Source organism: Streptosporangium sp. NPDC051022, from assembly GCF_040683035.1.
Lineage (GTDB): Bacteria > Actinomycetota > Actinomycetes > Streptosporangiales > Streptosporangiaceae > Streptosporangium.
The window spans coordinates 1-228791 of the sequence record NZ_JBFBCF010000011.1 but is presented as its reverse complement, the minus strand read 5'-3'; the positions used below and the strand labels follow the sequence as shown (position 1 = coordinate 228791).

General features: G+C 69.5%; 212 protein-coding genes and 5 pseudogenes (1 of these 217 running past the window's edge). 125 read left to right on the top strand and 92 right to left on the bottom strand.

What is annotated here, in order from left to right; genetic code table 11:
• Positions 1-247: pseudogene (locus AB0N02_RS20280) on the top strand (BTAD domain-containing putative transcriptional regulator); its annotated part reaches 1124 nt to the left of the window's first position; the annotation flags it as partial.
• A 1692-nt stretch (positions 248-1939) separates the two neighbouring features.
• On the opposite strand, the gene AB0N02_RS20275 reads toward AB0N02_RS20280, so the two are convergent.
• Positions 1940-2776, bottom strand: coding sequence for an ABC transporter permease (locus tag AB0N02_RS20275; protein WP_363948574.1), 837 nt, complete (start codon positions 2774-2776; stop codon positions 1940-1942).
• Positions 2773-3798 (bottom strand): ATP-binding cassette domain-containing protein, encoded by a 1026-nt coding sequence (locus AB0N02_RS20270; protein WP_363948571.1) that lies wholly within the window; start codon positions 3796-3798, stop codon positions 2773-2775. The genes AB0N02_RS20275 and AB0N02_RS20270 overlap by 4 nt, the downstream gene beginning before the upstream one ends.
• Positions 3799-3952: 154 nt before the next feature.
• Here AB0N02_RS20270 and AB0N02_RS20265 point away from each other — a divergent pair, with 154 nt between their 5' ends.
• The 3 genes from AB0N02_RS20265 to AB0N02_RS20255 all read left to right on the top strand — a co-directional run bounded on the left by AB0N02_RS20265 (position 3953) and on the right by AB0N02_RS20255 (position 7599).
• Entirely contained in the window at positions 3953-4441 is a 489-nt protein-coding gene (locus AB0N02_RS20265; protein WP_363948568.1) for a MarR family transcriptional regulator, read from the top strand.
• Between the two features lie 38 nt (positions 4442-4479).
• Entirely contained in the window at positions 4480-5685 is a 1206-nt protein-coding gene (locus tag AB0N02_RS20260; protein ID WP_363948565.1) for a cytochrome P450, read from the top strand.
• A gap of 438 nt (positions 5686-6123) precedes the next feature.
• Positions 6124-7599 carry an MDR family MFS transporter gene (locus AB0N02_RS20255; protein ID WP_363948563.1) on the top strand — a complete coding sequence of 492 codons (1476 nt, stop codon included), beginning with the start codon at positions 6124-6126 and terminating at the stop codon, positions 7597-7599.
• Between the two features lie 228 nt (positions 7600-7827).
• Here AB0N02_RS20255 and AB0N02_RS20250 read toward each other — a convergent pair whose 3' ends face one another.
• Positions 7828-7989, bottom strand: coding sequence for a hypothetical protein (locus tag AB0N02_RS20250; protein WP_363948560.1), 162 nt, complete (start codon positions 7987-7989; stop codon positions 7828-7830).
• A 488-nt stretch (positions 7990-8477) separates the two neighbouring features.
• Between AB0N02_RS20250 and AB0N02_RS20245 the strand changes: the two genes are divergently transcribed.
• The 12 genes from AB0N02_RS20245 to AB0N02_RS20190 all read left to right on the top strand — a co-directional run bounded on the left by AB0N02_RS20245 (position 8478) and on the right by AB0N02_RS20190 (position 23319).
• Positions 8478-10181: a tetratricopeptide repeat protein gene (locus AB0N02_RS20245; protein WP_363948557.1), complete on the top strand. Its 1704-nt coding sequence runs from the start codon at positions 8478-8480 to the stop codon at positions 10179-10181.
• A gap of 207 nt (positions 10182-10388) precedes the next feature.
• Complete coding sequence (locus AB0N02_RS20240) at positions 10389-11207, top strand: hypothetical protein (protein WP_363948555.1); 819 nt, start codon at positions 10389-10391, stop codon at positions 11205-11207.
• Positions 11207-13042, top strand: a complete 1836-nt coding sequence (locus tag AB0N02_RS20235) for a peptidoglycan-binding protein (RefSeq protein ID WP_363948553.1) — start codon at positions 11207-11209, stop codon at positions 13040-13042. The genes AB0N02_RS20240 and AB0N02_RS20235 overlap by 1 nt, the downstream gene beginning before the upstream one ends.
• Positions 13035-13709 (top strand): ABC transporter ATP-binding protein, encoded by a 675-nt coding sequence (locus tag AB0N02_RS20230; protein ID WP_363948550.1) that lies wholly within the window; start codon positions 13035-13037, stop codon positions 13707-13709. The genes AB0N02_RS20235 and AB0N02_RS20230 overlap by 8 nt, the downstream gene beginning before the upstream one ends.
• A 2-nt stretch (positions 13710-13711) precedes the next feature.
• Positions 13712-14887 carry an ABC transporter permease gene (locus tag AB0N02_RS20225; protein WP_363948547.1) on the top strand — a complete coding sequence of 392 codons (1176 nt, stop codon included), beginning with the start codon at positions 13712-13714 and terminating at the stop codon, positions 14885-14887.
• Positions 14888-14995: 108 nt separating this feature from the next.
• Complete coding sequence (locus AB0N02_RS20220) at positions 14996-15736, top strand: helix-turn-helix domain-containing protein (protein ID WP_363948544.1); 741 nt, start codon at positions 14996-14998, stop codon at positions 15734-15736.
• A gap of 38 nt (positions 15737-15774) precedes the next feature.
• Positions 15775-16245, top strand: a complete 471-nt coding sequence (locus AB0N02_RS20215; protein ID WP_363948541.1) for a hypothetical protein — start codon at positions 15775-15777, stop codon at positions 16243-16245.
• Between the two features lie 156 nt (positions 16246-16401).
• Complete coding sequence (locus AB0N02_RS20210; RefSeq protein ID WP_363948538.1) at positions 16402-17520, top strand: phosphotriesterase; 1119 nt, start codon at positions 16402-16404, stop codon at positions 17518-17520.
• Entirely contained in the window at positions 17517-18587 is a 1071-nt protein-coding gene (locus AB0N02_RS20205; RefSeq protein WP_363948536.1) for an aryldialkylphosphatase, read from the top strand. The genes AB0N02_RS20210 and AB0N02_RS20205 overlap by 4 nt, the downstream gene beginning before the upstream one ends.
• 51 nt (positions 18588-18638) lie before the next feature.
• On the top strand, positions 18639-19622 hold the full coding sequence (locus tag AB0N02_RS20200) for an alpha/beta hydrolase (RefSeq protein ID WP_363948533.1): 984 nt from the start codon (positions 18639-18641) through the stop codon (positions 19620-19622).
• A gap of 643 nt (positions 19623-20265) precedes the next feature.
• Positions 20266-22248, top strand: coding sequence for a carbamoyltransferase C-terminal domain-containing protein (locus AB0N02_RS20195; RefSeq protein ID WP_363948530.1), 1983 nt, complete (start codon positions 20266-20268; stop codon positions 22246-22248).
• Positions 22249-22551: 303 nt separating this feature from the next.
• Positions 22552-23319, top strand: a complete 768-nt coding sequence (locus AB0N02_RS20190; RefSeq protein ID WP_363948527.1) for a lytic polysaccharide monooxygenase — start codon at positions 22552-22554, stop codon at positions 23317-23319.
• A 97-nt stretch (positions 23320-23416) separates the two neighbouring features.
• Here the strand turns inward: AB0N02_RS20190 and AB0N02_RS20185 are convergent, their stop codons facing one another.
• Positions 23417-24070, bottom strand: a complete 654-nt coding sequence (locus AB0N02_RS20185) for a hypothetical protein (RefSeq protein ID WP_363948525.1) — start codon at positions 24068-24070, stop codon at positions 23417-23419.
• A gap of 85 nt (positions 24071-24155) precedes the next feature.
• Here AB0N02_RS20185 and AB0N02_RS20180 point away from each other — a divergent pair, with 85 nt between their 5' ends.
• From AB0N02_RS20180 to AB0N02_RS20170, 3 genes are all read left to right on the top strand, one after another.
• On the top strand, positions 24156-24584 hold the full coding sequence (locus AB0N02_RS20180; protein WP_363948523.1) for a protein phosphatase: 429 nt from the start codon (positions 24156-24158) through the stop codon (positions 24582-24584).
• A gap of 138 nt (positions 24585-24722) precedes the next feature.
• Positions 24723-25805, top strand: coding sequence for a DUF6745 domain-containing protein (locus AB0N02_RS20175; RefSeq protein ID WP_363948520.1), 1083 nt, complete (start codon positions 24723-24725; stop codon positions 25803-25805).
• Between the two features lie 10 nt (positions 25806-25815).
• Positions 25816-26253 carry a hypothetical protein gene (locus AB0N02_RS20170; protein WP_363948517.1) on the top strand — a complete coding sequence of 146 codons (438 nt, stop codon included), beginning with the start codon at positions 25816-25818 and terminating at the stop codon, positions 26251-26253.
• Positions 26254-26378: 125 nt separating this feature from the next.
• Here AB0N02_RS20170 and AB0N02_RS20165 read toward each other — a convergent pair whose 3' ends face one another.
• On the bottom strand, positions 26379-26996 hold the full coding sequence (locus AB0N02_RS20165; protein ID WP_363948514.1) for a hypothetical protein: 618 nt from the start codon (positions 26994-26996) through the stop codon (positions 26379-26381).
• A 256-nt stretch (positions 26997-27252) separates the two neighbouring features.
• Between AB0N02_RS20165 and AB0N02_RS20160 the strand changes: the two genes are divergently transcribed.
• The 3 genes from AB0N02_RS20160 to AB0N02_RS20150 are packed head-to-tail and all read left to right on the top strand — an operon-like array spanning position 27253 to position 30025.
• Entirely contained in the window at positions 27253-28440 is a 1188-nt protein-coding gene (locus AB0N02_RS20160; protein WP_363948511.1) for a cytochrome P450, read from the top strand.
• Between the two features lie 2 nt (positions 28441-28442).
• On the top strand, positions 28443-28769 hold the full coding sequence (locus AB0N02_RS20155) for a 2Fe-2S iron-sulfur cluster-binding protein (protein ID WP_363948508.1): 327 nt from the start codon (positions 28443-28445) through the stop codon (positions 28767-28769).
• Positions 28769-30025 (top strand): FAD-dependent oxidoreductase, encoded by a 1257-nt coding sequence (locus AB0N02_RS20150; protein WP_363948506.1) that lies wholly within the window; start codon positions 28769-28771, stop codon positions 30023-30025. Before AB0N02_RS20155 ends, AB0N02_RS20150 begins: the two co-directional genes overlap by 1 nt.
• Positions 30026-30136: 111 nt before the next feature.
• Here the strand turns inward: AB0N02_RS20150 and AB0N02_RS20145 are convergent, their stop codons facing one another.
• From AB0N02_RS20145 to AB0N02_RS20130, 4 genes are all read right to left on the bottom strand, one after another.
• A complete protein-coding gene (locus tag AB0N02_RS20145) occupies positions 30137-31060 on the bottom strand; it encodes a LysR family transcriptional regulator (protein ID WP_363948503.1) in 924 nt (307 codons plus the stop codon).
• 180 nt (positions 31061-31240) lie between these two features.
• Complete coding sequence (locus AB0N02_RS20140) at positions 31241-32155, bottom strand: ABC transporter permease (RefSeq protein WP_363948501.1); 915 nt, start codon at positions 32153-32155, stop codon at positions 31241-31243.
• On the bottom strand, positions 32152-33096 hold the full coding sequence (locus AB0N02_RS20135; protein ID WP_363948498.1) for an ABC transporter permease: 945 nt from the start codon (positions 33094-33096) through the stop codon (positions 32152-32154). Before AB0N02_RS20135 ends, AB0N02_RS20140 begins: the two co-directional genes overlap by 4 nt.
• 18 nt (positions 33097-33114) lie before the next feature.
• Positions 33115-35016 carry an ABC transporter ATP-binding protein gene (locus AB0N02_RS20130; RefSeq protein WP_363948495.1) on the bottom strand — a complete coding sequence of 634 codons (1902 nt, stop codon included), beginning with the start codon at positions 35014-35016 and terminating at the stop codon, positions 33115-33117.
• A 351-nt stretch (positions 35017-35367) separates the two neighbouring features.
• Between AB0N02_RS20130 and AB0N02_RS20125 the strand changes: the two genes are divergently transcribed.
• On the top strand, positions 35368-36954 hold the full coding sequence (locus AB0N02_RS20125) for an ABC transporter substrate-binding protein (protein WP_363948492.1): 1587 nt from the start codon (positions 35368-35370) through the stop codon (positions 36952-36954).
• Positions 36955-37112: 158 nt separating this feature from the next.
• Positions 37113-37454 (top strand): hypothetical protein, encoded by a 342-nt coding sequence (locus tag AB0N02_RS20120; protein ID WP_363948489.1) that lies wholly within the window; start codon positions 37113-37115, stop codon positions 37452-37454.
• Here the strand turns inward: AB0N02_RS20120 and AB0N02_RS20115 are convergent.
• Complete coding sequence (locus tag AB0N02_RS20115) at positions 37451-37927, bottom strand: DUF1992 domain-containing protein (protein WP_363948486.1); 477 nt, start codon at positions 37925-37927, stop codon at positions 37451-37453. The two genes, AB0N02_RS20120 and AB0N02_RS20115, sit on opposite strands and share 4 nt — an antisense overlap.
• Before the next feature lie 263 nt (positions 37928-38190).
• On the opposite strand from AB0N02_RS20115, the gene AB0N02_RS20110 reads away from it, so the two are divergent.
• Positions 38191-39021 (top strand): lytic polysaccharide monooxygenase, encoded by an 831-nt coding sequence (locus tag AB0N02_RS20110; RefSeq protein ID WP_363948483.1) that lies wholly within the window; start codon positions 38191-38193, stop codon positions 39019-39021.
• A 67-nt stretch (positions 39022-39088) separates the two neighbouring features.
• On the opposite strand, the gene AB0N02_RS20105 is transcribed toward AB0N02_RS20110, so the two are convergent.
• Both AB0N02_RS20105 and AB0N02_RS20100 read right to left on the bottom strand, forming a co-directional pair.
• Positions 39089-39862: a cation transporter gene (locus AB0N02_RS20105; protein ID WP_363948480.1), complete on the bottom strand. Its 774-nt coding sequence runs from the start codon at positions 39860-39862 to the stop codon at positions 39089-39091.
• Between the two features lie 176 nt (positions 39863-40038).
• Positions 40039-40329 (bottom strand): annotated as a pseudogene (locus AB0N02_RS20100) (metalloregulator ArsR/SmtB family transcription factor); the annotation flags it as partial.
• A 196-nt stretch (positions 40330-40525) separates the two neighbouring features.
• Here AB0N02_RS20100 and AB0N02_RS20095 point away from each other — a divergent pair.
• From AB0N02_RS20095 to AB0N02_RS20085, 3 genes are all read left to right on the top strand, one after another.
• The gene (locus AB0N02_RS20095; protein WP_363948478.1) at positions 40526-41044 is read left to right on the top strand and encodes a TIGR00725 family protein; all 519 of its coding nucleotides are present in this window, start codon (positions 40526-40528) and stop codon (positions 41042-41044) included.
• 156 nt (positions 41045-41200) lie between these two features.
• Complete coding sequence (locus AB0N02_RS20090) at positions 41201-42505, top strand: histidine kinase (protein WP_363948475.1); 1305 nt, start codon at positions 41201-41203, stop codon at positions 42503-42505.
• A 145-nt stretch (positions 42506-42650) separates the two neighbouring features.
• Positions 42651-43316 carry a response regulator transcription factor gene (locus tag AB0N02_RS20085; protein WP_363948473.1) on the top strand — a complete coding sequence of 222 codons (666 nt, stop codon included), beginning with the start codon at positions 42651-42653 and terminating at the stop codon, positions 43314-43316.
• On the opposite strand, the gene secY is transcribed toward AB0N02_RS20085, so the two are convergent.
• Positions 43291-44604, bottom strand: coding sequence for a preprotein translocase subunit SecY (gene secY, locus AB0N02_RS20080; RefSeq protein ID WP_363948655.1), 1314 nt, complete (start codon positions 44602-44604; stop codon positions 43291-43293). The genes AB0N02_RS20085 and secY overlap by 26 nt on opposite strands.
• A gap of 159 nt (positions 44605-44763) precedes the next feature.
• Positions 44764-45432 (bottom strand): DNA-binding response regulator, encoded by a 669-nt coding sequence (locus AB0N02_RS20075; protein ID WP_363948470.1) that lies wholly within the window; start codon positions 45430-45432, stop codon positions 44764-44766.
• A 100-nt stretch (positions 45433-45532) separates the two neighbouring features.
• Between AB0N02_RS20075 and AB0N02_RS20070 the strand changes: the two genes are divergently transcribed.
• The 3 genes from AB0N02_RS20070 to AB0N02_RS20060 all read left to right on the top strand — a co-directional run bounded on the left by AB0N02_RS20070 (position 45533) and on the right by AB0N02_RS20060 (position 47634).
• Complete coding sequence (locus AB0N02_RS20070) at positions 45533-46426, top strand: oxidoreductase (protein ID WP_363948467.1); 894 nt, start codon at positions 45533-45535, stop codon at positions 46424-46426.
• 161 nt (positions 46427-46587) lie between these two features.
• Positions 46588-47409, top strand: a complete 822-nt coding sequence (locus AB0N02_RS20065) for an MOSC N-terminal beta barrel domain-containing protein (protein WP_363948465.1) — start codon at positions 46588-46590, stop codon at positions 47407-47409.
• A 51-nt stretch (positions 47410-47460) separates the two neighbouring features.
• Entirely contained in the window at positions 47461-47634 is a 174-nt protein-coding gene (locus AB0N02_RS20060; RefSeq protein ID WP_363948462.1) for a hypothetical protein, read from the top strand.
• Here AB0N02_RS20060 and AB0N02_RS20055 read toward each other — a convergent pair.
• From AB0N02_RS20055 to AB0N02_RS20045, 3 genes are all read right to left on the bottom strand, one after another.
• On the bottom strand, positions 47631-49241 hold the full coding sequence (locus AB0N02_RS20055) for a carboxylesterase/lipase family protein (protein WP_363948460.1): 1611 nt from the start codon (positions 49239-49241) through the stop codon (positions 47631-47633). The two genes, AB0N02_RS20060 and AB0N02_RS20055, sit on opposite strands and share 4 nt — an antisense overlap.
• Before the next feature lie 349 nt (positions 49242-49590).
• Entirely contained in the window at positions 49591-50253 is a 663-nt protein-coding gene (locus AB0N02_RS20050) for a response regulator transcription factor (protein ID WP_363948458.1), read from the bottom strand.
• A complete protein-coding gene (locus AB0N02_RS20045) occupies positions 50250-51314 on the bottom strand; it encodes a histidine kinase (protein ID WP_363948456.1) in 1065 nt (354 codons plus the stop codon). The genes AB0N02_RS20050 and AB0N02_RS20045 overlap by 4 nt, the downstream gene beginning before the upstream one ends.
• Positions 51315-51655: 341 nt before the next feature.
• Between AB0N02_RS20045 and AB0N02_RS20040 the strand changes: the two genes are divergently transcribed.
• Positions 51656-53086 carry an amidase gene (locus AB0N02_RS20040; protein ID WP_363948453.1) on the top strand — a complete coding sequence of 477 codons (1431 nt, stop codon included), beginning with the start codon at positions 51656-51658 and terminating at the stop codon, positions 53084-53086.
• 68 nt (positions 53087-53154) lie between these two features.
• Here AB0N02_RS20040 and AB0N02_RS20035 read toward each other — a convergent pair whose 3' ends face one another.
• The 5 genes from AB0N02_RS20035 to egtA all read right to left on the bottom strand — a co-directional run bounded on the left by AB0N02_RS20035 (position 53155) and on the right by egtA (position 58668).
• Complete coding sequence (locus AB0N02_RS20035; RefSeq protein WP_363948451.1) at positions 53155-54258, bottom strand: M20 family metallopeptidase; 1104 nt, start codon at positions 54256-54258, stop codon at positions 53155-53157.
• An 86-nt stretch (positions 54259-54344) separates the two neighbouring features.
• Complete coding sequence (gene egtD / locus AB0N02_RS20030) at positions 54345-55325, bottom strand: L-histidine N(alpha)-methyltransferase (protein ID WP_363948448.1); 981 nt, start codon at positions 55323-55325, stop codon at positions 54345-54347.
• A gap of 23 nt (positions 55326-55348) precedes the next feature.
• Positions 55349-56059: an ergothioneine biosynthesis protein EgtC gene (gene egtC / locus AB0N02_RS20025; RefSeq protein ID WP_363948445.1), complete on the bottom strand. Its 711-nt coding sequence runs from the start codon at positions 56057-56059 to the stop codon at positions 55349-55351.
• Positions 56060-57445: an ergothioneine biosynthesis protein EgtB gene (gene egtB / locus AB0N02_RS20020; protein WP_363948442.1), complete on the bottom strand. Its 1386-nt coding sequence runs from the start codon at positions 57443-57445 to the stop codon at positions 56060-56062.
• On the bottom strand, positions 57442-58668 hold the full coding sequence (egtA, locus tag AB0N02_RS20015; RefSeq protein WP_363948439.1) for an ergothioneine biosynthesis glutamate--cysteine ligase EgtA: 1227 nt from the start codon (positions 58666-58668) through the stop codon (positions 57442-57444). The genes egtB and egtA overlap by 4 nt, the downstream gene beginning before the upstream one ends.
• Before the next feature lie 317 nt (positions 58669-58985).
• On the opposite strand from egtA, the gene AB0N02_RS20010 reads away from it, so the two are divergent.
• Positions 58986-59342 (top strand): zf-HC2 domain-containing protein, encoded by a 357-nt coding sequence (locus AB0N02_RS20010; RefSeq protein ID WP_363948437.1) that lies wholly within the window; start codon positions 58986-58988, stop codon positions 59340-59342.
• Here the strand turns inward: AB0N02_RS20010 and AB0N02_RS20005 are convergent.
• The 4 genes from AB0N02_RS20005 to AB0N02_RS19990 form a co-directional block, all read right to left on the bottom strand.
• On the bottom strand, positions 59283-59546 hold the full coding sequence (locus AB0N02_RS20005; protein WP_363948435.1) for a zf-HC2 domain-containing protein: 264 nt from the start codon (positions 59544-59546) through the stop codon (positions 59283-59285). The genes AB0N02_RS20010 and AB0N02_RS20005 overlap by 60 nt on opposite strands.
• Before the next feature lie 41 nt (positions 59547-59587).
• Positions 59588-60274 (bottom strand): sigma-70 family RNA polymerase sigma factor, encoded by a 687-nt coding sequence (locus AB0N02_RS20000; RefSeq protein ID WP_363948433.1) that lies wholly within the window; start codon positions 60272-60274, stop codon positions 59588-59590.
• Between the two features lie 218 nt (positions 60275-60492).
• Entirely contained in the window at positions 60493-61122 is a 630-nt protein-coding gene (locus tag AB0N02_RS19995; protein WP_363948430.1) for a TetR/AcrR family transcriptional regulator, read from the bottom strand.
• 180 nt (positions 61123-61302) lie between these two features.
• Positions 61303-61872 (bottom strand): dihydrofolate reductase family protein, encoded by a 570-nt coding sequence (locus AB0N02_RS19990; protein ID WP_363948428.1) that lies wholly within the window; start codon positions 61870-61872, stop codon positions 61303-61305.
• A gap of 490 nt (positions 61873-62362) precedes the next feature.
• On the opposite strand from AB0N02_RS19990, the gene AB0N02_RS19985 reads away from it, so the two are divergent.
• The 7 genes from AB0N02_RS19985 to AB0N02_RS19955 all read left to right on the top strand — a co-directional run bounded on the left by AB0N02_RS19985 (position 62363) and on the right by AB0N02_RS19955 (position 69165).
• Positions 62363-63556: a cytochrome P450 gene (locus AB0N02_RS19985; protein WP_363948426.1), complete on the top strand. Its 1194-nt coding sequence runs from the start codon at positions 62363-62365 to the stop codon at positions 63554-63556.
• 246 nt (positions 63557-63802) lie between these two features.
• Positions 63803-64774: an asparaginase gene (locus AB0N02_RS19980; protein ID WP_363948424.1), complete on the top strand. Its 972-nt coding sequence runs from the start codon at positions 63803-63805 to the stop codon at positions 64772-64774.
• Between the two features lie 196 nt (positions 64775-64970).
• Positions 64971-65816 carry an NAD(P)H-binding protein gene (locus AB0N02_RS19975; protein ID WP_363948422.1) on the top strand — a complete coding sequence of 282 codons (846 nt, stop codon included), beginning with the start codon at positions 64971-64973 and terminating at the stop codon, positions 65814-65816.
• Between the two features lie 191 nt (positions 65817-66007).
• On the top strand, positions 66008-66982 hold the full coding sequence (locus tag AB0N02_RS19970) for a DMT family transporter (RefSeq protein ID WP_363948420.1): 975 nt from the start codon (positions 66008-66010) through the stop codon (positions 66980-66982).
• Between the two features lie 73 nt (positions 66983-67055).
• Positions 67056-67676, top strand: a complete 621-nt coding sequence (locus AB0N02_RS19965) for a cyclodeaminase/cyclohydrolase family protein (protein ID WP_363948418.1) — start codon at positions 67056-67058, stop codon at positions 67674-67676.
• Entirely contained in the window at positions 67673-68512 is an 840-nt protein-coding gene (locus AB0N02_RS19960; protein ID WP_363948415.1) for a bifunctional 5,10-methylenetetrahydrofolate dehydrogenase/5,10-methenyltetrahydrofolate cyclohydrolase, read from the top strand. The genes AB0N02_RS19965 and AB0N02_RS19960 overlap by 4 nt, the downstream gene beginning before the upstream one ends.
• 224 nt (positions 68513-68736) lie before the next feature.
• Positions 68737-69165 carry an Rrf2 family transcriptional regulator gene (locus tag AB0N02_RS19955; RefSeq protein WP_363948412.1) on the top strand — a complete coding sequence of 143 codons (429 nt, stop codon included), beginning with the start codon at positions 68737-68739 and terminating at the stop codon, positions 69163-69165.
• 149 nt (positions 69166-69314) lie between these two features.
• On the opposite strand, the gene AB0N02_RS19950 is transcribed toward AB0N02_RS19955, so the two are convergent.
• On the bottom strand, positions 69315-69824 hold the full coding sequence (locus AB0N02_RS19950) for a VOC family protein (RefSeq protein WP_363948409.1): 510 nt from the start codon (positions 69822-69824) through the stop codon (positions 69315-69317).
• 73 nt (positions 69825-69897) lie between these two features.
• Here AB0N02_RS19950 and AB0N02_RS19945 point away from each other — a divergent pair, with 73 nt between their 5' ends.
• The 7 genes from AB0N02_RS19945 (at position 69898) to AB0N02_RS19915 (ending at position 75178) form a co-directional block, all read left to right on the top strand.
• Positions 69898-70389 (top strand): MarR family transcriptional regulator, encoded by a 492-nt coding sequence (locus AB0N02_RS19945; protein WP_363948406.1) that lies wholly within the window; start codon positions 69898-69900, stop codon positions 70387-70389.
• A 104-nt stretch (positions 70390-70493) separates the two neighbouring features.
• Positions 70494-70715 (top strand): hypothetical protein, encoded by a 222-nt coding sequence (locus tag AB0N02_RS19940; RefSeq protein WP_363948403.1) that lies wholly within the window; start codon positions 70494-70496, stop codon positions 70713-70715.
• A gap of 455 nt (positions 70716-71170) precedes the next feature.
• Positions 71171-71821 (top strand): DUF998 domain-containing protein, encoded by a 651-nt coding sequence (locus AB0N02_RS19935; protein ID WP_363948400.1) that lies wholly within the window; start codon positions 71171-71173, stop codon positions 71819-71821.
• 144 nt (positions 71822-71965) lie between these two features.
• The gene (locus AB0N02_RS19930) at positions 71966-74170 is read left to right on the top strand and encodes a nitrate- and nitrite sensing domain-containing protein (RefSeq protein WP_363948398.1); all 2205 of its coding nucleotides are present in this window, start codon (positions 71966-71968) and stop codon (positions 74168-74170) included.
• A gap of 101 nt (positions 74171-74271) precedes the next feature.
• The gene (locus tag AB0N02_RS19925) at positions 74272-74661 is read left to right on the top strand and encodes a roadblock/LC7 domain-containing protein (protein ID WP_363948395.1); all 390 of its coding nucleotides are present in this window, start codon (positions 74272-74274) and stop codon (positions 74659-74661) included.
• A complete protein-coding gene (locus tag AB0N02_RS19920) occupies positions 74658-75035 on the top strand; it encodes a DUF742 domain-containing protein (RefSeq protein WP_363948392.1) in 378 nt (125 codons plus the stop codon). Before AB0N02_RS19925 ends, AB0N02_RS19920 begins: the two co-directional genes overlap by 4 nt.
• A gap of 8 nt (positions 75036-75043) precedes the next feature.
• Entirely contained in the window at positions 75044-75178 is a 135-nt protein-coding gene (locus AB0N02_RS19915) for a hypothetical protein (RefSeq protein WP_363948389.1), read from the top strand.
• Positions 75179-75311: 133 nt separating this feature from the next.
• Here the strand turns inward: AB0N02_RS19915 and AB0N02_RS19910 are convergent, their stop codons facing one another.
• Complete coding sequence (locus AB0N02_RS19910; RefSeq protein WP_363948386.1) at positions 75312-75542, bottom strand: hypothetical protein; 231 nt, start codon at positions 75540-75542, stop codon at positions 75312-75314.
• A gap of 89 nt (positions 75543-75631) precedes the next feature.
• Between AB0N02_RS19910 and AB0N02_RS19905 the strand changes: the two genes are divergently transcribed.
• The 9 genes from AB0N02_RS19905 to AB0N02_RS19865 all read left to right on the top strand — a co-directional run bounded on the left by AB0N02_RS19905 (position 75632) and on the right by AB0N02_RS19865 (position 90076).
• On the top strand, positions 75632-76231 hold the full coding sequence (locus AB0N02_RS19905; protein WP_363948383.1) for a TetR/AcrR family transcriptional regulator: 600 nt from the start codon (positions 75632-75634) through the stop codon (positions 76229-76231).
• Positions 76222-76710, top strand: a complete 489-nt coding sequence (locus AB0N02_RS19900; protein ID WP_363948381.1) for a cupin domain-containing protein — start codon at positions 76222-76224, stop codon at positions 76708-76710. Before AB0N02_RS19905 ends, AB0N02_RS19900 begins: the two co-directional genes overlap by 10 nt.
• Before the next feature lie 236 nt (positions 76711-76946).
• Complete coding sequence (locus tag AB0N02_RS19895) at positions 76947-79109, top strand: protein kinase (RefSeq protein WP_363948378.1); 2163 nt, start codon at positions 76947-76949, stop codon at positions 79107-79109.
• Between the two features lie 260 nt (positions 79110-79369).
• A complete protein-coding gene (locus AB0N02_RS19890) occupies positions 79370-81349 on the top strand; it encodes an FHA domain-containing protein (protein WP_363948376.1) in 1980 nt (659 codons plus the stop codon).
• A 264-nt stretch (positions 81350-81613) separates the two neighbouring features.
• Positions 81614-82798 carry a methyltransferase domain-containing protein gene (locus tag AB0N02_RS19885; RefSeq protein WP_363948374.1) on the top strand — a complete coding sequence of 395 codons (1185 nt, stop codon included), beginning with the start codon at positions 81614-81616 and terminating at the stop codon, positions 82796-82798.
• A 286-nt stretch (positions 82799-83084) separates the two neighbouring features.
• A complete protein-coding gene (locus AB0N02_RS19880; RefSeq protein WP_363948371.1) occupies positions 83085-85034 on the top strand; it encodes an AfsR/SARP family transcriptional regulator in 1950 nt (649 codons plus the stop codon).
• Between the two features lie 701 nt (positions 85035-85735).
• The gene (locus AB0N02_RS19875) at positions 85736-87346 is read left to right on the top strand and encodes a VCBS repeat-containing protein (RefSeq protein WP_363948368.1); all 1611 of its coding nucleotides are present in this window, start codon (positions 85736-85738) and stop codon (positions 87344-87346) included.
• Between the two features lie 110 nt (positions 87347-87456).
• On the top strand, positions 87457-89232 hold the full coding sequence (locus AB0N02_RS19870) for a GH25 family lysozyme (protein WP_363948365.1): 1776 nt from the start codon (positions 87457-87459) through the stop codon (positions 89230-89232).
• 388 nt (positions 89233-89620) lie between these two features.
• Complete coding sequence (locus AB0N02_RS19865; RefSeq protein WP_363948653.1) at positions 89621-90076, top strand: GNAT family N-acetyltransferase; 456 nt, start codon at positions 89621-89623, stop codon at positions 90074-90076.
• Positions 90077-90172: 96 nt separating this feature from the next.
• On the opposite strand, the gene AB0N02_RS19860 is transcribed toward AB0N02_RS19865, so the two are convergent.
• Positions 90173-90784, bottom strand: coding sequence for a DUF6879 family protein (locus tag AB0N02_RS19860; RefSeq protein WP_363948363.1), 612 nt, complete (start codon positions 90782-90784; stop codon positions 90173-90175).
• Positions 90777-91046 carry a hypothetical protein gene (locus tag AB0N02_RS19855; protein WP_363948360.1) on the bottom strand — a complete coding sequence of 90 codons (270 nt, stop codon included), beginning with the start codon at positions 91044-91046 and terminating at the stop codon, positions 90777-90779. Before AB0N02_RS19855 ends, AB0N02_RS19860 begins: the two co-directional genes overlap by 8 nt.
• 626 nt (positions 91047-91672) lie before the next feature.
• Between AB0N02_RS19855 and AB0N02_RS19850 the strand changes: the two genes are divergently transcribed.
• Positions 91673-93802 (top strand): tetratricopeptide repeat protein, encoded by a 2130-nt coding sequence (locus tag AB0N02_RS19850; protein ID WP_363948357.1) that lies wholly within the window; start codon positions 91673-91675, stop codon positions 93800-93802.
• Positions 93803-93858: 56 nt separating this feature from the next.
• Here the strand turns inward: AB0N02_RS19850 and AB0N02_RS19845 are convergent, their stop codons facing one another.
• Complete coding sequence (locus AB0N02_RS19845; RefSeq protein ID WP_363948354.1) at positions 93859-94275, bottom strand: hypothetical protein; 417 nt, start codon at positions 94273-94275, stop codon at positions 93859-93861.
• A gap of 286 nt (positions 94276-94561) precedes the next feature.
• Positions 94562-95665, bottom strand: a complete 1104-nt coding sequence (locus AB0N02_RS19840) for a hypothetical protein (RefSeq protein ID WP_363948352.1) — start codon at positions 95663-95665, stop codon at positions 94562-94564.
• A gap of 388 nt (positions 95666-96053) precedes the next feature.
• Here AB0N02_RS19840 and AB0N02_RS19835 point away from each other — a divergent pair, with 388 nt between their 5' ends.
• From AB0N02_RS19835 to AB0N02_RS19820, 4 genes are all read left to right on the top strand, one after another.
• On the top strand, positions 96054-96593 hold the full coding sequence (locus AB0N02_RS19835) for a hypothetical protein (protein ID WP_363948350.1): 540 nt from the start codon (positions 96054-96056) through the stop codon (positions 96591-96593).
• Positions 96594-96658: 65 nt separating this feature from the next.
• A complete protein-coding gene (locus tag AB0N02_RS19830) occupies positions 96659-96892 on the top strand; it encodes a hypothetical protein (protein ID WP_363948347.1) in 234 nt (77 codons plus the stop codon).
• The gene (locus AB0N02_RS19825; protein WP_363948344.1) at positions 96889-97176 is read left to right on the top strand and encodes a hypothetical protein; all 288 of its coding nucleotides are present in this window, start codon (positions 96889-96891) and stop codon (positions 97174-97176) included. The genes AB0N02_RS19830 and AB0N02_RS19825 overlap by 4 nt, the downstream gene beginning before the upstream one ends.
• Positions 97177-97340: 164 nt before the next feature.
• Positions 97341-97574, top strand: a complete 234-nt coding sequence (locus tag AB0N02_RS19820; protein WP_363948341.1) for a BldC family transcriptional regulator — start codon at positions 97341-97343, stop codon at positions 97572-97574.
• A gap of 161 nt (positions 97575-97735) precedes the next feature.
• On the opposite strand, the gene AB0N02_RS19815 is transcribed toward AB0N02_RS19820, so the two are convergent.
• From AB0N02_RS19815 to AB0N02_RS19800, 4 genes are all read right to left on the bottom strand, one after another.
• Positions 97736-98308 carry an ATP/GTP-binding protein gene (locus AB0N02_RS19815; RefSeq protein ID WP_363948338.1) on the bottom strand — a complete coding sequence of 191 codons (573 nt, stop codon included), beginning with the start codon at positions 98306-98308 and terminating at the stop codon, positions 97736-97738.
• Positions 98289-98636 (bottom strand): DUF742 domain-containing protein, encoded by a 348-nt coding sequence (locus AB0N02_RS19810; protein ID WP_363948335.1) that lies wholly within the window; start codon positions 98634-98636, stop codon positions 98289-98291. The genes AB0N02_RS19815 and AB0N02_RS19810 overlap by 20 nt, the downstream gene beginning before the upstream one ends.
• 67 nt (positions 98637-98703) lie before the next feature.
• A complete protein-coding gene (locus AB0N02_RS19805) occupies positions 98704-99111 on the bottom strand; it encodes a roadblock/LC7 domain-containing protein (RefSeq protein ID WP_363948332.1) in 408 nt (135 codons plus the stop codon).
• A gap of 9 nt (positions 99112-99120) precedes the next feature.
• Complete coding sequence (locus tag AB0N02_RS19800) at positions 99121-101670, bottom strand: nitrate- and nitrite sensing domain-containing protein (RefSeq protein ID WP_363948329.1); 2550 nt, start codon at positions 101668-101670, stop codon at positions 99121-99123.
• 221 nt (positions 101671-101891) lie between these two features.
• Between AB0N02_RS19800 and AB0N02_RS19795 the strand changes: the two genes are divergently transcribed.
• Together AB0N02_RS19795 and AB0N02_RS19790 are read left to right on the top strand one after the other, a co-directional pair.
• Entirely contained in the window at positions 101892-102698 is an 807-nt protein-coding gene (locus tag AB0N02_RS19795; RefSeq protein WP_363948326.1) for an SDR family NAD(P)-dependent oxidoreductase, read from the top strand.
• A 238-nt stretch (positions 102699-102936) separates the two neighbouring features.
• Entirely contained in the window at positions 102937-103968 is a 1032-nt protein-coding gene (locus AB0N02_RS19790) for an acyltransferase family protein (RefSeq protein WP_363948324.1), read from the top strand.
• Positions 103969-104169: 201 nt separating this feature from the next.
• Here AB0N02_RS19790 and AB0N02_RS19785 read toward each other — a convergent pair whose 3' ends face one another.
• Positions 104170-106155, bottom strand: coding sequence for an NAD(P)-binding protein (locus tag AB0N02_RS19785; RefSeq protein WP_363948322.1), 1986 nt, complete (start codon positions 106153-106155; stop codon positions 104170-104172).
• Positions 106156-106347: 192 nt separating this feature from the next.
• On the bottom strand, positions 106348-109038 hold the full coding sequence (locus AB0N02_RS19780) for a M4 family metallopeptidase (protein ID WP_363948320.1): 2691 nt from the start codon (positions 109036-109038) through the stop codon (positions 106348-106350).
• A 483-nt stretch (positions 109039-109521) separates the two neighbouring features.
• On the opposite strand from AB0N02_RS19780, the gene AB0N02_RS19775 reads away from it, so the two are divergent.
• Both AB0N02_RS19775 and AB0N02_RS19770 read left to right on the top strand, forming a co-directional pair.
• Complete coding sequence (locus AB0N02_RS19775) at positions 109522-109722, top strand: hypothetical protein (RefSeq protein WP_363948318.1); 201 nt, start codon at positions 109522-109524, stop codon at positions 109720-109722.
• A gap of 33 nt (positions 109723-109755) precedes the next feature.
• Positions 109756-111252, top strand: a complete 1497-nt coding sequence (locus tag AB0N02_RS19770; protein ID WP_363948315.1) for an SPFH domain-containing protein — start codon at positions 109756-109758, stop codon at positions 111250-111252.
• A gap of 146 nt (positions 111253-111398) precedes the next feature.
• Here AB0N02_RS19770 and AB0N02_RS19765 read toward each other — a convergent pair whose 3' ends face one another.
• From AB0N02_RS19765 to AB0N02_RS19755, 3 genes are all read right to left on the bottom strand, one after another.
• Entirely contained in the window at positions 111399-112037 is a 639-nt protein-coding gene (locus AB0N02_RS19765; RefSeq protein WP_363948312.1) for a hypothetical protein, read from the bottom strand.
• Positions 112038-112820: 783 nt separating this feature from the next.
• Positions 112821-113582 (bottom strand): hypothetical protein, encoded by a 762-nt coding sequence (locus tag AB0N02_RS19760; protein WP_363948309.1) that lies wholly within the window; start codon positions 113580-113582, stop codon positions 112821-112823.
• Between the two features lie 280 nt (positions 113583-113862).
• Positions 113863-114384, bottom strand: coding sequence for a peptidase inhibitor family I36 protein (locus tag AB0N02_RS19755; RefSeq protein ID WP_363948306.1), 522 nt, complete (start codon positions 114382-114384; stop codon positions 113863-113865).
• 1046 nt (positions 114385-115430) lie between these two features.
• On the opposite strand from AB0N02_RS19755, the pseudogene AB0N02_RS19750 reads away from it, so the two are divergent.
• A pseudogene (locus tag AB0N02_RS19750) lies at positions 115431-115694 on the top strand (IS701 family transposase); the annotation flags it as partial.
• A gap of 103 nt (positions 115695-115797) precedes the next feature.
• Here the strand turns inward: AB0N02_RS19750 and AB0N02_RS19745 are convergent.
• Positions 115798-116661 carry a TIGR03619 family F420-dependent LLM class oxidoreductase gene (locus AB0N02_RS19745; protein ID WP_363948303.1) on the bottom strand — a complete coding sequence of 288 codons (864 nt, stop codon included), beginning with the start codon at positions 116659-116661 and terminating at the stop codon, positions 115798-115800.
• A 526-nt stretch (positions 116662-117187) separates the two neighbouring features.
• Here AB0N02_RS19745 and AB0N02_RS19740 point away from each other — a divergent pair.
• From AB0N02_RS19740 to AB0N02_RS19730, 3 genes are all read left to right on the top strand, one after another.
• Positions 117188-117961 (top strand): MerR family transcriptional regulator, encoded by a 774-nt coding sequence (locus tag AB0N02_RS19740; RefSeq protein WP_363948300.1) that lies wholly within the window; start codon positions 117188-117190, stop codon positions 117959-117961.
• Positions 117962-118192: 231 nt separating this feature from the next.
• Positions 118193-118564: a YciI family protein gene (locus AB0N02_RS19735; RefSeq protein ID WP_363948297.1), complete on the top strand. Its 372-nt coding sequence runs from the start codon at positions 118193-118195 to the stop codon at positions 118562-118564.
• Positions 118561-119805, top strand: coding sequence for a DUF6596 domain-containing protein (locus tag AB0N02_RS19730; protein ID WP_363948294.1), 1245 nt, complete (start codon positions 118561-118563; stop codon positions 119803-119805). The genes AB0N02_RS19735 and AB0N02_RS19730 overlap by 4 nt, the downstream gene beginning before the upstream one ends.
• A 90-nt stretch (positions 119806-119895) precedes the next feature.
• Here the strand turns inward: AB0N02_RS19730 and AB0N02_RS19725 are convergent, their stop codons facing one another.
• The 4 genes from AB0N02_RS19725 to AB0N02_RS19710 all read right to left on the bottom strand — a co-directional run bounded on the left by AB0N02_RS19725 (position 119896) and on the right by AB0N02_RS19710 (position 121652).
• Positions 119896-120111: a DUF397 domain-containing protein gene (locus AB0N02_RS19725; RefSeq protein WP_363948292.1), complete on the bottom strand. Its 216-nt coding sequence runs from the start codon at positions 120109-120111 to the stop codon at positions 119896-119898.
• A gap of 134 nt (positions 120112-120245) precedes the next feature.
• On the bottom strand, positions 120246-120470 hold the full coding sequence (locus tag AB0N02_RS19720; RefSeq protein ID WP_363948289.1) for a DUF397 domain-containing protein: 225 nt from the start codon (positions 120468-120470) through the stop codon (positions 120246-120248).
• Between the two features lie 120 nt (positions 120471-120590).
• A complete protein-coding gene (locus AB0N02_RS19715; protein ID WP_363948286.1) occupies positions 120591-120794 on the bottom strand; it encodes a DUF397 domain-containing protein in 204 nt (67 codons plus the stop codon).
• A gap of 12 nt (positions 120795-120806) precedes the next feature.
• Positions 120807-121652 (bottom strand): helix-turn-helix transcriptional regulator, encoded by an 846-nt coding sequence (locus AB0N02_RS19710; protein ID WP_363948284.1) that lies wholly within the window; start codon positions 121650-121652, stop codon positions 120807-120809.
• Positions 121653-121889: 237 nt separating this feature from the next.
• Here AB0N02_RS19710 and AB0N02_RS19705 point away from each other — a divergent pair, with 237 nt between their 5' ends.
• The 3 genes from AB0N02_RS19705 to AB0N02_RS19695 all read left to right on the top strand — a co-directional run bounded on the left by AB0N02_RS19705 (position 121890) and on the right by AB0N02_RS19695 (position 123897).
• Entirely contained in the window at positions 121890-122105 is a 216-nt protein-coding gene (locus AB0N02_RS19705; RefSeq protein WP_363948283.1) for a hypothetical protein, read from the top strand.
• Entirely contained in the window at positions 122102-122662 is a 561-nt protein-coding gene (locus AB0N02_RS19700) for an ATP-binding protein (RefSeq protein WP_363948281.1), read from the top strand. The genes AB0N02_RS19705 and AB0N02_RS19700 overlap by 4 nt, the downstream gene beginning before the upstream one ends.
• Before the next feature lie 314 nt (positions 122663-122976).
• A complete protein-coding gene (locus AB0N02_RS19695) occupies positions 122977-123897 on the top strand; it encodes an RIO1 family regulatory kinase/ATPase (protein WP_363948280.1) in 921 nt (306 codons plus the stop codon).
• A 238-nt stretch (positions 123898-124135) separates the two neighbouring features.
• Here the strand turns inward: AB0N02_RS19695 and AB0N02_RS19690 are convergent, their stop codons facing one another.
• From AB0N02_RS19690 to AB0N02_RS19675, 4 genes and pseudogenes are all read right to left on the bottom strand, one after another.
• Positions 124136-125053 carry a TIGR03619 family F420-dependent LLM class oxidoreductase gene (locus AB0N02_RS19690; RefSeq protein WP_363948278.1) on the bottom strand — a complete coding sequence of 306 codons (918 nt, stop codon included), beginning with the start codon at positions 125051-125053 and terminating at the stop codon, positions 124136-124138.
• Positions 125054-125234: 181 nt separating this feature from the next.
• Positions 125235-125569, bottom strand: a pseudogene (locus tag AB0N02_RS19685) (transposase); the annotation flags it as partial.
• Between the two features lie 140 nt (positions 125570-125709).
• The gene (locus AB0N02_RS19680; RefSeq protein WP_363948275.1) at positions 125710-126414 is read right to left on the bottom strand and encodes a DUF4386 domain-containing protein; all 705 of its coding nucleotides are present in this window, start codon (positions 126412-126414) and stop codon (positions 125710-125712) included.
• 107 nt (positions 126415-126521) lie between these two features.
• Positions 126522-126896, bottom strand: a complete 375-nt coding sequence (locus AB0N02_RS19675) for a nitroreductase family deazaflavin-dependent oxidoreductase (RefSeq protein WP_363948272.1) — start codon at positions 126894-126896, stop codon at positions 126522-126524.
• A 197-nt stretch (positions 126897-127093) separates the two neighbouring features.
• Here AB0N02_RS19675 and AB0N02_RS19670 point away from each other — a divergent pair, with 197 nt between their 5' ends.
• The 5 genes from AB0N02_RS19670 to AB0N02_RS19650 all read left to right on the top strand — a co-directional run bounded on the left by AB0N02_RS19670 (position 127094) and on the right by AB0N02_RS19650 (position 130343).
• The gene (locus AB0N02_RS19670) at positions 127094-127726 is read left to right on the top strand and encodes a TetR/AcrR family transcriptional regulator (RefSeq protein WP_363948269.1); all 633 of its coding nucleotides are present in this window, start codon (positions 127094-127096) and stop codon (positions 127724-127726) included.
• Between the two features lie 84 nt (positions 127727-127810).
• The gene (locus AB0N02_RS19665) at positions 127811-128578 is read left to right on the top strand and encodes a class I SAM-dependent methyltransferase (RefSeq protein ID WP_363948266.1); all 768 of its coding nucleotides are present in this window, start codon (positions 127811-127813) and stop codon (positions 128576-128578) included.
• A 267-nt stretch (positions 128579-128845) separates the two neighbouring features.
• On the top strand, positions 128846-129118 hold the full coding sequence (locus tag AB0N02_RS19660; RefSeq protein WP_363948264.1) for a hypothetical protein: 273 nt from the start codon (positions 128846-128848) through the stop codon (positions 129116-129118).
• Positions 129119-129952: 834 nt separating this feature from the next.
• On the top strand, positions 129953-130222 hold the full coding sequence (locus AB0N02_RS19655; RefSeq protein WP_363948261.1) for a hypothetical protein: 270 nt from the start codon (positions 129953-129955) through the stop codon (positions 130220-130222).
• Positions 130215-130343, top strand: a complete 129-nt coding sequence (locus AB0N02_RS19650; RefSeq protein WP_363948258.1) for a hypothetical protein — start codon at positions 130215-130217, stop codon at positions 130341-130343. Before AB0N02_RS19655 ends, AB0N02_RS19650 begins: the two co-directional genes overlap by 8 nt.
• 353 nt (positions 130344-130696) lie before the next feature.
• Here the strand turns inward: AB0N02_RS19650 and AB0N02_RS19645 are convergent, their stop codons facing one another.
• Both AB0N02_RS19645 and wecB read right to left on the bottom strand, forming a co-directional pair.
• A complete protein-coding gene (locus AB0N02_RS19645; RefSeq protein WP_363948255.1) occupies positions 130697-132766 on the bottom strand; it encodes a glycosyltransferase in 2070 nt (689 codons plus the stop codon).
• Positions 132767-133034: 268 nt separating this feature from the next.
• Positions 133035-134204, bottom strand: a complete 1170-nt coding sequence (gene wecB / locus AB0N02_RS19640; protein ID WP_363948252.1) for a UDP-N-acetylglucosamine 2-epimerase (non-hydrolyzing) — start codon at positions 134202-134204, stop codon at positions 133035-133037.
• A gap of 56 nt (positions 134205-134260) precedes the next feature.
• On the opposite strand from wecB, the gene AB0N02_RS19635 reads away from it, so the two are divergent.
• From AB0N02_RS19635 to AB0N02_RS19610, 6 genes are all read left to right on the top strand, one after another.
• Positions 134261-135931, top strand: coding sequence for a glycosyltransferase family 4 protein (locus AB0N02_RS19635; protein ID WP_363948249.1), 1671 nt, complete (start codon positions 134261-134263; stop codon positions 135929-135931).
• 198 nt (positions 135932-136129) lie between these two features.
• Entirely contained in the window at positions 136130-137392 is a 1263-nt protein-coding gene (locus tag AB0N02_RS19630) for a nucleotide sugar dehydrogenase (RefSeq protein ID WP_363948246.1), read from the top strand.
• A gap of 19 nt (positions 137393-137411) precedes the next feature.
• On the top strand, positions 137412-138500 hold the full coding sequence (locus tag AB0N02_RS19625; RefSeq protein WP_363948243.1) for a glycosyltransferase: 1089 nt from the start codon (positions 137412-137414) through the stop codon (positions 138498-138500).
• 60 nt (positions 138501-138560) lie between these two features.
• Entirely contained in the window at positions 138561-140429 is a 1869-nt protein-coding gene (locus AB0N02_RS19620; RefSeq protein WP_363948241.1) for a DUF4434 domain-containing protein, read from the top strand.
• 18 nt (positions 140430-140447) lie between these two features.
• On the top strand, positions 140448-141113 hold the full coding sequence (locus AB0N02_RS19615; protein WP_363948238.1) for an NUDIX domain-containing protein: 666 nt from the start codon (positions 140448-140450) through the stop codon (positions 141111-141113).
• 371 nt (positions 141114-141484) lie between these two features.
• Positions 141485-142450, top strand: coding sequence for a hypothetical protein (locus AB0N02_RS19610; RefSeq protein ID WP_363948235.1), 966 nt, complete (start codon positions 141485-141487; stop codon positions 142448-142450).
• Between the two features lie 190 nt (positions 142451-142640).
• Here AB0N02_RS19610 and AB0N02_RS19605 read toward each other — a convergent pair whose 3' ends face one another.
• Positions 142641-143261: a Uma2 family endonuclease gene (locus AB0N02_RS19605; RefSeq protein ID WP_363948650.1), complete on the bottom strand. Its 621-nt coding sequence runs from the start codon at positions 143259-143261 to the stop codon at positions 142641-142643.
• 82 nt (positions 143262-143343) lie between these two features.
• Here AB0N02_RS19605 and hisC point away from each other — a divergent pair, with 82 nt between their 5' ends.
• Complete coding sequence (gene hisC, locus AB0N02_RS19600; RefSeq protein ID WP_363948233.1) at positions 143344-144405, top strand: histidinol-phosphate transaminase; 1062 nt, start codon at positions 143344-143346, stop codon at positions 144403-144405.
• A 108-nt stretch (positions 144406-144513) separates the two neighbouring features.
• On the opposite strand, the gene AB0N02_RS19595 is transcribed toward hisC, so the two are convergent.
• The 5 genes from AB0N02_RS19595 to purD all read right to left on the bottom strand — a co-directional run bounded on the left by AB0N02_RS19595 (position 144514) and on the right by purD (position 151293).
• The gene (locus AB0N02_RS19595) at positions 144514-145455 is read right to left on the bottom strand and encodes an EamA family transporter (protein WP_363948231.1); all 942 of its coding nucleotides are present in this window, start codon (positions 145453-145455) and stop codon (positions 144514-144516) included.
• Between the two features lie 314 nt (positions 145456-145769).
• Positions 145770-147059: a GTP cyclohydrolase IIa gene (locus AB0N02_RS19590; RefSeq protein ID WP_363948648.1), complete on the bottom strand. Its 1290-nt coding sequence runs from the start codon at positions 147057-147059 to the stop codon at positions 145770-145772.
• A gap of 227 nt (positions 147060-147286) precedes the next feature.
• Positions 147287-148552, bottom strand: coding sequence for a UDP-N-acetylglucosamine 1-carboxyvinyltransferase (gene murA / locus AB0N02_RS19585; protein WP_363948229.1), 1266 nt, complete (start codon positions 148550-148552; stop codon positions 147287-147289).
• 295 nt (positions 148553-148847) lie between these two features.
• The gene (locus AB0N02_RS19580; RefSeq protein WP_363948226.1) at positions 148848-149882 is read right to left on the bottom strand and encodes a hypothetical protein; all 1035 of its coding nucleotides are present in this window, start codon (positions 149880-149882) and stop codon (positions 148848-148850) included.
• A 178-nt stretch (positions 149883-150060) separates the two neighbouring features.
• Positions 150061-151293 carry a phosphoribosylamine--glycine ligase gene (gene purD / locus AB0N02_RS19575; RefSeq protein WP_363948223.1) on the bottom strand — a complete coding sequence of 411 codons (1233 nt, stop codon included), beginning with the start codon at positions 151291-151293 and terminating at the stop codon, positions 150061-150063.
• A gap of 450 nt (positions 151294-151743) precedes the next feature.
• Between purD and corA the strand changes: the two genes are divergently transcribed.
• Positions 151744-152859, top strand: a complete 1116-nt coding sequence (gene corA, locus AB0N02_RS19570; RefSeq protein ID WP_363948221.1) for a magnesium/cobalt transporter CorA — start codon at positions 151744-151746, stop codon at positions 152857-152859.
• 198 nt (positions 152860-153057) lie between these two features.
• Here the strand turns inward: corA and AB0N02_RS19565 are convergent, their stop codons facing one another.
• From AB0N02_RS19565 to AB0N02_RS19555, 3 genes are all read right to left on the bottom strand, one after another.
• Positions 153058-153984 (bottom strand): glycerophosphodiester phosphodiesterase family protein, encoded by a 927-nt coding sequence (locus AB0N02_RS19565; protein WP_363948218.1) that lies wholly within the window; start codon positions 153982-153984, stop codon positions 153058-153060.
• A gap of 180 nt (positions 153985-154164) precedes the next feature.
• The gene (locus AB0N02_RS19560) at positions 154165-154725 is read right to left on the bottom strand and encodes a hypothetical protein (protein WP_363948215.1); all 561 of its coding nucleotides are present in this window, start codon (positions 154723-154725) and stop codon (positions 154165-154167) included.
• A 178-nt stretch (positions 154726-154903) separates the two neighbouring features.
• On the bottom strand, positions 154904-155494 hold the full coding sequence (locus AB0N02_RS19555) for a TetR/AcrR family transcriptional regulator (protein WP_363948212.1): 591 nt from the start codon (positions 155492-155494) through the stop codon (positions 154904-154906).
• A 62-nt stretch (positions 155495-155556) separates the two neighbouring features.
• Between AB0N02_RS19555 and AB0N02_RS19550 the strand changes: the two genes are divergently transcribed.
• A complete protein-coding gene (locus tag AB0N02_RS19550) occupies positions 155557-155757 on the top strand; it encodes a hypothetical protein (protein ID WP_363948209.1) in 201 nt (66 codons plus the stop codon).
• A 43-nt stretch (positions 155758-155800) separates the two neighbouring features.
• Positions 155801-156499: an SDR family oxidoreductase gene (locus AB0N02_RS19545; protein WP_363948206.1), complete on the top strand. Its 699-nt coding sequence runs from the start codon at positions 155801-155803 to the stop codon at positions 156497-156499.
• Positions 156500-156594: 95 nt separating this feature from the next.
• On the opposite strand, the gene AB0N02_RS19540 is transcribed toward AB0N02_RS19545, so the two are convergent.
• Entirely contained in the window at positions 156595-157533 is a 939-nt protein-coding gene (locus tag AB0N02_RS19540) for a WYL domain-containing protein (protein ID WP_363948203.1), read from the bottom strand.
• A gap of 90 nt (positions 157534-157623) precedes the next feature.
• On the opposite strand from AB0N02_RS19540, the gene AB0N02_RS19535 reads away from it, so the two are divergent.
• On the top strand, positions 157624-158037 hold the full coding sequence (locus AB0N02_RS19535) for a VOC family protein (RefSeq protein ID WP_363948200.1): 414 nt from the start codon (positions 157624-157626) through the stop codon (positions 158035-158037).
• A gap of 5 nt (positions 158038-158042) precedes the next feature.
• Positions 158043-158399, top strand: a complete 357-nt coding sequence (locus tag AB0N02_RS19530; protein WP_363948197.1) for a hypothetical protein — start codon at positions 158043-158045, stop codon at positions 158397-158399.
• A gap of 439 nt (positions 158400-158838) precedes the next feature.
• Here the strand turns inward: AB0N02_RS19530 and AB0N02_RS19525 are convergent, their stop codons facing one another.
• The 3 genes from AB0N02_RS19525 to AB0N02_RS19515 all read right to left on the bottom strand — a co-directional run bounded on the left by AB0N02_RS19525 (position 158839) and on the right by AB0N02_RS19515 (position 161227).
• Positions 158839-160122 (bottom strand): adenylosuccinate synthase, encoded by a 1284-nt coding sequence (locus AB0N02_RS19525; protein ID WP_363948194.1) that lies wholly within the window; start codon positions 160120-160122, stop codon positions 158839-158841.
• Positions 160123-160248: 126 nt separating this feature from the next.
• Positions 160249-160668, bottom strand: a complete 420-nt coding sequence (locus tag AB0N02_RS19520) for a DUF3151 domain-containing protein (protein ID WP_363948191.1) — start codon at positions 160666-160668, stop codon at positions 160249-160251.
• Positions 160669-160726: 58 nt separating this feature from the next.
• Entirely contained in the window at positions 160727-161227 is a 501-nt protein-coding gene (locus AB0N02_RS19515) for a MarR family winged helix-turn-helix transcriptional regulator (RefSeq protein ID WP_363948188.1), read from the bottom strand.
• Between the two features lie 68 nt (positions 161228-161295).
• Here AB0N02_RS19515 and AB0N02_RS19510 point away from each other — a divergent pair, with 68 nt between their 5' ends.
• From AB0N02_RS19510 to AB0N02_RS19500, 3 genes are read left to right on the top strand one after another with little or no spacing between them, the layout of a single operon-like run.
• On the top strand, positions 161296-162081 hold the full coding sequence (locus tag AB0N02_RS19510; RefSeq protein WP_363948186.1) for an SDR family NAD(P)-dependent oxidoreductase: 786 nt from the start codon (positions 161296-161298) through the stop codon (positions 162079-162081).
• Complete coding sequence (locus AB0N02_RS19505; protein ID WP_363948184.1) at positions 162078-162944, top strand: hypothetical protein; 867 nt, start codon at positions 162078-162080, stop codon at positions 162942-162944. The genes AB0N02_RS19510 and AB0N02_RS19505 overlap by 4 nt, the downstream gene beginning before the upstream one ends.
• Positions 162941-163765, top strand: a complete 825-nt coding sequence (locus AB0N02_RS19500) for a GDSL-type esterase/lipase family protein (protein ID WP_363948181.1) — start codon at positions 162941-162943, stop codon at positions 163763-163765. The genes AB0N02_RS19505 and AB0N02_RS19500 overlap by 4 nt, the downstream gene beginning before the upstream one ends.
• Positions 163766-163913: 148 nt before the next feature.
• Here AB0N02_RS19500 and fbaA read toward each other — a convergent pair whose 3' ends face one another.
• Positions 163914-164936: a class II fructose-bisphosphate aldolase gene (gene fbaA, locus AB0N02_RS19495; protein ID WP_363948178.1), complete on the bottom strand. Its 1023-nt coding sequence runs from the start codon at positions 164934-164936 to the stop codon at positions 163914-163916.
• Between the two features lie 170 nt (positions 164937-165106).
• Here fbaA and AB0N02_RS19490 point away from each other — a divergent pair, with 170 nt between their 5' ends.
• Positions 165107-165838 (top strand): DedA family protein, encoded by a 732-nt coding sequence (locus AB0N02_RS19490; RefSeq protein ID WP_363948175.1) that lies wholly within the window; start codon positions 165107-165109, stop codon positions 165836-165838.
• Between the two features lie 75 nt (positions 165839-165913).
• A complete protein-coding gene (locus tag AB0N02_RS19485; protein ID WP_363948172.1) occupies positions 165914-166357 on the top strand; it encodes a hypothetical protein in 444 nt (147 codons plus the stop codon).
• Positions 166358-166469: 112 nt separating this feature from the next.
• Here AB0N02_RS19485 and pyrE read toward each other — a convergent pair whose 3' ends face one another.
• Positions 166470-167006, bottom strand: a complete 537-nt coding sequence (gene pyrE, locus AB0N02_RS19480) for an orotate phosphoribosyltransferase (protein WP_363948170.1) — start codon at positions 167004-167006, stop codon at positions 166470-166472.
• Between the two features lie 287 nt (positions 167007-167293).
• Between pyrE and AB0N02_RS19475 the strand changes: the two genes are divergently transcribed.
• On the top strand, positions 167294-168496 hold the full coding sequence (locus AB0N02_RS19475) for an NYN domain-containing protein (protein WP_363948167.1): 1203 nt from the start codon (positions 167294-167296) through the stop codon (positions 168494-168496).
• A gap of 126 nt (positions 168497-168622) precedes the next feature.
• On the opposite strand, the gene AB0N02_RS19470 is transcribed toward AB0N02_RS19475, so the two are convergent.
• Both AB0N02_RS19470 and AB0N02_RS19465 read right to left on the bottom strand, forming a co-directional pair.
• Positions 168623-169255, bottom strand: a complete 633-nt coding sequence (locus AB0N02_RS19470) for a response regulator (protein ID WP_363948164.1) — start codon at positions 169253-169255, stop codon at positions 168623-168625.
• On the bottom strand, positions 169256-173434 hold the full coding sequence (locus AB0N02_RS19465; RefSeq protein ID WP_363948161.1) for a HAMP domain-containing protein: 4179 nt from the start codon (positions 173432-173434) through the stop codon (positions 169256-169258).
• Between the two features lie 121 nt (positions 173435-173555).
• Between AB0N02_RS19465 and AB0N02_RS19460 the strand changes: the two genes are divergently transcribed.
• Positions 173556-175094, top strand: coding sequence for a SpoIIE family protein phosphatase (locus AB0N02_RS19460; RefSeq protein ID WP_363948159.1), 1539 nt, complete (start codon positions 173556-173558; stop codon positions 175092-175094).
• A gap of 104 nt (positions 175095-175198) precedes the next feature.
• Here AB0N02_RS19460 and AB0N02_RS19455 read toward each other — a convergent pair whose 3' ends face one another.
• A complete protein-coding gene (locus AB0N02_RS19455; RefSeq protein WP_363948156.1) occupies positions 175199-176965 on the bottom strand; it encodes a prolyl oligopeptidase family serine peptidase in 1767 nt (588 codons plus the stop codon).
• A 151-nt stretch (positions 176966-177116) separates the two neighbouring features.
• Positions 177117-178043: a putative RNA methyltransferase gene (locus tag AB0N02_RS19450; RefSeq protein ID WP_363948154.1), complete on the bottom strand. Its 927-nt coding sequence runs from the start codon at positions 178041-178043 to the stop codon at positions 177117-177119.
• A 176-nt stretch (positions 178044-178219) separates the two neighbouring features.
• Here AB0N02_RS19450 and AB0N02_RS19445 point away from each other — a divergent pair, with 176 nt between their 5' ends.
• Complete coding sequence (locus AB0N02_RS19445) at positions 178220-178663, top strand: hypothetical protein (protein ID WP_363948152.1); 444 nt, start codon at positions 178220-178222, stop codon at positions 178661-178663.
• 42 nt (positions 178664-178705) lie between these two features.
• Here the strand turns inward: AB0N02_RS19445 and rho are convergent, their stop codons facing one another.
• Positions 178706-179836 carry a transcription termination factor Rho gene (gene rho / locus AB0N02_RS19440; protein ID WP_363948149.1) on the bottom strand — a complete coding sequence of 377 codons (1131 nt, stop codon included), beginning with the start codon at positions 179834-179836 and terminating at the stop codon, positions 178706-178708.
• 207 nt (positions 179837-180043) lie between these two features.
• Here rho and AB0N02_RS19435 point away from each other — a divergent pair, with 207 nt between their 5' ends.
• Complete coding sequence (locus AB0N02_RS19435) at positions 180044-180793, top strand: MBL fold metallo-hydrolase (protein WP_363948146.1); 750 nt, start codon at positions 180044-180046, stop codon at positions 180791-180793.
• Here AB0N02_RS19435 and AB0N02_RS19430 read toward each other — a convergent pair.
• The 3 genes from AB0N02_RS19430 to AB0N02_RS19420 form a co-directional block, all read right to left on the bottom strand.
• The gene (locus AB0N02_RS19430) at positions 180774-181193 is read right to left on the bottom strand and encodes a hypothetical protein (RefSeq protein WP_363948143.1); all 420 of its coding nucleotides are present in this window, start codon (positions 181191-181193) and stop codon (positions 180774-180776) included. The two genes, AB0N02_RS19435 and AB0N02_RS19430, sit on opposite strands and share 20 nt — an antisense overlap.
• 87 nt (positions 181194-181280) lie before the next feature.
• Complete coding sequence (locus AB0N02_RS19425) at positions 181281-182498, bottom strand: MFS transporter (RefSeq protein WP_363948140.1); 1218 nt, start codon at positions 182496-182498, stop codon at positions 181281-181283.
• A gap of 149 nt (positions 182499-182647) precedes the next feature.
• Positions 182648-183214 (bottom strand): XRE family transcriptional regulator, encoded by a 567-nt coding sequence (locus tag AB0N02_RS19420; RefSeq protein WP_363948137.1) that lies wholly within the window; start codon positions 183212-183214, stop codon positions 182648-182650.
• 155 nt (positions 183215-183369) lie between these two features.
• Between AB0N02_RS19420 and AB0N02_RS19415 the strand changes: the two genes are divergently transcribed.
• The 3 genes from AB0N02_RS19415 (at position 183370) to AB0N02_RS19405 (ending at position 186955) form a co-directional block, all read left to right on the top strand.
• Complete coding sequence (locus AB0N02_RS19415; protein WP_363948134.1) at positions 183370-184653, top strand: benzoate/H(+) symporter BenE family transporter; 1284 nt, start codon at positions 183370-183372, stop codon at positions 184651-184653.
• A 308-nt stretch (positions 184654-184961) separates the two neighbouring features.
• Positions 184962-185747, top strand: coding sequence for a helix-turn-helix transcriptional regulator (locus AB0N02_RS19410; protein WP_363948131.1), 786 nt, complete (start codon positions 184962-184964; stop codon positions 185745-185747).
• On the top strand, positions 185744-186955 hold the full coding sequence (locus AB0N02_RS19405; RefSeq protein WP_363948128.1) for a M20/M25/M40 family metallo-hydrolase: 1212 nt from the start codon (positions 185744-185746) through the stop codon (positions 186953-186955). The genes AB0N02_RS19410 and AB0N02_RS19405 overlap by 4 nt, the downstream gene beginning before the upstream one ends.
• A 1173-nt stretch (positions 186956-188128) precedes the next feature.
• On the opposite strand, the gene AB0N02_RS19400 is transcribed toward AB0N02_RS19405, so the two are convergent.
• The 3 genes from AB0N02_RS19400 to AB0N02_RS19390 all read right to left on the bottom strand — a co-directional run bounded on the left by AB0N02_RS19400 (position 188129) and on the right by AB0N02_RS19390 (position 190683).
• Positions 188129-188959 (bottom strand): serine protease, encoded by an 831-nt coding sequence (locus AB0N02_RS19400; RefSeq protein WP_363948125.1) that lies wholly within the window; start codon positions 188957-188959, stop codon positions 188129-188131.
• A 289-nt stretch (positions 188960-189248) separates the two neighbouring features.
• Positions 189249-190010: a GntR family transcriptional regulator gene (locus AB0N02_RS19395; RefSeq protein WP_363948122.1), complete on the bottom strand. Its 762-nt coding sequence runs from the start codon at positions 190008-190010 to the stop codon at positions 189249-189251.
• A 145-nt stretch (positions 190011-190155) separates the two neighbouring features.
• Positions 190156-190683: a hypothetical protein gene (locus AB0N02_RS19390; RefSeq protein WP_363948120.1), complete on the bottom strand. Its 528-nt coding sequence runs from the start codon at positions 190681-190683 to the stop codon at positions 190156-190158.
• 85 nt (positions 190684-190768) lie between these two features.
• Between AB0N02_RS19390 and AB0N02_RS19385 the strand changes: the two genes are divergently transcribed.
• The 3 genes from AB0N02_RS19385 to AB0N02_RS19375 all read left to right on the top strand — a co-directional run bounded on the left by AB0N02_RS19385 (position 190769) and on the right by AB0N02_RS19375 (position 194372).
• Positions 190769-191863, top strand: a complete 1095-nt coding sequence (locus AB0N02_RS19385) for an FAD-dependent oxidoreductase (RefSeq protein WP_363948117.1) — start codon at positions 190769-190771, stop codon at positions 191861-191863.
• Positions 191864-191981: 118 nt separating this feature from the next.
• On the top strand, positions 191982-192950 hold the full coding sequence (locus tag AB0N02_RS19380; RefSeq protein ID WP_363948114.1) for a magnesium transporter CorA family protein: 969 nt from the start codon (positions 191982-191984) through the stop codon (positions 192948-192950).
• Positions 192951-193094: 144 nt separating this feature from the next.
• On the top strand, positions 193095-194372 hold the full coding sequence (locus tag AB0N02_RS19375; RefSeq protein WP_363948111.1) for an aminotransferase class I/II-fold pyridoxal phosphate-dependent enzyme: 1278 nt from the start codon (positions 193095-193097) through the stop codon (positions 194370-194372).
• 133 nt (positions 194373-194505) lie between these two features.
• Here the strand turns inward: AB0N02_RS19375 and AB0N02_RS19370 are convergent, their stop codons facing one another.
• The gene (locus tag AB0N02_RS19370) at positions 194506-195048 is read right to left on the bottom strand and encodes a hypothetical protein (protein WP_363948108.1); all 543 of its coding nucleotides are present in this window, start codon (positions 195046-195048) and stop codon (positions 194506-194508) included.
• Between the two features lie 242 nt (positions 195049-195290).
• Here AB0N02_RS19370 and AB0N02_RS19365 point away from each other — a divergent pair, with 242 nt between their 5' ends.
• A complete protein-coding gene (locus AB0N02_RS19365; protein WP_363948105.1) occupies positions 195291-196517 on the top strand; it encodes a hypothetical protein in 1227 nt (408 codons plus the stop codon).
• A gap of 16 nt (positions 196518-196533) precedes the next feature.
• Here the strand turns inward: AB0N02_RS19365 and murJ are convergent, their stop codons facing one another.
• The 3 genes from murJ to AB0N02_RS19350 form a co-directional block, all read right to left on the bottom strand.
• Positions 196534-198111: a murein biosynthesis integral membrane protein MurJ gene (murJ, locus tag AB0N02_RS19360; RefSeq protein WP_363948102.1), complete on the bottom strand. Its 1578-nt coding sequence runs from the start codon at positions 198109-198111 to the stop codon at positions 196534-196536.
• Between the two features lie 237 nt (positions 198112-198348).
• Positions 198349-198582, bottom strand: coding sequence for a hypothetical protein (locus tag AB0N02_RS19355; RefSeq protein ID WP_363948099.1), 234 nt, complete (start codon positions 198580-198582; stop codon positions 198349-198351).
• A complete protein-coding gene (locus AB0N02_RS19350) occupies positions 198569-198817 on the bottom strand; it encodes a DUF6400 family protein (protein ID WP_363948096.1) in 249 nt (82 codons plus the stop codon). Before AB0N02_RS19350 ends, AB0N02_RS19355 begins: the two co-directional genes overlap by 14 nt.
• Positions 198818-199471: 654 nt before the next feature.
• Here AB0N02_RS19350 and AB0N02_RS19345 point away from each other — a divergent pair.
• Positions 199472-201355 carry an ABC transporter ATP-binding protein gene (locus AB0N02_RS19345; protein WP_363948093.1) on the top strand — a complete coding sequence of 628 codons (1884 nt, stop codon included), beginning with the start codon at positions 199472-199474 and terminating at the stop codon, positions 201353-201355.
• Positions 201356-201502: 147 nt separating this feature from the next.
• Positions 201503-201831: pseudogene (locus AB0N02_RS19340) on the top strand (transposase); the annotation flags it as partial.
• Here the strand turns inward: AB0N02_RS19340 and AB0N02_RS19335 are convergent.
• The 3 genes from AB0N02_RS19335 to AB0N02_RS19325 form a co-directional block, all read right to left on the bottom strand.
• Positions 201828-202688 carry an AfsR/SARP family transcriptional regulator gene (locus AB0N02_RS19335; RefSeq protein WP_363948090.1) on the bottom strand — a complete coding sequence of 287 codons (861 nt, stop codon included), beginning with the start codon at positions 202686-202688 and terminating at the stop codon, positions 201828-201830. The pseudogene AB0N02_RS19340 and the gene AB0N02_RS19335 sit on opposite strands and share 4 nt — an antisense overlap.
• Before the next feature lie 209 nt (positions 202689-202897).
• On the bottom strand, positions 202898-203740 hold the full coding sequence (locus tag AB0N02_RS19330; RefSeq protein ID WP_363948087.1) for an ABC transporter permease: 843 nt from the start codon (positions 203738-203740) through the stop codon (positions 202898-202900).
• Complete coding sequence (locus AB0N02_RS19325) at positions 203737-204678, bottom strand: ATP-binding cassette domain-containing protein (RefSeq protein WP_363948084.1); 942 nt, start codon at positions 204676-204678, stop codon at positions 203737-203739. The genes AB0N02_RS19330 and AB0N02_RS19325 overlap by 4 nt, the downstream gene beginning before the upstream one ends.
• 131 nt (positions 204679-204809) lie before the next feature.
• Here AB0N02_RS19325 and AB0N02_RS19320 point away from each other — a divergent pair, with 131 nt between their 5' ends.
• On the top strand, positions 204810-205955 hold the full coding sequence (locus AB0N02_RS19320; RefSeq protein WP_363948081.1) for a sensor histidine kinase: 1146 nt from the start codon (positions 204810-204812) through the stop codon (positions 205953-205955).
• Positions 205956-206015: 60 nt separating this feature from the next.
• The gene (locus AB0N02_RS19315; protein WP_363948078.1) at positions 206016-206699 is read left to right on the top strand and encodes a response regulator transcription factor; all 684 of its coding nucleotides are present in this window, start codon (positions 206016-206018) and stop codon (positions 206697-206699) included.
• An 84-nt stretch (positions 206700-206783) separates the two neighbouring features.
• Here AB0N02_RS19315 and AB0N02_RS19310 read toward each other — a convergent pair whose 3' ends face one another.
• The gene (locus AB0N02_RS19310) at positions 206784-207335 is read right to left on the bottom strand and encodes a flavin reductase family protein (protein ID WP_363948075.1); all 552 of its coding nucleotides are present in this window, start codon (positions 207333-207335) and stop codon (positions 206784-206786) included.
• Between the two features lie 14 nt (positions 207336-207349).
• The gene (locus AB0N02_RS19305; protein ID WP_363948072.1) at positions 207350-208360 is read right to left on the bottom strand and encodes an LLM class flavin-dependent oxidoreductase; all 1011 of its coding nucleotides are present in this window, start codon (positions 208358-208360) and stop codon (positions 207350-207352) included.
• A 308-nt stretch (positions 208361-208668) separates the two neighbouring features.
• On the opposite strand from AB0N02_RS19305, the gene AB0N02_RS19300 reads away from it, so the two are divergent.
• The 12 genes from AB0N02_RS19300 (at position 208669) to AB0N02_RS19245 (ending at position 220520) form a co-directional block, all read left to right on the top strand.
• A complete protein-coding gene (locus AB0N02_RS19300) occupies positions 208669-208794 on the top strand; it encodes a lasso RiPP family leader peptide-containing protein (protein WP_363948069.1) in 126 nt (41 codons plus the stop codon).
• Positions 208795-209128: 334 nt separating this feature from the next.
• Entirely contained in the window at positions 209129-210829 is a 1701-nt protein-coding gene (locus AB0N02_RS19295) for an asparagine synthase-related protein (protein ID WP_363948066.1), read from the top strand.
• Positions 210826-211083: a lasso peptide biosynthesis PqqD family chaperone gene (locus tag AB0N02_RS19290; protein ID WP_363948063.1), complete on the top strand. Its 258-nt coding sequence runs from the start codon at positions 210826-210828 to the stop codon at positions 211081-211083. Before AB0N02_RS19295 ends, AB0N02_RS19290 begins: the two co-directional genes overlap by 4 nt.
• A complete protein-coding gene (locus AB0N02_RS19285; protein ID WP_363948060.1) occupies positions 211080-211496 on the top strand; it encodes a lasso peptide biosynthesis B2 protein in 417 nt (138 codons plus the stop codon). The genes AB0N02_RS19290 and AB0N02_RS19285 overlap by 4 nt, the downstream gene beginning before the upstream one ends.
• A gap of 121 nt (positions 211497-211617) precedes the next feature.
• On the top strand, positions 211618-212163 hold the full coding sequence (locus AB0N02_RS19280; RefSeq protein ID WP_363948057.1) for a MauE/DoxX family redox-associated membrane protein: 546 nt from the start codon (positions 211618-211620) through the stop codon (positions 212161-212163).
• Between the two features lie 42 nt (positions 212164-212205).
• Complete coding sequence (locus tag AB0N02_RS19275; RefSeq protein WP_363948055.1) at positions 212206-213162, top strand: ATP-binding cassette domain-containing protein; 957 nt, start codon at positions 212206-212208, stop codon at positions 213160-213162.
• Positions 213150-214001 (top strand): ABC transporter permease, encoded by an 852-nt coding sequence (locus AB0N02_RS19270; protein ID WP_363948053.1) that lies wholly within the window; start codon positions 213150-213152, stop codon positions 213999-214001. The genes AB0N02_RS19275 and AB0N02_RS19270 overlap by 13 nt, the downstream gene beginning before the upstream one ends.
• A 263-nt stretch (positions 214002-214264) precedes the next feature.
• Positions 214265-214894, top strand: coding sequence for an ABC transporter ATP-binding protein (locus AB0N02_RS19265; RefSeq protein WP_363948051.1), 630 nt, complete (start codon positions 214265-214267; stop codon positions 214892-214894).
• 31 nt (positions 214895-214925) lie between these two features.
• Complete coding sequence (locus tag AB0N02_RS19260; protein ID WP_363948049.1) at positions 214926-216407, top strand: DUF6297 family protein; 1482 nt, start codon at positions 214926-214928, stop codon at positions 216405-216407.
• Between the two features lie 151 nt (positions 216408-216558).
• Positions 216559-217449 carry a dienelactone hydrolase family protein gene (locus tag AB0N02_RS19255; protein WP_363948048.1) on the top strand — a complete coding sequence of 297 codons (891 nt, stop codon included), beginning with the start codon at positions 216559-216561 and terminating at the stop codon, positions 217447-217449.
• Positions 217450-218316: 867 nt separating this feature from the next.
• A complete protein-coding gene (locus tag AB0N02_RS19250; RefSeq protein ID WP_363948046.1) occupies positions 218317-218910 on the top strand; it encodes a carbonic anhydrase in 594 nt (197 codons plus the stop codon).
• Positions 218907-220520 carry a SulP family inorganic anion transporter gene (locus AB0N02_RS19245; RefSeq protein WP_363948044.1) on the top strand — a complete coding sequence of 538 codons (1614 nt, stop codon included), beginning with the start codon at positions 218907-218909 and terminating at the stop codon, positions 220518-220520. Before AB0N02_RS19250 ends, AB0N02_RS19245 begins: the two co-directional genes overlap by 4 nt.
• A gap of 244 nt (positions 220521-220764) precedes the next feature.
• Here AB0N02_RS19245 and tuf read toward each other — a convergent pair whose 3' ends face one another.
• Positions 220765-221931: an elongation factor Tu gene (tuf, locus tag AB0N02_RS19240; protein WP_363948042.1), complete on the bottom strand. Its 1167-nt coding sequence runs from the start codon at positions 221929-221931 to the stop codon at positions 220765-220767.
• 878 nt (positions 221932-222809) lie between these two features.
• Positions 222810-222977: a hypothetical protein gene (locus tag AB0N02_RS19235; protein WP_363948039.1), complete on the bottom strand. Its 168-nt coding sequence runs from the start codon at positions 222975-222977 to the stop codon at positions 222810-222812.
• Positions 222978-223213: 236 nt separating this feature from the next.
• Between AB0N02_RS19235 and AB0N02_RS19230 the strand changes: the two genes are divergently transcribed.
• Positions 223214-224800: a hypothetical protein gene (locus AB0N02_RS19230; protein WP_363948037.1), complete on the top strand. Its 1587-nt coding sequence runs from the start codon at positions 223214-223216 to the stop codon at positions 224798-224800.
• Positions 224801-224859: 59 nt separating this feature from the next.
• Here AB0N02_RS19230 and AB0N02_RS19225 read toward each other — a convergent pair whose 3' ends face one another.
• From AB0N02_RS19225 to AB0N02_RS19215, 3 genes are all read right to left on the bottom strand, one after another.
• The gene (locus AB0N02_RS19225) at positions 224860-225900 is read right to left on the bottom strand and encodes a hypothetical protein (RefSeq protein WP_363948034.1); all 1041 of its coding nucleotides are present in this window, start codon (positions 225898-225900) and stop codon (positions 224860-224862) included.
• A 317-nt stretch (positions 225901-226217) separates the two neighbouring features.
• Complete coding sequence (locus AB0N02_RS19220; RefSeq protein WP_363948032.1) at positions 226218-227309, bottom strand: alanine racemase; 1092 nt, start codon at positions 227307-227309, stop codon at positions 226218-226220.
• A 35-nt stretch (positions 227310-227344) separates the two neighbouring features.
• On the bottom strand, positions 227345-227602 hold the full coding sequence (locus AB0N02_RS19215; protein WP_363948030.1) for a hypothetical protein: 258 nt from the start codon (positions 227600-227602) through the stop codon (positions 227345-227347).
• Positions 227603-227775: 173 nt separating this feature from the next.
• Here AB0N02_RS19215 and AB0N02_RS19210 point away from each other — a divergent pair, with 173 nt between their 5' ends.
• Genes AB0N02_RS19210 through AB0N02_RS19200 form a run of 3 tightly spaced genes read left to right on the top strand, consistent with a single transcriptional unit; the run spans position 227776 to position 228715 of the window.
• Complete coding sequence (locus AB0N02_RS19210) at positions 227776-228000, top strand: helix-turn-helix domain-containing protein (protein ID WP_363948028.1); 225 nt, start codon at positions 227776-227778, stop codon at positions 227998-228000.
• Positions 227997-228533 carry a hypothetical protein gene (locus AB0N02_RS19205; RefSeq protein WP_363948026.1) on the top strand — a complete coding sequence of 179 codons (537 nt, stop codon included), beginning with the start codon at positions 227997-227999 and terminating at the stop codon, positions 228531-228533. Before AB0N02_RS19210 ends, AB0N02_RS19205 begins: the two co-directional genes overlap by 4 nt.
• Positions 228494-228715, top strand: a complete 222-nt coding sequence (locus tag AB0N02_RS19200) for a hypothetical protein (protein WP_363948023.1) — start codon at positions 228494-228496, stop codon at positions 228713-228715. Before AB0N02_RS19205 ends, AB0N02_RS19200 begins: the two co-directional genes overlap by 40 nt.
• The last annotated feature ends 76 nt before the right edge of the window (positions 228716-228791 follow it).

The following is a 228791-nucleotide window of genomic DNA, read 5'->3' as shown; positions in this document are numbered from 1 at the left end:
CGACGCGGTCGAGTTGTTCCGCCAGCGCGCCACGGCCGCCCGCCCGGGGGTGCGGATCGACGAGGGAGTGGTCGAGGAGGTCGTCGCCCGTCTCGACGGGCTGCCGCTCGCGATCGAGCTGGCCGCGGCCAGGGTGCGGGTGATGTCGGTGGAGGAGATCGCGCGGCGCCTGGCGGACCGGTTCGCCCTGCTGCGCGGCGGGAACCGTACGGCCCCCGACCGGCACCAGACGCTGCTCGCGGTCATCGACTGGTCGTGGAATCTGCTGGGCGAGCCGGAACGGCGGGCGTTGCGGTGGTTGTCGCTGTTCGGCGACGGTTTCACGCTGGCCGCGGCGGAGCACGTACTCGGCCCGGACGCCCTGCACGTCGTGGACGCGCTGACCGAGCAGTCGATGCTGAGCGTCCGCGAGACGACGTACGGCCTCCGCTACCGGATGCTGGAGACCGTCAGGGAGTTCGGGCGGATGCGGCTGAAGGAGACCGGTGAGGAGGCGCCCGCTCGGAGGGCGCAGCGGGCCTGGGCGACGGAGTACGCCCTCGAGCACGCCTTCGAGCTGTTCAGCCCGGCGCAGTTCGCGGCGGTCGACGCGTTGGGCGCCGAGGAGAGCAACCTCGCCGATCTGCTCCGGCAGGCTCTCGGCGAGTCCGATCCGGTCACGACGGTCCAGTTGCTGGCCGGCGTCGGCGCGCTGTGGACGGTTCGCGGCGACTACCCCCGGATCCTCGTTCACTGGGATGCGATCATCCAGGTGATCACCGGCTGGATGCCGCCGCCGCACCTCGTCGAGGTGACCAGGGCCGCCGTACTGGTCGCGCTCACACACAACGTGATCATCATCGACCGCCGCAGCGATCCGCTGCGCGCCCTTCTCCGTGGCCTGCCCACCGATGACACGACGGATCCCCGGGTGGCGGCGACGGCCACGGTGCTGCTCGCGTGCGCCACGGCCGACGGTGCCGACGTGCGCCGCCGGCTGGCGGAGTTGTGCCGGAGCGCCGACCGCGACGTGGCCTTGGCGGCGACGCAGATGAGCGTCCACGTCCTGGAGAACGCGGGAGACGCGACCGGGGCGGTCGAGGCCGCCGAGCGGGCCCTGACGATGCTCGGCGAGGACGAGGGGCCGTGGTCCGCCGCGATCATGCACGCCGTGCTGGCACACCTGGTCGCGCAACTCGGTGACCGGCGGCGGGCGGTCGGACACGCGCGGACCGCCATCCCGGTGCTGAGCCGCGTCGGCGCCACCGACGACGAGACCCAGCTCCGCTCGGTGCTGCTGGTCTCCGCACTCGTCGACGGTGATCTCGGCACCGCCGAGGCCGAGCTCGCCGAGATCACCCGGATCAACGACAGCGAGGCGGTGCTCGGCGGGTCGGCGGCCGTCTCGTTGTGCGTGGCCGAACTCGCCCTCGGCCGCGGCGAGACGGCCGCCGCGCTCGCGGAGTACCGCCTGGCCGTCCGGCGGGCGCGCGACGTGCGCCTGCCGGGGATGCCGCACGCGGAGCTCACGCCGTGGACGATCGTCGCGGTGTCGATCGCCCTGACGGCGTACGCGTACCACGCCGCCTCGCCGGAGGACGTCCGGTACGGAGAGGAGTTGTTCTCCACCGTCCGGGGCCGGGACCTGCTGGACGAGGAGGACTCGCTCCTGGACTACCCGCTGTGCGGCTCGATGCTCTTCGCGCTCGGTGCCTGGGGGCTGTTGCGGAGAGCCACGGCTCCTCGCGACGCGATCGGGTTGCTGGTGCTGGCCGAGCGGTTCGCGTACCACAGCAGCATGCCCAGCATGGCCTTCGGGCGGATCGAACCGCACGCCGAGCGGGCCGCGCCCGGGATGATCGCCGCCGTGCGGGCCGAGTACGGCGATCGACGCGGCTCCGACCTGTTCGACGAGGCGCGGAATCTCGTCGAACAGGTCTCCGGTCGTGCCGGGCGGAGGTCACATGTGCCGCTTGTAGCTGCGCACCGACAGCGGCGCGAAGATCGCGATGACGATCAGGCACGCCAGGAGCGTCCAGGCCACCTCTCCGCTGAGGAGGGCGTTGTTGGCGAGGTCGCGGGCGGCCGTGACCAGGTGTGAGACCGGGTTGACCCGTACGAACGCGGCCAGCCAGCCGGGCAGGGTCTCGACGGGGACGAACGCGTTCGACAGGAACGTCAGCGGGAACAGGATCATCATCGAGATGCCCTGTACGGCCTGGGCGCTCCGGGAGATCGTGCCGACCCAGGTGAAGATCCACGCCAGCGACCAGCCCGTGAAGATCGCCAGCAGGATCGCGGCGAGCACGCCGCCGGCTCCGCCGCCCGGGCGGTAGCCCAGCCCCAGCCCCATGCCGAAGGTCAGGGTGGCCGAGATCGTGTAGCGCAGCAGGTCGGCCACCATCGGGCCGGCGAGCGGCGCGATCCGGGCGATCGGCAACGACTTGAACCGGTCGAAGACGCCCTTCTCCATGTCCTCGCGGAGTTGCGTGCCCGTGGCCATGCACGTCGTCAGCACGGTCTGGGCGAGGATGCCGGGGATCATCAGGGGGAGGTAGCTCTCCACGTCGCCGGAGACGGCGCCGCCGAAGATGAAGGCGAACATCGCGGTGAACAGGATCGGCTGCAGCGTCACGTCGAAGAACTGCTCCGGATTGCGGAGCATCTTCTTGAGCGCCCGCCACGCCATCATCATGGTCTGGCCGACGGTCTCCCCCAGGGAGACGTGCCGCCGGGCGGCCGCCACGCGGTCGGCGGCCCGGACCGCCTCGCGGGCGGGTGCGATCATGGTGCTCATCGGTTCTCCTTCGTGCCGGTCTTGTCGTCCCCGTCCGTTTCGTGGCCGGTGAGGGCGAGGAACACCTCGTCCAGGCTGGGTTTGGCCACGCTCACCGAGGAGATCGACACCCCGGCGGTGCGCAGCGCGATCAGTACGTCCGCGGCCAGGTCGGCCTGGTCGAGGGCGACGTTGAGGCGGCCCTGCTCCGGGCTGAGGACCGGGTCGGAGCCGAGGACACGCCGTACGACCTCAACGGCGGTGGACACCTCGCCCGGGTCGGCGAGCAGCAGTTGGAGGGTGGAGTCGCCGACCGCGGTCTTCAACTCGTCGGGGGTGCCCTCGGCGACCTTGCGGCCGCGGTCGATGACGGCGACGCGATCGGCGAGCTGGTCGGCCTCGTCCAGATACTGCGTGGTCAGCAGCACCGTGCAGCCGTCGGCGACCAGACCGCGGATGGTGTCCCACATCTGGCCGCGCGTGCGCGGATCGAGACCGGTGGTCGGCTCGTCGAGGAAGATCAGCGGTGGTCTGGTGATCAGGCTGGCCGCCAGGTCGAGGCGCCGGCGCATGCCGCCGGAGAACTGCGCGATCGGCCTGTCGGCGGCCTCCTCCAGGCCGAACTGGCCCAGCAACTCCGTGGCGACGCGGCGGGCACGCGGCGCGGCGATGCCCTGCAGGCGACCGAAGAGCCAGAGGTTCTCGCGGGCGGTCAGGTTCTCGTCGACCGACGCGTACTGTCCGGTGACGCCGACCAGTTGCCGGATCACGTGCGGGTTGCCGGCCACGTCGACCCCGAAGATCTCGGCACGGCCCGCGTCGATCTTCAACAGGGTGGCCAGCATCCGCAGCATGGTGGTCTTGCCGGCGCCGTTCGGGCCGAGGACGCCGAAGATCTCACCCGGGTGTACGTCCAGGTCGATCCCGTCGACGGCACGGTGCCCGCCGAACGTCTTCACAAGCCCTTCCACACGTACGGCCAGATCGGTGCCCCCGCCGGGGACCGTGCCGCCCCCGGTACGTCCGAGTTCTGTGATGCTCATGGCTCCACTATCGGCGGCGCCGGTTTCACGGCGCCCTCGACCGGGTTTCACCGGTTTCTGGGAGTTCTGTTCCGGCACTCGGCGGCGGACTCGTCCTTCGGCCTCGTCTCTTCACGCGTGCCGGGGCAAGACGTACACTACGTAAAGTACGTGGTTGACGTTCATTGCGGAGTTGGCACGGGTGAACCCTTCGGAGATCGAGTTCGTCGATCGCATGGGACTGATCATGGAGCGCCTGGGCGGGACGCGCACGATGGGCCGCATGCACGCGTGGCTCATGATCTGCGACCCGCCCGACCGGTCCCTCACCGAGCTGGCGGCGGAGCTGGGCGTGAGCAAGACCGCGGTCAGCACGGTCGCCAGGCAGCTGGAGCTGAGCGGGATGGTGGAACGCGTCCCCACATCCACTCGCGAGCACCGCTACCGGATGATCAGCGGGGGGTGGGATCAGGTCATGCGGGTGCAGCTGGCCGTCGTCAGGCAGAGCCTCGACACGCTCGACTTCGGGCTGTCGGTCATCGGCGACGACCGGTCCGGCCAGCGCGACCGGCTGGAGGACACCCGGGAGTTCTTCGCCTTCATCCTGCAGGACTCGGACGGGATGTTCGAGCGCTGGAAGGAGTACCGCGAGAAGACGTCCTGACGTACATCAGCGGAGGGATCCTCAACCAAGGAGAGGCGATGTCCGACATCGTCGAACGGTACGACATCCCCAAACGGCACTTCTGGCTGCACGGGCCCCGATCGGGCCCGGCGGTCGAGTTCGACGCCCGCACCGGGCTGTGGAACGTCTACGGTTACCCGGAGTCGCACGAGGTCCTCGGCGACCCCGTGACCTACTCCTCCGACACCATGCGCGTGCTCCCCAGGGAGCTGATGCCCAGCGCGGACGACTTCTCGCTGAATGGCTTCATCACCCAGATCGACCCGCCGGAGCACGGCAAGCTGCGCACGCTGGTCAGCAGCGCCTTCACCCGCAAGGTCGTGGCGGATCTCGAACCGAGGATCGCCGCGCTCACCCACGAACTGCTCGACGCGGCGCGCGAGCGCGACCGGTTCGAGCTCGTGAGCGATCTGGCCTATCCACTGCCGGTCATCGTCATCGCCGAGCTGCTCGGGGTGCCCAGCGGCGATCGCGCCCTGTTCAAGCAGTGGGCCGACGCGCTGTTCCAGCGTGACACCGAGATCTCGCTCAACCAGTCCGCCGAGGAGCGCAGCGCGGACATCGAGACCACGATGAGACCGTGGAAGGAGATGTCCGCCTATCTCGCCGCCCACGCCGCCGAACGCCGGCGGCAGCCGCGCGCCGACCTGCTCACCAGGCTGGTGGAGGCCGAGGTGGACGGCGAACGCCTGCCCGACGAGCAGGTGGTCAACTTCGCGATCGTCCTGCTGCTCGCGGGGCACATCACCACGACGATGCTGCTCGGCAACACGGTGCTGTGCCTGGACGCCTTCCCCGAGCGGCAGGACAGGGCACGTGCCGACCGCTCCTCGATCCCGGCCGTCATCGAGGAGTCCATCCGGTTCCTGACCCCGTTCGCCCTCCTCGGCCGCGCCACCACCCGTGAGGCCCGGCTCGGCGGTGTGACGATCCCGGCCGACCAGATGGTCATGGTCTGGCTCGCGGCGGCCAACCGGGATCCGCGCCAGTTCCCCGATCCCGACGTCTTCGACCCCGGCCGCACCCCCAACCCGCACCTCGGCTTCGGCCGCGGTGTCCACTTCTGCCTGGGCGCGCCCCTGGCCCGGCTGGAGGGGCAGGTCGCGCTGAACATCCTGCTCGACCGGTTCGACGTCCTGCGTACCGACCCGGACGACCCCGTGCGGTTCATGCCCACACCGTCCCTGACCGGAGTGCGCCGCCTTCCGCTCGTTCGGGGGTGACGCCGTACGGCGGACGCGCCCCTGAGGGGCGAAGCCGCCCGGGAGGCCGTCGCGGCCGGTGACCGGACCGGTCAGGGCGACGGCGGTGATCCCGGGAGGAGCGCGCGCGACCGGGTCCGGCGGCGGCGGATGCCGCCGGACCCGGTCAGCCGTGCGCCTGATCCGCCCGCCCGGTGTGGTGTGCGAGGTGTTCACCCAGGTCATGGAGCGATGCGGGGGTTTCCTCCCGTGATCTAGAGGTCGCCGGCCGTTGGTGAAAACCGGGTGACATTTCGTATCACTTACCGGAATGCTGGGTGTGGGCGATGAGTTTTGTCGGTGGTGCCCGGCAGGCTTGACATGACCAGGACTCCCTGTGAGACCCGCGGCTGAAATGCCAGCGATGACGACGTCATGTCCGACGACCCCGTCCTGACCGACGACCCCGATTGAGGTGCCGTGCCCAGCCCACAGCTCGACTCACCTGCCAAGTCCGCGATCGCCGTTCCAAGTCGCACCCCGGCCGTGATCCGGCTGCTGGTGCTCGCCACGTTCGTGGTCATTCTCAACGAGACGATCATGATCAACGCGATCCCGCGGCTGATGGACGCGCTGCACATCACCGAGCAGACCGCGCAGTGGCTCTCGACCGCCTTCATGCTGACCATGGCCGCCGTCATCCCGATCACCGGATGGTTCCTGCAGCGGGTGTCCACCCGCGGCGCGTACACCACCGCGATGGGCCTGTTCCTGCTCGGTACGGCGCTGGCCGCCGTCGCGCCGACGTTCGAGGTGCTGCTGGGCGCCCGCATCGTCCAGGCGTCCGGGACGGCGGTGATGATGCCGCTGCTGATGACCACGCTGATGCAGGTGGTGCCCGAGACGGAGCGGGGCCGGGTGATGGGCAACATCACCCTGGCCATCTCGGTCGCACCCGCGATGGGCCCGACGGTCTCGGGGGTGATCCTCCAGTTCGGGTCCTGGCGTCTGCTGTTCGTCGTGGTGCTCCCCATCGCCGCCGTGATCACGTGGGGCGGGCTGAAGCAGCTCAGGAACGTCGGGGAGCCTCAGTACAGCACCATCGACTGGCTGAGCGTGGTGACCGCCGCCGTCGGCTTCGGCAGCCTGGTCTACGGGCTCAGCCGGTTCGAGGGCGGTGACGTCCGCCTCGCCGCCACGATCACGGCGGTCGGCCTGGTGTCCATCGCCGTCTTCGTCGTCCGCCAGCTGTCGTTGCAGAAGCACGGCGTGCCGCTGATGGACCTGCGCACCCTGCGCCACCGCACCTACACGGTCGCGCTGATCATGATGTCGGTGGCCTTCATGGCGATGCTCGGCTCGATGATCCTGCTGCCGCTGTACCTGCAGAACATCCGCGAGGTCAGCCCCCTGCAGACCGGGCTCCTCGTGATGCCGGGCGGTCTCGCGATGGGGCTGCTCGGTCCGACCGTCGGCCGCCTGTTCGACCGGTTCGGCGGCCGGGTTCTGATCATCCCCGGCGCGATCGGGATCACGCTCGCGCTCGCCGGCTTCACCCAGGTCACGATGACCATGCCGTTCTGGCAGCTCCTCGGTCTGCACGCGCTGCTGATGGTGAGCCTGGCCGCGACCTTCACCCCGGTGTTCACCCTCGGGCTCGGAGCGGTTCCGCCGTCGCTCTACTCTCACGGCAGCTCGATTCTGAGCACGTTGCAACAGGTCTCCGCGGCCATCGGCACCGCGCTCGTGATCACCGTGATGAGCGTGCGAGCCGATGCCCTGAGGTCCGCGGGGGTCACGGAGACGCTCGCCAACCTCGACGGCATGCGGCTGGCCTTCATCATCGGTGCGGTGCTGTCCGTGGCCGTGGTCGTCACCGCCCTGCTCCTGCCCGCTCGGGCGAGCAGCTTCGGTGAGTCCGGGGAACACGGGCCGATGGAACCGGCGCGACGGTGAAGCGGACGCCGCCGTCCCGATCCGGCCGCTCACCGCGGCGAAGGTGCGAGAGGTGATCGGCCTCCCGCGCCTCCGGCCGTACGGTTTCCGCCGCACCGAACGCCGTGGGCGTCCGGTGCCGACGTATGATCCGACCGTCCTGTAACACGCTCACGCCGCGGCTGTGCGCGCCAGAGCCGACCTTGGACGAGTTGGGTCCGCACGGTTCGCGACGGTTTCCGCCTGTCCTCAGACGGAATGCGGGGTCCTCGCCAGCTTCTCGGCCAGTTCCACCGCCGCTTCGATCGCTTCGGCCTTGGCCTTCCCTCGCAACGTTCGAGGGACGGTGAAGAACAGGCGGGAACCGTCCCGCAGCGTGACTTTGATGGCCTGTCGCTCATCGGTGAACATTCGCGGTCACCTGCCTAAACCACATGTGCTGTTCCCGGCATTAGAACATGAATGCCAGGTTTAGCCCAGACCTATTTGTCGTTGTATGTCCAAGGCTTCTCCGGGGACATAAGGGGCAGGGCGGGCCCGGCCTCGTGATGATCGGCAGGGTGGGCGTCACCGCTCCGGCGAGGGCCGCGCCGCTCGTGATGATCATGGTGTGGGACTCCCCCTCTCTCCGCTTTCCTGTCACATACCGCCTATAGCGGGCAATGCTTACCGAGCCGGTGCGATCGTGAATGATCTACATATTTCCGTCAGACAGGATTATGCTCTGGGCAGTTCTGAAGTGGATCACACGGAGGTGCCTGTGAGAAAGATGACCGTACGCCGCAAGAGCTCGCTGCGTCTGCTGTCCGGCGCCCGCCGGCTCTGGATCGAGTGGTGCTGGTAGCTGCCGGCATGGCGGGTGCTCCCGGGCGCCCGCCCCTTCGGCGATCGGCCCGGCCGTGACCGGCGAGCCGGGCGGCTACGACTGCCACCGCGACCACGGGCCGTACGCCGGGGTCGCGGCCTTCCTCGGCCGGATCGCCGCCGACCGTCCCCGCCTGGCGTCCCGCCACAGGGTCGAGCTGCACGCCATCGCCCCCTGGCTCGACCACGCGGCACGACCGGCCGCCGAGGATGAGCCGATCCGGTTCCATCCCGCCCGGCGCACCGCCTGCCTGGCCTATGGCGCGGCGGAGTTCGTGGCGGCCTGGGCGGACACGCTCCGGCAGCCGGTCACGGTACGGTTCGACCACGTCGGCAGTGCCGACGAGACCACCCGCGAGCTGCTGGACGCGCTGATCCGCCGGATCGGGTCGTCCCCGGTGCGCCTGGACCTGCGCGACGGCGGCGCCCGCGAGCCGGTGGCGGCCGACCCGGCGCCGGAGGCGACGCGTACGGCCCTGGGCGACAGCCTGGCCCGCGGCTTCTACCACCACGCGGCCCGAACCGCCCGGAGCGGACGCGCCAGGGTGACCCCGGACGGCGACCTGCGGCACTGGTGGGCGTTCACCACCGGCCTGGCCACCGCCCTGGCGGCGATGGACCGCGCCGCCGAAGCGCTCGACCTCTACCACGAGGCGCGCACCGTCACCGACGATCCGAAGATCACCATGTCGGCCGCGTACGCCACCGCCATGCTGTACGCCAGGCACCTGCCGGCGGCCGACCAGGACCCGGCGCTGGCGCGGCACTGGCTGGAGCAGGCGCTCCACCTCGCCGCGGGTTCGAACGACCCACGGCAGCGGGTGCTGTCCACCGTCTTCTACGAGCAGGGCCTGGCCCTGCTGGACGCCAGGGCGGGTGAGCCCGCCCGCGCGCTGCGGCTGATCGACGACGGGCTGGCCCGGCTGACGGCGGTGCTCGCCCCGGGCGAGCGTCCGCAGGACCTGGCCCGGCTACGCCACAACCGGGCGCAGGTGCACCTGGCCCTGGGCGATCCGGCACGGGCCCTGGCCGACCTCGACACCGTGATCGCACACGACCCCGACAACTGCGAGTACTACGTGGACCGGGCCGCCCTGTACCGCGCGGCGGGCCGCTCCCAGGCCGCGATCAGGGACTACGGCACCGCGATCCGCCTGGGACCGCACCTGCCCGAGGCGTACTACAACCGGGCCGTGCTCCAGCAGGAGCGGGGCCGCCTCGATCGGGCGCGGGATGACCTGGAACGCGCGCTCGCCGTCGATCCCGGGCACCTCGACGCCCGGATCGCCCTGGTCAACCTGCTGGTGGAGCGTGGCGCGCTCGACGCGGCCGAGGCGGGCGCGCGGGCCGGGCTGGAACTGGCCCCGCGGGAGCCCGCGCTGCTGTGCACCCTCGGGCTGATCCGCTCGGAGCGCGGCGGCCTCGCCGAAGCCGACGAGCTGCTCACCCGGGCCCTGGCCGGGGATCCCGAGCTGGTCGAGGCGTGGACGAACCGAGCCGCCGTCCGGTTCGAACGCGGCGACGTGGCCGCCGCCGTGGCCGACCTGGACCGGGCGGTGGCGCTGTCGGAGGCACCGGTGCCCCGCTACAACCGGGGCACGGCGTTGATGAGGCTGGGGCGGTGGGACGAGGCCGCCGGCGACTTCGCCCACGCGCTCGCCCAGCCAGGCCTGGACCGGGCGCTGCGACGCGACCTGCGCGCGGAACTGGCCCGCTGCCGCCGCGCCATGGCCGGGTGACGCCGGGGGCGCCCTTCCGGACCCGCGCTCCGCGCCCGCCGAAGGGCTGATCCGTCTTCGGGGGGCGCGGCAACGGGTGGTGATACCCGGCGGATACACGGCTGAGCACGCACGGATACCCGGCCGGTACCGGGTGGAGGAGAACGGCCGCCAGGGTGGCCATGGCGCCGCGAGGGGTGGCGCGATTCCACCGTGGAGGGTTCCTCGATGCGTGTGTTGACGTGTGCTCTGCTCTGCCTGGTGGTGCTGACCGGCTGCGGGAACAACGCCGTCCCCGCGGCCGACGGGAGCGGGAACAACACCGTCCCCGCGGCCAACGGGAGCGGCACCTCGGCGGACAAGCTCCGCGAGCGGGAGAATGTCATCGCCACCTGCATGAAGAAGAAGGGCTTCGGCTACGTCCCCACGGTCAGCCGGCCCAAGAGGTCCGACGCGGGCACCGCCGACTACGCGGCGATGAAGGAGGACCGCGGCAAGTACGGCTTCGGCATCTTCTCCGCCTTCGTCTACCCGGAGCAGGCCCCCACGCCGGAGCCCGACCCCAACGAGGCGACGATCAACAGCCTCTCCGGCGCCAAGCGGCAGGCCTACCTCAAGACCATGAACGAGTGCCGGGTCACCGCCCTCCAGCAGGTGGACGGCCTGAAGGTCACCTCGCTCGACGACTACCAGGAGCAGATGAGCAAGGAGATCGAGCGCATCGACAAGGAGCTCGACGGTGATCCCAAGCTCGTGGAGCTCGCCGGGTCCTTCGCCGAATGCCTGAAGTCCAAGGGCGAGCAGGTGACCTCCAGCAGGCCGAACAGGCTGAGCGGCCGCGGCATGACGGTGTGGGGCGAGGAGGCCAAACGGCTCGGCAAGAAGGGCACGGTGACGGCGGAGGCGGCCAGGCCGTACCTGGCCAGGGAGATCAAGTCGGCGCTGGTCGACCTGGAGTGCGGCAAGGACTTCTACGCCGCCTACATCCCGCTGGGCACCCGGCTCACCAACGAGGCCCGGGTGAGGTTCGGGTTCACGGAGCAGTGATGCGCACTCCGCGCGGCAGGCTGCTGTTCGCTCTGGCGGTGATCCTGGTGGTCGCGGGGGCCGGCTGGGGAGTGAGCACTCGGCTGCGCTCCCCAGCCGACGAGGCGGCGGCACGCAAGCCGCCCAGACCGTCACTGGTCACCGTCGCGGTCGAGCGGCGCGAGCTGGTCAGCACCGTCGCGGTCAGCGGCGCACTGGAGTACGGCTCGCCGTACCCGGTGTCGCTGGCCGGCGTGGTGGGCGGCGGCGAGGCCGTTCAGCGGGCCACCCGTGCTCCCCGGCGAGGCACGATCACGGAGGGCGCGGTGGTGATGGAGGTGAACGGGCGCCCGGTGTTCGTCTTCTCCGGCAAGGTGCCGATGCACCGCGGCCTCGGCCCGGGCGCCAGTGGAGCCGACGTCAGGCAGTTGCAGAAGGCGTTGCGCAGGCTTGGCCACCGCGTGCCCGTGACCGGGGTGTTCGACCAGGCGACCATCGCCGCGGTGTCGCGTTTCTACGCCAAGCGGGACTACGAGGCACAGCAACCCACCCTGGAGCTGCGGCAGCAGCGCGACACCCTGCGCAGGGCCGTACAGACCGCGCAGGAAGTGCTGGTGACCGAGCGCACGGCGCTTGACCAGGGCGCGGACGTGCTCCCCCTGAAGGTCAGGCTCGCCAACGCCCGGCGGGATCTGAGGGAGGCCGAACAGGCGCTGGCGCGCGCGCGGGCACAGGATCACACCACCGAGGACGAGGCCAAGGTCGAGGCCGCCGAGAGTGCCGTACGAGCGGCCGAGGAGAGACTGCTGACCGCCGAGCAGGAGCTCGCCCAGGCCCGCGCGACGCCCACCCCTTCGCCCACCTTCTCGCCCGGTCCCAGCTCCAGCCCCGGCACCGGCACCGGCACCGGCACCGGCACCGGAATCGGCACCGGAATCGGTACCGGCACCGGCACCGGAATCGGTACCGGCACCGGCACCGGAATCGGCACCGGCACCGGCACCGGAATCGGCGTCCCGGACGGGCCGCCCGCCGACACCCGCCTGCTCGAACTCCGGGTCGCCAACGCCAGAGCGGATCTGGCCGCCGCCCGGTCGGCGCTGGAGCGGGTGCTTGAGGAGGCCAGGACCGCGCGGGACGGGCGGCTGGCCGAGCTGGGGAAGAGCGTCCGTGCGGCGCGAGAGGCCGTCGTCACCGCGGAGCAGGCGCTCAGGCAGGCCAGGCAGCTCTCGCCCGCCAGGCTGAAGGTGGCCAACGCCCGGCGTGACCTGGCCGCGGCACAGGCGCTGCTGGCCGAGTTCTCCCGGACCTACGGAACCACCGTTCCGCCGGGGGAGATCATCTTCCTGCCCAGACTGCCGGCCCGCCTGCACAAGGTGACCGTCAAGGCGGGCGAGCTGGCGGACAAGCCGATCGCCACGGTGACCGGCTCCACCTTCGTGGTCTCGGGCTCGGTGGACGCGGCCGAGGCCGAGCGGCTGAAGGCGGGACTGGACGCGACCATCGAAACCGAGTCCGGCAAGGTCGTCCCCGGTACGGTGACCTCCCTCGGCGGGCGCGACGCGAAGGGCGCCGTGCCGGTGGTGGTCGTTCCCGCCTCGATGAAGGGACTCAGGAAGCTCGCCGGCGCCCCCGTCACCGTCCACGTGACCATCGGCGCCACCGGCGGGCAGGTGCTCGTGGTCCCCGCGGCGGCCGTCGTCACCGCCGCGGACGGAAAGGCCCGGGTACAGGTGGAGATCGCACCCGACCGGGTCAAGGAGGTCGAGGTCCGTACCGGCCTGGCCGCCGACGGGGCCGTGGAGGTGACCGGTGACCTCGAACCGGGCGACCGGGTGGTGGTCAACAGTGCCTGAGCCGGTCATCCTGCTCGACGACCTGACCAAGGAGTTTCCCGCCGATCCTCCCGTCAGGGCGCTCTCCACCGTCAACCTGAGGGTCGAGAGAGCGGACTACGTCGCCATAGTCGGCCCCTCGGGGTCCGGCAAGTCCACCCTCCTCAACATGCTCGGCCTGCTCGACCGGCCGACCGGCGGCAGCTACCGGCTCGACGGCATCGAGACCACCGCGCTGAAGGACGGCGCGCGGACCACGGTGCGCGGCAGCCGTATCGGATTCGTCTTCCAGTCCTTCCACCTGCTGCCCCACCGCAGCGTGCTGGAGAACGTGATGCTGGCCGAGGTCTACGGCAGGGGCGCGCGCAAGGGACGGCGCGAGCGCGCGCTGCGGGCCCTGGAGCGGGTACGGCTGTCGCACCGGGTGGACTTCCTGCCAGGCAGGATGTCCGGCGGCGAGCGGCAGCGCGCCGCCATCGCCCGCGCCCTGATGGGCGAGCCCGCGCTGCTGCTGTGCGACGAGCCGACCGGCAACCTCGACAGCAGGAACACCCAGGCCGTGCTCGACCTGTTCGACGAGCTGCGCGCCCAGGGCATGACCATCGTGGTCATCACCCACGAGAACGAGGTGAGCGAGCGCGCCGCGCGCCGGGTGCGCATCACCGACGGCACCCTGACCGAGGAGTAGACGTGCACCCGCGCGACCTGCTGAACGAGGCCATGGCGGGCCTGCTGGCCCGCCCGGTGCGCTCGGCGCTGACCACGCTGGGCACCGTGCTGGGCATCACCACCCTCGTGGTCACCCTGGGCGTCGCCGCGACGGCGGGCAACCAGATCGTCGGCCGTTTCGACGAGCTGACCGCGACCTCCGTCACGGTCGAAGTCCCGGAGAACCCGTTTCCGCTGGTCGACTGGGACGACGTCGGCCGGGTGACCCGGCTGCGCGGGGTGGTCTCCGCCGCGGCCCTCGCCGAGTCGGAACGGAGCGCCAACCTCAGCGTCCGCTCCAACGACATCGTGGACCCCACCCGGGTCACCGACCAGACTCTCACGGTGGTAGCCGGCGGCCTCGGCCTGCCCGCCGCGGTCAAGGGCAGGATGGTCGAGGGCCGCTACTTCGACGCCGGGCACATCGCCCGCGGGGACAAGGTCGTCGTGCTGGGCCGGCACGCGGCCAAGATGCTGGGCATCACCCGGCTGGACCGGGCCCCGGCCGTCTTCATCGGCACCCAGGCGTACACGGTCATCGGCGTGCTCGACGACCTGAAACGCGAGAAGAGCCTCGCGAGCGCCGTCATACTGCCACCGGCCGTCGGCAGGCGCTACGGCCTGAGCACCGTGACCCGGGTCCTGGTCAACACCGGCCTCGGCGCCGCCGAACTGATCGCCAAGCAGGCGCCGGTCGCACTCAGCCCCGGCAACGAGGGCCTCCTCCAGGTCATGTCGCCGCCCAGTCCCACCAGGGCACGCGACGCGGTCGAGGGCGACGTCAACGGCCTCTTCCTGATCCTCGGGCTGGTCTCCCTGGTCGTCGGCGCGGTCGGCATCGCCAACGTCACCCTGGTGACCGTGATGGAGCGTGTCGCCGAGATCGGCCTGCGCCGCGCCCTGGGCGCCGCCCGCCGCCACGTCGCCGCGCAGTTCCTGCTGGAGTCCACGCTCACCGGGCTGACCGGCGGCGTCATCGGCGCTTCCGCGGGAATCGTCGTGATCGTCGCGGTCTGCGCCGCCCGGCAGTGGACTCCGGTCCTGGACGTACGGCTGGCCGTCATGGCACCCGCCGCCGGTGCCGTCGTCGGGCTGCTCGCGGGCCTGTATCCGGCCCTGCGCGCCGCCCGCATGGAACCGGTCAACGCGCTCCGGTAGACATGGCGCATGACCGTTGACGCGATCACTACAAGACGGGACATGTGGCGGACGTCCGGTCTACGATTGCCACGTCCCTGGACGTCCCCCGGCTTTCCGGTAGGTGCGATGGCGAACGAGCGGTTGCGCACGGCGTTGCTCGAACGGGGAACCACCCTCGCGGAGCTGGCCGAGGCCGTCGAGGTCGACGCCAAGACGGTGGAACGGTGGATCACCCGGGACCGGATGCCCTACCGCAAGCACCGCTTCGCCGTGGCCAGGCTGCTGGGTGTCGAGGAGTCCTACCTGTGGCCGGAGGCGATGACCCCCGCCCAGACCGCGGCCGTCTCCGAAACCGAGATCGTCGCCGTCTACCCGCACCGCTGGGCCGTCCCCAAGGACGCCTGGGGACGCCTGTTCGCCGCCGCCCGCGAAAGAATCGACATACTGGTCTACAGCGGCATCTTCCTCGCCCAGGACACCGGCATCGTGCGCGTCTTCGCCGACAGGGCCGACGCGGGGGTCAGGATACGCATTCTGCTGGGCGACCCCGACTGCGCGCAGCTCGCCCAGCGCGGCATCGACGAGGGCATCGGCGACGACCTGGCCGCCCAGGTCAGGACCGCGCTCGTGTTCTACCGGTCGCTGCGTCGGCACGAGAACGTGGAGGTCCGCTTCCACGACACGGTGCTGTACAACTCCATCTACCGTGCCGACGACCAGCTCATGGTCAACGCCCACGTCTACGGCTCCTTCGCGTCCAACGCCCCGGTCATGCGGCTGCGCGAAGTGCCCGGCGGCACCATGGTGGCCACCTACGCCACCTGCTTCGAAGCCGTGTGGGACCGGGCCGTCCCGGTGGAGTCCTGAGTCATGGCCCGCCGGATCGACTGATCACGATCGTGTCGATGTGGTTGAACCTGGCGAAGATCGATGCCGAGCTGCTGGAGTCCGTACGGGCGGCCCCCGATCTGATCGGCACGCTCTTCTCCGACGACGGGCGGGCGCCCGCCGGATTCCGTCACGGGATCGACGTGTTCGAGGACGACTACCGGACCCTCGCCGCCGTCGCGGAGGGCAGGGCCGAGGCCGAGCACGGGACCACGCGGTGGGGAGGGTGTTATCCCTGGCTCGCGGCGGCGACCGGTGAGGACGGCGAGAACGACGTGGAGGAATACGAGCTCGGCTACGGCCCGGTGTTCATCCTTGATCCCGGCCGGGTGGCGGAGGTCGCGCGAGGTCTGATGGGGGAGGGGTGGGGGTTCGCCACCGCCCGGCGAGGTGCGGCGGAGGAGGCCTACGAGGGGTTCGAGGACCTCGGACCGTTCTACGCGGCGGCGGCACGAGAGGGCAAAGCCGTCGTGGGCGGGGTGAGCTGAGCCGGGATCTCCACGTGGCCGACGCGGCGACGGCGCCCGCCCACGATGATCCCGTACGGTCTCCGGGGCGGGGGAGGGCGGCGTGCCGATCAAGTTCCGCGAACACGGAGGCTGTCCCTATAGATCCTATATGATCTTCTATGTTATATTGGCCGCGTGTTCACCACCGACTCGACCGCAGGGACGGTACACGCACCGATGGCCACGCACACGTCGAGGGAAACGGTCGTCACCGTCACCGGTGAGGTCGAAGCGAACTCGCTTGGCACGGTACTTCCCCACGAACATCTTCTGAGCGACTTCGCCACGCCCGACGACACGGCCGAGTCCTGGGCGGCGGTGGGGCGCACACGGCCCACGGCCGCGAGCCGGATCCAGATCTACCGCGCACCGCTCACGATGGAGCTGCTCGGCGAGATCAGCCTGGGAGCGCCCAGCAGGGACAACTGGCTGCTCGGTGACGAGGAACTCGCCACGAGCGAGGCCGCCGCGTTCAAGCTCGCCGGAGGCGGCACGCTGGTGGACGTCACGAGCGTCGGTCTCGGCCGTGATCCGGCCGGCCTGCGCCGGATCTCCGAGGCGACCGGCCTCGCCGTCGTCATGGGCTCGGGCTGGTACCACCCGGCGTGGGTCGAAGGGCTCGCCGGCCGCGATGTCGAGAGCCTCACAGAGGAGATCGTCCGGGACCTCACCGAGGGCGTGGACGGGGTGCGCGCGGGCATCATCGGCGAGCTCGCGGCACTCGATCCGGAGGAGCCCGCCGAGCGCGCCGTCCTCGTCGCGGCGGCACGGGCCTCGGCGGCCACGGGCGCCCCGATCTCGCTCGACCGGTCCGGCGACCCCGTCACCCAGCAGCGCGTCCTCGACCTGCTCGCCGCGGAGGGCGCCGACCTCACGCGCGTCGCCGTCGGGCACTGCGACGCGCTCTCCCCGCGTCCCGACGAGCTCGAACCGCTCCTCGAACGCGGGGTGTTCGTGCAGTTCGACCAGATCGGCCGGCTGCCCTCGGTGCTCAACGTGTCCGACGACCAGGACGTCGCCACGGCCGTGGTCGAGCTCGCGCGCCGGGGCCACGCCGATCGGATCCTCCTGTCGCAGGACGTCTCCGCCAAGCTGCAGCTGCTGGCCTACGGCGGTGGCGGCTACGGCTTCATGCTTCAGCAGTTCGTCCCGTACCTGAGGATGTTCGGAGCCGACGACGCCCTCGTCGAGTCCGTCACCGTGCGGAACCCGAGGCGACTCCTCACCATCCCGACCCCGAAGGCAGATTCGTGAGCCGCTATCCCTTCGAGATCCCGAACATCGCCGGTAAGGCGCTCACCGTCACGGGTCCCGTGGACCCGGCGACGCTCGGGGAGACGCTCATGCACGAGCACGTCTTCGTCGACCTGAGGCGGCCGTCGCGGTTCCGCCGTCCGGGCGAGGACTCCCCCGAGGCCGCCGAGCCGCTCACGCTCGCCAACCTCGCGCGCACGCGCCACGGGGGCCCGAACGCCGACAACGACGTGATGGGCGACTTCGACGAGATGCTCTCGGAGGTGCTCGCCTTCGCCCACAACGGGGGAAGCACGATCGTCGAGGTCTCTCCCATCGGCGTGGGCAGGGACCCCGAGGCGCTCCTGCGGCTCTCCCGCGCGAGCGGGCTCAACGTCGTCATGGGCGGCGGCTGGTACACCCCGACCTTCCACCCGGCCGACATGGACGAGCGCCGCGTCGACGAGCTCACCGACATCATCGTGCGCGACATCGTGCTCGGGGCCGACGACACCGGCGTCCGCTCGGGCATCATCGGCGAGGTGGGCGCGGAGTCGGTGCCGCTGACCGGCAACGAGCTCAAGAGCGTACGGGCGAGCGGGCGCGCGAGCAGGATCACGGGCGCTCCCATCACGTTCCATTTCGGCGGCGTCGGTGAGGAGAAGTTCCAGGTCCTCGACATCCTCGAGGAGGAGGGCGTCGTCCCGGCGAACGTCGTCATGGGACACGGCATGGACGTCCTGTCGGGGCCGTCCTTCGCCGACCGTCTCTTCGCGCGCGGTGTCTTCGTGGAGTTCGACTTCATGGCCTCGCCCGGGAGCCCGTGGGGGCACCTTGTCCTCGGGAGCGATCACAAGGTCATCCGGGGCATCGCGGACCTGGTCGAGCGGGGCTACGCGAGCCAGATCGTGCTCGGCCACGACGTGTGCCAGAAGATCCAGCTCAAGAGGTACGGCGGCAAGGGATACGACTACATCCCGAGATACTTCCTGCCCGCTCTGCGCCGCCTCGGCGTGAGCGAGGAGGCCATCCACATGATCATGGTCGAGAATCCGGCGCGAGCGCTCACCTTCGTGGAACCGCGCTAGGGCCTGGATCACCCGTCCACAGTAATCCGACCATTCAACGAGGGCAGAACCATGACCGTCGCCCCAGTCCCCTTCGACCCGGCTCTGAAGGCGATCCTCGAGAGCATGCCTCGGTCGGAGGGGCCCGAGCCGTCGGCCGCCGAGGCCGTTTCGATGATGCGCGCGACCGGCGGGGGCATGCCCACGTTGTCGATCGCCGAGGTCATCGGTACGCGTGAGATCGACGTCGAGGAGCGTACGATCCCCGGGCCCGACGGTGCCCCGGATCTCGAGATCACCGTGCTGCGGCCGCGCCACCTGGACGCCCCGGTCCCGGGGCTCTACAACATCCACGGCGGCGGCATGATCAGTGGTCACCGCTACCAGGACACCCCGCGCCTCGCCGACCTCGTCGAGGAACTCGGCGTCGTCGCGGTCAACGTCGAGTACCGCCTCGCCCCCGAGAACCCCGACCCGGCCCCCGTCGAGGACTGCTACGCCGGTCTGAGGTGGATGTCGGAGAACGCCGCCGAACTCGGTGTCGACCCCCGGCGCATCGTCGTCATGGGCGGCAGCGCCGGAGGCGGCCTCTCGGCCGGGGTCGCCCTGCTGGCGCGCGACCGCGAGGGACCGCACCTGGCCGGGCAGCTGCTGCTGTGCCCGATGCTCGACGACGGCAACACGACCCCGGCGAGCCACCAGTACGACGGCATCGGCACCTGGCAGCGCGGGATGAACCTGCTCGCGTGGCGGGCACTGCTCGGCGAGAAGGCGGGCGACCCCGCGGCCGACGTGTCGATCTACGCCGCGCCCGCGCGGGCGACCGACCTGTCCGGCCTGCCGCCGGCGTTCGTCGAGGCGGGCAGCGCCGAACTGTTCCGCGACGAGGACGTGGAGTACGCATCCCGCATCTGGGCCGCGGGAGGACAGGCGGAGCTGCACATCTGGAGCGGGGGCTTCCACGGCTTCGACGTCTTCGCTCCCGAGCACGAGATGACGCGGGCCGCCCTCGCGGCACGCCTGTCGTGGCTCCGCCGCGTGTTCGATCTCGGCTGATCCTCTGTTCGTGACGTTCGCCGACCGAGGATGAGCGCTGGAATCCAGCGGCTTGCCCCGATCGTGCGGCAGTGGCGGGGCGGCGGGCCGACCGCCGTCCAACGGGCCGGGCGTCGCCGCGGCCCGGTCAGGCATGGCCGTCTCCGGCTCGTCTACCAGCGGTTTCGTACCGCCGGTGCGGTCGTCGCCGGGGGCGCGAGAGCGCGGCGGCGGGCTTCACCCGGCGCGATCACCACGATATGATCATCATGGTGCATCCGCGGCTCGGAACGCCGATCGTGCTCATCTGGGACACCCCCAACCGGCACGCGGCACACCGATGACCTGACGCGGCGGTTCGTCGCCGGCACCACCGACTGGCTGTGGATCTTCAGCCGCCTTCGTGTGTTTCCACTCTCAACCCGGTAGAGGGTCTCCTGCCGCCGTTCGGCCGCGGCATGCCGCCAACCCCGCGGTAACGGGCCCGGACCGGTTGACGCGTGTGACCGACGCGGGTTGAGGAGGATCCGGTACGGCCGTGGCCGATCGCCCGCCGCCCGGCAGGGACCGGTCCGGTCCGCACGCCGCCGTGACTCCGCGAACCGAAGATCAATGATCGCCTCGGGCCATGAGGCAGTGGCCCGCACGTGGCAAAGGAGCCCCCATGACTGAACCGTTGATTCTGGGAATCGCGGCATCGCACAACGGAGGAGCCTGTCTTCTCCGTGGTTCCGAAATACTTGTCGCCATGCAGGAGGAACGGCTCGCCCGGCAGAAGCGGATCTACCTCCAGCCCGCGGACCCCTCGCTCTCGGTGAGCTACTGCCTCGACAGCGCCGGAGTGACCATCGACGACGTCGACGCGGTCGTGGTCTGCACGCAGGAGCCGCAGGACAGCCGTGCGAACAGGCTCGAACTCAACCCCCAGCTGCGGCCGGCCGTCGAGAACGGCCGGGCCTACCCGGTCTCCCATCACTACGGGCACGCGGTGAGCGCCTTCTGCACGTCGGGCTACGACGAGGCGGCCATCCTCGTGATCGACGGGCTGGGCTCGCCCTGGGCCGACCTGTCCGAGGAGGAGCGCGCGGCCTGCGTCGGCGCCGAGGAGGGCTGGGAGTCGATCTCGATCTACCGCGCGAACGGGACCGGCATGGTCCCGGTGGAGAAGCAGCTCGCCGTCGACCTGTACGTGGAACCGGACGGCGAACGGTACCGCTGGGACCAGCCCCACACCGGCATGCCGCGCTTCCGCACGCTGGGCGGGATGTACTCGGCCGTGTCCTGGCAGCTCTTCGAGCACGGGCTCGAAGGACCGGGCAAGACCATGAGCCTCGCCGGGCTGAACGAGCCCAGCTTCCCCGTGTCGGCCTTCCTGGAGGTCGAGGAGTCCGGCCTCGTCACCTTCAGGGACACCGTTCCCGAGCACTTCACCGACGACGTCCGCTGGCCGGAGGGCGGCGACGCCTACACCGCGCTCGCGTCGTCGGTGCAGAGGGCGCTGGAGCACGCCGTCATCGCCCTGGCAGAGAGGGCGCTCGCCCTCACCGGGTGCACGCGCCTGTGCTTCGTCGGCGGTGTGGCGCTCAACGGCATCGTCAACGACATCCTCGCCAAGCGCCTGGGGCCGGAGAACTTCTACGTGATCCCGGCCGCCGAGGACAGCGGGACCGCAATCGGCGCCGCCTACGCGGGACTGTGGCGGCTGGGCGGCGGCCACCCTGCGGGCCGCGTCACCCACGACTTCCACGGCGCCCCGTACTCCAACGACGCCGTCCGCGCCCAGGCCGAGTCGAACCCCGTCGTCCGGTGGCGGGAGGAGCACGCGCCCGAGGAGGCGGCGGCCGCGCGCGTCGCCGACGGTCAGGTCGTGGGATGGTTCCGCGGCGGCGCCGAATTCGGTCCCCGCGCGCTCGGGCACCGGAGCATCATCGCCGACCCGCGGCGCGCCGAGAACAAGCTCCTGCTCAACACCAGGCTCAAGCGCCGCGAGGAGTTCCGTCCCTTCGCCCCGGCCGTGCTGGAGGAGTACGCCTCGGAGTGGTTCGACATCGAGGACGCGCCGGACGCCTCGCCGTTCATGCTGCGCGTGGCCGCGGTGCTGCCCGGCAAGGCGGACCTGATCCCGGCGGTCGTCCACACGGACGGCACCGCGCGGGTTCAGACGGTCTCGAAGGACAACAACCCCGACTTCTACCGGGTGATCGAGGAGTTCCACCGCCTCACCGGGGTGCCGATGCTTCTCAACACCTCGATGAACGGCCGGGGCGAGCCCATCGTCGAGCGCCCGTTCGAGGCCATGCAGCTCGCCGTGACGGCTCCTCTCGACGCCGTCTACTTCGAGGAGTCGGTCATCGAACCGCTCGAAACCGATGTGCCGCGGCTCGTGCCCCGGCACGTGGACGGCCTGGCCTTCATCGAGATGCCCGGGGCGGAGTTCATGCCGCTGGACGTGAGCATGCAGTACGACTGCGCGGTCAGCGTCCCGACCCGGTGGGGGTCCGTCGTGCACCGGCTGGACAAGCGGGCGCAGCGCATCCTTGAGGCGGTGGACGGCGAGCTCAGCGTCGCCGGGCTCGGTTTCGAGACGGGCGACGTCGTACGGCTGCAGCGCATCGGGCTCCTGGAGTTCAGGCCGCGCCCGTCCTGAACGCGGACGTGAGGACGCCCCCGAACGCGGACGTGGAGGCGTCCCCGGACGGGGGCGCGCAGACGTCCCTGAACGTGGGCGGGGAGGCGCCGTGACACCGGTGATCGCCTGACGGTCGCCGGATGTCCGGCCGTACGCCCGGCCGGGGTTCACCGGCCGGGGTTCACCGGCAGGGCGCCGCTCCTTCCGCGACCGTCCCGCTCCTTCCGTGACAGGCCGAGTGTGATCCAGTTAGCGGGATATTTACTGTTAGTAAAGTTTCCTTTATATTTGGGTCTTACCCCCCAGCGAAGGAAGCACGACATGCGCAGATTGATCACAGTCTTATCGACCGCGGTCATCGCGGTCGCGTCCGTGGTGTTCGTCGCCTCGCCTGCCCTGGCGCACGGCTACATCACCTCCCCTCCCAGCAGGCAGGCCCTCTGCGCCCAGGGGAAGGTCGCCAACTGCGGCCAGATCATCTGGGAGCCGGCCAGCGTCGAGGGCCCCAAGGGACAGCGCAACTGCAGCGGCGGTGACGCCCGCTGGTCCCCGCTCGACGACGACAGCAAGGCGTGGCCGGTCACCAACGTCGGTAACTCGATCACCTTCAACTGGCGCATCGAGGCCCGGCACGCCACCAGCACGTGGGAGTACTTCGTCGGCGGCACCCGCATCGCGGTGTTCGACGACAAGGGCAGGGTGCCGGGCTCAACGGTCTCCCACGTGGTCGACCTGGGCGGCCGTACCGGCCGTCTCAAGATCCTCGCCATCTGGAACGTCGCCGACACGGCGATGGCCTTCTACAACTGCGTCGACGTGAAGGTCGGCAACGGCCCCGACCCGACGCCCACCCCCACCCCGACCGTCACGCAGACCCCGACCCCCACCCCGACCGTCACGCAGACCCCCACCCCGACCCCGACCGTCACCACCACCCAGGGACCGGCCACCCCCTGGACCGCCGGCACCGTCTACACGGCGGGTGCTCAGGTGACCTACAGCGGTGCCACCTACCAGTGCCTCCAGCAGCACACCGCGCTGCCCGGCTGGGAGCCGCCGAACGTTCCGGCGCTCTGGAAGCGGCTGTGAGCCGGTAACACACGGCGACAGTGAACGACACCGGCGCTCCTCTTCCGGAGGGGCGCCGGTTTCCTGTCCGGGGCCGGGCCCGGACCATGCCGCGTGGTCAGCTCCAGGTGGCGCGCGCGAGCAGGCCGGACAGTTCCCTGTGGTCCCGCAGGTCCACCACCAGGATCTTCGAGGTGGGCAGGAACCACTCCCGCTGCGTGAAGGTCACCTTCCGTCCCGAGCTGCCCTGCGCCTCGCAGTAGCCGGGCCAGGCGGCGTACCGCGCCTGGTGACCGCGCCCGACCTGCCGCACCTCCCGCGAGGCCGCTTTGTTCCCGAGCACCGCGAGGCCGGGGCCGCCGAACGGGCATGACGGCTGGCTGAGGGTGGGCACGTAGCTGTTCTTCCCGGTGTAGCCCCACTCGGCCAGCGACTTGGGACCGATCACCCGGAATCCCCGGCAGGCGGCGTAGAAGTACTCGGGATCGGTGCACGCACCGGTCGTCACCAGGGCCGTGTCCCCGTAGCGGCGTACCTTCCAGGTGGACGGGATCCTCAGGTTCATGCCCCGGAAGGAGAAGATCTTGGTGCCCGTGGCGGACGTGGCCGCCGAGTCCGACGAGATCCCGGCCGCCGGCGTCCCGCTCCCGGTCCGGGCTGCGGTCCCGGTCCCGGCTGCGGTCGCGGTCCCGGGCGCGGCCGAGGCGGCGGCGGGGGCGGCCAGTACGGCGGCGGCGGACAGGACGGCCAGGGCGAAAGATCGCTTTCTCATGCCCCGGAAGCTACCGAGCGCCGCTTGTCGATCACTTGTGGCCGGACGGTGGAACGAGCGGAGACGGGAGGGTTACGCTCGCTCCGTGACGGCTCTGTGGGAACCCGCGACGGCGGGCGTGCTGCGACTGCCCTCGGGCCGGCTCGTCCGCGGCCGAGGGCTGCGACACCCCCTTCCGGCGGGACCGGAGCCCGACTTCGCGCTGTACCTGCTGGGTCACGAACCACCCCCTGTTCCCTGGGAGGCCCGCTGGCTCCGCTGGCCGGACTTCTGGCTGCCGTCCGACCGCGCCGCCGCCGGGGACGCGCTGCGCGAGGCGTGGGAACGTGCCGGGAGCGAACGCGTCGAGATCGCCTGCGGCGGCGGACGCGGGCGGACCGGTACGGCGCTGGCCTGCCTCGCCGTACTGGACGGGGTGCCCGGCCGGCGGGCGGTCGCCTACGTCCGCGAGCACTATGCCTCACACGCCGTGGAGACCCCCTGGCAGCGCCGCTTCGTGGCCCGCTTCCGGTAGTCCGCCCCACCGCGGGACGCCGGACGCGTCCCCGCGGCAGGTTCCGAACCGGCCGCGGATCGGCGGTGGACACGTGCCGGGGCGATCTGTCACCATTCCTGACATGATCCTTGGAAAGGACGACGCCACCTTCATTCGGTGAGCGCTCTTGTGCGGCGGGAAGCCGCAGAAATCCGCGAGGAATGGCTGGGCCTGGCGCTGTCGACGCTGCCCGCCGACCGTCCGGCCGCAGAGGCCGCCATCTCCGGGCTGTACCACCTGATCGGGCTCGGACCACCACGTTTCCACTGGGTCGCGTCACCGCTCGCGGCCCTGGAGACCGTACCGCCGGGCGCGCACCCGCGCCCCGCGGAGACCGTCGACCGCCTGGTCGAATGGTCGCTGCCGCCCCGGTTCTCCGCGCTGATGAGAGAGCTCTGCCGCGACCTGGACACCCAGGTCAGGTGGGTTCACCAGCCGATGGACCAGCTGATCCGCCATGAGGTCCGCGGCTCGCTCTCACGATCCGTCGACGGTTCGCTCGCCATGGCGCTCCGGGCGGCGCACGACTCGCGCCACCGTATGGAGACCGGCTGGTACGGCACGCAGTGCGTCTCCTGGATCGCCCACTACGACGCCCTCCGCAGGGCGGCCGGCGTGGTCTTCGCCCCCGAGCGGCTCCGGCGGCTCGACCTGTGGGCGGCGGTGGCCCGGTCGTGCGGCTGGTGGTGGCCGCGCGAGGACGTCTGCGTCGTCTCCGAGCGGCACGTCGCCGTGCACACCGAGGTGTGCGGCGACGACGGCGAGGTGTGGCTGCACCGACCGGACGGCCCCGCGATGCGTTACGCGGACGGGTGGGACGTGCACGCCTGGCACGGGACGCGGGTCCCCTCCTGGGTGATCACGGATCCGAGCGTCCAGCGGATCGCCGGGGAGACCAACGTCGAGGTCAGGCGGTGCGCGATCGAGCACATCGGCTGGGCGGCCTACATCGACCGGGCCCGGTTGCGGCCGGTCGCCTCCGCGCCGGACCCCGGCAACCCCGGTGCGGAACTGCGGCTCTTCGACATGCGGAAGGAGACGAGGGTGCTCCTGGCCGTCAACGGGTCCGTGGAACGCGACGGGCGCCGCCGGTGGTACGGGCTGACCGTGCCGGGCTTCTTCGACGATCCGATCGCCGCCGCCGGCTGGACCTACGGGTTGTCCGCCGAGCAGTACTCCCTCCTTGTCCGCCGAACCTGAGGTGACCTCCATGACTGTGACTCTCGCTTCGCTCTCCAGGCAGACCGGACTCGCCGTGCTCGACCATCTTGAGCAGTCGGTGAGCATCCCCGTCGTCGACGGGCTCCACGCCCAGGGCGACCTCATCGTCATCCCGCTCTCCGTCGTCGCGCCGTCCGTGCGGACCTGGTCCCACAGCGTCTGGACGGACGTTCCCCCGGAAGGGGTCGAACTGCTTCGGGGCGCGGCCGGGGGCAACCCGCACACGCTCGTCGCCGACCCGGGCACCTGCCGGTGGACGACCGACGTGACGGACCCCCTCTGGCTGGCGATCGGCGTCTTCGAGACCTCGGCCGCCGCCTACCTGCTGCATCCCGAGCACGGGGCCACCGGCTGCGCGCCGGGCACCTACGTCGTCCGGCGGCAGCGCGAGCACGAAGGACACAGGGCACGCCTTGTCGCTGACTGAGCTGACTGAACGGTCTGAACGGGCCGATCCCGGCGTGCCCGGCGGGCTTCGCCGTAACCCGGCGAGGCCCGCGTGCCGGGCGGTCCGGGTGTGCCGGACGCCTTCGTCCGGCACACGGCCCGAGGTCAGCTCCAGGTCGCGCGCTTGAGCACGTCCGGCAGCCCCGGGGTGTTCCAGACGTCCACCACCAGGATCTTCGAGCTGGGCAGGAGCCACTCCCGCTGGGTGAAGCTCATCGTTCGCCGGTTGCCGTTGTTCGTCACGCACTGGTTGGGCCAGGCGGCGTACCGCGCCTTGTGCCCGCGTCCGACCGGGCGCAGGCCCGTCGAGGTGGCCTTCTCGCCCGGGAACCAGCTGGTCTTGGCGTTGAAGGGGCAGGGGATCACCCCGCTGAAGGGATGGAACTGCTGCTCACCCGTATAGGTGAGGAGGCCGCCCCCGACCGGGACCTTGATGTACGCCTTGGGGCCGAACACCCAGAAGCTCTGGCAGTTCGAGGCGAAGGGCTCCGGCCTCTGGCACTTTCCGGTCACCACCGTGACGCGGTCCCCGTCACGGTACGCCTTCCAGCCCGCGGGGATCCGCAGGTTCATGCCCCGGAAGGAGAAGACGCCGGTCTTCGACGCCGACGAGCCCGAGGAACCCCCGGCCGTCGGAGCCGTCGGCGCGGCCGAGGCCGCCGCCGGGGCGGCGAGTACGGCGGCGGCGGTCAGGACGGCGAAAACAGAAGATCGCTTTGTCATGCCGGGAAAGCTACCGGTCCCCATTTGTCGATCTCTGCACTTTTGGTTGCATCTCACTGCCGCCGCCGCGACGGCTTCCCCCTCTGCGACGGCCTCCTCCTCCGCCCGCCTCCGGCAGGGGCCGCGCCGTCGGCTCGCTGGGGCGTGGCCGTTTATCGTTTCGGTAGGGAAACATGTCCTGATATATGCGGTTTATGAGGGGATGTCCGGCTGTCAGAATCGTCGGCACAGGGCGGACCGAACAGGGAGTGCTAACGTGCCGAACACCGCGACGGCCCCGGTCGCAGACTGGTTCACGCTGGACCAACTCGACGCCGACCCCTATCCGATATACGCGCGGTTGAGGCGCGAGGCGCCGATCGCCTGGGTGCCGGCGATGCGAAGCTATTTCCTCACCAGCTTCCAGGCGTGCCGTGATGTGAACCTCGACCAGGAGGTCTTCACCGCGACCCGGGAGCACACGCGCCGATACTCGATGGGCGCCAGCATGCTCCACAAGGACGACCCCGAACACGCGGCCGAGCGGAAGGCGTTCGGCGGCGTGCTCAAGCCCAATGCGATCGCGCGGGACTGGAGTCGTGTTTTCGAGTCGAACGCGCGGAAGTATCTCGCCGATTTGCGTGACGCCGGCCCCGGCGCGGACCTGGTCGAAACCTTCTCCGGCCCGTTCGCCGCCGACTGCCTCCGTGAAATGCTCGGTTTTCGCAACGTCGGCCACCACGACGTGCACCGGTGGTCTCAGGCGATCATGGACGGCAACAGCAACACCGACGACGATGACGACGTGTGGGAGCGGTACCGCCGCAGCGGCGAGGAGATCGACGAGGCCCTCGACGAGATGATCCCGCTCCTGCGCGCCGAGCCGGACGGCTCGCTCATCTCCGCGCTGGTCAACGGCCCCGAGCCGATGAGCCTGGAGTCGATCCGGGCGAACGTCAAGATGACCGTCGGCGGCGGGGTCAAGGAACCGCGCGACGTGCTGGTGATCGCGCTGTGGGGGCTGCTGAGCCACCCGGACCAGTTCGCCCAGGTCAGGAACGACCCGGGCATCGCCACGCTGGCGTTCGACGAGGCGGTGCGGTGGGTGTCCCCGATCGGGATGTACCCGCGGAAGGCGACACGGGAGACGGAACTGGCGGGGGTGAGCCTGCCCGCCGACGCCAACCTCAGCGTCGTGATCGCCGCGGCCAACCGTGACGAGACGGTGTTCGACAACGGCGAGGAGTTCGACATCAACAGGGAGCGCAAGCCCCATCTCGCCTTCGCCAACGGGGCGCACATCTGCGCCGGCCAGCACGCCGCCAAGGCGATGATCGGCCGGATCGCGCTGCCGATGCTGATCTCCGGGCTCCCCGGGTTGCGGCCGGCCGAGGACACCGAGCCGCGTAGCGGCGGGTGGATCTTCCGCCGCATCTACGAACTCCCCCTCGCGTGGGACGTGTGAGCATGGCGAAGATCGTTTATCGGTACGGCGACGGCACGAGGCGGGTCGTGGAGCGCGACACCCCGGCGTCGGTCATGCGTGCCGCGGTGGAGGCCGGTGTCCCGGGCATCGTCGGGGAGTGCGGCGGGCAGACGATGTGCGCGACCTGCCACGTGTACGTCGACGACGGCTACGTGGACCGCCTTCCCGCCGTCGGCGACGACGAGGAGGAGATGCTGGAGTGCACGGCCGCGCCACGGGACGCGGCCCGCAGCCGCCTGAGCTGCCAGATCGTCGTCGGCGCCGGTCTCGACGAGATCGAGGTCGACGTACCGGACACCCAGATCTGATGACGGTTCACGGACATCGCGGCGGACGCGTGGTCATCGTCGGAGCCGGGGCGGCGGGTGTCCAGCTCGCCGACTCCCTGCGCTCCGGCGGGCACGAAGGGGCCATCGTCCTCATCGGTGACGACCCCGCGCTGCCCTACCAGCGGCCGCCGCTGTCCAAGGAGTACCTGGCCGGGCCGGACCCGGCGGTGGGGTTCCCGCTGCGCGGCGAGTCGTTCTACGCCGACCACGGCATCGAACTCCGCCGGGGAGAGACCGTCGCCGAGATCGACGCCGGCCGCCGTCACGCGGTGCTGGACGGCGGCGAGCGTGTGGAATACGACCACCTGGTGCTGGCCACGGGCGCCCGGAACCGGGCCCTGGACATTCCGGGGAGCGGTCTTTCGGGCGTGATGTCGCTGCGCACGCTCGCGGACGCGGACCGGCTCCGGCGGCGGCTGGCGGCGGCCGAGCGGGTCGTGGTGCTGGGTGCCGGGTTCGTCGGGCTGGAGGTCGCGGCGGCGGCGCGCCTTCGGGGGGTGGAGACCGTCGTGTTCGAGAGCGCGGCCCGGCCGATGGCGCGGATCGCCAGCCCGGTGCTGTCGGAGTACGTCGCCCGGGCCCACGCCGAGATGGGCGTCGAGCTGCGCTGCGGCCGGTCGGTCACCGAGATCGTCGGCACCGGCGGCACCGGCGGCACCGTGACGGCGGTACGGACGGACCAGGGCGAAACGCTGGAGACCGACCTGGTGCTCGTCGGCGTCGGCGCGGCGCCGGCGGACGAGCTGGCGCGCCGCGCCGGTCTCGCGGTGGAGAACGGGATCCGCATCGACGACCGCTTCCGTACCGGCGGTCCGGGGATCTGGGCGATCGGCGACTGCGCGAGCTTCCCGGACCCCTACTCCGGCCGCAGGCTGCGGCTGGAGTCGGTGCAGAACGCCTCCGCCCAGGCGAGGACCCTGGCGCGGATCATGCTCGGTGACGACGTGCGGTACGACGAGGTCCCGTGGTTCTGGAGCAACCAGGGGTCGATCCGGCTGCAGATCGCCGGAGTGCGTTTCGACGGGGACAGGGCGCTGCCCCTGGGGGACCCCGCCACCGGGTCGTTCTCGGTGCTGTCCTTCCGGGAGGACAGGCTGGTGGCCGTCGAGTCGGTGAACCGGCCGCGGGACCACGTGTCGGCGCGGCGGGCGCTGACCCGGCGGCTGTCCCTGCGGCCCGAGGAGATCGTCGCCGGATTCGACCTCGGCGCCCACGTCAGCGGCACGCCGGCGTAGCGCCGGAGGCGCCGTCAACGCCCGGCGACGTCGTCAACGCCCGGCAATGCCGTCAACGGCCGGCGACGCCGTCAGTGGTCGGCGACGTCGTCAGTGGTCGGAGAGGCGCCGTCAACGGCCGGGCGGCTCCGGCGGTATGCCCCCGGAGCCCCACTCAAGGGCGGTCGCGTATTCGATCAGCTCCCGGACACGGCGGGCGAGGCGCACGCGCGACGGCCAGACCATGACCACCCTCACCGGCCTGGCCGGTGGTGACAGCTCCTTGACGACGACGGGGAGCCCCTCGTGGCTGCGGTCGTTGTGCGAACGCTGTACGGACACCGCGTATCCCATGCCCCGTCCGACGAGGGCGCGGGTCAGCTCGAAGCTGGTGGTCGTGTGGCCCCTGGTGACCGTGAGCCCCCGGTCGTGGAAGACGGAGAGCGTGTGCTCCTGGCTCACCGGTGTGCTCGGGAGGATGAGCGGCTCGTCGACGAGTTCGGCGAGGTCGACCGTCGGCGCGGACGCCAGCCGGTGGTTCTCCGAGAGCAGGACGTAGGGGTGCGCCTCGTACAGGACGACGCGGTCGAGTCCGGCCGAGAGGCTCCACTCGTAGGCGACGCCGGCGTCGAGCGCGCCCGTGCGCAGCTTGCTCTGCAGTACGTCCTGGTCGCACTCGACGAAGTCGAGCCGCACCCGCGGGTGCAGGTCGCCGAATCCCTGGAGCAGCCGCGGGAGCACGATCGACGCCAGGGGCACGTAGCAGCCGAGCATGATGGGGCCGGCCAGCTCGGTGCTCGAACACGTCACGCTGAGCTCCGCCGCGTCGCGGAGCACCAGTTTGGCCTGTTCCAGGGCGCGGACCCCGCTGGCCGTCAGCGTCACCCCGCGCGCCTTGCGGCGGACGAACAGCTGGGTGTTGAGGGTGCGTTCGAGCTCGGTCAGGGCGGCGGAGAGGGCGGACTGCGACACGTGCAGCTTGTCGGCCGCGTGGAAGATGCTGCCCGCTTCGGCCGCGGCCACGAAGTAGCTCAGTTGACGCAGAGTGAAGTTCATCCATCCCTCATTGACGGGCCGACCCTCGAACCCGCATCGTATGCGATCCTTTCGGCCGCTCGTCCGGGCTCGTCCGGGCTCGCGCTCCGGCGGCGTACGCTCCGGCATCGCCGTGAGACGCCCGTTCCCGGCCCGGCCGGCCTCACGGCCGTGCCCCCCGGGCCGGGAACGGGCGCCTGGCTACGGCGTCCGCATCCGCGGCGCCTTTGTGAAGGGCGTCGCGGTACGGTGCCGGGCCCGCAGGCGCTGGAGCGCGTTGAGCGCTCGCACGCGCGGGTCGACGGTGGCGCGCAGGCTGGAGCCGAGAAGGTTGAGAAAGAAGACGCAGACGAGCAGCGCCACGCCCGGGAAGATCACCAGCCAGGGGGCCACGGTCAGGTAGTCGCGTCCATCCGAGATCATGTTGCCCCAGGTGGGCGTCGGCGGCGCGATTCCGAGGCCGAGGAAGCTCAGCGCGCCGTCGATCAACATGCTCATCGCGGAGATGATCACCAGTTGCACGACCGCGAGGGGCAGCACGTTGGGGCAGACGTGTTTGAGCAGGATCTTCCAGGCGGGCACTCCGGCGGCGCGCGCCGCGTCGATGTAGTTGCGCCGGCTCACGCTCAGTGCCCGGCTCCGGATGACGCGGGCGACCAGGGGGGTGAACACGATCGTCAGCGCCAGCAGCTCGGTGGACATGCTCGGTCCGAGCGCGACGGCGAGCGACATGGCGAGCACGATCCCGGGGAAGGCCATGCCGGCGTCCACCAGCCGCATGAGCACCGCGTCCGCCGTCCGGAAGAACCCGCTGACCATTCCGATCAGCAGGCCGAGCGTACCGGCGCACAGGGTGATGAGCGCGGCGAGACCCAGCGAGTACCGGCCTCCGGTGACAAGACGGCTCAGCACGTCGCGCCCGTAGGAGTCCGTGCCGAACGGGTGCGACCAGCTCGGCGGCAGGAGCCGGTTGGACGGGGCGATCATCCGGGTCGACGGCAGGACGAGCGGCAGCAGCGCGACCGCCACGACCATCGCCCCCAGGACGGCGACCGACACGGTCAGCGCCCGGTTGCGCCGGACGAAGTCCCCGAACCTGTGCATCTGTGGTCTCACGAAACTCGAACCTTCGGGTCGATCAGGGCGTAGGAGAGGTCGACGAGGAGGTTGACGACGACGAACAGGAGCGTGACGAACAGGGTCACGCCCTGCACCAGGGGATAGTCCCTGGTCGAGATCGCCTGGAGGGCCAGGGAGCCGAGACCGGGGATCACGAACACGGTCTCCACGATCACGACGCCGCCGACGAGCGTGGCGAAGTGGCCGCCCATGACCGTGAGGATCGGCATCAGCGCGTTGGGCAGCGCGTGCCGGAGGGCCACCCTGGTCTCGCTCAGGCCCTTCGAACGAGCGGTGCGCAGATACAACTGCGACATCTCGTTCGCGACGCTCTCCCGGAGGAAGATGAGGTAGACGGCGGCGTCGCTGATGACCAGCACGGCGACGGGCAGGACGAGATAGGGGAGCGCCGCGAGCGGGTCGGTGAGCAGGTCCGCGTATCCGCTCGGGGGGAACCACCGCAGGACCATCGCGAAGACCAGGATGACGATGAGCGCGACCCAGAACTGCGGGAGCGCCATGCCGAGCGAGGTCGTCTGGGTCACCGAGCGGGCCGCCAGGCTCCGCGGGCGGACGGTGCCCCACAGCGTGATCGCCAGCGCGACGGTGAAGCTGATCACCGTGCTGAACAACGCCAGGGTGAGGGTGGGGGCGATGTGCCCGGTGATCACCGGCAGGACGGGGGCGGAGAAGGTGATCGAGGTGCCGAGGTCTCCGGACAGCACCCGGCCCAGCCAGGCGACGTACTGTTCGTACCACGTCCCGGACAGGCCGAGGCTGTCGCGCAGTACGGCGAGCTGCTCGGGACTCGCGGTCTCACCCAGGATCGACACGGCGGGATCGCCGGGCACGAGCCGGATCACGACGAACATGACGGTCCCGACCACCCACAGCACGATGACCAGGTCTCGCGCGCGCCGGAGCAGGATCTTGAGCATTTTCCGTTTCCTCCCGGATCACTTGCCGGCCGGGTCCGGCGTGGCCGGGGCACTGATCGTGAGCTTGGGGTTCGCCTGGAGCAGCCGTCTGGTGTACGGATGGGCCCGCGGGGAGAGGATGGCGTCGGGGCGGTCGACCTCGACGAGCTCGCCCTGGTACATCACGCCGATGCGATCCGCCACGGAGAGCACCAGGCTGAGGTTGTGGGTGATGAAGACGAAGCTGAGCCGCCGTTCCCGCTTCAGGTCCAGCAGCAGGTTCATGACCTGGCCCTGGACGGAGACGTCGAGGGCGGAGGTGGGCTCGTCGGCCACGATCAGCTCGGGCTCGGGTGCGATGGCTCGGGCGATGGCCACCCGCTGGCGTTGTCCGCCGGACAGCTGGCCCGGCAGCCTGTGGGCCGTGGAGGCGGGCAGCCCCACCTCGTCGAGCAGTTCCAGCACCCGTCTGTCGAGCGCGTCTCCGCGCAGCGGGGTGAGCTCTCGCAGCGGTTCCTTGATGATGGCCGAGACGGTGTAGCGCGGGTCGAGCGAGCTCTGCGGGTCCTGGAAGACGATCTGCACCCGCTGACGGAAGGACCGCTTGGCGCCCTGGACACCACGGTCGGTGAGCACGATGTCCTCGCCGACGGCGATGTTTCCCGAGGAAGGCCGTTCGAGTCCGGCGATCATGCGTCCGAGCGTCGTCTTGCCGGAGCCGGACTCGCCGACGAGGCCGAAGAACTCGCCCTGGGCGACGGAGAACGACAGGCTCCTGGCCGCGTGCACCTGCTGTGATCTCCGGCTGAGGCGGCCGCCGGTGCCGAAGACCTTGCTGACGTCCCGGACTCGGAGAACGGGCGGCGCCGTGCCGGGATCGCCGGACGGCGCCGGCGGGCCGGGGAGCACCGGGGCCTCGACGTCGACCGGCTCGGTCGCGGGGTGCAGGCAGGCGACCTGGGAACCTCCGACGAGGGCGAGACTCGGCTCCTCCTCGGCGCACCGCCGGGTGACGCGCGGGCACCTGGGGGCGTAGAGGCAACCGGGAAACCGTTCCGCCGGACCGGGCACCGATCCGGGAATCGACGGCAGGCCGCCGGTCCTGCGCACCTCCGCCTGCGGCACGCAGTCGAGCAGGGCACGGGTGTAGGGGTGCCGGGGCGTGGTGAGCACGTCGGCGGCGGGGCCGACCTCGACGAGGCGCCCGCCGTACATGACCGCGATGCGGTCGGCCATCTCGGCGGCGACGGCCATGTCGTGGGTGATGAACACGCATGCCATGCGGTGCTCTCGTCGCACCCGGCGGAACAGCTCCAGGATGTCCGCCTGGGTGGTGACGTCGAGCGCGGTGGTGGGTTCGTCGGCCAGCAGCAGGTCCGGGTCGGACATGAGCGCCATGGCGATCATGACGCGCTGCTGCATGCCGCCCGAGAGCTGGTGGGGATAGAGCGCCATGATGCGGTCGGTGTCCGCCAGGCCGACCTCGGTCAGGAGACCGCGCGCCTTCTGTTCCGCCCGCTCCGCCGCGCCCGGTGTTCGCGCGCGGCGGCCGCGCACGCCCTCCGCCGCGTGGTGGGCCTCGATGAGCTGCCTGCCGATCCGCTGCGACGGGTTGAGGGACTCCAGGGCCTCCTGGAAGATCATGCCTATCCGGCGCCCGCGATATCGGCGCATGTCCTCGTCGGGCAGGGCGACGATGTCGGTACCGTCGACCCTGACCTCTCCGCTCGTCCGCACCGGGGCGGCGAACTCCAGCAGCCGCATGATGGACAGCGCGGTCACGGTCTTGCCGCTGCCGGACTCGCCGACGATGCAGAGCGTCTGGGCTCGGTCCAGCGTCACGGAGAGGTGGTGGACGAGTTCGAGTTCCGTCGTGTCGGTGCTGAGGGCGATCGACAGGCCGCGCACGTCGAGGAGGGGCGTTTCAGGGGCGTCGGGCATGGTGCTCCTCGGTGCGGGGGCGTCCGCCTGCGCTGCACATGTTTGCCGTTATCGGCATGATCGTCACTCTTCTCCCAGCACAGGTGGATTGGTGCGTAAGAAGACTGTGTCATCCAACTTTCCCTTGGTAAACCAGATAAAAGTGTTCCTCTTCCTCGACTGAGTCGAGGAAGTCGTCGAGCCGGATCGGGGCCGGTGCGCTGTGATCCCACGCTCTCCTCGGCTCAGTCGAGGATTCTGTACGGTTTTTTTCGGTTTATTGCGCGGAACCGATATGCGACATTGCAGGCAATCTCGGCTGCTGCGGCGACCGGAAGTCCCATCACACGTCTCAGGAGCGAAGGAGAATCCGTGAGAACAGCACCCCGGTCCCGCCGATACGCGTTGTCGATCTCGGCACTGGTGGCGGTTTGCGCGCTGGTCGTGGCCGGCTGTACGGGCCAGAGCACGACGGCCTCACCGGCCGGCGGGCAGGGACCCGTCAAGGGCGGGAACCTCAACGTCGCGATCCCCAACGACCCGGGCTCGCTGGACTTCGTCGCGAAGCCCAACCTCCTGGCCGCCCACATGGGCGACATGATCTTCGAGAAGCTGTTCGAGGTCGACAGGAACTACGAGGCGCGGCCCATGCTCGTCGACACCTACGAGCGCAGCGAGGACGGCCTGACCTACACCTTCACCCTCCGCAAGGACGTCACCTTCCACGACGGCACGCCGCTGACCTCCAAGGACGTCGTCGCCAGCATGAAGCGCTGGTTCACCGGCCACCCGACCGGAAAGCTCATCGCCAAGCAGGTCGACGACGTCAAGGCGGTGGACGAGCACACGGTGCGGTTCCTGCTCTCGAAGCCGCGCTACGGCCTGATCAAGGAGCTCACCACGTCGTCGGCGGCCATCTACCAGGCGAAGTCCCTGGAGGGCCTGAGCGCGAACGGGCTGGCGACCGACCAGGTCATCGGCACCGGCCCGTACCGGCTCAAGACGTGGGACGTGGGGCAGAAGATCGTCTTCGAGCGTTACGACAAGTACGCCTCGCGCGGTGAGGAGGACTGGGGCGGCCAGGCCGGGGCCAAGCACGCCTACCTGGACACCGTCACCTATCTCGTCGTCTCGGACGCGGACGCGCTGGTCAACGGCCTGAAGGCCGGACGCTGGGACTACGCCATGCCCTCCAACGAGAAGTACGACCTGCTCAAGGCCGACCCCTCGCTCACCGTGGCCACCTGGAGCTCCGGCAACGTGAACTTCATCCTGCCCAACCGGAACCCCGCCTCGATCTTCAGTGACGTCCGCGCCCGTCAGGGACTCAACCTCATCCTGAACAAGCCGGAGCTGAACGCCGTCGGCGGCGGCAGCAAGGACATCACCACGCTGACCGGCTCCTACGCCATGCCCGCCAACAAGGGAATGCACTCCACCGTCGGCGCCGACCGGTTCCAGGCGAACGACCCGGCCGAGGGCAAGAAGCTGCTCGAACAGGCCGGGCTGAAGCCCGGACAGGTCCTGCGGATCGTGACGACCAAGGCGTACCCGCAGCTGTCCCAGTGGGCGGTCGTCATCCAGCAGGAACTGCAGGAGGTCGGCGTCGAGGCCAAGATCGAGACCTACGACTTCACCGCCATGCTGGCGACCACGATGACCCGTCCCACCGAATGGGACATCTCCATGATGATGTACAACGGCAGCATGACCACGCCGGCGCAGTTCGCGCTGATGCAGGGGTTCGACGAGAAGGGGCAGGCGAAGATCGCCGCCTACGACCAGGCCGTGGACGAGGCCGGGGCAAAGGCAGCCGTGGACGACCTGCAGACCTACATCTGGGACCAGTTCCCGGGCATCGCCATCAGCCAGTCGAACTTCTACGCCGCGTACACGTCCAAGCTGCACGGCTACGACAACTTCTACCGCATCTTCTGGAACGCCTGGATCACGCGCTGATCAGCGCCTGGACGGACACCGGGGGTCCCCGCCGGAACCGGAACCACTCCGGCGGGGACCCGCACCGACGCGGCCCGCGGGCCGCGTCGGCCCGGACTGAAGCAGCCCGGACCGAAGCGGGCGCGGGTGCGCGTTCACCACGGCGGAGGAGGAGTGCGATGACGCGGACACCTGATCGGCGGGCGCGGCGCGGGGCCCCGGATCCCAACGGTTCCCCGGAACCGAGGCCCGGTGCCGGAATGTGGGACAAGCGGGATCGGATGGACCTCGACGAGGCGGTGGGACACCTCTGGCTCGACAGGGATCTCGACAGGGATCTCGGCAGGGACCTCGACAAGGACCTCGGCGGGGCCGCCGACAAGGACCTCGGCAGGGACCTCGGGAGGGACCTCAACGGTGGCCTGGGCAGAGGCCTTGACGGGGACCTTGTCGGGGACAGGGCCCGTACCGGCGCTCGAACGGCCACGAACACGGTGGGGGACGGAGAGGCGCGGCACTAGCCGTTTCTGAAGCGACGGAAGAAGGAGCGTCTCTCGCGAGGAGGCTCGGGGGCCCGGGCGGGCTTCTCCTCGACGGGCCGACGGGTACGCCAGTCGGCGAGGACCTCCTCGACGTCGATGAGCGGCTGGACGAGTGGCGGGCCTGACAGGGATTTTCCGTAGCTCTCGCGGATCTTGTCGTTGATGTCCCCGATGATCCGGCGAGCCTCGGCCTCCGTCCGGGCGTCCACCGCCGCCGCCCGGGACTCCTCGGCCTCTTTACGCAGCGCGAGCGTCCCCGGCAGCGGGAACGACAGGTTCTCCGCCTGCATCTTCTGCTTGATCCACCACATCTCGTCATGTGGTCTGCCCTCGCCGGGGAGGGGCCTGCCCGTGCCGGGCAGATCGTCGAACTCCCCGCGCTCGGTGGCCTCGCGAATCTGCCGGTCGATCCACGTCTCGAAGCTGACTCCCGGTGGTTTGCGTTCCGTCACGACCTCACCTCCCGCGCGGCGATCAGCGTCACTTCCGAGGATAACCAAGGGATACCCGCGGCGGCCGTTCCTTCCGAGGTTGGAGCGCCGCCCCGGCCGGAAGGCCTGTCCGCGCCTGAACCCGCCCGCCTCCTCGCCGGCGAGGACGTACGGTCACCCGCCCGCCGACTCCTGACAACGACCCGCCGTCCGGGCTGACCGCTCCATTTACTGTTAGGAAACTTTCTTTTATATTCGAGTTACCCCCAGCGAAAGAAGCAGAGATGAGAAGAATCATCACGCTCCTGTCGGCGGCGGTGGTAACCGCCGCGACCGTGGTGTTCGTGGCTCCTGCGGCCTCGGCGCACGGGTACATCTCGTCGCCGCCCAGCCGGCAGGCCATGTGCGCCGAGGGCCGCGTCTCCAACTGCGGCGACATCATCTGGGAGCCCCAGAGCGTCGAGGGCCCCAAGGGACTGCGGAACTGCAGCGGCGGCGATTCCCGCTGGGCTCCGCTCGACGACGAGCGCAAGGCCTGGCCAGCCACCAGCGTCGGTGACACGGTCACCTTCAAGTGGCTGATCGAGGCCCGGCACGCCACCAGCACCTGGGAGTACTACGTCGGCGGCACCCGGATCGCGCTGTTCGACGACCGCGGCAGGCAGCCCGGATCCACCGTCTCCCACACGGTGAGCCTGGGCGGCAGGACGGGCCGCATCAAGGTGCTCGCCATCTGGAACATCGCCGACACCGAGAACGCCTTCTACAACTGCGTCGACCTCCAGGTCGGCAACGGTCCCGACCCGACCCCCACCCCCACGGTGACGCCCACCCAGACCCCCACGGTGACGCCCACCCAGACCCCCACGGTGACCCCGACCTTGACCCCGACCGTGACCCCGACCGTGACCCCGACGGTGACGCCCACCCAGACCCCCACCCAGACCCCGACCTTGACCCCCACGTCGCCCGTCGGGAACTGGGCCGCGGGCACCGCCTACACGGCCGGTGCCCAGGTGCTCTACAGCGGCGTCACCTACAGGTGCCTCCAGGCGCACACCGCGCTGCCCGGTTGGGAGCCGCCGAACGTCCCGGCGCTCTGGCAGCGGCTGTGATCCGATCCTCCGGTGGCCGGGGCCGATGACTTCCGGCCTCGCCCGCGCGGGCGGATCATCCGGTGGATCACCGGAGACCGTTCCGCGCGGGACCGGGGACGCAGCACGAGCAGCCCGGTTCGCAGGAACAGCCGGCCTCGCTCCCGGTCGGGGGCGAGGCCGCTGAGGACGGGCTCGGAATCGGGGCCGCCGAGAACGAATCCGAGGACGGGGCCGGGCGGGCGCAGCAGGTGTCGCCCCGCCATGCCTCGCGTCCCTCTTTGACCGCCACGGCGGCGATAACCAGGGCGGCCAGGGGGTCGGCCCAGGACCAGCCGAGCAGGCTGTTGAGCAGAAGCCCGACCAGGAGCACGCCCGACAGGTAGGTGCACAGCATGGTCTGCCTGGAGTCCGCGACCGCGCTCGCCGAACCGAGCTCGCGACCGGCGCGACGCTGGGCGGCCGACAGGAACGGCATGACCGCCAGGCTGAGCGCGGCGATCACGATTCCCGCGGTGGAGTGTTCGGCCTCGGCGGCACCGGTGAGGGTCAGGACCGAGTCGAGCGTGACGTAGGCGGCGAGGGCGAAGAACGACAGCGCGATGACGCGCAGGGCCACCCGCTCGCGTGCCTCCGGATCGCGGCCGGAGAACTGCCAGGCGACCGCGGCGGCCGAGGCGATCTCGATCACGGAGTCGAGGCCGAACGCGACGAGCGCCCCCGACGACGCGATCGTGCCCGCGGTGACGGCGACGACCGCCTCGATCACGTTGTAGGTGATCGTGGCGGACACGAGGAGCCGGATCCGGCGATGTAACGCCGCCCGGCGGGCGGGACTCGGGCCGAGATCGTGGACGGTCACGCGCGTTCCCCTCCCGGTGTGTCGTCCTGCTGCCGCGCGGGGATTCCCGGTGTGACGTCCGAGTACTGCGTGCGGGCCTCCGATGTGCCGTCCGAGGCGTGTGTGCAGGTTTCCGGTGTGCCGTTCGAGGCGTGTGTGCAGGTTTCCGGTGCGTCGTTCAGGCACCGTTCGCCGGTCTCCACCGCCAGCACCACCCCGAGCAGGGCGTCTATCGCGTGCGCGAGACGTCGGTCGGCGATTTCATACCGGGTCTGACGTCCTTCCCCGGTGCCGACCACCAGTCCGCAGCCTCGGAGGCAGGCCAGGTGGTTGGAGACGTTGGATCGGGTGAGATCGAGGCGTTCGGCCAGCCGGGCGGGATACTCCGGTCCCTCCAGCAGCGCGATCAGGATGCGGCATCGGGTCGGGTCGGCCAGGGCCTTCCCGAGGCGGGCCATGGCGTCCATACGGGTGGCGGCGGTGAGCATACTCACGAAAGTACAGCGAGTGCTGTACTACAGTCCATGCTGAATTCAGTGAAGGCTGACCAATTGGGGGAGAGGTGCCCCGGGATTCGGGTGAGAGGGCCTCCCGGGGGCCGATTCGGAGGCCGCTTCCGTACGGCGCGCGTCCCCCGGCACGAGAACACAGGACGTGGGCCGGGTGTGCTGGCACGATCTCCTCGTGACGATTCAGGTATCGGTCTGCGGTCCCCGTGACTGCACCGGAGAGGACGAGGCCAACGCGCGCGAGGTCGGCCGGCTGCTGGCCGAGCGCGGCGCGGTGGTGATCTGCGGCGGTTACACCGGGGTCATGGCCGCCGTCGCGGCCGGGGCGCGGTCGGCGGGCGGGACGGTCGTCGGCATCCTGTCCCTGCCGGACAGGCAGGGGGCCAACCCCGACCTGAGCATCGTGATTCCCACCGGGGTCGGCGAGGCGCGCAACGGCATCATCGTCAACTCGGGAGACGCGGTGATCGTCGTCGGTGGTTCCTGGGGGACGCTGTCCGAACTGGCCCTCGCCATGCGCCGGGGCCGTACCCCCGTGGTCCAGCTCGGCGGCTGGCGGCTCCTCGACCAGGACGGCCGGCCTCTGCCCGGCATACGGCACGCCGCCTCACCGGCCCAGGCGCTGGACCTGACCGGGCTCTGGCCTGACACACCGGCCTTCGGCCCGGGGCCGGGGGAGGCCGATGGGGGGTAAGGGAGTCCCGGCGTGGTCGGCGGGCCGCGCGATGCCGGGCGCCGAGGTGTCGGGAGACGGTGCCGGGGAGCTGGGGAACCACTCGGTCGCATCTCGGACACGACCCCCTGACGCTGGCTAGGATCAAGGCATACGAGCCTGTTCTGGTGGGGGATGGTGACCGAGCACACGCAGCCGGACAGCCGCCCCCGCAGTTCCCTGGTGGCGGCTGCTGCGGCGCTGTCCCGGCTGGGACGGCTGCGTGACCTTCCGGTCGTCTTCATGCTCGCGTGGGTGGGCTGGCTGGCCATCCCGTGGCCGCCCAACGGTCTCGCCCAGGCTCGCGGTACGGCCGATCATCCCCTGAGCGTGGGGCTCCCGGCGGGCCAGGCGGTCGGCGTGTGCCCTCCGGCGGGCTGCGGTCCCGATGTTCCCGGGGCCCCCGGGGCCCCCGATGTTCCCGACGCCGCCGTGCCGGCGGGATGGGCCCTGACGGCGGCACCGGTCCAGCCGACGCTGCTCGTGAAACCGGAGGGACGGCCGGAGGCGGTCGCGGAGACCGCCGTCCACCCCGGATCGGTCACGGAGACGGCGCGGTCGTCGACCGGTTCGCAGGCGTTGACCGGTCCGCAGGCGTTGACCGATCCGCAGGCGTCGGCCGGTTCGCAGGCGTCGGCCGGTTCGCGGGGGGCGGCGGGAGCGCCGGTTTCGGCGGACGTCCGGGAACTGATCGCTCTGGAACGGGCCCGCATCGCCGGGGAGGTGCACGACGCCGCCGGTCACGGCCTCGCGGCCATCGCCATGCAGGCCAAGATCGCTCTGCTGATGCTCGACGAGCGTCCCGACCAGGTTCGCGAGTCGCTGGAGGCGATCCGCTCGACCAGCGTGCGGGCGCTCGACCACCTCCGTTCCGCGCTCGACCGCATCGACCTCAAGACCTCGGAGTACGGCCCGGTGCCTCCGGAGCACGGTCCGGGGACGCCGGAACACGGTGGGAGATGGTCGGAGCGCGACGCGGAGGCGCCGGGACACGAGCGGTCCCCGGAGACGCCCGCCGGGCACGACCTGTCCGAGCTGATCGCGGGGGTGCGCGCGGCGGGGCTGCCCGTCGACGTCGAGCCGGTGGAGCCGAACATTCCCGCGCATCTCGGGGACACCGTCTACCGCGTCGTGCGCGAGTCGCTGACCAACGTCCTGCGCCACGCGGGTCCGACCAGGGTCTCGGTCCGCGTGGCCGAGGAGCCGCGCGGGTTCGTCGTCGAGGTCGCCGACAGGGGGAGGGGGCCGGCGGAAACGGCGGCGGGACGCCCCGCAGGAGCGGCGGAGGGACGAGGGCTGGCCGGGATACGGGCCCGGGTGACGGAAGTCGGCGGCTCGTTCGGCGCGGGTTCCCGCGAGGGCGGGGGCTTCCGTGTCGTGGCCAGGTTCCCCGTGGGCGGCGCGTCTCCCCTGGACACCGGGCTTCCGGCGGAGACCGTATGACCCAGGGCGGCTCCGGCGAAGGCCGGATGATCCAGGACGTCTCCGGTGAAGGCCGGACGGCCTCATCCGGAGGGACGCATGATCCGGGGCATCGGGCCGTGCGGGAAGTCCCGTGGTTCGGAGATCGCATGATCCGGAGGGGCGCGTGACCTCTCCGGCGGGTTCGATCCGCGTGGCGCTCGCCGACGATCAGGCCGTCGTGCGCATGGGGCTCAGGGCGCTCATCGACCGCGAACCCGACCTGGAGTTCGCCGGTGAGGCCGCCGACGGCGCCGAGGCTCTCCGGCTGCTGGGCGAGACACGTCCGGACGTCCTCCTGCTCGACATCCGCATGCCCGGCATGGACGGCATCGACACGCTGCGCGCCATCGCCGCCGACCCCGCGCTCAACGCCACCCGGGTGGTCGTCGTCACGACCTTCGAGGTCGACCAGTACGTCTTCGCCGCCCTCCAGGCCGGTGCCAGCGGGTTCGTCCTCAAGGACGGCGCCCCCGAGGAACTCGCCCACGCGATCAGGGTCGTCGCCTCCGGGGAGGCGCTGCTGTCCCCCTCCGTCACCAGGAAGGTCATCGGCCTGTTCGGCCGTCATGACGTCGCTCCGGTCGAGGGCCTCGACACCCTCACCCCCAGGGAACGCGAGATGGTCGCCTGGGTCGCCACGGGGCGGTCGAACGACGAGATCGCCGCGGAACTGGTCATCAGCCCCGACACGGTCCGTACCCACGTCAGCCGCGCGATGGTCAAGCTGCGTGCCCGCGACCGCGCCCAGCTGGTCGTCTTCGCCGTCAGGTCCGGCCTGACGATTCCTTGAGGAAGCCCGTGTAGGTGCGCTGTTCCAGCTGCGCCTCGATCTGCTTCACCGTGTCCAGCCCCACCCCGACCATGATGAGGACGGTCGTCCCGCCGAACGGGAAGTTCTGCTGGGTGCCCTGGTCGTGCAGCATCATGAACGCGATGATCGGGATCAGCGACAGCGTGGCGAGATAGGCGGCTCCGGGCGCGGTCAGCCGGGAGAGCACGAACCGGAGGTAGTCCGCGGTGGGCCGTCCCGGCCGGATGCCGGGTACGAACCCGCTGAACCGCTTCATGTTGTCCGCCGCCTCCGCCGGGTCGAAGGTGATCGACACGTAGAAGTAGGTGAAGGCCACGATCAGCAGGAGATACGTCGTTATGTATATGGGGTGGTCGCCGGACACGAGGTAGCGCGCGACCCACTCGGCGACCGGTCCCGCACCGCCCGTCAGCTGTGTCACCAGCTGAGGGAGGAAGAGCAGGGACGAGGTGAAGATGACGGGGACGATCCCGGCCTGGTTGACCTTCAGCGGCAGGTAGGTCGAGGTCCCGCTGTACATTCTGCGGCCGACCATCCGCTTGGCGTACTGCACCGGGATCCGCCGCTGCGCCTGCTCCATGAACACCACCGCCGCCACCAGGAAGACACCCGAGACCAGCATCGTCACCAGGGCGAACGGGTTGAGCAGGAAGATGTTCGACAGGTAGGAGGGGAAGACGGCGACCACCTGCGCGAAGATCAGGATGGACATGCCGTTCCCGATCCCCCGGTCGGTGATCAGCTCACCCAGCCACATGATCACACTCGTCCCCGCGACCATCGTGACCACGATCACCACGACCGTCACCGGGCTCTGGTCGTACAGCATCCGCTCGCGGCAGTTGGGAAAGATCTGGTTCGCCCGGGCCAGTGACACGATCGTGGCGGCGTGGAGCACGCTCATCACCACGGTCAGATATCTCGTGTACTGCGTGATCTTCGCCTGTCCCTCCCGCCCCTCCTTCCTGAGGGTTTCCAGGCGCGGGATCACCGCGGTGAGCAACTGGACGACGATGCCGGCCGTGATGTACGGCATGACCCCGAGGGCGAACACCGACAGCTTCAGCATGGCTCCGCCGCTGAACAGCTGCAGAGCCTCGATGAGGCCGCCGTCGGTTCCGTTCAGGCACGCCCGCACCGCGACCACGTTCACGCCGGGCGCGGGCAGGATCTGCCCGAACCGGAACAGCGCGATCATCGCCAGCGTGAAGAGCAACTTCTTCCGAAGGTCGGGCACGCGGAAAGCGCGAATGAGGACGGTCAGCATGCCGCCGAGTCTGGTCGCGGGGACGCGGCGGGACATCCGCTCACCGGAGGCTTCGCCGTACGCAGATCCGCGTACTCTTCCGGCGACGTGGACACGGACGGCGAGGACGGGATCGACGGGATCGACGGGATCGAGGGCGGCGGTGGGCCGGTACGGGACTCAGCCGGTGAGGCCGAGTTCGTGGGCGCGCAGGCCCGCCTCGAAGCGGGACCCGGCGTCGAGCGCCTTCATCAGCTCGGCCACCCGGCGGCGGTAGGTGCGCAGCGACAGGCCGAGCTCGCGCGCCGCGGTCTCGTCCTTGTAACCGGCGCCGAGCACGGTCAGGATCCGCCGGCTCTCCTGGTCGAGCACGGGCGGGCGGGCCCGGCGGAACTCGGCCAGCCCGACGGCCGTCTCCCAGGTGGCCCGGAACAGCGAGCTCACACTTCTGACCACGTCGGGGGAGCGCACCACGGTGTAGGTACGGGTGCCCCGTACGGACGGTCCCGCGAGGATCGCGATCCGGTCGTCGATGATGATCGTCTCGTGTGGCAGGGCGGTGGCGCAGATCCGTACGTGGACGCCGTGGGCGGCCACCTCGACGAGATGTCGCTCGGACTCCTCGTCGTCGAGGACCTGCGGGTTGAAGAGCTTGCGGACGGTCGGAGCCGGAGCCGTGCGGGGCCCGGCCCCGGAGATCCGCGCGCGCATGCCGGGCATGCTCCAGGTCTTCAGGTCACCGGCCGCGCAGACGAACTCCCGCTCGGCGCGGAGAAACAGATGGCCCGCGCGCTCGGCCAGCTCCCGTTCACCGCGCAGGATCACGTTCCGATCCGGATCAACAGTCATCGCCTCAAGTGTGCGGCCCCGCGCCGCGCGCGGCAAAGCGTGCGTGGCAGCTTGCTGCCACCGCCTCGCCGCGTGAGCGGGAGCGCTGGAGGGTTGGGACATGACGCATACACGGATCGACGAGGCCGGACACCGGCTGCTGGGCGGCGAAACCCGGGTCTCCCGCATCGGGTTCGGAGCGATGCGGCTGCCCGCGCGGGGCTGGGACGGGCCGCCGGGGGATCGGGACACCGCGCTGGCGGTGCTGCGCGGGGCGGTCGATCTCGGTGTCGACCACATCGACACCGCCTCGTTCTACTTCTACGGGGACCTCGCGGCCAACGAGCTGATCCGCACGGCGCTGCACCCCTATCCCGATCACCTGGTGATCGCCACCAAGGTCGGCCCCCGGCGCGGGCCACAGGGATGGCTGCCCGAGGCGGGCCCGGACGACCTGCGTCCCGCGGTCGAGCAGAACCTTCGCGAGCTCGGCAGGGACTCCCTCGACCTGGTCTACCTGCGGTTGGGCGGGATCGGGATGACGGACGAGCCGATCGGGGAGCGGTTCGCCGCGCTGGCCGCCCTGCGGGAGCGGGGGCTCGTCCGGCATCTCGGGCTCAGTAACGTGTCGGGGGCGCAGCTCGCCGAGGCACGGGCCATCGCCCCCGTGGCGGCGGTGCAGAACCACTTCCACCTGCTGCGGCAACGGGACACGGACCTGCTCGCCGAGTGCGAACGGGAGGGCATCGCGTACGTGCCGTTCTTCCCGCTGGGCGGGGCACAGCCGCCGGACGACGTGCGGATCGGACGGATCGCGGAGCGGCACGGCGCCACGGTCGCGCAGGTCGTGCTCGCGTGGCTGCTCGCCCGATCACCGGTGACGCTGGCCATCCCGGGCACCTCCTCGGTGGCGCACCTCGCCGAGAACGTGGCGGCGGCCGGGCTCAGGCTGAGCGCCGAGGAGACGGCCGAGCTGTCCGCCGTCGGCGTTCGGCTCTCGGAAGAGGAAAAGTGACATTCTCATGTGAGATTGACCGGCAAGGCCTTCTGGTCGTTCGGGGACGCGCGTAGGGTCGCGGCCATGAGGATCCCCCTTCCCGCCGTCGCTCCGCCTCGGGCGGCCGGACCGGTACGGCGTGAGCCGTCAGGAGGCCGCGAGCCCGCCAGGAGACCCGCGTGATCGTGACGGAGCTGAACGTCTATCCCCTCAAGAGCGGCGGCGGTACCTCGTTGCGGGAGGCCGAGATCACCCCGCGCGGTATACGGAACGACCGCGAACTGATGCTGGTCACCCCCGACGGCAGGCACCTGTCCCAGCGGGAGATTCCGGCGATGGCGCTCCTGAGGCCGGTCTACGACGGCCGGAGGCTCCGGGTCGGCCCCGTTGATCCGGAGCCCCCGGCTGTCGTGGCGGCCCCGCTCGTGCACGACGTACGGCGGGCCGGGCCGGCGCGGGACATCACCCTCTTCCGTGTCCCCTACCGGGGCGTCGACCAGGGCGACACCGCCGCTGGCTGGTTCTCCGCGGCGCTCGGCACCCCGTGCCGCCTGGTGTGCCTCCCCGACGACCACGTCCGCCCGCTCGACCCGCGTCACGGCGGCGGGGAGGTGGGGTACGCCGACGCCTTCCCGCTGCTCGTCACCTCCGCCGAGTCGCTGGCCGAGCTGAACACGAGGCTGCCGGAGCCCGTGCCGATGAACCGTTTCCGGCCGAACATCGTCGTCTCCGGCTGGGACGAACCGTTCGGGGAGGATCGGGTACGGCGGCTGCGGATCGGCGAGGTGGAGATCGAGCTGGTGGGACCCTGCGGGCGCTGCATGATCGTCAACGTGAACCAGGGGACGGGGACCAGGGAGCGGCAGCCGCTCCGCGCGCTCGCCGGCTTCCGGACCGTCGCACGGAAGATCCTCTTCGGGCAGGGCGGTGTGCCGCGCACGCCGGGCAAGATCCGGGTGGGCGATCCGGTCGTCGTCCTGGAGCGTGTCCGGAACCGCTGAGGAAACCGGCGGGGAAACATCTCATGGAGATGTCAGATTTTCTCGCGCCCGATGGACGCCCTCGTCGTTCCTGCCCGGATGCGCGTCACACGGCCGTTCATGGGAGACCGCGAGATCGTCGAGTTTCGCGGCCCGGACGGCGACCGCCTCCGGATCGGCACCCCGCCTGCCCGATCCGGAGCCCGCCCGCCCGCTCTAGAGGTCGAGACCGCCCGCCTGCTCTAGAGATTGAGGCCGTCGAACGCCAGCGTGTCCCACAGCGCGCGTTCGTTCCCCTTGGGGTCGTCGGCCACCCTGGGGGAGAGATCCCAGATCATCGTGGCGCGTCGCGGGGCGCGGTAGGCAGGCCACGCGGGCCTGGAGACCGTACGGCGCGCGCCGGGATCCCCGGTACGGGCGAAGGAGGTCCAGGCGTCGACCATCTGGTTCGACAGCGCCGTCAGCCGTGCCCGGTCGGTCCGCAGCGCCTCCTCCCCACCCTGGACACCGGGGAAGCGCAGGGTGCCGAACATGAAGGCCATCTCGATCGTGTGCACCGCCCCGACCCCCTTCGGCGGCGCCCAGTCGAACTGGAACGCGTAGCTGGGACGCCAGCCGCTCTGCGCCTCGGCGAGCCTGAGGATCGGCACCCGCATGCCCTGGTCGGTGAACATCGCCAGAGTCGCCTCCTGGCGGGTCCTGCCCTTCCGGTAGATCGCGGTCATCCGCTCACGCCGGGCCGCGAGTTCTTTGGGGAAGAACGCGTCGTACTGCCGGGCGAGATCGCTCAGCCCGTTCGAGGCGAACTGGCCGAAGAAGTTGACCTCGTCGCGGTCGCTGCCGACGAGGAGGTCGATCCCGCGTGCGTTCCCGGCCCTGACACGCTTGAGCACCGAGTCGCGGACCAGTGTCCCGTCGATGTACGGGCCGAAGTAGAGCGCGCCGCCCGCCGTACCGGGAAGGGTGGCCAGGGCCCTCTCCTGGACCTTGAGCACCTCGTCCACGGGCATGGCCTTCAGCGCGGCGACGTCACGCACGGGGAAGGCGGCGGCGATCCCGCGCTCGAACGCCGCGGTGTGGACGAGGGCTCCGCTGCCGCTCTGCAGGACGGCCCGGCGGAACAGCCTCTCCGGATGGTCGGTGGCGAGCATGGCACTGATCGAGTTGGCGCCCGCTGACTCGCCGACCACGGTGACGTTCGCGGGGTCGCCGCCGAAGTCGGCCACGTGCCGCCGCACCCAGCGCAGCGCGGTCATCTGGTCGCGCAGCCCGTTGTTGCCCGAGCCGCGGTAGGCCGGATCGAGGCCGCCCAGTTCGGTCCAGCCGAGCACCCCGAGGCGGTAGTTGAGGGAGACGACCACCGCGTCTCCCCTGGTGGCCAGATGCGTTCCGTCGTAGCGCGGCTCGTTGCCGGTCCCGAACCTGGCCGCGCCGCCGTGGATGAACACGATCACCGGGCGCTTCGCGCGGTCCGGCTGTGGCGTCCACACGTTGAGGTAGAGGCAGTCCTCGTCGGTGTAGACCTTCCTGTCGTCGGGGTAGTCCTCCGACAGCGCGTCCCGGTCCTGGGGGCAGACGCGCTTATCGTCGACGGCCTTGAGCGTGCCCCGCCACGGGCCGATGGGTTTCGGCGGCCGGAAGCGGCGCTCCCCGACGGGTGGCTCGGCGTAGGGGATGCCGCGGAAGGCGCACAGGCCGGCCGTCGCCGTACCCGAGACGGCGCCGAGGGAGGTGCGGGTCACGCAGGTCGTACCGCCGGTGGCGTCACGGACCGCCATGGCGCTGCCGGCGGGGGTGACGGCCAGGGCGAGGGCTGTACCGGCGGTGGCGAGAAGGGTGGGAAAACGGAACATCGGGGTCTCCTCTGCGAAGGCTGTGGCCAGAGCCTCGCCGAGGAGGACACCGGTCCGGATCGGCCTGCGGGGTGAACCCGTGACCGCTCACGAGAGGGAGACCCGGGTACGAGGCCGTCATCGGTGTGACCGTGACCGCTCACCGGGCGGAGCCTCGCTCACCGGCGCCGATCCGCTCCGTCCCACCGCCCGCCGTACCGGCGCCCCGGACAACCATGGGCATGGTGAGGGGCGCGTCGAGCCGGTGTTCGCCGGGTGGACTTTGTCCCGGATCCGCTGGGCCCCCCGAACCCGCGATCCTCTTGAACCTGCTGGTCACCCCGAGTCCGTGATCACTCCAGGCTTGTGACTATTCCGAGCCCGCGACGACCAGGCCGGATTCGTAGGCGAACACGACCGCCTGGGCCCGGTCCCGCAGGCCGAGTTTGGCCAGCAGGTTGCTCACGTGAGTCTTCACCGTGTGCTCGCTGACCACCAGTTCGGCGGCGATCTCGGCGTTGGACAGGCCCCGGGCGACCTGCCGGAGCGTGTCGGTCTCCCGGTCGGTCAGCTGGCTGAGCCGTCTGCGCAGCGCGGGTCTGGCGGTGCCGCGCCGTACGACGTCCTCGATCAGCCGCCGGGTGACGGCCGGGGCGAGCAGCGCCTCGCCCGCCGCGACGAGGCGGACCGCGCGCACCAGGTCGTCCCGCCGTACGTCCTTGAGCAGGAAGCCGCTCGCCCCGGCGCGCAGCGCGTCGTACACGTAGTCGTCGATGTCGTACATCGTCAGGACCAGCACCTTCGCGGAGGTGCGGCGGCAGATCTCCGCCGTGGCCGCGACCCCGTCCATGCGGGGCATGCGGATGTCCATGAGCACCAGGTCGGGTTCGAGGGCGACGGCCTTCTCGACGGCCTCCGCCCCGTCCGCGGCCTCGCCGACGATCGTGATGTCGTCGTGCGAGTTGAGGATCATGGCGAAGCCGCCGCGGAACAGGTCCTGGTCGTCGGCGACGAGTACGCGCATGTGGGTCATCCGATGGGGAGGGTCGCGGTGACGGTGAAACCACGGGGGTCGACGGTGAGGCTACCTCCGCAGGCTCCCGCGCGCTCACGCATCCCGACGATGCCGTGTCCTTCGCGGAACCCGGCGCCCCCGCCCCCGCCGTCGTCGGCGACCTCGATCGTCAGCGTACGGCGCGACCACGCCAGGGACAGCCGCGCGGTACGGACGGCCGCGTGCCGAAGGACGTTCGTCAGGCACTCCTGGACGATCCGGTAGGCGGCGATGTCCACCGCCGCCGAGACCGGCAGCCGCGTGCCCCGCTCCTCGACGGTGACGTCCAGACCGGCCTGCCGGGTGCGCTCGACCAGGTCGGCGACGGTGTCGAGGCCCGGCTGGGGTTCCCGCCCGGGGGTGCCCCGCAGCGTCCCGAGGATCAGGCGGAGCTGGCCGATGGCGTCCCGTCCGGTCGTCGCGATCGCCTCGAACGCGGCCTCCGCCTTCGCCGGGTCGCCGCGCACGACCAGCGGCCCGGCCTCGGCCTGTACGACCATGAGCCCGACCGAGTGCGTCACGATGTCGTGCATGTCGCGCGCGATGCGCGTGCGCTCCTCCGCGACCGCGGCGGCACGCTCCTCCCGCAGCCGCAGGGAGCGCTCCTCATCCACTGCCCGCTGTGCGCGCCTGGCCCTGGTGCCGACCCCCAGGGCGTAGGCGGCGACGTACACCGTCACGACGTAGCGGAAGGTGTCGAAGTTCTCGTGCGGCAGGATGAGGGAGACCAGGAGCCCCGCGGCCAGCAGCCCGACGCCGATCACCCGCAGCACCGGCGGAGCCAGCGCCGCGAACGTGTAGGTGCAGACCAGCGGCCCGTACGGCATCAGCAGGAACGGCTTGTGCGGCAGCTGTTCCTGCACCAGCGCGAACGCCGTCATCGACAGCCCCGTCACCAGGCCGGCCGGGACGAGCAGCGTGTGCCTCCACAGGACCGGGACCGACGTCAGGAGGGCCAGCACCACGACCCACCACGGCTGCACGTGGCGTACGAAGACGGGCGTCACCGTCGCGGCCGTGACGACGGCGGCGATCGCCACGTCGGCCCGTGGTACGCGGAGGAGGTTCACTGTCGGGTCACCGCTCGGCTCGGGGGTTCCGCCAGGCTATGCCCGCCCCCTCGCCCACGCCTCCCTCCCGGGGGCGAAGACCGCCTCGCTCCGGAGAGTGAGCTTTCCGGGGCTTTCCGGTCGCCCGGTGCCGTACCACGATGGCGGTCCCCGGTCGGGTGGAAAACCAGTGGCGCTCCGCGAGCCCGCACAGGATCCTGGCCGCACGACGGGAACCCGGGCCGCCGTGACCGTCAGGTCCGCGCCTTCCGGGCAGTGTTCCATGCGCGTGCCCGAGGGCGCGGAAGGCCGAGAACCGAGAGGAAGAGCCGGTGGAGCTCCACGAGTACGCGCGGTACGACGCCGTCGGACTGCGTGATCTGATGCGGGAGGGCGAGATCACCGCCGCCGAGGTGGAGACCGTCGCCCGGCGCGCACTCGAGGTGGCGAACGCCGAGGTGAACGGGCTCGCGCTGCCGGTGTTCTCACCCGCGCTCGACCACGCGGCCGACGGGCCGCTCGCCGGTGTGCCGTTCCTCATCAAGGACAACGGCCCGGTGGCGAAGGGAGTGCCGTTCTTCTGCGGGAGCCGGAGCGTCGAGGGCGTCGTCGCACAGCGCGACACCGACCTGATGACGCGGCTTCGGGCGGCGGGGCTGGTCACCCTGGGGCTGACCACCGTGCCGGAGATGCTGATCAGTTTCTCCACCGAGTCGGTCAGGTACGGGCCGACCCGCAATCCGTGGGACCCGGATCGGGGCGTCGGCGGGTCGAGCGGCGGCGCCGCGGCCCTGGTCGCGGCCGGGGCCGTGCCCCTCGCGCACGGCAGCGACGGAGCGGGTTCCCTCCGCATCCCCGCCTCCTGCTGCGGGCTGGTCGGGCTCAAGCCGAGCCGGGGCCGTACCCCGTGTGGGCCCGACGTGGGGGAGGCGCTGTTCGGGATGTCCTGCGAGTTCGGGCTGACCCGCACCGTCCGTGACGCCGCCCACTACCTCGACGCCGTCCAGGGACCGGGCGTGGGCGACAAGTACACCGCGCCGCCTCCGTCGCGCCGGTACGCCGACGAGCCGGGGACCGATCCCGGGCCGCTGAGGGTGGCCGTGACCACGCGGGCGTGGTCGGGCGCGGCGGTGGACCCCGAGGTGGCCGAGGCGGCGGTCCGGGCGGGTCGCGTGCTGGAGGAGATGGGCCACGACGTCAACGAGGCGAGTCCCGCCGTCGACTGGGACACCGTCATGCGCGCCGTGGTGCCGAGCGCGATCGTCGCCGTGGCGGCACCCCTGCTCATGTCCCTGCGGCAACCGGACCCCGCCAAGGTGGAGGCCGTCACCATGCGTGCCTTCGAGGAGGCGAAGGAGCTCAGTGCCTTCCGTCTGCTGGGGGCCTTCGACGCGCAGAACCGGGTGAGCAGATCGGTCGGCGCGTTCTTCACCGCGTACGACCTGCTGGTCACCCCGACCCTCGGCCGGTTGCCCGCGCCGCACGGCACGCTGAGGTACGACGATCCCGAGCACACCGTGACGAGCTGGCTGGAGTCGATCTTCGACTACGGGCCGTTCTGCGTGGCTTTCAACATCTCCGGCCAGCCCGCGATCAGCCTGCCCCTGGGCCAGAGCGCCGACGGCCTGCCGATAGGGGTCCAGATCGTCGCCCCCTACGGCCGCGAAGACCTGCTGCTACGGGTGGCCGCCCGCTTCGAACAGGCCATGCCCTGGAAGGACCGCACCCCCCGCTCCTTCGTCGGCCACGGTGCCGGGGGATAGCGGCCTCGGGAGTACCGCTTTCCGCCGTCGCGGTGCGAGGAGGCGGTGAGCGGGCCGGGAGACGGTGATCATCCTGCTCCGGGGTTTTCGAGGAATTCCCTGAGTGCCCGGTGGTACGGCACGATCGTCGTGATGTCGGCGTACTCGTCGGGGCCGTGCTGGCCGTCGCCGCCGATGCCGAAGATGACGGCGTCGATGCCCCGCTGGTAGTAGAACCGGCCGTCGGCGGCGCCGTGTTTGCGCAGGAAGCCCTCACGGTAGCCCTGGTTCCCGGCGGCCCGCTGGAGCCCGCGGACCTCGGGGCGGTTCCGGTCGGCGTGATGCGGTGGATCGACGTGGTCGACGACGGGCGTGACGCCGGGCTCGCAGAAGGACGCCAGGTGCGCGGTGATCTCCTCGGCGGTCCTGCCGTCCAGGTCGGGGTCCCGTGCCGGGAACCGGATGTCCAGCCACGCCTCGGCCAGGGCCGGGACCTGGTTGCGAGCCTGGTTGGGGGTCTCGATCCGCGCCACGTTCACGGTGGTCCGCCAGGCCTCCTCGGTGGCCACGGGATATCTGGCCAGCGTGTTGTCGAGGCTGCGCTGCAGCTTGAGCAGGGCGTTGTCGCCGAGCCACTGGTAGGCGCTGTGGGCGCTCCTGCCCGTGGCCCGCAGGTTCGCGGTGACCATCCCCTTGGAGTCCGTCACGACGCGCAGCCCGCTCTGCTCACCGATGATCACGAAGTCGCCGCTGACCCCCTGTTCGAGCTGGTACAGCGTGCCGTCGCGACCGCCGACCTCCTCGTCGGTGACCAACTGCAGCGCGATCGGGTACGGCAGCCCGCCCGCCAGCTCGCGAAAGACCTGGGCCTGTGCCAGTGCCGACACCTTCATGTCATGGGCGCCCCTGGCGTAGAGGCGGGTCCCGGCGAGACGCGGCCGGAACTGGTGCGCCGGCGCGGGCACGACGTCGAGGTGGGCGTTGAGGATGATCCGGAAATGTGGTCGCCGTGCGCCGGCGTAGACCAGCGCGCTCGGCTTGCCGTTCGACTCGAACCGCTCGACCGTGAAACCGGGACCGCCCGCGAAGTCGAGTACGAGGTCGAGGGCTCGGTGCAGCTCGTCGGGCCGATCGGCGGTCGACGGCACGGCGAGCAGCCGCCGGGCCGTGCCGAGGAAGGATTCGAGATCCACCGCTTCATCGTGCCCGCGATACCGGCTCCCGGCCAGTGCTTCGAGGGGTGGGGCGGCGGGAGGGGCGCCGCCCTTGGGAGGAAGGGTTACGTGTGGGACAGGATGAGGCTGAAGTCGCCGGTGGGATCCGTGTAGTGGCGGGTCGGGGTGAACCCGGCCGCGACGAGTTCCCGGTGCAGGCCTTCCGGGTGGAACTTGGCGCTGATCTCGGTTCGCATCTCCTCACCGGCGGTGAAGGAGACGGACAGGTCGAGGCCGCCGATCCGCACGCGCATGGCGCGGGTCGCGCGCAGTCGCATCTCGATCCAGTTCTGCCGCAGGTCGTACAGCGCGACGTGCTCGAACGAGTCCGGGTCGAAGTCGGCGTTCAGTTCCCGGTTGATCACGTACAGCACGTTCCGGTTGAAGGCGGCGGTCACCCCGGCCGCGTCGTCGTAGGCCGCCACCAGCCGTCCGGTGTCCTTGACCAGGTCGGCTCCGAGCAGGAAGGAGTCGCCAGGGCCGAGGGTGGCGCGCAGCTCCTTCAGGAACACCTCGCGCGCCGCCGGGTCGAGGTTGCCGATGGTGCCGCCGAGGAAGGCGACCATCCGCCGTCCCTCCCTCGGCAGCAGCGCCAGGTGGCGTTCGAAGTCGGCGCAGACCGCGTGCACGTCCAGCCCCGGATAGCGGGCGGTGAGCCTCCGCGCGGCGTCGCCGAGGGTGACCGCGTCGACGTCCACCGGCGTGTAGGCGCGCAGCGTCCCCGCGCCGGCGAGGGCGTCGAGCAGCAGGACGGTCTTCTCGCTGGTCCCCGAGCCGAGCTCGACCAGGGTGTCCGCGCCGCTCCGCCCGGCGATGTCGCCGGCGTGCTCGCGCAGGATGGCCAGTTCGCGGCGGGTCGGGTAGTACTCGGGCAGCCGGGTGATCTGGGAGAACAGCTCGCTGCCCACCGCGTCGTAGAACCACTTGGGCGGCAGCGACTTGGGCGTCGACGCCAGCCCGCTGCGGACGTCGTGTTCGAGCGCCTGGCGTAGGTAGTCGTGATCGAGATGGCTGGTCAGGCGAATGGCGGACTGGCTGACGGGCATGAGATCTCCTTGGGTGCCATGGGTCACAGCGGCTGGACGCGCACGCCGTCCGGGGAGGCGAGAAGCAGGCTTCGGTCCGGTACGGCCCGCCAGCCGGGCCGGTCGTCCAGCGGTTCGCTCGCCACGAGCACGCCCTCGTCGAGGTTGAGGAAGAGCGTGTCGCCCCAGACGGTCGCGGCGAGTGACGTGCCGTCGCAGGCGAGCAGGTTGAGACGGCCCGCGGGGTCCTTGGCGCCGGCGTGGACGACGACCTCCGACAGGGCGTCGCCGAGTGTCAGGCCGGCGCGCCGCCGTACGAACACCGCGGCGGCGACCCACGCGGCGTCGCAGGTGCTCTCCGCGCCGCCGCCTCCGGCCAGCTCCTTGAGCGGGCCCCGCGCGACGCGGCCGTTGTGGCTGAGCAGCCACGGCCCGTCGGCGAACGGCGCGGTCGCGGTCTCCTCGATCGGCATGCCCACGCTGGCCGACCGTACGGCGGCCAGCAGGCAGGTGGAGCGGGCGATCTCGGCGAGGGCGGGCAGGTTGGCATCCGTCCACATGGGGACGGCGCGGCGGTAGCGGACGGGTTCGACACGGGCGGAGTCGTACCAGCCGAAGCCGAAGCCGTCGGCGTTGAGCATGCCGTGGCGCTGCATGCGCGGCGCGTACGACTGCCGCAACAGGCCGTGCTCCGGCTCGTGGACCAGGGAGGCGATGGAGCGGGGAGCGCCCAGCCAGGCGGCGTGACGGCACATCTATCCGCGCTCCGGGAAGTGCTTCGGGAGGTGCCCCGGTGAATGTCCCGGTGAACGCCCTGGTGAGTGCTTCGGTGAGTGTCCCGGCGAGTGCTCGGGGGAGGCGGAGCGGGCGCAGCGGAAGCCGGTGAAGATCTGCCTGCGGATGGGGTGGTCCCAGTTCCGGAACGTCGTGCGGACCGCGGCCGGGTCGGCCGCCCAGGAGCCGCCGCGCAGCACCCGGTAGTCGCCGCCGAAGAAGACCTCGCTGTACTCGCGGTAGGGGAAGCTGCGGAAGCCCGGGTAGGGCAGGAACCGCGAGGCCGTCCACTCCCATACGTCTCCGACCATCTGCTCGGCGCCGTAGGCGCTGGCCCCCGCGGGGTAGGCGCCGAGCGGGGCGGGCCGCGCCGCCCGGTGCCCGAGGTTCGCCCGCTCGGGGCCGGGGTCGTCGTCCCCCCAGGGATACTTCCGCGCCCGCTCGGCGACCGGGTCCCAGCCGCAGGCCTTCTCCCACTCGGCCTCTGTGGGCAGCCGTTTGCCCGCCCAGCGGGCGTAGGCGTCGGCCTCGTGCCAGCTCACGTGCTGTACGGGCTCGTCCATGGGCACGGGCTCGGTACGGCCGAAGCGGGTCCGCCACCAGGTGTCGCCGTCCCTGGTCCAGAACAGCGGGGCGAAGGCGCGGGTCTCCTGCCGCCAGAGCCGGCCCTCCTGGCTCCACCAGCGCGGGTCGTCGTAGCCGCCCTCCTCGATGAAGGCGGCGTAGGCGCGGTTGCCGACGGGCAGCCTGTCGATCCAGTAGGCGGGCAGGTCGACCCGGTGGGCGGGGCGTTCGTTGTCGTAGGCCCACGGCTGGGTGCCGGTCCCCATCAGGAAGGAACCCGCGGGGACGAACACCTCCTCGGCGCCGCCCGGTCTCCCCGGCGGCAGGTCGCCGTCGCGGACCAGGCCGGGTTCCCTGGACAACTGGAGGGTGGCGAGCATCGTCTCGTCGTGCTGGTGCTCGTGCTGGATCACCAGGCCGAAGACGAAGGCGTCGCGGTGGAGGGGGTCGGGGTTGTCCGGGTCGAGCGCGTCCAGGACGTCCAGCACCCGGCCCCGCACGCCCTCGATGTAGCGGCGAGCCTCGACGGGGCCGAGGATCGGCAGGCTCGGGCGGTTCCTGCGCGGGTGCTTGAACGCGTCGTACAGGTCGTCGATCTCGGGGCGGAGCGGGGTGATCCCCCCGGCCTCCCGCAGCACCCACAGCTCCTCGTAGTTGCCCACGTGCGCCAGGTCCCACACCAGGGGCGACATCAGCGGCGAGTGCTGCCTGACCAGCAGGTCGTCCTCGGCGTCGGTGTAGGCCAGCGACCGGTCGCGTACGGCGACCAGTTCGGCGGCGATCCGTTCCTTGAAGTCGTTCATGCCGGTCCTTCCTCCGTCAACCAGGCCGACAGCCGCCGGTCCGGGTCTTGCGCCAGCTCCAGAAGGTCGACAGCGGGGGTCCGCCCTGTCGTCACGTGGCGGTCGGCGAACGCGGCCACCTCGCGGACCAGGTCGGGGGCCGCGCCCAGGCGGGGTAACGCCTCCAGCGCCGCCCGGAAGCAGGTCTCGGCGGCCCCGCGCAGCCGGGGCGCGGCCAGGCCGCAGCGCGCCGCCTCGTGCCACATCCCCGCGTACGGCTCCGCCGCCGCCAGCGCGGTGTCGGCCGCGCGGTCGTCCATCACCAGGGCGTGGGTGACCGCCGCGCACAGCGGCCAGTTCGCCGGGTGCTGGGCGTCGAGGTAGCGGATCTCCAGCCAGCCGCGCGGCCGTACCGGCGGGAAGAGCGTCGTGGCGTGGTAGGCGAGGTCGGCCATGGTCGGCGGGCGCGTGGGCGAGGCCAGCCAGTCGCGGAAGGTCGAGCCGTCGCGGATCGGGCGGTACCGCTCGCTGTCCTCGCGCACCAGCATCAGCCGGGCGTCGAGGAGGTACTCCGCCCAGGCGTCGGCGGGGTCGCCGGTCGAGGGCACGGGAGCCGTCCGGGTGCGGTCGAGGTTCTCCCACACCTCCTGGCGGCCCGACATCCACCCGCACGGCAGGCCGTCGCGGAGTGAGGAGTTGGCGAAGGCCGCGACCAGGACGGGCCCCAGCAGGTGCGCGCGTTCCCAGCGGGCCGAGGGCTTCTCGCCCAGGTCCAGGTTGACCTGGATCGACGCGGTCGAGCACATCATCAACGCCCCGTACGACGCGTCGAGGAACTCGGCCATCGCCTCGTAGCGGGGCAGGCGCAGTTGCCGTCTGGCGGGCCGTACCGGGTCGAGGCCGACCCCGGCCAGCGCCAGCCCGGCCTCCCGCAGGGCCTCGCGGGTGAGCTCCACGTCGGTCCGGAGGAGCGCGATCGCCTCCGTCAGGGAACCCGCCGGGCCGGACAGTTCGAGCTGGCCGCCCGGCTCGAAGGTCACCCGGCTTCCCCCGGGCAGCGACGGCATGGCGTCGGCGATCCTGGCCAGCGGAACCTGGCTGCCGGGAGCCGTACGGTCGAAGACCAGGAACTCCAGTTCCACCCCGACCTGCTCCCCGGCGCTGCCGGTGAAGCAGTGCCGGGCGTAGGCCTCCACATCCGAGGCGTCCCGGATCGGCGTGTCCTCGGTCACGAGACCGGTCATCGTCCCCCCTTTTGGCCTGGTGTGTATGGATCTATAGAGCCGGGAGGCGCGCAGGCGTTACAGGGCGGCGACGGGGCTTCGCGTGGGCGGGCGGGGAGTCCGCGCGGACGGGGTGGGGGAATTTCGCGCGAGCGGAGGAGGAGAGGTCCCGCGCGTGCGGTGGGGGACACCGGGAGGGCGGCCGGAAGCACCGGGAGCGGCGGAAGCACGGGGAACACGGGGAGCGCCGGGAGTGCCGGGAGCACCGGGAGCGCCGGGAGCGCGGTGTAACGGATCGGGTGGCAGCGGGCACTACGCGGTATGGAGCGGGGGCTGTGATGAGACGGACGGCGTTCCCACGCGGGCGGCCCGCAGACTGCCGGGAGGTTCCGGGGCTTGTCACCGGATACCTCGACGGGGCGCTGCCCGCCGGATGGCGGCGGCGGCTGGAGAGACATCTGGCCGGATGCGCCGCGTGCTCCGGCCACCTGGAGCAGATCCGGGTGACGATCGAGGTTCTCGGCTGTTTCGGCGCCGGTGACATACCGGACGACGTGCTCAGCAGGCTGTGCCGTGCCTTCTCGGGCTCGGGGGCATCGCCGGTCCCCCGCTCGGGGGCTCCGCCGGGCGTGGACTCAGGAACCGCTCCGGTCCTCGACCCTGGAGTCCCGCCGGTTCCGGAAGGCGGACATTAGCCGGTCGCGCATGTCGCCGGACAGGGGTTCCGGCCCCAGGGTGCCCAGGGCGTTGACCGTCACGCGGAACTGGTGGAGATAGTTCTCGCAGGCCTCGCAGCCGGTCAGGTGCTCCTCGAACAGGCCCCTGGTGGGCTCGTCGATGTCGTTTTCGAGGTAGGCGGTGATGAGTTCCGCCCATTCGTCGCAGCTGAACCGCTTCACGACGTGGACCGCCTTACCGTCTCTGAACTGAACCGTTTTCACTACGCCGACCGCCTCGCCGTCTCGAAATAGTCCTCCAGGCGTCCGCGTACCGCCACGCGGGCGCGGTGCAACAGGACCCGCTGGTTGGCCGCGGAGATCTCCAGGATCTCGCATACCTCCTCGGAGGTGCACCCCTCGACGTCACGAAGTGTGATCACGGCCCGCTGTCTGGGAGGCAGCTCGGCCAGGGCCGCCGCGATCAGCTCGCGCACCTCCGCGGCCAGCACCTCGCCCTCCGGGGTCGACCAGGCCGCGGGAACGTCCTTCCACTGTCCGGGGAAGGGGTCGCCCGCGCCCTGGAAACACGAGCGGTCGGCGACCGCCTCCTCCCGGTGCTCGAAGGCGCTGCTCCACGGAACCGTGCGGTTCTCGCGCACGCCGCGTTTCCTGGCCGTGTTGACCAGGATCCGGTAGACCCAGGTCTTGACCGAGGAGCGGCCCTCGAAGCCGTCGATCCCCCTGATCACCGCCAGCCAGGTGTCCTGCACGACCTCCTCGGCGGAGTCGTTGGTGGACACGTGGGAGCGGGCCAGCCACAGCATCCCTCGCGACCAGGTGTCCAGCAGCGTCGCGAACATCGCCTCGTCGCCGGCGCGGAGGGCCGCCACGACGACGTCGTCCGGCGGGAGCCTACTGCCCGTGAAGGATTCCACGATCGCCTCCTCGCGGCCGTGCACCTGGGACATCCGTGGCAGCGGAGCGCTCCACCGCTCCTCGTGGAAACGAGGGCGTCTGGGTCATCGTGGCGCGTCCTCTCCGGTGAAGCGCTTGCCGGACGCTGTCGGTCCGAGGGTGAGGGTTCCCGCCCCGAGCTGAGCCGACACCTTCTCTCCTGCCCGGGGGCCGTGGGCGGTCGCCGCCTCCCGTTCGTACGGTTCCGCACGGCGCCCGTTCGTTACACGGATCATGTCTCGGGAAGTTTCAGCATGCGGTCGAGCAACCGGTGGAGGTGGGCCTGGATGCGGGGCCGGGTCCTGGGGTCGTCGGGATCGGGAGGGTCGGGGCGGGCGAGCGCCTCGCCGTGGAGGAATCCGTACACGCTCCAGATCAGCGTCCGCACCGTCAGGTCCAGGTCCGCGCCGCCGTCGACGAGGCCGTTCCGGGCCGCCGAGCGCAGCGCGTCCCGGATGAGGTTGATGACCGGGAGCGCGTACCTCTCCTCCAGGTCGGGGATGTCGGCGGCGTCGCCGAGCCAGCGGTGCATCCACAGTGCGGGGATCTGCGGGTTGGCCAGGCACAGGTCCAGGTAGCGGTCCGTGAGGGTGTGCAGGGCCGCGGAGACCCCGGCGGGGTCGCGGGCGGGAAGTGCCGCCAGTGCCTCCTCCACGACGGCTCGCTGGGCGATGCCGACGCGTTCGATGACGGAGAGGTAGAGCGCCCGTTTGTCACCGAACCTGTCGTGGATCCACTGCAAGTCGTATCCCATGGCCTCCGCCAGCCCCTGCAGCGTCGTGCCGTCATAGCCGAACGCGGCGAAAAGCCGGGTCGCGAAATCCATGACCGCTTCGCTCTGCTGCTCCTCCGCAGAAGTCATGACTCGATTCAAGTCGTTGACACAGGTCGGAGTAGCTAAGCGCTGGTTTTGGCGCGGTCAAACCTGTGTGCGCAATGTCGTGGCCTGAGATGGTCCGGTGGTTTTCCCGGAGAGATCGGTACCGTCCGGTGGGAAGTCCGGAAACGGGGGAAAGCCGAGAATGACGGGAATCGGGGAAGGTCATCTCCTCGCGTAGGTCATGATGGCCGCGCCGCTCTCGAAGACGCGGTTGGCGGTGAGCTCGAACTGTGTGGGAGCGAATCCCCCGGCGAACAGCGGGATCCCGGAGCCGGCGACGACCGGGTAGATCTTCACGATCAACTCGTCGATCTCGGGCAGCAGCGTTCCCGCGAGCTGCGCCCCTCCGGCCAGCCAGATCGCCCTGCCGTCCTCCCGCTTGAGCTCCCTGACCCTGCCGAGCGGATCGTCGGCGACGATCTCGACCTCGGGGTCGAGGGTCTCGGCGATGCTCCGCGAGACCACGTACTGCCGCAGGTGCCGGTACGGGCTGGTGATGCCCTCCCGCAGCGCGGGGTCGTAGGTCGCGCGGCCCATCACGACGGTGTCGAAGCGCGTGTTCGGGGGATCGATCCCGATCGCCGCGCGCACGTGGGTGGGAACGGCGTCCGCGTACTCGGAGACGATGTGTTCGAGGACGTCGTCCCCCATGGGGAAGAAGTCGACGGAGCCGTCGGGGCCCGCGATGAAGCCGTCGATGGACGATCCGACGTAGTAGACGAGCTTTCGCATCTGAACCTCTTCGCGTGTGGTGGTGGAGCCGTCATGCCGGGAGCGGCGAGCCGGTCCGCGGCCCGGGGCGGAGCCTTCGCTCCATCCGCCTGACGGGCCGGGGCCGGTGTATTCCTTCCCCCGCTAACCACTCCATTTATAGTGCTCCATTTGTAGTGGTTGCAAACGCGGGCCGGACGCCGAGGAGGCAGGCTGGAGGAGATCGCGGGTTCGGAGAGCGATGCGGGTGTGGGGGTGGAGGTGGATCGGGGCGGTGCGGATGCGGAGTGAGTGGTGTGCGGCGGAGGGTGCGAGTGGTGTGCAGCGGGGGTGCGAGTGGTGTGCGGCGGGGGGTGCGAGTGCGAAATGAGGTGAATCGGGGCGGGATTGGGTGGGGTGGAGCGGGGTGGAAAAAAATTGCATCAAGCGCTTATCTGCACGTATTGCAATTCTGCCCTTAGTGCGATTTTGTTGAAGGGAACATGTGCGTCCCACCCCAAAGGAGCACGTTGTGACCAAAGCCGCTTCCGGCCCGGTAACCCTTCCCGTAAGCCGGCACGACATCTTCGACCCACCCCAGGAGCTGGGGTGGTGGCGGCAGGAGACCCCGATCCGCCGCATGACCTACGCCGACGGCCACCTCGGCTGGCTGGTGACGGGTTACTCCGCCGTCCGCGCGGTGCTGGCCGACAATCGCTTCAGCACCCGCATCGACCTCCAGCACCCGCCCACCCCGCACATCGCCCGGCAGCGGCAGCTCACGGTGCCCGCGGGGTTCTTCCTGCGGATGGACCCGCCCGACCACACCCGGTTCCGGCGGTTGCTGACCGGCCAGTTCACCGTCCGCCGCATGAAGCAGCTCGAACCCCGGATCGAGAAGATCGTCGCCGATCGGCTGGACGAGATGCAGCGCCAGGGACCGCCCGCGGATCTCGTGCGGTCGTTCGCGCTGCCGATCCCCTCTCTGGTGATCTGCGAACTGCTCGGCGTCCCCTACACCGACCACGACCGCTTCCAGCGGGACTCGGCGGTGATCATCAGTCGCGAGGAGACGGTGGAGCGCAAGCAGACCGCGATGGCCGACCTGCTCTCCTATCTGCACGAGCTGGTGCTGCGCAAGCGCGCCGAGCCCACCGACGATCTGCTCGGGGGCCTGGTCGCCGACGGCGAGCTGACGGACGAGGAGCTCACCGGCGTGGCCACGCTCCTGCTCGTCGCCGGGCACGAGACGACGGCGAACATGATCGCCCTGAGTACCTTCGCGCTGCTGAGCAACCCCCCGCAGCTGGCGGCGCTGCGCGACGACCCCTCCCTGACGGCGGGCGCCGTCGAGGAGTTCATGCGCTACCTCACCATCATCGACTTCACCGCGCGTACCGCGCTGGAGGACGTCGAGATCGAGGGACAGACGATCAGGGCGGGCGAGACGGTGACGCTCTCGCTCCCGGCGGCCAACCGCGATCCCTCGCGGTTCGACGGCGCCGACACCCTCGACGTCACCCGGCAGGCGGCCGGACACCTGTCCTTCGGTCACGGCGTCCACCAGTGCCTCGGTCAGCAGCTCGCCCGCAACGAGATGCGCATCGCCCTTCCGGCGCTGCTGGAGCGCCTGCCCGGACTGCGCCTCGCCGTACCTCCCGAGGAGGTGCCGATGCGTTCGGACATGGCCATCTACGGCGTGCACCGGCTGCCCGTCACCTGGTAGCCCGCCGTCCGGTGGAAGGGTCTCGCGCGGGCCCTTCCACCGGAAGGGCGGTGCCCGGCACGCGACCGGCGTGTCCCGCGCTCCGCTCCGCGCGGGGCCCGATCCGCCGGGGAACGTCACCGGGACGTCGGTTCCCGAAAGATAACCCTATTGGGGGCATTTAAGGGTTATAAAAGGAGGGCGGTCGCCGAGGAACGGCCGCGAATGGCCACGGGCCGTCGTCGCGACGACCGAAGGGATCACGCAGTGAAGCGCGTCCTGCTGCTGGCGACCGGCGATACCATCGCCTACTCCGCCCGCCCGAGCCGCTCGGGCATCGCCTCCGGCGCGCGACTCCTGGAGACCGTTCCGGCCGGCGCGCTCACGGCCGAGGTGGTGGCCGAGGACGTGCTGGCCGAGCCCGGCTGGGACACCTCGCCCCAGACCATGCTGCTGCTGGCCCGAAAGGCCCGGGAGGCCGTCCTGGAGCGGGGGTTCGACGGCGTCGTGATCACCCACGGCGCGGACACCCTGGAGGAGACCGCCTTCCTCACCGACCTGCTCGCGGGGCGGGCCGCGCACCGTGGTGCGATCGTGCTGACCTGCGCCATGCGTCTCCTGGACGACCTGTCGTCCGACGGCCCGCGCAACCTGGCCTCGTCCGTCTGCGCCGCCGCCGATCCCGCGCTGCACGACGCGGGCGTCGTCGTGTGCGTCAACGACGAACTGCACGCGGCCCGATGGGTCACCATGGTCGACGCCACCGGGGTCTCGGCCTTCTCCTCGGCCCCGGGGCCTCTGCTGGGCCGCGTGGCCGGCGGACGGGTGGAGATGTCGGCCGTCCCGCCCCGCAGGCCGCCCACGGTCGCGGGGGAGCCCGAGACGGACGTCGCCCTGATCAAGACCTACCCCGGGATGGACTCCACGCTGCTCACCGCGGTCGTGGACGCGGGCGCCCGGGGCATCGTGCTGGAGGGGACCGGCGCGGCCAACGTGCCGGCCGGCCTGTTCGTGACGATCGACGAGCTGACCGGCTGGGGGATCCCGGTGGTCGTCGCCTCCCGGTGCCGCACGCGCGAGGTTCCCCTGGAGGAGCTGTCCCTCGGCGCGGGACTCGCCGCCAAGATGGGGGCGATCGGGGCCCGCGGCCTCACGCCCGTGAAGGCGCGCGCGGCCCTGATGGTCGCCCTCGGCACGGGCGGGGTCGAGGCCGTCCGCGACTGGTTCGCCAGGCTCTGAACGGCCGGGTTCCGGGGTTCTCAGGGGCGGAGTTCCCGGGGGCCGGAGTTCTGGGGGGCGGAGGACGCGGGCGTGGAGCCGCCGGGCGAGACGGGCATGGTGGGCACAGTGGGCACGGTGGGCGGGCTTGACATCAACAAAGGTTGAGGTTCGAAGCTGGTCGCGGAAGTCCGTCACCGAAGGAAAGAGACGTCCAATGATCCTGGTCACCGGAGCGACCGGCAATGTCGGCCGAAGTCTCGTCTCCCAGCTGAGGAACGCGGGCGTCGCCGTCCGCGCGCTGGCCCGCACCCCCGAGTCCGCCGCGCTGCCGGACGGCGTCGAAGCCGTGCGCGGCGACCTGACGGCGCCGGACACGCTTGAGGCGGCCCTGGACGGAATCGACGCGGTGTTCCTCGTCTGGCCCGCCCTCTCCGCGGAGACGGCGCCACCGGTCCTGGACGTGATCGCCCGGCACGCCCGCCGGATCGTCTATCTCTCCGCGCACGGCGTGCCCGACGAGCCCGGGCGGGAGGTCGATCCGATCATCGGTTTCCACTCCGCCGTCGAGCGCTCGATCGAGGGGACCGGGCTGGAGTGGACCTTCCTGCGCGCGGGAGGGTTCGCGGCCAACACCCTGGGCTGGGCGGCGCAGATCCGCGCGGACGGCGTCGTGCGGTGGCCGTACGGCGAGGCGGCCAGGTCGTTGGTCCACGAACACGACATCGCGGCGGTCGCCGTCCGCGCGCTGACCGAGGACGGGCACGCGGGGGCGAAGTACCACCTGACCGGACCCGAGGTGCTGACCCAGGCCGAGCAGGTGCGCGTGATCGGCGAGGTGATCGGCCGACCGTTGCGCTGGGAGGAGATCTCGCGGGAGACGGCGCGGGAGCGGATGCTCGCCGAGGGGTGGCCCGCCGCGTTCGCCGACGGCGCGCTCGACGCGTGGGCCGGGCTGGTGGCGCGGCCCGAGGTGGTCTCACCGGCGGTCGAGAAGCTCACCGGGACGCCCGCGCGCACTTTCCGTGAATGGGCCGCCGACCACGCCGACGCCTTCCGCTGACGGGGGCGCGGGAGACCGGTCGTGGGGCGCGGGCCGTTCTTCCCCCGAGAGCGTGGGCCTCTTCCCCCGAGATCGCGGGCCGTTCCCCGGTGGAGCGAGGGTCCGGGCGGTGAGCTGTTCGGGGTGGGGCGCAGGGGAGAGCCCGGAAAAATTGGATGTAAGCCGAAATATTCGCACCCTATGGTGCAGGCATGGAACAGACCATCACCTCGGACGGCCGGGTGGACCGCCGGGCGCTGGCGGCGGTGGGCGTCACGGTGCTGCTGTGGGCCTCGGCCTTCGTGGCCATCCGCGACGCCGCGCAGTACTTCGCCCCGGGGGCGCTGGCCCTCGGCCGCCTGCTCGCGGGCTCGGTGGTGCTCGGCGTCATCTGGCTGGCACGGCGTGAGGGACTGCCGCCGCGCGCCGCGTGGCCCGGCATCCTGACGTCGGGGATCCTGTGGTTCGGTCTCTACATGGTCGCCCTGAACTGGGGCGAGCAGGAGGTGGACGCGGGCACCGCCGCCATGGTCGTCAACATCGGTCCGATGCTGATCGTCCTTCTCGGCGGCTGGCTGCTGAAGGAGGGCTTCCCGTCCCGGTTGATGGCCGGGATGGTGGTGTCGTTCGCCGGAGCCGTCGTCGTGGGGATCTCCATGTCGGGCGGCGCCGGCGTGCCCGGCGACGGTGGCGCGCCGATCGTCGGTGTCCTGCTGTGCCTGCTCGCGGCCGTGACGTACGCCGCGGGCGTCGTCTCCCAGAAACCCGCGCTGCGGCACGCCTCCGCCCTGCAGGTCACCACCTTCGGCTGTTTCGTCGGTACGGTGGCCTGCCTGCCCTTCGCCGGTCAGCTGGTCTCGCAGGTCGCCGTCGCCCCGTTGCCCGCGACACTGAACGTCGTCTACCTGGGTGTCTTCCCGACGGCCCTGGCCTTCACCACCTGGGCCTACGCGCTGGCCCGCACCACCGCGGGCAGGATGGGCGCCACCACCTACATCGTCCCCGCCCTGGTGGTCCTGATGTCGTGGGCGGTCCTGAGCGAGGTGCCCGGCTGGCTGACCCTGGCGGGCGGCCTGCTGTGCCTCGCGGGCGTGGCCGTCTCCCGGGGCGGCGGGCGGCGATCCCCGGCCCCGGACGTCCCCCCGGCCCCGGACGTCCCCCCGGCACCGGGAACCGCGTCCCGGTAACGTGACAACCCACGACGTGATCTCCGAGGGGGCGGGCCCGTCCCGGTCTCTCGGGCGACTCGGGGAGACACGGATGCGAGACCAGACGATCAGTGACTTTCTGGACCGGTTGGCCGACCGGGTGCCCGCACCGGGCGGGGGCGCGTCCGCGGCCCTGCACGGCGCCCAGGCCGCCGCGCTGCTGGGCATGGTGGCCCGTTACAGCGACGGCCCGAAGCAGGCGGGACACGAGGAGCTGATCGGGCGCGTCCTCGCGGAGGCGGACATCCTGCGGGACCACACGCTCCAGCTTGCCGAGGACGACGCGATGGCGTTCACCGCGGTCACCGACGCCTACCGGCTGCCCAAGGCGACCGAGGAGGAGCGGGCGGACCGCTCGGCGGCCATCGCCGAGGCGCTGGTCGCGGCGGCCGGTCCCCCGGCCAGGACCATCGACGCCGCGCGGCGCCTGGTCGAGCTGGCCGAGGAACTGCTGCCCGTCGGCAACCGCAACGTCATCACCGACGTGGCCGCCGCCGCGGAGGCGGCGAGGGCGGCCGCGACCACCGCCCGGGTCAACGTCGAGGTCAACCTCGCGGGCATCGGGAACGAGACGATCCGTGCCGAGCTGGCCGGGCGGGCGGCCGGGGTCGACGAGATCGCGGCCAGGGCCGAGCGGATCACCGCCACCGTGCGTGAGGAGATCGCCAGATGAGCGCGGAGATCCTGTCGGGCCGGGAGCAGGCCGCGGCCATCCGGGCGGACGTCACCGAGCGGGCCGCCCGGCTCGCGGAGGAGGGACGCCCCGCGCGGCTCGCCGTGGTCACGGCCACCGACGACGAGGCCAGCGCCTGGTACGTGCGCTCCATCGTGAACGCCGCGGGCAAGGTCGGCATCGCGTGCGACGTGGCCGACCTCGGTCCGCAGGCGTCCCCGGAGGCGATCCGCGGGCGCCTGGAGTCACTGAGCGCCGACGAGCGCGTGAGCGGGATCATCCTGCAGACCCCTCTGCCCGGGGGCGCGAAGGCCGAGGACCTGGCGTCCGGCATCGCCCCGGCCAAGGACGTCGACGGCGCCAACCCGCTCTCGCTGGGCCGTCTGGCGGCCGGGCTCGCCGCCTTCGCGCCCGCGACCGCCGAGGCGGTGGTGCGGATCCTGGAGCACCACGGCGTGGAGGTCGCCGGTCGTCACGCGGTCGTGGTCGGCCGCTCCACGGTGGTCGGCAAGCCCGCAGCCCACCTGCTGCTGGACCGCAACGCCACCGTGACGGTGTGCCATTCGCGCACCGCGGACCTGGCCGCGGTGACCTCCATGGGCGACATCCTGGTCGCGGCCGTCGGCAGGGCCGGGCTTATCACCCCGGCGCACGTCAGGCCGGGCGCCGTGGTGGTGGACGCGGGCACCAACCAGGCGGCGGACGGCGGCCTCGTCGGTGACGTCGAGCCGGGCGTGGCCGCCGTGGCCTCGGCCCTGACCCCGGTGCCCGGCGGCGTCGGGCCGGTGACCACCGCGCTGCTCCTGCTGCACACCGTGCAGGCCGCGGGAGGGTAGGCCCACCGGGGCCCGGCGAATCGCTCACCTCCGAGCCGGAGCGCGGCACCTTCGAGTACGGGGGCGGCCCTTCGAGTACGGGGGGCGGCCCTGAAACGTGGCGCGTGATCACATTTTCTGACTGCGGAGACAATTCATGGTTAACCCATAGAGATAGTAGATTTACCAGGGACCCGCCCAGAGGTCGCCGATCACCGGCTCATGCCATCGGGGAGGACCTTCGGATGCACGTCACGGCCCGTAGTGACTACGCAATACGCGCGATGCTGGTGATCGCGGCTCATGATCCTGTGTCGGTCACCGCCGAGAGCCTGGCCCACGCCCAGCAGATCCCCCCGAGCTTTCTGCGGGGCATCCTGACCGATCTGCGGCGGGCCAACCTCGTCTTCGCGCAGCGGGGTAACGAGGGCGGCTTCACGCTCGCCAGGAGAGCGGAGAGCATATTCGTCGGAGACGTCCTGCGGGCGGTGGGCGGAGGCTTCACCTCCGTGCGGGGGTTCTCCACCGCCGACATCGTCTACTTCGGCGAGGCGGCGCCGCTGCGCGCGGTGTGGCTGGACGTCGAGGCGTCCATCGGGGCCGTCGTCGACAGCGTCAGCCTCGCCGCGCTCCTCGCGCCCCAGGCCGGAGTGCCGCGGGAGCAGCCGGCCTGAACAGGGAGGGGCGGGAAGCCGGTCTTGAGCACGGGAGGACGGTCTTGAGCACGGGAGGACGGAAACCGGCCTGAACGCGGGAGGGTGTGAAGCCGGTCCGGGCGCGGGAGGGCGTGAAGCCGGTCCGGGCGCGGGGTGGCGGGCCGGGGTCAGGCGGGTACGGACACGCCGAGGCCGCCGCGGGTCCGCGCGCCGTACCGCGCCTTCTCCTTGGCGATGTCGAGCGGCTTGATGCCGCTGCGCGCCTTCAGCGTCTCCTCGGTCAGCCGGTCGGCCGGGACCAGCCAGGACACCTCGAACTCCAGGCCGTCCGGGTCCTTGGCGTACAGGGCCTTGGTCGTGGAGTGGTCCGAGGCGCCGACGAGTGAGTCCATCTCGGCGAGCTTGATCGCGATCCGCTCCAGCTCCTCCAGGGTGTCCACCTCCCAGGCCAGGTGGTAGAGCCCTACGGTGGTCCGTCCGGCGCCGGACGGACCCGCGTGGGCGCCGAGCTCGAACAGGCCGAGGTCGTGGTCGTTGGCCGAGCCGGAGGCCTGCAGGAACGCCGCGCCCTTTCCGCCCATGACGACCCTGAAGCCGAGGGCCTCCTGATAGAAGGCGACGCTGCGTTCGACGTCGCGCACGAACAGGACCGCGTGGTTGAGCCGCTGGACCGGCATGGTTCCTCCCATAAAACTTGAACTCTCAAGTACGCTACCTCCATATGGTTGAGAGTTCAAGTAAAGTGGACTCGTGACCCGATGGCTGGACGACGACGAGCAGCGAGCATGGCGCGCGTTCATGGGCGCCTCGCAGCTCGTCCAGGAAGAGCTGGACCGGCAGCTGCAGCGAGACTCCGGCATGCCGCACGCCTACTACGCGACGCTGGTGAAGCTGTCGGAGGCGCCGGAGCGCATGCTGCGGATGAGCGAGCTGGCCGCCGAGCTCAACTCCTCCCAGAGCCGTCTCTCGCACGCGATCGCCCGTCTTGAGGAACGCGGCTGGGTACGGCGCGAGCCGTGCGCGGCCGACAAGCGTGTGAGCTGGGCGGTGCTCACCGACGAGGGGCTCGCGGCGCTCGCCGCCGCCGCGCCCGGCCACGTCGAGGCGGTACGGCAGAACCTGTTCGACCTGCTCACCCCCCGGCAGATCCGGCAGCTCACCGAGATCTGCGCGACGGTGCTGGCCGGGACGGCCGACAGGCCGGCGGCCGGGAGGGGGCACGGGCCGGTTACGGGTCGGTGACGGTGACGGTGCGGCCCGGGGAATCCGCGCGGGTCTCCTCCCGGGCACCGGCGCTCCGCCGTAGCGTTGCCCCCGACCATTCGGCTCAACAGGGGGATGCGGACATGGCGGAGAGTTCTCTGACGCGGGCGAACGGTGAGCACGAGGCGAACCGCGCCCTTTTCGGAACCGTCCACGAGATCGCGGTCGGATACGCCGGAGCGGACGTTTCCCTGGTGGCGACCGTGCTCCGGGGACGGCTGGCCGGTGTGCCGGGGATGGACGACCTCGGGATCCGGTGGATCGCCGAGGAGATCAGCGTGGGCCGGGACCCGTCCGGGCTGTAGAGGCGGGGATCCCGGTGCCCGCCGGGGATCCCGCGGCGGTGGATCTCCCGATGCCGGTCGGGAATTCCACGCTGACGGGATTCCCGGTGCCCGCCGGGGGATTCCACCGGGGATTCCTCGGCGGCGGATCTCCCGGGCGGGTTTCATCCACAGCCCTGTGGGTGGATTTCCGCAGGTGATACAGAGTTTCCACAGGGTGTGCAGCCTGGTTGTCCACAGCCTGTGTACAGCCGGGCCGCATCGCGGGCCCGAGATCGGCCACGGGACGGCGGGAGACCGCCGGTGAGCGCCCGTCCCACCGGAACGGAGGCCCACCCCGCCCCGTGGTGGGCGGCGCTCCGGGAGGTGTGGGCGAGGGAGCCGGACTTCGGGGCGGGGGTCTCAGGGGTGGGTCAGGGTCGGGTCAGGGGTGCCGCCGGATGTCTAAGGGACGCTCCTGCGGACAGTCTTGGGGCATGCTCGCGTTGAAGAGGCTCTACCCGCCGGTCGCGTGTGCCGGGATCGCGGTGGCCGTCGGGGCGGTGGTCGCCGGTCAGATCGACCCGACCCCTCATCCGGACCCGTTCGATCTGACGATCGGCGAGTACGCCGCCGTCGAGGGCAGCGGAGCGACCGAGCTCGCCCTGGTGGCGCTGGCGGTCGCCGCCTTCGCGCTGACCGCCGGGCTGCGGGCGGCCAGGGCGCCGCTGGGGGTGACGGCCGAGCGGCTGATGGTGGTGTGGAGCGCGGCGTTGACCGTCATGGCTCTCGTGCCCGCGGGGGCGCCGGGCACCGTACCGGGCCTGGGCGACCGGATCCACGGTTACGCCTCGGCCGTGGTGTTCGTCGCGCTGCCGGTGGCGGGCGCGCTCATGGTGACGTGTCTCGGCGAGGACGAGCGATGGAGGGTGATCGCCCGGCCGGTCGAGTGGCTGGCGCTGGCCTGTGGGTTCGGGTTGGTCGCGGTCACTTACGTGGCGCTTCCCGGTGATCGGATGCTCATCGGCCTGGCGGAGCGGGTGCTGCTCGCCGGGGAGATCGCCCTGGTGGCGGTGCTCGCCGTACGGCTGGCCTATCTGAACCGGGTACGGAGCGCCACCCGCGCCTCGCACGCCGCACTCGGCTGACTTGTCACTTTTCTTTACTAATTCATGACATGTCACAAATAGGATACGAATACTCTGCCTTCTCAGTGCTATCCTCATCGGCGATCTAGAGATGCTCCGGAGGTCTCCGCCTTCGGCGCTCCGAGAGCGAACCGATGAGGTGACATGGCATCGAGCAGGCCCATTCGGTTCAAGATCTCGGCGCTGCTGGCGATCCCGCTGATCTCGCTTCTCGCCCTGTGGGGCTTCGCCGCGACCGTCACGGTCGGCGACTCGATGAGCCTGCTCACGATCTCCACCCTGTTCGACACCGTCGGCAAACCGGGTAACGAACTGGGCAACGCGATCCAGCGGGAACATCTGATCTCGGCCGAGTACCTGGCCACCCGCTCCGACACGGTCAGGGCCGACCTCACCGTGCAGCGCACCGCCACCAACCAGGCACGTCTGCGTTTCCGCGAGCAGACGAACACCGAATCGGCGAAGTCGGCGATGAGCCAGGAGATGAAGATCCGGTTCAACGAGGTGATGAACCGGCTCAACGCCCTCGAATCGATCCGGGCCAAGGTCGACAACGGCCGGATCGGGCTGGTCGGCCTCTCCCGTGACTTCTCCCTGGTGCCCGAGGCGCTGAACCGGCTCTTCAGCACCATGAGCCTCAACAACGACCTGCCGCTGTACCAGCAGTCGCGCAGCCTCAACATGGTCACCTACGCCAAGGACCTCTTCAGCCGTGAGCGGGCGCTGGCCACCGGGGCACTGGCCATGGGGCGGGCGCTGGCGCCGAGCGAGCTGAAGCTGTTCAACGAGCTCGCCATCAACCGGGGCTTCCTGCTGGAGCAGTACCTGCCCGAGCTGGAGCCGAGGCTGCGCCAGCCCTTCGGCGGGATGATGACCTCGACGATCTACACCCGGTACACCGGCTACGAGGAGACCCTGCAGGAGGGGGAGACCGTCGCCCTGTCCGACTGGCGTTCGGCGGGCGACGACCTGGAGGTCGTCTACGAGCGGGCCCTGACGGCGGTCAGCCTCTCCCTCGCCGACCGGGCCGCCCCGTCGGCCGCGACGACCTTCACCAGGGCGGGAATCGCGGGTGCGCTCGGTCTCGTCGCGGTCGTCGCCTCGCTGCTGGTCTCCTACCGGGTGGGCAGCGGGCTCACCCGCGAGCTGGCCGGAGTACGGCGGGCCGCCATGGAGGTGGCCGAGATCCGGCTGCCGCGGGTCATGGAGAAGCTCCGCAGGGGCGAGAACGTGGACGTGTCGGCCGAGGCGCCGCCCCTGGAACCGCTGGGCAGCACCGCCGAGATCCACGACGTCGCCGCCGCCTTCGACAGCGTCCAGGACCGCGCGGTGCGCTCGGCCGTCGAGCAGGCCAAGCTGCGCGAGGGCGTCGCACAGTCCTTCCGCAACCTGGCCCGCCGCAGCCAGTCCCTGCTCCAGCGTCAGCTCAAGCTGCTCGACGGGATGCAGAAGCAGGCCGAGGACCCCGCGGCGCTGGAGAACCTGTTCCTGCTCGACCACCTCACCACCCGAATGCGCCGCCACGCGGAGGGCCTGGTGATCCTCTCCGGCGGGGCCGCGGGCCGTAAGTGGCGCTCCTCGGTCCTGATGGAGGACGTACTGCGCGGCGCCGCGGCCCAGGTCGAGGACTACGCCCGGGTGCGGATCTACCCCATGGCGGGCAGCACCCTGGTCGGTAGCGCGGTCGCGGACATGATGCACCTGTTCGCGGAGATCATCGAGAACGCCACGGTCTTCTCCCCGCCGGGAGGCGAGGTGTCGATCCGCGGCGAGCTCGTCGGCCGGGGCTTCGCGATCGAGATCGAGGACCGGGGTCTGGGCATGACCGCGGAGAAGCGTGCCTCGATCAACGAGCGTCTGGCCAGCCCGCCGGAGTTCGACCCGGCGGAGACCGACCGCCTCGGGTTCGCGGTGGTGGGCCTGCTCGCCGCGAGGTACGGCGTCAGCGTGACGCTGCGCCCCTCGCCGTACGGCGGGACCGGCGTGGTCGTCCTGCTCCCCGAGAACCTGCTGGGCGACCCGGAGCCGGTCGAACCGATGATTCCGGTGCCGCTGCCGGCCGAGCCCATGCCCTCCGAGATCACCGGGACCGTCGAGCCGGTACGGCCGCTTCCCGCGGACCTGTGGAAGACGACGTCGCTGCGGCGCGGCAACGCCGGGCTGCCCCGCCGGGTCCGCCAGGCCAACCTGTCGCCCGCCCTGCGGCAGGACGGCACGCGCCAGGAGCCCGAGTCGGCCGCCGACATCGTGGAGCGGTCGCCGGAGGAGGCGCGGGCGCTGCTGAACTCCTTCCAGTCGGGATGGCGGCGCGGGCGGTCCGAGGGCGAGAACGACGGTACAGAGCAGTGACGATCAGGGTTCTGGAACGGAAGGCGGTCCGTTGTGCCGGGCCTCCGGCCGACCGCGACCCACAGCAAGCATGATCATCAAAGGGGAAGGGGTTCAATCACGTGCCGGGCGAGCTTTATTGGCTTCTGGATGATTTCGTCACGAGTGTGGCGGACGTCACCCACGCGCTGATCCTGTCCAACGACGGGTTGATGATGGCCTCCTCCCGGGGCCTGAGCAAGGAGGACGCCGACCACCTGTCGGCGGTGGCCTCCGGTTTCCAGAGCCTGGCGAAGGGGACCAGCCTCCAGTTCGGGGGCGGGGCCGTACGCCAGACCATGGTGGAGATGGACTCCGCGTTCCTCTTCGTCACCTCGGCCGGTCAGGGCAGTTGCCTGTCGGTCATGACCAGCGGCGCCGCCGACGTGGGCCTGATCGCCTACGAGATGGCCCGCCTCGTCACTCGCGTCGGCCAGCATCTGGCCACCGCCCCACGGGTGGCCGGCCAATGAGCGACGAGGTCGAGTGGGTCGACGAGGAGGCGGGGCCCGTCGTCCGCCCCTACGCGCTGACCGGAGGCCGGACGACGACGTCGACGTCCTCCGCCGCGTTCGACCTGCTGTCCATGGTGGTCGCGAACGGCTCGGTGATCTCGGCGGGCTCGCACCTGGGGTCCGAGCACCGGCGGCTGCTCGGCCTGATGAAGCGGACCCGGCCGATCGTCGAGGTCGCCTCCGAGTCGGGGCTGCCGATCGGCGTGATCAAGGTGCTCCTGGGCGACCTGCTCGACCAGGGGCTGATCCTGGTGCGTTCGCCGCTTCCGGCGAACACCTCGCCCGCGGAGGGTCTGCTGCGGGAAGTCATCAGCGGCCTGCGGGCCCTGTGAGCCGTCTCGTGGGCGTTGCCGTGTACGGTCCGGCGGGGGTGGCCGGCCGTACGGTGAACGGCATCGTGAACGGCACCGAGAACGGCACCGAGAACGCCCCGTGCGCCGCCGGAGGGCACGGGGAGAGCACCACGGAACGCTAGTCCCCAGTCCCGTCGTCCCTCGTTCCAGGGGGCCGGGGCGTCCGCGCCTTCCGCGTATCCGGCCGACCGTGTCATCACCGGTCCCGGCACGCGCCCGAGCGCCGCCGCGACGCGCGGCCGTACCTTTTGATCATCACACAGCGTCATCGCGCGAGACCCCGGTGTGCCATCTCGCCTTCGTGCCGTTCAGGGGGCGACGCCGAGGCCCGCCGTCGCTCCGCCGAGGATCCGCCCCGGCGTCGAGCCCGGCGAGATCGAGCCGGACACCCGCCCCGTGCAGGTCGTCGCCGAGGTGATGGGCGACGACGCTCATGTCCGGGCGCGCCGAGGCGGCGAGGTGACCGTGGGCCGTACGTCCGGTCATCCATCAATTACGAAACTTTGGTTGCGTAATTGGCTCGCGAGGGGTAGCTTCTATTCCGCTACAAGAGTTTCGAAATGAAGGGGGTCGCCATGGCGCCTCGCGGACGGCCACGCGACACGCAGGTGGACGAGCGAGTGCTGCGGATCGCCGCCGCCCTGATCTTCGAACGCGGCTACGCCGGTCTGTCCATCGACGAGGTGGCCGAGCAGGCGGGCGTGGCCAAGACCACGCTGTACCGCCGCTGGCCGACCAAGGATCACCTGGCCGTCGCGGTGGTGGCCCGGCTGCAGGCCGACGACGAGATCACCGACACCGGCGACATCCGGGCCGACCTCGTCGACTACATGGAGAAGATCGCCGCCGGGCTCAACCGCATGCGCGCGGCGGGCGGCCGCGAAGACCCGTCCGCGGGGACCGTCGGCGAGCTCGTGGCGGCCGCGGCCAGGCACGAGGACATCGGCCGGCTGACCCGCGAGCAGTACGCCGAGCGCAACACCATCGCGCTCGCCCTGATCGAGCGTGCGCGTGTGCGCGGCGAGCTGCGCGCCGACCTTGACGCCGAGGCGCTGTTCGACCAGCTGGCCGGCGCCCTCTACTACCGAGTAATGATCACAGGTGCGCCGGTCGACCGGGCCTACGCAGAGCGGCTCGTGTCCTCCGCGCTCGAAGGGAGCCTGACATGTCGCTGATCACGGAAACGGCCGTCGTCCGCGAGGTCGACGCCGAGACCATCATCTCGCCCACGGCCACGGGACGGCTGCTGCTCGACTCCGGCGACACCGGTGGCGCGCTGAGCACCCTCAGGATGACGCTCGCCGAAGGCGCGGACGGCGCCGTGCCCCACCACCACACCACGTCGACCGAGCTGTTCTACATCCTGGAGGGCAAGGCCCGCGTCCTGGCGGGCGAGGAGATCGTGACGCTGGCGGCGGGCGATGTGGCGGCCGTGCCCCCGCTGACACCCCATGCCTTCGCCGCCGCCCCCGGCCACACCGCCGACCTCCTCATCGTCGTCGCCCCCGGCATCCAGCGCTTCGAGTACTTCCGCCTGCTCGACCGCCTCCGCAGGGGTGAGGCCACGCTTGAGGAACTGCTGGCCTCCCAGGACGTGTACGACAACCACTTCCTCGACAGCCCCGTCTGGACACGCGACCGCCAGGCGTCCTGATCCCCACCTGTATCGAAGGAGATCTCTCTGGCTTTTCCAGGTACTACAGGTCCCGTTGTCCCGAGCGAGTTGTTAGGTAAGTCGGAATCGCCGGTCAAATACGTCTTCCCCGGGGCATGATCGACGCACCATGATCTGAACAGCAGAGGTGACGGCTCTTCTCCCGGCTGCCCACGGTCGGACGGCTCCACCGGTCACGGCTCAGGGCACACGCCGGTGGGAAAGGACGGTGAACGGTGGCCGAGGCGGGCCGGCTGAACAGGGGTGACCCCGAGCGCATCGGCGTCTACCGGCTGCTGGGGGTGCTGGGCAGCGGCGGCCAGGGCACCGTCTACCTGGGCCGGAGCCCCTCGGGGCAGCAGGTGGCGGTCAAGGTGTTGCACGCGCGCATGGCCGCCGACGACACCATGGTGCGGCGTTTCGAGCGCGAGGTCGCGCTCGCGCGGCAGGTGGCGGCCTTCTGCACCGCCACGGTGCTGGAGGCGGGGCTCAGCGAGGGGCGGCCCTACCTGGTCAGCGAGTACGTTCCCGGCCCCTCCCTCCAGGAACTGGTCGCCACCGGCGGTCCCCGCACGGGAAGCGGCCTGGAGCGTCTGGCGATCGCCACCGTCACCGCGCTCGAGGCGATCCACCGGGCCGGGATCGTGCACCGCGACTTCAAACCCACCAACGTGATCATGGGGCCGGAGGGGCCGGTGGTCATCGACTTCGGCATCGCCCGCATCCTGGAGACCACCGTCGCCACCACGGTCTCGTCGCTGGTCGGCACGCCGGCCTACCTGGCGCCCGAACAGCTCGCCAACCAGCCCGCCAGTGAGGCCTCCGACCTGTTCTCCTGGGCGGCCACCATGGTCTACGCCGCCACCGGCCACCAGGCCTTCGCCGGGGAGCACGCCGCGGCGGTCATGAGCACCATCCTCACCCGCGAGCCGGATCTGGAGGGGGTGCCCGAGCCGCCGCGCGCGCTCCTGGCCGCCTGCCTGGCCAAGGACCCCCGGGACCGTCCGGGGGTGGACGAGGTGCTGGCGGTGCTGACCGGCCGGGTCCGGGGCGCGCGACCGGACCGGCGCACCGGCGCCTTCGCCGGCACCCCCGAACCGTCTCCTCCCGCCGTCACTCCCGCGGGGTCTTCCGCGGTCACTCCCGACGGCATTCCCGCGGGGTCCCCCGCCGTGGAGGAAGCCGTCGCGCCGGCCTCCCGCCCCGTGACGGACGGGCCGGCGGGCGAGCCGTTGCTCCACGGCTCCGCGACGCCGGTCTCCTCGGCGGCACGGAACGCGATCGTCACCGGGGACGGGCCGCGCGGGACGGCGCGGCCGAGGCCGTCCTTTCCGCGCGGCCGTATCGGATGGATCGCCGTGGCGACGGTCTGCGTCGCGCTCGTCGCGCTCTCCGTGCCCTTCTGGCCCTCCGGGAGGGAGACGGCGGTGGGCGCCGGTCAAGGACCGGCGGTGATGTCGGGGGAGATGGGCCACCAGGGCGACGACATCTGGGGGGCGGCGATCGCGGAGGTGGGCGGCAGGCCGGTCGCCGTCACCGGCAGCATGGACAACTACCTGCAGATGTGGGACCTGACCACGCGCAAGCCCGTCGGCGGGCCGATGACGGATCATGAGGAGGACGTGTGCGCGGTGGCGGTCGGGCAGGTGAACGGCAAGCCGGTCGCGGTCACCGGCAGCGCGGACCACACGGTCCGGATGTGGGACCTGACCACGCGTACGGCCCTCGGCCAGCCGATGAGAGGTCATACGGGGAATGTGTGCGCGGTGGCGGTCGGGCAGGTGGGCGGTAAGCCGGTCGCGGTCACCGGCAGCGCGGACCACACGGTCCGGATGTGGGACCTGACCACGCGCGAGGCCATCGGCGGGCCGATGAAAGGTCATACCGACGAGGTCTGGGGGCTGGCGGTCGGGCAGGTCGGCGGCAAGCCGGTCGCGGTCACCGGCAGCCCGGACGACACGGTCCGGGTATGGGATCTGACCACGCGCCAACCTGTGGGTGAGCCGATGACGGATCACACGGGGGACGTGTACTCGGTGGCGGTCGGGCAGGTGGGCGGTAAGCCGGTCGCGGTCACCTGCAGCGCGGACGGCACGGTCCGGGTGTGGGACCTGGCCACGCGCACGGCCGTCGGCCGCCCGCTCACCGGCCACACCCAATTCGTCACGGTGGTGGCGATCGGGCAGCTGAACGGCAGGCCCATCGCCGTCACCGGCAGCTGGGACAGGAGCGTGCGGGTGTGGGATCTGACCACGCACGAGGCCGTCGGCCGCCCGCTCACCGGCCACACCAGCACCGTCTACGCGGTGGCGGTCGGGCAGGTGAACGGCCGGACCGTCGCCGTCACCGGCAGCAGGGACACGTCCGTGCGGATATGGGACCTGAGCGGCATGAAATGAGTCATGTCGTTTTTCCGGAAAACGACTTTCCGTTTCTCACCCTTGTTCACCGAACGCGCGGCCGGTACGCCGTCAAATGTCCTGGTCAATGTGTACGGGCGGGGCTTATGAGCGTTCGGTGTCGTCGGCGGAAAAATTTCACATACTATGCGATGACCTGTGGCGAGCGGTGACCCATATTTTTCGTGGCCTTTTCCGGAGCCGCGAAGCGTGACACGATAAACGATCACATCGGTTTCCGGCGGAGAGGAGCGCGGCCCATGCCGTATGCGATTGTCGGGCACGAGGGTCCTCTCGCCGGACAGCGGTTTCCGATCGGCGAGGAACCGATGACCTTCGGCCGCCGGGGCGACAACAACGTGGTGATCACGAGTGAGAGGGCGTCGCGCTTCCACGCGGAGGTGCGTCACGAGGCCGGCGACCACGTGCTGCACGATCGCGAGAGCCGCAACGGGACCTTCGTCAACGGGAGGAAGATCACCTCCCATGTGCTCCGGCCCGGTGACACGATCGCCATCGGCGGGGAGACGTTCCGCTTCGAGGTGTTCGACGAGCTGGAGACGGTCGCGGACGCCTCCCTGCTCCAGACGGTCGTCAGGCGCCTTCCGGGCGTCGGATCGGAGCAGGTCCTGCACGTCACGGTCTCCGGTGGCGGCCCTGTCGGGCTGAGCCTCGCCCTGCTGCTCGAACACCTCATGGGGCACCGGGTGGCCATCACGATGTACGACGGCCGCTGGACCCGGGACGGGGAGCGGATCGTGTGGAGGAACGCGGCCCAGGGCAACAACCGGCGGCAGCAGGTCGTGACGGTCCAGAGCCGCCAGTACCTCAACCTGCCGGAGGAGGTCCAGGCGCGGCTGTTCACCGCCGGGTCCCACACCGAGATGTGGCCCGCCGGTCCCGATTCGATTCGCGGCTACAGCCCGCGGAACATTCGGATCGCCTATATCGAGGACACGCTGCTCGACATGGCGAACGAGAAATCCGACCGCATTCGCCTGGTTCCCGAGAACTTCGACCCGGTCGAGCACCACGACACCGTGGCGCAGGACCATGTGCTGGCCATCTGCGAGGGCGGGCGCTCACGAACCCGGGAGCATTTCACCGAAAGGTTCGGAAAGGCCGACAAGTCAATATACTCGCTTGACGGCCACCACGTGCAGGACATTGTGCTCGGCATACGGGTGAAGTCCGACTTCTCGGACCCCATGACCGTTCTTCTGACGGTGGCGCAGAATCGTTTTCTGCTGAACTCGCTGCGCGGCGAGGGGTTCCTGAACATGCGCCTCACCGACGAGGAGGCCAAGGAGGTCATCGGCATCGACCCCGTCAGGCGCGTGTTCGAGGAATGCATCGCCTCCAACCCCTGCCTGATGGAACGGACCGAGAACGGCAACTTCCACTGCTCGACACATCGGACACTGTTCCTGCCCGCCCTCGTCAGGGGATCGGCACTGTGGGAGCGGGTGCGGGAGGGGCTGACGTTCTTCGGCGTCACGGAGGACAACGTGAGCGCGGTCACCGGCTTCCGGCTGGACATGGTGCAGCGCCCGCGGTTCACCGCCCGGCTGTTCTTCCCGACGCCGGACACACCGGGAACGTACGGGTTCCTCCTCGGGGACGCGGCCAACGCGATCCACTTCTGGCCGGGACGCGGGCTCAACAGCGGGCTGGCGTCGGCCATCTCGCTGGCGCGCTCCCTCAACCGCAACTGGCGGGGGCGGCCGTTCCGCGACGCCGACTTCGTCCGCCACGAGGCCGCGATGTCGATGCTGCAGTACCGGCACAAGAGCCGCGCGTGGAACGCGATGGTGGCCGCCGACGAGCACGGGGTCACCCGGGCGATCAAAGACAAGATCGCTCAGGGCCTCGACGAGGGCGCCGCGGGTTCGGACCGGAACGCGGACATCGACACCCTGATGGAACGGCTCCGGCAGATTCGCGACCGCCTGTCACCGCGGATTCCCGGCATGCCCGACGACGCGGCCCTCATCGAGCACCTGCGCGCGCTGCAGACCGAGACGGTGCGCTCCCTGGTGGTCAGCGGCGCGTGGGACACGCTGACCGTCGGAGGCGAGGAGGTCGACATCGACATCTTCGACTCCCCGGTCCCGTCGGAGACCCCCAAACCGGACGACGGCCCGCCCGTGAGGCACACCGAGGACACGCGCGAGCGGACCGAGGTGATCCCGAGGGGTCTGGGCACACAACGCGTACGGGAACGCAACGAGACCGATTGAGGACCGTCCCCCAGACGGCGCCCCCTGCCCGATCGCCCGGCCGTGACAGTGACGGAAATGTGCCCCGAACACCACGGTCCGTGACGTTACGCTTGTCGGCGAACACCCAACGTCAGCAGTTCGACGAGAGGGGAGACGCATGGGAGACCACGCGGGAAAGCCGGCTGAGGACAAAAGACTCGTCCCGGGCGCGCCGAAGGGGCCGGAGCTGGACGGTGGCGCGCCACCCGGGAAGCACGAGAAGCCGGAGCCGGACCCGAAGAAGTGATCCCGGAAACCGGGCGGCGGAGGTTACGCGACCTTCTGGTGGAGACGGGCGCGCTGACCTCCGACTGGATGGCCGCCTACGAGGAGGTTCCCCGGGAGCTGTTCCTGCCCGACGTGATGTGGCCCGACGACGGCGGGATCGCCGTCTCCAAGCTCGACGACCCCGAGAGGTGGCGTCGCTGGGCCGACGCCGATGTGCCCATCGCCACCCAGTGGGACGACGGCCGGCACACCGGAACCGCTCCAGGTGAGGTGGCCAGCAGTTCCAGCTCCGCGCCGGGTCTGGTGTTCTGGATGTTCACCGAACTGTCGGTGTTCGACGGGGCGAAAGTGCTGGAGGTCGGTACCGGAACCGGCTGGTGCGCCGCCCTGCTGTCGGCCCGGCTCGGCGAGGCGAACGTCGTCTCGGTCGAGGTGGACGAGGCGGTGGCCGAGACCGCGCGCGAGGCCCTGGCCTCGGCGGGTCGGTATCCGAGGCTCGTCGTCGGTGACGGCCTGCTCGGCTGGCCGGAAGGCGCGCCGTACGACGGGGTTCTGGTGACCGCGGGCGTCCGGCAGGTGCCTCGGGCCTGGATCGAGCAGACCCGCCCAGGCGGTGTGCTGGTGATGCCGTGGGGGACCCACTACACCGGGCAGAGCGCCATCGCCCGGCTGGTCGTGGCCGACGACGGAACCGCGAGCGGATGCTTTTCCAGAGCCACCCGGTTCATGCGGATCCGCGCCCAGCGCCTGGACTGGCCCGCCTACGAGGACTACCTTCCCCCCGGCGACGACTGGCCCGCCGGGACCCGCCGCTCGACCGCCGGCCTGCCGGTCGAGGAGGTGATGGACGAGTCCGGCTACGCCGCCTTCGACTTCGTGACCGGCCTGCTGGTCCCCGAGTGCGTCCGAACCTTCGCACGCGGTCCAGACGGGATACAGACCATGTGGCTGTTCGGCTTGGGGGACCGGTCGTGGGCGGCGGTGTACTTCGACGAGGGCGACCCCGCCGCCTCGCGGGTCTACCAGGGCGGGCCGCGCGGTCTGTGGGACGAGGTCGAGGCCGCCCACCGGTGGTGGGCCGAGCGGGGACGGCCGGGGCATGAGGAGTTCGGGCTGACCGTCACCGCCGACGGCCGTCAGCGGGTGTGGCTGCGGGAGCCGTCCTCACCCGTCCCGCTGTCTCCGGCTTCGAGACCTTGAAAGCGGGCCACGGAGGACGCCCGGTGAGTTCCGGCTCCGTCAGGCCGGCGGACGCACGCAGAGTGCGTAGCCTGCTGCCAAGCGACGGTCTCTTCGGCGCGAGCTTCCGCGGCTGAACCTTGCGCCCGCGGTAGGAACTGTTCATGCTGTCTTAAAGATCCTCTGAACCACCCCCGCCACGCCGACGCCTTGATCCATCGAACCTCCGTTGGCGTCGACGGGTGGGCGCGCCGGGGGGGCGCGCCCGCACGCTGCTGTTCAGCATCGATGCAACGGGGAGTGACGGGTGGAGTTTCGGCTGTTGGGGCCAGTCGAGGTGATGGCCGCAGATGGGGCGGTCCCGCTGGGGGGAGTCAAACCGAAGGTGCTGCTGGCCGCGCTGCTGCTCGAACAGGGGCGCGTCGTGCCGACGGACCGTCTGATCGACATCATCTGGCCGGATGATCCGCCGGAGACCGCCAGGGCCGCGATACAGACCTACGTCAAGACGTTACGCCAGGCGCTGGCCCGCGCAGGCATCCTGGATGTGATCGTCACGCGTGCGCCCGGCTACCTCGCCCAGGTGCCCACCGGAGCCGTCGACGTCGGCCTGTTCGAACGGCACGTGGCCGACGCGCGACAGGCGTCCACGCCGGAGGAGACCTCCATCCTGCTGGAGGCCGCGCTGGCGTTGTGGCGCGGGCCCGCTCTCGCCGGGCTGGGCGATTCGACGCTGGCCGGGGAGGCCGCCCGGCTGGAACAACTACGGCTGACCGCCACAGAGGAACGCATCACGGCCGACCTGGCGCTGGGACGGCATGGCTGGCTGGTCGCGGAACTGGCCTCGCTGGTCGAGCGCCATCCGGACAACGAGCGGCTGCGCGGCCAGTACATGACCGCTCTGTACCGGCTCGGCCGCCAGTCCGACGCGCTGGCCTCGTTCCGGGAAGGCCGGCGGATCCTGGCCGAGGAACTCGGGGTGGACCCGGGGCCGGAGCTGACCGCCCTGCACCACGCGATCCTGCGTGGCGACCCGGCTCTGCTGACGTCGATGTCCGGTGAGACCGCCCGCGTCGCCGTGCCGGCCCAGTCGCCGCTGTCGCCGGCCGACTTCACCGGTCGTTCGCCGGAAAGCTCCGCCCCAATCGACGGCAAGCTCGCCGAAGACATCCTGGAAGGCCTGGCCGACGCACAGATGGTGGACTTCGGCCGGATCGACGACCTGGGCACGCTCCGCGGGGTGCCACCGGAATACGGCAGCTTCGGGCCGCCATCTGTTCTGAACTGGGGCTTTGCAGAGCCTCCGGCCAGGCGCCCAGAAACGTACACGTTCTCGGACGACAGACTCACCCGCACGAATACCGTCCGAAAACCTACGTCCAAGAAGCCCCTGCCGCTCGACGGCCAATACCAGCCGTATTCCGGTGACACCCAAAGAAGCCCCTGCCGCTCGACGGTCCATGCCGGTGGTGTTCCGGTGGCACCCGCTCACCACCAGATTCCCCGCGCCCTGCTGCACGACCCGGCCGTGCCCGGCCTGGCCGTGGCCATCTGGTGCCGGATCGAACAGCTCATGAGCCTCAACGACGAGCAGGTGGCCACCATGTCCCGCGAGAAGATGGCCGCGGAGTTCGGCGTCTCGCCGGCCACCCTGGACCGGGCCCGCCAGGTGCTGATCAAACGGCGGTGGCTGGCCTGCGCCCAGCCGGACCGCACCGGCACCACCCGCCAGCGCGTCCTGGGCCACCCCCGGCAGACCGGCCAGCCGTACGCCCACGTGCCCGCCTGGGCGCTGACCCACGTGGTCAACCCCGCCACCGGCGCGCTGCGGCGCGAGACCTGGTGCCCGCGCTGCTGCGCCGGGGCCGTCTCCGAGCGCCTGGAGACGGTCCGGGCGGCCTGGCGGTGCGCGCAGTGCTGGACCGCCTTCTACGCCGTCACAGCCGACGAATGGCGCTCCTGGGCGATCCTGGTCGACCGGGCCGATGAGGGCGACATGGGCTGGGAGCGGACGGGGATCCACAAGTGGGTCGGCGCCGACACCGTCGCCCAGTGGTGGAACGTCAGCCTCGACACCGTCCGGCGCCGCTTCGCCGCGCTGAGCGCGGCCCTGCTGGTGACCACCCGGGCCCGGCCCGGCAAGTCCACCGTCTGGCAACCCGCCATCGACGCCGACGACGCCGAGCGGACCAGCACCCACGCCCCCCGCGCCGCTGAGGACCCGACCCCCCGCGTGCGCAGCCGCCTGCCCCGCTGAGGACCCGACCCCGCTGTGCAGCCGCCCGCGCCGCACGCGGCCCCCGATCGCGCCCTGAAAGACGTTTTGGCCACCACTCCCCGCACCGGTGAGGAGCCGCCCCCGGCGAAACTGACGACCCACCCCCGCAGACCTGCGCACCCACCCCCGGCACCGATGACCAAGGCGGCCCTTCATCAGACCCCGGGCAGCCATGACGGGGCAGGGCCGGCCGCGTTTTCCGCCATGCTCGGCCTGCGTTGGCGGCGTTATCGGCGTCGGCGACGGGGAGCGTTTTCACGCCGTCGAGTAAGGGTGTCGGTAAGAAAAAGTAAGGGTGCAGATAATAGATGGCAGGGAGGCCGGTAAGGGGCGTGTCGCCGGTCATAAAACGCAATGTCGCTGCAGTCGAAAAAGGTGTGCCCTTATAGAGGTTTCGGCTCGCCGACCTCGCCGAAACCCCCCGGTTAAGGCCGTTGACCTGTATCTTCTCTCTTATTGGCGGCTGGTGACGCGTTTCTTAACGGCGCCCCCAATGCGGTCTTAACGGCACCCCGAATACGGCGAGCCCGGCGGAGGCGCGGCCGCGTTCTGAAAATTTTGAAGAACCCCTAAAAAAACCACTGAAAATCATCTCCGCCGAGTTTCACCGTGTTTTCAGTGCCTCAATCGAACCTTTCGGTGCACGGGACGAAATCCCCTCTCCCACCCGGAAGGTTCCCATGATTAACAATCGCCTGATCTCCGGCGCGCTCAGCATTGCGGCCGTGGTCTCCCTCAGCTTCACAGGGGCGGCGGTGACCACCCTCACGGCCGCCGCCCCGGCCGAGGCCGCATCCACGGCCGGCGGCCAGATCACCCGATCGGAGGTGCTGGCCCGCGCCCAGAACTGGGTCAACCGCGAGGTGCGGTACAACCTCACGCGGGCCTCGAGCACCCTCTACACCGACGCCGAAGGGGCCCACAAGTACGGCCCGGACTGCTCCGGCCTGGTCTCCATGGCATGGCACATCAACGCGAACTTGGGCAAGGGCGGCAATAGCACCAACGACTTCGAGTCCTGGAGCGGAAAGGATTATCTGGGCAGCCTGCACGACCTGAAGCCGGGGGACGCGATCCTGAAGTCCGGCCACATGGAGCTGTTCGCCTCATGGAAGAACGCCGGCGATCACACCCAGGGCGCGTGGACCTACTCCCTCAACGGTGGAGCGGATCCGGACGGCGACGGCTGGCAGGACGACTGGGCCAAGGGGCCGACGACGAACTCCCGCGGCAAAAGGGGTGACGAGTCGTGGTCGAGCATGCAGAACTACCGCCCGATCCGATACAAGAACATCGTCGACGACCCGCCCCCGCAGACGCCGTCCGCGCCGGTGTATCAGACGTTGGGTGACTTCGACGGTGACGGTAAGAAGGACATCGCCGGGATCGCGGGCGATGGGCTGTGGATTCACCGCAACACCAGTACTCCGGGGAACTTCTCCACGAGTGGTGTGTTCATCTCCAATGGGTGGCGTACGGTCAGCAAGTTCATGGCCGGTGACTTCGACAATGACGGCAAGGACGACATTCTCGGTTTCAACGGTGGCGACGAGCTCATGATCTGGCGTAGTACCAGCGACGCCACCTCCTTCAGTTTCCAGGCGTACAAGAGTCTGGGCGGCGGCTGGAGTAGCTTCGACAAGCTCATGCCTCTGGCCGACTACGACGGTGACGGTAAGAAGGACATCGCCGGGCTCGCGGGTGACGGGCTGTGGATTCACCGCAACACCAGTACTCCGGGGAACTTCTCCACCAGTGGTGTTTTCATCTCCAATGGGTGGCGTACGGTCAGCAAGTTCATCAACACCGACTTCGACGGTGACGGCAAGGCCGACATCATCGGCTTCAACGGTGGCGACGAGCTCATGATGTGGCGCAGCACCAGCGACGCCAACAGTTTCAGCTTCTCGCCGTACAACAGCCTGGGCCCCACCTGGGGCAACATGAACAAGCTCCTGCCTCTGGCCGACTACGACGGCGACGGCAAGAAGGAGATCTCCGGGATCGCCGACGACGGTCTGTGGATCCACCGCAACACCAGCACTCCCGGCAACTTCTCCACCAGCGGCGTGTTCGTCACCAATGGGTGGCGTACCGTCAGCAAGTTCATCGGCGCCGACTTCGACGGTGACGGCAAGGACGACATCATCGGCTTCAACGGCGGCGACGAGCTCATGATCTGGCGCAGCACCAGCGACGCCAACAGTTTCAGCTTCTCGCCGTACAAGAGTCTGGGCACCAGCTGGGGCAACTTCGGCTACAAGATCCTCACCTCCGCCCCCACCGACTGACCGCCCTGCCCGGTGCCGGTGACCAGCGGCTCACGCCGGTCACCGGCACCCACCCCCCGGCAGACGCCGGCGATTCACGAAACTCGACCTTCTCACTGCTTGGAGCAGTAATGTCTGCGATATCAGTACAGGCCGGCCGACGGCTGGGGTGGGCACGGCCCCTCATCGCCGTGGTCATCGCCATTGGATTGGGCGCGTTCGCTCAGCCGGGCACCGCGAGCGCCACCCCTCCGGCGGGCACGTACCCGGTCAAGGGCGTGGACGTCACCGAGTATCAGCACCCCAATGGGGCGTCGGTGAACTGGGCCCAGATCCGCCAGTCGGGCGTCACGTTCGCGACTCTGAAGGTGACCCGGGGAACGAACAAGACCAACTCCTACTTCCGCGGCGACCTGGCCGCCTCACTGGCGCAGGGGATCGCCACCGCGCCGTACCACTACCTGACCGGCACCAGCTCGAACGCCGCCGCCCAGGCGGACTTCTTCATCAACACCGCTCGCGCGGCCGGCTACACCGGGCACCGGTCCGGCGAGCTGCCGCCGATCCTGGACCTGGAGTGGACCGACGACGGCACCAGCTCCTGCCCGCCCTACACCACCGTCTCGTTCGCCCAGACCTGGCTGGACAAGGTGCAGGCGGCGTTCGGCGTCAAGCCGTGGATCTACACGTCCAGGGGCTTCACGACCACCTGCATGGGCAGCACCACCGCGTTCTCGTCCTACCCGCTCCAGGTCGCCGACTACAGCACCAGTCGCACCACACCGGCCGTTCCGCCCGGTTGGAGCACCTGGCTGATGTGGCAGTACGCCGAGACCGGAAGCGTCCCCGGCGTTCCCACGACCAACGTGACGCTGGACGTCTTCAACGGCACCCAGGCCCAGCTCGACGCTTTCGCCAACCGCAATGCCCCGGCGCCGCCTGCGCCGGTGTATCAGACGTTGGGTGACTTCGACGGTGACGGTAAGAAGGACATCGCCGGGATCGCGGGCGATGGGCTGTGGATTCACCGCAACACCAGTACTCCGGGGAACTTCTCCACGAGTGGTGTGTTCATCTCCAATGGGTGGCGTACGGTCAGCAAGTTCATGGCCGGTGACTTCGACAATGACGGCAAGGACGACATTCTCGGTTTCAACGGTGGCGACGAGCTCATGATCTGGCGTAGTACCAGCGACGCCACCTCCTTCAGTTTCCAGGCGTACAAGAGTCTGGGCGGCGGCTGGAGTAGCTTCGACAAGCTCATGCCTCTGGCCGACTACGACGGTGACGGTAAGAAGGACATCGCCGGGCTCGCGGGTGACGGGCTGTGGATTCACCGCAACACCAGTACTCCGGGGAACTTCTCCACCAGTGGTGTTTTCATCTCCAATGGGTGGCGTACGGTCAGCAAGTTCATCAACACCGACTTCGACGGTGACGGCAAGGCCGACATCATCGGCTTCAACGGTGGCGACGAGCTCATGATGTGGCGCAGCACCAGCGACGCCAACAGTTTCAGCTTCTCGCCGTACAAGAGCCTGGGCCCCACCTGGGGCAACATGAACAAGCTCCTGCCTCTGGCCGACTACGACGGCGACGGCAAGAAGGAGATCTCCGGGATCGCCGACGACGGTCTGTGGATCCACCGCAACACCAGCACTCCCGGCAACTTCTCCACCAGCGGCGTGTTCGTCACCAATGGGTGGCGTACCGTCAGCAAGTTCATCGGCGCCGACTTCGACGGTGACGGCAAGGACGACATCATCGGCTTCAACGGCGGCGACGAGCTCATGATCTGGCGCAGCACCAGCGACGCCAACAGTTTCAGCTTCTCGCCGTACAAGAGTCTGGGCACCAGCTGGGGCAACTTCGGCTACAAGATCCTCACCTCCGCCCCCACCGACTGACCGCCCTGCCCGGTGCCGGTGACCAGCGACTTACGCCGGTCACCGGCACCGACTGTTGTCAGCCCGGTTCGGTGAGGCCGGCACCTCAGCGCGGAGTTCGACGTCCAGATCGACACGCGCCGTCCCGCCCGCGTCCGCGGGAGATTCACCGTCCCCCACCCTCACCGGAGGACACGGATCCACCGCTGCCTCCCCAGATGACCGTACGGAAGATCGTTGAGAGTCTGTTCACGCCCGATTACCCGCGGATCCTCTGGACAGAGGCTTGATGTGATGTGAGATGGGATCCATGAGCCAGGTGGAGACGAGCCGTCTCGGTCCCGAGGGGACCCGGGGGCACTTCGATGAGATTTAGAGGGTCTACGCTGTCGCGTTCCCGGAGTACGACCTGGGGGACCACAGGCGGCGGACTCTCCGGCAGGCCGAATCGGCCGGGTTCGAGGCGGTGACGGCCCGGGAGAACGGCGTGCTGGTCGGCTTCGTCTACGGCCTGCCGCTCTCACCGCGTTCGACGTGGTGGGAAGGGCTCCAGCTGGCCCGGCCCGGTGACTTCACCGTCGAGACCGGGCGGCGGACGTTCGCGGTGATCGACCTGGCGGTGCTGCCGTCCCATCGCGGCAGAGGGCTCGGCAGGCGCCTCATGGGCGAGCTGCTCGGATCACGGCCCGAGGAGCGGGCGACGCTGGCCACCGACCCGGGCAACCCGGAGACGCAGCGCATGTACGAGCGGTGGGGATGGAACAGGGTGGGGCTGACCCCGGGAGCCAAGGGGGAGACCTTGAATGCGTTCGACCTCTACGTGATCGCCCTGCGGTCCACGGGAGAGGCGAGCAGCTTCCGGTAACCGGCCACGGCAGAGGTCCTCCGCTCGGTTGCGGGCACCGCCTCAAGGACCTCGTCGGCCAGCTGGGTCACCATGCTGCCTCCCTCAGGTCTGTGCTCAATAACTAACAGAAGGCGGGGTTAGCGAAGCGATTTCTCGGTCGAAGAACTCCCCGAAACCTTCTCCTCGATCAAAGAGAACGTCGAACCCGGCGGACGTTTCGTGGATCACTTCCTGATCTGTAAAACGATTTGCTCCCGCGGCATTGCCGTCATCGTCGTATATCACTTCATAAATGACCTCGTCTCCGAGGACCACGACCTCGGGTACGGGCCGCTCCTGTTCGATGTCGGAGATGTTGCGGGCGTCCATTACGCGAATGTTGTCGCCTAATTCAACACGTAGGCGGAGGACGAAAAACTCCCACTGGACATACGGAGTGACAGGGAACTCTACGACGCGAAGACGACGCTCCAAAATCCCAAGCTTGGCGGCGTTTTGGAATTGCTGGGTGTAGATTTCACGCTTCTCCTCGATCAGAGATAGCGCCTCATCCCACTTGCCGGCTGCGAAGGACTCCCAGCTCGCAAAGCCCCGCTCCTTGAAGTTCTGTCCACGTTCGAGCTTTTTCAGGGAGCGGATACCGCCCTCGTAGGTGCGACGAAAGTCCTCGTGGTATTTTGGTCGCGTCAGACGTTCGGAGGTGCTTTGTTGAAATAATTCAAACACTGGGGATGTCCGGCTTTGCTGCAATCATCATACTTCTCGGAATTACTACGAGGCTTTCGTCGGCGCCGATCGATACCCCTGTTGGCAGGGAGTTCTTGAGCGGGACTGTCAGATCTCTGCCGATGATGGCGATGTCCCCGTTGTCGAGTTCCCATATATCGGGGCAGTCGGGATTATCAGTTGTGATCTCCAGCTCCTGCGGTGACCTGCCCAGACGCCTCTTGAATCCCGTCGTCGGGTCAGCTTCCCATGGTCTTGTCATGCCCACCATCTCCGGGGGAGGCTCCTGCAATGTGCAGTTGACTCAAAATAGCTCCGGCCTATCCGGTGGTCAACCTGCTTCAGAGGTCCTTGCCCGTTCGACTCGGCGGTGCGATCATGTTATCTATAAATAGCATGATTACGGCAACGTGTTACGAGCATTAATGTCTGGTTTTTGCTCGTAAGTTGGGAGTCGCGAAGTTAGGAAGGTCGTGGATGAGATCTGATCTCACTGTAGGTCGCCGGCCCCACTCTGGTCACAGCTATGGCCACTGATGTCTCGCGGCGTACTCGTGAGGAGATGATCAGTCCGTGGCGGCGACCGGAGCCACGCATGCGGGTGGAGCTGGGTTTCGCTAGATTTAAGGCGAGTCACGAAGAGGCGTTGCGGGCTTGCATGACCGGCGACCAAGAGACGCTGCGTGAGCCGCGTTCGCAACGGCATCTCCGGCGCCTACGCGTTGCTCATCCAAACACGGTCGAGGAACCGCGCGGGTTGCTCGGTGAATTCAGCCCGGCCTGCGCTACCGGCATCCCGGCGATCGCGCAGCACGGCTGCGCATCCGGTCCTGTGCGGGGTTACCAGGGTGAGCGAGACCATCACGGCATCGAGCCATGAGAGGCGCGATGGACGGCCACGCCGAGGATGGTGGCCGCGTCTACCAGACATCAGGTGACCAATACATCCATGAGCACCACCACCACGGCGGCGAAGGAACGGCCCGCGCCGGTCCCGACTCGGTCCGGCGACCGGCGGTCGGCCGGACACCGGTGGTTCTGCGTGATCGCCTTGAGGTGCTGGAGCGCTTACGGAAAAGTGTCGCGGCGGGCGCCGGTGGTGAAGTCTTCGTTCTGCACGGTATGGGAGGCTGCGGCAAGACGGCCGTTGCCCACGCCTTCTTCCAATTCGCAACAGAGATCGGTGGCCGAGTCGGCCTGTGGGTCAATGCCGCCGAGCGCGCGAGCTTACGTGCCGGCATGCTCGCTGTCGCCGCCGACCGTGGTGCCGGTGACGGCGAACTGCTGGCCGCTCGAAACGGCCTCCGTCCCGGAGCCGACCTTGTGTGGGAACGCCTCGACCGGTCCACCGAGCCTTGGCTGCTGGTGCTCGACAACGCCGACGATCCCGAGATTCTCCGGGATGGCAGCTGGTTGCGTACCAGTCCACGCGGAACAGTTGTGGTCACCACGCGCCGGGCGGCCGCCCGCTGGTGGCCAGGGGCAACACTCCAACACATTGGAGTGTTGCCGCGCGAGGACGCCGCGCAGGTGTTGTGTGACCTGGCTCCGCAGAGTGGCACGATGGAAGAGGCCACCAAGATCGCGGAGCGGCTTGGACGACTACCACTCGCACTCACGCTCGCCGGTGGCTTCCTCTCTCACCAGGTGCTCGCCCCCTGGACAATGGACGCCTATGGGCGCCGCCTTGAGGAAGGGAAACGTGTCGAGCTCATAGACCAGGGGGCTGATGCCTTGTCTGCTGAGGATCCTCGGCACTTGGTTGGACGGACCTGGCAGCTGACACTGGACGCATTCGACGCCCGTGGGCTGCCTGAAGCGGTGGCTCTGCTCAGACTGCTGGCTCGCTTCGCTCCCGAGCCACTGCCGCTGTCTCTGCTGGACAGTCCTGAAATCAGTGGTGTCCTCCCTCGTGCCCGCACTGAAACAGCATTGCGGGCGCTGCTCGATCAGTCACTCACCGAACTGGTCGACGTTGGCGTACGGTGTGTTCAGACCCACGCTGTGCTGCTTGACAGCGTCGCCACAGCCACGCCGTCTGAATCACTCGCGGCTCTCAACTCGGCAGCCGGCCGGTTGCTCGATGCCGCAGTACCCGCGGTTCCCGACGCAGGCCCGTACAACCCGCAGTTACGCCTGTTCGCGCCCCACGTGCTTGCCCTGTTGCGCCGGGTTGCGGACCCCACCGCCGTGGCTGACGTTCTGAGCGTGGCGACGCGTTTGGCCGTCGCGCTTTATCGAACCGGAGACTACCTGTCCGCCTGGGATACCTCCCGTCCCGCGATAGCTCTCGCGGAGCAAACTCTCGGCGCGGAGCACCGACTTGTGCTGAGCGCCCGCTCCAGGGCCGGCCGAGCGCTGTTTCGACTGGGAAAATATGCCGAGGCGGAGGTGATGCTGCAACACGCCCGCATCACTCAGGAGCGACTGTTCGGTACCGACGATCCCGACACCCTGGACAGCGGTCACGGTCTCCAGATGGTGGTGAGAAACCTCGGCAGACACGATGAGGCACTCTCTCTCCTCCGGGCCACGGTGACGGGCCGACGAAAGGTGCTGGGGCCTTTCCATCCGCTGACTCTCCGGTCCCAGGCCAGTCTGCTGACGATGCTGTCCGCTTCCGAGCTCGCCGCCGAAGAGAACGCCGCACTGCTTTCCTTGCCCGCACAATGTGAGCAGCATCTTGGCCCCGAGCACACGGTCACTCTGGGGGCCAGGCACAACCATGCTTGGGCGCTGTACGTACTGGGACGATTCGAGGAGGCGGGCGAGCAGATCCGATTAGTGGTCGATGGATATGAACGTCGTTTCGGCCCCGACTATCCGATCGCCCTCTCCGCGCAGCAGCTTCACGCCCGAATTCAGTCCGCACTCGGAAACTTGGATTCGGCTGTCGAGCTGATAAGTGATGTCGTGGCACGGCGGGAAGACGCTCTCGGATCCGATCATCCTTTCACGGCCGCGAGCAGAGAGCTCTTGACCGAGTTCGAGGAAAAGCGGCGGCGTTCCTCCCGTTAGCTCTCTGGATGATCATCTACAGAGGTCAACAGACGAGCCGCGTCGTCGGTGGGTTGTCATCGCTCGGTGATGTGCTGATCCCGGCCGGCTTGATACACACGGCCCTGACCACTGGCGGTCGCCTTCATCGCGATTTCGCTGAAATGCTTTCGCTCACTGAGGGACAGGGCCGGTGTGAGAACGTTGTCCAGCACCTGCTTCAGCTCGTTGAGGAGATCAGGGTCTTCTCGCAGGAGTTGCTGCAGTCGTATCTGCCAGGTTCCGGCAAGCGCACGTTCCGTATCAGTGTCTCCATCGCTGCGGGCGGCCAGGATCTGGAGGCGGACCTCTGCCAGTTCGTCTTCAACGGCCTTTTCCTGCTCGGGCCGCACTCGTCGCCACAGCGCGACCGCCCCTGAACGGGCCTGCTGCCAGGTGTCTGTGGCCATCGCCGTCACCAGAGCGGTTCCAGCGGCCAACACGATCGGATCCATGTCGCGTCCTTCCGATCAAACCACTTCCCGTCTCACGCTAAACGCTTGACTCGGTTCCAGCCAGAGAGGACCAGTCCAAACTCAATGGTTCTGGACGGCTGCTGACGTGAAGTGCGCGATGGAGCAGGAGAGCATGTCATGCCGTACTGATCAAGAAATGCGGGCGTGACGAGTTCACCTTTCATCGGTCAGGCCGGCTCCGCACCGGCAGGGCCCAAGGTGCTCATGCACCGCAACGATCAGATCCCGGTACCGGCGCGCCGACCCATACTCTCGGCCTCCCCCTTTACGTGATCGCCCTGCGGTCCACGGGGGAGGCGAGCAGTTCCCGGTAACCGGCGACGGAAGACCCTCTCCGTTCGGCTGCGGGCACCGCCTCAAGGACGTCGTCGGCCAGCCGGGTCACCATGGTGGTCCGATGCTCGACCGGGTAGGCCTCGTAGACGGCTTGAGCGTGCCGGACGCCTTCGGTCACATCGCCGGAGCGTACGTATCCAATGGCTTGGAGGAGGGCCAACTGGACCCGGAAACGGGGGCGGGGGTCGGACTGGCCCAAGGCTCTGTGCGTCTGGCTCACGGCCTGGTCAAGCTGATCACGGTCGCCGAGGTAGGCGTACACCCACGCCTGTGTATAGCCCAGCCGGTCGGCTCCCCACCCTTCGATGGAGTGGACGTCGCCCGCGACCGATCCGGGCAGCTTCTCGAATATCTCACCGCAACGGTGTAGTTCCGCCGCTGCTTCAGCGGGCCTGCCATGGAGCGCAAGCAACTGCGCACGGACGCCCGAGATATCGACGATTCCCCGATATGCGGAGCTGGCGTATCCGTCGAGCGCGGCGTCGGCGTGACGCAGGAGGACCGGTGTGGGACGCCGGTCGTAGAGCCCGTGAATCAGTTGCTCTCCCCTGATCCACATGCTCAAGTTTGGATCACCGGAAAGCTCGGCGGCGTCCAAGGCGGTCGCCCACCAGGGGCGGGCCTGACGGGACTGGCCGAGATTGCACAGCGTCTTGGCCATGAGGAACGACAGGCCGCCGGTCACCCGGCACCACGGGCGGAACAGCCGGTCGCGACTCCCGGTGCGGGACATCGCCTGCTTGACCGCGACGAGGTCGGCCGCCACCTCCCGGAGCAGCTGCTGCGGAGGAGTCAGCAGGTAGCTGTAGCCGTACTCGGCAACGGTCTCCTCCCACATCTCCACATCGAGGCGTTCGTCCCGCCCCAGGGACTGACCGACGCTGTCCCGGATCGTCTGGAGCGAGTCGAAGATCGGCGACGAAGTGATGCCGAGTGTCGCGAGTGTCTGCAGGAGTCTGCGTCGTTCCATCTCATCGTCCTCGTGTGACGCCTTTTTCTTGGAGAATAGGACGTCTTCATCGAGGTCGAACACCCGCGCATACGTCACTGCCCAGTCGCGTGGGTAATGCTTACCTTTCTCCCAATCACGGATTGATCTGGACAAAGAGGCGACCATCGAAGTGTCGCATCCGGCCTCTCTGAGCAGGTGGCGGGCCATTTCGTTCTTGCTCCAGCCACGCTTCTCACGCTCGGACCGCAAACGTGATGCCCATGCCGGGCATTCCGGAAAAGACACCGCTATATCACCCGCCCGTAAGTCACCGGGGTGGAGACAAAGTCTCCGCCTTCTCTCCGGCATTTTCCGTTACGGAGCGTGTTTCCGCTGGGGTTCACTGACAAAGCCCGAAAACGACAGCGGCCCCGGACGCGGCGATCTCACCCACCGGCCGGGGCCTTGATCAGGAAGGCACTCCTGACCCGTGAGCAAACCTAGTGCTCCGGTCCTCGACCGGACCACGTCAATCCACAACTGCGGCTGCTTCGCCGACGCCGCCCCCATGCCGATGGGCTGTGCCCTGTGCGGGCACGCCCCCTACGCGCACGGCTGCCCCGGCCGGCCCCCGGACCACGACTACGCGCAGCCGGACGGCGCGCTGATGAACGCCCGCCTGGAGGCCCGCCGCCGGTACGGCCCGCGAGGCATGCCCGCCGTACCGGACACCCGGCAGCCCCTCACCCCGGCTCCCGCCGACGATCCGGAGCCGCCGCCCGCCGCGACCGCCGTACGGCCCGCCCGGCCGCCGCTGCCCCGGCGGGTCCATCGCCCCTTCCCCCGGCCCGGAACACGGTTCGGCGTACGGCCCGCCGCCGCCAGACCCGTTCGGCGCGACGGAAGCCGACGTTCCGCACCTGGCGTCCGCGCGCACGCCCGCGCCCCCGGCGCGGCGGGAACCGCCCCGCCGACGCTCCGGCCGCCCGCGCCGTACAGCGCACCCGGTGTCTTCTTCCTCGTCACATAAGGCGGACCCGCCCGGCGCTCGCATCGTCGGAACGGGTCCTTGATCGGACAACGGAGGTCCGACCCATGCAAGATGCTAGATCCGCAGCACCCACACCGGCCATCCCCGGCTGGCGGCTGATCATCAGTGACAAGGGGCGGTTCTGGGCCATCCGCCGCCAGTCCTTCCCGCGTGGCGCGTTGCGGGCCGGGGCGGAGCCGGCGGTGGACGCCGACACCTTCGAGGAGGTTCGGGCGGCGGTGGAGCGGCAGGAGGAGATCGCCCGCCACGCCGCCGCCGTTCAGGGAGCGGTGTCATGATCGGGCGTCCTGGTCCGCAGGGGGCGGCGTCCGGTGTCGCACACCGAGGATGCGACGCCGTGCAACAGGCCCATCCCGGCTGGTTGGTCTTCTACAACTCGGCGACGGGCCTTTGGAGCGCCTACCGTCGCGCCTTCCCTCGCGGGCACGAGATCGAGGCCGGAGTCTCACCGCTGGTCAGGGCGGAGTCGGCCGAAGAACTGGAACGGAAGCTGACCGCTCAGGCCTCCCGGCCTCTTCCTCTTGTCTCGCCGCGTGTGGTGCCTCGGTTCCCGCGCTCCTGAAGACCGGTACGGCGAGCGGAAAGTGAGTTCACCCCCCTCACTCGGCCTGCCGTAGCCCCAAGCGTGCGGCCTGGGAAGGAGGGCCCGGGCCGCACACCCACGGCGGTTCCCGCACGCCGGAAACCTCCCGGCGTCCGTCATCCCACACCCCTGGGAGACTCCCCATGCCGGCCATCATGGTCATCAGCTCCGACGGCACCTTCACCACGGGCACCGGCGCCACCGAACGCCTCCTCACCCCGGGAGAAGTCGCCCGCCTGTTCGGCGTGGACCCCAAGACCGTCAACCGATGGGCACGGACCGGCCGGATCACCTCCGTCCGCACCCCCAGCGGCCAGCACCGCTACCGTGAAGGCGAGGTCAACGCCCTGCTGTACGGCATCGCCGACAGCACGTGAGACCACCCGGAAACCGGACAGGGGACGGCGCCTCGCCGGGTTGTGGGGGCCGGTGAGGCGCCGTTCGAGTGCTCGGGCCGAATCCGCGGGGAACCTCGTCCCGGGCCTTCGGGGCCTTCCGGGCGGCGCCTCGGCGTCCGGGGCGCCGCCCGGGGCGGGGCTCAGCGCTGGGCGGTCAGGACCCGCAGCGAGTGTTCCACCAGGGTCACCAGCACGGTCTTGGCCGACGTGCGGCGCCGTACGTCGCACAGCAGCACCGGTACCTCGGGGTCCAGGTCGAGGGCGACCCGCACCTCCTCGGTGTCGTACCTCTCGGCGCCGTCGAAGCAGTTGACCGCCACGATGAACGGCGTCCCGCGCTGCTCGAAGTAGTCGATCGAGGGAAAGCAGTCGGTCAGCCGCCGGGTGTCGGCGAGCACCACGGCGCCCAGCGCGCCGTAGGACAGCTCGTCCCACATGAACCAGAACCGCTCCTGCCCGGGGGTGCCGAACAGGTACACGACCAGGCCCTCCCGGATCGTGATGCGGCCGAAGTCCATCGCCACCGTGGTGGTGGTCTTGCTCTCCACGCCCTCGACGTCGTCGATGCCGATGCCCCGGTCGGAGAGGACCTCCTCGGTGCGCAGCGGACGGATCTCGCTAATGGATCCGACGAGCGTGGTCTTGCCCACCCCGAAGCCACCCGCGATGAGAATCTTGAGCGCGACGGGTTCGTCAGAGGGCCCGAAGTCCATTGATCACTTCCTTGAGAATGCGCTCGCTCGCCGATGCGCGCCCGATCGAAATGAGCCTGTGGTCCTGGAGGTCTCCGAGAAGAACGCGGACCACGCCGAGTGGCAGGTCCAGCTCGGACGCCACGTCGGCGACCGAGGTCGCCTCGACGACCAGGGAGAGGATGCGTTCCTGTTCAGGTCCCGGGACGAACCCGCCGGACGGGGCTGTCCCGGTCGCGGTGACCATGGCGACCAGGTCCAGCGTGTCACCGGAAGATCTGGTACGGCCTCCTATCAGCGCGTAGGGCCGGACGACGGGCCCCGCCTCCTCGTCCATCCACCGGGTCATCCGCTTCCCCCGCCCTCGGGCCGGGGATGGGACGGCCCGCGGACTCCATGCCTGGCGACTCGTCCTCTCACGAGAGCCCTTGGCGCGGCAGGGTCGAGATGTGCTGGCCGACTCGTTTGACCAGCATCGCCATCTCGTAGGCGATGTGACCGACGTCGGCGTCCGCGTCGCTCAGCACGGCCAGGCAGGTGCCCCGCCCGGCGGCCGTGACGAACAGGAACGCCGACTCCATCTCCACGATGGTCTGGCGTACCTCACCGCCGCCGAAGTGGCGCCCGGCCCCGCGCGCCAGGCTCTGGAAGCCCGAGGCGACGGCGGACAGATGTTCGGCGTCCTCGCGGCTGAGGCCCTTGGAGGAACCGACGGCGAGCCCGTCCGTGGACAGGAGCACCGCCTGGCGTACCGCGCCCACCCTGTTGGTCAGGTCGTCGAGGAGCCAGTTGAGCTCGCCGGTGCTAGTAACTTTTCCGGTCATTAGTCCCCCTTATCGCCTGTCGTCTGGTGTGCGAAGGTCATTTCGGTCTTCTTCACGTCCGCGCCGCGCACCCGCCTGGAAGGCGGAGAACGTCGCCCGTGCCTCGTCAGGTGAGCGTTCCGCGGTCTCCGGCTCGGGATCGGGTTCGGAGGACGGCTGGGGCTGATCCTGGCGGAGCTGCGGCGCCAGGTTGGCCTGCCGTATCCGGCGGGGCAGGGCTCGTGGTCCGGTGGTCCCGGACGCGGCCTCAGGAGCCGTTCCAGGCGTGCGCCGGGTGGTTTCGCCGACGGACGCGTCGTGCCCGCCGGTGGACTCGGGGGCCGGCCCGGAGCGTACGGGGGCCGATCCGAGGGACGTCTCCACCGCCGACTCGTCCGAGGGGCGGCCGGGCGCCTCGCGGGAGGCGCGGTCGGCCACCACGGACAGGGCGGGGGAGGCGGGAGGCTGGGCGGCGGAGCCGCGGTCGGTGAACACCGTCGGGGACATCACCGGGGCCGCCAGCGGGGCCATCGCCGGGGGCGCCGAGGGGGCCGCCGTCGTGGAGGAAGCCGTCGTGGCGGAGGAAGCCGTCGCGGGCGCGGCCGGAGAGGCGGATCCCGCCGCGGACGCCTCGTGGGACACCGCCGGGGGCGACGTCCTCGTCCGGCGGGGCAGGCCCCCCCGGGAGGACGTGGACGCGGGCGCGGGGGCCAGCGCGCCCGGCGCGCCGGACTCGGACAGCCCCGACAGCCCCGACAGCTCTGAGGGCCGCTCGTCGATCCGCTCCGCGGTGATGGTGAGCGCGGAGGGGACGTCGGCGAGCACCGCGCGGGGAACGAGCACGATGGCCGTGGTGCCGCCGAACGGCGAGCTGCGCAGGATGACCTGGATGCCGTGCCGGGCGGCGAGCTGGCCGACCACGAACAGGCCGAGCCGGTCGCTGTCCGCCAGGTCGAACTCCGGCGGGTTGGCCAGCCGCTCGTTGAGCGCCGCGTACTCCTCGGCGACCAGGCCCAGGCCCCGGTCCTCGACCTCGATGGCGAACCCGTTGGCCACGACGTCGCCGCGCACGGTCACCGTGGTCTGCGCCGGGGAGTAGATCGTGGCGTTCTCGATGAGCTCGGCGAGCAGGTGGGTGATGTCGGCGACCGCCGCGCCGTCGAGCGCGGTGCTGGGCAGCGGCGCCACGTTGACCCTGGTGTAGTCCTCGACCTCGGCGATCGCTGCCCTGACGATGTCGACGATCGCCACCGGATTGCGCCAGGCCCGGCCGGGCGCGGCGCCGGACAGGATGATCAGGCCCTCCGCGTGCCGCCGCATGCGGGTGGTCAGGTGGTCGAGCCGGAACAGGTCTTCGAGGCTGTCGGGGTCGGTCGCCCGGCGCTGCATGCTGTCGAGCAGGGCGAGCTGGCGCTGGAGCAGGCTCTGCTTGCGCCGGGCCAGGTTCACGAAGACCTGGCTGACGCCGCGGCGCAGGTTGGCCTGGCCGACGGCGGCCTCGACGGCGGTGTGCCCCACCGAGTCGAAGGCGTGGGCCACGTCGCCGACCTCGATCGAGCTGCCCGCGCTGATCGGCGGCACCTCGGCGGCCACGTCGACGTCCTCGCCGCGCCGCAGCCGTTCGACGACGCGCGGGAGCCGTACGTCGGCCAGGTCGAGGGCGGTGAAGCGGAGCTCGGCCAGCTCGCCCGCCAGGCGGCGGCCGAAGCGGACCGACAGGATGATCGAGGCGATCACCGCGATCAGTCCCATGCCGCCCGCGACCGCGATCCTGACCATGATCCCGGTGGCCACCGACCTGGCCCGGTCCGACAGGGTGTTGGAGGAGGAGACGCCCAGCTGGTCGAGCCAGTTGGCCAGGCCGCCGGTGGTCTGCTTCCACTGCTCCGCCTCGGGGGGCAGCCGCTCACCGTCGGCGGCCACGATGGCCCTCTCCAGGGAGGTGAACTTCTCGAAGGCGGTGGAGTCGAAGGTCTCGCGGTAGGGCCTGCCCAGCTCGGCGTCCAGGGCGGACAGCCCGCGCGCGTGCAGGTAGCGCCTGGTCGCGGCGTACTCGTTGAAGGCCGCGCGCTCCCTCGCGGTCAGACGGTAGTCGATCAGGGCGCCGCTGATCAGGGCGTTCTCCCTGGCGATCATCTCGCGGGCGTTGCCCATCGACTGCATGGCCGCGGCCTGCCGGTAGATCGACAGGTCGGGGACCGCGACGAGCTGGTCGTACAGGAGGAAGACCGAGTCCAGGATCCGGTTGTAGTCCGTCAGCACGTCGAGCCGGGCGTTGCGGCCGGTGTCGATGCCGGAGCGGATGGAGGCCAGCCGGTCGACCTGGCGGAGCACCCCGTTCAGCGCGGAACGGAGTTCCGGACTTCCGGAATCGTCGGCGAGCGCCGCCGCGCGGAACTTCTCGACCGCCCGGTCGGTACGGCTGCGCTGCTCGCCGATCCCGCTGGTGAGGACCCGGGAGCTGATCGCCACGGAGGACTGCGTCCGCTCGGCCTGAAGCTGGAGTCCCAGATCGGTTGAGGTGAGGCCGACGGTCTGGTAGAGGGTGTTCGACCGGAGCAGGGCGGCGCCATCGCCCACGGTCAGATTAAGGGCGAAACCCCACAGGGCGCTCAGCGATAACAGGGGCAGGAGCAGCAGCAAAAAGATCTTGAACCGAATTGACCGGTTTCCAGAGCCCATGCCCACTCGTCCCAACCTCTGAGTGTGTGGAGGCCCGCATTGCTTTGGGGATGGATACGCCTCCGGAAGATCGCACAGGAGACTAGCACCGATAAGGTTTTTGCGCAGTGGAGGATCAGATGATTAGTGTGATTACCGGGGCAAGTGCCGGAATCGGTGAGGCGGCGGCGGTCAAGCTCGCAGGCCAGGGGCAGCAGGTTGTTCTGGTCGGCCGGAACCCCGCCAAACTGGCCGGTGTCGCCGACCGTGTCAAGGCGGTCTCGGGCTCTCTCCCGGACATCTTGAGCTGTGATTACACCTCGCTGGAAGACGTCAGGAAACTCGCCTCCGAGCTGCGTTCCCGCTACGAGCGGATTGACATCCTGGTCAACAACGCGGGTGTCATGACCACCGCGCGGACCCTCACCCCAGACGGTCACGAAACGATGATTCAAGTCAACCACCTGGCGCCCTTCCTGTTGACGAACCTGTTGCTCGACCGCGTCACCGGCAGGGTGATCACCACCTCGTCCAGGGCGGCCAGGATGGGCCGCATCAATCCGGCCGACCTGAACCGGAGCCGGCGGTGGTGGAGCGGCTGGCTGCAGTACGGCGACTCCAAGCAGGCCAACGCGCTGTTCACGGTCGAGCTGGCCCGGCGGCTCTCCGGCACCGGGGTGAGCGCCACCTGCTTCCACCCGGGCGTGATCAAGACCGAGTTCGCGCCGAGGACGTTCACGATGTGGATGGCCAAGAACATCCCCGGCATGGGCCAGACGGCCGAGGAGGGCGCGAGCACCCTGGTCCACCTGGCCACCCACCCCGACGGCGCCGCCCACCCCGGGCGCTACTTCGCCAGGAGCGTCCCGGAGTCCGTTCCCCGGGGCATGACCGACCCCGATCTGGCCAGAGCCCTGTGGGACGCCAGCGCCGAGACCGTCGCCTGACCAGGTCCGCGGCCCCCTCCCGGCCTGATCGGGTCCGCGGCCCCTCCCGGCCTGACCAGGTCCGCGGCGCCCTCCCGGCCCGCGCCTCCAGCGGGCCGCGACCAGGTCACCGGGCCACCCGGCCTCGCCCCGCGCGGTGCCGGGTTCCCCGCGCGGCAGGCGCCCCGCAGGGAAGTTCCTCGGGAAGTCATCGGCAGTTCGCCGCCCGTTGAACGTGGACGACTACGGTCCGTGCCCTGTGAACGTCGCGAGCCCGAGCCGGGTGGCCCCCTCCCCCTCGGCGATCAGGGACCCCTTCTTCGACAACGCCAAGTTCCTGGCGATCACACTGGTCGTCTCCGGGCACCTGATCGAGGAACTACGGGACGTTCCGATCGCGCACGCGGCCTACTTCTTCGTGTACACCTTCCACATGCCGCTGTTCATCGTGCTCAGCGGCTACCTGTCGCGGAACTTCACCTTCTCGTCGGGGAAGGCGCGCAAGCTGATCAGCACGCTGGCCGTGCCGTACGTGATCTTCGAGTTGATCTACTCGCTGCCCCGCCTAATCCTGTACGGCAAGCTGGACATCAGCCTCCTCGACCCGTACTACCTGACCTGGTTCCTGATGTCGCTGTTCCTGTGGCGGCTGTCCACCCCCGTCTGGCAGCAGCTCAGGTGGCCGCTGCTGGTCGCGGTCGGGCTGTCGCTGCTGTCGGGGATGAGCAGGCTGCCCGACGAACTGTCGATGAACCGCACGCTCGGGCTGCTCCCGTTCTACGTGCTCGGCCTCATGCTCCGCCCCGAGCACTTCGAGTGGCTCAAACGGCGGTGGGTCAGGGTGGCCGGGGCGGTCACGCTGGTCGCGGGGGCGGGGGTCGCGCTGGCCGTGCACACCTCGGTGAAGACCGAGTGGATCCGCTGGCGGCACGCCAACGACGCGATCGGGGTCGACGACCTCACCGGCAGCCTGATCCGGCTGGGCATGCTGGCCGCGGGGGCGCTGCTGGTCGCGGCGTTCCTGGCGATCACCCCGTCCCGCCGCACCTGGTACTCCGGGCTGGGCATGGCGACCATGTACGCCTACCTGCTCCACGGCCTGGTCGTGAAGGTCGCCGAGCGCTTCTACGGCGACTGGGCCACCACCCTGCCGGGGGTCGTCGCCGTCGCGGTCTTCGGGGTCGGGCTCGCCGCCCTGCTGTGCACGGCCCCGGTGCGACGGCTGACCCACTGGGCGGTCGAGCCCAGGATGAGCTGGGCCTTCACCCGTCTGCGACGCCCCACGACCTGACGCTGTGACCGGGCGACCGGGCATGTCGTGCCGGAGCGGACACGTTCACCGGGCCGATCGCCGTTCATCGGCGCCGATCCGCTCGGCTTCACCGCTCGCCGTACCGGCGCCCTGACGGACACGAACACGGTGAAGGCAAGCGGTCACCGTGCCAGGCGGTGGCCACGCCCGCGACTCCGGCGACGGCGCGGTAGACGGCGATCACTCCTGTAGCTCCAGCACGGCGCGGTAGGCGGCGGTGATCGCCGCGTCGGCGGAGGCGGCGGGCACGGAGTCGGAGTTGGCGATCGCGATCCGGCCGGAACGGCGGCGGGCCAGCTCGGCGGGGAAGGGGCCGTGGGGATAGAAGTCCAGGTTCCACGGGGTGGCGTACTCCGGCGCGTAGCCGTGGCCCCACCGGTTGACCGTGATCGCCTGGATGTCGCGGGCCGGATCGAAGCCGCCGGGCCCGAGCAGCCGGGTCAGCTGCTCGCGGATGCCGTACTCCAGGGCGGCGTAGGGCGTCCCGAGCAGCGCGCGGCGTCCGGCGACCGAACCCTCGGCCGGTGACATGCCCGCCACGGCGGGCGTGTGGACCAGGTGCGCGGTGATCGGCTCGCCGGGATCAGCGGGGCATCGGTAGTCCCCGATGCCGACCGGATGGGGCAGCTCGGCCACGCACCAGTAGGCGCCGGTGAAGCGGGCGCGCCTGACGCCCGTCCGCCGCCAGGCCTCCCACCCGCGCAGCTGGACCGTCGCGTACAGCAGGGGCACCTTGACGGCCGCGCGCAGCGCCCGCTTCTGCTCCGGCGGGAGCTCGTCGACCAGGTAGGGGATCACCATGTTCCAGCAGGCCATGATCACATTGGCGGCCCGGACGGTCCTGACCCGCTCGCCGTCGAAGTAACCGACCGTGGCGCCGGTCGCGGTCGAGGGGTCCCCGTCGTTGGCGGCGGAGACCACCGGGCTGGACAGGCGGACGCGGACCCGGTTGCCCGGCAGGTCGAGCCTGCCGTAGTCGAATCTCGCGGTGGTGACGCCCTCCATGTCGACGGCCGAGGCGAAGCCGGGGATCATCCGGCCGAGCATCATCCGGACCAGCGCCTGGTTGCCCTCGGGGAAGCGGCAGACGTACGGCTCCTCCGCGCCCCACCTCCTGATCACGCCCGGCGAGTTGTACGCGGAGGGCGCGGAGCCGTCGAGCCCCAGCCCCCGGAAGCCGGGATAGCGGTGCCCGTCCGCGCCGGCCCAGGCGTCGATCGCGCCGAGGGCGTCCGAGCCGTAGCCCCACTCGTCGTTCGGCATGGTCTGGACGAACCGCAGCACGTCCGGGTGGACCCGGCAGACGTCCCTGAGGAAGCCCGCGTAGGTCATCCCGGCCAGTCGTCCCTTCTTCTCCCCGTCGGACAGGCCGGGGAACCAGTCGGGCGGGCTCCCGTAGAGCATGAGCAGGTCCTTCCTGGCCTGCTCGGCGACGGGCAGCTCGGCGATCCACCGCGCGTCCCCGCCGCCGGGGAGCGGGACGACGAGCCTGTCGGAGCCGAAGGTCTCCCGGTCGCAGAAGACGCCCTCGTGCATTCCGAGACCGGCGTAGAGCCCCCGGTCGAGACGGCCGCCGAGTTCGCGGACCCGGACGCCGAGCTTGCCGAGCAGGTCTCTGCCCTCCGGGGTCCACGCCGAGGGCGCCTCGATCGACCGGGATCCGCCGTACCCGATCAGCGGCCCCCGGCGGCCCGCCGGGTGGAACTCGTTGCGCCGGGCGTGCCCGCCGAAATCGTCGTGGTCGTCGAGGATCAGGATCCGCGCGTCCGGGGCGCTCTCCAGCCACCGGTGGGCCGCGCCGACCCCGCTGATCCCGCCGCCGACCACGACCAGGTCGTACCGCTCGCCGGTGGGCTCCGGCGGGCCCGCGTGCCTCCAGAAGCGGTTGTCGCGCAGCGCGTGGGGGACGCCGAGGGTCTCGGCGGTGTCGCCCCGCAGCCCCGTCATGACCGGTGGATGGCACGTCTCGGACAGGATCTCCGGTGGCCGCGTGCCCGGGGCGCCGACCGGCCCGGGGACGTCCCCGCCGACGCGATGGGAGAACGAGCCCAGCGCCGCGGCTCCCGCGACCGCCGCCACGCCGTCGAAGAAGTCGCGGCGGGAGATGGGCCGATTCATACCCAGTTCCCCGGCCCTGCGAGGAGAGATCTCCCGGGGATCGGTCATGAGATAGATCATCACGAGTCGGATGACCTGACATGGCCGTCTCGCGGGGATAACGGGAAGTTTTTACCCGGTGCGGTGAAGCGCTATTCATGCTTTCCGCCGGCCGGACGTTATCGCCCGGCCGGCGGAAAAGTGACTGATCGCAGGAAAGTAATCAGTAAAACGATTGATCAGTGGAAAAGAAACGCGTGGTCAGCGTCCCGGGCGGACCGGCGCCCACAGGGCGGGCACCCTGGGCGGCTCCCACCCCGGCAGGGAGGTGTGACGGGTCACGCAGCGGTAGGTGGTGCCGTTGTAGGTGACCTGGTCGCCGACCGCGTACGCGGTGTAGGGGCGCCAGGCGGGGATGGTGCGCGGGGTGACGGTCAGCGTGTAGGTCGCCGAGTGCGTGACCGACCCGGTGACGGTGATCGTGATCGGATAGGTGCCGGGCGGGGTGGTCGCGGACGTGACGACCTTGATCCCGCTGTAGGCGTCGCTGGTGATCGAGGCGGGGTTCGCCGTCACGGTCGCGCCCGGCGGGGCCCCGGAGACGGTGACGGTGACCTTCTGGGGGGCGCCCGCGACGGTCGAGGTCCTGAGGGCGGTCGAGATCACCTGTCCGGCCTCGACGGTGGCCTTGGGCGGCAGGAGCGTCAGGGAGAAGTCGTCGGGACGAGGGTCGCGCACGGTCAGCCGCAGCGCGGCCGTACGGCGGACGGCGCCGGTGGCGCGGATCGTGACGGGATAGGCGACGAACGGCGTCAGCTTCGAGGGATGGATGGTCACCCGAGTGCTCTGCCCTGTGGTGATCTTGGCGGGGTTGAAGGTGAGCGAGACCGAGTCGGGCAGGCCGACGGCCGTGAGCGCGACCTGCTGCGGGGTGCCGGTCGTGGTCGCGGTGGTGAGCGTCAGCGTGGCCGTGGTCTCGCGGTCGACGCTGATCTGGTCCCGGTCGAGGGTGAGGGAGAAGGCGTCCGGCGGGGAGGCGGGGGTGACGGTCAGCCGGTAGCTCACCGTGTGGGACACGCCCTTCGTGCGGTCGGAGGTCCCCGTTCCGCGGGCGATGACGGTGTAGGTGCCCGGTGGGGTCGCCGCCGAGGTGGTGACCGTCATCGTGGAGTCGCCGGTGCTGGAAACGCGGCCGGGGGAGAAGGCGGCGGTCGCGCCCTCGGGGAGGCCCTCCGCGGTCAGGTCGACGTACTGGCCCTGGCCGCCCACGGTCTGGGTGCGCAGCCGCACCGTCGCCGAGGCGCCCTGGTCGACGACGCCGTTCGACTCGTCCAGGCTCACCGAGAAGTCCTGGGTCTCCGGCGGGCAGCCCGGCTCGCCCTCGGTCGCGGGGACGCCGACCGCGTCCCAGGCGTCCTTGACCTGCCGGACCTCGGCGCATCCCGGAAACATGGCCCGCGCGGCCTGCACGGTGGCCAGGCGGGCCTTGACGAAGGTCCAGGGCGCGGTCTTGAGGTTCAGGGCGGTCACGTAGATCTGGCCGGCCTTGCGGATGCCCATGCCGCCCACGCCCTCGCCCGCGCAGACCGGGCTCTGGGGCTTGCCGACGGGGCGGCTGCCCTCGGCCAGCAGGTAGAACCAGTGGTTCTGCACGCCCGCGGCCTCGTAGGTCGGCTGTCCGGGCGTCTGCTCGGTGTAGCAGTTCACGCCGCCCAGGGCGGCCGGGTCGTACATGTTGCGGAGCGGCTCCGGGCCGCCGAAGTCGACCTCCTCGCCGACCAGGTAGTCGGCCTCGTCGAGCTCGGGCGGGTGGTTGACGTAGTGCTCGGTGAGGGCGCCGAGGATGTCGCCGGTCGACTCGTTGAGCGCGGCGCTCTCGTTGCCGCTGCCGTTGCCGCCGCTGGTGTTCTCGTAGACGGCGTGGCCGTACTCGTGGCCGACCACGTCCAGGGAGGTGAGTTGCTTGGTGCCGCTCTGGTTGCGGCCGATCCACACCCCGTCGCCGGTCCAGACGGCGTTGGGGAAGTTCTGTCCGACGCGGATCGGGAAGCCGCGGCCGTCGCCGGTGAAGCCGTCGCGGCCCAGCCAGTCGCGCGCCATGTCCCATTCGTGCTGCGCGGCGAACAGGGCGTCGGCGCAGGCGGTCTCCAGGTCGGGCACCGAGCCGTCGCCCCACTCGTCGTCGGCACCGGTGAGGACGGTGCCGTTGGGGGCCGCGCAGCTCAGGCCGGGCCGGGTGGCGTCGGTCAGGCTGTAGGAGCCGGAGGAGCCCGAGGTGTCGAGATAGACGGGGTCGCCGTTGTAGAAGGAGTGACCGACACCGCGGCGCACGTCGTCCCAGCGGTCGGCGACCGAGCCGTCGGCGGCGTCGACGTAGACGTGCAGCTTCGACGGGCCGTCCGCCGAGGCGCCGGTGACGACGGTCTCCCAGGTCAGGCGGGGCCGCGCACCGGCGGCGTGCACCACCAGGCGGGGGTCGGTCTGGCCGGTGACGGTGCCCAGCAGCTTGCGCGCGGTGGCGCGGGCCTGCTCGGCGGTGACGGCGGGCCGGGTCCCGACGTCGTCGAGACGTGCTCGCTGGCCGGTCGTGACGGTGGTCACCTCGGTGCCCTCGCGGTCGGTGGCGACGATCACGTCGCCGCCGTAGACCGGCAGGCCCCGGTGCAGGCGTTTGTAGGTCATGAACTGCAGGCCCTGAGGGCCGAAGACGGTGGTGGGGCGTTCGAAGGTGTCGCCGTCACCGGTGCGCAGGCTCCCGGCCCGCTCGGTCAGGACCCGGTCGGCGAGGCCGACGGCCCGGGTCCGGGCGCGGGCGTCGGGCGGGGCGTACGCCGAGTCACGCGGCGTCGTCGGTGGGGCCGCCGCCACCGCCGGGGTCGCAGTCCCGGCGGTGGCGGCGCGGTGGGGGGCCGGATCAGCGGCAGCGGGTGGAGCGCCCTGCAGTGCGCTCACACCCAGTGCCGCCACGAGTAAAGCCGTGGTGCGTGATCTGTTGCTCGATCTCACTATCTGTGACTCCTCGTGACGTCCCTGGGGAGGGGACCGGGGAGCCGGGCCGGCCGGGCTCTAGTGAAGGTGGCGCCGGTCTCAACGTGACATCGGTCGCAGGGCACGAGTAGCCAACGCTTTTCCATTCAATGGCGTTATGGCCGTTTTCGTAGCGGGCGGTCACCATACCGGTTCGGAGTGATCCACGGTTTTCGGAACGCCGCCGCCTCTGTGATCGTTATGGAGTGATAGAGCGTTATGGGAGGGATGTCATCACGGGACGGTACAGGGCGGACGATCAGGTGAGGGCGGGGACCCCGGTAGGCAGTTCGTTATCACCCCGTACCGCCACAGCAGGTGGTGGAAGCGAACATCTCGGAGTAGCGTCCGCAATCGCGGATCCGTTGTGCTCGCGGATCCGTTTCACGATGGGACGGGGAACCTCACGTGGTCGGTAAACAGGGCAGGGTCACCGGCAGGATCGGCCCCGGCCTGGTCGGGGAGGTGCTGCTGGAGGTGCGCGGCGGCGTCGAGGCCTTCTACGCGTACCCCACTGTCCCCGAGGACGTCATCCCCACCGGCTCGGTCGTCATCGTCGTGGAGTACTTCCCGCCCCGGACGGTCTACGTCGCCCGCGCGCTCGTCTGATCCCCTTTTTCTTTCTCCTCCGTGGAGGCCACATTGCCCACCGAGCTTCTCGTCGGCGGCGGCGTCGTTCTCGTCGCCATCGTCGTTCTCATCCTGCTGTTCAAGGCCGTCTGGCGGGTCGCCGAGCCCAACGAAGCGCTGATCATCTCCGGTCTGGGCGCCCGGGGCGGGAGCGGGCAGACCGACAGCCTCGGCTTCAAAATCGTCACCGGCAAGGGCACGGCCGTGCTCCCGGGCTTCCAGACCGCTCGTCGCCTGCGCCTGGACTCCCGCGCGACCAACCTCCAGGTCTCCTGCGTCACCCAGCAGGGCATCCCGGTGGTCGTCAAAGGCGTGGTGATCTACAAGGTCGGCGACGACCTGCACTCCATCGCCAACGCCGCCCGCCGCTTCCTCGACCAGCAGGACTCGATGAACGGCGCCATCCACGAGCTGTTCACCGGTCACCTGCGCTCGATCATCGGCAACCTGACCGTCGAGGACCTCATCCTCAACCGTGAGCGGCTGACCGGTGAGACCCGCGCCTCCGCCGCCGATGAGATGATCAAGCTCGGCCTGATCGTCGACTCGCTGCAGATCCAGGAGATCGACGACGAGACCGGCTACATCACCAACCTCGGCAAGCCGCACGCCGCCAAGATCGCCGCCTCCGCCCGCATCGCCGAGGCCCAGCGCGACCAGGAGGCCACCGAGGCCGAGCAGGTGGCCGCCGCCAACAAGGCCGCCGCCTGGCGCGACGCCCAGATCAAGCAAGCCTCCTACCAGGCCGAGATCGACGAGGCCCAGGCCAGGTCCCGCCAGGCGGGCCCGCTCTCGGAGGCATCGGCCCGCCAGGAGGTCGTGGTCCAGGAGACCCGGGCCGCCGAGCTGGAGGCGCAACTCGCCGAGCAGCGCCTGCAATCCCAGGTCCGCAAGCCCGCCGACGCCAAGGCGTACGAGACCGTGACGCTGTCCCAGGCCGAGCGTGACGCCCGCATCGCCCAGGCCGAGGCGGAGGCCCGCGAGACCGAGCTGCGCGCCGCCGCCCAGGCCTCCCAGGTCAAGCAGGCCGCCGCGGCCGAGGCGGAGTCCGTACGGCTGCGCGGCATCGCCGCCGCCGAGGCGACCAAGGCCACCGGTCTCGGTGAGGCCGAGGCCGCCAAGGCCCGAGGACTGGCCGCCGCCGAGGCGGCCAGGGCACAGGGTCTCGCGGAGGCCGAGGCCGCCAAGGCGAAGGGCCTGGCCGACGCCGAGGCGATCCGGGCCCGTTCCCAGGCCCTCGCCGAGAACCAGGAGGCGGTCATCGCCCAGCAGCTCGCCGAGAACTGGCCGCAGATCGTCGAGGCGGGCGCGAAGGCGTTCGGCAACGTGGATCACATGGTCGTGTTGAACGGTGCCCAGGGCATCGAGGAGATGCTCGCCAAGGCCCTCACCCTCGGCGGAACCGGTCTCGGCCTCGCCCGCTCCCTCCTGAGCGGCGCCACCCCGCCCTCGGTGACCGCCCCCGCCGTTCCCGAGGCCAACGGCAAGGCCGCCGACCCCGCGCTCTGACGGGCCGTCTCTCCGCGTCTCTCTGCGTTCTCTGCGTTCTCCGTGTCGCCCGCCGTGCCGTACGGCCGGGCGGGCAGCGGCCGGCGGGGAAAGGGCCGCCCCGGCACACGAGCCGGGGCGGCTCCCCACGCGAGTGTCCCCGCCCCTCAGCTCGTCTTCTTGGGGTCTTTCCCCTTCTTGTGCTCGCTCGTCCAGGCCCATGATCCGCTGCACCCATACTCATCGCAGGGGAAGAACTGCCTGATGTCGAACCTGCGCACGAGGAGGGGAACGGAGAGGCTGCTGAGTACGCGGATCCTCCTGAGGCGGGTCTTGTGGCTGATCTTGACCTGCACGCACCGCAGATGGACCTCGTGGATTCCCAGGAGCGCGTAGTAGGAGATCACGACGGCGCCGATGCCGATGCCCCTCTGGCTGAGGCCCAACCCCACCTCCCGGTACAGGCGCCTTGAGCCCTTGAGGTTGAACGCGGTCGAGCCGACGGTCGCGTGGTTGGAGTTGGTGGGACAGTGCACGAACAGCCGGACCTCGCTGCGCTGGCGGAGACTCCCCGGTGAGACACGCAGCGTGGTGACGTTCTTCCACTCCGGAGGGATGTTGCTGGCGGTCAGCGGTTTGCTCGATGACGAACTCGGTGACGGCGACGGACTCGGGGACGAACTCGGCGACGGCGCGACCCCTCCGGACCGCGCGACGCCCGTGAAGGCCACCCGGTGGATCTCGGTCGAGGTGCCGGGGGCCACGGCGAGGGCGGCGGCCACTCCCATCCCTACGATCGAACGCATGTGTCTCTCCTACCGGACGGGTGCCCGACGGCGGCGGTGTGTTCTCGCCGTACTGTGAACGCCGGCGACGATGAGGGCCAGCACCGGAGGAGTCAGGTGAGGAAATCCAGAAACCCGCGTTGACCTGGCTTTTCATCTAATTATGTCGATCACGCCCCGTCACGGAAGGTGCCACGCTGATCTTCCATCGGACCACCGGATCCCCGGCCGGTCACCGTGCCGTACTCACTGAGCGGCGGCCACCTGCGGGAGCCGAGGTATGGAGGTGGTGTGCGTGGGCAGGGCCGGAAGGGCGAGCAAGGCGACGATCCCGAGAACGGACAGCGGACGGCGCATCGGAGCTCCCAACGGTACGGTCGGCAGACACGTCATCACCCCGGCCGATCGGCTGCCTTTCTTGATGAACCCGGTCTCATCCACGATCAGCACACCATCCGGGTTCCCAAGCTGTTCGATCACGTAATCATGCAGGTCAACGCGGACCCCTGATGATCCCATCACGCGTTGTCCAGCAATCGCCGCATCCGATGAGGCTGGTAATCACCTGCGGCCTACGCCGGTTGCTGGCTGTTCTAATGTTCCACCGACGCCAGCAGTCCGACCGGATACGCCCGTGCCTGCCAACGCGGTTTTACCCTCCCGAGCCGGACCGCAACCCGCGCGAGCAATCCATCCATCCCTACCGCTCAAAACTGCAGATCCTCAGACGTCACCGTATTCGGCGCAAGCCAAACTGTGATCACGGATCATGGCTTAGCGCTAGTCGTCGAGGCGCTTTGAGTATCATTTTATTTTGTTTTCTTGCATTAAGCTGGCAGCTATCTTTAGTGCCCGATCTCTCATCCGGGTGAAAGTGGAAATTTCTGCGCTGCGCTCATGGGCGACTTTCTCGATATAAGCGCCGGTCAGTCTGCGCTCGGTTTCGGACAGTCCTACCTTTTTGTCGCATGTTGCGTCTGCGGCCGCGATGGAAATCTCTCGCCTGCGGGCAGTGGTGGTGCTTTCACCCTGCTGCTGTCGCAGGGCGCTGTCAACCGCTTCGTCCGGCGTCTTGTACTTCATTCCTCCCTGGGTCATGCATGCGCTCCACTCGCTGACTTTGGCGAGGTAGGCGGGATCCTTGCGGGCGCGTGACATGGCTTCCGCGTCCACGTTGATTGCCAGCACCTGCACACTTAGAAGTTGTCGCTGATCGCCATACAGCTTTACCGAGGCCTCCGCCGAACAGCCGTCCGAGTCCGCCGCTACTTCGTCGCCGTTGGCAAACTTGACTTTCAGGTCAAGATCGCCATTGCCTGTCAGGGTGTTCGCGTATTTCCTCTGTTCCGGTTCGGGCATTTTGGCAATATAGGCGACGTTGGGATCTTTGTCCTGTTCCTGCGACAGGCGGGGATCGGGGTCATATCCGCGATGCCTGCGGGCGGAGACGTCGTCGCCGTCAATGGCTGGATATTCGGGCGTTGTTTTCCGGGGCGGGATGTTGGGGCGGTACTTAAACCCCTTCCTTTTCATGCACTCGGAGGTAAGCAACTGATCTGCGATCAATAGGGCACGTTGTTCGTTCGGATCCCTGAAGTTCAACCATCGCCAGTCTCGGACTTGAGGTACGGTGACAGGGGCGGTGCTTTGGTGTGCTGGGGGTGTGCTGCTGCATGCCACGCATATGGACGTGACCAAGGTCATCGACAGGGCGGTGCGGAGAGGTCGCGAAACGTCGATCAAGTTAAATTCCTCTCAGGACCAGAGGGGAGCGCGGACAGTAACAGTGGATTACTGTGCCGTCCGCGCTCTTACTGAGTTTTACGTCAGTCTGCTTCGGTGGTCATCAGCAGCCGATCCATCGGTTGGAGCTGCCGGTGTGCATCGGGCTGTGAACATTCCAGTACTGTCCTTTGGGGAGGCATCCAAGGGGGGAGCGATAGTTGGCGTTCTGGTACAACGTTACGCCCTTTCCTGAGAGGCCGTTGTTCCAGGATGATTCGTCCTGGTCGTTCAACGAACTGCTCCACACCGCTATGTCGCCGTTCAGTCCCCGCCCGCCGCCGTTTCGATAGGTTTCGTAGTACACGCAGTAGTCGCCGAGCGGGCAGGTTGGTGCGGCGTTGGTGGTGTCGTTGGAGGCGGCTTTGAGCTCGATTTCTACCGGAAGGGCCGGGTTTTCCACCCATCGGGGGCCGGCAGGTGCGGTGAGTATGGCAGCTTGTTCGGGGCTTAGGGGGGTCATGATGGCAGGCTGCGCACCCTGTTGAGGGTCGGGGTTAGTGGATGCGGCGGCCGTGCCCGCCAGTTGGCTTAAAGCGCAGACGACTGTGAGTGCGAGGATGGATAGTTGAGAGCGGAAGCGCATGCGGTACCCTTCTATTACATCGATAGATGTGCTGCGGGCGGGGGCGTCCCAACCATCCCGCCCGCAGTTAAGCTAACAGGTGCCTTCGCTCTTTTTCAAGAATTTTTATCACCCAAGCTGATTTGGCATTGCATTGGCTGCTTGGTGTTGGATTAATTAAGGTTTGGCGAAAATTGCTGCCACTTATTGCCTTAAGTGTTCGATCGGAAGATGGTTCGGTTTGATTTGGGTGGAGAGCGGCGTGTGCTGCTAGATGTACCACTGCTGCGCGGGAAGTGTGAGTCCGTAAACGCTGTGGGCTCTGTCGGCCTCTAGTCGCTTGGCGACTGCGTTAAGCGTGTTCCCGATTGTGAACACGTCGTGCAACAAGATGTTCCTGTCGGTGACCAGAGTTGGATTGGGAACATATGATAGGCGGAGGAAGCCTTGCGTGGAGATTCGGTGACTCTGGTGCTAGATGTCTTCTTTATCCGCCTTGTCGGTGCTGACCCCACGATAAGGGAAGCGTCGAGGGTGAAGAGGAGACTTAATCGTCTTCCTCGATTGCTCGTTGGATAACATATCCAGTACGACCTTTGCCTTCGTGAGGCCCGCGCGCCTGCCGATAGGCGGGTATGAGGATGATGGTATGTCGTCGATCGGGCCAGTTCGGGGTAGGCGTAAAGATGGCGGGGAGCGATCCGGGCGAAGATTGTCCATTGCTCGTAGGTGTCATCTTTTACTTGCCATATGCGCAGTTCATGCACTATGCGCTCACCCGTACTCCAGTGATGTTTTGGCAGGTCATCTTCGAGATGATCATGGCTCGAATCGCGTCCTGGTTCGGCCGGGTCGAGCCGCGCCGTACGGCACGGGCGTATTAGTCGGATTGGTGGCACCGATGATCTCTGCGGCGCTGGACGTTGGAGTCGGTACAGGATGGGGGCCGACGATGAGAGGTCTACGGGCGATACCTGCACCTGCGTGTGCTGCCGCACGAGCGCCGGATGGGATGTGTGCTGGCGTTTTTTCGCTGCTGTACATCCGAACCGATGTCATCGGTGATGCTGGCGCGCATCGCGGGGATCCGCAGGACGATCGAGGAGTCCTTCCAGGCAGCCAAAGGACAGGACGAGCTCGACCAGTATCAGGTGCGCAGTTGGACCGGCTGGCACCGCCATATCACGTTGGCCACGCTCGCCCTGGCCTTTTGGTCTGTCCTGGCCGCTGACCAAGCCGAGAGTGGGGACGCGGGGATTCGGTTGACCGCGCCTGAGATTCGCCGACTGCCGGCCGAGCTTCCTGTTCACGTCGCCCCAGCGCATCGATGAAGTCTTGCGCCGGTCACAACGGCGTCGCAGCCACCAGGCACAAGCCCGGCAATGCCACTACCGGCGCAGACTCCAACCATGCTCCCGGAACGTCACTGGAGTACTAGGCGAGGCTCGACGCCAGGGCCTCGAACAGGGTGACCTGGCGGGCGGGAGGGATCTCGGCGAGGTTCAGCTCGAACTGGAGCTCGTCGGCCCCGACCTTGGCGGCCGACTCCAGGTCCGCCAGCGCGGACGGGACGAACGCCTCCGCCGCGGTGTCCGGCCCCTCGTAGGGGTGGCCGATCCGCAGGATGACGGGACCGGTACCGCCCGCCTGCCGGTACCACTCGATCTCGGTCGCGCTGGTCTGCCAGTCCCTCACCGCGCCGATGAGGCCGTCGCCGATCCGGGCCGCCCGCTCCACCGCGGGCCGGGCCAGGGCGCCGATGTACACCGGCAGCCCGTTGACCGGCTTCGGACCGACCGTCGACATGGGGATGTGGTAGTGAGTGCCGAGGTGCTCGACCGGGTCGGGTCCCCAGCACGCGCGCAGCGCGGCCACGTACTCCTCGAACCCCGCCCCCCTGCGCGTCAGCGGAACGCCCACGGCGGTGAACTCCTCGGGCAGCCATCCCTGTCCGAGCCCGACGTCCAGCCGCCCGCCCGACAGCCGGTCGATCGTGGCCAGCCGCCGGGCCAGCACGATCGGCGGCTGGAACAGCGCGTTGACGATCCCGGTGCCCAGGCGGACCCGTCGGGTGTGCGCGGCCGCCCAGGTCAGCGTCTCCAGCGTGTCCCAGACGTACGACTCGGGCAGTCCCATCTCGTTCCGCCAGCCGGGCCCGGCGGGGAGCAGCAGCCGTTCCGACGCCGAGACGCTGTGGAAGCCGAGCCGCTCAGCGGCCTGGGCCATGGTCACGATGGCCTCGGGGCCCGCGTGGGGACCGACGTTCGGCAGGTTGACCCCGATGCGCGGAATGCTCATGTTCACCCTCCTGTGTTGTTGACTCCAGGACGAGGTCGGAGCGGCATCGGCGTTCTTGACATCCGGCACGGCGGAAAAACAGCGGAGATCGACTACACGAGGCATCCCGGGCAGGCGAAGAACCACGCGATGTCGAACCCGCGCACCACGAGGAGGAACTCGGAGACGGCACGGCCCTCCCCGGTGGCGCGGCTCCGGTGAACGGAGCCCGGAAGACAGCGGCCCGCGCGGTCAGTGGGCGGAGGCCACCTGCGGGAGACGGGGGATGGAGGTGGCGTTCGCGGGCAGGGCCGGAAGGACGAGCAAGGCGGCGATCCCGAGAACGGACAGCAGACGGCGCATCGAAACTCCAATCGGTACGGCTGGCGGAGATGCCATCCGTAGGGTGCGCGGACCGGCCGGGAAATGTCCATAGCCGGACGTGTCCGTTCCCGGACGTGTCCGTTCCCGGACCGTCGCCCCACGGGCGGACGGTTCGCGTCAGGGGCTTGAACCTCCCGCAGCGGGAGGTTCTAGCGTTGCCGACGTGACCGGGAAGGACGCCGCCGCACGCCGGTGGAGCATCGGGGAGCTGGCGCGGGCCAGCGGGCTGACCGTGCGCGCGCTGCGCCACTACGACGAGATCGGCCTGCTTCCGGCGAGTGAGCGCACCGTGTCGGGGCACCGCCGCTACACCGAGCGCGACCTGCGGCGGCTGTACCGCGTGCGGGCACTGCGCGCGCTCGGGCTGTCGCTGGAGGAGATCGCGGACGCGCTCGCGGGCTCGGCGGACGACCTGGTGACGATGCGCGAGCTGCTGACCGCCCAGCTGCGCGACCTGGAGGACCAGGCCGGACGGATCCACCGGCTCGAACGCCGGATCCACGGGCTGCTGCGGCAGCTCGACGACGCCTCGATGCCAGGTCCGGACCAGTTCATGACGACCCTGGAGATGATGTCGGTGTTCGAGACCTATTTCACCCCGGAGCAGCGGGAACAACTGGCCGAGCGCAGGGCCGCGCTCGGCCCCGAGGCAGTCGAGGAGGCCAGGACGCGATGGACCGCCCTGGTCGAGGAACTGCTGCACCACGTGCGGGCCGACACCCCCGTCGACGATCCGCGGGTGCGGGATCTGCTCTCCCGCTGGGACGCCCTGGGCGCCGCCTTCCACCCGGCCGGTGAGCGGAGCGGGGGAACCCGGGCCGCGGCCCAGCGGATGTGGCAGGACAACAGCGCCGAACTCAGCCGGAACCTGCCCTGGCCCGCCGACCGGATGACCGCCCTGGTCGCCTACCTGGAACGGGCGCGACAGACCTCCTGAACCCTCCGAATCCCCGGCCGTACCGCGGAGCCACGCGGTTTCACCCGTGTGGTTCCCCCCGCGCGGGGAACCCGTGCGAGAGTGCGACTCCCACGCGGGGAACCCGTGCGAGAGTGCGACTCGAAAAAATCCCGCGAACTCCGCCCGGCGGATGTCAAGACGGAGCCGTCGGCTCCGACCACCCGGTCGAAGAGCCCGACGGGGGTTCGGAGAGTATGCCGAGGAGTAGAGATGAAGTTCCTGCTGATCATGCACATGAACCCGGTCGTGTGGGACACGCTGACCGAGGAGGAGCGCCAGGAGATCATGGACGGGCATGGTGCGTTCATCGACACGATCACCAAGTCCGGTGAAATGATCGTGACGCAGGCCCTGGCCGATCCGTCGCAGAGCGCCGTGGTGCGAGTCCGGGGCGGTCAGCCGGCCGTCACCGACGGGCCGTACCTTGAGGCCAAGGAGTACGTCGGAGGCTTCTACATGGTCGACTGCGAGAGCAAGGAACGCGCCATCGAGCTCGCCGCTCTGATCCCCGACGCCAAGGTCGAGGGCATGGGCATCGAGGTGCGGCCGGTCATGTTCTCCTCCGGACAACTGGAGATATGAGGACCGATCCCGTGACCGAGGACCTGCTGCGCGAGCTGGCGCCGCAGGTCCTCGGGGTGCTCGTCCGCCGCCACGGGCAGTTCGAGGAGTGCGAGGACGCCGTGCAGGAGGCCGTCCTCGCCGCGGCCGTCGGCTGGCCGGTCGACGGCCTGCCGGACAGCCCCCGCGCCTGGTTGATCACCGCCGCCTCCCGGCGGCTGATCGACCAGATGCGCAGCGACCACGCGCGCAAGGCGCGGGAGAGCACCGCGGTCGCGCAGGCGCCGGAGCTCAGGGGCGAGGCCGGTGACGACGTGCCGGACACCGACGACACGCTGATCCTGCTGTTCCTGTGCTGTCACCCGGTGCTGACCCCGGCCTCCCAGACCGCGCTCACCCTGCGCGCCGTCGGCGGCCTGACCACCGCCGAGATCGCCCACGCCTTCCTCGTGCCGGAGGGCACCATGGCCGCGCGCATCAGCCGGGCCAAACAGCGCATCAAGGCCGCGGGCAGCCAGTTCGGCCTTCCGGAGCCCCAGGAGCGGGAGGAGCGCCTGCGGGTCGTCCTGCACGTGCTGTATCTGATCTTCAACGAGGGCTACACCGCCTCGTCGGGCAGCGACCTGCACCGCACCGGCCTCTCCCACGAGGCCATCCGCCTGACCCGCATGCTCCACCGGCAGCTTCCCGACGACGGCGAGGTGACCGGACTGCTCGCCCTCATGCTGCTGACCGACTCCCGCCGCCACACGAGGACCACCCCCGGCGGCGACTTGGTCCCGCTGGCCGAACAGGACCGGACCCGCTGGGACGCCGACCTGATCGCCGAGGGCATCACCCTGATCAGTACGGCGATGGCCCACTCACCCATCGGCCCCTACCAGCTCCAGGCCGCCATCGCCGCGGTCCACGCCGAGGCCGGGAAGGCCGAGGACACCGACTGGCATCAGGTGCACGCGCTGTACAAGATCCTCGAACGCATCGCCCCCAACCCGATGGTCACCCTCAACCGCGCGGTCGCGCTCGCCGAGATCAAGGGGCCGCGCGCCGGACTCGACCTGCTGGCCACCCTGGACGGTGACGTCCGGATGGCGGAGCACCACCGGCTGCACGCGGTACGGGCTCACCTGCTGGAGAAGGCGGGCGACCCGCGGGCCGCCCGGGAGAACTACGAACTCGCCGCCCGCACCACCGCCAGCCTCACCGAACGCCGCTACCTGGAATCCCGCGCCGCCCGCCTCCCCGCCCCAGAGCCTTCCTGACCCCACCGGCCGGTTTCCCTACTCGCCCGGAACACCGCGCCCGGCGACAGCGAACGTCATAGGGCAGGGCAAGCGGCCGTCCCCCGCGCCTCACCCCACCTCATCGAACTCCCCGTCCCTGATCCCGCTGACGAAGCCTCGCCAGCTCGTGGGGGAGAAGGCCAGCACAGGACCGTCGGGGTCCTTCGAATCACGGACAAGGTAGCGGTCATCCGTATACGCGACTTCGACACAGTTGCCGCCGTCGGTGCTGTAGCTGCTCTTACGCCATGCGATGGGAGTCGGGTCTGCGGTGTGGGGGGTCACGTTTCTCCTTCGAAAAGCAGGAGGTGCTAATCGATCATTGAGGAGATGAAACCGGTGGACACCGAGGCGCTAGGAACACCGTGGCCACGGGCGCCCGTGACAGCAGCAGGTGGGTGGCACCTGACACTCCGCACTTACCCGAGCCCGTCGAACTCTCCACCCTTGATCCCGCCGACGAACCCTCGCCAGCCGTCGGGGGAGAAGGACAGCACCGGTCCATGAGGATCCTTACTGTCCCGGACCGCCACGACTCCGGGAAGGTTGTCGGCCACCTCGACGCAGTCGGCACCGCCGTTGCCGCTATGACTGCTCTTGCGCCACTCCGCGAGGGACAGGTTCGCGGCGAGCTTCTCCGCCATTTCGTACCTCTATTTCTGTCCTGTTCGGTCGCTAAGGTTCAAGCTCAGCCGCATGGAACGCCGTTCTGGTGGAGCAGGGCGGTTCTCCATGTCGAGTACTGGCCGCCCGTGGGGCTTGGGCTACATCAGTTCGTTGAACTCCCCGTTCTTGATCCCGTCGATGAAACCCTGCCAGCCGTCGGGGGAGAAGGCCAGGATCGGGCCGTGACGGTCTTTGCTGTCCCGGACGCCGATCAGGTCTGACGTGAAGGCGATCTCGACACAGTTGTCGGTCGTTCCTTGGCTACGTGAGCTCTTCCGCCAGGTCGCCTGGGAGAAGTCCATGGGGGTGGGGCCTCACTTCAGTTTGTCGATCATGTCGGATATGTAGGCGAGGGATGCGTTCGGAGCAAGGGCAGTCGCGCATAGGTGTTGGAAAACCAGCGTATAACGGGCAAGCTCTTCTGGCTTCTCCAGATATAGGCCATCTGTGCCGGTCTCCACGTAAACGATTCGCGGGTCCTTGGCGAACTCCATGATGACGAACTGGCCTGGCATCCCCGCGTGAAGACCGGCGGCGAGCGGAAGGATCTGGATGGTGACGTGCTCCAGAGGCTCGGTGTCGATGAGTCGTTGGAGTTGTTCGCGGGCGATGAGCGGTGAGCTCAAAGGGCGAATCAGGGCAGCCTCGTCGATGACAGCCCAAAGACGCGGAGGGTCCGCCTGCGCCAGAAGTCGCTGTCGCTCCATTCTCAACGCGACACGTCGTTCGACTTCGGCGGGATCGTGTACCAGCGCGGCACGGGTGATCTCGGCCGCGTAGGCGGGAGTCTGCAGCAAGCCGGGGATCACAAGGGGTTCGAAGGTGGAGATGGCCGATGCCTCTGCCTCCAGGTCGACGTAACTACCGGCCAGGATGTCCCGGTAGGCGGTCCACCAGCCTCGTTGCCGAGACTCCCGCGCCAAGGCGATCATCGCCTCGCGCTGACCCTGGTCGGTGACGCCGTAGACGTCAAGCAGATCGCGGACATCGCGCGGGTTCGGTCGCTGCCACTGAGCATTCTCGATTCGGCTGAGTTTGCCGCGCGACCATTCCAATTGTTCGGCCACCGCGTCTGCAGTCATGTTCGCCGATTCTCGCAAACGCCGCAATTCTGCCGACAAGCGACGGCGGCGGACGGTTGGACTCTGCCTGCCGATCATGGCTTTCTCCTTGTATCCGGTGCGATCAGCGAAAATTTGGTCTAAATGGACATTTGACTCTAATTGGAGACAGTCAAACATTGGCATTGCGAGTTTGGCTGTGCGAGTACATCATGGCGCTTGAACGCACTCCAAGGAGCAGCTTTTCGCCAGGAGGTGGGCTTTATGAATGTGTGCGATCCGCTGGAGTAATTCGAGCATTTGGTGCGGTTGGGGCGGGATCTGTACCGGATCGGGGTGGGGAGCACCCTCGTGCTGCCGGTGGCCGGTCAGCCAGTGCTGGAGGTCGTCTCGATGGGCAGGACGCGGATCCGGGTGGTGGTGATCCGCCGGGCGCGAGAGTGGGTGTTCATCTGGCGACCTTGGTGGGTGCGGATCTGGATGCCGGGTTCGTGGGTGTGGGCCGAGGCCGACAACGCCGCCGACGTCATCGCCATGGCGGCCGCCGCATGAGGCCCCCGGCCCCGTCCTCGGTCCCGGATCCCGCCTGCCGCTATGAGCGGCACCGTACGGCCTCGCCGCGCTGGGCCGTACTGCGTCCGCTCGGCCACGCCGACTTCCCCGGCACCCCAGCCTCGGTCCCCACCGCCCGCCAGTGGGCCCGCGACCTGCTGTCGGGCAGGATCGCCGCCTCCACCCTCGACGATGTGCTCCTCCTGCTCAGCGAGCTGGTCACCAACGCGGTCGTGCACTCCGACTCGGGCCGTCGGCCGTACGGGTCGGTGACGGTGTGCGTAGCCATGTCGGGTGGCCACGGTGGCTACGGCGACCAGGAAGGCCACGGCGGTCATGGCGGTCATGGCGCCGATGTGGTCCATGTCGAGGTGATCGACGATGGCTCGGCCGGGAGCCTTCCCTTCGTGCGGGCGGCGACGCTCGACGGTGATGGCGGGCGGGGCCTGCTGATGGTCGAGCTGCTCTCAACTCGCTGGGGTGTTCACCATGACGCCGAGGCGGGCAACGCGGTGTGGTTCCACCTGGCGGACACCACGGCCGGAAACGACCGGTGACGTGGTGCGGGAACCGCATGCCGGGTTGCTCGCCGTCCATTCGGGTCCGGCCGAGATTACGAACATGATCGGCTCATAGCCGCCTTTGGCCGTATCTCGGCCGGACCCGTACCTAAGATCAATTCCTACTCTGGGGCTGGGGCAGCTTCGGGAGCGGAGGGCTTAAATACGTTGCGGGGTCCGGAACGGGCGGGCATGCTGGGTTGATCGAGCGGCGGCGAGCGCTGCCTGGACTAAGGAGGGCTGACGGATGGCCATCACTGTGCTGCGGCATGTCCGCATCAGTCCCACCTCTTTGTTCAGGAGCACACCCGTTGTTTTCCGAGTACGAACTCTCTGATTCCTACTCCGACCTCGACTCCCGCTCGTCCGATTTCACCGGTGACGAGTCTCAATCAGATCCGGCCGATGCCTTCGTCTTCGAGTTCCATTCGGTCGACGAGAAGCTGGGCCCGAATCAGCGGTGGTCTACCTGGCTGGAGGTCGAGCGCGGTTCTCGCGGCCCGGAACCACGCCCCTCGTGGGTCGTCACGGAACAGGCTGCGATCGATACTGAGCTCGGCGTCCTCAAAACCGGTAAGGAAGCCGACGTCTTCCTGCTCGAACGGGCCGTCGAAGCCATCGGCGACAACCCGGCGAAGTCCTCGCTGCTGGCCGCGAAACGGTACCGCACCGAAGAACACCGGTCCTTCCACCGTCGTACGTCGTACGTCGAAGGCCGCCGTACTCGCAACAGCCGCGACAGCCGGGCGATGGCGAAGAAGACCTCGCACGGCCGCAGTGTCGCGGCCGGTCAGTGGGCGTACGCCGAATGGGACGCCCTCAACCGGTTGTGGAAGTCCGGCGTCCCGGTGCCGTATCCCGTGCAGGTGGACGGCACCGAGCTGCTGATGGAGTTCATCGACGACGGCGAGGGCGGTGCCGCGCCCCGGCTCGCCCAGGTCCGGCCGTCGAAGGAGCTGCTCGGTGTGTACTTCGAGCAGCTCCGCAACGGCATGCGTGAACTGGCCCGCGCGGGGCTCGCGCACGGCGACCTCTCGCCGTACAACGTCCTCGCGCAGGCCGAGCGGATCGTGATGATCGACCTGCCTCAGGTCGTCGACATCGTGGGCAACCCGAAGGGCATGGACTTCCTGATGCGCGACTGCCACAACATGGCCACGTGGTTCACGAACCGCGGGCTCGAGATCGACGAACAGGAGCTGTTCGCCGACCTGCTCGCGATGGTGTTCTGATCGCCTTCTGCAGAACGCGGTCCCTCAGCCGATGCTTGGCCGAGCTGCCACCCCGGGCCGGGAGTCCAGCTGGACTCCTGACGGGCCTGGGGAGGACGCGCCCCGCGACACCGCGCATCGCATGCGTAACGGCCTGACGAGGGGGGACAGCGCCGGTGGGCGGATGCGCCTGCGGTGTCACGGTGCCGAGCGTGGGCTGGGTGCGCGAGCTCAGCCGGCGTGCAGCTTGGTGATGAGCTCAGCCGGCCTGCAGCCTGGTGATGAGCTCATGCGCGACGTCCAGGAACTGAGCGCGCGAGGATGTCGTCGTCTGCAGGTCGACGAACGCCTCGTGGGCACCGGCCTGGGCGAGGGTCAGCAGGTAGTCACCGATCTGCTGCACGGTTCCGACATGCGGCACCTGGTCGTCGGGCGCGGGAGAATCGGTGATCTGCGGATTGACGCGCACCACCATTCGCAGGGCCGACGGGTCCCGGTCGGCGCGTGCCGCGGTCTGCAGCGCCATATCCCACAGGGAGGTCAGATAGGGCATGGGTATCGCCGCGCTCAGCCAGCCGTCGGCTCGCCTGCCGATCCTCTCCAGAGCCGAGGGTGTGTAACCGGCGAGCAGGATCGGGGGGCGCGGCCGCTGGAAGGGCTTGAGATCGATGTGCGACGGCGGCACGGTCCAGAGCGTGCCCTTGTGCTCGACCACCTCACTGCTCCAGACGGCCTCCATCAGGTCGAGCGTTTCTTCGAGCCGGTTTCCCCTCCCCTGCCAGGGCACCCCGGTCGCGGTGTATTCGTCACGCAGCCAGCCGAGACCGATGCCGACGTCCAGCCGTCCGTGGCTGAGCAGGTCGAGTGAGGTCAGCATGCGGGCGAGCAGGACCGGCGGTTGCCACAGCGCGTTGAGCGTGCTGGTTCCCAGCCGGACCTTCCGAGTGCTGACGGCGGCCAGCGTCAACGCGGTCAGCGGGTCGAAGAACGTCGCGAAGGCCGGGGGGATCTCGCCGTTTCCTCCCGGGTAGGGATCGCTGGGTGCGAGCGGCAGCATGATTCGATCCCCCACCCACAGGCTGCTGTAGCCCATGGCCTCCAGATCCGCGCTGGCCTGCCGGATGAAATCCGGGTCGGCGAAGGCGCCGTACTGCGGGACTGTATATCCGATCTGCATGAGAAATTCCTTGGTACTTCGCCGTGGAAAGCCGGGAAGAACTGAGGTGCATATTGCATACGCATCTCGATGTCTGGACGCTCCCGGTCTGGCGTCGAGGGAGATGCTAGGCAACACCTCTTGGATATGACTTGTGTCCGGTTGGGTCGTGGCCTCCAGGGCCTGGACGGACTTCGGATCTTCAGATGGGTTGAAGGCTTCGGATCCACAAGATCGTTCCGCATGGGTGAAGGCCGGCGAGGTAGCTGCCGGGGGTCTTGTCGAAGCGGAAGCCAGTCCGCGCCACTCCTTGATCCGGTTGATGCAGCGTTCCGCTGTGTTGCGCTGTTTGTAGAGATCCAGGTCGTGGCTGATCGGGCGTCCGCCGCGAGAGCCGAGGTTTTCGCGGTTGGCTGCCTGGTCGGTCTTCCCCGGGATGACGGCTTTGATGCGGCGTCGGCGCAGGTAGGCGCGGTTGCCGCGGGAGGAGTAGGCATTGTCGGCGGCCACCGCGTCCGGGCGGGTGTGCGAGCGGCCTGGCCCGGCCTGGCCGCCGTCAGCCGGATCCTGCGCCGCAGCCGTAACCGCCGACGTTCGCCCCCGCCCCTGTCAGGGATGTGGCCCCGCCTTTCGCGGAGCGTCGGCAGCCGGGCAGCTGTTCCAAGGCGGCCTGCGCGTCAGCCGCGCCGGACGCCGGGCTGGTGGGCCGTGGTCGATGCGTTCGTAGCGAAGCCTCTTGTCATCAGCCATACGGCGAAGACAAGGCTCTGCAGGCCCAGTGGCGCATTCATGGCCAGGTAGAGTGGCGTGACCACGTCAGTTAGGCGAAGCAGCACCAGGAAGCTCGCCGATACAGCTGCTCCGATTCCCAGAAGTCCCCACACGGACAGCCATCGAGGGACGGATCTCGACCGCCATAGAATGCGGAACAACAGGAGATCTCCGAGGCTCAGTGAGATGATCAATGCGACGTGATTGACCAAGTCGCGCGCTGTCCCCAGCAACTCGCCCAAGATTTCGAGGCGAGATTCGTCCGAAGCGCCGGCTTGGGTGAATTCATTGCCCAGCACAAGAAACAAGGGCAGGATAATCACGCCTATGAAGTGGAACGTCGCTGCGATCAGCCTGAACCCGAGAAAACCCAGACTGAGCGCTTCGTTCTCCGCCTTCAATGTCGGATAAAGGTACAGCGCGAACCCGACATAGGCGGGGATCATGATGGACTGAGCAACTGCGCCGACGATGACCTGGCTCTCGTGTGCGGAAATGAGAGCGAGATGGCGTGGCTCCTCAAGAGCGGGAACGATGCTCAGCGCACCGGCGATCATGCCGACGATGACCAGTGTGCCCGCAATTGCGGTTGCCCGCCTGTTTGTATGCACGATGCTTGTCCTGTAATTACCGTGGTGGCGGAGTGTGTCGGCGCCGGATCGGCGAGGTTCAGGCTCCCCGGCGCGCAAGACGGGGACTGCCGGGGCGGCGGCCAGGGTCAGCCTGTGAACAGGTCCATGCGGAGGAACTCGGTGATGCGGAGCAGCTTCGGTGGGCGTGCCACCTCATCGGGGAGGGCCTGGAACGCCTCGTTCTTCCCGACAAGGCGTGGGGCGGCGAGTTCCACCTCTCTCCCGTCGACCCGGAGTCGCGCACCTCTGGCCGCCAGGACGTTCTGCACCCAATCGGAGCGCGATCCGTACACCAGAACGAACAGGTAACCGCCGTCGACGGGATGCGCATCGAGCGGCGTGCGGTACGTAGCGCCAGAAGTGCGACCGATGTGAATCAGCACCGGCCATCTCCCGCCGGTTATCGCGCGGGGGTTGAACACCCTCTTGTTCACGTGCCCCCACCACCTCGGCATCGGCATCGAAATCTCCTTCTCTCGCCCCGGCGGGGCGCGTCACAGGTCAGGTGTCGGCTGAACCCTGGCTGACGCGAACCTAGAGAGCCTTACACCAGTAAGGCTACTTACGGGTGTAAGGTTGGCTTACGCTCGTAAGGCTGTCAACCCGCCCACACCCCGGAGCCGTCGTGCCACCACCACAACCGCTCAGCAGAGGCCTCGTGCTGGAAGCCGCGATCCGGGTCGCGGATCGCGGCGGCGTGGAGGCGATCACGATGCGCCGGGTGGCGCAGGAACTGGGCGTGGAGGCGATGTCGCTCTACCACCACGTGCCGAACAAAGACGCGATCCTCGACGGCGTGGTCGACATGGTCTTCGCGGCGATCAAGCTACCCGGTGCTGAATGTGATGATTGGCGTGATGCGATCCGTACGCGTGCCTTCTCCGCACGCGTGGTCCTGTCGCAGCACAGCTGGGCTCTCGGCCTCATGGACTCCCGTCGCGATCCGGGACCGGCGACGCTGCGCCACCACGACGCCGTCCTGGGCGTCCTCCGGGAGGCGGGGTTCACGCTGCCGATGGCCGCGCACGCCGTCTCGCTCATCGACAGCTACGTCTCCGGGTTCGTCTTGCAGGAGGCGAACCTGCCGGTGACGACGCCGGACGATGTCGAGGAAGTGGCCGGCGGCATCCTCCGGCATCTGCCGGCGGAGGAGTTGCCGTACCTCACCGAGATGATCCGCGACCACGCCCTGCGGCCGGGCTACGACTACACCAGCGAGTTCGGCTACGGCCTGGATCTGATCTTGGATGCGCTCGAAGCTCGCCGGATGGCCCCCCGCTCAGGTTCGTGAGATGAGCCCCGAAGTAGCTTTGTGTAACGACGGCTACCGTTCGTGTTCTCAGAAATGAGCGTTTTCGGGACTACCATGCTCGGCATGTCTGATCGCGCGCTGAGCTTCGGCGTAGTGGCGGAAGCCTACGAACGGTTCCGGCCGGGATATCCCGTGGAGCTCTTCGACATGGTGACGGCATACGCTGCCCAGCCGGTCAGGACCGCTCTGGAGATCGGCGCTGGGACAGGCAAGGCCACCCGCCTGTTCGCTGAACGAGGGATCGCTGTAACAGCGACCGAGCCTGATGGGGCCATGCTCGCCGAGCTGCGCAGACACGTGCCATCGAACGTCAGGACCGTGCAAGCCGCGTTCGAGGACCTGCAGCGGGGAAAGAGGTACGGCTTGGTCTACGCGGCTGCGGCGTTGCACTGGACGAACCCGGAGGGTCGGTGGTCACGGGCGGCTTCGCTGACCGAGCCAGGCGGCGTGTTCGCCTCATTCGGCGGTCCGATCGAACTGGCCGACCCAGCTGTGGAATGGGCGGTCCGCGGGGCGCGATCACCGTTCCTGGCAAGTGATGGCGTTCCCTCTCCAGACGGGACGCCTCCGGAGGCGGAGATGCAGTGGCCGGGCACGGAGCTTCAACGGTCCGAGTGGTTCACCGATGTCCGGCAGGCCGTGATCGAACGCCGCTTGACGCTGACCGCTCACGACTACATCGGTCATCTCTCGACCATCTCGGCTTATCTCGTCTTGCCTGACGCGGAGCGCGAGCAGGTGTTCAGCCAGATCATCAAGGTCCTGCCGGAAACGGTCGAGATCATCGCCGACATCACCGTTCATCTCGCGCGTCGGCACGACGAGCCTTAACGGTGTGGCCACGCGCCTAATCTCGCGGACCTTGCCCACACCGGTGGTGATCTGACAGCCGAGCGTCACCGCGTAAGGGCGATGTCCCCCCATCGACAGTGGTGGTTCCCGTACTCTTTACATAGCAGGGGGGAGTATCCCTTCGCGACAGTCTCGTCATTACGGTGCCGCCTCGCACCACGAGGCCCCCGGGGCTGTCGGTTCGCGCTGCCTGTGCGCGGGCGGGAGAGACCTCTGGTCAGCTTCGCGCTGCCCAGGAGGTCGATCGTGGTGGAGTTCTTCAAGACGGTGGGCATGGGGGCTTCGATCGTGCCGCTCGCGATCTCCATCGTCGTTGTGGCGGCGGGCTTGACGGCTCTTTGGGCTCCGTCGCCCAAACGTCAGAATCGTGCCGTACAGGTGCTGAAAATCGTGCTGCGTATTCGTTCCACGTCTCGCGCGCAGTCGACACCGACACGGGCCGCCGACGCCTCACAACCACAGGCGCTGCCCCGAGGGGGGACGGACAGTGAACGGCCTGGTTCTCGTGGTGAGCCATGAACAGGCGATCACGGACAAGGCCAATATCGGGTGGGTGGGCGACACCCGCCTCACCGAAGCTGCCGCCCCACGGGTGGAAGAGCCTGTCCCTCGGCTCCGTGCTTCATCATCACCGAGTGGCCGTATTCACGTGCGGACAGTTATGGGAACGGAACCAACGAGGCCCGCAGAGTACGAGTACTCTCCGTTGCTCCGTCACACGAACTGTGCCAGAGTCACTTTTGCATGGCCGCGGACACTCGACATTCATTATCATGAGCGGCGAACAGATGAATGGTGCGAAGGCAGGGCAGGACGCGAATCACGATCCTTCCCGGACGCCGCACGGGTGAACGACAGTGGCCTGACGTCAGGATTCGCGGCCGAGTTCCCGGGATGCCTGTCTCTGCGGATATCGGTCCGACCCCCGGCGTTGACGGTGTGACGCAACCGCCATGTCCTGTGCCGGGAGTGGGGAGGGCGCAAGAGAGATGGTCGATGTCAGGTGTGCGTGAGTTGCCTTGAGGCATTTTTTGCATGACTTTATTTATCCATGCGACTTTTGTCGGCATTAATGACGTTGGCGATGAGAGCATTGCGTATGTGATCTTCTGTCCAATTCTCGTATCGTGGCGACATCGCATGTTGAGAGCGCCCTCTTGTGATGCCCGAACTCCGGCTGTGCCATTATGGCGACTCCGGGCGGGACGTCGCGAGTGACGTCGTCCCGAACCGCCTGGTGGTCCAGCGCGAGCGAGAGCCCGATCCCCGGGAGGGTGGCTTATCATTGCCCCCTTTGGGGTGGCGTGTTAAAGTGAATTTTCTGTGATTGTGGTCCGGTGATGAGGAGGTGTTATGTCGCAAAGATGGGAAGCAGACAGCTCCGCATTGTTTAAACGACGATTAGGAAAGTCTGCCGCCGAACTGGGAATGACGGACAACAATCCGTCGTGTCCGGACCTTTGGGAACTCGACAACGGCGACATCGCGGTCATCGGTAGAGACCTGACGGCGGAGTACTCGTACCGTCTTCCCGAGGACGTGAGCATAGGAGAGGATGAACGCCTGGTCATCCTCCCCCGCACGATGCTGATCGCCGCAAAGGAAGACATCCCGAATGCGTGATCTGCCTCGCCGGCTGACAGGTCGGCGCCTGTCGCCGGACGAGTACTTCGAAGACTTCTACCCGCGATTCTGGAGCATCAAAGAGCACGACTTCTGGAAAAAAGAAGCTACGCGGGCCTGACGGTTCAGCGCCGGGCCTCGTACAGCGATGGGCCCGGCTGCCCTGCGCTCCTTTGGAAAGTGACGCTTCAGCAACGGTGGGTGACCATGAGGCGAACCTCGGAGGGTCGCTTCAGCGTCCATGAGCGCACTGGGCGCTCGGAGAGGGAGCGGCTACGGTCTGAGCGCCGCCCACCGGAGCGCGAACCCACGGCCACCCGGCTTCGGAGCGACCTCGTCAGACCCCGTCGATCGCCTCGGCACCCATCGAAGACCGTTCACGCCGGACCCGCCGACCTATCCGAAACCCGCTACTCCATCCGGACCCCGCCGACCGCCTCGGGACCCGTCGACCGCTTCGGGACCCGCGAAAGGTCAGATCATCACGTGAGCCTCGGGGTGACCGACGAACGAGAACTGCGCGTTGCGTGTCAGCTTGATGTCGTCGGCCTGCCAGGTGTGCATGGCCGCATCACCGCTGCGCCAGTACACGAAGTTGAACCGGTCGGCGGAGTAGATCTTGACCCGGTCCTCCTTCAGCCGCCGCACCAGCCGCGTGTCCTCGCCTCGCGTCACGTCCTCGAACCCGTAGTGCCGGAACATCTCCGCCTTGCCGAGGAACGTCCCGCCCTGCACCAGCCAGCTGTAGCGGTGCTCAAGACCCGGCAGCCGCAGCATCGTCGTGTTGCTGCCCTCGAAGTACGCGTAGTGCGCGCCCTTCCCGACCAGCTCGGCATCGGAGTAGTCGAACGCGCGCACCAGGTCCGAAAGGTAGTGCTCCCCGTACAGGTTGTCGTCGTCCATCTTCGCGATGAGCTCGCCCTCGGCCGCCGAGATCCCCAGGTTCATGCAGGCGCCCAGCGACAGCGACGGATCCGCGGGCAGTACCACCACGTCGGAGATCCCCGCCACCCGGGCCTTGTCGGCGACCACCACCGGATCGATGTCCAGCCCGTGCAGCACCATCACCAGCTGTACCGGCCGGTGGATCTGCTTGGCGACCGACGAGATCGCGTGCTCGATCTGCGAGGCCCGGTTCGTCGGCAGCACCACGGACACCGGTCGCGACCGCTCCGCCACAGGCTTCCCGAGCACCCGCAGGATCTGGTCCACCCGGTGCGTGAACAGGTGCTTGTCGAAGACCTCGCGCATGGCCATGTGTCCCTGGCGGGCGCGCAGCTCCGGGCTGTTGATCAGGTGCAGCACCTGGTTGTAGGACTCCAGCTCGTCCCGGGCGATCGGAATCAGCGGTCCGAACGTCTCCTCGATCGCCCTGGACCACCCGGAGACCACCGACGTCGCGCACGCCGACAGCTCGAAGACGCGGCGGGCGCACATGGTCGGCGAGTCGAGCACGGAGTTCACGTTGAGGAAGACCTTGTACATCTTGTACGCGGCCAGCATCTGGTCGTACGGCAGCTCGCCCACGATGTGCGGGACGTACTCGGCGGGCCAGGCGTACTTCTCGTCCACGGTCCCGTTGCGGGCGAAGATGTGCAGTCCCAGCTCGCGGATCGGCGCCAGCACGGTCTCCATCTGCTCGCGCCGCTCGGGGTGCTTGTCCCGGAAGTACATCCCGGCGAACACCACGTCGTGCAGCCGCCCCTGCCGCTCCTGAATGGGATTGTGCACCCGGGGTTGCGCGGCGAACTGCAGAACGTCCACCCGGTCGTGCCCCAGCACCTCGCGGTACTTCGGCACCATGTCGCCGTCGCAGGTGAAGACGTAGTCGAACAGCTTGGCCGTGTCGATGAAGAAGTCGAAGTTCGGCGGGTCCTCCTTGTTCCAGAAGACTGTCGGGATCCCCTCGTCCTTGCACCAGTCGATCAGGGCGCGCAGTTCGGGCTTGGGGGCGTTCGAGCCGGTCATCTGGTAGCGCCAGCGGCCCTGGTTGCCGTGCCAGGCGGACTCGGCGAACAGGATCTCGGGCCTGCGCTCGGCGAAGATCTCCGGCCAGTCGCGCAGCCCGAACTCGATCTGGTCCCACTCGTATTTGAACGCCATCCTGGAGAAGTCGTCCAGGATCACCGCGACCTTCATGTCCGGCCGGTTGATCGGTCCCGCGGGCCACTTCACCTGCGGCACGTTCACCACGGGCCCCTGCTGGTCGAGCTCGGCGACGACCTCGCTCACCGGCCTGGGCGCCTTGGGGCCCTTGCGGGCCGCCATCGCCGCCTTCAGCTTCCCGGGCAGCCGTACGACCGCGGATCCCTTGGCGCCGGTCAGCGCCTCGGCGACCCGGTAGGGCCGCTGGACCTTGGTCGACTCCAGTTTCCACTGCGCGTAGTCCGCACGGGCCTCGGCGATGGCCAGGCGCCGCTCAAGGTCCCGGACGCGCTCCTCGAAGCGCTCGATGACCTTGCGCTCCTCTGGCAGCCAGTTGATCGGCCCGAGACGCTGGAACTTCGGCTCTTCTGGTGTCTGCTCGCTCGTGGGGGAAGTCATGGGATCGCCTTTACGCCGGGGTCGTGCCAGCCTACGGCCTGCGCCGCACCGGGATCGTGCCGGTACGGCCCACGCCTCCGCGCGGCCGTACCGGAATCGTGCCAGCGTACGGCCTGCACCGCGCCGAAACGGACCTTTTGCCGGGATTCACAGGATTCACGGGAATCGATGGGATTCAACGGGAAGAGCCCAGGCCTGTCACCGAACCCAAGAGGTCCGGCCTTCAAGAGCCCCGGTCTGATTACCGGAGCTCAAGAAGCACGGTCTGTCACCGGGATTCGAGAGGCCCGATCTGCCCGGCAGGAGACAGGTTCCCTCCCCTGAGCCAGGCCGCGATCACCCGGGCGATCCGGGGACCGGCCTTGCCGTCCCAGAGCGGGGGCAGCTCGCCCGACGGCGTCACGGCGCCGTCGGCCAGGGCCCGGTCCGCGGCGGCGGCCAGCTGGGAGGGGGTGACCAGGCGGTTGGTGCCGTGGGTGATGGTGATGGGCCGCTCGGTGTTGGGGCGCACGGTCAGGCAGGGGACGCCGAGCATGGTCGTCTCCTCCTGCACTCCGCCGGAGTCGGTGACGACCAGGGCCGCGCCGCGTACCAGCGACAGGAAGTCGACGTAGCCGAGCGGGTCGACGATGAGCAGGTTCTCGCCGGTCACCAGCCCCGCCTCCGCCAGGCGCTGACGGCCACGCGGGTGCATCGGCACCACGATCGGCAGGCGCTCGCTCACCTCCAGCACGGCGTCCACGAGTTCCTTGGCCGACGCGGGGTCGTCCACGTTCGCCGGCCGGTGCAGCGTGGCCACGCCGTACCGTTCCGGCAGCTCGAACCGGGCGCGGACCGGAGCCGGGTCGAGGTGGTCCAGAGCGGAGAACAGGCTGTCGATCATCGGGTTGCCGACGAGGTGGACCCGCGCCGGGTCGACGCCCTCGTTCGACAGGTGGGACAGCGCGTCCGGCGAGGTGGCGAACAGGATGTCGGACAGGGCGTCGGTGACGATCCGGTTGACCTCCTCGGGCATCTCGCGGTCGAAGGAGCGCAGGCCGGCCTCGACGTGCGCGGTCGGGATGTGCAGCTTGGCGCAGACGAGGATCGCGGCCAGCGTGGAGTTCACGTCGCCGTAGACGACGACCAGCGTGGGACGGTGCTCCAGCACGACGTCCTCGAGCCCGGTCAGCAGGGCGGCGGTCTGGCGCGCGTGCGAGCCGGACCCCACCCCCAGGTTGGCGATCGGCTCGGGCAGCCCGAGGTCGGCGAAGAACACGTCCGACATCAGCGCGTCATAGTGCTGACCGGTGTGGATGATGCCCTGGCGTACTCCCAGCTCGGTGAGCCCGCGCACGACCGGGGCGGCCTTCACGAAGTTGGGTCGCGCGCCGAGCACGTGCAGGACGAGGGGATTTTCGGGGTCCGGGGTCGTCCCCGTGGGGGCGTAGTCCCTCATTGACCTCGCCTTTCATGCGGGAGTAGGGCAAACGATGCCTATGGTACGGTCACCGCGTGGTATCCGATGCCAGCACGCCAGACTCCTCCAAGGTTTCCGCGAAGTCGGCCCGTGCCGGGCTTGGCGGCCTTCTGAAGGGGTTCGCCAAGCACCCCGTGATCGTCTCCCGGGTCGTGGCGACCAAGGTCAAGTCCGACCCGGTGCGTGTGGCCCAGGCCGCCGCCGAGACCCTCCCGCCGAAGCTGCGCCCCCTCGTCGGACGGTTCGCCTGGCCCGCCGCGCGGCAGGCGAGGCTGGTCGTCCGCAAGCTCGGCATGCGCATGGTCAAGGGCCCGTGGGCCGAGGCCAAGGAGCACTTCGACTCCGGCCGGATGAGCGAGGCCGCCGCCGTGCTCCAGGGGCACACCAGGTATCCCTTCATCAGGCGCAGGGCCGCCTACTACGCGGGCGAGCTGGCCGCGATCCAGCCCAACCCGATCCCGCCCAAGTCGAAGGTGATCGTGGGCGAGCGGATTCAGGGACGGGTGCTGCACTGCGTCACCAACGCCCTGCCGTTCACGCAGGCCGGATACACCGTGCGCACCCATCGCATCGTCACGGCGCAGAAGGCGGCCGGGCTGGACCCGCACGTCGTGACCAGCTGGGGCTGGCCGATGATGCAGGGGCACGCGGACGCCACGCCGTACGAGGAGATCGACGGCATCCCCTACCACCGGCTGATCCCCGACGGCGGGGACGTGCCGTTCGAGAGCCAGGGGCGGATGATCCGGGGCGCCGGAGAGGTGACCGAGCTGGTCAGGACCCTCAGGCCGCAGATCCTGCACGCCGCGACCGACCACCGTAACGGCTCGGTCGCGCTGGCGGTGCGGGAGCGGACCGGGACGCCGCTGGTCTACGAGGTGCGCGGTTTCCTGGAGGAGACCTGGGCCTCGCGCGACCCCAAGCGGATCGGCAGCCAGCGGCACGTGCTCCAGCGCGACCGCGAGGCGTTCATCATGCGTTCCGCGGACGCCGTGGTCACCCTCGCGGAGACCATGGCCGTCGAGATCGTCGAGCGGGGCGTGCCGAGGGAGAAGATCTTCCTGGCGCCCAACGCGGTCGACGACTCGCTGCTGACCGCCAAGTACGACGGCGAGGCGTTCCGCTCCGCCTACGGCATCGCGCCCGGTGAGATCATCATGGGCTCGGTTTCGAGCATCGTGGCCTACGAGGGCTTCGCGACCATGATCAACGCCGCCGCGCTGTTGCGGGACCGGGGCACTCCGATCAGGGTGCTCCTCGTCGGCGACGGCGCCGAGCGGCCCGCGCTGCTGGAGCAGGTCGAGGAGCTCGGCCTGGGGGACGTCGCGATCCTGCCCGGCCGGGTGGGGCCCGAGGAGGCGCTGCAGGCGCAGGCGGCGATCGACATCTTCGTCTGCCCCCGCGAGGACCTGCGGGTATGCCGACTTGTTACACCATTGAAACCCGTCGAGGCGATGGCGCTCGGCAAGCCGGTCGTGCTGAGCGACCTGCCCGCCCTGTCGGAGCTCGTGGGGAGCGACGGCGCCGGGCTTCTGGTTCCGGCGGGCGACCCCGAGGCCCTCGCCGACGCGCTCGCGGGCCTGCGCGACGACCCCGAGCGGCGGGCCGCGATGGGCGAGGCGGGACGGGCCGAGGTGGCGGCGAAGCGTACGTGGAGCCGCGTGGCGGAGACGTACCGTGACCTTTACCGATCACTTACCGATTGATGACCTTCAGGCGGCGCTCCGGAAACTGGCAGTTTGCGATGCGTTCAATCGCATTAGACGTGGCTCGTGCGGACTTGAGATAGCCTTTGCGACCATGAAGTGTTGTTTCCGGCATTCCAGGGTCACCCCGTGAGCGAGCGCGGCGAGCCAGCCGGCGGCCACGGCGTCCCCGAGAGCGAGGCCGGCGAAGGAGGCCATGTGAGCACCTACGACCTGGCCGTCATCGGTCTCGGATACGTCGGCATGCCCCTGGCCAAGGAGGCCACGGCGGCGGGACTGCGCGTCGTCGGCTTCGAGGTCGACCCCCGCAAGGTGGAGGCCCTCAACGAGGGCCGTTCCTACATCGACGACCTCACCGACGCCGATCTCGAACACATGCTGGCGAACGGTTTCCGCGCCACCCTGGACGAGTCGGTGCTGGCCGAGAGCCGGACCGTCGTCATCTGCGTGCCGACCCCGCTGGACGAGGACCACCGCCCCGACCTGTCCGCCGTCGAGGGCGCGACCGGCACGGTCGCCCGCAACCTCTCCGCGGGCACCCTCGTGGTCCTGGAGTCCACCACCTGGCCCGGAACGACCGACGAGGTCGCCCGCCCCATTCTGGAGACCTCGGGTCTCGCCGCGGGCACCGACTTCCACCTCGCCTTCTCGCCCGAGCGCATCGACCCGGGCAACGCCAAGTACGGCATGCGCAACACCCCCAAGGTCGTCGGCGGCTACACGCTCGCCTGCCGGGAGCGCGCGGTCGGGTTCTACTCCCGGTTCGTCGAGCAGGTCGTGCCGGTCAGCGGTACCCGCGAGGCCGAGATGGCCAAGCTCCTGGAGAACACCTACCGGCACGTCAACATCGCCCTCGTCAACGAGATGGCGATCTTCTGCGACGAGCTCGGGGTCGACCTCTGGGAGGCCATCGAGGCCGCGGCCACCAAGCCGTTCGGCTTCCAGAAGTTCCTGCCGGGCCCGGGCGTCGGCGGCCACTGCATTCCCGTCGACCCGTCCTACCTGTCCTACACCGTGCGCAAGCTGGGCTACCCGTTCCGCTTCGTCGAGCTGGCCCAGGAGATCAACGAGCGGATGCCGGCCTACGTGGTCGCCCGCGTCCAGCGCCTGCTCAACCGGCACAGGAAGGCCGTCAACGGGTCCAAGGTGCTGCTGCTCGGCGTCACCTACAAGCCCGACATCGCCGACGAGCGCGAGACCCCGGCGCTGCCGGTGGCGCGGGCGCTCCTCGAACTCGGCGCGGAGCTCGTCTTCGCCGACCCCTACGTCAAGGAATGGCGTGTCGACGGCGCTCCGGTGCCACGTGAGGAAGACCTCGCAAAGGCGGTCACCGAGGCCGACGTGACGCTGCTGCTGCAGCAGCACGCCGCCTTCGACCTGTCGATCGTCGAAGACCACGGCAGGCTCGTGCTCGACACCCGAGGCGTGCTCGCCGAGGGTGAACGCGTCGAGCGGCTCTAGTAACGAAGGGCTGCGCGCAGTGCACGTGCTCGTCATGACGGTGGTGCATCACCCCGAGGACGCCCGGATCCTGCACCGGCAGATCCGCGCGCTGGTGGACGCCGGTCATGAGGTCACGTATGCCGCGCCGTACACCGCGCGGGGCGTCATGGCCCGGTCGTGGGTGAACGGCATCGATCTTCCCCGGGCGGCGGAACGCAAGCGGCTCTCGGCCGTGCGCGCCGCCCGCAAGGTGTTCAAACGCATGCGCGACCAGGTCGATCTCGCGATCGTTCACGACCCCGAGCTGCTGCTCGCGGTCGTGGGGATGCGGAACCGGCCCCCGGTGGTCTGGGACGTCCACGAGGACACCCCGGCGACGCTGTCCCTGAAGCCCTGGCTGCCGGCGTTCCTGCGCCCGCCGGTGCGTTTCCTGGCGCGCCTGCTGGAGGGTACGGCCGAGCGCCACCTGCACCTGCTGCTCGCCGAGAGCGCCTACGCGGGGCGGTTCCGCCGGACCCACCTGGTGGTGCCGAACGAGACGTGGGTTCCCGACGGGGCGGCCGAGCCTGGGGACGACCGCGTCGTCTATCTCGGCTGGCTGTCCGAGGCGCGGGGCGTGCAGGAGGCCATCGAGGTGGGCCGGCTGCTGCGGCCGCACCGGGTCGCGGTCGAGCTGATCGGCTACGCCGACCCGCAGTCGCGCCCGATCCTGAACCAGGCCGTGGCCGAGGGCGTGCTGGAGTGGCGTGACTTCATGCCCAACGACGAGGCGCTCAAGCGGCTCGACGGCGCGCTGGCCGGGCTCTCGCTCCTGCGTGACGAGCCCAACTACCGGCACTCCATGCCCACGAAGATCGTGGAGTACATGGCCCACGGGATCCCGGTGATCACCACTCCCTCGCCGCGCGCGGTCGAGCTGGTCGAGCGCTACAACAGCGGTGTGGTCGTGCCCTGGCAGGACCCCCGTGCGGTGGCCCAGGCCGTGCTCTTCCTGCGCGACGACGTCAGGGAGCGGCATGCGCAGGGCGCCCGAGGGTATGCGGCGGCTCGTGCGAACCACCACTGGCCGAACTCGGCCCGCCGGTTCGTCTCCCAGCTGGAGGCGTGGGCGGGCGTCAAGAACTGATTTCTTGTCCGGCGAAGCTGTTTATGTCCGCCTGATCGCAAGAACGGTAGTGTCCTGAACGTGCGCTGGTTCACCGCTTTCCTCGCCGCGGCACTCCTCGCTGTGGCGGCGGCGGTGATGATGGTGCTGCCGCGCGGGGAGAGCGCCCCGACCGCCGACAGCTCGCCGATCGCGTCACCGGCCTCCTCCTCTCCGACGGCCTCTCCGGCCTCTCCGGCCTCCCCGGCCTCGCCGTCCCCGGCGGGCTCGTCGGCGACGCCGACCTCCCAGGGCACCCCCTTCACCGACCCGTGCGGAACGTTCGACACGTCCATGCGGACGCCGTACGCGCTGAGCGGCTACTGGCTCATCCCCACCACCGACCACTGCACCTGGCGCAGGCAGCTGGCCGCCATCCACGACGTGGGCGGCGACACCGTGATCCGGATCGGCTGGGGTCTGCAGGGCCGCAGGACCGACGAGAAGGGGCGGATCCTGGAGAAGGAGGGCGGCAAGGTCGACCCCCGCTACGAGCCCTGCGTCGAGGACGGGATGCCCTGCGCGGCGGCGGCGGAGCGCGACCTCAAGGCGGCCAACCCCGGTAACCGGGTGAGCTGGACGTTCGTCTACCGGACCGACGAGGCGTTCGGCGACGGGGTGTTCCGCTGCCCCGAGTTCGAGCGCCGGATCTCCGTCGGCGACACCGTCTTCTACCGGATCATCGCGCCGGACGACGGCAGCGACGACCCCGACTGCGGCAACATCCGCGCCCGGGGGCGGGGTTACCACCTGATCCTGGTCGCGGCCGCCGCCAAGGACAGCCTCACCGAGCTGCTCGACCTCGGCGACCGGTTCGGCGTGAAGGTCTTCCCCGCGCTGCCGCTGGCCCCGCGCGACCCGGCGCAGACCACCCGCGCCTCGGAGCGCGGCACCGACACCCTCACCACGCTCACCCGGCGCGTCATGCAGGACTACGGCGACCGCTTCAAGGACAGGGTCTCCCTGGGCGGCTTCTACCAGCCGTTCGAGCTGCAACTGCGGGACATGAAGCCCGACAATCCCACGCTCGCGGTCTACGCCTCCCAGCACGAGATCGTCGAGCAGGAGATGCCGGGCAAGCCCATCCTGGTCAGCCCCTATCTGGACGCGCGCAGGCGGCTGCCGTTCAGCGCGACCCCCAAGCAGGTGGCCAAGGGCTTCGAGGCGCTGGCCAGGACCGGGGTCGGCATCATCGCGCCGCAGGACAGCCGGGGTACCGGCAAGGTCGGGCTGTTCTGGCCCGACCAGCGCGACCAGAGGGTGGACAGCAGGCTGCGGCCCGTCGTCGGCGAGACGACGAACGGCACCGCCTACCACGGCTCGACCCGCGACTACTACCGGGAGATGGCCGCGGCCCGGACCAGGATGGTCGAACAGGGCTACAACGTGCAGCTGTGGGCCAACGTCGAGGCCTTCGAGCCGTCGACGGACGAGCCCTGCGCCGCGAGGACGGGTACCAGGGGGCGCACCGACAAGGAACGGCTCGACACCGCCGTGACGCAGGTCGGGCGGTACGTCTCCAAGATCGTCTCCTACATGTGGAGCGACTTCTTCACCTGTGGCTCGCCGTCCCTGGCCGAGGAGATCGCCCGCGACTCCGACCGGCCGATCCCGGTGGACGCGGTCCGGATGCCGCGCGACATCCAGGACGGCGTGGAGATCCGGGGCTACAACATTCCGCTGGGCTCCAAGGTGACGATCACCTGGGACGGTCAGAAGGCTCCCAGGGGCGTCGAGGTGGCGGGGGTCGACCTGACGTCGCCGCCACCGGACCTGCCCGAACGGATCAGGACGGCGTGGTTCCCGTTCGACTGGACGCGTGTGCCGCCGGACACCTGGGTGAAGGTCGAGGTCGCCCTGCCCGACGGGCGGGCGGCGGCCGAGCCCTTACACATCCGCGTGAACCTCTGAGCGTGTAACGTGCCTGGCATGGTTCCGCGCATTCCCGTCAGCGTGGACCTGGTCGTCCTCACGGTGCGCTGCCAGGCGCTGAGCGCGCTCGTCTGGCGGCGGAACAAGCCACCCTACGAGGGACGCTGGGCCCTGTCAGGCGGCTTCATCCACCTCGACGAGGACCTGCCCGCCGCAGCGGCCCGGGTCCTGGCCGAGCGCGCGGGCCTGCCGGGGGCGCCCGTCCACCTGGAGCAGTTGCAGACCTACGGCTACCCCGACCGCGATCCGCGCCAGCGCGTCCTGAGCGTCGCCTACCTCGGCCTGGCCCCCGACCTGCCGGCCTCGACGGAGGCCCACATGAGCTGGCAGCCCGTCTCCTCGCTGCGGGAGATGGCCTTCGACCACCGGCGCATCATGGTCGACGGGATCGAGCGGGCCCGGGGCAAGCTCGAGTACACCCCGCTCGGCGCGGCCTTCTGCCCGCCCGAGTTCACCGTCGCCGATCTGCGCCGGGTCTACGAGATCGTCTGGGGTCGTTCCCTCGATCCCCGTAACTTCCACCGGAAGGTCACCAAGGCCGAGGGCTTCCTGGTGCCGACGGGCGGCACGACCACCCGTGACGGGGGCCGTCCCGCCAAGCTCTACCGCAGGGGACCCGCGGTGTTCCTGCACCCTCCGATGCTCCGCTCGCTCAAGGAGTAGCCCCGGCGGAGGCCTCCCGCCGGGGGCCGTCGCCGAAGTTTCGTGTACTCCGAACATCAAGAGATGAAAATCATTTCCATAATATAGACATGAAAATGGTTATCGCTTACGCTATCTCCACACTAAGAGATGATTAAGAGCGTAAAAATCCGAAAATCCAGGATGTGGTCAGGGGAGTTCTACGACGATTGTCCTGGTGGTCTCGGCGACCGTGGACCCGGCACCGGACGGCGACGGCTCACCTGGCGCGCGACCATGTCCTCGTCACCGTCCGGCGGCGGGGGCGGTCCCGCCCGGTGTCCTGAGCTGTCCGGACGCGTGACGCCCTTCCCCGGCACGGAACAGGCTTTTCTCAAGACAGGAGAGTGCTGATGGCGCGGCGGACACTGGCGCCCGGCGTGGAGATCTTCTCGGTGGCGGCCGGGAAGGCATGGCAGGCGCCGAACGGTTCGGTGATGAGGATGATGGGGCGCCCGGAGGGCGAATCCCACGGGCAGGGGACGGACCCGGCGGCGGACACAGCGGCGGACACAGCGGCGGACACAGCGGTGGACACGGCGGTGGACACAGGGGTGGACACAGCGGTGGGTACCCTGCCGCCCGAGACGGCGGACGGGGCGTCCGCGGCGGAGGCCCTGCCGGTGGGCGTCGTCCGTGAGACGGTGCTGCGAACCGCCTCGGGGGAGTTCGTCCCCGTCCAGCGGGAGCTAGGCGAGGATCTCGACCAGCTCGACCCCGGAACACTGCGGGTCTTCGAGGACAGAGGGCTGCTCGTCGAGCGGAAACCGCGCATGTGGCCCGGCCCGGTGGCCGTGGTCGGCGGGGGCGCCATAGCCGTGGCCCTGTCCGAACTGCTCGCCCGGGTGGGCGCCGACGTCCGCAGGGTGCCCACCCCCGAGGCGGCCTTCGGCTGCGCCGCGGTCAGCTGGTGTCACGACGACCATCCGCCCGCCGAATGGGCCAGGGCCGACGTCCTGCTGGCCGAGCGCGCGATCGCCTGGCAGCGGTGCTCGGTCGAGGGGGCGACGGCGGTGATCGAGCCCATCTCCCACGGTCCCGAGGACATCACCCACACCGACGTCCGGGCCAGGCGCCTGGCCGCCTCCGCCTCTCCCCGCCACCTGCAGGCCTACTGGGCCAGCGAACGCCGCAGGGGGCCCTCCCCGGTCGGGCCCGCCGAGGCCTGGTTCGTCGCCGCCCTGCTCGCCGCCGACCTGGAGGCCTGGGCGGCCCGCCGCCCGGCGTCGCGGCGGCTGAGGCTGGTCGACCTGATCGGCCTGACCGTGACGGAACAACCGATTCTCCCGCTGCGCTCGGTGTCGTCGCGGGAGCCCTGATCCGCCTGGACCGGCGTAGGGGTCCCCGGGGGGGTGGACACCTGCGCTGAACCGGCCGGCGGCCGGGACGCTCAGCCGTCCTGGTCGCCGGCCGGTGGCGGGCGTCGGCAGGCGGTGCCAGGAGGTGGCGGGCGGTGGTGAGCGCGATCCGCCGCGCCCCCGGCGGAGCAGCCGGAGTCCGTCAGGGCTGTCAGAGTCCGTCGATCTCGGTCAGATCGATGTCGATCTCGAACGGGAGGGCGACCTTCAACCGGTCGTGGTGGATGCCCATGAGGGCGTAGCCCCGGGTGGCCGGGTCGAGCTCGTAGACGTAGGCCGTCGGCCGGTCCTCGGTGTTCTCGATCCGCCAGAAGTGGGGGATGCCGGCCTCGGCGTAGAGGTCGGGCTTGCGCCGCCTGTCGCGGATCTCGGACTCGGTGGAGACCACCTCGACGGCCAGCACGACGTCGGCCGCCGGGTAGCCGGTCTGCCGCGGACCCGTGACCGCTTCGGCGCGGACCACCAGGATGTCCGGCTCGGGACGCTGCCGCCTCCCGATCGTCACGGTCATCTCGCGTTTGACCCGCAGCTCCGCCGGGACCGTGCGGCGCAGCCCGCTCTCCAGCAGGAAGAGCGTCGCCATGTGGAAGTTGGTCTGGGGGCCCGCGAAGACGAGAGTGCCATCGATCAGTTCGGTGTGCGGGGGGATCCCCGGCAGCCGATCGAGGTCCTCGGCCGTGAAGCCCTCCTGGGGAGGAATCGCCCACGCGGGCAGGGGCTCCACCTCGGGCGTGGGCAGGGGCTCCGTCTCGGCCGGTGGTGCGATGCTCATGTCGTCCTCCCGGTCGGGCATGCTCTCACCTCCAGCATCCCAGGATGATGCCCCATCCGCTCGCTCCTCATAAAGTAAGGCCATGCCTCGTTTCCGCACGATTCTGGACACAGTGCCCCCTTACCGGGCGGGCAAGGCCGTGGTTTCGGCCGACGGCCGGTCCTACAAGCTCTCCTCGAACGAATCCCCCTACGAGCCGCTGCCCTCGGTGGTCGAGGCGATCTCCAAGGCCGCCTCCCGGATCCATCTCTACCCCGATCCCGGGGCGACGGGCCTGACCAACGCGCTCGCCGAGCGTTACGGCGTGCCGCCGGAGCACGTCGCGGTCGGCGCCGGGTCGGTGACCCTGGTCCAGCAGCTCTTCGAGACCGTGGGCGAGCCGGGCGCCGAGGTGATCTACGCCTGGCGGTCCTTCGAGGCATACCCGCTCATGGCCGACCTGGCGGGGGCCACCTCGGTCCAGGTGCCGCTCGTCGACGAGGCGCACCACCTCGACGCCATGGCCGAGGCGATCACCCCGCAGACCCGCATGGTCTTCGTCTGCAACCCGAACAACCCCACGGGAACGGTCGTCCGCGCCGCGGAGCTTGAGGCGTTCCTCGACCGGGTCCCGGAGGACGTGCTGGTCGTCCTCGACGAGGCCTACCGCGAGTACGTCAGGGACGCCGACGTGCTCGACGGCCTGACCGTCTACCGCGAGCGGCCCAACGTGGCCGTGCTGCGGACCTTCTCCAAGGCGTACGGCCTGGCCGGTCTCCGGGTCGGCTACCTGATCGCCGACGAGCCCGTGGCGGCGGCGGTGCGCAAGACGACCGTGCCCTTCGCGATCAACCACCTCGCCCAGGTCGCGGCGGTCGCCTCGCTCGACGCGCAGGATGAGCTGCTGGAGCGGGTCGACAGCGTTGTCAAGGAGCGCACCCGGGTCCGTGAGGCCCTGATCGCCCAGGGCTGGACGGTGCCCGTCACCGAGGCCAACTTCGTCTGGCTCCGGCTGGATGAGCGCACCATGGAGTTCGCCGCGGCCTGCGCGGTCGAGGGCGTCGCCGTGCGCCCGTTCGAGGGGGAGGGCGCCCGGATCTCCATCGGCTCCCCCGAGGCCAACGACACCTTCCTGGCCGCCGCGGCGGCCTTCAGGAACGCCTGAGCCCTTCTCCGGGCTGAGCCCCTCCTTGGCCCCGGCTCATCCTCCGGGGCCCTGAGCCCGTCCTCCGGGCCGTTCCCGGCGGGCCGCGCCGCCGCGCCCGCCGGGCCCTCACGCGGGCGTGAGCTCCTCCTCCGGGACGGCCCGCGCCCTCTTCGCGCGCTCCGTCGAGACCACCAGCGCGACGCCGACGACGATCACCAGGCCCGCCGTGACCATCGAGCCCGTGACCGCCTCGCCCAGGACGGCCGCGCCCAGGACGACCGCGACGACGGGGTTGACGTAGGCGTAGGTCGACACCAGGGAGATCGGGGCCTCGCCGAGCAGCCAGACGTAGGCGGTGAAGGCGACCAGGGAGCCCATCACGATCAGGTAGGCCAGACCGGCCCACGAGCGTCCCGAGACGGCCGCGAGATCGAGGTGCTCACCCGTGACCCGGCTGACCAGCAGCAGTCCGGCGCCGCCCGCGGCCATCTCGACCGCGCTCGCCGCGAAGGGGTCGGCGGGCATCGGGATCCGGGAGGACAGGAACGAGCCGACCGACCACGACAGCGACGCCAGCAGGACGATCACGATCCCGGTGACGCCGGACCGGCCGCCCCCGCCGGTCAGCGACAGTACCGCCACGCCGCCGAACCCGACGAGCACCCCGGCCAGTGTCGGCAACCGTGGCCTGTCCCTGACGGCGAGCCGGAAGACGACCAGCCAGAGCGGTACCGAGGCCACCAGCAGCGCGGCCAGCCCGCTGGCGATGTGCTGTTCGGCCAGTGCGACCATGCCGTTGCCGCCGGTCAGCAACAGCAGCCCGACCAGCGAGGCCCCGGCGACCTGCTTCCAGGTCATCCGGAAGGCGTTCGCTCCGCGCAGCAGCAGGACGACGGCGGCCAGTACCAGGGAGGCCGTCGTGAAACGCATGGCTCCGCTGACCAACGGGGGGATCGTCTCGATCACGATCATGATCGCGAGGTAGGTCGACCCCCACACCACGTACACGATCGCCAGCGCCGCCCAGATGAGAAGCGACGTGCGCTTGTCAGTAGTGTCTTGAGCCATAGCTCATGACGGTACTCGCTCGCGCCGAACGGTTCGCCGGGGGTTTCGGAATGTGAGACAGGCCGGTCCGTCCGACAGTCGTCACTTAAGTGATATCTGACGGATTTGGTGATGTTTAAGAAGAATGTCACACTCAGTTTGGGTGTGGCGGACCGCCCCGCGTGGTCGACGGACCTCTTCACGTGACCCGGGGGTGTCGTGCGGAACCGTACGGCCCCGCCGGAGGCGACCGGTGCCTCCCTCGCGTGGGACCCCGAGGCCGTGCGCCGTGCTGCGGACGGCGCACGGCCCCGGGGCTCACGTCGGGAAGGGCCTCAGCGGCCGCCCAGCTTCTCCACGATCAGGCGGTAGAGCTGGCGCGGACGCCCCGGCTGGGGAGTACGGTTCGGCGGAAGCGGCCACGCGAGCCCCTCGTCGACCAACGTGCGCAGCAGGCGCCGTGCCGTACGCGGCGTGACGCCGAGCATCTTGCCCGCGCCCTCGGCGTCCACCACCGTGTCCCCTCCCTCCAGTTTGGCGGCCAGCCGGGCCAGGACCTCGACGCCCTTCGGCTTCAGGGGGCCGCCGCCCTGGGGAGGCATCCTGGGCGCCGGGATGAGCGCTCTGCCCTCCCGGTCGACCGCGAAGCCCTGGGCCTGCTTGCCCGCCTGAGTGCGCGCCAGGGCGGCCCTGGCGTGCGACTCGGCGTCGTGGGTGGTACGGCCCATGCCGACCCCCACCTCGACCGCCAGCCCCAGCTCGTCGCGCACCCGGGCCGCGAACGGCAGCACCCGGAAGCCCTCGGTGGCCGTGGCCACCGAACCGCGGGTCGCGGTGACCATGTAGCTGTGGTCGTCGACCGCGGTCACCGACGCGTTGATCCGGTTGGCCTCCTGCACCAGCAGGCGGTGCAGGGACAGCCGGAGCTCGTCCCGCCAGTAGCGCGGCGCGGCCCTGCGGACCGGCTCGCGGAGCGTGGGCACCTCGATCAGGACCACCGTGAGCTGGGATTCCTCCAGCCTGTGGTGCGCCCCGAGTAAGGCGGCCGTGTGCAGCGCGGTCCGGACCGCGGCCGAGGTCGGCCGGATCCTGATCACCGGGACCCCGGCCGTCTGCAGGCGGTCGGCGACCGCGGGCAGACAGGTCAGCGCCCCGCTGGTGTTGCCCTGACGGGCCAGGCGTTCGTGGAAGGCCGCGATCGTGCCGGTCGCTCCCGGCTCGTCACGGCTGTGCACGTCCCCGGCGGGCAGCCCGAGGTCGGCGTAGGCCTCCTCGATGTCGGCCCGCCCCAACACGTCGACGCTGACCCTCCTGGGGTCTATCCGTTCGTCCAGTGCCGCCTTCGCCAGCGCGGCGATCAGCGCGGCGCCGCCGAGCTGGACATACGTCGCGGGCATCGTCAGCACGCCCGAACGCCTGGCCAGATCGTAGGGCACCGGGCTGGCGAACAGACAGGCGTCCACACCCGCTCCGAGGCGGGTCACCTTGTCGGCGGCCTCCTGCTCGTCCCGGTAGGCAGCGGCTACCAGGCGGCAAGGCAGGGGCGCCGCCGCATGTCCCATAAGCATCACTCTTTCGACGAGGTCATGGGGGCCCACCACACCGATAGTGAGGTCCGGTGTCATGGCACCCGGGCGTGACACTCGTGGAGTTTCTTCGGCCCGCTCGACCAATGTTCGTCCCATCCTGCCGTCCATGTTGATTCGGCTCTCTTTTGGAACGATCGCTTGTGGGGGCCGTAATGTCACGCCCGTTTAGACGTCAATTCTTGGAGGAACCCACGGTCTAAACCCTGACTGTCAGTGTTTACACAGGTCAGAGCGGTTTTTGGGAGACTGAAACCGTCTCGTTTTCATGCAGAAATCTCACGCCGGACATCGGCTCCCAGCGCCTGCATACGCTCGGCGAGATAAGAGTGCCCCCGGTCGATGAGATATCCTGACCCGATCACGGTCTCCCCTTCGGCCGCGAGACCGGCGAGCACGAGAGCGATTCCTGAACGCAGATCGTGAGCGGTGACGTCCGTTCCGGTGAGCGGGGTGGCACCGCGGACCACGGCGCTGTTCTCCTTCACCTCGATGTCGGCGCCCATTTTGTTCAGCTCGGAGGCCAGGGCGAATCGGCCGTCGAAAATGCGTTCGTGAATGTAGCTGGCGCCGTCCGCGAGGCAGGCGACCGTCATGATCGGGGACTGCAGGTCGGTGGCGAAGCCGGGGTAGGTGTCGGTGATCACGTTGATCGGGCGCAGCGGGCGGTCCCGGCGGACGTGCAGCACCGCGCCGTGGTCGGCGAACTCGACCCCCATCTGCTCCAGCTTGTAGCGGACCACGCCGAGGTGATCCAGGTCGGCGCCGACCAGGTTGACCTCGCCGCCGGTGACCGCCGCGGCCATGGCGAACACGCCCGCGTCGAGACGGTCGGGCATCACGGTGTGCTCGACGGCCTGGAGCTCCTCCACGCCCTCCACGGTGATGAACCCGGTCCCGCCGCCGCTGATCTTCGCGCCCATCCGGGTCAGCATCTCGATCACGTCGAGGACCTCGGGCTCCAGCGCCGCGTTCTCGATCACGGTGGTGCCGCGCCCGAGGACGCCCGCCATGATCAGGTTCTCGGTGCCGGTGTGCGAGGGGGTGTCGAGGTAGAGCGTGGCGCCGGTGAAGCCGGTCGTCTTGACGTGGATGACGGCGTCGCCCTCGTCCACGACCGCGCCCAGGCGCTTGTAGCCCAGGTAGTGGAAGTCGAGGTTGCGGCTGCCGAGGTTGCAGCCTCCCACGCCCTCGATGACGGCCTCGCCGAGACGGTGCAGCAGCGCGGGCACGAACAGCACCGAGCCGCGGAAACGGCGGGCGATCTCCGCGGGCAGCACGGGGCTCTTCAGCGTGGAGGCGTCGATCACCAGCGTGCGCTCCGCCTCGTGGAGCTCGACCTTGGCGCCGATCGCCTCGGCCAGCTCCACCGCGCGGCGCACGTCCTCGATGATGGGGACGTTGCGCAGCACCGTCCGTCCCTTGGCCGCCAGGAGCGCCGCGCCGATCATGGGCAGCACGGCGTTCTTGGCACCCTGGATGAAGGCGGTTCCACGGAGGGGGTTGCCACCGCGCACGCGGTAACGGACCATGCGACATGCTCCTTGGGGGTGGAGTTGCTATTCGTACGAGGAGGGGGGCGGCAGCCGGGGGGCGTCGGCCAACACTAGCCGCTGGATGCTCCTGAACCGGCTACTTCGTGCAGGAACTACCCCTTGGACGACCGATCAGTCGGTCACTCCGGAACCTCCATGTGTCACGGGTGTCCCACGCGACACATGTGTGACGCCTCAGTGGCACGCTCAGGTGACACGCCGGCCGGACGACTTCGGGACAGCCGTCCGCGGCGCTCGTGTCACCGCGCTCGTGTCACCGGCCCGAGTGTATTCACGCCGTACGGGTGCCCCGGCCCGAGGGGGTCAGCGGGGAGGCGGCCGACAGGAGGTTGTCGGCGCGCTGGTCGACGAAGCGGGTGACGATCTGCTGGCCGTACCCGAAGGCCATGGCCCAGACCAGGATCGCCGGCTGCGAGGCGAGCCCGGAGAAACCGGGGATGAAACCGGAGTTCAGGATCAGCAGCCCGAGTACGGCGGTCGCGATCCCGGCCGGTCCCTTGAGCAGGTTCTGGACCACCGCCAGCGAGTAACGCGTGGACAGTTCGGAGCGGGTGGACAGCGAGGTCGCCGTGGACAGCGCGGCGCCCAGGACGCCGATCAGCGCGACGAGGGGGACGTCGCCGTGGCCGGGGCGCAGACCGCCGGTCGGGCAGATCCGGGCGGGCGTCGGCCCCTGGGGCGAGATCGCCGGCTGGTTGCCGCACATCGGCACCGCGTCCGGCCAGATCGCGCCGACGACCACCACGCCCAGCACGATCAGGCTCAGCATGACCACCCCGCCGAGCAGCAGGTTGCGGAAGCTGCGGACCCTTCCGGTCTCCATCGCCTGGGCGGTGTAGGCGGCCCGCAGCACCGACTGCATCAGCGGCCTGTCGTTCTCGCCCGGGTCCCCGGCGGCGAACCTGGCCTTGAGCTGGGCCAGCCTGGGGTCGTCGTCCGGCAGGTAGGCCCGGCCGATCGCCAGCACCTCGGTGATCCGGCCGCACAGCTCGGCCGTGGGCAGCACGCCGTACAGCATCACGGTGGCGCTGTTGATGTTCGACCAGGCCCCTTCGATGGCGTGGCCGGTGAGCCAGCGCCGCAGGCCGTGCCTGCTCCGCGCGTAGGACTCGGCGCGGGTCAGGTGGGTGCCGATGCCCTCGGCGGCGGACGTGGGCGGGCACGCCCCGTCGCGCACGGCCAGGGCGCGCTCGGCGTCGGCCCTGATCTCCTCGCTGCGCGTGGCCACGTACACCCGCCAGGTGCCGGGCCAGCGCAGCACACCGGTGTCGCCGATCCGTTCGGGGGAGATCGGGTCGAGCGACATCGTTCCTCCGGAGGACGGGGCCCGCGGGGACGGGGCCGGGGGATCACGGGCTTCCCCCGGCTTATCGCGGCACGCCGGTCGGGCGCTACGTCCCGCGGTCGTCGGGATCCCGCCCCGGTGGGACGGGACCGCGACGGCCGGGCGGGCCGTTCCGGTGCCCGCGGGCCCGGACCCGCGCTCAGATCCCCTGGTGGGCGATGTCCGTACGGTGGTGCGAGCCGCGCAGCCGGATGTGGCCGACCGCCTCGTAGGCGGCCGCGCGCGCGGCGGCCACGTCGGGGCCGGTGCCGACCACGCTGAGCACCCGGCCGCCGCTGGAGACGACGCGGTCGCCGTCGAACGCGGTCCCCGCGTGCAGCACGTAGGCGTCGCCCGTCACGTCGGACAGTCCCTCGACGACGTCGCCCTTGACCGGATCCGCGGGGTAGTTCTCCGCCGCGACCACCACGGTCACCGCGGCGCCGTCGCGGTAGGACGGCGGCCCGAACCGGTCGAGCGTCCCCGTCGCGCAGGCGAGCAGCAGGCTCGCGAGCGGCGTGGCGAGCCGGTCCAGCACGACCTGGGTCTCCGGGTCGCCGAACCGCGCGTTGAACTCGATCACCTTCGGGCCCGCCGGGGTGAGGGCCAGCCCGACGAAGAGCACCCCCGTGTACGGCGTGCCGCGCTTGGCCAGCTCGGTCACGGTCGGCAGGACGGTCTCGGTCATCACCCGGTCGGCGAGGTCGGCGGGGGCCCACGGCAGCGGCGTGTAGGCGCCCATGCCGCCGGTGTTGGGGCCCAGATCGCCGTCGTAGGCGCGCTTGTGGTCCTGGGCGGGCTGCAGCGGCACGGCCGTCGACCCGTCGCAGAGCGCGAACAGCGACACCTCGGGGCCGTCGAGGAACTCCTCGATGACGACCCGGCCGCACGCCGCCGCGTGCCTGAGCGCCTCGTCGCGGTCCTCGGTGACCACCACGCCCTTGCCCGCCGCGAGCCCGTCGTCCTTGACCACGTACGGCGTGCCGAACTCCTCCAGCGCCGCCGCGGCCTCCTCGGGCGTGACGCAGGTGCGGGAGCGCGCGGTCGGCACGCCCGCGGCGGCCATGATCTCCTTGGCGAAGGTCTTGGAGCCCTCGATCCTGGCGGCCTCGGCTGAGGGGCCGAAGCAGGGGATGCCCGCCTGCCTGACCGCGTCTGCGACCCCGGCGACCAGCGGCGCCTCGGGGCCGATCACGACCAGGTCGGCCTCCAGCTCCCCGGCGAGGCGGGCCACCGCCGCGGGATCGGTCTGGACCACCGGGTGCAGGGTCGCGACCTGCGCGACACCCGCGTTTCCCGGAGCACAGTGGACTTCGGTGACCTGGGGGTCCGCCGCCAGCGACCGGCACAGGGCATGCTCACGCCCGCCGGATCCAATCACAAGAACGCGCACTTGTGAGAGCCTATCGGCCGCGGGCCCGCCGCCTGTCCACAGGCTGTGGACAGAGATCCGCCCGCGTCGCAGTGTCGTCGGCGGGCGTCATGATTCCGTCGGTGTTCGCGCCGGTTATCCCGGCATATCGCGTTGAAGCGTCTGATATCGCCGTAAACAGGATGTGAATTTCGTTGGGTTCGCATGATCGTCACTTGCGGGCCGGGGTATCCTGGGAGCCGTCCCTGAACTTTGTGCTAAGTTTTGGGCGGCTTTGCCCGTCTGACGCTGATTGGAGGTGGTTGGGGATGTCCTCTGGCGATCCCAGCAGTACGTGCTCGCGCACGCTTTCCGTGCGCACCCTTGACCACTTCACACCGGTGTCCGACCGGCATCGCGCGCATCCCCTTTCGAGCTGAGGTGACAACGCGTCGCGCGCGATCAGTGCCGGGTCGGGCGGGAAGGCCTGCCATGCGCTCCTCGCTCCTTTTCCCTCGCATCAAGCACGCACGTGCTGTCCGCACCCCGCGTCCCGCCGTCCCGGTCAACGACCGGGTGAGCCCCCAGTGCGTCCCGCCGAGCGACTCGCTCGTCGAGTACGCCGCCTACGTCGGCGGCAAGAAGATCGAGGCCCTGGGCATCGTCGACGCCCTGGAGCTGGTCCGTGAGCACAACGCCGCCGACGAGAAGGGCAACGCCTTCGTCTGGGTCGGCCTGCACGAACCCGACGCCCCCGAGGTCGAGTGGCTGGCGGAGGTCTTCGCCCTGCACCCGCTCGCCGTCGAGGACGCCGTCAAGGCCCACCAGCGGCCGAAGGTCGAGCGCTACGGTGACTCGCTGTTCGTCGTCCTGAAGACCGTCGCCTACCTCGACCACGACGTGCTGACCGCCACCAGCGAGATCATCGGCACCGGCGAGATCATGGCCTTCGTCGGGCCCGACTTCGTGGTGACCGTACGGCACGGCAGGCACTGCCCGCTGTCGGAGGTGCGCGCGCGCCTCGAGGACAAGCCCAAGCTCCTCAACCGGGGGCCGACCGGCGTGCTGCACGCGATCGCCGACCACGTCGTCGACAAGTACCTCACCGTGGCCGACCTGATGCAGGCCGAGCTGGAGGACGTCGAGGCCATGGTCTTCGCCGACGTCAGCGCCCGTGACATCGGCCGTATCTACAATCTCAAGCGCGAGATGATCGAGATGAAGCGGTCCGTCACCCCGCTTCAGGCGCCGCTGGCGACGCTGGCCCAGCGCCGGATGATCCCCTCGGAGATGCGGGAGTACTTCCGGGACGTCGTCGACCACCTGGCCCGCGTCTGTGAGCAGGTCGAGTCGTCCAACGAGCTGTGCAACTCCATCCTGCAGGCGGCGCTCGCCCGCTCGAACGCGCTCGCCAACGAGGACATGCGGAAGATCTCCTCGTGGGTCGCCATAATGGCCGTCCCCACGATGATCGCCGGGATCTACGGCATGAACTTCGAGCACATGCCCGAGCTGAAGTCCGTCTTCGGCTATCCGATCGTGATCGGCGTCATGGTGGTCGTCTGCTCGCTGCTCTACCGGGGATTCCGCCGCAACGGCTGGATGTGACCCCCGGGACGCCCACGGGCGGGGACACCCGTGCCCTCCGGCCGTCCGGAGGCCGTGCCGTCCCACGCCCGCGCGCCCGGTCCGCACCGCTTCCGCGTCCGGACGTCCGTCAGGTGCCGGTCTTACACGTGGGTGCCCGGTCCGCGCCGTTTCCGCGTCCGGGCGTCCCCGGGCACCGGTCCCACGTCCGTGTGCCCGTCACGTGCCGCTCCGGCGCATCGGGGAGGCGGGCGGCGGCACCGGCAGGTCGCGCTCGGCCCACAGGGCGCGCATGCGGTCGGGATAGTCGGTGACGATCCCGGCCACCCCGAGATCGAGCATCCTGGCGGCCCTGCCCGGCTCGTTGACGGTCCAGACGACCAGCGGCAACTCCGCCTTCTCCGCCCTGCGCGCCAGCTCCTCGTCGACCAGCACGTGGTCGGGTGACAGTACGGTGCCCCCCGCGGCCAGCGCGGCGGCCGGCAGGTCGTCGTCGAAGTCCTGGAGCCGGAGGCCGTTGAGCCAGACGGCGTCCATGGTGTCACGCTCGATCAGGGCGTATCTGGAGGTCGCCGGGGCCAGGGCGCGGGCCGCCTGGAGGATCCGCCAGTCGAAGCTGAGGATCGCCGACCCGCTGAGCCTGCGGTGCCTGTCGAGCTCGGCGATCACCATCTCGGTGAACTCGCCGGGATCGGCGCTGAGGTCGGGCCTCGTCGGATCCGACTTCAGCTCCACGTGCAGCCGCACCCCGTCGGCCCCGTAGGCGTCGACCAGCCCCAGCACGGCCCCGAGCGTCGGCATGCGGGTGCCGGGCACCGGAACCTGCGTCGCGGCGAAACGGTCGCCGGGGTCGCGCGGCAGCCGTACGCCGCAGTCGAGGGTGCGCAGCTGCGCCAGCGTCAGCTCGCCGACGGGCCGGCCCACGTAGGGGAACAGCGGGTCCCCGTGGAAGGCGGGATGGCGGTCGGCGCTCGTCACCGGCGAGACCGTGAGGTCGTGGGTCAGCACGAGGCGCCGGTCGGCCGTCAGCGCGACGTCGAACTCCAGCGCGTCGACGCCCAGCTCCAGGGCGTGGGCGAGCCCGGGCAGGGTGTTCTCGGGACGGAGCCCACGGGCTCCCCGGTGGCCATGGATCTCGGCATGCACACAGGGGACCCTACCGACCCGAGGGCCGATTCCACGGCACGGCTCGCATCCTGTTTCGACAGGACGTCAACTCCTCCGTGGAGACCCCCGGATCGCTCTTCCGCCCCGGATGAGTCCGGCCGCGTCGAAGACACGACGGTCGACCACGCGAGGTGGCCGGCGCCGGACCCCGGCGAGGGTTCAGGAGATGCGGGTCGCCTTCTCCGCTGTCCTGTGGAACTTCGTGCCGTTCCACGCGTAGGTCTGGCCGACGATCAGATCCGGGCAGCAGTTGGGGGCCCGGTCGCTGACCACCTTGCCGCGCAGGTGCACCCGCCCGTCGCGGACCGTGACCTTCAGGGACTTGAAGTAGCGGTTCTCGCCGAGCTTCCCGAGCAGGTGGGGGGCCGAGCGCTTGGAGCCCCCGTCGTAGACGAAGGCGATCAGGGGATTGCTCGACGTCGGGCTCGGGCACGACGACACGACGACGGTCTCGCGCCGTCCGTCACGGGTCAGGTCGCCGACGGCCGCGACGCGGGCGCGCACGACGTACCAGGTGGCGTTAGGCCCTGGCTCAGGGCAGTTCAGCGCCGGCTCCACCACGGCCGCCCAGTCGACCCGGCCCAGCCGGTCGGCGGCCTGGCCGGTCTTTCCCGCGGTGGCGGCGGTGGCCTGTGCCGCCGCGCTCTCCACGATGGCCGCGTCGGCGACGCTCGCGCCCAGGACCGTCGCCAGCGAGGTGGCGAGGGCGGTGGTACTCACCCAGGCTCCGAATCGGCGGGCCCTCGGACGGCTCATGCGTTCGGTGTATGAGTTCATAATCACTTCGACGCGTGGAACCTCGAAGATGTTGTGAACCTCCTTGCTCGTGCCACGAGACGCGGCCTGTGCGGGCCGCGTCGTCCCGCTGTGGACGGGGACACCGTACCGGCCCCGCGTGTCAGCCGGCGGACGCCGGAGTTCCCGGCACATGCCGTTTGAGCCGGTCGGCAACCGTTTTCAGCAGCTCGTCGGAGAGGTCGTGGCCGGCCGTCGCGCGGGCCATCAGCATGGCGCCGACCATGGCGCTGAGGGTGACCATCGCCTCGGCCCGGGCGTCCTCGGAGTCGCCGTCGAGGTCGGCGAGCAGGTCCAGGTAGGCGCGGACCTGCTGCTCGTACGCCTCCTTGAGGTGCCGGTCGCCGCGGGCCGCGGCAGCGCCGAGGGTGACCAGGGCGCAGCCGGTGGCCGGTGAGTCGCGGTGCCGCTTGGCGAGGTAGGCGTCGATGAGACCGGACCGCGGCGCTTCCTCGTTCTTCTGCGCGGCTCGCTCCATGTTCGCCGTGCCCTCGGTCAGGGCCAGTTCCGTGGCCTGGGCGATCAGCTCGTCGCGGGAGGCGAAGTGCTTGTAGAAGCCGCCGTGGGTCAGTCCTGCCTCCTTCATGAGGTCCGCGATGCCGGGGCGGGTGACGCCTTCCTCCCGGACCTTGCGTGCCGCGATCTGCAGCACCCGGTCCCGGGATGCCGCCTTGTCGGCCTTCGAGTGCCCCATGCCGGGCTCCCTTCGGATGCGTCGCTTGACTTTCTGGATGATGAGGATAATCCTCAAGGAGGATGTTATCCATCATCCAGATGTGCCCGGCAGATCCGAGGAGCCATGTCCGCACCACCAGCCTGTTCCCGAACCGGGCCGGAAGGTCTCAGATCCGGACGGTCGGCTTCGAGGGTGAGTTCCTGAAACCGGGCATCGCCACCCCCATCCGCCTGTGGGGTGCGGACCGCACGGCCGAACTCACCTGGCGCAGGCCGAACTGAGCAATCGGCAAAGCCGGCAACGAATTCGATGAAGGAGAAAACCATGGAAATCAAGGGATCGGTCGCCCTGGTGACGGGAGCCAACCGCGGGATAGGCCGTGAGTTCGCCCGTGCGCTGCTCGACCGCGGCGCGGCGAAGGTCTACGCGGCGGTCCGTGACCCGGCAAGCGTGGCCGATCCGGGCCTGGTGCCGCTGCGTCTGGACGTCACCGACCACGAGCAGGTCGCCGCGGCGGCCGCGGCGGCGGGTGACGTCTCGATCGTGATCAACAATGCCGGGATCGGGGGCTCGGGGTCCACGCTCCTCGAAGGCGGCTTCGACGGCGCGCGTCAGGCGATGGAGGTCAACTACTTCGGCACCTGGGCCGTGTCCCGGGCCTTCGCCCCGGTGCTGGCGCGCAACGGCGGCGGTGCCCTGGTCAACATGCTCTCGCTGGTGTCGTGGGTCGGAAGGCCGGACTTCCCGGGGTACGCGGCCTCCAAGGCGGCGCAGTGGTCCCTGACGAATGCCCTGCGGCAGGGCCTGCACGCGCAGGGCACCCTGGTCGTAGGGGTGCACGCGGGCTTCGTCGACACCGACCTCAGCAGCTGGACGGACGCGCCGAAGATCAGCGCCGCGACCGTGGCGGAGCTGACCATGGACGCCCTGGAGAACGACCGGCTGGAGGTGCTCGCCGACGCGGAGACCCGTAAGGTCAAGGCCGGGCTGTCACTGCCGCCGAACGTCGTACCGGCGATCTGACCCGGCCGGCCGGATCCGGCACCACGGCGCCGTCCGGATCGGCGCCGGCGACATCCCGGTAGGCCGGACGGGCGGCCTGTCGTCGGCGGCGAGGGCTACCGGTCCTGGTCCTGTCGGCCGTACAACGTGGTGAGCTGGGCGGCCAGCTTCGCCAACTCGTCCCGGACGGCCTGCGGGCCCTCCACGATGACGAGGTCACCCCAGCCCGCGAGCTGGCGGGCGATGTCCAGCGCGGTCGGCGCGGTGAGCGTGACACGGACCCGCTCGCCCCGGGAGACCACCTCGCAGTGGCGGCCGAAGCGGTCGCGCAGGACGGGCAGGTGGCGGGCGTCGACGGTCGCGGTGGCGGTGGTCGTCGCGCGCCGCTCCTCCATCGCGGTGACGACCTCGTCCCAGGCCGCCGTGAGGTCGAAGTTCGCCGGACGCTCGGCCGGTTCCTCCATGACCTCGGCGTCCGTGACCCGGTCGACGCGGAAGGTCCGCCGTCCGCCGGGGGTTCCGGCGATCAGGTACCAGGTGCCGTCCTTGTCGACGAGGCCGAACGGCGCGACGACGCGCTCCCGTCCGGAGTAGGTGAGGCGGGCCTTTCGACGCCGGACCACCGCGTCCTCCAGCAGATCGACGAGCACGGGCCGCGCGCGGCGGTGTTCGCCCCAGCGGGCCGGATCGACCACGACCGCGTCCGCCGCCGCCTCGGCCTCTTGCCGGAACGTCGACGGCAGGGCGCGCACGAGCTTGCGCAACGCCGTCTTGGCCTCCGGCGCGATCGCGGCGGCCGGGCCGAGCAGCAGGAACAGCGCCCTGGCCTCGGAGGCCTTGAGCCCGGACAGGTCGGTGCGGGCGCCGCCGAGCAGTGCCCAGCCGCCGCGGCGTCCGGCCTGCGGGTAGACGGGGATGCCCGCGGCCGACAGGGCCTCCAGGTCACGGCGGGCCGTGGCGACCGAAACCTCCATCTCGGCGGCGATCTCCGCCGCCGTCACCCGGCCGCGCGACTGCATCAGCAGCAGGACGGCCACCAGACGATCCGCTCTCACACGTCGACGATGCCAGAAAAGTGCTCATTTGATGAGCACTTTGCCTGGAAGCATCGATCTCACAAGCCACCGAACGGAAGGCAGAAGGACATGCTCCGCGGACTCACCACCATCAGCTTCTACGCCCATGACGTCGTCGCCGCCCGTGACTGGTACGCCGAGTTCCTCGGTGTGCGGGCCTACTTCCAGCGGCCCGAGCAGGGCGCCCCGGCCTACGTGGAGTTCCGCGTCGGCGACTACCAGCACGAACTCGGCATCATCGACGCGCGGTTCGCTCCGGACGGCTGGAGCACCGGGGACGGCGGAGCGATCGTCTACTGGGCCGTCGACGACCTGGAGGCGACCTGGGAGCGGCTGCTGGAGATGGGGGCCACCCCGTTCGAGAAGCCGACCGGGCGCGGCCCCGGGTTCGTCACCGCCTCGGTGCGCGACCCGTTCGGCAACATCCTCGGCGTCATGGTCAACCACCACTACATGGACGTCCTCGCGGGCCGGAAGGGCTGACCACGATGACCGGCAACGCCCTGCTCTTGGACGACGCCGCCGCCTGGAGGGCATGGCTCGCCGAGCACCACGAGACCGCCCGCGACGTCTGGCTGATGATCGCCAAGAAGAACGGCGACGCGACGACCGTCACCCTCGACGAGGCCTTGGACGAGGCGCTGTGCCACGGCTGGATCGACAGCCACCGCAGGGCGTTCGACGGCGACTACTACCTGCAGCGCTACTCGCCGCGCACCCGCCGAAGCCCTTGGTCCAGCATCAACGTCGCGAAGGCCGAGGCGCTGACGGCCGCCGGCCGGATGCGCCCGGCAGGCCGCGCGGCGATCGAGACCGCCAAAACCGCCGGCCGCTGGCCCGCCTAGCACGCGCTTTGCCGCGGTATTCCGGTGGCACCCCTCGATGGCGCGGATCGGTGTGACCGGCCACACCTGCGCTGCCAACCCCGGGGTCGGTCTCGGTCCCAGCGACCTGGTGGACATCGGCTGGCATACCTTCGTTCTCCACACCCGCGAGTACGCCGACTTCTGCCAGGATGTCGCCGGCCGGTTCATCCACCACCTCCCCGGCGACATCTCCGGAGAAGCGGGGACCGGCCGCGGTCACCGGGCTGACCGCGGTCAGGACGCTGTTCGCCGCCCGCATGGCCGAGACCGGACCCGCTCACCTCCGGGCGAAGCGGCTGCGCACCGCCGCGGCCTGTCGGGCCTGGATGGATCACCGCACCGGCTGACCCCGGGTACGGCGAAGACGTCCCGCCGTACCCGAAGGGCTTCTCGTGGGCGGGACGCCGCCGTGTGTCGCCTAGATCAGGGGGTGGATCTGGAGGGTTTCGGTGCGGCCGGGGCCGACGCCGATGGCGGAGATCCGGGCGCCGCTCATCTCCTCCAGGGCCTTGACGTAGGCCTGCGCGTTGGCGGGCAGGTCGTCGAAGGACTTGGCGCCGGAGATGTCCTCCTGCCAGCCGGGGAGCTCCTCGTACACCGGCTTGGCGTGGTGGAAGTCGGTCTGGGTCATCGGGATCTCGTCGAGGCGGACGCCGTCGACCTCGTAGGCGACGCACACCGGGATCCTCTCAAGGCCGGACAGCACGTCCAGCTTGGTGAGGAAGAAGTCGGTGACGCCGTTGATCCGGCTGGCGTAGCGGGCGATCACCGCGTCGAACCAGCCGCAGCGGCGGTTGCGGCCGGTGGTCACGCCGTACTCGCCGCCGGTGGTGCGCAGCCAGTCGCCCATCTCGTCCTCGAGCTCGGTCGGGAACGGGCCGGAGCCGACGCGGGTGGTGTAGGCCTTGAGGATGCCGATCACCCGGGTGAGGCGGGTCGGCGGGATGCCGGAGCCGGAGCAGGCGCCGCCGCTCGTCGGGGAGGAGGAGGTGACGAAGGGGTAGGTGCCGTGGTCGATGTCGAGCAGGTTGCCCTGACCGCCCTCGAGCAGGACGACCTTGCCCTCGTCCAGAGCCCTGTTCAGGATCAGCGAGGTGTCGGCGATGTGCGGCTTGAGGCGCTCGGCGTAGCCGAGGTACTCCTCGAGGACCTGGCCCGCGTCGATCGCCCTGCGGTTGTAGATCTTGGTGAGGATCTGGTTCTTCTCGCCGAGGGCGACCTCGATCTTCTTCTGCAGGATGCCCGGGTCGAGCAGGTCCTGGACCCGCACGCCCATCCGGTAGATCTTGTCGCCGTAGGCCGGGCCGATGCCCCGCCCGGTGGTCCCGATCTTGGCCTTGCCGAGGTAGCGCTCGGTGACCTTGTCGAGGGCCTTGTGGTGGGGCATGATCAGGTGCGCGTTCGCGGAGATCAGCAGCCGTTCCGAGGAGACTCCGCGGGCCTCGAGACCGTCGATCTCGCTCAGCAGCACGCCCGGGTCGATGACGACGCCGTTGCCGATGACCGGGATGACATTCGGGGAGAGCACGCCCGTGGGCAGCAGGTGCAGGGCGTACTTCTGGTCGCCGATGACGACCGTGTGCCCCGCGTTGTTGCCTCCCTGGTATCTGACGACGTAGTCGACCTGGTCGCCGAGAAGGTCGGTCGCCTTACCCTTGCCCTCATCGCCCCACTGGGCACCCACGAGAACGACAGCCGGCATCGCTAATCTCCCACTGCAAAAACCAAAGCCCCTGACGCAATCGCGGCAGGGGCTCTTGCGAGGTGAGAATACCCGACCTGGTTGGAAATGGGGATCTCACGTCCTGGTCGGCGGGCTTGACGGGGGTCAGCGGCCGCTCAGTTCCTCGGCCGCCGCGGGGCTGGAGTCCTTCAGGAACTGGTGACAACGTTCCGCTTCGTCCTTCTCGCCGATGGCCTGGGCCGCGCGGCTCAGCGCGTGGAGGCACCGCAGGAAACCTCGGTTCGGCTCGTGCTCCCAGGGGATCGGGCCGTGGCCCTTCCAGCCCGCCCGGCGCAGCTGGTCCAGGCCGCGGTGGTAGCCGGTGCGGGCGAACGCGTACGACGTCACGGCGTGCCCTGCCGCGAAGTACTCGTCCGCGAGCGCGGCCCAGGCGCCCGGGTAGGCCGGGAAGCGTGCGGCGACGTCGGATGCCTGGACGCCTGACTCCAGCGCCTCCCTGGCCTCGGGCAGATCGGGCAACCGGGTCGGCGGCGGGCCGGCGAGGAGGTTCTCGTGCGATTCCATAGGACAGTCCTACCCGGTACACCGGGGTCAGGCCAAGATCGGCCCCCTGAGATGTGCCTTACTTCCGTGGCCCGCGGTAGCCGGGGTGGACGCCCGGCGTCAGGCCCTGCTGGGCCGCGATGGCCGAAAGGAGCCCGGCGAGCTGCGCGCGCTGGGTCTCGTCGAGCGCGGCGCAGATGTCGTCCTCGTGCGCCGCGCCCAGCTCGCGCATCTCGGCCATCACGCGCTCGCCCTCGGCCGTGAGGTGCAGCGCGTAGTTACGGCGGTCCTGCGGGTTCCGCCGGCGTTCGACGAGTTTCTTGCGCTCCAGGCCGTCGACCAGCGCGACGACCCGGCTCGGCACGACCCCCAGCTCCCCGGCCAGGGACTGCTGGCTGCGCCCCGGCCGTACGGCGATCATGCGCAGCAGCCCGACGTCGGAGGGGACCACGCCGAGCCCGCCGACCCGCTCGGCGAACCGCGCGGCGGCGTGCGCGCCCACCTGGGCGAGCAGGAAGGCCGTGCCCTTCGGCCTGAACTCCGGCGCTCCGTCGTGGCCGGGCTGCCGTTCTGTGCTCATGCAGCGATGGTAGTGGCAGTGAATGGTTCTGTGCTATGAATGATTCACTAAAGAGAACGGAGAGGGATGTGTTCAGCGATGCCGACGACGGCCCCCCGCGCCACCCCGCCCTGGCGGGCAAGGTAGCGGTGGTGACCGGCGGCTCACGAGGGATCGGCGCGGCCACCTGCCGCGCCCTGGCGGCCAACGGGGTCGCGGTCGCGGTGAACGGCCGCGACCGGGCGGCGATCGACGCGGTCGTCGCGCGGATCGCGGAGGAAGGCGGTACGGCGGTCGCGGCCCCCGCCGACGTCACCGACGAGGCCGAGGTACTGGCCATGCGCGAGGGGGTCGAGCGCGAACTGGGGCCGGTCGACATCCTCGCCGCGTTCGCCGGAGGGCAGGGTACGCCCGCGCCGACCGCGCGGCTCGGGGCCGCCCGGTGGCGCGAGGTCATCGAGTCCGACCTGACGTCGGTCTACCTGACGGTGGCCGCGTTCCTGCCCGCCATGGTCGAGCGGCGCACGGGATCGATCATCACCATGTCCTCGACGGCGGGCCGCCTGCCGAGCGGCGCGAACGCCGCCTACGCCGCGGCGAAGGCGGGCGTGGTGATGTTCACCAAACACCTGGCGAACGAGGTCGGCGGGCACGGCGTCCGGGTCAACTGCCTGGCCCCCTCCGCGGTGCTCAACGAGCGCATGCGGCGGTTCATGTCCGACGCGCAGCTCGGCGAACTGGCCGCGACCTACCCCCTCGGCCGCATCGGGCGGCCGGAGGACGTCGCCCAGGCCGCGCTGTACCTCGCCTCGGACGCGTCGTCCTGGGTCACCGGGGTCACCCTCGACCTGACCGGCGGGCGGGTGATCGTGTGACCGCCCCCGCCGACCGGAACGCCCCCGCCGGCCGGAACGTCTCCACCGACCGGAACGCTCCCGCCGACCGGAATACCTCCGCCGACCAGGCCGTCCCCGCGCGCACGCCCCGGCAGAACGAGGCCGGGCCGCCGCTGGGAATCCTCGGCGTCGTGTTCACCGCGCTGTTCCTCGCCGGGATCGTCGTCGCCGCGGTCGTGGCCGGCGGCGAGTTCTTCCCCTCGCCGTTCGGCTCCCCGGACGTGATCCTGGCCTACTTCCACGACCACCAGGACGCCGTGCGGGTGAGCGCGTTCCTGCAGTTCGCCGCCTCGGTCCCGATGGCGATCTACGCCGCGACCGTCTCGGCCCGCCTGCGCAACCTCGGCATCCGGGCGCCGGGCGCCACCATAGGCCTGGTCGGCGGCGCGCTGGCCGCGGTCATGCTGACCCTGTCCGCGCTGCTGTGCTGGGTGCTGTCGCGGCCGGAGGTGCTCGCCGAGCCCGCTCTGGTCCGCGCCCTGCAGGATCTCGCCTTCGTCACCGGCGGCACCGGGCACGTCGTCTTCCTGGGACTGCTCGTGGCGGGCGTCGCCGTGCCTGGGTGGCTGGCCGGGCTGCTGCCGCGTCCGTTTGCGCTGGCCGGCCTGGTCGTGGCCCTCGTGGCCGAGCTGGGCACGCTCACCCTGCTGGTCCCCGGTACGGCCGTCCTGCTGCCCGCGGGCCGGTTCACCGCGCTGGCCTGGCTCGTCGCCGCCGGCTTCCTGCTGCCCCGCACCCGGGCCAACAGGTCGGGCACGCGCCCGGCCTCCGCTGGCTCACCCGTGGCCTCCCCCGTGGGATCACCCGCGGCCTCACCGACGAGCAAGGAGACGACCCTGTGAACACCGCGCTTACCGAACGGCTGATCCGCTTCCAGCACCCGGAGAAGACCCTGCGCTATCTCGGCGGGCTCGACGACGACCGTCTCGCCGCGCTGTTCGGCCTGGAGACCGACGCCTACCGGGACGTACGGCGGGCCCACGACGACCAGGCGCGCCTGGCCGCGATCGGCCTGCTGGACGACCCCGCCTTCGCCGAGGGGATCGACCGGCTGCCCTTCGCACCCGGCCAGCGCGTCGTGGCCGTCGGCGAGAGCGTCACCGACGACCTGCTGTCCTGGTTCGAGATCCTGCGTCACGCCCTCGCCCTGCGGCGTCCCGCCGACGGGATCGTCCTGGTGAACACGGCGGTCTCCGGGCAGACGACCACCCAGGCCCTGGCGGCGCTGAACGAGGTGCTCTTCCAGCGGCCCGACTGGGTGCTGTGCATGCTCGGCGCCAACGACGTCCGGCGCCTCGGCGTGGCCGACGGGCCGACCCTGGTCACCCTCGCCGAGACCGAACGCAACCTGGGCGCCCTGCGCGACCTCGTCACCGCCCGCACCTCGGCCCGCTGGGTGTGGATCACCCCGAACCGGGTCGACGAGGAGGGGATCGCGGCCTTCCAGCCCTTCCAGCGGGCCGGGTTCAGCTGGAGCAACCGCGACCTCGACGCCGTCGGGCGGTTCGTGGCGGCCCAGCCGGAGCCCGTGGTCGACGGCCGTCTCCTCGACGCGGGGCGGGGGGACGAGCCGCTCCTCCTCGACGACGGGCTGCACCTGTCACTCGCCGGTCAGCGGGCGCTGGCCGCGGCCCTGGTCGGCACCCTCGCCGGCCGGTCCTGAGGAGCCCGGCCGCCGTCGGGGGCGTCGGCCGTGCCGCCCGCGCCCGCCGCCGGACGCCGTCACGTGACGGTCTTCCGGCGGGCGGGCGCGGCGCGGAGCCGCTCGGGTGCTCGGTGTCCGCCGCCCGGGTGAGCCCGGTGCCCGCGGATCAGGTGAGCTTGGTGCCCGCGGACTTCAGGTGCTGGCAGGCCTCGACGATCCGGGCGGCCATGGAGGTCTCGGCGGCCTTGCCGTACGAGCGGGGGTCGTAGGCCTTCTTGTTGCCGACGTCGCCGTCCACCTTGAGCACGCCGTCGTAGTTACGGAACATGTGGTCGGCGATCGGGCGGGTGAAGGCGTACTGCGTGTCGGTGTCGATGTTCATCTTGATGACACCGTAGGAGATCGCCTCGTGGATCTCCTCGAGCAGCGAGCCGGAGCCGCCGTGGAAGACCAGGTCGAACGGCTTCTCCTTGCCGTACTTGGCGCCGACGGCCTCCTGGATCTCCTTCAGCACGCTCGGCCGGAGCTTGACGTGGCCCGGCTTGTAGACGCCGTGCACGTTGCCGAAGGTCGCGGCCAGCAGGTAGCGGCCCCGCTCGCCCAGGCCCAGGGCTTCGGCGGTGGCGAGGGCGTCCTCCGGGGTGGTGTAGAGCTTCTCGTTGATCTCGCCGACGACGCCGTCCTCCTCGCCGCCGACGACGCCGATCTCCACCTCAAGGACGATCTTCGCGCGGGAGGCCTTGTCCAGCAGTTCCTGGGCGATGTCCAGGTTCTCCTCGAGCGGTACGGCGGAGCCGTCCCACATGTGCGACTGGAACAGCGGGTCCTGGCCGCGCGCCACCCGCTCAAGAGAGATGTCGATCAGGGGGCGGGCGAAGCCGTCAAGCTTGTCCTTGGGGCAGTGGTCGGTGTGCAGCGCGACCGTCACGGGGTACTTGGCCGCGACGACCCGGGCGTACTCGGCCAGCGCCGTCGCACCGATCACCATGTCCTTGACGGTGGTGCCGGACAGGAACTCGGCCCCGCCGGTCGACACCTGGATGATGCCGTCGCTCTCCGCCTCGGCGAAACCCCTGAGCGCGGCGTTGAGGGTCTGGGACGAGGTCACGTTGATCGCCGGATAGGCGAACTCACCGGCCTTGGCCCGGTCGAGCATCTCGGCGTAGACCTCTGGAGTCGCGATAGGCATTCGGTGTCATCTCCCTAGAGACGGCGGTCAGCAGCTGGCGCCGGGTCTTACAAAAGACATGGCCCAATGGTTAGTATCCCGGGTTCCTTCCCGCCCGGACAGGGCGGGCAACACTTCTGCCAGTGGGATCTCTCGATCTGGAGTCTCCGACCCGGGTAGGCTTCAGGCCGATGGACCTCCTGCATAACATCCTCGACCCCAAGTGGTGGCTCGGCCTGCTCGGCCCGTTCGCCACCATCGGGGTGCTCGGCATCATCTTCGCCGAGACCGGGCTGCTGCTCGGCTTCTTCCTGCCCGGTGACTCGCTGCTCGTCGCCGCGGGGATCTTCAGTACGGCCGAGGCGGCCAAGGCCATTCCCGGCCTCGAACCGTTGTCGTTCCCGGTGCTGCTGGTCGTGGCGCCGCTGTGCGCCATCGCGGGCGCCCAGCTCGGTCACCACCTCGGCGCCAGGTACGGCCGCAGGATGTTCGACAGGCCCGACTCCAAGCTCTTCAAGCGGGAGTACGTCGAGAAGGCCGAGCACTACTTCCAGAAGTTCGGCCCGGCCAAGGCCGTGGTGCTCGCCAGGTTCATCCCGATCGTGCGGACGTTCCTCAACCCGGTCGCGGGCATGCTCGGCATGGACCGCAAGCGGTTCTTCCTGTGGAACTGCGTCGGCGCCGTGCTGTGGACCGACGGCATGCTGATCTTCGGCCGCGTGGTCGGCTCGGCGGTGCCCAACATCGACAGGTACATCCTGCCGGGCGCTTTCGTGATCATCCTGCTGTCCGTCATCCCGATCATCCGGGAGATCATGAAGGGGCGCAAGGAGGGCCGCGCGGCCGTACCGCCGCAGGCACAGGGCAGGCACCGCCGTGCCGAGTCCGCCGCGGCGCCGAGCCACGACGACCAGTGGCGCTGACCGTTCTCCCGGGTTCCCGGCCTATCTTTCCCGGTTGGTCGTGCGCCCCGAGCCCCAGCCGCTACCCTCCACACTGTGGGACGCCACAGGTCTGATCCGATGGGCATCGCCCGCCTCGCGCTCGTGGGTCTGGCGGCGCTGGCGCTGGTCGCCCTGATCGTGGTCGGCGTCCTGTCGCTGTCCGGCGCGCTCGGCTCCGGCCCCCGGCCCGCCGTTCCGTCCCCGGTCCCCTCGTCCGACCCCTCGTCCGCCGCTGTGTCCTCCGCCCCTCCCGAGCGGGTCCCGACGGTGCTCGTCCGGTGCCTGCGGGAACGCTGCCCCACGGTCTTCCTCAGGGTCGCCGGGGGAGACGTGCTGCTCAACCGGGAGATGGTCGAAGACGAGCAGGTCCGGTTCTTCGAGCCCAGGATCGACGTGGTGCTGGCCGACTCCGCCTCCGTAGAGGTGCGGGTGAACGACATCGAACGCCCCCCGGGCGATCCCGGGGAGCGCGAGGAGTTCACGGCCTCCCGGGACTGACTCCGCCGAACCCCCGGTCCGCTCGCGCGGGGGCCGTACCTTCGCGGGCGGGGTCCCGGGCGTCCGCGGGACCGGCCGGGGTTCGCGGTCCGGGGTCCGGGGTTCGCGGGGCTCAGGCGAGGCCGAGGTCCTGGAGGCTGTAGGCCGTCAGGTACGGCAGGCCCGCCTCGGCGATCGCGGCGGCGGCTCCCCGGTCCACGACCGTGGCCACCGCCACGACCTCGGCGCCCGCCTCGCGCAGCGCCTCGACCGCCGTCAGCGGGGATCCGCCGGTCGTCGAGGTGTCCTCGACCACCAGCACCCTGCGCCCCGCCACGTCGGGCCCCTCGATCCTGCGCTGCATGCCGTGCGCCTTCTGCGCCTTGCGGACGACGAAGGCGTCGAGCGTCCGGCCGCGTGCCGCCGCCGCGTGCAGCATGGCGGCCGCCACCGGGTCCGCGCCCAGGGTCAGCCCGCCGACCGCGTCGTAGTCGAGGTCCTCCGTGAGGTCCAGCATGACCCCGCCGACCAGCGGCGCCGCCTGCCCGTCGAGGGTCACCCGGCGCATGTCGACGTAGAAGTCGGCCTCTTTCCCCGAGGACAGCACGACCTTGCCGTGCACGACGCCCTTGGCCTTGATCTCGGTCAGCAGGTTCTCACGATCGCTCATGGCAACAAGACTAGGGCGGCCCGAGCGGAGCCCGGAGCGGGCGGGGGGTGGGTTCGGGAACGACGGAAGACGCCCTCGGAGGGGGGCCGCAAGAACGGGACAAACTGGTACGGTCTGCGTGGACGCTCCGGTGTATGGTCACGCGCGGGTCGAATCGTCGGGATTCACCCTCGGACGATCAGCTGCTTGATTACCCTGAGAAAGGGCCGCCTGTTCTGGTCTCTCAGGGGTTCCTTCAGGCTTTTCTGAGCCGGAAGAGCCGGGCCACGTAGGAAGGGCGGTGTCGCGTGGATCGCTGCGCGCTGTTCGTGGACGCTGGCTACCTGCTGGCTGACGGTGCGATGGCGGTGCACGGCACCCGCCACCGCGAGGCGGTCTCCTGGGACTACCCGGGGCTGCTCAAACTACTGAACAATCTGGCCAAGGAGCGCACCGGGCTGCCGCTGCTGCGCTGCTACTGGTACGAGGCGACCGTCGAGGGCCGCCGCACCCCGGAGCACGACGCGCTGGCCGACATCCCCGGTCTCAAACTCCGCCTCTCGCGCATCCGGCCGGGCCGCCGCGAGGGAGTGGACGCCCAGGTCCACCGCGATCTGATGACCCTGGCCCGCAACAGCGCGGTCTGCGACGCGGTCGTGGTCAGCGGTGACGAGGATCTGGCGCAGGTCGTCTGCGACGCCCAGGACCTCGGCATCCGGGTCACCGTCGTGCACATCACCGCGGACGGCGGCTGGGCCGTGTCCCGCTCGCTCCGCCAGGAGTGCGACGACCTGATCGAGATCGGCGGCAGCCACCTGCGGCCCTACGTCACCCTGAACACCGGCGCGGCGGAGCCCCCCGCCCTGACCAACGGTCACCAGCCGGGCGCCAACGGCCAGGCCACCGCCTCCCTCGTCAACGGCGCCCCGCCGACCGGCCCCATGCCGGTGGCCCAGCCCTCCAGGGCGGCCCACTCACAGCCCGCGCTGCCCGCCTACCCGGGTTACTCCCCGGAGCCCCCCGCCACCGCGCCCGTCGCCGCACCGGTCCAGCCGATGCAACCGGCCCAACCGGCGCAGCCGCAGACCCCCGCCCCGCAGCCCGTCGTCTCCGGAACCCCGGCCGTTCCGCCGGTGGGCACCGCCCCGCCGTACGCCTCGCCGGGCAGCGGCGGCGTCTCCGGATACCAGCCGGGCCAGCTCGGCGCCTACACCGGCCCCCAGGCGGCTCCGGTTCCGGTCCAGGGAAGCCCGGGCGGCGGCACGACCACGCTCTCCGACGCCGTGCAGGCGGCCCACAAGGAGGGATACGACTTCGGCGAGTCCGTGGCCAAGGACGCCCCCGCCCTGTGGCTGGAGGCCGTCCTGGCCCGCAAGCCCCGCATGCCCTCCGACCTGGAGGCCCGTCTCCTGCAGGGATCCTCCCTGCCGATCGACTTCCTGCTGCACGACGAGGTCCGTCACGCGCTGCGCCGCGGCTTCTGGGACGCCCTGGAGCGCGCCCGCCGTTAGGGCCCGGCCATCCGCCGTGGTGGCCGGCGCGGCCGGCCGGTCCGGCGGGCCGTACGTCGCGAAGGTCTCCGTGGCTCCGGGAGGTCCGGGGAGAGGACCTCCCGGGGAGGCCGCCGGAGAAGGGGGTCAGGAGAGGGCGTCGAAGCCCGCTCTGAGGTGGCTGAGCCGGTGCGACAGGTCCGACAGCGGGCCGGTGAGGTTCGCGTTGCCGGACCTGCGGGCCGTCTCGACGACCCGGGAGAGCTCCTGTTCGACCGCGCTGAGCCGTCTCGACAGCTCGGGTAGCACGGCCGCCTGGGTGTCCGCGTCACCGGGGGGAAGCTCGGCGCCCAGGCGTTCACGGAGCATGCTCGCCTGTTCGGCCAGGCGGCGGTTCATGTTGTACAGCTCGACGAACACCGCGACCTTGGCCCGGAGCACCCAGGGGTCGAACGGCTTGGTGAGATAGTCGACGGCGCCGGCCGCGTAGCTGCGGAAGGCGTAGTCGGGGGCGCTGTCGACCACCGTCAGGAAGATGATCGGGATGTTGCGGGTGCGCTCGCGGCGCTTGATGTGGGACGCGGTCTCGAACCCATCCATGCCGGGCATCCGCACGTCCAGGAGGATCAGTGCGAACTCGGTGTTGAGCAGGGCCTTCAACGCCTCCTCACCGGACCTGGCCCGTACGGGCACAAGATCGAGCGAGCTGAGGATGGCCTCAAGCGCGATGAGGTTCTCCTCACGGTCGTCGACCAGGAGGATTTTGGCGCGGTCCGGCATCTATCGGGCCCCTTCGTTGGATTCGCCTGCGGGCTTGCCCCGGGTGAGCCAGCCGCGCAGCCGTTCCAGCAGACGGTCGACGTCCACGGGCTTGGGAACGTAGTCGGAGGCGCCGGAGGCGATGCTCTTCTCCCGGTCACCCCGCATGACCTTGGCGGTGAGCGCGATGATCGGCAGGTCGGCGAACTGCGGCATCCGGCGGATCGCGGACGTGGTCGCCCAGCCGTCCATCTCGGGCATCATGATGTCCATCAGCACCAGGGCGACGTCCTCGTTGCGCTCGAGCTGCTCGATGCCCTCGCGGCCGTTCTCCGCGTAGACCACCGTCGAGCCGTACCGTTCGAGCACGCTGGTCAGCGCGAACACGTTGCGGATGTCGTCGTCGACGATCAGGATCTTGGCGCCGGTGAGCGGGTCGTCGCCCTTCCACGCCGTGACCTCCTGGCGGGGGAAGTGCGAGACCGGCATCTCCTCGGGCAGCGGGATCTCCGGAAGCTCCTCCGGCTCCTCCAGCACCCCGACGATCGTCTGGCCGCGGGGCAGGGAGGTCGACGCGGCCGCGCCGCCGTCGCGTGAGGCCAGCGGGCCGACGTAGGACGGCGGGAGGTACAGGGTGAAGGTGCTGCCCTGGCCCACCTCGCTGAAGACGTGGATCTCGCCGCCGAGCAGGCGGGCGATCTCGCGGCAGATCGACAGGCCCAGGCCCGTCCCGCCGTACTTGCGGCTGGTGGTGCCGTCGGCCTGCCGGAACGCCTCGAAGATGACCTCCAGCTTGTCGGCGGCTATGCCGATGCCGGTGTCGACCACCTCGAAGGCCAGGATGCCGTCGGCTCCGCGCAGGGTGTCGTCGACGAAGGCGATGCTGCGGGGCGCGTGCAGGACGCGCAGCCGTACCTCGCCCTTGGGGGTGAACTTGATCGCGTTGGAGAGCAGGTTGCGCAGCACCTGCTGCAGGCGCTGCTCGTCGGTGCGCAGCTCCTGCGGGACCGACGGGTCGACCTCGACCGCGAACGACAGCCCCTTGTCCTGGGCCAGCGGGGCGAAGGTGGCCTCGAAGTAGTCGACGAGCTTGGGCAGGGAGATCTGCTGCGGGTGGATGTCCATCCGCCCCGCCTCGACCTTGGACAGGTCGAGGATGTCGTTGATCAGCTGGAGCAGGGCCGAGCCCGCGCCGTGGATGGTCTTGGCGAACTCCACCTGCTGGACGGTGAGGTTGCCCTCGGCGTTCTCGGTGAGCAGCTTGGCCAGCACCAGCAGGCTGTTCAGCGGGGTGCGCAGCTCGTGGGACATGTTGGCCAGGAACTCGGACTTGTAGCGGGAGGAGACCGCGAGCTGCTCGGCACGCTCCTCCAACGTACGGCGCGCCTGCTCGATCTGGAAGTTCTGGATCTCGATGGCCCGGTTCTGCTTGGCCAGCAGGGCGGCCTTGTCCTCCAGCTCGGCGTTCGAGCGGCGCAGCTCCTCCTGCTGGCGCTGGAGCTCGTCCGAGCGCTCCTGCAGCTCGGTGGTGAGGCGCTGCGACTCGGTGAGCAGGTCCTCGGTACGGGAGTTGGCGATGATGGTGTTCATCGTGACGCCGATGGTCTCGACGAGCTGGTTCATGAAGTCGTGGTGGATCTCGCCGAACTGGCTGAACGAGGCCAGCTCCAGCACGCCGAGGACCTGGGTCTCGAACAGGATCGGCAGCACCACGATCTGGGCGGGCACCGAGCTGCTGAGGCCGGTGTCCACGGTCAGGTAGCGGGCCGGGACGTCCCGCAGGACGATCCCCCTGCCTTCGAGCGCGGCCTGCCCGACGATCCCCTCGCCGGTCGCGAAGCGCTGCCGGATCCGGGAGCCGGGGCGCGCGCCGTAGCCGGCGATCAGGAGGAGGTCGTGGTCGCCGGTCGGCTCGGCCAGGTAGAAGGCGCCGTAGTGGGCGGAGACCAGCGGGGTCAGCTCGCTCATGATCAGCCTGGCGACCTCCATCAGGTCGCGATGGCCCTGCATGAGGCGGGAGATCCGGGCCAGGTTGGACTTCAGCCAGTCCTGCTCCTGGTTGGCCGTGGTGGTGTCGCGCAGGTTGGACACCATCGTGTTGATGTTGTCCTTCAGCTCACCGATCTCGCCCTCGGCGTCGACGGTGATCGAGCGGGTCAGGTCGCCCCTGGCGACGGCCGTGGTGACCTCGGCGATCGCGCGGACCTGCGTGGTGAGACGGCCCGCGAGCTCGTTGACGTTCTCGGTGAGCCGCTTCCAGATGCCCTCGGCGCCCTCGACGCGGGCCTGGCCGCCCAGCTTGCCCTCGGAACCGACCTCGCGGGCCACGCGGGTGACCTCGGAGGCGAAGGAGGAGAGCTGGTCGACCATGGTGTTGATGGTGGTCTTCAGCGCGAGGATCTCGCCCTGCGCGTTCACGTCGATCTTGCGGGTGAGGTTGCCGTTGGCGACCGCGGTGGTGACCTCGGCGATGTTGCGGACCTGGTAGGTCAGGTTGTTGGCCATGGAGTTGACGTTGTCGGTGAGGTCCTTCCACACGCCGGAGACGCCGCGGACGCGGGCCTGGCCGCCGAGCTGGCCTTCGGTGCCGACCTCGCGGGCGACGCGGGTGACCTCGTCGGCGAACATCGACAGCTGGTCGACCATGGTGTTCAGGGTGTCCTTGAGCTGGAGGATCTCGCCCTGCGCGTCGGCGGTGATCTTCTTGGAGAGGTTGCCCTGCGCCACCGCGGTGGACACGGCCGCGATCTGGCGGACCTGGGTCGTGAGGTTGTTGGCCATCACGTTGACGTTGTCGGTGAGGTCCTTCCAGGTGCCGGAGACGCCGCGCACCTGTGCCTGACCGCCCAGCTGCCCCTCGGTGCCGACCTCGCGGGCGACCCGGCTGACCTCGGAGGCGAAGGAGGACAGCTGGTCGACCATGGTGTTGATGGTGGTCTTCAGCGCGAGGATCTCGCCCTGGGCGTCCACGTCGATCTTGCGGGTGAGGTCGCCGTTCGCCACGGCGGTGGTGACCTCGGCGATGTTGCGGACCTGGTAGGTCAGGTTGTTGGCCATGGAGTTGACGTTGTCGGTGAGGTCCTTCCAGACCCCGGAGACGCCGCGGACGCGGGCCTGGCCGCCGAGTTGCCCCTCGGTGCCGACCTCGCGGGCGACGCGGGTGACCTCGTCGGCGAACATCGACAGCTGGTCGACCATGGTGTTCAGGGTGTCCTTGAGCTGGAGGATCTCACCCTGCGCGTCAGCGGTGATCTTCTTCGACAGGTCGCCCTGCGCCACCGCCGTCGCCACCGAGGCGATCGCGCGGACCTGCGTGGTGAGGTTGCCCGCCATGAAGTTGACGTTGTCGGTGAGGTCCTTCCACACACCGGAGACGCCGCGCACCTGCGCCTGGCCGCCCAGCTCGCCCTCGGTGCCGACCTCGCGGGCCACCCGGGTGACCTCCTCGGCGAAGGCCGACAGCTGGTCCACCATCGTGTTGACGGTGGTCTTCAGCTCGAACATCTCGCCGACCGCGTCGACGGTGACCTTGCGGCTCAGGTCGCCCTTCGCGACCGCGGTCGTGACCAGCGCGATGTCGCGGACCTGCGCCGAGACGCGGCTGGACATGGTGTTCACGGCCTCGGTGAGGTCGCGCCAGCTGCCCGACATGCCCCGCACGTTCGCCCGGCCGCCCAGGCGGCCCTCCGTGCCGACCTCGCGCGCCACGCGCGTCACCTCGGAGGTGAACAGCGACAGCTGGTCGACCATGCCGTTGACCGCCTTGCCGAGACGGCGCACCTCGCCGCGCGCGCCGCGTCGCAGGTCGATCCTGCGGGACAGGTCTCCCTTGGCCACCGCGTCGATCACGTCCGCCGCCCCGCTGACCGGCCCGACCAGCGCGTCGATCAACGCGTTCACCGAGTCGACGCTCTCGGTCCACGACCCCACGCCCGGCCCGGGGGTCAGACGCTCGCCGAAGCGCCCCTCCCGCACCACCTCGCGGCGCACGCGGTGCAGCTCGTTGGCGAGGTGCTCGCGGCGGTCGGCGACCTCGTTGAGCAGCAGGCGGATCTCGCTCAGGATCCCCGGGGGAGCGTGCGGCACCCGGCGCCGGATGTCACCGTCGCGCCAGGTGATCAATGTCTGAAGAATCGGCTGCAGGTCCGACTCGGTGTAACGTCGCTCCTCGACGCCAGACACGGTGTTGGCCGTGGTCATGAGACCTCCTTGACTCCCGGGGGGCGCAGCCGCGAGTCATCCCAGTCTGTCACGGTGCGCAACTCCGAGTCCCGCCTTCGATTTACCCCATGTCAGCGGCAAGTGTGGTAGGCACGGAACAGTGACCAGTGTTCCCCGCGCCGTCCTGGCCGCGACGTTCGCCCCAGGAGACACGGCCGTCCCGGCAGCCAGGCGGTTCACCTCGGAGGTGATGACCGCCTGGGCGGCCATGTCCGTGCTCCCCGACGCGGAGCGACTGGTGGGGGAGATCGTCTCCCAGACGGCCGACGTGCCGTTCGAGGTCGTCTGGAGCCATCTCGGCGACGGCCTGAGGATCGAGGTGCGGCAGAAGGGCGCGTCGGAGACGGCTCCGGGCCGTCCCGGTGTGCCGGTCGAGGAGTGGGGCGTAACCTTCACCGGACAGCAGCGTACCCACTGGGCGAGACTGAGGCTGTCGGGTTCCGCCGAGGCGCAGGTAGCGGAGTGGACAGCCGAGGAGCCGAGCCGGGGGCCGCTCTGGATGGGCTTCCTCGCCGACGCCAGTGACCTGCTGGCGGGCACGCTCAATCCCGACATGGTGCCCGCGATCATCTCCCAGATCGTGGTGCCCCGTCTCGCCACCTGGTGCGCCGTCTACACCTGGACCGACGGCGGCGGCCCGCAGCGCCCCGCCTACCTGTGGCACACCGACGAGCGGCGCATCGACGAGCTGCGCGAGGAACTCGCCACGGTCCAGATCCCGCAGGCGGGCGGCGCCATGCAGCTCGGCGACTCGCAGATGCTCGTCATCCCGCTGCTGGCGCGCGGCAGGGCGCTGGGCGTGATGTGCCTGGGCCGCCCCGACCGGTTCGCCGAGGACATATTCCAGTACGCCGAGGACATCGGCCGCCGCGCGGCCCTGGCCATGGACAACGCCCGCCTCTACGCCACCCAGGCGGCGGCGAACCGGGCGCTCCAGCGCAGCCTGCTGCCCCCCGACGAGCCCGGCGAGATCCCCGGGCTCGACCCCGCCGTCGTCTACGAGCCCGCCGGGGAGACCAACGAGGTCGGCGGCGACTTCTACGACCTGTTCGCCGCCGGCGACGGCTCCTGGAGGTTCGCGGTCGGCGACGTCTGCGGGACCGGCCCGGAGGCGGCCGCGGTCACCGGCCTGGCCCGCCACACCCTGCGCCTGCTCGCCAGGGAGGGGTACGGCGTGGCCGCCGTCCTCGACCGCCTCAACCAGGCGATCCTGGAGGAGGGCGACCGGGCCCGCTTCCTGACCCTGCTGCACGGGGAGATCAAGCCCGTGGCGACGGGGCTGGACGTGTGGATGGTCTCCGCGGGCCACCCCGAGGCCCTGCGGCTGCGGCAGAGCGGCGTCGTGGACACCGTGGTGACCTCCCAGTCGCTGCTGGGCGTCTTCCCCGAGGCGACCTTCAAGGCCCAGCTCGTCCACCTCGACCCCGGCGACGTCCTGCTCGCGGTGACCGACGGGGTGACCGAGCGGCGTCAGGGCGGCAGGCTGCTCGACGACGACGGGGGACTGGCCAAGCTGTTCGCCGAGTGCGTGGGGCTGTCGGCGCGGGCGGTCGCCGAGCGGATCCGCCGCGCGGTACAGGACTTCGCACCCGAGCCGAGCGCGGACGACATGGCGATCGTGGTCCTCCGCGCCCGGTAGGGCGTGTTTCTGCGACGTTGTGTTTCTTCGCGACGTTTCTTCGTGGTGTTTCTTCGCGACGTTTCTTCATGGCGCCCGGCGGCGTCGCGGGCCTGGGCGCGTGGTCAGCAGCCTGGCTTGATGTGCTTGCGGACGAAGTCGAGCTGGGCCGACATCTGGGCGATGCGCTCGGAGACGACCAGCGAGCCGTGCCCCGCGTCGTAGCGGTAGACCTCGTGCACGTGGCCGCGTGCGGCGAGCCGGGAGACGTAGGCCTCGATCTGCCCGATCGGGCAGCGCGGGTCGTTCTCCCCGGCCAGGATCAGCACCGGCGCCTCGACCTGGTCGACGTAGGCGATCGGCGAGCAGTTCACGTAGCGCTCGGGCTGTTCGTCGGGCGAGCCGCCGAGCAGCGCGCGGTGGTAGGCCCGCAGCGCCTCGGTCTCCTCCTGGTAGGTGGCCAGGTGGTCGGCGATGGGCACGGTGGCGATGCCCACCGACCACAGCTTGGGCTGCGTGCCCAGGCCGAGCAGCGTGAGGTAGCCGCCCCACGAGGCTCCGGCCAGCACCAGCCGGTCCGGGTCCGCGACGCCACGGTCGATCATGAGGCTCCGGACCGCGGCCACGTCGGCCAGCTCGATGTGGCCGACCTCGCCGCTCAGGGCGTCCCGCCAGGCGGAGCCGTAGCCGGTCGACCCCCGGTAGTTGACCCGGACGACCGCGAAGCCGTGGTCGACCCACGCGGCCACCTGGGGCACGAACGAGTCGTCGTCCTGCGAGCTGGGCCCGCCGTGCAGCAGGAAGATCGTGGGGAACGGCCCCGATCCGCGCTCCGGGCGCGAGACCAGCGCGTGGATGCGCCCTCCCGGGCCCTCCACGTCGACGTCCTCGACCGGCACCGACGGCGGCGAGGTCGGGCCGCCGTGGTTCATCACCACGTGGCCGCTGGTCGACCTGATCACCGGCGGGTGGGCGCCGCTCGACCAGGAGTACTCGACCGAACCGTCCGGCCGGGGCGCGGCGGCGTCGATCACGCCGTGCTGGGTCTCGATCGGGAACATCCTGCCGCCCGCCAGGTCGTAGCGGTGCAGGTAGGTGCGGCCGCGGTTGGCCCGCACGACGAGCAGCGAGCGGCCGTCGTCGTACCAGTCGGCGGTGATCTCGCCGGGGTCGCGCAGCCAGATCTCCCGCTGGTCGTCGCTCTCCGGATCCCACACCAGCGGCTCCCTGCGGCCCCTGCGCTCGTGCAGGGTGAGCAGCCTGCGGTCGCCGAGCACGGGCGCGAAGCGCAGGCCGAGCACGCCCCTGCCCTTGCCGTCGCGCAGGTCGCCGACGACGGCGCCGCTGCGCCTGAGCACCCGCAGCGCGGGGTGGCGGGAGTCGCCGTGCTCGCTGTGGCTGATCGCGATGAGGGAGCCGTCCAGGGACATGGCGGCCACGGAGGCGGCCTCGGCGTGCTCGTAGACGACGCGCGCGGGCTCGCCGGGCCGTACGACATAGATCTTGAAGCCCTCGCCGGGCCTGGCCATGCCGATCGCCGCCTCGCCCGTCGCGGACAGCCCGATCCCGGACGGGAAACCGGGCGGCAGGTCGATCGGCTCGTCGGGGCCTCCGGCGAAGGGCTGGCGCATCCAGCGGCCCCACTCGTCGCCGTCGGTGTCGGAGAACCACCAGATCCACTGACCGGTGGGGTCGATCGTGCCGTGCGAGGTGCCCTTGGGACGAGCCGTCGCCTGACGCGTCGAGCCTGCCGCGCGGTCCCAGGCGTAGATCTCCCACGCGCCGGAGGCGTTGCTCCGGTAGACGGTCCTGGCGGGAGCATGGCGCGCCCACACCGGCAGCGTCACTCGCGGCGCTCGGAACCTGGCCTGCCAGCGTTCCTCCGCCTTCATATGGCGCTTCCCCTCGTCAAGGCGTGACTTCAAGCGTCCAGGCGCGGGCTCGCCGGATTGCCGTCCAGTATGTCGCCTCCACCACTGATTTGCTTAGTTAATGTGTGGGATTTTCGGGCTAAAAGTCACGCCAGTACCGTGGATAGCGCGGCTATCTGTCAAGCGTATGACTTGATCGAAGATGCCTCTCGAAGATAGACATGTGAAAGGAAGCGGTCACCTCACTGGTTTCGGGTAGTTCCGCGATCTTTGCTCGCATGGCGCGCGGATCGGTGTGCCAGGCGCTGGGTCCCATGCCCACGACGGCCTCGACCGCCCCGTGCCCGAGCGCCATGCCGAACTCGTGGACACTCCGCCCGGTCTCCACGAAGTGTCCGCCCAGGCTCTCCGCGACCCGCCGCTCCTTCTCCTCGTCGACCGACAACAGCCCGAGACGCCCGACCAGAGGCTCCAGGTGCCGGGGTGTGGGCGTGACCACGACCAGCGTGCCGTCGCCGGCGAGCACCCTGGCGAACTCCGCCCCGTTCCTGGGGGCGAACACGTTCAGGAGCACGTCGACCGAGCCGCTCCTGAGCGGCAGCGGGCGCCACACGTCGGCCACGACCGCCCCCAGCCGGGGATGCGCCCGCGCCGCCCGCCTGATCGCGTGCTTGGACACGTCCAGCGCGATCCCGACGGCCTCCGGCAGCAGATCGAGCGCCCGCGCCAGATAGTGTCCCGTTCCCGCGCCCGCGTCCGCGACCACCCTCACCCCGGTACGGCCCGAGCCCTCGGCTCCGCCACGGTCCACGCCCTCCGCCGAGGTACGGCCCGTGCTTTCAACCCGGGTACGGCACACGTCCGCGACCGCCTCCGTCAAGGGGGCGAAGTGCCCCGCCCCGAGGAAGGCGTCCCTGGCTGCGACCATGTCCGCGCTGTCGGCCGTCCCCGGCACCCGTGAGCCGGTGAGCAGGCTGACGTATCCCTGCCTGGCGACGTCGAAGGCGTGCCCGGCGGGGCAGCGCAGGACCCGCTCGCCGAGGTCGAGGTCGCCTCCGCAGACCGGGCAGACGAGGAGTTCGACGACGTCGGCCAGCATCCGTCCATCATCCCGCGTCCCGAGGGATGACCCGGCCCCTGGTTCCCCCGGCCTCCGCTCTCCCCGGCACCCGTCCTCACGTGGTACCCGCTCTCCGGGGACTCCCCCCGGGGGCTCGGGGAGGGGGCAAACGCCGTCCAAGCCGGTTCCAAGTCGCGGGCCGTACAAATCAAGGCATGAGAAGAACATTCCTCGCCGGCGCGATCCTCGCGGCCCTCGTGACGAGCGTCTCTCCAGCGGTCACCGCCCTGCCCGCCTCGGCGAACACGGACTACCACCTGGGGCCGGTCAGGTCTTCGGGCGCCCACAGCGGCTACGCCAAGGCGACGGTCACGATCACCAGCTTCAGCGCCGAGACATTCAAGGTGTACGGCACTCTCTACGACCGCGACCCCCACCGTGACCACTGCGCCTACATCAGGGCCAGGTTCCACTACATGGGAGGCGGGACGGGATGGGCGCAGCCGCGCCGGTCCTGCGCCCCCGGCCATTCCTACAAGCTCAGCTCGGACGGCCAGATCAAGAGGGTCGACATCAAGATCTGTGTCTACGACCGCAGGTGGCGCTCACTCTCGTACTGCCAGGTCGACACGATCAGGGACGAGGACCTGGCGAACTGAGAACGGGCGCGCGGGGGCGGGCCTGTCGTCGGGGCCCGGGCGTCAGGTCACCTGGACCTGCCTGAGGAAGGCGGCGTTCGAAGGGGTCTCCCTGAGGCGGTCGGTGAGGAGTTCGAGGGCCTGCTGCCGGTCCAGAGCGCCCAGGGTACGGCGCAGCCGCGAGGTGAGGTCCCGTTCCCGGGGGTCGAGGAGGATCTCCTCCCGGCGGGTCCCCGAGGCGTCGAGGTCGACCGCGGGGTACAGGCGCTTGTCGGCGAGGGCGCGGCTGAGGCGCAGTTCCATGTTGCCGGTGCCCTTGAACTCCTCGAAGAGGCTGTCGTCCATCCGGGAACCGGTCTCGACCAGGGCGGTGGCGAGGATCGTCAGCGAGCCGCCGTCACGCAGGTTGCGGGCCGCGCCGAAGAAGCGGCGCGGCGGGAGCAGGGCCGCGGCGTCGAGGCCGCCCGCCAGGGTGCGCCCGCCGCCGGGGGCGAGGTTGTTGTAGGCCCTGGCGAGGCGGGTCAGGGAGTCCAGCAGGATCACGACGTCGTGGCCGGTCTCGGCCAGGCGCTTGGCGCGCTCGACGGCGAGCTCGGCCACGGCGGTGTGGTCGCGGTCCGCGCGGTCGAACGCCGACGCGGCGACCTCGCCGCGGATGGACTCGCGCATCTCGGTGACCTCCTCGGGGCGCTCGCCGACGAGGACGACCATGAGGTGGCAGTCCGGGTGGTTGCGGGTGATCGCGGCGGCCAGGTCCCGCAGGACCATCGTCTTGCCGGCCTTCGGCGGCGCGACGATCAGGCCGCGCTGGCCCTTGCCGATCGGGGCGAACAGGTCGATGACCCTGGTGGTCATCGACTCGGTCTCCAGCCGGATCCGGTCGAGGGGGTGGATCGGCGTCATGTCCGCGAAGTCCGGCCTGTCCCGCCAGGTCTCGGCGCCGTTGACGCTCCTCACCTCCGTCAGCCTCTCGTACGGCCTGCGCGCCCCCGCGACGACGTGGTCGCCGGGGCGCAGGCCGTACTGTCTGATCTGGGCGTGGGGGACGCGCACGTCGCCGGGAGCGGGCAGGTAACCGCGAGTTCGGAGATATCCGGTCTTGTCGCGGACGTCGAGCAGGCCGGCCACGGTCTCGACCGGGGTGTCGCTCTCGCGGGGACGGGGAGGTTTGGCAGTCGTTGTCATGGTGGTCATGGATGACCTTTCGGGCAGGGGACCACGGAGGGTCTCGCACATGGAAAACACAGGAAGGCGACCGCGCGCCTGAAAGAGGCGCGGTGGATGCCTTGAGAGAGGCGCAATGGCGCAAAAGGGGCGGAACATCGCACGCGGCCTGGCCAGCGGTGCGTCACACCCGATATCACGGTAGCACCCGTCAACACGTTTGGAACAGGAGATCGGATGCCGCATCAGCCCATAACCGTCGCCGGTGTCGAGGTGTTCCCGCTCTGTGACGCCGTGGGGCCGATGGGCGACACGATCCGGCGCCCGCTGCCGGAGATGTTCCCCGGCGGCTGTCACGGGGAGTCCGACGAGTGGGTGCTGCACTTCCATTGTTACCTACTGCGTGACGCGGCGGGCCGGACCGTGCTCGTCGACACCGGCGTCGGTCCCGAGGACTCGCTCGCGTCGAGCTGGGCCCCGGTCCCCGGAGTGCTCGGCGCCGAGCTCGCGCGGGTCGGCGTCACCCCCGGAGAGATCGACGCGGTGGTCGTCACGCACCTGCACAGCGACCACGCGAGCGGGGCCGTGGTCGGCGGGGCGCCCGTCTTCCCCAACGCCAGGCACCTGTTCCAGCGGGCCGAGATCGACACGGCCGCCGAGGAGGTCCTCGCCCGCGTCGTCCGGCCGCTGGGCGAGCGCGTCCAGGTGGTCGACGGGCGGGCGGACGTGCTCCCCGGCATCCGGCTCCTCCACACGCCGGGTCACACCCCCGGCCACCAGGTCGTCCAGGTGGGAGATCTGGTGCTGACCGGCGACGTGGTGCTGCACCCGGTGCAGCTGGCCGATCCGGCCGTCCACTACATGTACGACGACGATCCCGCGCTGGCCGCGGTCACCCGGGCGGAGCTGCTGGAGCGCGTCAGGGCGGAGCGGGGCATGATCGCCACCGCCCACTTCGCCGAACCGTTCACCCGCCTCGGCGGATGAGCGTCAGCGGCGCGGCCACCAGCGCGTACGGCAGGCCGCCGAGAAGCAGGGCGACGAGGAAGGAGTCGGGGAACCCCGCGAGGAGCAGCGTGAACTCCGCGACCAGCGCGGCCGTTCCGCCGACGAGGACCAGCACCGCCCAGACGATCCGGCCGCCGAGGGTCCGTGTCAGTCCCGAGGCTGTCGTCGTGTGCGAGGCCACGAGGAACAGTCCGTACACCGCCGCGGCGACAAAGAACGTCGTGACCGCCACCTCGTCCGAGGACATGCCGTCCCAGGCCGTGCTGAGGAGGGTGACGTAGACGGCGAAGGCGCAGAGCGTGCCCGCGAGCAGGGTCCCGGCCAGATGCGCGGTGACGACTTGCCAGCGCGCCGCGGGTCCGGGCCGGGAATCCCACACGGCGTCCGGCGTGAGAGCCTCGGTCCGATTCGATGAGCGTCCGGTATGTGAGGTCTGCCGCACGGAACCTCCTTGAGAGGGTCTCCTTTACGGAGTCTGCGCCGCCAGGAGCAGACGCCGGGCCTTGCCACGGTAGCGGAGGACCTGGAGGGCGCCCAGCGCCCAGATCGGATACTGCGCGGCGAAGGCCCAACGGAAGCCGTCCAGGGTGCTCTCTCCCGTCAGGTCCAGGATGATACCGATCAACGCGATCAGGGTCATCGAGGCGACGAACCCGCCGCCGTTCACGATGCCGGTGGCCGCGCCGATCCTGGCCGCGGGGTTGAAGGTCCTGGCGTAGTCGAAGCCGATCATCGACCCGGGGCCGTTGGCCGCCAGCACCACCATGAGCAGCACGAGCAGCCAGAGCGGCGCCCTGCCCGGCCAGGCCAGTACGGCGGTCCACGTCCCTGCGGTGCTCCCGACCACGACGAACACCATCCGGGACCGGTGGAAGGGGAAGCGCCCGGCGAGATAACCGAGCAGCGGTCCGCAGATCATGCCGCACAGGGTCAGCGTGGTCAGCAGCGTGCCCGCCACGGCGGGACTCAGTCCCTGGCCCTGGACCAGGAACGGATATCCCCACAGCAGCAGGAACGCGGCGGCCGAGCACTGGGTGGCCGCGTGGGTCCACATGCCCAGGCGGGTCCCCGGTTCGGCCCAGGCGGCGCCCAGGCTCGGCCGTTCTCCCGTCCGCCCGGGACGGGAGTCGCGCAGCACCGTGAGCAGCAGGAAGGCCGAGACCAGGCCCAGTACGGCGGCACCGAGAAAGGTCGGGGTCCAGCCGTAGACGTGCAGGGACTGGATCAGCGGCACCGTGGAGGCGATCGCGCCGACCTGCCCGATCAGGCCGGTGAGCTGCACCATCACCGGGTTGCGGCGGGCCGGGAAGTGGATGTTGACCAGGCGGATCACGCTGATGAACGTCATCGCGTCGCCGCAGCCGATCAGCGCCCTGCCCGCGACACCGGGCGCGAGCCCGTCGGCCAGCGCGAAGACCAGCTCGCCGCAGGCCATCACGACCGCCCCGACGACCAGCATCCGCTTGGAGCCGAGCCTGTCGACCAGCACCCCGACCGGAACCTGCATGACCGCGTAGACCAGCAGCTGCAGCATCGCCAGAGTGGAGAGCCCGGCGGCGCCGACCCCCAGCCGCGCGGCGGCCTCGATGCTGGAGACGCCCAGGGACTGGCGGTGGAAGACCGCGATCACGTAGGCCAGCACGCCCACGGCCCAGAAGATCACTGCTTTGGACCGTGACGTCATGGACTAAATATTACGTTTAAGCATTTTTTGCGACTCCTTTGGGGTCGCCTACTCCGAAGGCCACCGTTTCCACGCCGTTGTGTCCGGGCCTGTCACGGGCGCCGGTACGGCGGGCGGTGGCACGGACGCGATGGGCGCGGACGCCGGGATCAGCGGCGCGGGTAGCGGATGAGCAGGCTGGCGTGGACGTCCTGGCCGCCGATCGCCTCGTAGGTGTGCGGCACGTCCGAAACCCAGCCGATGTGCTCGCCGGGGCCGGCCGTCAGCGGGGAGTCCGGGGGGCCGGCCCTGAGCGTCCCGCCGAAGACCGTGATGTGCTCGGTCACCCCCGCGTGATGGGCGGGGGAGGTCTGCGTGGCACCGGCCGGGACCGTCAGCCGGTAGAGCTCGTAGGTGACGTCCTCGTCCTCGAAGACCTCCAGCAGTACGGCGGCGACGGCCGTTCCCCTGATGGTGGTGCCCGGGACGGCGGGAGTCGTCCCGAGGGCGACGGCCAGGGGGACGCCCAGTTCGGCGGTGACCGACCAGAGCGTCTCCAGGGTCGGGTTGCGGGTGCCGTTCTCCAGCCCCGAGAGGGTGGCCTTCCCGACGCCCGCGCGGCGGGCGAGTTCGGACAGCGAGATGCCGCGCTCCTCGCGCAACCGGCGGATCCGTACCCCGACGCCGTGGGCGTCGGTCTCCAGCGCCGGACGAGGGTTTTGTGCATTGCGGTCCATGAGGTTATGGTGCAGCATGACTGATGTTCCGTTTACGGAACGATTGTCGGCGTGTTGGTGACATGCCGGAGATCTGAAGAACCCCTGCCGTCCGGGCGGGGCAACCGGGCGTGACGGTCCGGCGCCCCGGGGCTCCCGGAGAGGACGGAAAAACGATGACACGCCTTCTGCAACCCACGCTGGCCGGGATCGTCACCGCACTGGTCGGCTTCGCCAGTTCCTTCGCCGTGGTCCTGGCCGGGTTGCGCGCGGTCGGCGCCGACCAGCGGCAGGCGGCCTCGGGCCTGCTGGCCCTGTGCCTGGCCAATGGCATGGTGGCGATCTGGCTCGGCCTGCGGCGGCGGATGCCGATCACCATCGCCTGGTCGACGCCGGGCGCGGCGCTGCTGGTCGCGACCGGCGCGGTCGAGGGCGGGTTCCCCGCCGCCGTCGGCGCCTTCGTGGTCTGCGGACTGCTGATCGTCGCCGCCGGGCTCTTCCCCGTGCTGGGCCGCCTGATCGCGGCCATCCCCGCCCCGATAGCGGGCGCCATGCTCGCCGGGGTCCTGCTGAACCTGTGTGTCGCACCGGTCAGGGCCCTCGGCGAGGTACCGCTGCTGGCCGGTCCCGTCGTGCTCGCCTGGGCGCTGCTGAGCCGCTTCGCCCGCAAGTGGGCGATCCCCGGAGCCCTGCTGGTCGCGGTCGTGGCGATCGCGCTGACGGGCCCCGGCCTCGGTGCCGTGGACGTGCGCCCGGTCGTCGAGCTCACCGTCCCCTCGTGGAGCGTCCCGGCCATGGTCAGCGTCGCGCTCCCGCTGTTCCTGGTCACCATGGCCTCCCAGAACGTGCCGGGCATGGCGGTCCTGGCCCAGTACGGCTACCGCCCCCCGCTGCGCGGGATCCTCGTCGGCACCGGCCTGGCCAGCACGCTCGGCGCTCCCCTCGGCGGCCACGCGGTGAACCTGGCCGCCATCACCGCCGCACTGGCCGCGGGCCCCGACGCCGACCCCGACCCCGGCCGCCGCTGGATCGCCTCGGTCACCGCGGGAGCCTCGATGATCGTCCTCGGCGTCGGCTCCGGACTGGCCACCGCGCTGGTCATGCTCTCCCCACCGGTGCTCATCGAGGCCGTCGCGGGCCTGGCCCTGATCGGCGCGCTCGTCTCCGCGCTCGCCTCCGCCCTGGCGGAGCCGACGGGACGGGAGGCCGCCGTGGTCACCTTCGTGGTCACCGCGTCGGGACTGACGCTGTTCGGGATCGGCGCCGCGTTCTGGGGCCTCGTCGCCGGAGGCCTCATGACCCTCCTGCACCGCCGCCCCGGGAGGTCTCCTCGGACACGTGGAGCGGCTCCTGGACCCGAGGTCGCATCCGAGCCGTCGCCCGGGACGGTGTCCGAGGCCGAGACCACATCCGAGGTCGTTCCCGGGCTGGGAGAGGAGGGCAGGCTCGCTCGGCAGTGACCGTGGTCCTGAGAAACCGGCTCCCGGGACCTTCGCGGGTCGAGCTCGGACGGAGCACGAGGTGGCGCGTCACTTGGAGCAGAGAACGGCGCGGAATGTGATGAGAGCTCCATGATTGTCTTTCCTGCGTGCTGATTTCCCCTAGGGATTCGGACTTACCCAGGAGCGGAAACAGGGCACCATGGAGTTTCCGGTGCGCCAAAGCGTCGGCCTCGTGGATTGGTCCTTTTCGGTAAACGGCCGGGAATGAGATCTGCGATGCTGAGTGGTTTGTGTGCCGTTCGCGATCGGCTGAGGGGTGATGGTTCATGGCCCGCCGTACTGAACGAGACCAGGAAGGGCCGACGCCACTGCGCCGCGCTCGTCAGGTGCGGAACTGGACGCTGGAGAACGTCGTCGAGCAGGTGGATCTTCGTGCTCCCGGCGGCCACTCCGGGGTGACGCCGAGCATGGTCAGTGCCTGGGAACTGGGGCGGCACACCACCAGCATCGGCCACCGAAAAACCCTGTGCGAAATCTACGCCCAGCCGCCGGATGTGTTGTTCGCCCATCAGGACGAATCACTCGGCAGGCATTCCGTGCCACAGTTGTTGGCGGGTTTCCCGGATCTGCAGCGCGCGATGGTGGACACTGTCGCCGATGCGAGGGAATGTCTTGTCGTGATGGGATCTCGGTCACGAGATATGGCATATCTGCAGGCGATCGAGACGGTGCTGGAGCAGAGGCCGGACCTGGTCTACTACCGTGTGCTTTTCGGGCCACCGCACCACCGGGTGCTCAAAGCGCATCTGGTACGGCTGCTGGAGTTGCGTGATCCCGACGACCGTAGTGTGGGTGTCAAAACGCTGCGTCTGGGGCTCGTCGACGACCCGCTGACACCCGAGCGGTTCTTCTGTGCGAGCGAACGGCAGGCGGTCGTCCCCATCCCGTCGCTGACCTCGCACGAGGCGTTCGATTCGGGACTGCTCCTGGGAGCGGCGGCGGCCGTACGGCTGCTCGACCACGGTCGGCAGACATATGCGGCGGCACGGCGGATCGAGACGGCGCGGCAGATCAGCGAGCTTGAAGTCCTACGGGAAGGTGGGCGTACGTGAGAACCGGTCATCTGGACATCACCGGTGCGCTGCGGGCCGCCCATGAAGACCATGACGCCGTCGTCAAGCTGACACGGGAACTGGTGCGCATTCCCAGCCGTGGTGGTGTGGACTCTTACGAGCCGGTGCTTGATCGCGCGGCGGCCTGGTTGCACGGGAACGGTCTGCGGCCGCGGCGGTTGGTCGAGGCGGGTGGGAACACGGTCGCTCTGACGTGCGAGGTCACTGGCGCTCATCCGGGTCCGCGGTATGTGCTGGACGCGTGCCTTGACACCGCGTCGTTCGGTGACGAGAACGCCTGGTCCTACCCGCCGACGTCCGGTGAGATCATCGGCGGCTGGCTGCACGGACGTGGCGCGTCGGATTCCAAGGTCGGGGCGGCGATCTTCGCTCATGTCGTCGCCCGCCTTCGGGCGGTTCGGGAACGGCTGCACGGCAGTGTGGTGCTATTACTTGATGTGGACGAGCACACCGGCCGTTTCGGCGGCGCGAAAGCCTATTTCGAGGGGCCCGGCGCGGCGGACCGCGTCGACGGTGTGATGATCGGCTACCCCGGTTCGGAGCATGTGGTGGTCGGAGGCCGGGGCGTATTGCGGTGCCGCATGCACGTGTACGGCGTGGCCAGCCATTCCGGTGGCGGAAAGATCACTTCGAACGCCATCGTCAAGGCCGGTACGCTCGTCAGCGCTCTGGGCGGGGTCGCGCCGCCGGACAACGCGGACCCGGACTTCCCGTTACCGGCGAAGCTGACGGTGACCGCGATTACCGGTGGTGAGGGATATTCGACCGTGCCGGATCTGTGCACGATCAACGTCGATGTCCGGCTCACACCGGGCTTTGACGACCGGACCGCCGAGAAGTCGCTGCGTGACCGCGTCACCGCTGTCGACGCCGCGTGGCCGGATACGCGGCCGACACATCTGGAAATCGTGACCCGCTGGCCTCCCTATCGGCTGGGCGACGACTCGGAGTTGAAAAGCGCGCTGCTGGATGCGGCGCGTGCGGTCGGTCTGGCCGCTACGGCGAAGGTCGCGGGCCCGTCCAATATCGGGAACTATCTCGCCGGGCTCGGCATCGAGGCCACCGCGGGGTTCGGCGTCGACTACAGAGGGCTGCACGGAACCGACGAGCGGATCCGTGTCGACGCGATCCCACAGGTTCAGGCCGCTTACCACCGGGCGTTGCTGAGCCTTCTCGACCCACACTGACCTGCGGGAACGGGTTCTCCTTCGGCAGCGGGTCGACAAGCGGCCGACAACGGCTCAACAGCCGGTGCGCTGGTCCGAGGGGCTCCATCCGGGCGATGGTGCAGGTGCACGCTCACCATCACCCTCGCCAGGAGGTCACAGATCATGGAGTCCCATGCCGTTTCCCCCATAATCCCCGGCTGGCGGGTGATTCTCAGTGACGCGGGGCGTCTGTGGGCTTCGAGGGTTGTACCGTTCACCGACGCGGAGATGGGTGTCGGGGCGACGCGTACGGTCGACGCCGATACCCTCGACGACCTTCGAGCCGAAGTCGATCAGCAGGAGGACCTGGCCAGGCGGGTGGCCCTGTGATCAGGCGCCTGTTTCGCGAGTCTGGACGGCATCGTGGCGATCGACCGCGTACTGCTGTTCACCGGCGTGTGTGGGACGGGCCGGCCCGCTCGGAGGCGGAACGGCTGGACGACGCCTGCCCGGGGTGGACTGTGCTCTACAGCCTGGGTGGGCGCCGGTTCTACGCGCTGGCGGCCTGGCCGCTTCCAGAGCCGCTGATCCTCGTCGACGACACCGCGAAGGGGCTGGAGAGGCGGATACGTGAGGCGGAGGCGGCCGTCGCCCGGCGTTTTTCGCTCGTGCCTCCGCCTTCCCCGGACGGATCCGACGGCTGCCCCTCCCAGGCGTTCGCCGTTTCCCCTCGGGTACGGGCCGTCGTGCCTGGACGCTCCCGGCGCCCTTATCGGGAGGCGGCGTAAGACCGGCGCGGCGGCGGGGAGTGCCGTCCTGCGTCGTCGCGCCTTCCAACGTGCGGCCCGGGAGGAGGGGCTCGGGTCGCACACCCACGCGGTTCCCATGAATCGGGGAAGGGGAGCCGCCGCCGGTCACATGCCCCAGGGACCGGCGATCTCGGTGCCCGGCCGGACTCCGCTCCGGCCGGGCACCCTTGTTGACGTCCCGGTTGGTGAAACCGGCCGGTGACCGGGGAGCGCGAGGGGCCGGCAGGCCTCTCGCCCGGGGTTCGGGGCGGAGCCCCGAGGGGACACAGCCCGAGCGTGGTTCGCGCGGAGCGCGGGGATGGAGCGAGGTCCGTTCCGGCAGGACGACCTCTCCCGCGGCGCGCGACCGGTCCGTCCTATCCGGAGCACGGACAGCAGGTCAGTCCGGAGCGCGGACAGCGGGTCAGCTGTTCGCGCGGATGGTCTGGTTGATCCAGTCGGTGTAGGCGGTCACGTTGGTGTACAGGCCGGGGCCTTCGGCGCAGGAGGGGCTCGGGGCGCCGGGGCCGGAGGTGACGCCGATGAGCTCCCAGCGACCGCCCCGGCCACGCTGGATCTGCGGGCCGCCGGAGTCGCCGTTGCAGGCCATGGCCTTGGGCTTACGGCTGACGGTGCACAGGCGGGTGTCGGAGGCGTAGCCGGGTCCGCATTCGGAGATCGCGCCGCGGCGGGTCTCCAACTGGCGCAGCTTCTTGGCCATCTTCCACTCGCTCGGGTCCTTGCTGAACTCGGTGATGCCGAAGCCGAGGATGCGGGTGGGGGTGCCGGGCTCGCCGGCCTGCCGGGCGATCGGGATGGGCTTGACGGAGACGGGCTTGTCCAGGCGGATCAGCGCGAGGTCGACGGTGTTGTACGGCGCCTTTTCCGTGCCCTGAGCGTAGCCGGGGTGGGTGATCGCTTTGGCGATCTTGCGGACGGTGCCGCCGGACTTGCGCTGGTCGCTGCCGATGCGGACGGTGCCCTTCACGATCGAGCCGATCTTCATGTCGACGCAGTGCGCGGCGGTGACCACCCACTGGGGGTTGATCAGCGCCGCGCCGCAGTTGCCGTCCTTGAGGCCCATGCCGGGCGCCGTGACGGGAATGGAGGCCATGAAGCCGTAGGACTCGGTCGGCTTGGTGCCGTTGATGATCGCTCCGGCGCTGCCGGCCGTCGCCACGAGGCAGGCCGCACCGGCCAGGGCGACGACGGCGGAACGGGACATGGTGCGGCGGAACGACTTCTTGCCAAACACGAGGGAGAAACCCTTCAGTGGAAGATTTGGACGTTATAAAGCTAAATGTCCGTCTTTTCCGAAGGGATCACGTCAGCACGTCAACATGGGGTAGGGGTAACCCCACCTGACCAGGGTGGATATCACGGCATCAGGATTCGGAGGCACTCTGCCGATGCCTGCTGCGCCCTTTTCGGGTCTTGGCGGGCGCCGGTACGGTGAGCGGTGGCGCGGACCTGATCGGCGCGGATGAGCGGCGCACGACCCGGTGGGACAGGTCGCCGATGCTTTCGGGCCGTGAGACGGCACGTCAGTCCACGGGCACCTCGTAGACGAACCGGTGCCGGCTCGCGTCGAACAGCCAGACGGTCACCTCGACGGGCCGGTCCCCGGCGTGGATCGTGCGCGTCAGCTCCACCACGGGTGTGCCCGGCGGAAGACGAAGTGTCTCCGTCTCGTCCGGGTTCGGCATCCGGGCCACGAGCATCTCCACGGCGCCGGTGAGAGGAGTGCCGAGGAGGTCGGCCAGTTCGGCGTGCACGCCACCGGGAATCGGCTCGTGGCGCGCGATGCGGCTTCCCTCCACCAGGTGGGCCGGGATGTAGGAGTCGGCGGTTGCGGCTGGGTGGCCGTCGAGGGTGACGAGGTGGCGGCGGACGACGAGCGGTGTCTCCGGGGTGATCTGGAGAAGATCGGCGATACCGGGCGGAGGAAGGAACGAGATGACCTCCCGCAGGATCAGTTCGCGATGGACACCCTGCGCGGCTGCCTCGGCCTCAAGAGGACTGGTGCCCGCAGGCCGCTGGGAGCGAAGGTGCCGCCTGGATCCGAGGCGGTCCAGTCTCTTGATCTCACGTACCCGGATGCCGCTCCCGGGCTCGCTCACCAGCAGACCCTCGGCTTTGAGCGTCTCGATGACCTTGCGAACCGTGACCTTGGTCGTGCCGTACCGCTCAACCAGCTTGCGTTCGGACTCGATGGTCTGCCCGGGCGGCAATTTGCCCGACTGGATCGCCGCCCGGAGGTCGGCTGCGATCTGCTGACCGATCGACGGGCGATGAGACGACGTCACCGTTCGGCCCTCTCTCCTGGGTGCTTCCAACCTATGTGTCCCCCCTGGGAGAGCGGCGTAGGAGCGGTTTTGAGGGAAAAGGCGTCCGCCGGTACGGCGGGCTTGCCGTACCGGCGGATCGGAGCCGGTTGGTGCGGGCGGACGGTCACCCGGCCGACGGGCGGCTGTGGCGGCCGGCGACGAGCTGGTCGGCCGAGTGCTGGCGGGGAACCTCGACGCGGGGGTGGGGAGCCGTCGCCTCGTCGCGGTCGTCGACCCCGTCACGGTCACGGTCGACCACGGGGGCGGTGCGGGCGGTGCGGGCGGGGGCCTGCGCCGCGGCGGGGGCGGGGGTGGTCGCGGGGGCGGCGGGAGTCTCTTCCAGCTTGCGCTCCAGTTCGCGCTTCTCCTTCTCCAGGCGCGCGACCCGGTCACGCGCCTCAAGGCGGGAGTCGCGCATCCTGCGCCGCTGTACGGCGGAGCGCCGCATCCCGGCGAACAGGATGGCCAGGCCGAGCAGGAAGACGGCTCCCGTGACGGCACCGGCGAAGAAGAACTCCAGCTGGGAGAGCTGGATGGTGCGGTCGAAGACCGTGAACGACGCGGTGGTGGTCGCCGCCGCCGTCTCATCCCAGGAGACCGCGATCACGGTCGCGCCCGCGAGTACGATCAAGAGGAGTCCCAGAACTATCATGTGACCTCATCTCGGGCTGCTTCTACTGTGGTGACAATCTCCGCTGCCCCGGGACGGCGCGATTATTCGCGGGATTATCCGCCGGGTGCCGACGGTTTCCAGGGACATGGCGGAGATCGACGTCGTGGTCATCGGGGCGGGGCAGGCCGGACTGTCCAGCGCCTACTTCCTGAGCAGGGCCGGACTGGATTTCGTCGTGCTCGACCGCTCCCCGCGTCCCGGTGGCGCGTGGCAGTTCCGCTGGCCGTCGCTGACCCTCGGGGCCACGCACCGGGTGCACGACCTTCCGGGTCTGCCGATGGGGGCCGCGGACGTGACCCGGCCGTCGTCGGAGGTCGTCTCCGAGTACTTCGCCGCCTACGAGCGGGCCTTCGACCTGCCGGTCCGCCGCCCGGTCGAGGTGCGCTCGGTGCGGGAGGGGGAGCGGGGACGGCTGCTGGTGGAGACCTCGGCCGGTGACTGGTCCGCCCGCGCGCTGGTCAACGCCACCGGCACCTGGGACCGTCCCTTCTGGCCCCGCTATCCGGGACAGGAGACCTTCCTCGGACGGCAGCTCCACACCGCCGACTACGTGAGCGCGGACGAGTTCGCGGGCAGGCACGTCGTGGTGGTCGGCGCGGGGGCCTCCGGCGTCCAGCTCCTGATGGAGATCGCCCGGGTCACCACGACCACCTGGGTCACCCGCCGCCCGCCGGTCTTCAGGGAGGGGCCGTTCGACGAGGAGGCGGGCCGCGCGGCCGTCGCCCGGGTCGACGCCCGGGTCCGCGCGGGACTCCCGCCGGGCAGCGTGGTCGGCGCCACCGGCTACCTCCTGACGGCCGAGGTGCGGGCCGCCATGGCGTCGGGGGTCCTGGACCGCCTGCCGATGTTCGACAGGATCGTTCCGGAGGGGGTGGTCTGGGACCGCAGGGGCGCCGAGTCAGCGGGGCAGAGCCGTTTCGTCAGGGCAGACGTGATCCTGTGGGCCACCGGGTTCCGCCCGGTCGTCAACCATCTGGCCCCGCTGCACCTGCGTGAGCCGGGCGGCGGCATCCGGGTCGAGGACACCCGGGCCGTCCTGGACCCCCGCGTTCACCTGGTCGGCTACGGTCCCTCCGCCAGCACCATCGGGGCCAACCGCGCGGGCCGTACCGCCGTCCGGCACATCCGCCGCCTCCTCGCCGAGCCCGAGGCGGCCTGAGCCGTCGCGGCCGCGGCGGCCGGGGTGGTCCGGGCGCGCGCACCCGGGCGCCGGAGGGCCGGGGAGGCCGTGCGAGCCAGGGGTTCGGCCTCCCTCCGCGCGGCTATTGTTGACGGACATGGACCGCACCCGTCTTTACCGTAACGGTGTCCTGGAGACCGAGGGTTTCCCCATCGACGACGTCTCCGAGTACGTCGGGGACAAGTCCGCCGTGGTGTGGTTCGACCTGTGCTCGCCGACGGCCGAGGACCTGGGAAAGATCAGCGAGGAGCTCGGGCTGCACCGGCTGGCCGTCGAGGACGCCCTGCAGAGCCTTCAGCGTCCCAAGCTGGACAGCTACGACAGTCACCTGTTCATCACCGTCTACGGCGCCAAGCTGAAGGACAGATCCCTCGACCTCGTCGAGCTGTCGATCTTCGTGACGAAGAACGCCCTGGTCACGGTCAGGGAGAGTCCCGACTTCGACATCGACGAGGTGGTCAGGCGCTGGGACGCCAACACCGAGATGGCCAAGTACGGCGTGCCGTACCTCCTGCACGGCCTGCTCGACTACGTGGTCGACGGATACTTCGACGTGTTGCAGGCGATGGACGACCGGGTCGAGGCGCTGGAGGACGACCTGTTCGCCGACGACCCGGGCGACCGGGTGCACATCCAGCGCCTGACCTTCGAGATGCGCAAGAAGCTCGTGCGGTTCCGGCGGCTGGCGGTGCCGATCCGCGAGGTCGTGGGCAGTCTGCTCCGCAGAAGCGTGGAGATACTGGACCCCGCGCTGACCCCTTACTACCAGGACGTCTACGACCACACCCTGCGCGCCGCCGAGTGGACCGACTCCCTGCGGGAGCTGGTGGGCAACATCCGTGAGGCCCACATCAACCAGCAGGGTTTCCGGCTCAACGACATCATGAAGAGGATCACGAGCTGGGCGGCCATCATCGCGGTGCCCACGATGATCACCGGCTACTACGGTCAGAACGTGCCCTACCCCGGTTTCAGCCACCCGCTCGGCTTCTGGACCTCGACCGTGGCCATCCTCGTGGCCTCGTCCATCCTCTACACGATCTTCAAGAAGAAGGGCTGGCTCTAGGCGTCCCCGCCCGGTGACCGGGGCCGCGATCGTGGCGAGCCGGTGAGACGCGGCACGGAGGTCGGTTCACCGGCGGCCGGAAAGGTCTTCTATTCTTCGAAGTCCATTTCCGACCAGTTCCGACCAGCAGTCGAAGGAACCCCCGTGACCTTTTCGGCCCTGAATCTCGACGAGCTGACCGCTCAGCGTGACCGCGCCCTGCGTGACTACGACGCACTCGTCCGGCGTGGTCTGTCGCTCGACCTCACCCGGGGCAAGCCGTCGGCGCGTCAGCTGGACCTCGCCGCCGCCATGCTCACCCTTCCCGGCGGTCACACCGCCGCGGACGGGACCGACTGCCGGAACTACGGTGGCGCGCAGGGCCTCCCCGAGCTCCGGGAGATCTTCGGACCGCTGCTGCGGGTGCCCGTCGCGCAGCTTGTCGCGGCGAACAACTCCAGCCTCTCCCTGATGCACGACTCCGTCGTCCACGCGCTGCTCAGCGGGCTGCCGGGCGGCGAGCGCCGCTGGGCGGACGAGCGGAGGATCGCCTTCCTGTGCCCGGTGCCGGGATACGACCGTCACTTCGCGCTGTCCGAGCGGTTCGGCATCGAGCTGATCGCCGTGCCGATGACCGAAGAGGGTCCGGACATGGACGTCGTCGAGCGCCTTGTGCGTGAGGACGCCCAGATCAAGGGCATCTGGTGCGTGCCCAAGTACAGCAACCCCAGCGGCCTCTCCTACAGCGACGAGACGGTGCGGCGCCTGGCCGCCATGCCCGTCGCGGCCCCAGACTTCCGGATCTTCTGGGACAACGCCTACGCCGTGCACCACCTGACGGACACCCCGGTGGAGATCGCCGACATCCTGGCGCTGTGCGAGGAGAACGGCAACCCCGACCGCGTCTTCGTCTTCGGGTCCACCTCGAAGATCACTTTCGCCGGTGGCGGCGTGGCGTTCTTCGGCTCCTCGCCGGCCAATGTGTCCTGGCTGCTGGGGTACACCGGCAAGCGCACCATCGGCCCCGACAAGATCAACCACCTCCGCCACGTGGAGTTCCTCCGTGACCGGGACGGAGTCCTGGAGCACATGCGCCGTCACCGGGAGCTGATTCGGCCCAAGTTCGAGGCGGTCGACCTGATCCTCGGCAAGGAACTGGGCGGCACCGGCCTGGCGTCCTGGTCCAGCCCCCTGGGCGGCTACTTCATCAGCCTCGACGTGCTGGAGGGGTGCGCGCGCCAGGTGGTGAGCAAGGCCGCGGCGGCGGGCATCGCGCTGACCCCGGCGGGAGCCACCCACCCCTACGGCGACGACCCCCGCGACAGCACCATCCGCATCGCGCCCACCTATCCGGAGCTGGACGAGGTCGAGCTCGCGATCAGCGGCCTGGCCACCTGCGTGCGCCTGGTCGGCACCGAGAAGCTGCTGGAGCGGGCCCGGTAGGCGGCGCCGCCCGGGAGTGCGGGAGTCGTCCGGGACCTGGGTGAAGCCGAGGCCGGGGTGAAGGCCGAGAGCGGAGCCGGGACCGAGGCTGGGACCGCAGAGCCGGGGCCGGGGGCCGGGGCCGGGGCGGGGGTCAGGGGTCGCCGAGCGTGGCGCGCATCCGGGCGACGGCCCGCAGGATCTCGCCGCGGTTCCCGGCGTTCTTGATCCACGCGGGCAGGGACGCGACCAGTGTCCCGGCCCTTCCGGACGCGCCGGACGGCAGGGGCCGTTCGCGGTGCCGGGCGGCCACGTACTCCTCGAGCAGGTCCAGGTGGCGGCGGCCGTACGCCCACAGCGTCCGGCCGCCGCAGCAGCGGGCGCGCAGCCACAGCGGGAGACGGAAGTACGGGTCCTCGGGATCGTCGTAGCGGCCGATCCGGTCGCCGTCCCAGTCTCGGCCGTGCCCGCACGCCGGGCAGAGCAGTCTGCGCGGGGCGAAGAGGCCGCGTTCCGTTCCCCCTTCCCCTCCTTCTCGCCCTTCGCGGCCCTCCCGCTCTCCCGGGCCTTCACGTCCTTCCCCGCCCTCTCGGAGAAGGATCAGGGCGCGGCCGTCGCAACGGGGGCAGTGGACGAGGATCTCGTCGTCCAGCAGGCCGTACCAGGAGATGCCGGGGTCGCGGAACCTCTCGCTCATTCCGCGACGTTAGCGCGGCACCTCGAACACCCGCCGCACGGCACCTCTCGAGCACCGCCCGCGCCGCGTCTCACGAACGCTCACCGCACGGAGCCCACCGTACGGAGCCCGTCTCATGAACGCCCACCGTACGGAGCCCACCGTACGAACGCCCGCCGTACGGAGCCCGGCGACGGCGCCGCCTCGCCGGCCGAATGCGGCCCGGATCACGGGCGTCCGTGATCCGGTGGAGAATCTTCCCCATGCGAACGGGTTCGGACACCATCGCGGACATCGACTGGACGCGTCTGTTCCACGCCTACGGCGTGGCCTCGGACACCCCCGCCCACCTGCGGGCACTGGCCGGGGACGGGGAGGAGGCGAGAGCCGAGGCCGTCGACCACCTGTTCGGGGCGGTGATCCACCAGGGAACCCCCTGGTCGGCGACCCCACCGGCGGCCCTGGTCGTCGCGGGCCTGCTGGCCGATCCGCGTACGGCCGGCGCCGCCCCCGGCCATGCCGTCGCGTCCGGCGGATCCGGTCTCGTACCGCTGCGCGCGGTCCTGCTCGAATTCCTCGGCGAGGTGGCCGAGGCGGCCCAGCCCCAGGTCTCCGAGGACGAGATCAGGGCCGTGGCCCACCCGGAGGGCCGGGAGGCGGAGGTCGCCGCCCTCCTGGAAGCGCTGCTCGACGGGGACGAGGACGCCTGGGGTGACGAGCTCGTCGACGCCGTCATGGCCCGGGTGGTACTCGACCTCAGATGGATCGCGCCGATTCTCGTCGATTCGGTGACCGCGTGTCTCGACGACGACGACCTCCACGTACGGAGCCGGGCGGTCGGGACCCTGGCCGCCCTCGCGTTGATCCCCGATGCCGTCGCGCGACCGGCCGATCTCTCCGGCCGTCTCGAGCGGGCCGCGCGCGAGGCCGTCGGCCACGACGAGCGCTGCGCCCTGCTGCTGGCACTGGGCGAGCTCGGCGCCGCCCCGCGGGACTTCCTCGCCGATCCGCACCCGGCCGTCCGGGTCTGCGCCGCCCTCGCCCCCGCGCTGGACGGCGACGCCGCCGCGACCCGCGAGATCCTGGCCGCCCTGGAGGACCCGGCGGCGGCCGACTCCTGGCTGGCCGTACGGCCCCGCCAGCTCTTCGGCCACCTCCGCTTCGCGCTCGTCGCCGCCGCCGTCAGGAAGACGGGTTCCTTCGAGGAACTGCTTCCCGCGGCCCTGGGAATCGCCGGGATGACCAACGGCTGGACTGTCGACTTCGACTGGGGGCCGTTGCTCGCCGCCGCCTTCCCCGAGCCCGTCGTTCTCCCCGAGGCCGCCGAACCGCCTGCCCTCACCGGCGCCCAGCGGCGTTACCTCGAAGCCCTCGTCACCAACGACGACGTCTGGGATCCGAGGATCGGCAACGCCCACCGCTGGTTCGGCGCGGCAGGGCTCACCTACGACAGGGACGCCTGCCGCGCCCTGCTCGCGGGCACCGGGTGAGCCGCCGGTCCCCGGTTCAGAGCTCGCCGGGGCGCAGCGCGCCGACCAGGACGCGGAACTCGGCGATGCGCAGCGACCGTGCCGCCAGGGCGTACAGGAGCGCCCCGCAGGATCCGCCCGCGAGCACCACGACGAGCGACCCCGCCCACCCGGATCCGGCCATGTTCCCGGCCAGGTGGGCGACGACCGCCGTCGCCGCGCCCGCGGCGAGGGCCGCGACGGTCATGCGGCCGTGCGAGCGCAGGAGGCGGTGGCCGTCGACGCGGCCGATCCGGCGCCGCAGGACGAGGGCGGCGACGGCGAATCCGGCGACGTAGGCGACGGCGTAACCCGCCGCCGTCCCGACGACCATCTCCGGGCCGGGCAGCAGGCGCGCCGAGAGCACCGCGCCCACGATCGCGATCCCGGAGACCAGGAGGCCGATCAGGGCCGGGGTGCGGGTGTCCTGGAGGGCGTAGAACCCGCGCAGCATGATCTGGTAGCCGCAGAACGGCACCAGGGCCACGCCGTACGCGGCCAGGACCGACCCCGTCAGCGCGGCGGCCGAGGGGTCGGCGTTGCCGTGGGCGAACAGGACGGTGGTGATCCGCGGGCCGAGCACGACGAGGGCGGCGGCCGTCGGCAGGAGCGCCACGCTGGACAGCCGCAGGCTCTGGGACAGGTCGGCCGTCACCTGGGCCAGGTCGCGCCGGGACGCGGCCTGGCTCAGCCTCGGGAGGACACCGGTGACGATGGAGACGGTGATCACCGCGTACGGCAGCTGGAACAGGGTGTAGGCGTTGGCGTAGACGCCGAGCGCCCCCGGGGCGGAGGCCGAGGCGAGCTGGTTGACCACGACGATCACCGCCTGCGCGGCGACCACGGACAGGAGCGTCCAGCCGGCCATCGCCGCGATCCGCCGGATCCCGACGCCCCGGGGATCGGCGCGCAGCCGCATCCGGAAACCCGTGCCGCGGGTCGCCAGGGAGAGCGCGAGCAGCTGTACGGCCACGCCCGCGCTGGTGCCGACGCCCAGCAGCCAGGTCTGGGCCCCGGTCAGCGTGTCCAGCCGCCCGGTTCCGCCGATCGCCAGGTAGGCGGCGGCGGTCGCGATGACGACGAGGTTGTTGGCGACGGGCGCCCACATCGGTGCGGCGGGCTTGCCGCGCGTGCTGAGGACGCCCGCGACGATCGCCCCCGCGCCGTACAGGAGGATCTGCGGCAGGAAGAACCGGGTGAGGGTGATCGCCGCCTGCCGCTGACCGGTGTCGAAGCCGTAGAAGCACACGTCGACGATCTGCGGGGCGAACAGCGCCGTGACCACCACGACGGCGCCCAGGCCGTAGACCGTCAGTGACAGCAGGCGCTGGGCGTACAGCTCGTCGGTGTGCCGTACGAGCAGGGGGACCAGGACACCGGTCAGAGCCCCGCCGAGCACCAGGTCGTAGATCGAGTTGGGCAGCGTGTTCGCGGCGGTGTAGGCGTCGAACAGGCGTGTTCCCAGTCCGAGCGCCGCGACCAGCGCCAGCGTGCGCAGGAATCCGGTGATCCGTGAGACGAGCGTGGCCACGGCCATGGCCCGCCCCGCCCGTGCCGCTCCCGGTGGCTCTCGCATGATCGCTCCCGTCCCGTTTCCTCGTCCCGTGTCGCGGGTCCGAGTCTCCGTCACGGCCCTGTCGAGCGGTTGTCGTCCGCGTACGGGGCGCGGTGGCCTCGGGCACCCTGGGCACCGCGGGTACCTCGGGCCCTCAGGCACCTCGGGCACCTCGGGCACCTCGGGCAATGATTCACGAAACGCGAGGAAGCGGTCTGCGAAATCTCGGGAAAGGGGTCAGAAGACCGACGTATCCCGTCAGAACGGGCGGACGCCTCCCGCGCCGAAGCCGGTCTCGTGGTTCCACAGGTGGGTGCATCCGGGGCACTGCAGATGCAGGAGACTTCCGGTGTTACCGATGAGATAGCGCCAGTGCCGGTCGCAGTTGCGGCCGTCGGCGCAGACGCCGCAGTCTCTGTCGTCGCGGCATCCGGGGCAGGGCACCCCCCAGGCCCTGCGCCCCGGGTCGGCGTGGGGATCAAGCGGCAGCATGGCCGGGCCCCCTCCGGGGGAGGACCTCGGCCGCGACGAGCATGTCGTAGATCTCCTGCTGCCGCTCGTCGAGGCCGGAGTAGAGGAGGTCGTAGGCCTCCTCCTCGCCGCGCATCACCGCGAGCGGATCCCAGTCCGTCTCCAGGGCGGCCATGACCGAGGCGCGCCGCCGGGCCTCCTCCAGGGTGAGGTCGATCTCGAAGACGACGTGTGCGCTGTTGCTGTCCTGACTCATGACGCGACTCTCCGGTGGGATGGCGAACGTGTCACAGGTGTGATCAGCGGGCGGGCACATGTGAGAGGCCCGGGGGAGGCCCGGCCTGGATGAGAAACCGGCACGAGGCCGGCGTGGCCGGTTCTTTGCGATCACCTGAACGTTCAACGGGACGGGACCTCTTTATGGAAGGTCCTTTATGCCTTTTTATACCTTATGCCGCTTTCCTTGCCCAGCTCGTGACGTACGTCACGACTTCCCGGGGCGTGTACCGCTCGCCCGGGACGGGGTGGGAAGGGGCGGGGGATGTGCGATGGGGCGAATGTTCGGGTTGACCTCAACATATGTTGAGGTTTTAGGGTCCAGGTGTCGCCATCGGAGCAACGCCGACGGCGGCGCGGCGGTACACGGCGGCGCACGGCGGCGCGGTGTCCGCGAGACCCGTGCGACCTCCGTACGGTCTCGCGAGGCTCCGCGCCGGTCCGCGCGGTCCTACACCGATCCCGTAAGGCCCCCTGCGGTCCCGTGAGGCTCGGTACGGCCCCCGCGAGGAACGCCGCGAAAGCGCCGTGGCGATTTTGTCGGTGGCGGATGGGATCGTTCGTGGCATCGCCAATCTGTTCGAAGAGTTCGGTTCGGAAGGCCCGGCCGATCGTTCCCCCCCGGAGACAAGCGATGGACATGGAAGTGACCGCGTGGACGTCGCTGTACCACGCGATGAACGCGCAGGAGGAGCGGCGTCCCTTCTCCATAGCCACCCTGCGGCGCATCGGCGGGTTCGCCCGCCCGCACCACAGGCTGCTGGTGTGGTTTCTGCTGCTCAGCGTCGCCACGGCGGTGCTGGCGGTCGCGACGCCCGTGCTCGCGGGCCAGGTCGTCAACGCGATCGTCGAGGGGGCGGCACTGGACCTCGTCGTCCGGCTCGCGGCGCTCATCGCCGTCATCGCGGTCGTGGAGGCCGGGCTCGGGCTGGTGACGCGCTGGCTGTCGGCGAGCATCGGCGAGGGCCTCATCCTCGACCTGCGCACCACGGTCTTCGACCACGTGCAGCGCATGCCGATCGCCTTCTTCACCCGCACCCGCACCGGCGCGCTGGTCAGCAGGCTGAACAACGACGTCATCGGCGCCCAGCGGGCGTTCAGCGACACCCTCTCCGGCGTGGTCGGCAACATCGTGACGCTGGTCCTCACGCTCATCGTGATGATCGGGACCTCGTGGCAGATCACCCTGCTGGCGCTGCTCCTGCTGCCGGTGTTCGTGCTGCCCGCGCGGCGGATGGGCACCCGTCTGGCACGGCTCGAACGCGAGTCGGCCAACCACAACGCCGCGATGACCACCCAGATGACCGAGCGGTTCTCCGCGCCGGGGGCGACGCTCGTGAAGCTCTTCGGCAGGCCCGCCGACGAGTCGGCCGAGTTCGCCGCGCGGGCCCGGCGGGTGCGTGACATCGGGGTGCGCACGGCCATGTCGCAGTCGGTGTTCGTCACCGCGCTCATGCTGGTCTCCGCGCTCGCGCTGGCCGTCGTCTACGGCCTCGGCGGGTTCTACGCGCTGCGCGGGCAGCTGGACCCCGGCGCCGTCGTCGCGATGGCGCTGCTGCTCACCCGCCTCTACGCGCCGCTGACCGCCCTGGCCAGCGCGCGGGTCGAGGTGATGAGCGCGCTGGTGAGCTTCGAGCGGGTCTTCGAGGTGCTCGACCTGAAGCCCCTGATCACCGAGAAGCCGGACGCCCGGCAGGTGCCCGAAGGCCCGGTGTCCGTGGAGTTCGACGGGGTGTGCTTCGGCTACCCGTCCGCCGACAAGGTGTCGCTCGCGTCACTGGAGGAGGTCACGACCCTCGACACGCGCGGTGGCGTCCAGGTGTTGCACGACGTGTCGTTCCACGCCGAGCCTGGGCAGATGGTGGCGCTGGTGGGCTCGTCGGGAGCGGGCAAGTCGACGATCGCGCAGCTGGCGGCACGCCTCTACGACGTCGACGGCGGGGCGGTGCGGCTGTCGGGCGTGGACGTCCGGGACCTGACCGCCGAGTCGGCTCGCGAGGCGCTCGGGATGGTGACACAGGACGGGCACCTGTTCCACGAGTCGGTCCGAGCGAACCTGCTGCTGGCGCGGCCGCAGGCGTCCGAGGAGGAGCTGTGGGAGGTGCTGCGCCGCGCCCGCCTCGCCGACCTCGTCTCGACGCTGCCCGACGGGCTGGACACGATCGTCGGTGAGCGGGGATACCGCCTGTCCGGTGGGGAGCGTCAGCGGCTGACGATCGCCAGGCTCCTGCTGGCACGTCCCCGGGTGGTCATCCTCGACGAGGCGACCGCCCACCTGGACTCCACATCGGAGGCCGCGATGCAGGAGGCGCTGGGCGAGGCGCTCGCCGGGCGGACCTCGGTGGTGATCGCGCACCGCCTCTCCACGGTCAGGGCCGCGGACCTCATCCTCGTGATCGAGAACGGGCGGATCGTGGAGCGCGGCACGCACACCGACCTGCTCGCCGCGGGCGGCCGCTACGAGGAGCTGTACCGAACCCAGTTCGACCAGTCCGCCGACAAGGAACCGGTCCACTGACCCCGCCGTCCGGGACATCCGGTTCGTCGAAGAGGCGCCTGAGCCGGCGGCGAAGGGACGGACGCCTCGCCGCCGCTCGCGATATCCCGGCAGCGTGAGCACCCGGCTCACCTGACGCGGGGAATCTTCGAAGATGCGGCCGGCGGCGCGTTCCCGGCCGCACCGAAGATCGTGGTGGTCTGCGACAACGACGGCATCCACCATGCCCGGGCCGTCCGTGCTACCCGCGGGCGCACCTGCGGGTCGAGGTGCTGTACGGGGCTCGCTACAGCCCGCACGACAACCCGGTCGAGCGGATCTGGGCTGTGCTCAAGGCGTTCATCGCCAACGCCGCTGTGGGCCGGCCCGGCCGCTTGCGACGATCCATGCCTTCTTCCGCGCCCGCTTTCCCGGCCAGTTGCTGGCCACCGCCGCCCCGTGGACCAGCCCCTGGGCTCCTAGCCGGTTATAAGCAGAACTTCTGGAATTCCGCTTAGAAGTACGAAATGGGTGCGAGCCTGGAAGGAGATTCGGCGGCGAGCGCCTGGAGCGGGTATTTTGCGTCTCCCTGAAGGATCTCCATGTGAAGCCGTTGAAGCTGCTGGCTCGGGTCGATGCCCATTTCCTCACGGAGGGAGTGGCTGACCGTGGCGTACGCTTTCAAAGCCTCCACCTGCCTGCCGGAATGAAACAGGGCGAGCATCAGCTGCCACCACAGGCGCTCCCTGAAAGGGTGCTTGGTCGTGAGAGAACGCAGGCTCGTGATGAGGTGACCGTCGATCCATCCAAGCCCCAGGCACAGATCGTTGTGCCTTTCCAGAGCCCAGAGGAGCTCGTCGGTCAACTTGGGGACCGTTTCCCTGATTATCGGGTCCGCCTGCACGTCGGATAGCACGGGACCACGCCACAGGGAGAGGGCTTCGGCGAGACCGGCGACCTCGGCGGCGAGGTCGCCCGCCTTGCCCGCGCTGTGGGCCTTCGCCACCAGTCGCCTCAGCCGTATGAGGTCCAGGCTCTCCTGGTCGATATCGATGGCGTACCCGGACGCCGTGGTCCTGACTTCCGCGGCCGCCTCTCGGCTGAGGCTGGCCAGCGTTTGTCGAAGTCGGTTAACGCATGTATGTAAAGCACCGCGTGGTTCACGGGGTAAATCGTCGTCCCATAAGCGAACAATCAGCTCTTCTGTTGGTATGACGTTGTTCGCCTCCAAGAGAAGGGAAACCAGCAATGTGCGTCGCTTCCCTGCGGGAACCGACACCTGGCGACCGTTAAGGGATACCTCGAAAGGGCCCAGGATGTGGAACTTGATTCCGCTTGCGTAGGGGCTGGTTTGCGCAAAGGATTCTGTTCTCATGCGCATATGATTACATTCACATATGCCACTGTCCAGCAAGTTTTCGGCTGATTTCAGACTGTGCTGTAATTTGAGTAAATGTCGCGTGGTGAGATGTCGTTGTGCTCGCGACCGGTCGGCCATGGCCATTATCGGGCGCGCCCGCACTATTGAGAATGCCGGTGAAAGGCGAAGTTGCGGCCGGTTTTCGAAGCGGCCGCAACTTCGTCTCACGGATCCCTGCGCGACAGAGCGGCTCCTGCGGCGACGAGTGAGACCGCGACGTAGCCGAGCAGCACGAGTGCCGCCGCCGCGGGCGGGAACCAGTCGCCTGTTATCCGTCCGGGCAGAAGGTTGGACGCCATCGGCAGTGTGAGCGAGCCGACCCATTCATGCCAGGGAGTGGGCAGGAGAGAGGCTAACGGGGGAATGACGAACAGCAGCGCGAAGATCGAGACGAACGCGGCCCCCGTGGATCTCAGCAGTGTTCCGAGTCCCAGGCCCACGAGTCCCATGACCATGCAGCTGAAGCCGGCGCCCAGCACGCTCGGCAGAGCGTACGGCGCCGCCAGGGTCACGCCGATTCCCCGCGTGTTGAGGATGGCCTGACTGGCGAAGAAGATCGCAAAGGCGCTCACCTGGCCGATGACCAGGGAGACGACACCGACGACCAAGGCTTTCGCGGTGAGCAGCTCTCCTCGGCGGGGGACCGCCGTCAGCGTCATGCGCAGCATCCCGGTGGTGCTTTCCGAGGTGATCGCGAGAATGCCGAAGGCCGCCATGACGAGGTAGGTGACCTGCAGTGCCGTTCCTCCCGCTCCCGTCGCGTCAAACCCGGCGCGACCCTCGGGAGTCAGCCTGTCCCAGGAGCTGGCCGTGGTCAGGGCGAGTCCACCGCCCAGCAGGATCGGGAGGGGGAACACCGCCAGGAGGTAGTACGTCGAGCGAAGCGAGCGGATTTTGAGCCACTCGGCCGCTACCAGGTCCCGCAGGCGGCGCGAGCGCGATGGGTTGAGGGCGTCCTCGCCCAGGCTGATGAGGCTGCTGGACACGTATGTGCCGCTGGTGCTCATGCTCGACGTCCTGTCGCTTTGTAGTCGGTACTGTCGTCTGTCAGCTCCATGAAGGCCTCTTCCAACGATGCGCTACGCGGAGTGATCTCGTGCAGGGGGATGGCATGCGCCGCGGCCAGCTCCGATATCCAGACACTGTCCAGGAGCGCGTCCCGACCCGCGCGCTGCCGATCGGCGCTGACGGACAGTCCACCCGCAGGGTCGGGCCGCACGATCGCCCCGTGGGCGACGAGGAGCCGCGTGAGGTCTCCCTCCCGAGGCGTTTTGACGAGGACGTCACGGTGGAATCTGACGAGCAGCTCGCTGACCGATGCCTCGGTGATCAGTCGACCGCGGCCGATGATGATGACGCGGTCAGCGGTGAGTGCCATCTCGCTCATCGCGTGGCTGGAAATGAACACGGTGCGGCCCTCCGCCGCCAGTGAGCGCAGCAGTTCCCGGATCCATCGGATGCCCTCGGGGTCGAGTCCGTTGACCGGCTCGTCGAGGATGAGGATGCCCGGGTCGCCCAGGAGCGCGGCGGCGATGCCCAGACGTTGCTTCATGCCGAGGGAGAAGCCGCTGACGCGTTTGTACGACACCTCGCTGAGGCCGACCATCTCAAGCACGTCGGCGACCCGGCGCCGGCCGATGCCGTTCGTACGGGCGAGGATGGCCAGGTGGCTGTACGCCGACCGGCCGATGTGCGCGGCGTCGGCGTCCAGCAGGGCGCCGACCATGTAGAGCGGCCGCAGCAGCGAGGTGTACTGCCGCCCGCCGACCAGTGCCTGCCCCGAGGTCGGAGTGTCCAGGCCGAGCACCGCGCGTATGGTCGTGGATTTTCCCGCGCCGTTCGGGCCGAGGAAGCCGGTCACCTGTCCTGGCATCACATGTAAGGACAGGTTGTCGACGGCCAGCTTCGACCCGTGGCGCTTGGTCAGGTTCCGGACTTCAATCATGTATCAAAGATGACGAGATCCGTGGCCGTGGACATCGGGCTCCGGTCTGGCCTTCTCCACCCTGAGGCTGAGACCCGGGCCTCCTACCACGGGGGGATGCCCCTGTGGGGCGGCGTGCGTATCGTGATCACATGGACGGTTTACGCCCCCTGCTGGTTCAGCAGCTGCGTCTCCGCCACCTGATCCTCTTCGACATAGTGATCGTGGCCCCCATAGCGCTGCTGACCCTCGATCGCGTGGCGGCGCCGCCGTACGGATGGGTGTTCGGTGTCGTCCTCGGGCTGACGGCGGCGGCGCGGCGCGTATGGCCCCTGACGACGCTGGCCGTGGTCCTTGTCGTCTCCGCATTGGGTGTATGGGCACATGCCCTGATCACCCTTTTTCTGGTGTGGGGGTTCGTGCTGTACACGGTGGGCACCTCTGCGCCGATGCGCAGGTCCCTCGTCGCGTTCGCCGCGGCCGTGGTCGCCGCGGCGGCACTCGTCCTGCTGTCCCACGAGCCGAATGTGATCGCCAGCGCGGCGCTGGTGGGTCTGAGCTGGCTGACCATCGCGTCGGCGTGGGCGCTCGGGCTGGCGATGAGAGAGAGACGGCTCTACGCCAGGCGAAGCGTCGAGCAGCACGCGCGTCTGGCGGTCGCGGAGGAGAGGGTGCGCATCGCGCGGGAACTGCATGACGTCGTCGCCCACAGTCTGAGTCTCATCGCCATGAAGTCAGGGGTGGCGGCACACGTCGCCGCCGAGCGGCCGGGGGAGGCGCTTGAGGCGCTGGGGGTGATCCAGACGACCAGTCGCGGTGCCCTGGAGGAGATGCGGCGCATGGTGGGGATACTGCGCTCCGGCGACGGATCGAAGAACTCCCCGCTCTCCCCCGTCCCCAAATTCGCCGACCTGGAGAAACTCGCTGATCAGGCACGGGCCGCGGGTATCCGGGTCGAACTTTCACTGAACGGCGGCGATGGTCTTCCGGGGAGCCTGGAGAGCACGGTCTATCGCATCGTGCAGGAGTCGCTCACCAATGTGATCAAGCATGCCTCCCCCGCGAACGGCGGTCCCGGAGGGACCTTCTGCAAGGTCGTCGTCAACGTGAAACAGGACGAGGTCACCATCGAAGTGACCGACAACGGGATGGCGAGGAAGGCGATGACCGAGAAAAACGAGGGACACGGCCTGATCGGTATGCGTGAGCGCGCCCTTCTCTACGGAGGCGAACTCACGGCGGGCCCCGGTGCGTATGGCGGCTTCCGGGTGGAGGCGAGGCTTCCGTACGGTTCCTGAGGTTGCGCATCCCGCGCCCGGAGTGCCTGGTCCGATATGAAAGCGAAGGCAGAGGATTCTGTGGACAACCCGATTCGTGTTCTCGTCGCCGACGATCAGGTGCTCCTGAGGGGCAGCCTGCGCATGCTGCTCGAATCCACCGCCGACATCGTCGCCGTCGGTGAGGCGGGCACCGGAGTCGAGGCAGTCGAGCTGGCCGTGCTCGAACATCCGCATGTCGTCCTCATGGACATCCAGATGCCGGACATGGACGGGATCGAAGCCACGCGCCGCATCTGCGAAGGAGCCGAGACGGCCGATGTCAGGGTGCTCGTCCTGACCACGTTCGACATGGACGAGTACGTCTACGGGGCACTGCGCGCCGGAGCCAGTGGTTTCGTCCTCAAGGACACCCCGCCCACCGACCTTCTCTCCGCCATCCGCGTGGTCGCGCGAGGAGAGTCCCTGATCTCGCCGACCGTGACCCGCAGACTGATCGCGGAGTTCGTCCGGCGTCCCGAGTCGTCGAGCACGCAGGTTCGCGGCCGTCTGCTCGCCGGTGTCACGGACAGGGAACGCGAGGTGCTCTTCCACGTCGCGCGAGGTCTGTCGAACACCGAAATAGCCGAACTCCTCCATGTCAGTCTGGCAACCGTCAAGACCCACATCGGCAGCCTGCTCGCCAAGCTGGGAGCCCGTGACAGGGCCCAGCTCGTCATCGTCGCCTACGAGTCCGGACTGGTCAACGCCACCCACAGGAAGTAACTCCGCGACGCTCGCCCTCCTCGCTGGCCGGCCAAGGTGCCTGCTCTCGCGTTCCCCGGCGTGCTTCGGCCACCGTGGGGACACTCAGTCCCGGTCGGCCTGCGCCCGCGGTGCGAACCTCCCGAACCTGCCTCGCTGGTAGAGAAGCGGGCAGGACGCCGCACCGTCGCGCACCTCCGTGACCTGGCCGACCACCAGGACATGGTCGCCGATGCCGGCTGTGGCGTACGGTCTGCAGACCAGGTGGGCGAGCGCGCCGTTCAGCACGGGCACTCCGTGTACCCCCGTGTGCCAGCGCGTTGGAGCCGTGAAGCGGTCCATACCTCTGCGTGCGAAGCGAGAGGCGAGCATCGCCTGGTCGTCGGCGAGGATGCTCACGCAGAAGTGTCCGGCCGCGCGAAGCGATGGCCACGTGGCGGAGGTGTTGCCCACGTAGAAGGAGACCAGCGGTGGCGACAGGCTCACCGAAGAGAACGAGGTGACGGTGAGGCCGACCGGCCGCCCGCCCTCGGGGGCAGCCGTGACCACGACGACTCCGGAGGCGTGGCTCGACAGAGCACGCCGGAACCGGTCGTCGTCGACCGGGTGCCAGCCGTCGGCGTCGGTTCCCTTGGAGAGCGATCGGTCGGCGGACATCCGCTCTGCCTCCTTCAGCCGACGGCCGATGCGAGCACGGCACAGGACCGTTTACGATCCTCGACATCCTCGATCAGGCTGAACGCCATGAGCTCGTCCGTTCCCGTCGCGGCCACCAGGTCGGCGACCTTCTTCCTGACGGTCTCGGGGCCGCCGATGATGTGAGTGGCCAGGTGCCCGTGGTCCCGTGCCTCAGCGGGCAGCGAGCGGAGGTGATGTTCGGCCTCCTTGGTGCCGATGTTCGGCCTGTTCCGGGCACCGGCGCTCGCCTCCAGCATCACGACTTCCAGGGGGCCGGACAGCCACTCGGCGTGCTCGTCCGTCTCCGCCGCGACAACCGACGCGGTGATGATCGTGTACGGCCTGTCCAGATGCTCGGACGGCTGGAACGCCGCGCGGTAGGCACTGAGCGCCTCCTCGGCCTGACCGGGCTTGATGTGGTAGGCGAAGGCGTACCGCACCCCCAGCCGCCCCGCCAGCCGGGCGTTCTTCGCGCTCGACCCGAGCAGCCATATCTCAGGACGGTTCCCCTGGGCGGGTACGGCGACGATGCGTCCGCCGGTCTTACCGTCGGCCAGGTCGAAGTATCCCATCACCTCGGCCACCTGCTTGGAGAAGAAATCCGATCCGGGCGGTCCGCTGACCCTCCGTAACGCGTGAGCGGTGACCATGTCGCTTCCCGGAGATCTCCCGATGCCCAGGTCGATCCGTCCGGGGTTCAGCGCCTCAAGCGTCCCGAACTGCTCGGCCACAACGAGGGGAGCGTGATTGGGGAGCATCACGCCGCCGGACCCGACGCGTATCGTCGTCGTCCTGCCGGCGATCTGCCCGGCGAGGACGGCGGGGGCGCAGCTCGCGATGAAGGGGGCGTTGTGGTGCTCCGCGACCCAGTAGCGGTGGTAGCCCAGCCTTTCGGCGTGAACTGCGAGCTCGACCGTGTCGTGCAGAGCCTGCTGAGGGGAAGACCCGTCCCAGACCGGTGCGGTGTCGAGTATCGACAGCCTGACCGGTGACCTCTCGTTCACGGCTTTCTCCTTTCGTATGTGGCGGCGGGAAGCGCTTTTATCTCGCGATCGCCATTCTTGGACTCGAAGGCCTTTATCTCGAATGAAGGCGCGTCGAGACGTGTCAATAATCGCACCTCTCCAGCTGGGATAAAAGTGGTGCGACGACGGCCATGGATGGCTGAAAGGTGGGTGAAAGCGGAGTGTAAGCTCCGGGAGAGCCTGTGGAACGTAGAGCGAAAGAGGGAGTTGCTATGGTTTGAGTCAGGCGCAGGAAGTCCTGCCGCGATAAATCGCAGACTTTCTGCCGACTCGAGGAGGAGATTGTTATGGAGAAGGAAACGATCGTCTACGAGCCGCCCACTCTCTCCGGTGTCGGGGAGTTCGCCGAGGTGACCCTCGGTCGCCCGAGCTGGGGCTTCGAGAACGACTGGACCTGCGTCATGCTCTGCTAATTTCTGCGCGCACCGTGTGTGCTGCACAGATCGATCGATCTGCACGGTAATCCGCCGACGCCGGCCCCGGCCGGCGTCGGCGGATATGCCTGGTAACCGCAAGAGCAGTGCTTTCATCGGCTTTTCGTGATTTTTCTCCTGGTCGATTGAAGGGTCTGGGAGTCGCCCGGAATGCCACCGATAAATAGGATGGATCGGCGTGGACTTCGTTGTTCTGCCTGACTCTCCCGAAGGCGAGTCCTTCTGTGATTCCTCCGGAATCGGTCAGGAAGCAAGCATTATCCGGCACGCGTCAGGCCGCCCCTGGATCGTGGGGCACTGGCGCGAAGAGGATGTGGTTTTCGCAGCGGCCGGAAGCAGAAGAGTGGCCCTGATCGGCACTGTTTCCGAGACGTCGGGCAATCTGGAGGCCGTGCTCGGGCGGATGACCGGACTCTCCGGCGTCGAGGCACTGGCGCGCGGCGTACCGGGCGCGTATCACTGCCTGGCCTCGTTCGACGGGCGCGTCAGGGCACAGGGCAGCCTGTCGTCGGCTTGCCAGATCTTCCACGCCAGGGTCGCGGGCCTCACCGTCGCCGCGGACCGGCCCCAGACGCTGGCCCGGTTCATCGGGGCGGACGTGGCCGAGGAACTCCTGGCTCAGAGGTTGCTGGCACCGTGGCCGCCCTGGCCACTGTCGGAGCGTCCCCTGTGGCGGGGGGTCGAGGCGCTGCCGACCGGGTGCCGGCTGGAGATGGACCGGGATGGAAGCGGCCGGGTGGTCCGGTGGTGGGCGCCTCCGCCGCCCGAGGTCTCGCTGCGGGAAGCCGCCGGACAGGTCAGGCAGGCCCTGTGGGACGCCGTCGAGGCGCGCGCGTCACGAAGTCCGGTCATCAGCGCCGATCTGTCCGGCGGGATGGACTCGACCAGCCTGTGCTTCATGGTCAATGCGAAGACCGATCGGCTGGTCACCACACAATGGGGTGCCGAGAACCCCGCGAACGAGGACCGGATGTGGGCGGAGAGGGCCGCGAAGTCCCTGCCCCGGGCGGAGCACATGACGATCTCCTTGAAGGAGGCGCCCATGTGGTTCAGCGACATCCTCGACGTCGACGACGACACGGAGGCGCCCTTCGCCTGGATCCGCACCCGCGCCCGGCTGGCCTACCAGGCGAGGGAGGTCGCCGGAGCTGGGGCGAGTGTTCACCTCACCGGGCACGGCGGCGACGAACTGTTCCTCTCCACCCCGCTCTACCTGCACACCCTCGTCAGATCTCACCCCCTGAAGGCGATCCGCTACATCCGGGCCAACCGTGCCATGCAGCGGTGGCGCCTGAGCAGCACTTTTGGCTCGTTGATGACGAACCGCTCCTTCGGCGGCTGGCTCGCGGACTCCGCCCAGTCGATCACTCTGCCGTTGCGAGAGCTCTCGTCCCGGCCCGAGTTCGGGTGGGGGTTCAGCTTCCGAATGCCGGAGTGGGCGACGACGGGGGCCGTGGACATCGTGCGGAAGCAGCTCAGAGCGCTGGGTGAGTCGGAACCGTCCCCCCTCTCCCCGCTACGGGGTCAGCATCTGGCCATACAGGACGTCCGGCTCTGCGGTGACACCATACGCAGGGTCAGCCGTCTCACGTCGCGCTTCGGCGTCTCCTGGGAGGCTCCCTACGTGGACGACCGGGTCGTTGAGGCGGCTCTGTCGGTGAGGTTCGAGGATTGCGCGATGCCGGACAGGTACAAGCCGCTTCTGGCCGCGTCCATGCGGGGAATCGTGCCGGAGGACATCCTGGGCCGCTCGACCAAGTCGGAGTACAGCTCGGAGGCCTACGCGAGCCTGCGGAAGCACAGGAGCGAGCTCCTGGAGATCTGTGACGATCTCGAACTGGCCAGGATCGGGCTCGTCGACGCCGACGCGCTCAGATCCGTCCTGCTCTGCCTGCCTCCGAGGTCTATGAGCCTGATGCCGCTGATCAGCACGTTCGCATGCGAGGTCTGGCTCCGCTCACTCCGTCGGGCGCCACTCAACGGTTCAGCGTCCATGAGAGGTAAGTCGACATGAACTTTTCGCTCGCTCCGGATGTCTCCATGGCGGACACGGGCCAGAGCATGATTCTGCTGGATGAAAGGTCGGGACGTTACTGGCAGCTCAACGCGACGGGCGCCGTGGTCGTGCGTCTCCTCCTGCGAGGGGACAGCGTGCAAGAAGTGGTCGCCGAGCTGGGCCGAAGGCATCCGGGTGCCGTCCGCAGGATCGCGGCCGATGTCGCCGAGCTGATGCACTCGCTGAAGCAGGCCAGGGTGGTGCTGACATGACGATGCCCGTGGCGCTCGAGTCGTCGGCCAGACTTCCCTGGCGCCGTCGTGCCGTCGCGTACGTCGCGGTGGGGGCGGCGAGGCTTCTCATCAGGCTCTCCCCGTTGCGGCTCCGGCGGGTTCTGATGGTCGTCAGACGCGGAGCCAGGCCGTGCACGCGGAGCCGGGCGCTGGCCGCGAGAACGGCGGTCGTCTCCGTCAGCATGCAGTGTGCCGGGCAGGGATGCCTGCAGCGGTCCGTGGCGGCCGCGCTTCTGTGCCGCTTCGCCGGCACCTGGCCGACGTGGTGCACGGGAATCCTCACCGAGCCCTTCCGGGCGCACGCCTGGATCGAGGTCGACGGCGTGCCCGTCGGGGAGCGCGACGAGGTTGCCCTCTTTCACAAGACGATGGTGGTGCCGGTCGCACCCTAGAGGAAGATCCGCGGAACGCGCCCGCCCGGGGACCCGCCGGGACGAGAGCGGCGCGCCGGGCAGACGTCGTACGGACCTTCCCAGGCCGTTTGTTCTTGTTCCCCGGAAAGGGGTGTCACTCATGGCGTATGTGTTTTTCGGCATCACCTGTTTTCTCGCGACGACCTTCGCGCTCGCGTTCTTCACCAAGGTGCGAAGCCTGGAATCCTTCCTGCGCTTCGAACAGTCGATCGGGCACCTCGCGGTCCTGCCCCCTCGTGCCGGGAGGCCCGCCGCAATGGCGATCGTGGTGTGCGAGGGGGCGACCGTCCTGCTGCTGGCCCTTCCCGTCACGCGCGGGTTCGGTTTCCTGCTGGCCTCCGTGCTTCTTGTGGTCTTCATCGGCGTCGCCGTACGGGCGGTGCGGAAAGGGGTCATCGCCGAATGCCGGTGCTTCGGCAGGAAGGGGTCCATCATGAGCACGGCGATGATCATCCGTAATGCGATCATGATCGCGCTGGCGGCCACCGGATCGCTGCTGAGCGCGGACGGCGCGTCGCGGAGCATGGCCTACACGATCTGCGCCGCGGCCCTCGGCACGCTGACGGCGGTCCTTTACGTCAGGTACTACGACGACGCCGTACGGGCGATCGCGAAGCGCCTGCCCGCGACAGCCGAACTGAGCTAGCTCTGTCCCGAGCGTCCTTGACGAAAACGAGGTGTTGGCTCCATGCGACCCGCTATCGAAGTGATGGAGATCAGTAAGAGGTTCGGAAAGGTCCCCGCTCTCCGGGGGGTTTCCTTCGAAGCGCGTGAGGGCTCCGTGCTGGGGCTTCTCGGACACAACGGAGCGGGGAAATCCACACTCGTCAACATCCTCGCGACCTTGTCCCGGCCGAACGGCGGAGCCGCCAGGGTCGCGGGGCTCGACGTTGTGAGACAGGCCGGCCAGGTTCGGCAGCGGATCGGCCTGGCGGGACAGTTCGCCGCGTTGGACGAACAGATCACCGGCGCCGAGAACCTCATCCTCATCGGGCGGCTGCTCGGCGCCACACAGGAGGTCGCCCGGAGCCGGTCCGATGAATTGCTCCAGTTGTTCGAGCTGACCGATGTCGGGAGAAGACCGGTGCGCACCTATTCCGGCGGCATGCGCAGGCGGCTGGATCTCGCCGCGAGCCTCGTCGGCCGTCCCGAAGTCATATTCCTGGACGAGCCGACCGTGGGGCTCGACCCCTCCAGCCGCATGAACATGTGGAATGTTGTGAAATCCGTGACGGGTGAGGGAGCCACGGTCCTTCTCACCACCCAGTATCTGGAAGAGGCCGATCGGCTGGCGGACTCGATCGTCGTTCTCTCCGGCGGGAAGGTGGTCGCCTCGGGGTCCCCCGCGGAGCTCAAGGCTCGTGTCGGAGACCGTACGCTGACCGCCCGGTACTCGCACATTCCCGACGCCCACCACACTCTGCTCACGCTCAGATCAGCCGGGCTCGAAGCCGTGTGGGACGCGAAGAAATCCACGATCACGGCTTCCGTCGCCCGGGCGGGCGACATCGTCACGTTCGTTCGCGCCATGGGCGGCCAGGACGCCGAGATAGAGGAGCTCACCTTCGCCGAGCCCAATCTCGACGATGTCTTTCACGCTTTCACCGGTGACGGAAACGGGAGGGGACAGTCATGGCAGGAGTGATGAGCGGCCTCACCGCGGAGGGCCGGGACCTCACCTCGTTCGCTCCGGCTCCCGTGCGCCGGCGGGGCGCTCCGATCCGCGTTCAGGTGCTCGTCCTCACCCTGAGGTCGATAAAGGTGCTCGTGCTGGATCCGCGGATGATCCTCCTCAACGCCATGGGGCCGCTCCTGATGCTTTTGATCTTCAGTCAGATATTCGGCAGCATCTCGGCCACGCCGCAGTTTCCGCGCGGGGTGTCCTACATAGACTTCCTGGTGCCCGCGATCATGGTCAACTCCGCGATGCAGGCGGCTTTGCAGACGGGCATAAGCCTGACCCAGGAGGTCAGGAGCGGAATCATCTCGCGGTTCCGTTCGCTGCCGATCTGGCTGGGTTCCATCCTCTTCGCCAGAAGTCTGGCCGACCTTGTCAGGAGTGGCCTCCAACTGATCTGCGTCCTGCTGTTCGCCTATGCGCTGTTCGGTTTCAGCCCCGCCGGGGGGATCTCCGGGGTGTTCGCCGCCTGGATCCTGGCCCTGACGGTCGGGGGAGGCATCGGCTGGCTCTTCATCGCTCTGGCCTGCTGGATCCGCAACATCGATCTTTTCCAGGGCACCACCATGCTCGTGACTTTCCCCCTCATGTTCGCCTCAAGTGCCTTCGTTCCCGTGGGCGGGTTCCCCGAGTGGCTCCGGTTCGTCGCCACCCTCAACCCCATGACGTACGGGATAGACGCCACCCGTGCCCTGGTGTTCGGTCACCCGGTGGGATACGGCCCTTTGGTCGCTGTGGTGCTCAGCCTGGTCACCATCGGATTCTCGGCCGCCGTCGCGGTGCGCGGCTTCCGCAGGCCGTTGTAGGACGGTCCGCGCCGGAGGCGTACGGCCCGGTCGTGGAGGAGGCGGCCGGGCCTTCGCGGGCGGCCGTCCGGTGGGCGGGGTGTGGAATACGGAGCAGGGAGACGGCGACCGAGTCCTTGGGCCGCGGAGGGGCACGACGAAGTCACCCGCGTCCATCTCATCGGTGAACAGCTCGCCCTGCACGATCTCGGCGATGCCTGTCTTGATCCGTGCCCTTCGGATGACACGGGCCGTCCGCGTGACATCCGGGCTAGGGTCGGGAGGTGACAGCAATCGTCGCGGTACGGCGGGCAGGAGTGGAACTCGGCGGGAACCCCGTGCTCATCGGTGCCGATCTCACGGTGTCGCCGGGGGAGATCGTCGCCGTGATCGGGGTCAACGGCGCGGGAAAGTCGACCCTGCTGCGCTGTGTGGCGGGCCTGCAGGCTCTCGACTCCGGTGAGATCGACGTCCTGGGCGGCCCGCCCGACGACGGTCCGGCCTTCTGGCGCCGGGTCGCCATGGTCGGTGACGAGCCCGCGTGGTACCCCGGCCTGACAGCCCGGGAGCATCTTGAGCTGATGCGCGCCGTCCACGGCACCCCACGCCTGACGGTCGAGACCGCGCTCGACCTGTTCGACCTCGCCGAACGCGCCGACGCCGTCCCACCGGCCCTGTCCACCGGGCAGCGTCAGCGGCTGTCCCTGGCCATGGCGCTGCTGCGCCCCAGCACACTGCTCCTGCTCGACGAACCCGAGCGCGGCCTCGACACCGGCTTCCGGCACCGCCTGGCCGGGATCCTGCTGGAGTACGCCGCCCAAGGCGGCACCGTCGTGATGGCCACCCACACCCCTGACCTCGCCGAGCACAGCAACGCCCGCCTGCTCACCCTGGAAGCGGGCAGGGCCGTATGACCGCCGACGCCATCCGGACGGGGAGGAACGCATGAGGGTCGCCGAGGTACGGGCGTCGATTCACGCGAGCAGGCGGCGGCCGGTGAGCTGGCTCGACCGGTACGGGACGGTGTTCGGGCTGCTCATGATGGGGGCCGTCGTGGCGCAGCCGGTCTTCACGGCGCTGGCGGCGGCCGCGCGGCAGGCCGACCCGGCGCGGATCGGCCCGGGTGTCGCGCTGCTCACGCTCGGCTACGCCGCCTATCTCGCCGCCGCCAGGCTGATCGGGCCGGTCGCCGTGCCCGCCGCCGACGCGGCATGGCTGCTGCTCTCGCCGTTGCCGCGCAGGGCGGTGCTCGGCAGGACCGCCGTGATCCTGCTGGCGGTCGCCGTGGCGGGCGGGCTCGTGTTCGGGGTCGGCCTGCTCGCCGTACTGGGGGGCGCCGACCGGTTCGCGCTGCGGCTGGTCACCGCGCTCGTGCTGGGCGTGTCCGCCACGGTGGGCGGGATGGCCGTGGCCGTGCTCGCCCAGGCGTCACCCTCGTGGGACTCCTGGCTCGGCGTCGGACTCGTGCTCCTCGTCGTCGCGGCCTCGGTGGCCGCGCTGCTCGCGACCGGCCCCGGCCGTCACCTCATGGCCGTCGTCGCCACCGCCCCGGCCTCCGCCGGGGCCGCCGTGGCGGGGGCGGCCGCCACGGTGACCGCCCTCCTGGTACGGCGGGCATGGGGCGCCCTGTCCCGGATGCCCGCCCGCGCCGTGCTCGCGGCGTCCACCCGTACCGGCCGCCTGGCGGACGCGGCCGTCGCCGTGGACCCCGGCGCGCTCACCTGGATCGCCGAGGACAACCACTGGCGGGCACGGAACCTGAGCTCGCGCCCCTGGCCCTCGCTGCCCGCGCCGTTCGCGCTCGCCTGGCAGGAGTGGCGCAGGCTGGCCAGGCGGCCGGGGCGGCTGGCGGCCATGCTCGGCTCGGCCGTGCTTCCGGCCGTCACCGCGCAGGCGGTCGGCGGGATGACCACGCCGGTGGTCGTCGTGACGTTCGCCGGAGGACTGGCCGTCGCGGCGGGGGCGGTTTCCGGCGCGCGGCGCGAGAGCGATGACGCGAGCCTGGTCCGCCTGTTCGGTCCAGGCTTCCGCGAGGTGCTGGCCGCCCGTGCCGTACTGCCCGCGCTGCTCGGCGCCGGCTGGCTGGTGCTCGCACTGGGCGCGCTCGGCCTGACCGGTGTGCTCCCGGCGGGTCCGTGGTGGCTGTTCGGCCCGACGGCGGCTCCCGGACTGGCCGCGGCGGCACTGCGGACGGCCCGTCGTCCGCCGATCGACCACGCGATGCCGGTGATCGAGACGCCCGGAGGCGCGATTCCCACGGGCCCGCTCATCTGGGGGATGACCGGGGTGGACGTGGCGCTGCTCGCCACGTCGCCGATGCTGGCGGCGTTCGCCGCGTGGCCGGAGACTCTCGGGCCCTACCTGGTCGCGCAGGCGGTGCTCGGGGCCGGGGTCCTGATCGGCTATCTCGCCCGCGCGACCCGGTAGGCGGACAGCCCGCCCGGCTGCACGGGAGCCATGACGGTATCTGACCCGCGCGATCCGGCGGGCGGAGGTTCCGCGAGTCGCCGGCGAGGCCGAAGATCCGCATGGCACTCGGTTTACCCTGGCTTTCGCCGCCCCCTTCTACCGTGGAGTGGTGACGTCCTTCCACCGATATCTCGCGGAAGAGGTCGCGGTCGACCACGCCGACGGCCTGATCCCACGGCGTGAGGCGCTGCACCGGCTGAGCCTTCTGGGGCTGGCGCTGCCCGCCGCCAGCGCCCTGCTCGCGGCCTGCGGAGCCGGTAGGGAAACCGCCGCCGCCGTGCCGTCGGCCTCCGCCTCTCCGGCGGGTCCGTCGCCCCTGCCCACCGAGGCGATCACCTTTCCCGGCCCGGAGAGCGGAGTCACGCTCCAGGGGGCCTGGTCGGCGGCCGCGAACCCCCGGGGCGCGGTGCTGGTCATCCACGAGAACCGCGGGCTCAACGACCACATCCGGTCGGTGGCCGGGCGCCTGGCGGCCAGCGGCTACTCCGCGCTCGCCCCCGACCTGCTCTCCAGGGAGGGCGGCACCGCCTCCCTCGGTGACCCGGCGCGGGCCACCGCGGCCCTCGGCCGTGTCCCACAGGGGCGTTTCGTCGCGGACATGAAGGCCGGTCTGGACGAGCTGGAGCGTCGCGCTCCCGGCAAGAAGCTCGGCATCGTCGGTTTCTGCTTCGGCGGCGGCATGGTCTGGCTGCTGCTCTCCTCACACGAGCCGCGCCTGGCGGCGGCCGTCCCGTTCTACGGCCCGCTCCCCGACGCCGCCGACTTCTCCGGCTCCAGAGCCGCCGTCCTGGCGATCTACGCCGAGCAGGACGACCGGGTCAACGCCACCCGTGACCAGGCCGAGGCGGCCCTGCGGAAAGCGGGCCTGAAGCACGAGATCGTCACGTTCCCCGGCGTCAACCACGCCTTCTTCAACGACACCGGCCCGCGCTACGACGCCAACGCCGCGAACCAGGCCTTTCACCGGGTCCTCGACTGGTACGCCCGCTTCATGATCTGAGCCGAACGGCTGTCGTCACGCGGTTTCGGTGACCGTTTTGTGCAATTTTTGATGGCCGTTATGTGCTATTGGGAGCGCTCTTCATTTACGGCCCGCGTGACGAAGAACCCAATCAAATGACATCTGACATGGTATTGGTGCTTCAATTCGGGGGAGGGAAGATATCTCGTTCGCGCCACACCGCGTTTCCTTAACTCTCCTCTTATGCTCTTAGTGTTTCTGTGGTGTCGACATCGCCCGGCAGAGCGATTGTCGCGTCGCGTCCTGAGCCCGTTGTGTACATGACTCTTGACTCATGAGGAGCCGAGTGGTGACACGAGCCAGAATCGCCCGGATTCTTCTGGCGACACTGGCCGCGGCCCTGCTGGCCCTCCAGGTGTTCGCACACGGGGCCGGCGGGGCCAAGGTCCATGTGACCTTGGCGCCCAGCGTCGCGGCGCAGGGCATGCTGTGCGACGACCTGGTGCCGCCGGAGGAGATCGCCGGGCATCTGTGGAATCGAGGGAGTCGCGGGAGTCGCGGGCGTTCCGGCTCCGTCGACGTTCCCGCGCCACCGGCTCACGGAACCCCGTCCTGCGCCGCCACCACGGTAACGGCCGTTTCGGATGTCTCGGCGCCACGTGGCCGGACAGGCCTCTCAAGCAACAGGCGCCTTGCCGCCCTTCAGGTTTTCCGCTGCTGATAGTCGTCGCCGGACGAGTGGCGCACATTCACCGGCGCGTGGATGACATTTCCCCACGGGCGTGGGGCCGTACGGCCCTGTGCGCCGCGTATTCGCCGCCGGTCGTTTCCGCTCGCCGGCTCTAGGCCCTTTTCCATGGTCTTCGTCACACCGACGCGCCCGCAGGCGCTCAGGAGGCACCTGACATGCAGCATCTCATCGACCACGCCCGCGTGTTCCCGCGACGGGCCGCGCAAGGGCCGGAGGGGTTCGGCCGGCTCGCCGCCGGGCAGTCCCCGCACGCCCTGTTCATCACCTGTTCCGACTCCCGGGTCATCCCCTCCCTGATCACCGGAGCGCGCCCCGGGGAGCTCTTCGAGTTGCGTACGGCGGGCAACATCGTCCCCCGCCACGACCGGCCACACCCCGCGGGTGAGGCGGCCACCATCGAATACGCGGTGGAGGTGCTCGGAGTCGGCGACGTCGTCGTGTGCGGGCACTCGCACTGCGGGGCCGTCGGCGCGATGGCGCGCGGAGACGACCTCACGGCCGTTCCCGCGGTCCGCGACTGGCTCGAACACGCGACACCGCTGCCGGAGGGCACCGACGCCGGGGCGCCCGACCTCGCCCACGCGGTGCAGTCCCACGTCCTGGACCAGCTCGACCGGCTGCGCGCCTACCCGTGCGTCGCGCGCGGGCTGGCCGGCGGACGGCTGCGTCTGCACGGCTGGTTCTACGAGATCCACACCGGTTCCGTGCTGGCCCACCGGTCGCACGCCGACGCCTTCCAGCCGCTGTGAAGGCGCGCAAGGACGGCCGTCCCACGGGCGCCCGTACCTCCGGCCTCGGCCGCGCTTCCGGCGGCCGTGCCCTCGGCCTCGGCTTCGGGCGCGGCTTCGGGCATGGCTTCGGGCGCGGTCTCGGGCATGGTTTCGGGCGCGGCGGGAGGCCCGGGGCCGTCGATCTGCGACGCGATCTGGCCGCCTCCGTGGTCGTCTTCCTCGTCGCGCTGCCGCTGTGCGTGGGCGTGGCCGTCGCCTCCGGGGTACCGGCCGAGCTCGGGCTGGTCACCGGCATCGTCGGCGGCCTGGTCACCGGCATGCTGCCCGGCAGCAGTCTCCAGGTGTCCGGTCCCGCCGCCGGGCTGACCGTGCTGGTCTTCGAAGCCGTGCGGGAGTACGGCGTGTCCGCGCTCGGAGTGCTCGTCCTCGCCGCCGGGCTGCTCCAGCTCCTCATGGGAGCCCTGCGGTTCGGCCGTTTCTTCCGCGCGATCTCGGTCGCGGTGGTGGAGGGCATGCTCGCGGGGATCGGGCTGGTCCTCATCGCCGGCCAGCTGTACGCCATGGCCGACGTCAAGGCGCCCGCCGGCGGGCTGGAGAAGATCCTGGGGCTGCCCGGCATGCTCGCCGGCACCCTCGGCTCCGAGACCTCGCTGATCGCCTTCGGACTCGGCGCCGGCACCATCGCGGTGCTCGTCCTGTGGAACAGGCTCCCGAAGACGGTGCGGGCGGTTCCCGCGCCACTCGCCGCCGTCGCGCTGGCGACCGCCGTCTCCGCGCTCCTCGCCCTGCCCGTGGCCAAGGTCGAGGTCAAGGGCCTGCTGGACGTCATCCGGATGCCGAGCCTGGACGACGTCGGGCAGCTGGCCGGGGCCGGGGCCGGGGTCGTCGGCACCGTGCTCGCCTTCACCCTGATCGCCTCGGCGGAGAGCCTGTTCAGCGCCGCCGCGGTGGACCGGCTGCACGACGGTCCGCGCACGCAGTACGACAGGGAGCTGATGGCGCAGGGCGCGGGCAACACCGTCTGCGGCCTGCTCGGTGCCCTGCCGATGACCGCGGTCATCGTGCGCAGCGCCGCCAACGTCCAGGCGGGAGCGAGGACCAAGGCCTCCCGGGTCCTGCACGGCGCGTGGCTGCTGCTCTTCGCCGCACTGCTGCCCGCCGCGCTCGGCGTGATCCCCATCGCGGCGCTCGCGGGAGTCCTGGTGTACGCGGGCTGCAAGCTCATCCCCGTGCGCGAAATGGGCGTGCTGTGGCGTGAGCACCGCGGGGAGGTGCTGATCCTGGTCACCACCGCCGCGGCGATCGTGCTGGTGAGCATGTTCGAGGGCGTGCTCATCGGCCTCACCCTGGCCGTGGCCAAGACGGCGTGGGACATCTCGCACATCCGTGTGGAGGTCGTCGACAAGGGATCCGGCCCGATCCAGGCTCACCTGACGGGCAACGCCACGTTCCTGCGGTTGCCCAAGATCCTTGAGACTCTGGAGGCGTTACCGCAGAACCGGCCGATCGAGCTCGACCTCACCGGTCTGCGGCACCTCGACCACGCCTGCCGGACGTCCCTGGAGAACTGGGCCGCCCACCACTCCGCCGAGGGCATCGAACCGGTCAAGGTGGCCTCCACCGTCTGACACGGAGCCGACCCGGAGGCTCGAAGCGCGGGAGGGCCGCCGCACCACGCGGCGGCCCTCGTCGCCTCCGGAGCCGACGCGTCCGTGCCCGGGACGGCGGCCGGGCCGCCCCGTCCCGCACTCCGCGGCCGCTCACTCGGGCGGGCGTGGTTCGCGACGGCCACCCCGGCCGGGTCGGACGACACCCCCGTCGGCCTGTTCTCGGCCGGCGGGGGTGTCCCGTACCGATGGACGGCGACGGCCGTCAGTCGAGGACGGCCAGCACCGTGCCCGCGCCGACCGTCAGCCCGCCTTCGCGGATCGCGAAGCTCAGACCGGCCTCCAGAGCCACCGCCCTGCCCAGCTCCACGACCGCCTCGACCGTCTCTCCGGGCCCGGCCGGCGCGTCCATGACGATCTGGCCGGGCACGTCGGTGGTGCGGAGGTAGAACTGCGGCCGGTAGCCGCCGGCGATGGGACCGTGCCGGCCGCCCTCGGCCTCCGTGAGGAGATAGATCCTGGCGGTGAGGCGCCGGTGGGCGCTCTGCGCGCCGGGCGCGGCCAGCACCTGGCCCCGGCGTACCTGCTCGCGCCGTACGCCCCGCAGGAGCACCGCCGCGTTGTCGCCGGCCTCCCCCCGGTCCATGGTCCTGCCGAAGGTCTCCACCCCGGTCACCACGGCGGTGAAGCCCTCGCCGAGACCGACGACCTCGACCGTGTCGCCGATCTTGACCGAGCCGCGCTCGATCGCGCCGGTGACGACGGTGCCGCGCCCGGTGACGGTGAGCACGTTCTCCACGGGCATGAGGAACGGCGCGTCGACGTAACGGACCGGGACCGGGATGTGGTCGTCCACCTCGCGGAGCAGCGTCTCGACGGACGCCGTCCACTCGGGGGCGCCCTCCAGCGCCCGCAGCCCGGAGACCCTGACCATGGGCACGTCGTGGTAGCCGTGCTCGGCGAGCAGCTCCCCGAGCTCCAGCTCGACCAGGTCGGCCAGCTCGGGGTCGGCTCCGTCGGCCTTGTTCAGCGCGACGACGAGGTGCTCGACGCCGACCCGCCTGGCGAGCAGTACGTGCTCGCGGGTCTGCGGCATGACTCCGTCCTGCGCGGAGACCACCAGGATGGCGCCGTCGAGCTGCGCCGCCCCCGTGATCATGTTCTTCACGTAGTCGGCGTGGCCGGGCATGTCCACGTGCGCGTAGTGGCGGGTGGCCGTCTCGTACTCGACGTGCGAGATGTTGATCGTGATGCCCCGCCGCGCCTCCTCGGGCGTGCGGTCGATCCTCTCGAACGGCGTGTACGTCGCGCCGCCCCGCTCGGCGAGCACCTTGGTGATCGCGGCGGTCAGCGTGGTCTTGCCGTGGTCGACGTGCCCCATCGTGCCGATGTTGAGATGCGGCTTGTTCCGTACGTAGGCCTGCTTGGCCATGATTCCTTCCCTGTGAGCCTGGAGTCCTGTGACCCGTCTGCGGGGCGATCGACCTCTCCCCGCCGGGTCACCTCGGGACTCACGGGAAGAGGTCAGCGCTCCAGGCCGTCGAAGGCACGCTCGAACGCGCCCGCGGTGGCGGGCGTCGTCAGGAGAGCGTGGCGGAACATGACGCCAGGGTGCCCCTCCGGGGGCGTGAACCGCAACGGATTATTCCGCCGCCCGGGCCGGGAGGCGGCTCCGAGCGGGCGGCGCGACATGGTCCGGGTCGGCGACGGAGGTCCAAGTCATCCGTAAGTCCGGTGTCCTACTTCTTGATCTGTCGGTGCGCGGAGAAGCGCTGCCCCTTCCAGGGCCAGGAGAGAAGCTCATGCACCGGGACGGGACGGCCCGTACGGGTTCGCCCACGCGGTGGACCGATCGCGGCGTGAAAGCAAAAAGCCTGGTCATCATCTCTGATGACCAGGCTCTTACCTCGGGAATTCCTGCAACGTCGGGGTGACAGGATTTGAACCTGCGACCTCTTCGTCCCGAAGCAATTCAGGGGGGATCAGTATCAGCGCTTCCATGACAATTGACCTGCACCGATGGTCCGCAAGAGTCTGCGAAGGTTCGCAGGAGTTCGCTGGGGTTGTCACTCAGTTCGTCACTCAGGAAGAGCGGCTGAAACATCGAGGTGTTTCAGCCGCTCTTATCTGTCCCAGGGGACAGTGGGACACCTGTCTCCGAGACCTGTCCCCCGAGTTTCCCGAGGTTTCCCCAGCTCAACCCTCATGAGGGGACTCGGGGGACAGCGGGGACACTGTCTCTACTCCATCCCTATGTGCGCGAGGAGCAGTGTGTCTGACCGCAGGTTCTGTGCCGTGGATCTACAGAGCCTAGTCGTCCTTGTCGTCAGGCATGCCGCTGATGATCTGATTGAGCAGCCCAATTGCACCGGCGGTAGCGGCACCGGTGCCCAGGATCGCCCCCGGGGCCGAGCGGGTAGCCCAGTAGGTGAGGGCTCCGGCGACCGCGCCGAAGATCAGGGACAGACCAAGGATCAAGGCGGCCCGAACGGTCAGAAGCGGGGATGTTGAGTGAACCGGGCGGGACACAGATTTCCTCTCTTTCATATCGCCGCGTAGTGGCGAGGCGCGAGTGCTTGGTTCTAGAAAGCCAGAACCCAAGAGGGTTGCGCTGCACTGCAACGGCCGCAGATGGGGGGTTGCAGATAGTTGGCAACACTCGCAAAGGCTGCGGTTCATCGCGGAAAGTGGTCCGGGACGGCGATGATGGGCGGATGAGCGAGATCGCCCGCCGGCCAGTCGAGTTGGCACCATTGAGCCCGGAGCTCAGCCCGCAGGTGATGGCCTGGACAGGGGAACTCCGAGCTCAGTTCACTGCCCTAGGCATGTCGATCAGCCTGTTTTGTCGGCTCCGCCCAATCGATAAGGGCACCGTCTCCCGGTACTTGAACGGCAAACGTGTGCCTGTCGAGCGGTGGTTCCTCGACGAAGTCTTGGCCCTGCGCGCGGGTGCGGGCAGCCCGGTGACCGACGAGGTCCGTGCACACTTGATCGAGCTTCAGATGGCCGCTCTCAAAGTTGCTCATCCACACGAGTATCGGGTCCGGAAAGTCAGCGATCAGTTGGAGATCGCGGTCACTAGCTGGAAGGAAGCCGAACGCTACGTCCAGACCCTGGAACACCAGCTCACAGAGCGCACTCGAACCTTGCAGGACCTACTAACTGAGACCGATCGTCTCCGCGCCGCCTGGGATCAGGATCGCACTCGATACCACCAAGAGATCACCCATCTGACTCAGCACCTGGAACTAGCCCGCGATCGAGTTCGCCAAGCAGAACATCGCGTTCAGGAACTCGAAGAGCTTCTCGAGCAGCTGGAGAACCAGCAACCGCCACAAGGCGAGTTCGCCACCGATATCAACCTTCACGACCCGCGTGCCGTGACCGGATTGCTGGATTCCTTTCGGAGAGCAGGAGCCGAGGGGCAGATCGCGATGTTGGTCGAGCGCATACCTGACCTCCCTCTCATCCTGGAGGACCCGTACGAAGTGGCCGGGTTGCTGGATGCTCTTCGGAGGGTAGGGGCTGAGGAGCAGATCGCGGTGTTGGTCGAGCGTGTCCCCAATCTACATTTCATCAACCCGTACACCATGGCCAAGCTGCTGGATGTCCTCCGGAGGGTAGGGGCTGAGGAGCAGATCGCGGTGTTGGTCGAGCGTGTCCCTGAGCTTTCTCTCAATATCAACGACCCGCATGCCGTAATTGGGCTGCTGGATGCTCTTCGGAGGGTAGGGGCTGAGGAGCAGATCGCGGTGTTGGTCGAGTGTGTCTCCGACCTTTCTCTCAACCATTACACCTTTGTTAAGCTGCTGGACGCTCTTCGGCGGGTAGGGGCCTACAAGCAGATCATGATGTTGGTTGAGCGCATGCCTGACCTCCCTCTCGACCTGAAGGACCCGTATGAAGTGGCTGGGCTGCTAAATGTCCTTCAGAGGGTAGGGGCTGAGGAGCAGATTGCGATGCTGGTTGAGCATGTCCCCGACCTTCATCTCAGCAACCTGCACGCTATGGCCAGGTTGCTGGATGCTCTTCGAGGAGTAGGGGCCTATTGGCAGATCTCGGCCCTGGCTGAGCGCATTGTCACCAACGCCTCTCTGGATAGCCCGCAGAGCGTGGCCGTGATACTACGTAACCTGCACTGGGTAGGAGCAGATGACCAAGTCATGGCACTTGCCGAACGTGTTTCGACGAGTGTTCCCCTAGATTCTTCTGAGTCCGTGGCTCGCCTGCTGCACGCTTTGAAAGAGGTGGGTGCCGACGCGCAGGCCAAGGTACTGGCTGAGCGTGTTGCCCTGACCTAGGAAATCGGGTGCTGGCATCGTTTAGGCCCAGAGGGTTGGGAAAGCTTACCTTTGTGCCGTCACGGGCTTGTCTTGGTGACGATAAGGGAGATGAAAATCGCAAGAGCAATAGAGAAGCCGACCCCTATATAGACTCCCCGTTTGAGCCACGTCCAATAGGCGGGGGATGGTGGCCACATAACGCTTCTATTTTCCTCCATCATATGGAGCGATTCGGCTGCTTCCTCTATCCGGCTAATTGCTTCCTTAAATCCTGGCTCTCCGTAGAGAGTGTTTGGTGAGTAGTCGCCAACTCGACTCACTTCATGAGATCTGTCGATAAAGCTATCGAGTGTCTCCCATTGGATTCTTCTTGTTGCCTCGAGAAGTCGCTCCGATGTGCGGTCAAGATTGCTGAGGTTTTCTGCAGCCTTGCTTAAGGGCCATATATGGTCATGAAGATGCCCAAGTTTAAGGGCAGCCTCGTAGATCATAGGTGTGTGGTCATGAAGATGTCCGAGCTTAAGGGCGGCCTCGTAGATCATGGGGGCATGATCATGAAGATGGCTGAGGCGCATTGCGGCATCGTAGAGGAGTTGCGCCTCATCCGAGGCGTACCTTCGATCGAATGATTCCAGAATCATGGATTTTAAGGTTTCGACCATAACGCTATTTGATGACTTTAGTTCATCGACTATGGATAGAAGGTCGCCTCTAGTTTTAGTGAAGGAGTTGATGATGAGTTCTTGTAGTCTCGACTCTGTGACTACGCCAATCCCGTTCAGTTCGGGGGCGTATTCCCCTTCTCGCTCGGCTTTCCATGAGCGCAAGATTTCAACCGTGTATCGACTTGCTGTAGGCTCTCTGTCGATTAGCTTGTGATGGGCAATGCATAGCAGCATGATGTTCTGGATGCTCGCTCTTTCGGTTGGCGTCATTAATGGGTCGTATCTGGCGCTGCCGGGTTTTTCTCCGCAGATATGGGCCATCTCTGCCGTGACCACTGGAACATCGTCGATAACTTGAAGAACAGGTTTTGGGCAATTAGGGGCGTAACAGTTTTTGGAAAGGCTAAACAGGGCCATCTGGACGCCGGTGGGTATGCGGTCCTTCCTGGTCATCGCTACACCTCAGGACGGGGGCGGGTACGAGTGTGAGCATATGATCCAGGACCGACAAGTCATCTGGCCTCGATGAAGGCTGCGGGGACGGGTGGCTCCGCAGCCTTCATCGTTTCCCTAGTTCGTAGGCCATGTAGGGGGCCGAGATCAGCGAGGAAGGTTGCTACTTGGCGCGTAGGGCTGACGTCGGCAAGACAGTTCTTTGCTCAGCTGAAGGAAGGGGCATCTCTGTGGGTGCAGGGTAACGTTTGCTGCTGCTGTGCCGGTAAAAGCAAAAGAGACCCGAAGAAGTGCCTTCAGGTCTCTTTATAACCGGATCAACCTCTCAGGTAGTGGAAGGTTGGTTTTGGGTGCATTAGGAAGTCGTGGTGGGAGATGTTCCAGGCGTAGGCGCCGGCCATCGGGAATTCGACCACGTCGCCCGGCTTCAGGCTCACGGGAACGTGCTTGGCCATGGTGTCCTTCGGGGTGCAGAGCTGGCCGACGATCGTGGTCGGCTCGCCGGGCTCCTCGATGACCATGGGCTGGCTGTGCCCCTTAGTTGCGGGGGTGCGGATGTGGTGGGTGCCGCCCGCGACCACCGCGAATAGCTCGCCGTGGACGCGCTTGACGTCGATGACCCGGGTGACGTATCGCCCGCAGTAGACCGACAGGGACCGGCCCGGCTCGATCCGCAGCACCTCGCCGGGGCGCCGTAGCGCGGCCAGGCCCTCGCCGTAGGTCTTCCAGTCGAATCGGGCGCCCAGGTCGGCGTAGTCGACGGCCATGCCGCCGCCGATGTTGATCTCGGTGACGCCGAGACTGCGCGCGTAATCGAGGATCGAGGCGGCCAGCTCCAGCATGCGGGGCGCGTCCAGGCCACTGGCGAGATGGGCGTGGATGCCGCGGAACCGTACCGCGTCCTGACCGGCGAGCAGGTCGAGGCATTCGGCGATGCCGTCCGGGTCCATGCCGAAGGGGGTCGCGCCGCCTCCCATGGCCAGGGACGCCCCGCTGATCGGGATGTCGAGGTTGACCCGCAGCAACACGTCAGCGGAGCGGCCCGCTGCGAACAGACGCCGGATTTCGCTGGGGCTCTCGATGTGCAGCCGGTAGACGTCGGCGAAGAGTTCGGCGTCGGTCTTGCCGGGACCGCCCAGCGCGATCGGCGTCTCGGGGAAGAACTGGCGCACGTGGGCCAGCTCTCCCCCTGAGGCCACCTCAAGGCCGTCGACGTACGGCGCGATCACCCGCAGCAGCTGCGGATCGGGGTTGGCCTTGACGGCGTAGTACACCTCGATGTCGCCGAGGGCGGCCCGTACGGCCGCCATGTGGGCATCGAGGTCGGCCAAGTCGTACACGTACGCGGGCAACTCGCCGGCGTCGGCCAGTTCCAAGGCCCGGGCGCGCACTGGCAGTGTGGCTGTCATCGCATCGTCTCCGATCGGGTCGTGTTCAGGCCGTATCAGGCAAGCGGGAAGGTGTTCTCGATCACCAGGTAGTGAGCGGGCGTGACCGTGATGGTCACCTCCACAGCCTGCCCTTCTGCGGTCCGGCCGATATGGACGATCTCGAAACGATGACCGACACCCGCGCCGCGATCATCCGCTACCTCCGCGCCCACCCCGGCACCGGCCCGAAATCCATCGCTGAGGCGATCCGGCTCGGCTACGACAACGTCAAGAAGACCTGTCAGCGCATGGCCGCAGACGGGCAACTTCACGCCGACACCGCCGGACGTTACCGGGTGCCGGGGACTCCCTCTCCGGAAGGTGTCCCCGCTGTCCCCACTGTCCCCGAACTGCTACTGAACAGCGAAAACGCTCTCGATTTTGGGGGACACCTCCCCGCTGTAGGTGTCCCCGCTGTCCCCGCTGATGAGGAGAAGGCCCAGTCATGACCATCGCAGCGCCGGACAGGCTCCGGCTCGACGACACTCAGCTCTACAAGGTCCGCGACGCCATGCGTGTGCTGAACCTGGGCAAGACCTCCATCTTTAAGCAGCTCAGGACCGGCCGTCTGCGCTCGGTCCGACAGGGCCGCGCCCGGCTCATCCCAGTCACTGCCATTCACGACTACATCGCCCTGCTGGAGAAGGAAGCGGAGGAGAGCGGCAAGTGACCAAGCGACGCAGCCGCGGGGATGGTGGCCTGCACTGGGACGACAAACGACAGCGTTGGATCGCGACGGCCAGTCTCGGCTATGACCCGAGCGGCAAGCGCATCATCAAACGAGGAAGCGGCAAGACCAAGACCGAGGCCAAGAACAAGCTCAAGGAAGTACTCCGGGACTACGAGGACGGGCTTGCCATCGCCCCGGCGGACTACACCGTGGAACGCGCTGTGAACGACTGGTTGGCCTATGGGCTCAGTGGACGCGATGAAGGCACGGTGACCGCCTGTACGATCCTGAGCAGGACCCATGTCATCCCCGCCCTGGGCGCTCGAAAGCTCCGCGACCTCAGTGCCGAGGACGTGGACAAGTGGCTCGCCGACAAGGCCAAGACTCTCAGCACCCGCACCTTGCAGGGACTTCACTCCTGCCTGAACCGTGCGATCAAGCGGGCCATGGCGCGCGACAAGGTCAAGCGGAACGTGGTGACACTGTGCGCTCCGTGCCCAAGGGCAAGGCAGGACGTCCGTCGAAAGCGTTGACGTTCGCCCAGGCCGAAGCCGTGCTCAAGGCTGCCGAGGGGACCCGGATGCACGCCTACATCGTGCTGTCCCTCCTGACAGGCGCGCGCACGGAGGAACTGCGGGCGCTGACGTGGTCTCACGTAGATCTGGAAGGGGATCCGGCCGTCGTTCCGCCCGTGCCTCTGAGCTTGAAAGGCTGAAGTTACAGCGGTTCGAGGATCAGGCCGGTCTGGGCGATGAAGCCGTCGAACAACGCAGGACGGTACTGCATCCGTT

Bases quoted from the DNA above. Each gene is read 5' to 3' on its own strand.
- pyrE (WP_363948170.1), bottom strand. From the start codon at position 167,006: ATGAGCGATCGTGAGAACCTGCTGACCGAGATCAAGGCCAAGGGCGTC.
- AB0N02_RS20075 (WP_363948470.1), bottom strand. From the start codon at position 45,432: ATGACTGTTGATCCGGATCGGAACGTGATCCTGCGCGGTGAACGGGAG.
- AB0N02_RS19830 (WP_363948347.1), top strand. From the start codon at position 96,659: ATGCAAGATGCTAGATCCGCAGCACCCACACCGGCCATCCCCGGCTGG.
- AB0N02_RS19905 (WP_363948383.1), top strand. From the start codon at position 75,632: ATGGCGCCTCGCGGACGGCCACGCGACACGCAGGTGGACGAGCGAGTG.
- AB0N02_RS19550 (WP_363948209.1), top strand. From the start codon at position 155,557: ATGTTATCCATCATCCAGATGTGCCCGGCAGATCCGAGGAGCCATGTC.
- AB0N02_RS19690 (WP_363948278.1), bottom strand. From the start codon at position 125,053: ATGCAGATCGGATATACAGTCCCGCAGTACGGCGCCTTCGCCGACCCG.
- AB0N02_RS19425 (WP_363948140.1), bottom strand. From the start codon at position 182,498: ATGACGTCACGGTCCAAAGCAGTGATCTTCTGGGCCGTGGGCGTGCTG.
- AB0N02_RS19665 (WP_363948266.1), top strand. From the start codon at position 127,811: ATGTCTGATCGCGCGCTGAGCTTCGGCGTAGTGGCGGAAGCCTACGAA.
- AB0N02_RS19275 (WP_363948055.1), top strand. From the start codon at position 212,206: ATGCGACCCGCTATCGAAGTGATGGAGATCAGTAAGAGGTTCGGAAAG.
- AB0N02_RS19735 (WP_363948297.1), top strand. From the start codon at position 118,193: ATGAAGTTCCTGCTGATCATGCACATGAACCCGGTCGTGTGGGACACG.
- egtA (WP_363948439.1), bottom strand. From the start codon at position 58,668: ATGACCGGTCTCGTGACCGAGGACACGCCGATCCGGGACGCCTCGGAT.
- AB0N02_RS19445 (WP_363948152.1), top strand. From the start codon at position 178,220: ATGAGAAGAACATTCCTCGCCGGCGCGATCCTCGCGGCCCTCGTGACG.
- AB0N02_RS20275 (WP_363948574.1), bottom strand. From the start codon at position 2,776: ATGAGCACCATGATCGCACCCGCCCGCGAGGCGGTCCGGGCCGCCGAC.
- AB0N02_RS19285 (WP_363948060.1), top strand. From the start codon at position 211,080: ATGACGATGCCCGTGGCGCTCGAGTCGTCGGCCAGACTTCCCTGGCGC.
- AB0N02_RS20130 (WP_363948495.1), bottom strand. From the start codon at position 35,016: ATGCCCGACGCCCCTGAAACGCCCCTCCTCGACGTGCGCGGCCTGTCG.
- AB0N02_RS19365 (WP_363948105.1), top strand. From the start codon at position 195,291: ATGCGAACGGGTTCGGACACCATCGCGGACATCGACTGGACGCGTCTG.
- AB0N02_RS19645 (WP_363948255.1), bottom strand. From the start codon at position 132,766: ATGACTTCCCCCACGAGCGAGCAGACACCAGAAGAGCCGAAGTTCCAG.
- AB0N02_RS19795 (WP_363948326.1), top strand. From the start codon at position 101,892: ATGATTAGTGTGATTACCGGGGCAAGTGCCGGAATCGGTGAGGCGGCG.
- AB0N02_RS19555 (WP_363948212.1), bottom strand. From the start codon at position 155,494: ATGGGGCACTCGAAGGCCGACAAGGCGGCATCCCGGGACCGGGTGCTG.
- AB0N02_RS20200 (WP_363948533.1), top strand. From the start codon at position 18,639: ATGACCGTCGCCCCAGTCCCCTTCGACCCGGCTCTGAAGGCGATCCTC.
- AB0N02_RS19785 (WP_363948322.1), bottom strand. From the start codon at position 106,155: ATGACCGATCCCCGGGAGATCTCTCCTCGCAGGGCCGGGGAACTGGGT.
- AB0N02_RS19210 (WP_363948028.1), top strand. From the start codon at position 227,776: ATGACCATCGCAGCGCCGGACAGGCTCCGGCTCGACGACACTCAGCTC.
- AB0N02_RS19220 (WP_363948032.1), bottom strand. From the start codon at position 227,309: ATGACAGCCACACTGCCAGTGCGCGCCCGGGCCTTGGAACTGGCCGAC.
- AB0N02_RS19490 (WP_363948175.1), top strand. From the start codon at position 165,107: ATGGACCTCCTGCATAACATCCTCGACCCCAAGTGGTGGCTCGGCCTG.
- AB0N02_RS19850 (WP_363948357.1), top strand. From the start codon at position 91,673: ATGGACGGCCACGCCGAGGATGGTGGCCGCGTCTACCAGACATCAGGT.
- AB0N02_RS19605 (WP_363948650.1), bottom strand. From the start codon at position 143,261: ATGAGCATCGCACCACCGGCCGAGACGGAGCCCCTGCCCACGCCCGAG.
- AB0N02_RS19390 (WP_363948120.1), bottom strand. From the start codon at position 190,683: ATGATAGTTCTGGGACTCCTCTTGATCGTACTCGCGGGCGCGACCGTG.
- AB0N02_RS19310 (WP_363948075.1), bottom strand. From the start codon at position 207,335: ATGTCCGCCGACCGATCGCTCTCCAAGGGAACCGACGCCGACGGCTGG.
- murJ (WP_363948102.1), bottom strand. From the start codon at position 198,111: ATGCGAGAGCCACCGGGAGCGGCACGGGCGGGGCGGGCCATGGCCGTG.
- AB0N02_RS19655 (WP_363948261.1), top strand. From the start codon at position 129,953: ATGTCGCAAAGATGGGAAGCAGACAGCTCCGCATTGTTTAAACGACGA.
- secY (WP_363948655.1), bottom strand. From the start codon at position 44,604: ATGCTGACCGTCCTCATTCGCGCTTTCCGCGTGCCCGACCTTCGGAAG.
- AB0N02_RS19610 (WP_363948235.1), top strand. From the start codon at position 141,485: ATGGCGCGGCGGACACTGGCGCCCGGCGTGGAGATCTTCTCGGTGGCG.
- AB0N02_RS19345 (WP_363948093.1), top strand. From the start codon at position 199,472: ATGGACATGGAAGTGACCGCGTGGACGTCGCTGTACCACGCGATGAAC.
- AB0N02_RS20220 (WP_363948544.1), top strand. From the start codon at position 14,996: ATGGCGAACGAGCGGTTGCGCACGGCGTTGCTCGAACGGGGAACCACC.
- AB0N02_RS19325 (WP_363948084.1), bottom strand. From the start codon at position 204,678: ATGATTGAAGTCCGGAACCTGACCAAGCGCCACGGGTCGAAGCTGGCC.
- AB0N02_RS19730 (WP_363948294.1), top strand. From the start codon at position 118,561: ATGAGGACCGATCCCGTGACCGAGGACCTGCTGCGCGAGCTGGCGCCG.
- AB0N02_RS19920 (WP_363948392.1), top strand. From the start codon at position 74,658: ATGAGCGACGAGGTCGAGTGGGTCGACGAGGAGGCGGGGCCCGTCGTC.
- AB0N02_RS20195 (WP_363948530.1), top strand. From the start codon at position 20,266: ATGACTGAACCGTTGATTCTGGGAATCGCGGCATCGCACAACGGAGGA.
- AB0N02_RS19330 (WP_363948087.1), bottom strand. From the start codon at position 203,740: ATGAGCACCAGCGGCACATACGTGTCCAGCAGCCTCATCAGCCTGGGC.
- AB0N02_RS19965 (WP_363948418.1), top strand. From the start codon at position 67,056: ATGCGAGACCAGACGATCAGTGACTTTCTGGACCGGTTGGCCGACCGG.
- AB0N02_RS20250 (WP_363948560.1), bottom strand. From the start codon at position 7,989: ATGTTCACCGATGAGCGACAGGCCATCAAAGTCACGCTGCGGGACGGT.
- AB0N02_RS19410 (WP_363948131.1), top strand. From the start codon at position 184,962: ATGGCCCGCCGTACTGAACGAGACCAGGAAGGGCCGACGCCACTGCGC.
- fbaA (WP_363948178.1), bottom strand. From the start codon at position 164,936: ATGCCTATCGCGACTCCAGAGGTCTACGCCGAGATGCTCGACCGGGCC.
- AB0N02_RS20215 (WP_363948541.1), top strand. From the start codon at position 15,775: ATGTGGTTGAACCTGGCGAAGATCGATGCCGAGCTGCTGGAGTCCGTA.
- AB0N02_RS19590 (WP_363948648.1), bottom strand. From the start codon at position 147,059: ATGACACCGGACCTCACTATCGGTGTGGTGGGCCCCCATGACCTCGTC.
- AB0N02_RS19960 (WP_363948415.1), top strand. From the start codon at position 67,673: ATGAGCGCGGAGATCCTGTCGGGCCGGGAGCAGGCCGCGGCCATCCGG.
- AB0N02_RS19765 (WP_363948312.1), bottom strand. From the start codon at position 112,037: ATGCGTTCGATCGTAGGGATGGGAGTGGCCGCCGCCCTCGCCGTGGCC.
- AB0N02_RS20050 (WP_363948458.1), bottom strand. From the start codon at position 50,253: ATGACCCACATGCGCGTACTCGTCGCCGACGACCAGGACCTGTTCCGC.
- AB0N02_RS20155 (WP_363948508.1), top strand. From the start codon at position 28,443: ATGGCGAAGATCGTTTATCGGTACGGCGACGGCACGAGGCGGGTCGTG.
- AB0N02_RS19270 (WP_363948053.1), top strand. From the start codon at position 213,150: ATGGCAGGAGTGATGAGCGGCCTCACCGCGGAGGGCCGGGACCTCACC.
- AB0N02_RS20060 (WP_363948462.1), top strand. From the start codon at position 47,461: ATGGACGCCCTCGTCGTTCCTGCCCGGATGCGCGTCACACGGCCGTTC.
- AB0N02_RS19700 (WP_363948281.1), top strand. From the start codon at position 122,102: ATGAGGCCCCCGGCCCCGTCCTCGGTCCCGGATCCCGCCTGCCGCTAT.
- AB0N02_RS19930 (WP_363948398.1), top strand. From the start codon at position 71,966: ATGGCATCGAGCAGGCCCATTCGGTTCAAGATCTCGGCGCTGCTGGCG.
- AB0N02_RS20145 (WP_363948503.1), bottom strand. From the start codon at position 31,060: ATGAACTTCACTCTGCGTCAACTGAGCTACTTCGTGGCCGCGGCCGAA.
- AB0N02_RS19580 (WP_363948226.1), bottom strand. From the start codon at position 149,882: ATGTCGCTCGACCCGATCTCCCCCGAACGGATCGGCGACACCGGTGTG.
- AB0N02_RS19935 (WP_363948400.1), top strand. From the start codon at position 71,171: ATGCTCGCGTTGAAGAGGCTCTACCCGCCGGTCGCGTGTGCCGGGATC.
- AB0N02_RS19890 (WP_363948376.1), top strand. From the start codon at position 79,370: ATGCCGTATGCGATTGTCGGGCACGAGGGTCCTCTCGCCGGACAGCGG.
- AB0N02_RS19805 (WP_363948332.1), bottom strand. From the start codon at position 99,111: ATGACCGGAAAAGTTACTAGCACCGGCGAGCTCAACTGGCTCCTCGAC.
- wecB (WP_363948252.1), bottom strand. From the start codon at position 134,204: ATGAGGGACTACGCCCCCACGGGGACGACCCCGGACCCCGAAAATCCC.
- AB0N02_RS19455 (WP_363948156.1), bottom strand. From the start codon at position 176,965: ATGAAGGCGGAGGAACGCTGGCAGGCCAGGTTCCGAGCGCCGCGAGTG.
- AB0N02_RS19875 (WP_363948368.1), top strand. From the start codon at position 85,736: ATGATTAACAATCGCCTGATCTCCGGCGCGCTCAGCATTGCGGCCGTG.
- AB0N02_RS19955 (WP_363948412.1), top strand. From the start codon at position 68,737: ATGCACGTCACGGCCCGTAGTGACTACGCAATACGCGCGATGCTGGTG.
- AB0N02_RS19855 (WP_363948360.1), bottom strand. From the start codon at position 91,046: ATGACAAGACCATGGGAAGCTGACCCGACGACGGGATTCAAGAGGCGT.
- hisC (WP_363948233.1), top strand. From the start codon at position 143,344: ATGCCTCGTTTCCGCACGATTCTGGACACAGTGCCCCCTTACCGGGCG.
- AB0N02_RS20120 (WP_363948489.1), top strand. From the start codon at position 37,113: ATGACGCGGACACCTGATCGGCGGGCGCGGCGCGGGGCCCCGGATCCC.
- AB0N02_RS19810 (WP_363948335.1), bottom strand. From the start codon at position 98,636: ATGACCCGGTGGATGGACGAGGAGGCGGGGCCCGTCGTCCGGCCCTAC.
- egtB (WP_363948442.1), bottom strand. From the start codon at position 57,445: ATGAACGACTTCAAGGAACGGATCGCCGCCGAACTGGTCGCCGTACGC.
- rho (WP_363948149.1), bottom strand. From the start codon at position 179,836: ATGACCACCATGACAACGACTGCCAAACCTCCCCGTCCCCGCGAGAGC.
- AB0N02_RS20055 (WP_363948460.1), bottom strand. From the start codon at position 49,241: ATGTTCCGTTTTCCCACCCTTCTCGCCACCGCCGGTACAGCCCTCGCC.
- AB0N02_RS19465 (WP_363948161.1), bottom strand. From the start codon at position 173,434: ATGACCACGGCCAACACCGTGTCTGGCGTCGAGGAGCGACGTTACACC.
- AB0N02_RS19870 (WP_363948365.1), top strand. From the start codon at position 87,457: ATGTCTGCGATATCAGTACAGGCCGGCCGACGGCTGGGGTGGGCACGG.
- AB0N02_RS20165 (WP_363948514.1), bottom strand. From the start codon at position 26,996: ATGACAAAGCGATCTTCTGTTTTCGCCGTCCTGACCGCCGCCGCCGTA.
- AB0N02_RS19595 (WP_363948231.1), bottom strand. From the start codon at position 145,455: ATGGCTCAAGACACTACTGACAAGCGCACGTCGCTTCTCATCTGGGCG.
- AB0N02_RS19515 (WP_363948188.1), bottom strand. From the start codon at position 161,227: ATGAGCACAGAACGGCAGCCCGGCCACGACGGAGCGCCGGAGTTCAGG.
- AB0N02_RS20235 (WP_363948553.1), top strand. From the start codon at position 11,207: ATGCGCACTCCGCGCGGCAGGCTGCTGTTCGCTCTGGCGGTGATCCTG.
- AB0N02_RS19225 (WP_363948034.1), bottom strand. From the start codon at position 225,900: ATGACCAGGAAGGACCGCATACCCACCGGCGTCCAGATGGCCCTGTTT.
- egtD (WP_363948448.1), bottom strand. From the start codon at position 55,325: ATGCCCGTCAGCCAGTCCGCCATTCGCCTGACCAGCCATCTCGATCAC.
- tuf (WP_363948042.1), bottom strand. From the start codon at position 221,931: ATGGCCAAGCAGGCCTACGTACGGAACAAGCCGCATCTCAACATCGGC.
- AB0N02_RS19940 (WP_363948403.1), top strand. From the start codon at position 70,494: ATGGCGGAGAGTTCTCTGACGCGGGCGAACGGTGAGCACGAGGCGAAC.
- AB0N02_RS19970 (WP_363948420.1), top strand. From the start codon at position 66,008: ATGGAACAGACCATCACCTCGGACGGCCGGGTGGACCGCCGGGCGCTG.
- AB0N02_RS19710 (WP_363948284.1), bottom strand. From the start codon at position 121,652: ATGATCGGCAGGCAGAGTCCAACCGTCCGCCGCCGTCGCTTGTCGGCA.
- AB0N02_RS19335 (WP_363948090.1), bottom strand. From the start codon at position 202,688: ATGAGAACAGAATCCTTTGCGCAAACCAGCCCCTACGCAAGCGGAATC.
- AB0N02_RS19380 (WP_363948114.1), top strand. From the start codon at position 191,982: ATGGACCGCACCCGTCTTTACCGTAACGGTGTCCTGGAGACCGAGGGT.
- AB0N02_RS19650 (WP_363948258.1), top strand. From the start codon at position 130,215: ATGCGTGATCTGCCTCGCCGGCTGACAGGTCGGCGCCTGTCGCCGGAC.
- AB0N02_RS19260 (WP_363948049.1), top strand. From the start codon at position 214,926: ATGAGGGTCGCCGAGGTACGGGCGTCGATTCACGCGAGCAGGCGGCGG.
- AB0N02_RS19470 (WP_363948164.1), bottom strand. From the start codon at position 169,255: ATGCCGGACCGCGCCAAAATCCTCCTGGTCGACGACCGTGAGGAGAAC.
- AB0N02_RS20240 (WP_363948555.1), top strand. From the start codon at position 10,389: ATGCGTGTGTTGACGTGTGCTCTGCTCTGCCTGGTGGTGCTGACCGGC.
- AB0N02_RS19615 (WP_363948238.1), top strand. From the start codon at position 140,448: ATGGTTCCGCGCATTCCCGTCAGCGTGGACCTGGTCGTCCTCACGGTG.
- AB0N02_RS19300 (WP_363948069.1), top strand. From the start codon at position 208,669: ATGGAGAAGGAAACGATCGTCTACGAGCCGCCCACTCTCTCCGGTGTC.
- AB0N02_RS19950 (WP_363948409.1), bottom strand. From the start codon at position 69,824: ATGCCGGTCCAGCGGCTCAACCACGCGGTCCTGTTCGTGCGCGACGTC.
- AB0N02_RS19545 (WP_363948206.1), top strand. From the start codon at position 155,801: ATGGAAATCAAGGGATCGGTCGCCCTGGTGACGGGAGCCAACCGCGGG.
- AB0N02_RS20070 (WP_363948467.1), top strand. From the start codon at position 45,533: ATGACGCATACACGGATCGACGAGGCCGGACACCGGCTGCTGGGCGGC.
- AB0N02_RS19535 (WP_363948200.1), top strand. From the start codon at position 157,624: ATGCTCCGCGGACTCACCACCATCAGCTTCTACGCCCATGACGTCGTC.
- AB0N02_RS19530 (WP_363948197.1), top strand. From the start codon at position 158,043: ATGACCGGCAACGCCCTGCTCTTGGACGACGCCGCCGCCTGGAGGGCA.
- AB0N02_RS20110 (WP_363948483.1), top strand. From the start codon at position 38,191: ATGAGAAGAATCATCACGCTCCTGTCGGCGGCGGTGGTAACCGCCGCG.
- AB0N02_RS19990 (WP_363948428.1), bottom strand. From the start codon at position 61,872: ATGCGAAAGCTCGTCTACTACGTCGGATCGTCCATCGACGGCTTCATC.
- AB0N02_RS19370 (WP_363948108.1), bottom strand. From the start codon at position 195,048: ATGAGCGAGAGGTTCCGCGACCCCGGCATCTCCTGGTACGGCCTGCTG.
- AB0N02_RS19320 (WP_363948081.1), top strand. From the start codon at position 204,810: ATGGACGGTTTACGCCCCCTGCTGGTTCAGCAGCTGCGTCTCCGCCAC.
- AB0N02_RS19450 (WP_363948154.1), bottom strand. From the start codon at position 178,043: ATGCTGGCCGACGTCGTCGAACTCCTCGTCTGCCCGGTCTGCGGAGGC.
- AB0N02_RS19910 (WP_363948386.1), bottom strand. From the start codon at position 75,542: ATGACCGGACGTACGGCCCACGGTCACCTCGCCGCCTCGGCGCGCCCG.
- AB0N02_RS19415 (WP_363948134.1), top strand. From the start codon at position 183,370: ATGACACGCCTTCTGCAACCCACGCTGGCCGGGATCGTCACCGCACTG.
- AB0N02_RS20270 (WP_363948571.1), bottom strand. From the start codon at position 3,798: ATGAGCATCACAGAACTCGGACGTACCGGGGGCGGCACGGTCCCCGGC.
- AB0N02_RS19815 (WP_363948338.1), bottom strand. From the start codon at position 98,308: ATGGACTTCGGGCCCTCTGACGAACCCGTCGCGCTCAAGATTCTCATC.
- AB0N02_RS19900 (WP_363948381.1), top strand. From the start codon at position 76,222: ATGTCGCTGATCACGGAAACGGCCGTCGTCCGCGAGGTCGACGCCGAG.
- AB0N02_RS19845 (WP_363948354.1), bottom strand. From the start codon at position 94,275: ATGGATCCGATCGTGTTGGCCGCTGGAACCGCTCTGGTGACGGCGATG.
- AB0N02_RS19825 (WP_363948344.1), top strand. From the start codon at position 96,889: ATGATCGGGCGTCCTGGTCCGCAGGGGGCGGCGTCCGGTGTCGCACAC.
- AB0N02_RS19720 (WP_363948289.1), bottom strand. From the start codon at position 120,470: ATGGCGGAGAAGCTCGCCGCGAACCTGTCCCTCGCGGAGTGGCGCAAG.
- AB0N02_RS19350 (WP_363948096.1), bottom strand. From the start codon at position 198,817: ATGAGTCAGGACAGCAACAGCGCACACGTCGTCTTCGAGATCGACCTC.
- AB0N02_RS19975 (WP_363948422.1), top strand. From the start codon at position 64,971: ATGATCCTGGTCACCGGAGCGACCGGCAATGTCGGCCGAAGTCTCGTC.
- murA (WP_363948229.1), bottom strand. From the start codon at position 148,552: ATGGTCCGTTACCGCGTGCGCGGTGGCAACCCCCTCCGTGGAACCGCC.
- AB0N02_RS19525 (WP_363948194.1), bottom strand. From the start codon at position 160,122: ATGCCGGCTGTCGTTCTCGTGGGTGCCCAGTGGGGCGATGAGGGCAAG.
- AB0N02_RS19715 (WP_363948286.1), bottom strand. From the start codon at position 120,794: ATGGACTTCTCCCAGGCGACCTGGCGGAAGAGCTCACGTAGCCAAGGA.
- AB0N02_RS19420 (WP_363948137.1), bottom strand. From the start codon at position 183,214: ATGGACCGCAATGCACAAAACCCTCGTCCGGCGCTGGAGACCGACGCC.
- AB0N02_RS20170 (WP_363948517.1), top strand. From the start codon at position 25,816: ATGACTGTGACTCTCGCTTCGCTCTCCAGGCAGACCGGACTCGCCGTG.
- AB0N02_RS19290 (WP_363948063.1), top strand. From the start codon at position 210,826: ATGAACTTTTCGCTCGCTCCGGATGTCTCCATGGCGGACACGGGCCAG.
- AB0N02_RS19995 (WP_363948430.1), bottom strand. From the start codon at position 61,122: ATGACTTCTGCGGAGGAGCAGCAGAGCGAAGCGGTCATGGATTTCGCG.
- egtC (WP_363948445.1), bottom strand. From the start codon at position 56,059: ATGTGCCGTCACGCCGCCTGGCTGGGCGCTCCCCGCTCCATCGCCTCC.
- AB0N02_RS19520 (WP_363948191.1), bottom strand. From the start codon at position 160,668: ATGGAATCGCACGAGAACCTCCTCGCCGGCCCGCCGCCGACCCGGTTG.
- AB0N02_RS19250 (WP_363948046.1), top strand. From the start codon at position 218,317: ATGCAGCATCTCATCGACCACGCCCGCGTGTTCCCGCGACGGGCCGCG.
- AB0N02_RS20190 (WP_363948527.1), top strand. From the start codon at position 22,552: ATGCGCAGATTGATCACAGTCTTATCGACCGCGGTCATCGCGGTCGCG.
- AB0N02_RS20010 (WP_363948437.1), top strand. From the start codon at position 58,986: ATGAGACGGACGGCGTTCCCACGCGGGCGGCCCGCAGACTGCCGGGAG.
- AB0N02_RS19745 (WP_363948303.1), bottom strand. From the start codon at position 116,661: ATGAGCATTCCGCGCATCGGGGTCAACCTGCCGAACGTCGGTCCCCAC.
- AB0N02_RS19755 (WP_363948306.1), bottom strand. From the start codon at position 114,384: ATGCGCTTCCGCTCTCAACTATCCATCCTCGCACTCACAGTCGTCTGC.
- AB0N02_RS19675 (WP_363948272.1), bottom strand. From the start codon at position 126,896: ATGCCGATGCCGAGGTGGTGGGGGCACGTGAACAAGAGGGTGTTCAAC.
- AB0N02_RS19230 (WP_363948037.1), top strand. From the start codon at position 223,214: ATGAGCGAGATCGCCCGCCGGCCAGTCGAGTTGGCACCATTGAGCCCG.
- corA (WP_363948221.1), top strand. From the start codon at position 151,744: ATGCGCTCCTCGCTCCTTTTCCCTCGCATCAAGCACGCACGTGCTGTC.
- AB0N02_RS19820 (WP_363948341.1), top strand. From the start codon at position 97,341: ATGCCGGCCATCATGGTCATCAGCTCCGACGGCACCTTCACCACGGGC.
- AB0N02_RS19280 (WP_363948057.1), top strand. From the start codon at position 211,618: ATGGCGTATGTGTTTTTCGGCATCACCTGTTTTCTCGCGACGACCTTC.
- AB0N02_RS20000 (WP_363948433.1), bottom strand. From the start codon at position 60,274: ATGTCCCAGGTGCACGGCCGCGAGGAGGCGATCGTGGAATCCTTCACG.
- AB0N02_RS20150 (WP_363948506.1), top strand. From the start codon at position 28,769: ATGACGGTTCACGGACATCGCGGCGGACGCGTGGTCATCGTCGGAGCC.
- AB0N02_RS19355 (WP_363948099.1), bottom strand. From the start codon at position 198,582: ATGCTGCCGCTTGATCCCCACGCCGACCCGGGGCGCAGGGCCTGGGGG.
- AB0N02_RS20185 (WP_363948525.1), bottom strand. From the start codon at position 24,070: ATGAGAAAGCGATCTTTCGCCCTGGCCGTCCTGTCCGCCGCCGCCGTA.
- AB0N02_RS20135 (WP_363948498.1), bottom strand. From the start codon at position 33,096: ATGCTCAAGATCCTGCTCCGGCGCGCGCGAGACCTGGTCATCGTGCTG.
- AB0N02_RS20260 (WP_363948565.1), top strand. From the start codon at position 4,480: ATGTCCGACATCGTCGAACGGTACGACATCCCCAAACGGCACTTCTGG.
- AB0N02_RS19435 (WP_363948146.1), top strand. From the start codon at position 180,044: ATGCCGCATCAGCCCATAACCGTCGCCGGTGTCGAGGTGTTCCCGCTC.